This is a genomic window from Archangium minus, from assembly GCF_044360475.1.
GTDB classification, from domain to species: Bacteria; Myxococcota; Myxococcia; order Myxococcales; family Myxococcaceae; genus Archangium; species Archangium minus.
In genome coordinates this window covers 8,551,517-8,782,202 of record NZ_CP043494.1, presented here as the reverse complement: position 1 = coordinate 8,782,202, position 230,686 = coordinate 8,551,517, and the positions used below count along the sequence as shown (strand labels likewise).

The following is a 230,686-nucleotide window of genomic DNA, read 5'->3' as shown; positions in this document are numbered from 1 at the left end:
CGGAACTGGACAACGACACCGCCCTCACGGCGCTGCTGTTCGCGGATGAGGGCAAGGTGGTGGCGAGCCGGCCCGAGCCGGACTGGGCGCATGTGCACGCGGAACTCAGGCGCAAGGGCGTCACCAAGTTACTGTTGTGGCAGGAGTACCGGGAGGAGCACCCGGAGGGCTACCAGTACAGCCAGTTCTGCGAGCGCTACGCGCGATGGGCCAAGAGCGTGAGCGTCACCATGCGCCAGGAGCACCGGGCCGGGGAAAAGTGCTTCATGGACTTCAGCGGCGATGGGCTGCAAGTCCACGACGCGGTGAGCGGCGAGGTGCGGGTGGCGAAGCTGTACGTGGCGGTGCTGGGGGCGAGCAACTACACGTACGTGGAGCCCGTCTTCAGCGAGGACGTGGGCACGTGGGTGGGGTGCAACCAGAGGGCGTTCGCGTACTTCGGAGGGGTGCCGGAGATGGCGGTGCCCGACAACCTGAAGGCGGCAGTGACGCGAGCCAACCGGTACGAGCCGGACATCAACCCCAGCTACGCGGACATGGCGCGGCACTACGGCTTCGCGGTGGTGCCGGCGAGGCCGCGCAAGCCGCGGGACAAGGCGAAGGCGGAGAACGGGGTGCTGCTGGCCGAGAGGTGGATTCTGGCGGCGCTGCGCAACCGGCGCTTCGCCTCGCTGGGTGAGGTGCGCGAGGCGGTGGCGGAGCTGCTGGAGAAGTTGAACACGAGGCCCATGCGTAAGCTGGGCAAGAGCCGCCGGCAACTCTTCGAGGAGGTGGAGAGGGCGGCCCTCAAACCGCTGCCGGACAAGCCCTACGAGCTGGCGCACTGGAAGAAGGCGCGCGTCAACGTGGACTACCACGTGGAGCTGGAGGGGCACTGCTACAGCGTGCCGTACGGGCTGGTGGGGCAGCAGGTGGAGGTGCGCTACACGCCCTCGTGCGTGGAGGTGTTGCTGGGCGGCCGGCGCGTGGCCAGCCACGTGCGCAGCCAGCAGCGCGGAGGCTTCACCACGCTGGCCGAACACATGCCCAAGAGTCACCGCGCACATGCGGAGTGGACGCCGAGCCGGATTCTCTCGTGGGCCTCCACGCTGGGCCCCAGCACGGCGGCGCTGGTGGAGGAGCTGATGAAGCGCCGGCCCCACCCCGAGCAGGGCTTCCGCTCGGCCCTGGGCGTCATCCGTCTGGCTGAGCGCCACGGGCCACAACGCGTGGAGAAGGCGTGCGCCAGGGCCGTGCGCCACCGCGCCTACAGTTACAAGTCCGTGGCCGCCATCCTCCAGCACCACCTCGAGGAGATGGAGTCGGCACCCGAGGACAAAGGCCCGCTGCCCGCGCACGAGAACGTGCGCGGCGCCGACTACTACCACTGACACTTCCCGCGCCCGGCCACGGTGCGCGGACAGAGCTCCGCGGTGCCAGCCTTCGCGGCCCGGTGCCTCGGAGTACGCCTGCGCGCGCCCTTCGGGCGCGCTCCGGCGCGGCAACACCCAACAACCCCAACGAGGAGAAGAGACGATGCTGGTGGAACAGACGCTGGAGAAGCTCAACGCGATGAAGTTGTACGGCATGGCCCACTACCTACGCACCTGGACGGAGCGGACAGCCGACAAGGAGGTGGGCCCGACGGACCTGGTGGGCCTGCTGGTGGATGCCGAGTGGGTGCACCGGGAGAACAAGAAGCTCACCTCGCGCCTGCGCACCGCGCGGCTGCGCCAGACGGCGTGCCTGGAGGACATCGACTACGGCCTGGCGCGGGGCTGACCAAGGCCCAGGTGCTGGAGCTGTCCACCTCACGCTGGGTGGCGCAGGCGCAGAACGTGCTGGTGACGGGCCCCACCGGCGTGGGCAAGAGCTTCCTGGCGTGCGCGCTGGGACAGAGGGCGTGCCGCGACGGTTACGGCGTGGTGTACCGCCGCGCCTCGCGTCTCTTCGACGAGCTGGCGCAGGCTCGTGCCGACGGCACCTACCCGCACCTGCTGCGCAGGCTCGCCAAGGCCCAGGTGCTGATTCTCGACGACTTCGGCCTGGAGCCCCTGGGCGCCAGCGAGCGCAAGGAACTGCTGGAAGTGTTGGAGGACAGGTATGGCTCCGGTGCCACCGTGGTGACCTCCCAGCTTGATACGAAGGACTGGCACGCGGTGATTGGCGACGCCACCGTGGCCGATGCCATCCTCGACCGGCTGGTGCACAACGCCCATCGCCTCAAGCTCACCGGCGACTCGGTGCGCGACCCGGAAAGGAATTTGACCCGGTCCAAGAAGGGGCGAAGTGAACCCCGGCCAGCGTCGCTGACGCTCCGACTGTTCCACATGGCCGGAACGGGTGTTCCACTTCGCCCGGAATGGGTGTTCCACTTCGCCGGAATACGCAGACAGAAGAAGCAGGGCGACGAGGAGCGCTGTCCCCCTGTTGTTGGCCCGCCTGTGCTGCCCGCAGCGCCTCCAAGCCCCGCGCCGGTGGCCGAGGCCCTGGCGGCGCGCATTGCGGCCATATTTCCCGCCCATGCCTGGGAAGGCGTGCCGTTCCCCGAGGAGGAGGTGCCGGCTCCGCCGTTGCCGGCGGTGCAGGGCTCCGTGGCTCCCGCGCCGGCTGTCGTCGCCTCCCAGGTGGAGGATGCAGGACCCACGCGCGAGGCCGCTCCGAGGCGAGGGTTATTGAGGCTCGCAGTCTCGCGGGCCTTCCCCACCTTCGTGGGCAGTCTGCCCGTGCGCGCCGTGGCCTTGGACGGCCTACGCCGGGCGGCGTTGGTGCTGGTGTTGATGGCAGTGGCGGCTGCGGCCAGCGCGGGGGCGGTTCTTGCCGCCTCTCCCTCCTCTCAGGCTGGTGGCATGGCGCAGCGCCACGTTGCACCAGAACCTCCTACGTCTTCCAGCAACAAGCCGACTTTCTACGCCTACCTTGCTCGGGAATTGGCGGTTTCGCGGGACTCGCCACAAGCTGGCGGGAGCGCGGTGCTGTTTTTGCCTCCCACCCCCGCGCCCGTCTTCACCACCGCCATGCTTAGCAAGGAAGACCTCAGCGTGAATACCCCCGAGAAGCCCCAGCCCCAGGCCAGGCGTGCTCGATTCGCGGAGAAGTGCGTCACCGCGGCCTGCTGTGCCGTGCTCGGCGGCTGCACTGGTGCCCCCGTGCGCCCCACGCCCAAGCCCGCGGACTGCCCCTCCAAGGCCGTGGAGACCATGGAGCGGAAACTGGACATTGACGTGTGGGACAGCTCCACGGCGGCGCTCCCCGTCATTGGCGGGCCGCAATACACCCCCGTGCGCGAGGGCTTCACCTCCATTGCGCTGACGCGTCGGTTTGGGACTCTGCCCGTCGGCACGGTGCTCTCCGGAAATCTTCTCTTCGGCGAGGATCGTGTCTACGGGCGCTTCACCCAGGCCCGCACGCCCGATGGGGACACGTACCCCGTGTGCATCCAGTTCGTGAGGGATGGCAAGCCTGGCCTCCCCATGGAGTCCAGCAGTGCCAAGGAGGTAAAGGTGGGCTCCCACTTCTCCGTGATAGCCGTCGAGCAATTCCAGTAGTGCGCCTGGACGCTCGACGAGCAGAGGGCTGCGCCTACGGGCGGGGGGGCGGGCGAGGTGTGGTAGAGGCGGAGGACGCCGGGTTTCACCCCGCGCCCCCTGGAGGTTGATGTCCCGTGCCCCTCGCGTCCTCCGCTGGCCTTCTGGCCATGGCCCTGCTCGCCGTCCCCCCTGATGCCGAACTCGCTCCCCGTGCCTTCTGCGCGGCGGGAGACCTGCGTGTCGAGCTCGGTGCGGACGCCACCAAGGTGCCGGTGTTGTGCATCCACCCCGAGATGTCCACCAACCTCTTCTTCGACGCGAAGCTGGCGCGCGTGGAACTGGAGGGACGCGAGCGATTCCGGCGGGTACTCGAGGGCGACGATGGGCTCACGCTCGTTCCGTCGGAGGAAATGCACGACGCGGAGCCCGTGCACCTCACCATCTACTTCCGGGATGGAGCAGCCCCGGCGAGCGCCAACTTCCTTCTCGTGATGCACCCGGCGCTCGCCGCCCGGCAGGTGGATGTCATCCGTCTCACGCGCCCAGTGGCGTTCTACAAGCAGGCGGCACGGGAGGCGGAGGACAGGGCTCGCCAGTGCGACGAAGACAAGGTGCGGATGCGGGCAGAGTACGGCGGGCCCGGGGGGCTCCGGGGTTTGCGCCTCGCGGGCCTCATGGACGAGCAGACTGCGGTTGCCGTCAAGGAAATCACTGACCTGATCAAAAGGAAGCCCCGCAGCGCGCTGGATGTGCAGAACGCCTGGTCCTACCGCGCGAAGGGCCGGGTCATGGCCGAGTTGCAGCTCGTCAACCCGGGCCCGAAGCCGTGGACGCCGGTGGAAGCCGTGCTGCGGGGACCCAATGGCGAGGAACTGAAACCACTCCCCCTCTGGAAGCCCGAGCCCATTCTCCTGGGTCCGGACGGTGGCCTCGTGATGGTGGAAGTGGAGGCGACCAAGAAGCAGGCCCAGGGCGCCTACACCCTGACGCTGTGGGACGCCGACAGGCGCGCCGTTACTCTGGAGAACGTGACGTTCCCCCAGTAGGTGCCGCCCACCGCGACGGCTTGACCCGACCGAGCTTCTGCCTGGGCAGCTTCTCAATAGCGCCCCAACGCTCGTCCACAACGGACGCTCGGCGCCGTCGTCCGCGCTCGCGTGCCGTCGTCTACGCTCAGTCTTGCATGCGCTTGGCGGCTTCTTCTGCGGACATCGGCGGTTGCGCCGCACCGAAAAAGAACGTCAAGTCATATGCTGTTCCAGCGAGTTCTCCTTCAATGTGAACATGATCTACATCGGCCATGCCATCGCGATAGGCGCGCAAGAGCACTGTTTGTAGGTACTCCGCTTGGGTTCGAGACAGATCGAACCGCAGTTTGTTTGTTCCGCCGCGAGAGACGGCGCTCCGCTTTACGCGCTTGTCTGCCAGTAATGACAGAAGCAGAGTCCCACCATTGGGAGAACGCACCGTCAGGGATTCAGCAAGTCCCTGGAGGAGGAGCGAGATCTCGAGCGTCCAGACCCCGAAGCGCTCCTGCATGATCTCCACAACGGCTTCTCTCTGTCCGAAGATGATCTCGTCATCAGAAGCAAGAAAACGGTTCATTTTCTATCCCGCTACCATCTCAAGTGCCAGTTCTCCAGAACCTCACCCGTCTTGGGGTCCAGGCGTTCGACGTGGACGTGTGGTGTATCACCCGGCCTGTGTCCCTGGAGATCTTCCGGCTTGGCTCGATACTGCCACTTTCCATCTCGGCTCCGGAGCTTTCCAGGCTCGAGCTCAACTGGATCTTTCCCGATCTTCTGTCTCGCCAAGGCCCTCGCTTCCCGCTCTGATGAGAACTTGGCTGAGTGGTTCTGCGTTCGAGCTGACGCATAGTCCTGCGGGTAGTCTCTAGCAGATGAGCGTGCTTCATCTGTCCCCGTGCTGGCCCGCTGGAGGATGATTGCTGCTCCCGGCCCGCCGCTCAGCACCGTGGCCATCTTGCCAACGGGCACTACCACGCGTTCTACCACCAGCAAGCCCTCGGCCGAGAGGGACAGCACCGGCACGGTGGCCTCCAGCCCGCCCAACGCCCGCGTCAACGTGCTGGTGGTGCCCCCGGCTGTGCCAAAGGCGAGAATGAGGTTGGTCGTCAGCTTGGAGACCGCCTTCACCTGCTCGCCCCGAGTCATGTACCGGAAGCGCTCGAGGTACTCGGGCGAGGAGGCGATGAGGGCCACGATTCCCGCGGGGAGGTGTTGCAGCGCCGCGATGCTGTCCAGCGGGCGCGTGAGCAGTTGGCCCATGGCATGGTACAGATCGACGAAAGCTTCCTCCGCGCCATCCAGCGAGCGGCCGATGTAGTCGGCGTCGTCGTACACCTCGGCCAGCCCGGGCCCAGCCATGACGGGACGCAGTTGCGCGTCCGCCAGCCGGAAGACCCACCCATCGACGGTGTAGAAGCGGCCCAGCTCGAAGGAGCCAGCGCGGAATGCTTCCTCCTTCCACTCCACCGGGCCCACCTTCTGTTGCGTGCGTCCGCTGAGTGTCCAGGCGAGGTAGCCGTCCGGTCGCAGCACGGCCACGCTCCTGAAGCGCTCCACCCGGCGCAGCAGCTCCTCGCGGGAGACCTCCCCACCCTCCAGCACCTCTCGCAGCAGGTGGCAGGCGGCCATGCGCGGCGGGAACGAACCCAGTGTCACGGGCTTGTTCAGCAGCACCATCAGCACCCGGGCCGCCTCCTGGGGCGTAAGGGGAACTCCTCGCGGCGGCTCGTCGTTGGCGTTGTCGAGGCCCGCGAGCAGCAGCAGGTACTCGAAGGCGTCCGCCTGCCTGGCACCGCTAGCCACTGCGCGCACGGCCATTTCAGCCGGGCTCACCATGGCCACCTCCGTGCCCTGTACGCGCTCACCCCGTCGGCGGAGCAGCCTCGCTGGTGCATTCGAACCCGTGGCCGCGTGCTGGGCGTCATCACGCACCTCGCCCGCCAACCCGGGGGAGGCACGCGGGTTGCGATCCAGGAGCGCACTGCGTCCCGCAGGTGGCGTCACCGTGATGCAGCCGGTGGACAGCACGACGGCCCCGAGAACCAGGGCCACCCACTTCCGCGCCAGCTCAGCGGGCATGGTCCACCCCCAGGCCCAGGGACGCGAAGGCGCCCGGGTGCAGCGCCCCGTCCGGCGCCGGGAACAGCAACGTGCCGCCCTGGCCCACCGCGTACAGCCACCCGCCAAAGCGCCAACGCACCTCGCCCGAATACAGGTAGTTCGCCCCCGGCCTGCCCACCCCGATGGCGAGCGCGCTGACGGCCACCTCCACGCGCCGCTCGGCGAGCTGCGCCGCGAGCCGCCCGTCCACGTCCACGCGTCCCCAGGTAAACGCCTCCACCGCCAGGGAGAGGTGCAGGTGTCGTTGCCGCAACCCGCCAAGTCGCACCGCATCCCACCCCACCACCGCCTCGCCGTACACCGAGAAGCCTTCGGGAAAGGGCGCCTCCACGACTGGCAATCCGGAAGGGCCCGCCGCGCGGAAGCGCGCCAGCTCGTAGTCCGGGCCGAAGAGGCCCTGGCGAAAGCCTCCATGCTGCCCTCGCACCTCGAGCCTCAGCCGTGCGTCCAACGTGGCCGTCACCGCATCCGCACCCACGCCGGCCACCGCGCCCCAGGCCCCGCCCACGCCCGGACGCCCACCCCAGCCCGCCAGCACATGCATCTCGTAGCCCGGGCGCACCACCAGCACCGCCGTTCCATCCAGGTGCGCCAGCGTCACCTGGGGAGAGTGGCCTCCGGCTCGCCCCCAGTCGTGCACCGCGGACAGCGCCAGCGTGTAGCGCCCCGGCTGCTCCTGCGGGCCCGTGAAGAGGTGTGCCAGGTCGAGCGCCACCTCCGCGCCCATGAGGCGCGCGCCCAGCACGTCCGAGGAAAACGCCTCCGCGTAGAGGGGCCCCAGCGTGCCGGTGAGAAAGGCTCCAGCCGGGTGGTAGTCCGGATTGGTGCGGTTGGAGTACCGCCGTACCAGGTGCCCGGAAAGGAGGTTGTAGCTGTCGAGGGCGCCCGCCCACAGCCCCACCGGGGAGGCATCCGAGCCCAGCTTGAGGGCACGTACCACCTGGCCCCAATCCGAGAGGCTGTCCCAGTCCTCGCGGCGCACCAACCCGGCGCCCGGAGTTCCGCCACCCAGCCGCAGCCGCACCGGAGCGCCCAGGTTGACGCCGAGCTCCTCGCCGCCGTCCAGCACCAGCATGGGGGTCAGTTGGGCATAGCGTTCCACTCCACCCGTCCCGCCACCCGGCAGCAGCGCAAACCCGGTGGCCTCCAGGCGCGCCAGGTAGTGCAGGCGTCTGGTCGAGGATGCTGGGAGCGGTGGCTTCATTGCCCCAGCAGGCGGGTTATCGGGCCCTTCCGCCTGAGAGAGGAGCAGTAGCACCAGCAGCGTGGACGTCATCAGCGCCTCCGATGGATGACGCCCATTCTATCGGGCGGCCCTGACAAATCCGGACAGACTGGACAGCGCGGGCAAAAGGCGCCTCGTGTCGTAGGGTCCGTAACCCAACCGCAAGGGTCACCTGGAGCAGCTCGATGAGCCCTCCCGGTGCAGAAGGCGAGCGCATGCCCCTCGCGCTTTCTGGCCTTTCCGCAGCCCCGGCCCGGAGGCGTGCTGACACTCCGAGCAGCCACTGACCTCGCGCGAGAGCACCTCGGGGCCAAAAAAGGCCGGGGGGCTCGTGGGCCACGACCGGCATGCAACTGCGAGAGGGCAGGGGCGTGCGTCAGGGCGCACGCGTCTCGGGCGCGGTGCTCCCGTTGTTGCCCTTGCGCCTGTTGTTGGAGGTGGGCTTCTTGGCCGTCTCCTCCTGCCGGCGCGGGGTCTCGGCGGCGGTGCGCTGGCGCCCAGGCACGGCGAAGACCTCGCCCTTGTCCTTGCCGTGGAGGAATTGCTCCACCGCGTCCTGCCTTCGTGCCAGGTCCGCCACGGCCTCACGAAGCTCCCGCGTCTCGCGCCGTTGCGCGTCCAGCTCGCCCTGGAAGTTCTCCGCCATGGAGCCGAGCTCCTCGTGAACGTCCTTGATCAGCCCTTTGAATTCGGTCACTGCGGTGGTGTTCAGGGCGAGCTTGTCCAGCAGCTCCGCGTGCTTCTTGTCGGCCGTCTCGAGCACTCTCGTCGGGCCCTGGGGGCGCTCCTGGTTGCGCTCGTCGGACTCATCCGCGAGCCAGCGGCTGATCCGCTCGCGGTTGACGTAGCCCGCGACGCCCAAGGTGGTTGCAGCCGCGGCGGCGATCTTGCCGAGGTTGTTGGCGATGATGGGGAGGAAGACCATGAGGACTCCGGGTGTGGCCGGGAAGAATTTCCCGAGCTCAAGATCTGATACCCAGTGGTGCCCTCGGATTTCGGATCCTGGGAGGGTAGGGCGGCTGGCGTCCGTTCTTTCATCGGCGCCGCCCTCGTCGCTGCCCCGGCGGGCTCGCCACCAGCGAACTCCCGTTGTACTTCTCGAACATGTGTGGGCTGAGCGGGCCCCGAGGAGGATGCATGCCGATCACGCGAGAGGAACTGCTTCGAGTCGTGCAGGAGGCCGGTCTCGTCATCAAGCACCTGGGGTCGTGGTCGCGGTGCATGGACCCGGCGCATCGGCGCGACACACACCGACGGCTGTACATCGCGCACGCTTGCAATGCGGATGGGCACCCCAAGGTCGACCTCAGCCGCTTCTCGCTCCAGCATCCGGCGGTCCTCCAGCGCAACCCGGAAAAAGCGAAGGACCACAAGGGAAGGGTGATGGGGGCGCTCGACTTCGAACGGCCCGACAATGAAGTGTGGGATGCTGTCCGACAGGCCCTCCGGGCCATCCGCGAGCAGCCGGCGCTATTCCCCGGACTCATAAGGGACGAACCGTAAAGGGCCGCATCCATCAGGGCGGGACGCGAAAGCCTCTGCGGTACACAGGGGCGTCACCATGTGCCGTCAATGTGCCGTGCCGGCGCGGATTCAGGGGGGATGAGGTGGCACGAGGTGGGACAGGGCGGGATGACGAACTCGAGTAAAATCAAGGGGATGGCGGTTAAAGGCGCGTCCTGCTTGAGGTTTTCCATCCCCCCGTGTTGGGTTCGAATCCCGCCCTGGGCACTCCGAAAGAGCCTCCGAGTCCAAGTGACTCGGGGGCTTTTTCATTTGCCGTTCTGGGTTGTAGCTCGACTGTAGCTACTGGGCCTCGTCCGATGGCAGTGCGCATCCGGCCGGCGGCGTCGACGGATGCCGGAGATCCACCTTCAGCTTCGCCACTTCCGTGCAGAGGGACTCCCAGAGGAGCGTCGTGTAGAGGAGCACGATTCGGCCTGTGCGTGACCCAGTCGAGCTTGTCCCGGTTCGCCCCGTCCGCCAGTGCCAGGCTGATGAAGGTGCGGCAGGTGTCGTGGACCTGCCGGCCTCGCATGCCAAGCAGCCCGAGGTCCTCCAGTAGCTGCGCGTGGACGACGACGGGTCGCGCCGGTGCTCTCCACGCCAGGAGGGCACGACCAGGTCGTCAGCCGTGGACGATCGCCCCTGCTTGCGCTGCCATCCCTCCTGGCGCCATGCCTCAAAGACGCAGGCGAGTACGGGGTCGACCGGCACCTCGCGGGGCGCTCCGTCTTCATTCCCTTCTCGCGCCGCTGCTTGCGGTGGAAGGCCCTGGACACCCGAGCGGCCGGGCCGAGGCGTCCCATGCGTTCCACCGCAGGACTACCGCCTCGCCGATGCGCATGCCGGTGAGGAAAAGGAATGCGGTAGAGGACGCGCCGGTCCTCCGGAAGACGCGCATCCGAGAGCAGTGCCTCCACCTCCTCGCGGGTGAAGACTGCGGTGGAGCGCCACTCCGGATCCTTGTCCACCTTCGGGGAGGTCCCCCTTCTTGAGGACGCACGGGTTGCTCTCGATGAGCTCGTCAGCGAGGGCATTCTCGAACATCCGGTGCAGTAAGCCGTACACGTGCCGCACCGTGCGGGGCGCAAGCTGCTTCTTCGTCGGTCCGATGCTCGTGCGGAGCTTGCGGATGAGGTCTCGGACATGGCGCGTGCGCACATCGGTCAGCGGGAGATGACCAAGGTTCTCGGTATGGCGTGGCGCTCGAGGCGGGTGCGGTCGTCCCAGGCGCTGCTTAGGCCCCGCTCTTCCCGCTCGCGGACCCAGCGCTCGAAGTAGCGGCGGACGGTGAGACCCTCGAGCTGCGCCGCCTCGTGGGTGAGGCTCGCGGCCACCTTCCGCTCGACGATGCGGAGCAGCTCGCGCGCCTCGTCCTCGCGGGTGAGGCCGGTCGACTCCTGGACGCGCGTGCCGCTGCTGTCCCGGTAGGCCATCCAGTACGTCTTGCCACGCAGGTACACGGTCCCCATCAGGGACGCTCCTTTCTTACGGGTGGTGTTTGGGTGGAGGCGTCAGAGGCGCGCCGCGCGAGGCGGCGGGTGGCTCCCTCTTCGAGGGGAAGCGCGGTGTCGGCCGGGGAAGGGCCGCGCTCCAGGCAGCTGAGGAGCTGGTCCTTGCGGATGCTCCACAGCCGTCCAGTTCGGAGGCAGGGGAGGTGCCCGCTCTGGACCCATGCTCGCACCGTGGTCGCGCTCACCTGATCGAGGGAGGCCGCGTCCTTGACGGTGAGGAATTCGGTATCCGGCTGGACAGCACCACGCGCCTCCGCGGGAGCGGCGCGTACCTCCTCGCGCACCGCCCGGTGGACCTCGTCACGAGACTACCGCCTCACGTCGAGGCTGGGCGATGGCGGACAGGGGCTCGTCTTCAAGGCCGAGCGCGCGGGCCGCTTCTTCGTCATCAAGTTCTTCCAAGCCCGCGAGCTGGATGCATGGGGCCTCATGGAGGTGTCCAGCCTCCAGAAGTTCAAGCACCCCAACATTGTCCGCGTCCGTGGCTACGACCGTTGGCCGGATCCGGACCACGGCTACTTCTATATCGTCATGGAGTGGGTAGACGGCCTGACGCTGGAGCAGTACGCCCTCCTCTCCCTCTCTGGAAACCCGAGCCCATTCTCCCTGGCCCAGCCGGAGGTCTCGTGATGGTGGGAAGTCAAGGCGACCAAGAAACAGGCCCAGGGCGCCTACACCCCGACGCTATGGGACGCCGACAGGCGCGCCGTTACTCTGGAGAACGTGACGTTCCCCGAGTAGGAGCCCGCCGGGGCGGTCTCGAAGCTAGCTTCGGTCACCGACGCAACCAGGAATGACACTGGTCGCCGGTGCTATGCATTGTTCATCGTGGCAACCATCTTCAGTGCATTCCAGAAACCGAAGAACGCCGCCCCTTCCTCAAGCTCTAGCTCCACCGTCTCTCCTCTTCGGAGCAGAATCTTCAGTCGATTAAGGGCCAGTTTTCCGTCTGGGCTTGAGGCCAGGGTTCCGTTGACGTGAGCGGCATCCACCGTCGCGCCTTCAATCTCGCTCCAGGGAAGATGCAGGATGCCGTCAGGTCTCCAGGTTATGACCTGCTCAGTAGTGAGTAGCACCCAATGTTCTGGATCTCGAAAGTGCGAAAGCACCGGGAGTTCCCCGCCCCGAACGGCAGCCATGTTGAGCAGGTTCGTGCGCACCTCCGCCGGGAAATCGTCGAAGGGGCGAGTCCACGTTCCTTCGCTCCCTGAGCGATAGAATTTCCGAAGGAGCCTCTGGCGCCTCGCCTCTGCGCTGAGACCAGTCATGGCAGCAACTCCTTGTCCAATTCAATTGTGTCTTTGTTGATGAGCCGAAACGTGAACCCAAAGCGCTGCGCAATTGCTGGGTTCAAAAAGCCCTGATTGATCACGGCATGTCCCGTAATGCTCAGGCGAGTGGCGCCGGCGGCGCGCGCTTCAGCCTCAAAGGCCGCTACCAATTGTCTCAAGGATGCTGCTCCTTTGGCCTCTGCCTCGATCAGCAAGATATTACGCTGGAAGGTCTGGCCAACAAGCCCCTTGTTCCCGAAGATCCGGAAGCCGTTGAGCCTCTCGGGTGGCAGTCGGGTTGCTTGCTGAAGAAGTTCCTCTGCTGCTGGGCGCATCTGCCCTTGCGGTGCCTCCGAGGTCCCAGTGCCGGGCCCACCTGCCTGCTGGACGATAACGGCCGCCCACGGTCCACCACGCAGTACCGTAGCCGCCTTACCCACTGGCACCACGACGCACTCCACCATCAGCGCCCCATCGGCCGAGAGGGACAGCATCGGCACGGTGGCCTCCGCGCCTGCAAGGGCCCCCCGCAGCGTGCTTGTCGTGCTCCCAACGGCACCAAAGGTGACGATGAGGTGGGTCGTCAGCTTGGAGACCGCCTTCACCTGCTCGCCCCGAGTCATGTACCGGAAACGCTCGAGGTACTCGGGCGAAGAGGCGATGAGGGCCGCGACTCCCGCCGGGAGGTGTTGCAGCGCCGCGATGCTGTCCAGCGGGCGCGTGAGCAGGTGGCCCATGGCATGGTACAGCTCGACGAAAGCCTCCTCCGCGCCATCCAGCGAGCGGCCGATGTAGTCGGCATCGTCGTACACCTCGGCCAGCCCGGGCCCTTCCATGACGGGGCGCAGTTGCACATCCGCCAGCCGGAAGACCCACCCATTGACGGTGTAGAAGCGCCCGAGCTCGAAGGCTCCAGCGCGGAAGGCTTCCTCCTTCCACTCCACCGGCCCCACCTTCTGTTGCGTGCGTCCGTTGAGCGTCCAGGCCAGGTAGCCATCCGGCCGCAGCACGGCCACGCTCTTGAAGCGCTCCACGCGGCGCAGCAGCTCCTCGCGGGAGACATCCCCTCCCTCCAGCATCTCGCCCGCCAACCCAGAGGAGGCACTCGGGTTGCGGTCCAGAAGCATGCCGCGTCCCGCAGGTGGCGTCACTGTGATGCAACCGGTGGACAGCACGACGGCCCCGAGCACCAGGGCCACCCACTTCCGAGTCATCTCAGCGGGCATGGTCCACCCCCAGGCCCAGGGACGCGAAGGCGCCCGGGTGCAGCGCCCCGTCCGGCGCCGGGAACAGCAACGTGCCGCCTTGGCCCACCGCGTACAGTCACCCGCCAAAGCGCCAACGCACCTCGCCCGAATACAGGTAGCGCGCCCCCGGCCTGCCCACTCCGGTGGCGAGCGCGCTGACGGCCACCTCCACGCGCCGCTCGGCCAGCTGCGCCGCGGCCCAGCTTGAGAGCACGCACCACCTGGCCCCAGTCCGAGAGGTTGTCCCAGTCCTCGCGGCGCACCCACCCGACGCCCTGAGTTCCGCCACCCAGCCGCAGCCGCACCGGAGCGCCCAGGTTGACGCCGAGCTCTTCGCCGCCGTCCAGCACCAGCATGGGGGTTAGTTGGACATAGCGCTCCACGCCGCCCGTCCCGCCACCCGGCAGCAGCGCAAACCCGGTGGCCTCCAGGCGTGCCGGGTGGTGCAGGGGTCTAGCCGAGGATGCTGGGAGCGGTGGCTCCATTGCCCCATCGGGCGGGTTATCGGGCCCTTCCGCCTGAGAGAGGAGCAGTAGCACCAACAGCGTGGACATCATCAGCGCCTCCGATGGATGACGCCTATTCTATCGGGCGGCACTGTCAAATCCGGACAGACTGGACAGCGCGGGCAAAAGGCGCCTCGTGTCGTAGGGTCCGTAACCCAACCGCAAGGGTCACCTGGATCAGCTCGATGCACCCCAGTGCCGAAGGCGAGCGCATGCTACTTCGCACGAGTCAGATCCCACTTCGCAGGAGTCGTCGCGACTGCGCCGCCTACTGAGCACACTCTGCACCGGCAGGACGACGAGCAGCTCACCACCGGTCGGAGCCGTCACCCCAGGGCCTGGGCCGCGATGGCATGGAGGTACTCCCTTTTGCCCGGGGCCTGAGTCCCATGCAGCAGCATCATGGGCGAGGGGGCGTGCCGCTCGAGCCCGAGCCCTGCTACCCACTCGCTCAGTCCGGTGAACCGTGGAGGAATGTCTATCCGCACGGTGCCCTCGAGGCCTCGCAGCAGTCCGGCCGCGAGGCTCCGGGCGAGCGACTCGTCCTCGGCGATGAGGGGACCCACCATGGTCACCTCGTGATTGGGCCAGGCGAGGCCGTAGCCCACCACGTGTCCGCTCCGCTCAGCCACGAGCGCGCGCAATGCCACCCGATGCAGGGCCTGGAGCAGGGGACGCCGGGGCGCACCGAAGGCGCCAGCGTCCAGCGCGGCGACCGCGTCCAGATCCTCCCCGGTCATCGCGCGCACCTGCGTGTCCGGGACGGTCAGCTCCAGCGGCTGTCGGGCGAGCCGCCCTATGTGCTTCACCACTTCCCCGACCTGGACGAAGCCCAGCTTCTCGTAGAGGGGTCGGCCCTGATCCGTGGCGAACAGGAGCGTGGCGCTGGGGCCGATGTGCTCGAGCGCATGTTCCATGAGGTGCCGTCCGAGTCCCTGCCGCCCATGGGAGGGTGACACCACCATCATTCCAATCGAGGCGGCCTCGCGCCCATAGGGCGTGATGAGCACCGTGCCCGCGAGCCCACCTTCCGGTGAGTCCACGCCGAAGCCGATCCCCAGCTCGAGGATCATCCGCCACTTCAGCTCTTCCGCCGGCCAGTCGCGTTTCACTGCCAGCTCGAGACAGGCGGGCACGTCATCCAGGGTGAGCCTCCGAATGAGCATGCGATCGTCTATACCACGCGATGTGCTGGAGCCTCAGTCGTTGGTGGCTGGCCCCTGCGGCGTTACAGCATCGGTGACAACTGCACCATGTTGTCGGAACGCCTCGCAGCCCGGAGCCAGGTGGTATCTTGCGCGCCCATGAAACTGCGAATCGTGCTCGGCCTCGTGCTGATGCTGGCGTCGCCAGCGTGGAGCCAGCCGTCGGCCTCTACTGCCTCGGACTTCGAGCGCCGCATGGCGGCGGCGGCGCGTGCCTACGAGGACCTCGACTACGAGCATGCGCTCGGGGAGTTCGAAGGCGCCAGCGTGCTCGCGCGCGACGATGGAGAGCGGGCCCGGGTGGCCATCTACCGGGGCCTCGTGCTCGGGGACCTGAGGCGGCGCCAGGAGTCCCTGGCGGCCTTCCGCGCCGGCCTGATGCTGCGGCCCGATGCGCGCCTCCCGGTAAAGGTATCCCCCAAGGTGGCGCGCGACTTCGAGAACGTGCGCCGTGAAGTCCAGCGTGAGCTGGCTCGCAACCCTCGCCCCCCGTCGGACGCGCCGCGCGCGGTGCCGGACGCGAAGCTCGCGCAGACGCCAGCTCCCGCGCTCGTCCCCTCCGCTGGGGCGGAAGCGGAGGTGCGCACCTCTCGCTCCACGCAGGTGCTTCCACTGGCGCTGCTGGGGGCGAGCGCGGTGCTCGGCGGCGTGGGTGGCTACTTCGGCCTGAAGTCACGCGGCAACGTCAGCGACGCGCGCGCGGCCGCCTTCTACAGCGACCGGCAGGCGCACCTGGACAGCGCGCGGGGACAGGCGCTCGCGGCCAATGTCCTCCTGGGGGCGGCCGTCACCGCCGCCGCGGGGGCGGCCATCACCTGGTTCCTCGCGGACAGGACGCCGTCGCCGCGGGCGGAGGTGTCTCCATGAAGCGCGCCGTGGCTGTGGGACTCGGGTTGCTCTGCATCATCACCTGCACCGTGCCGGACATCGACGAGCTCGAGGCCGAGCGCCCGAGTGGCTGCGACGCGGACCATCCCTGCCAGGTCCGCGTGCTGCTGTCCTACGACGGCTTCCGTCCGGGCTGCGTCACGCTGCGGCTCGCGGACGCGGAGGCGTCCTCGAAGACGCTGGAGCTCCCGGTGGAGCCTGCGGTGTTGGCGGGGAAGGGGACCCGCGAGGTGGGCTTCATCCACAGGGTCGACTGGAGCCACTCCGTGGTGGTGACGGCCTCCGCACGCGAGCGCTCGTGTGACGGACAGGAGGTGGCCACCGCGACGGCCCGGGTGGACGTCCCCGACAAGGGGACCGTGGAGCTCTCCCTGGACCTGAGCGCGCGCGACGAGGATGGGGACGGCTACGTGAGCACCGCCTCCGGGGGCACGGACTGCGACGACCGCTCCGCCTCCATCGCAGCCGGCCTGGAGGAGCGCTGCGATTTCCTCGACAACAACTGCGACACCCTCGTGGACCCGGAGCCCGTCTGTGCCGGCATCGACTGGAGGCTGACACCGACCCTCAGCGGAGTCGTCCTCCGGGACGTGGCCCCTCACGCGCGCGGCCGGGCCTGGTTCGTGAGCGACAACAGTGGCGTGCTCGCCTACGTCAGCCGCGAGGCCGACGGCGGCTTCGACGTGCGGCAGTTCACCGACTGCCAGGGGGCGTGGTCCACCGCCTGGGCGCGGCCGAGCGACGGGCGTGTCTTCGTGGGCTCCTGGCTGGGTGAGCTCGCCACGCGGACGACCGCCGCCGGGGGGCCCTGCACGCGGACGTCCTTCGACGGGGGCGGCGCGGCCATCCAGGACATCGTGGGGTTCGAGGGAGACGGGGGCACGACGCTCTACGCGGTGAGCGAGTCCGGGGACATCCTCCGCTGGGACTACCCGGCGGACCCGGTGCGGGTGGCGCACGTGGACGCGGATCTGCGCTCCATCCACGGGCTCGACCCGCGGACGCTCATCGCCGTGGGGTCGGCCGGGGGCAATGTGCCGGTCGCCTACCACGCCAACCCCGATGGTGGCACGTGGCTGCAGGAGCCGCTGCCGCCGTCCCTGGAGGGGCAGTACGCCCTCTGGTCCGTGCACGTGGTGAGCCCGGGCCTCGCCTACGCCTCGGGAGACCAGGGGCTGTTGCTGGAGCGTGAGGGGGGCACGTGGACCACGAAGCTCCGGTACCCCATCTTCGTGGACGGCGGTGTCTCCCCGGACATCCTCGACGTGGTGTCCTTCGGGAGGGGCGCCGTCCTCGGACGTCTGGACACGGATGACATCGTCCGCTTCGACGGGAGGCAGTGGACGGACGTCCGCAACGGCAGGCAGGGCTTCACGAGTCTCGAGGCGCTGTCATCGGACGAGGTCTGGAGCGTGGCCCAGGACGGCACCGGCTTTTACCGGGGGCCGTAGCATCACCACCATCTCCCCGCGTGGGCCCCTCCTCGACGAGGCGCGCTACAAGCTGTGCTGCGCCCAATGTGGCGGCGACCTGGACGGCGGCAGCATGTTCAATCACGAGGGCCGGGTGATCTGCCTCTGCAAGCGGTGCGTCGAGGAGGTTGAAGCGATGAGCCGTCAGGAGAACGCGGCTCGCACGCAACCACCGAAGAAGAAGTGGTGGCAGTTCTGGAGCTAGCCCGGGCCGGTGACGATCGGCGTGTCGGGCAACCCGCCCCATTCTGTCCAGGAGCCGTCGTAGACCGCCGCGCGCGTCCGACCGAGGCGAGCGAGGGCCAGGGTCAGGATCGACGCTGTTATCCCCGAGCCGCAGGTCGTCACGATGGGACGATCGAGGTCCACGCCCGCCGACTCGAACACCTGAGCCAGCTCGTCGGCCGGCAGCATCGTGCCATCCGGTGCGATGACTCGGGAGGAGGGGACGCTGCGCGCGCCCGGCATGTGGCCCCCCCGTAGTCCGGCACGCGGCTCGGGGGCCTCGCCGGTAAAGCGGTTGGCGGGACGGGCGTCGACCAGTTGTTCACGGCCGCTGGTGATCGCGCGCAGGACCTGCTCCTTGTCGCGCACCAGCTCGGCGGTGAAGCGCGGCAAGAAGGAGCGCTCCTGCGGAACTGGCTCGCCCTTCTCGATGGGTCGTCCCTCGGACATCCACTTGGGCAGGCCGCCGTCCAACACCACCACGTTCTCGTGGCCCATGACCCGGAAGGTCCACCACACCCGCGCGGCCGAATGCACGCCCTTCGCGTCGTAGACGACAATCCGCGCGTCATCGCCAATCCCCAGCGCCTGGACGCATGAGGCGAACCTGGCGGGGGAGGGCAACATGTGCGGCAGGTGGCTGTCGGTATCGGCGATCTCGTCGATGTCGAAGAACACCGCGCCGGGGATATGGGCCAGGGCGTATTCGCGTCTGGGGTCGCGCTGGTCGGCGGGCATGAACCAGGTGCCGTCGACGACCTTCACGTCAGGGTCCCCGAGGTGCTCTTGCAGCCAGGCGGTGGTGACGAGCGGATCTTGTGTCATGTGAGACCTTTCAAAGCCAGCGAGGCGTCGAAGAGTAGCCCACCCGCGGGGCTCCCCGACGCTTCTTGTCCGCCTCTATACTGGGCCGTATGTCGCCCCCAGAGGTCGGAGTCAGCGCTCGGAGTCGGGCGGCATCACAACCAGACAGAGGGGGAACCATGCACAAGAGGATTCGTCCGTCATTGCGGGGGTCGGGAGTTGCCGTACTGCTGACGGTGAGCACATGCCTCTGGCACACCACCGCCGCCGCGCAAGCTGTTTCCGACAACCCGGTGTCGGGCAGCGACTTCAAGTACCCGGCCGACTGCTCACTCAGCTCGGACTGGGAAGCCGCGATACGCAAGACCACTGAAGCGCTGATAAACAGAGAGGGCTTGACCCTCACCTGTCTGTCCACGGCGGGAACATCCCTCCATTATGACTCTCCCGAGGAGCGCCAGGCTCTGGTCGTCAAAGCGGGACCCCATTCCTACCGGTATGAGGTCCGCCATCAAGGCACGGATAAGCAGCGGGAGTCCTTCGCCATCGGAGCGAAAGTCTTTCGCGTGGTGGCGCGCGACGATCCCTTTGGAGGTTGGCTCGAACAAGAACACCAGGCGTTCGAGCTCAAGTGGGGCAATGAGCGTTATCTCGTCCTGGCCAATGGGCTGGGCTCGGTCTCTGGCTCCGCTTCGAGACTTCGCTTCTTCTATATCTTCCCGCTCGATGCGAAAGGCAGACTCAGTCGCGCTCCGATCAAGACCTGGGCAACGGACTTCACCCATTCGCTCTTCGGTGCCCTGGGCGAAGGTGGCGGCGTTGGTTTCCTGGCGCTGAGGCGTGATTCCGGGCCGGACAATCACCACTTCAAAGCGGAAGTCTTCAGACTCACGCCGCAAGGTCTTCAGACGACGGGGACGAAGAAGGAATTCGAGCTCTCGCCCTGAGGGTCGAGCGTGTGTCCCGTTCCCTTGCCGATCCCCGGTTTGGAGGCGGCCGAAGCTTCTGACGGGCTCTCAGGGAGTCGAAGAGCCCGGCGTAGGTCACCGAGATGGATTGGAAGTGCCTGGCTCAGTACACCGCCTGGTTCCCCGTGGGGGCGCGCACCAGGACGGTCGGAGGGGAGGGGGGAGTGGGCCTCTCCCGCGGTTTGGGGACGACGGGCCGGGGCGGGTCCACGTGCACATGAAAGAAGGCGACCAACTGCTGCAGCGTGTCGGCCTTGGCGGCCATCTCCTCGGCGGTGCTGGCCAGTTCCTCGGCGGCCGAGGCGTTGCGCTGCGTCACCTCGTCCACCTGCACCATGGCGCGATTCATCTGCATCACGCTCGAGGACTGCTCCCGGCTGGCCGCCGCCACCTCCTGGACCAGCTCGGCCGTCTTCTGGATGGAGGGGACGAGCTCGCCGAGCAGGTGCCCACTGCGCTCGGCCACCTTCACGCTGTTGCCCGCCAGGACCGAGATCTCCTGGGCCGACTTCCGCGCCCGTTCGGCGAGCGTTCGCACCTCGGTGGCGACCACGGCAAAGCCCTTGCCGGACTCGCCCGCGCGCGCCGCTTCGATGGCCGCGTTCAGCGCCAGCAGGTGGGTCTGGTAGGCCATCTCTTCGATCACGGTGGTTTTCTCCGCGATGGCGTTCATCGCGGCCACTGTCTCCCGCACCGCCTGGCCGCTCTCCGCTGCCTGGCGCGCGCCCTTGAGCGCCAGTTGCTCCATTTGGCGATGGCTCTCGCTGTTCTGGGTGAGGGTGGCGGACATCTGCGAGAGGGAGGCCGTGGTCTCCTCCACGCTGCTGGCTTGGTCACTGGTTCCCAGGGAGAGGGACTGGCTCGCGGCGGAGACCTGCGCGGAGGCCCCAGCGAGCGCGACCGCTCCCCCCCGGACCTCGCCAATGACCTGCGCCAGCTTCTCCGACATGCGCTTCATCACGGACAACAAGCTGCCCTCACGGGCATCTTGGGCATCGATGGGGGTGGCCAGGTCTCCCTCCGCAACCCGGCGAGCGATCTCCGCCACGTGGTCCGGCTCGCCGCCCAGCTTCTGGAGGATGCCCCGCGTGAGCATCGCGCTGAAGAGCAGTTGCACGGCGAACGCAGCGACGAGCACGAACAGCAGCGCCAGGCATCGCTTGACCTGCTTCACCTCACGCTCGACGGCCGCGTGCGTGCGCCTGTCGAGCATCGAGAAGAACTCCTCGATGGGTCGCATGATGGCCGCCTTGTTCGCGTGGTAGGCGTCATCATGCATGAGCCGCGCCGCCAGGGCGGAGTTGGGCTCGCCACGCAGGGTGAAGCCTCCGCGGCCGTCGTCGAAGAGCCCCTTCACTGCATTCATGGCGATGGACTCGGTCCGGACGAGCGCGTTGGAGTTGTGTTGCGCCTCGGCGAGCTTGCCGAGCTCCTCCTGGGTGAACCCCAGGTCCTCCATCATTTGGATGAGTGAAATGCGCCGGCCATCGGGGCGCGGCTGCTCGCCGTTGCGGATCGCGAGCACGTCCCAATACATGCGCTCGTACCGGGCCTCGCCGGTGACCACGTAGGTGCGCGCGAGCCGCGTCAGGTCATCGGACGACTGACGGAGCTCATCGGCTACCTGGTAGGAGGCATAGCGGACGTACTCCTGTTCCCGGGCCCGCTGCGCCCCTTGAAACAAGAGGACGGAGACCCCGACGAGGGAGAGGAGGAAGACGGTGTATAGGCAATGGATGATGATGAGAGACTTCTTCACAGACATCGCGAACTCCAAAGGTGCGTCGCGCAAGAGCAATCTCCACGCCAGCGTGTCGGCGAGGACAACTCCTCGGAATCGCGACGCACCGCGCTCACATGGATGGTTCCGGTTCGGAGCCCGGAGTCTGGATTCTAGAGTTTGGGCGAGAGGCCCAGGTATTTAAGCTTTTGGTTCAGCGAGCTGCTCCAAATGCCGAGCAGCCTGGCCGCTCGCTCCACGTTTCCGTCCTCGGTGGCCATCACCTGCGCGATGTGGCGGCTCTCCACCTCGCGCAGGGTCAGGTCCCAGCTCCGGCTCACCCGCAGCGGGTGTGCCGTGCACTCCAGGTGCGCCGGGGGAGGGCATGAGCACCCGCGAGAGCGCATGGTTGAAGTGCGGATCGCCTGGCCGCAGGGCGGCGGCGGACGAGAGGCGCTCGGCGCGTGGGGCGGCTCCGCCGACCTTGCCCCGCGATGCTCCTCCCCAAGTCGGTGGAGGCTGTCGAGGCCGGGACCTACTCGTCCGTGGCGGCGGATGTGGAAGGGCTTGACGACTCGCCCGCCCTGCCCAAGCCCCAGCGTTCGCCTCTTTTGACTCAGAGGCTCATCCGCTCGCGGAACTTCTGGGATTGGCGGCGGGACATCTCCACTTCCCGGCCACCCTGCAGCCGCAGCACCAGCCGTCCCCCGGGCCCTAACTCCACGGCCTCCACCCTGCGCAAATTGACGAGGTGCTGGCGGCTCGTCCGGAAGAAGCGCTCCGGATCCAGGTGCTCCTCCAGGTAGTTCAGCGAGCGCGCGAGCAGCGGCTGCTTCCCGGGCAGGTACAGCCGGGCGTAGTTGCCCTCGCTCTCGAAGAGGGGCACGTCCGCGAGCTCCACGAACCAGCAGTGCTCCCCGTCCCGGACGAACACCCGCTCCAGGTGCTTGCGCGGCGTGGGAGCCGGTGGCTCGGATACCGTGGGCAGCCGCTCGAGCGCCCGGGCCAGCCTCGCCGGATCAATAGGCTTGAGCAGATAGTCGAGCGCGTTCACCTCGAAGGCTCGCACGGCGTGCTGATCATATGCCGTGGTGAAGATGACGCGCGGCACGTGCTCCAGCCGCCCGAGCAGGTCGAAGCCACTCCCGCCCGGCATCTCGATGTCCAGGAAGAGCAGGTCCGGCGTGAGCGCCTCCACCTGCCGCGCCGCCTCGTCTGCGTTGGCGGCCTCGCCCACCACCTGGATTTCGGGGAACGGCGCGAGCAGCCGCTTGAGCTCGGCGCGGGCCAACCGTTCGTCATCCACGATGAGCGCTCTCATGATGGCCACGGTATCTGGATGCGTGCGGCCGCGCGATCCGGCAGGGAGAGATCCAGCTCGAGCTTCGCGCGCTCGCCGAAGAGGAGGCGCAGCCGCTCAGAGGCATTGGTCAGGCCCACGCGGCTGCCGCTGCTGCGGCCATCGTCTCGCAAAGGACGGGGATTGCCGACCTCCAGGAGCAGCAGCCCGCCGTGTTGGCGCGCCACGATGGAGAGCTCGCCGCCCTCCGTCAGCCGCGCGATGCCGTGCTTGATGGCGTTCTCCACGAGCTGCTGCACCAACATGGGAGGAATGGGCGCGGGCAGGCACGCGGGCTCCACCTCCATGCGCACCCGCAGCCGCTCCTCCAGGCGGAGCTCCTCCAGCGCCAGGTAGTCGCGCACCACCTGCAACTCCCGCTCAAGGTTCACCGTCTCGCCCTCGGCCGACAGCGCGTAGCGCAGCAGGTTGGCGAGCTGGGTCACCGCCTGCTGGGCCCGGCCTGGGTCCTCGGCGATAAGGGCGCGCAACACGTTGAGCGAGTTGAAGAGGAAGTGCGGGTTGAGCTGGGCCTCGAGGTGGCGCAGTTGCGCCGCGTTGGCGGCGGCCTCCAGGCGCAGCGACTCCAGCTCGGCGCGGCGGGTGCGCTGGACGAAGTGGATGCCGAAGTAGAGGAGCTGCCAGCCGAGGAACACCACGCTCCAGTTGAACACGGAGATGAGCCAGGCAATGGGGAGCCCTCGGGGCGCGTCCGGCCGGAGGAGGTGCCCAACCAACCCCCCCGCTCCATTCACGACCAGGCTCAGAAGGAGGCTCGCGGCCACCATGCGCGGCGCCAGCGCAGCGGGGCCAAGCCGCTTCCATTCATGAGCCACCCCGTGGCGCAGGAGATGGGTGAGCCCCAGCGCCATCGCGCTGAAGCCCACCGCGAGCCCTGCCGCTACCCCCGGCTCCCGGGAGCGCGAGCCGAAGGCCAGTGCGTTCAAGAGGGCGTACAGCGACCAGCCCAATCCCTGGCAGACCCAGTAGGTGCGCGAGGTGCGCGGTGGCGACATGGTGGTCTCTCAGAGGAAGGAATCCATCTGCTGCATCAGCCAGCGCGGATCATCCCACATGATGAAGTGCCGGGCTCGGTCTGCCAGGACAATGCGCGCGCCGGAGAGCCCCGCATACTGCGAGTGGAATGACTGCTCGGCGGCGGCTCGGGTGGCGCCAGGGGTTCCGGCCCAGCTCCCCATCACCAGCACCGGGGCGTGGATGCGGCCCAGCGCCGGGCGGAGGTCCGTGGTCATCATCTCGTAGAACGCCTGGCCGAGCGTCCGCCCCTCGGACTTCATCGACCAGTCCAGCGCGACTTCCACCTTTGCTGGGTCGGAGATGAGCGTGGGCAGGACGCGGCGCTGGTAGGCGCGGCGTTGATCCAGCGGCTGGCTCATCAGCATGTTGCGGAAGCCGAGGGCCATCTCGTTCAAGGAGCTTGGAGTGGCCGAGGGATCGTTGACGGCCGGGAGGAAGGGCAGGCTGTCCACCACGACGAGCTGGCCCACCGCCTCGGGGTGCTCGGCCGCGAGCGACAGGGCGATGACTCCACCCATGCTGTGACCCACCACCACCGGCTTGTCGAGGTGGTGCGCCGCCACGTAGGCCGCGAGCTGCTCACGGACGAGGGGCATTACCGTGCTCTCCCCGCTCCCCGAAACGCCCGCGAAGCCGGAGAGCGTGAGGACGTGGCACTCGAAGCGCTCCTGGTAGTGGGCGACGACCCCGTCCCAGACCGCTCCCGACGAGCCGAAGCCTGGGATGAGGATCATCGGCCGGCCGTGGCCGCGCACGTCCACGCGGAAGGCGGTAGGCGAGCCCGGCTCGGCCCGCACGGCCTGACTGCCCGTGGTACAGCCGATGCCGACGAGCAGCAGGAAAGCGGAAAGGATGAGCTGACGCATGGAGTTCTCCCTCTGGGGCCGTGGGGTGGCCCGGCGAGGGAGAAGGTACGGGCGGCGCGTCCCGGGACGTCCGAATCGTGATGAGCGGTTTCTGGGGCGGATGAGCGGCGAAGCCCCCGGGTGGATGGCGCGGCCCGTTCAGTCCGCGAAGACCTTGAAGTCCCCGCGCAGGGGTTGCCAGAACTGCACCTGGCGGGGTTCGCGCAGGAGGTCTGGCAGAGCGGCCTCGTAGGCCGCGCGGTAGTCCCGCTTCATCTGGACGTCCCTGACATCGGCCAGGTCAGCCCAGGTTTCGTAGATCATGAACCGGGTGGGGTCGGTCGCGTCACGATGAAGGACGGCGTTGATGAAGGTCTTCTCGTGTCGCATGGCATCCAGCAGCGGTGTGAGCAGGCTCAAGAATTCGTCCTGGCGGCCCTCCTTGGTGTGAAGTGACACAACGAAGACGACCTTTCCCGAAGCGTTCATGACGTCCCTCCATCCATTTCTCGGACCGTGACGCCGCACCCGGCCGGCCCGTCAGACTTGGAGGCACCAGACCATCAAACCTGGGGGATTTCGATTACGTTGGAGGTAAAAGCCCGGGACGCAGCAGGGACGAGGAACCGAGAAAACCGCGCTGAGGGAGGAAACTGCATGCCGACTGCCATCCAAGACGTGCCCCTGAAGACCATCACGGGCGATGACGCCAGGCTTGGCGATTACGCCGGCAAGGTCCTGCTGGTGGTCAATGTGGCCTCCAAGTGCGGACTGACGCCACAGTATGAGGCCCTGGAGAAGCTCTACGCCGCTCGCCGCGACCAGGGCCTGGTGGTGCTGGGCTTCCCGGCCAACGATTTCGCCGGCCAGGAGCCGGGGACGAATGAGGAGATTCAGGACTTCTGCCGGTCGAACTTCGGCGTGGATTTCCCCATGTTTTCGAAGATCACGGTGACCGGACCGGACATCCATCCGCTGTACCGCGAGCTCACCCAGCGGTTCCCCAAGGCGGCCTCTCGGCCTGGCGAGAACTTCCGCGAGCGGCTGCGGGGCTATGGCATGACGCCGAACCCCGAGCCCGGTGTGCTGTGGAACTTCGAGAAGTTCGTGATCGGCAAGAACGGCGAGGTGGTCGCGCGCTTCTCGCCGGACGTGCCGCCAGACGATCCCATGGTGCTCTCCGCCATCGACAAGGCGCTCGCCGCCTGAGGACGAGGAGCCACGCACCCATGCCCCAGTACAAGGTCCCCCTCCGCGACATCCGCTTCTTGATGAACGAGGTCTTCGACTACCCCTCGCACTACAAGTCGATGCCCAACGGGGTGGACGCCACGCCGGACCTGGTGGAGCACATCCTCAAGGAGTGCGCGCGCTACTGCGAGCAGGTGCTGGCGCCGCTCAACCAGAAGGGTGACCAGGACGGTTGCGAGCTGAAGGACGGCAAGGTCACCACGCCCCGTGGCTTCAAGGACGCTTACGACCAGTACGTGGCGGGCGGCTGGCAAGGCCTGACGCACCCGGCGGACTTCGGCGGTCAGGGGCTGCCCATTTCACTCGGCATGGTGCGCGCGGAGATGATGGGCACGGCCAACTGGTCGTTCTCCATGTACCCGGGCCTGAGCCTCGGCGCGATGAACACGCTGCAGGTGCACGCCTCGGAGGAGCAGAAGCGCACGTACCTGACGCCCCTCACCGAGGGGCGCTGGATGGGCACCATGTGCCTCACCGAGCCCCAGTGCGGCACGGACCTCGGCCAGGTGGCCACCAAGGCCATCCCGCAGGCGGACGGCACCTACAAGCTGACTGGCACCAAGATCTTCATCTCCGCGGGGGACCACGATCTCACGGAGAACATCGTCCACATCGTGCTGGCGCGCCTGCCGGATGCACCCAAGGGTACGCGTGGCATCTCGCTGTTCCTCGTTCCCAAGTACCTGCCGGACGGGAACGGTGGCGTGGGCCCGTTCAACCACGTGGTGTGCAGTGCGCTCGAGCACAAGATGGGCATCCGCGGCTCGGCCACGGCGGTGCTCAACTTCGAGGAGTCCACCGGCTTCCTCGTGGGCACTGTGAACAAGGGCCTCGAGTGCATGTTCACGTTCATGAACACCGCGCGCATCGGCACGGCGGTGCAGGGCGTGGCGGCCGCGGAGCTGTCCTATCAGGGCGCGCTGGCCTACTCGAAGGACCGTCGCTCCATGCGCTCGTTGTCCGGGGCCAAGGAGCCGAACCAGGTGGCGGACGCGCTGCACCACCACGCGGACGTGCGCCGCATGTTGCTCACGCAGAAGGCCATCGCCGAGGGCGGCCGCGCGATGCTGTACTCCGCCGCGATGCTGGCCGACAAGATGATGGTCGGCATCCTCAAGAACGACGAGAAGGAGCGGCTGTACTGGGATGACAAGCTCGGCTTCTTCACGCCCATCCTGAAGGGCGTCCTCACCGAGCTGGGCTTCGAGTGCGCCAACCTGGGCATGCAGGTGTTCGGCGGCCACGGGTACATCCAGGAGCACGGGATGGAGCAGATCGTCCGCGATGCGCGCATCGCGACGCTCTACGAGGGCACCACCGGCATCCAGGCGTTGGATCTGCTCGGCCGCAAGGTGCTGCTCCTCACCCGCGGCAAGGCGGTGCGTGAGTTCACCTCCACCATCATGAAGCTCTGCACGCGCAACGCCACCCACCGGGACATGTACCCGTTCATCTGGACGCTCGGGAAGCTGTGCGCCCAGTGGAACTGGCTCACCACGCGGCTGATGCTCTCCGCGCGTAAGGACCGGGACATGATCGGCTCGGCGGCCGTGGACTACCTGATGTACGCCGGCTACGTCTCGCTCGCGTACAACTGGGCGCTGATGGCCGAGAAGAGCTTCGAGAAGCTCGAGAAGGGCGGCGCGGAGACGCCGGAGTTCTACCGCGCGAAGATCCAGACCGCGGAGTTCTACTTCGAGCGCCTGCTGCCGCGCGCCCAGGCGCACGCGGAAGGCATGCTGTCTCCCTCCAAGAGCGTCATGCAGCTGCCCATCGACCACTTCACGTTCGACTGAGCAGGGGGCTCGTCGCCTTACTCCAGACGCGCCCTTTCCGCCTCGAACGTCGCAACCACGTGGTCCACCAGGGCGCGCACGCGGGGCACGTCCTTGAGGTCGCGGTGAACGACCAGCCACGCTTCGCGCACCGGCGGCGGGGCGGGCGGCGATAGGGCGGTGAGGCCGCCCTCCTCCTCGGCGAACCAGCGCGGCAGGACGGCCTTGCCGAAGCCGGCACGCACGGCGGCGAGCTGCGCCGCCAGCCCATTGGTGCGCAAGGCGATGCGCCCGCCGGTTGCAATCCGGGCCAACCACTGCGCCTCCGGCAGGTAGGCCAAGGAATCGTCATAGCCGACCCAGGCATCGGCGTCGCCGTCGGGCGCCACATAGACGCCATAGGCCATGGTGGAGAGGCGGCGGGTGATCAGCTCTCCCGCCTGCGGGCGGGCGAGGCGCACGGCCACATCGGCCTCGCGCCTGGCGAGGCTCAGCGAGCGCGAGTCGATCAACACCTCCAGGTCGATGCCGGGGTGGCGTCGGCGGAACGGTGCCAGCCGCGGGATCAAGAAGCGCTCGGCTACCGATTCCGTGGTGGTCAGCCGCACCGTGCCGGTGAGCCCAGCGTCGCGGCCGGCGCGCCGCAGGATGGCGAGCGCGCGCTCGTCCATGCCCTGCGCCAGCTCCAGCACCGCCGCCCCTTCCGCCGTCAGCACGTAGCCGTCGGCGCGGCGGTCGAACAGCGCCTGGCCGAGCGTCTCCTCCAGCGCGGCGACGCGGCGCCCAACGGTCGCGTGGCTGACTCGCAGCGCCCGGGCTGCCGCCGACAGGCTGCCCGCCCGTGCCAGCGCCACGAAGACGCGCAGGTCTTCCCAGTCCAACCCGCCTGCTCGTTCTTGAACAGCCATTGAACGATTTTAGTAAATGGCTGAGCGGTTTTGAACGGGATACGAAAGAACATCCCCACTTCGGAGGACCTCATGACGACCCCCCGCACGCTCTTCGCCATGGCCGGCGCCCCGGCCCACCCCAGCCCGCTCGACCGCTCGGCACTGGTGCTGATCGACATCCAGGCGGAATACACGACTGGCGCCCTGCCGCTGGCCGGCGTCGACGCCGCAGTGGAGGAGGCCGCCCGCTTGCTCGACCTCGCCCGCCGCCGCGGCGTGCCGGTGGTCCACGTGGCGCACCACGGCGAGCCCGGAGGTCTGTTCGACCCAAAGGGGCCGGGCAGTACCTTCGTCCCTGCCGTTGCCCCCATCGATGGCGAGGTGGTGGTGACCAAGGGCCTGCCCAACTCCTTCGCCGGCACCCAACTGCATGACCAGCTGAAGGCCATCGGCCGGCCGGAGCTGATCATCGCCGGCTTCATGACGCACATGTGCGTGTCGGCCACGGCGCGCGCCGCGCTCGACCTTGGCTACCGCAGCACCGTGGTGGCCGCCGCCACGGCGACTCGCGACCTGCCCAACCCGCTGGGCGGCGTGATCACCGCCGCCGAGCTTCAGCGCGCGGAGTTGGCGGCGCTGGGTGACCGCTACTCGGTGGTGGTGGGCAATCATCGGGCGTGGGTGTGAGTACCGAGGAGACGCCGGTGCCGGAGCGCTGACCCAGGTCCGACGTGGCCGCGCCCTCAGCGGGCGGTGAGCTGCGTCCGGATGAACGCTGTGACGTCAGCGATCACCTCGTCGGCGTTCGTCTCATTGAAGAGCTCGTGCCGGCCGCCCGGATAGATACGTTCCACGTAACGGTCGCCGCGAAGGTGCTCGATGCCGAGCCGAGTACCCTCGATGGGCACCAACTGGTCGTTCTCGCCGTGGATCCACAGCAGCGGCAGGTCGCCGAGGCTCGGCCCTTTGTTGACCTCCTCGATTGCGCGCTGCATCGACGCAATCGTGGTGCGCTTGAACGGCCCGTGCCAGACCAGCGGGTCGGCGGCGTACCGATCTCCGACGGCCGGGTTACGTGACAACGTGGTCACGTCCAACGGCACGTCCGGGATCTCCTTCATTGCCAGCAGGGCGCTGGCGGCGCTCCACCTGCCGATCGCCGGGCTCGAGAGCACCAGCACCGCGAGGGTGTCGCCGTAACGTTGCGCGTACCGCGAGGCGATGAGCCCGCCCATGGAGTGGCCCAGCAGCACCACTGGCAGGTCCGGGTGCACCTTGCGTGCGGCCTCGTCCAGGGTGTGCAGGTCGGTGACGATGTCCTCGAAATCCTCGACGAAGACCCGCTCTCCCTCGCTCTTGCCGTGGCCGATGTGGTCGACCGCGTACACCACGGCGCCGTTGCGAACGAGCGCGTCGGCCACCGCCTCGTACCGGCCGATGTGCTCGCCGTAGCCGTGCGCGATCACCACCCTGTGCGTCGGCGCCTGGGACCCGCTCCACGTCCGCGCCACGAGCTTGCCGCGCAGTCCCTGGTACGTCCACTCGCGTGACTCAGCCATCTGTCGTGTCCTCCGCGTGCCCCCCGGGAAGCTCCCGGGAGGGCGGACCGGATGCTCAGGCTTCACCTACTCGGCGCGGACCCAGTACTGGGTGCGCCCAATGAGTGCCACGCCGATGTAGCCGCGGATCTTCAGCTTCTTGCCGCCGTCCTCGACGGCGATCTTGCTCTTGTAGGTCTTGCCATTGGCCGGGTCGAGGATCGTGCCACCCGTCCACTCATCGCCGTCCTTCTTGAGGTCGCGCAGGATGACCATCCCGATGATGGGCTGGTTCTTCAGCGTCCCCTCGCACTTGTCGCAGAGCGGATTCTGCTCCTCGTTGGGCTCGCGGAAGAGCTTCTCAACCTTCCCGAACAGCTTGCCGCCCTCTTCGTAGATGACGACGACGGACTTCGGCTTCTTCGTCTCATCATCAATGGTGGTCCAGCGCCCCACCGCGCTCGGCGCCTGGGCCAGGGCGCTCGTGGCGAACAACACGGTCAACGTTGCCAGTCCCAACCAACGGGTTGCAGTCATTCTGAGGTCCTCAGGCGCTGGGGGTCACATATCGCGAGGGGTCGTGCGCCGCGGTAACGTCCCCTCTGCGTTCCGTCTGCACTCAGCGGCGGAGCCTACCCCCAGAGCAGAAGCACCCAAAGCTCTCCTTCTTCCCACGAAACCCGGGCACACGGGGGAGCCCGCCCCCACCCAGAAGTCGAAGAAGAGCTCCACCCGCGCTATTCCTTCCGGGGGTGCGCCGCGGGGGTGTACCCGCCTGGGACGGTGCGAGAGGCGATCGCGATCCGGTTCCACGCGTTGATGGTGACAACGGCCATCGTCAGATCGGCCAGCTCCTTCTCGGAGAAGTGTGGCTTCACGGCCTCGTAGACGGAATCCGGTACGTGCCCCTCTCCGAGGTTCGTGAGGGACTCGGTCCACAAGAAGGCCGCTCGCTCACGATCCGTGTAGTAGGGGCTCTCCTCCCAGGCGTCCAGCCCGTACAGGCGCTGCTCCGTCTCCCCGAGCGCGCGTGAATCCTTCCAGTGCATGTCGATGCAGTAGGCGCAGCCGTTGATCTGCGAGGCGCGCAGCTTGATGAGGTGGAGCAACCCCTCCTCCAGACTGCACTCGCTCAGATACTTCTCGAGGCCCAGCATGGCCCGGTACGCCCCAGGGGACACCGCCGCGATGTTGATGCGTGCTTTCATGTGCTTCCTCCTGGGAGGTTTCTAATGAGGGGGTCCTCCCTGGACGAGAGCCACTTTCACGCGAAGTCGTGGTGCCACTTTGGGAGCGGGGTGTCAGCGGAGGGCCTGGGCCAGCCTTCGGACTCCCTCGGAGATGTCCCGCTCCGGAACCGCGGCGTAGCCCAGTAGCAGCGCGCCACGTCCCGAGGTCTGGCCCCGGTACGCGGAGAGGGGCGGCGCGGAGATACCCGCAGCAGCCGCGCGTTCAGCGGCGGTGCGATCGTCCATTCCCGGCGGCAGCCAGCCCAGCAGATGCATGCCCGTGTCCGCGGGGCCGATGTCGATCAGCCCCGCCAACTCACGCCGGACCTCCTCGACGAGCAGGGCCTGCTTCTCCGCGTAGAGGGTTCTCATGCGTCTCACGTGCCGGCTGAAGTGGCCCTCGGTGATGAAGTCCGTGAGGACGGTCTGCTCCAGGGGCGCGGACTGGAAGTCGGAGAAGGTGCGAGCCGCGATGAAGGTATCCACCAGCTCTTCTGGGACCACGAGGTAGCCCAGCCGCAGGTTGGGCGTCAGCACCTTGCTGAAGGTGCCTGTGTAGAGGACACGTGCGTCTGGCGTCAGTCCTTGGAGGGCTGCAAGCGGTCGGCCGACGTAGCGGTACTCGCTGTCGTAGTCATCCTCGAACACCCAGGCATTCGAGCGCTCTGCCCACTGCAAGAGCGCCAGCCGGCGCTGGTGGCTCAGGGTGACGCCCAGGGGAAACTGGCTCGACGGCGTCACCGTGGCGAGTCTCGCGTTCGGGGACAACTGGATCGCGGCCTCTACATTCAGCCCCTCTTCATCCACGGGCACTTGGACGAGCGAGGCCCCCGCTGCCTTGAGCACACCCTGCGCCACGATGTAGCCGGGATCCTCGACCCACACGGCATCCCCCGGATCGAGCAGGACCTGGGCGACCAGGCTGATGGCCTGCTGCGAGCCGTTGACGATGAGGATCTGCTCCGGGCCACAGCGCACGCCGCGTGAGGTGGCCAGGTAGTCCGCGAGCGCCCGCCGCAGGGGCAGATACCCTTGCGGGTCTTGATGGGACAGCACATCCCGCCACGAGCGCTGCCACCGTCGGTGGTGCAGTCGGCCCCAGAGCTCGCTCGGGAAGGCATCCACGGAGGGCATGCCCAGGCGGAAGGCCATGCTGGCCTGGACCATGCCCAGTGTGGCGCGTAATCCCGCGTGAGCGGCGGCCATGGTGGAGCCACGCTTCGAGATGGGAGGAGGACTCGCGCTCTTCGAGGGGGTTCGGATGGGGGCGCGCCGGGGCGCGGGCGTCCGTTCGGGCAGCTCCTTCGCCACATACGTCCCCGAGCCAAGCTGACCGACGAGGTAGCCCTCGGAGAGGAGCTGCGTGTAGGCACTCATCACCGTGTTGCGAGACAGGTCGAGCTGTTCGGCCAGGGCCCGTGTGGAGAGCAGTCGTGTCCCTGGAGGCAGGCGACCCGCGACGATGGAGGTGCGAAGGGCCTCGTAGAGCTGCCGGTGCAGCGGCGCCTGGGACGAAGCGTCGAGCACGAGCGAGGTAGCCATAAGGGCTGGTTTCTTGCTGGCGCGTTTTCGCGGCATAAGGCGGTAACGGGCGTCTTACCGCATCGCGCCTCCAGACCTCAGCTGTCAGCGCGTGAGCCGGTAGTACAGCGCCCGCACCTGTCGAGGTCCGACGATCCGCTCTCCCACCCGAGTCATCCCCAGGCGCTCCATGACCCGGAAGGAGGCCGCGTTGTCCAGGTCAGCCCCGGCCCATATCTCCTTCAGCCCCAGCTGCTCGAAGCCGAAGCGCAGCATGGCCTCGGCCGCCTCGGTTGCCAGGCCTCGCCCCCAGTGCTCGGGGGCGAGGGCGTACCACACCTCCACCTCCTCGCCGTCGTCGATGCGCCCGAGCCCCGTGAAGCCGATGAACGTCCCGGGCTCCTCCTTCAGGAAGAGGCTGAACAGGCCAAAGCCCCGCTCGCGGAAGCTCTGCTGGCTGTGGGCAAGATGCTCCTGGACCATCTCCCGGGAGACCGGCAGGTCATCACAGAGGTAGTGCCGCACCCGCGGCTCGTTGAGGAGCCGGAAGAGTGCCTCCTCGTCCTCTGGTCCCAAGGGGCGGAGCAGGAGGTGGGGGGTGCGAAGCTCCAGCATGAACCGTCTCCTTTCACGTCAGCGGACAGAGTGCCGACCTTGGTTGTGTGACGCACCGTCCGCCTGCCGGGTCCCCACCCGGGCCAACGCGAGCCTTAGGCGAGCGAGTTCGAGTGACTCGGGAGCCTTTTTCGTTTTCCATGGTCGGCGTACACCACCGCTCCAAAGGAACAGCCTGCTCATGGCGAAGCTCAGCGTTCGTACCGAATCCTGGCCCATCCGCGGCGTCTTCAGGATCTCTCGCGGCAGCAAGACCACGGCCGAGGTCGTTGTGGCCGAAATCCGAGACGGCGACCTGGTGGGCCGTGGTGAATGCGTGCCGTACCGTCGCTACGGTGAAACGGTCGAAGGCGTGGTGAGCGCCATCGAGCAACTGGTGCCACAGGTGGAGGCCGGGCTCGATCGGCAGGGCCTGCAAACCGTGCTGCCGGCCGGCGCAGCGCGTAACGCCGTCGATGTCGCCTTCTGGGACCTCGAGGCCAAGCGGGCGGGCCGCCGGGTCTGGGAGCTGGCCGGGTTGCCGGCACCTGGGCCCGTCACCACGGCCTTCACGCTCAGCCTCGGTCCCATCGAGGAAATGGCGGCGGCGGCGGCGAAGGCGGCCCACTGCCCCCTCCTCAAGCTGAAGGTCGGTGGCGAGGAGGATATCGAGCGTGTCGCGGCGGTGCGTCGGGCGGCTCCGGCAAGTCGCCTGATCGTCGACGCCAATGAAGCGTGGACCCTGGAGCAGCTCCAGCGCTTCGCTCCGGCGCTACACGAGCTGGGGGTTGTCATGATCGAGCAGCCGCTCCATGCCGACCGGGACGAGGCGCTGCTGGGCTATCGCGGGCCGGTGCGTCTGGGCGCCGACGAGAGCTGCCACGACACGGCATCGCTCGCCCACTGCAAGGGGCGCTACGACATCGTCAACATCAAGCTCGACAAGACGGGCGGCCTGACCGAGGCCTTGAAGCTGCGCGCGGCCGCGCAGGCTCAAGGCTTCTCCGTCATGGTGGGCTGCATGGTGGGCACCTCGCTCGCCATGGCGCCGGCGCATCTGGTCGGCCAGGGCGTGGAGTTCGTCGACATCGACGGACCCTTGCTGCTGGCCGAGGACCGCAAGCCGGGGCTGCGCCTGGACGGGACGACGGTCTACCCGCCCGACGCCGCGCTGTGGGGCTGAACGGAGGTCAGGGCCGTACCTTCGTGGGCTCGGGTGGAAACAGCTGGTCCAGCTGCGGACCCAGTCGTCACGATTCGGCACTCGCGCGTTAGGAGGCGAACTGGACGTCGTGCCGGTCTCGTGACGTCGCCAGGCGCTGCGCTGCATCAACGCTCTTCCGGTGTACCCTTCGCGTCCCCCTCGTGGAGACGTGAATGGATCACATCGCAAGAATCGCAGTCATGTCGTGGGTGTTGCTGCTCGCCATGCCGAGCCCGGCTCGCGCTGATGGCCTCGGCTCCATTCCCTATGGTGACGACTGTTGGAGTACCGGCGCGGATGCCGACAGCGATGGGCTCAATGATGACTGCGAGTACCAGGTCGCCTTCTGGTTCATGCCCATCTTCTGGTTTGACAGTGGTGAGAGCGGCCAGGCCCGGCGTCCCTACTTCGCGGTGAAGAGCACCAACTTCTCCACCCGCACGCTGCAGATCTTCTACATGGACACCTTCTTCGAGGACTCCGGCGTCACCACCGGTCATGACGGAGACCCTGAGTTCCAGATCCTCGAGGTCCATTACTCCGGTGGCAGGTGGCTCCTTGACTGGGTCTACATGTCCGCCCATCGCAAGAGCGTTTGTGATTCATCCGCGTGGTACTCGTATGATCAAATCGAGTACGACACTGCTGCCGACTCGCGCAATTCCTATCGCGGTTGGCCCACGCTCTACGTTGCCGAAGACAAGCACGCCACCTACAACAGCCTGAGCACCTGCGACAATGGCTGCTTCTACCAGGATTATTGCAGCCGCCATTCCTCTCAGTACCTCGATGGCTCTGACTGGCTCGTCTCCCGGAACGTGGGGTCCACGGCGGTTCAGCTCATCAACTCCATTTCGCTCAACGGGAAGACAGAGCGGCTGCTCGATGATGTGGATTTCACGGGCTGGGATAACCAGTGGTACCGGCCCAACTCGCAGGGCTATCGCCGCCACCTGAACGACTTCGGCTTCTGACGCTTCGTGCGGAACGCTCCCGTGCCACCCGAAAACCCGACGCGCTCGGGCTCCAGGGCGCGTGCTCGCGTCTTCGTGGGGCTCTCCGTCTCGGCGCTCCTGCTCGCGCTCGTCGTCGCGCTGTGGAGCTGGCCCATCAGCGAGGCTCCGTCTCGAGCAGCCCCTGTTCCCGAGCGCCGTCCTCTCGCCACGGAGGTTCGGTCTCCGGCTCCTCCTGCTCCTGCGCCGCCTCCCTCGCGCGTGCCTGTCCCCGCCGTCTCCACCGCGGATGCGATCTCCGCGGCCCTCCGTGAGGAGCGGGTATCGGTTGCCTCCAGCGTCGTCATCGAAGGAATCGACAGAGACCGGCCGTGGGTGTGCGCGGGCGAGTCGATGGGCTTATCCGCTCGACTTGGCGGTGAGCCCGAGCCGGGTGCGGTCTACCGGTGGGTCTGGCCTGTGTCGGGGGGCGGCGCCGAGCTGCATCCCGGTCCAACGCTCCAGTGGCGGGCACCCGAGACGGCGGGCAGATACTTCGTGCGCTTCCAGGTGTGCAAGGACCTCGGTGGGCGGCGTGTCGGCGTGCTCGCCGAGCGTGAGATCGAGCTCGACGTGCGCCGGTGCGGCGAGGGAGAGGGGCAGCGCCACGAGCCGCTTCGCCTTGGCGTCGTCCAGCGAGGGCACGGGGCTTTCGCGTTCCAGGCGCTGTACCAGGGTCGCGAGCGCATCGTCGCGTACACGTGGGACTTCGGCGATGGCTCCACTGCGAGCACCTCCGAGCCCCTCGTCGAGCACACCTATGCACTCCAGGGACTCGGCGCGCAGGAAATCAAGAGCTTCACCGTGAGACTCCAGGCCCGCTTCGAGCAGGGTGGACCCCTGGAGGCTACAGCCTTCGTCCTTGCTCGCGGGCAGCCTCCGTTGGAGACACCGCCTCCCGTCGACTTGAGGGTCTCCCGCTGGCGCCCACTCCCAGAGGGCGGCTGGCGCAGCGACGTGGTGGTCCGTGCTCCGGAGGAGACAGACATCACCTGGGAGCGTCTTGAGCGCATCTCCCTTCACTGGGACGGTCAAGCGGACACCACCACTCGGCCCTGGCGCGAGGTCATCCACGTGGAGGAGGTCCTCGAGCACGGGGGCTTTCGCGGCTACGTGACGGTGAGTGCCGCTGAGGCCACGTCTGATATCAAACAGCTCCTCGACTTCCTGTATGGCCATGACGCGACGGGCAAGGACGTGGTGGTGTCTTGGAGTCCCTTCAAACGAGAGCCTCCCGCCACCCTGCCCGAGGAACAGAAGCCTTTGCCTCGGAAGTAGCCCTGTCTGGTTTTGGACGTATGTGCACAATCCTGGACCGGAAATGGGGAGGTCAGACGTCCCTCTAAACTGAAACAGGCAGCCGGGAATATTCCTGGCAACAGGGGGAAGCGATGCGTTTCCGTACCGTGTCGTGGATGGCCGTGTCCGCTGTGTCCGTGTCCTTGCTGGTGGGTTGCCCTTCCAAGAGCATTCCCCTTCCCAAGCCGCCTTCCGAAGAGCCCTGCCCGCAGGCCTCTCTCGGGTCCGAGGCCCGCACCGGGAAGTTTGTCACCGTGACCCATGCGATTCCGGGTGAGTACATCGTCGTCCTCAGGACACCACGTCCGGGCGAGACACTGCTCGCGCCTTCTGTGGTCGCGGACAGCCTCTCGGCGCGCTACGGCGGCCGCGCTTTCCTCACGTACGCGCAGGTGTTGCGAGGATTCGCGAGCAGGATGACGCCGGAGCAGGCCCACGCGATGGCTGCCGATCCCGAGGTGGCGTACGTGGAGGAGAACGGGGTGATGCGCGCCATCGGTGAGCGCCAGCCCGAGGCCACCTGGGGCATCGACCGTGTCGATCAGCGCGACCTGCCGCTGGACAACACCTACCTCTACAGCGCCAACGGCAAGGGCGTACACGCCTACATCCTCGACACCGGTATCCGCATCTCACACTCCGAGTTCGGTGGGCGCGCGCAGGTCGACTTCGATGCCTTCTCGGATGGGCAGAAGGGCATCGACTGCCATGGGCATGGCACGCACGTGGCGGCCACTGTGGGCGGCCGTGTCTACGGCGTCGCCAAGGCAGTCAACCTCCACGCGGTGCGTGTGCTCGACTGCGGAGGGGGTGGCACGACCGCCGGGGTGATCTCCGGCGTGGACTGGGTGACCCAGAACCGGCAACTCCCCGCCGTGGCCAACATGAGCCTGGGCGGCGCCAAGAGCCAGGCGCTCGATGACGCCATCCGTCAATCCGTCGCCGCGGGGGTGACCTTCGTGGTCGCCGCGGGTAACGAGAACCAGGACGCCTGCTCGCGTTCTCCCGCGCGGGCCCCCGAGGCCATCACCGTGGGTGCTACCGAGGGCAGCGACAAGCGTGCTTCCTTCTCCAACTGGGGGAGCTGCGTGGATGTCTTCGCTCCGGGCCATGAGATCTCCTCGGCCTGGATCTCCGATGACAACGCCACCCGTGTCCTCAGTGGCACCTCCATGGCCGCGCCGCACGTCGCCGGCCTCGCCGCGCTCTTCCTGGAGCGCAACCCCACCGCTGCTCCCGCCGCCGTGTCCTCTGTGCTCGTCGACAACGCGACGCCTGGCAAGGTGGCCAGCGCGGGGCGGTGCTCGCCCAACCGGCTGATGTACTCCGGCTTCCTCGGGGACCCCACGTTCAGGAGCCCCACCGTCCAGACCGTCAAGGACGCGCGGTAGCGGGGCTCTTCGTTTGAGGAGTGGGGCGGGGTCTTCGCCCCTTCCTCTCGTCAGGTGCCCTGGGGCTGGGTGGCCGTCATGGCCGCGCGCACCTTCTCGCGCAGGGCCTTCCTGCGCTCCTTGAACTGCTGCTTCTGCTCCTCGGTGAGCTGGCCCCCGTTGGCCTCGCGCAGCGAGCGGGTTTCGTCGCGGAGCTGCCGGGCCTCGGCGAGGAACTGATCCGCCTGCTGCCGGGTGAGGCGGCCGTTCTCGACGGCCTTGTTCAACCGCTGCTCCAGGTGCTCGATCTTGTGCCGCCGCATCCACCCCTTCTTGTGGTGGCGGTCCGACTGATCAGCGGGTGCCGTCTGCCCGCTAGCGGCGGGCTGCTCGGCGAGCACGGGAGCGGCGAACAACAGGGAAGCAACGGCGGCAGACAGGGCGAGATTCACGCGCATGAGCGGGGTCTCCTCGTTGGGAAGGACGCCGGGAAACCCGATCCCGGCGTCATCTGCCCTGAAAAACCCCGGAGCCGGTGGAAGGTTAAATCCGGCTCAGGCGCGTTTGCGCGGGGCCACCGGCTCGAAGGGCGCGGCGTCGATGCGCACACCCACATACGAGGGGAAGCGCGGCACGCCGTCGTTGGACAGCTCCTGGTAGCGGAACGTGATGATGGTGCCCACGGTGGGCGGGTTCTCCCGCTCCTGATCGGAGAGCCCGGTGCCTACGGAGAAGCGGGTGCCGTCGCGCAGCTCCACCTCCAGCGCGCCCAGCCGGCCCTTGTGCCTGCCCGCTCCCGCCACGTGCCCCACCACGCGTGCCTCGTCGTCCTTGAAGCTCTTCACCTTCAGCAAGGTGTGGGAGCGTCCCGCTTCGTAGCGAGAGCCCGGCCGGCGCAGCATCAGCCCCTCGCCTCCGAGTCCCTCCACCCGCGCCAGCTCCTGGCGCAGATGATCCACGCCCCGGCAGGGCTCGTGTTGTAGCCACTCGGTGTACGGCGGTGCCACGTCCTCGACGAACCGCTGGCAGTGAGCGATTCGCTCCTCGAAGGGTGCGTCCATTCCTGGCGCGTCGAAGACCACGAAGGCCAGCTCCTTCCAGTCATCGCTTCGGTCCTGCCGCCGCACGATGCTCACCGTGCGCTGGAATTTCTTGCGCCCGCCGAACAGCTCCCCGTCGAGCGGGGTGTTGGGCAGCTTCGCGGTGAACCAGTCCGGCGCGAGGAACGGATTGCCCTGGCGGGACAGGAACTGCTTGCCATCCCAGTACGCGCGCACGCCGTCGAGCTTCTCGCTCATCCACCAGCCCGTCAGGTCGACGTCGTTCTCCCAGGAGTGGGCCAGTAGCAGCGGTGGGGCGGTGACGGTTTCCGACTCCGTGTCCGTGCTTGTACCTGAGCGGGCCCGGGCGCCGCGGGCCGCTGGTTGGGCCGGAGCGCTGGTGTCTGTGGAGCCCACTCGGGCCTCCTCGGCCGCATCCCCTCGAACCTTGCGCAGGTGCTTGCAGGTCCGCCGCTCGATGGCCACGGACTGGTTGCGCCATGCCGGACACGAGCACGAGTACACGCCACCGGTGTTCTTCAGGATGTACGGCTTGGCGCCAGAGCCCTTCACCTCGACCTGGGCTCCGTCCGCGATGTCTGCCACGAGTCCCTCCCATTGCGTGCCGCATCCGTTCGCGGCGACGAAGGGAATCGTATCCCCTGGGTCTGTCATGAGCAGAGGACCTGTCAGAGCGGAACGGGGGCCTGACTTCCGAGGAGGGGAGGGGACGTGGCCTACCGCCCAGGTCTCGTGCTTCGAGGACTTTGGAGCTCCCTCTCCTTCAGGGAGAGGGGACATCCACAGACTCTCGGATTCAGTCCTAGTGCTTCGTGGACACTCCACGAGGTCTCGTGCCACCTGCCTCGGAGCTGTCCTCTCGGGCTGGTACTTCGTAGAGGTAGATGGGGGTGCGGTACAGGTCGTCTACTACGAGGGCTTGCACGGGCATCCACCCGCGGAGCGCGAAGGTGTTGCTGAGGATGCGCGTGCCGGGTGCGAGCTCTTCAGAGAACTTGGGTGCCAGGCGCTTCATGGCACCGGGGAACAGGTAGCAGACGACCGCCGAGGCCCCTGAGAAGGAAGCGCGGAAGAAGTCCTCGCGCACGAGCTGAAGGTTGGGCCGCGGGGCGAGGCGCTGGCGCAGCCGTGAGAAGGCATAGGGAAGAGGGGACAGCTCGAAGGCCAAGACCTGGGCGCGAGGACAGTGGTCTGCCAACGCGAACGCCAGCGTCCCCCAGCCGGAGCCCAGCTCCAGCACTGTTCCTTCGAGCTCCGAGGGGAGCAGGGAGAGCAGTTGGCGACGGACCTTCCCCGAGGTGGGCATGGGAGAGATGCCTGTCCGCAGCGTGTGGAAGACGATGGACAGCATCCCCGCGAGCAGGACGCCCACCAGGAGCAGATAGAGGAGGCTCACGCTCCCTCGAGCTCCATGCGGTAGCCCACGCCGCGCACAGTCTGGATGGTGAAGCGCGAGGCACTGTTCCACCCCAGCTTGCGCTTGAGGCTGGAGACGAAGTTGTCCACCGTGTGCGGATCCACCACCACGTCTCGGCCCCACACTGCGTCGAGGATTTCATCCCGGCGCAGCGCGCGCTCGCGCTCTCGCACGAGGAAGGCGAGCAGGTCGAACTCGGTGCGCGTCAGCTCCACCATCTTGCCCTCGGGTGTCTCCACCTTGCGCCGGTCGAGGTCCATCCGATAGCCGGCGAAGCGCAGCACCTGCACGGGCACGCCGCCGCCGCGCCGCACCAGCGCTCCCACTCGAGCGAGCAGTTCGCGCAGGCGGTAGGGCTTGCCCAGGTAGTCCTGTGCACCCGCCTCGAAGCCCCGAACCACGTCGTCCTCGAGCGTGCGCGCCGTGAGCATCAGCACCGGCGTCGTCACGCCCTCCTGACGCAGCGCCCGGCACAGCGTGTAGCCGTCGCCGTCCGGCAGCATCACGTCGAGCAGGATGAGTTGGAAGCCTCGCCGGGCCAGGTGCGCGCGTGCCTCGGCCACCGTGGTCGCCTCTTCCACGGTGTAGCCTCCCTGGTTCTCCAGGTTGTCGCGCAGCGCGAGCCGCAGGTTCAGGTCGTCCTCCACAAGGAGGATGGCGGGAGGAGTGTGGGTCATTCAGCGCCGCTCCGGGAAGGTGAGCTCGAAGGTGGTCCCCTCAGGTCTGGAGGCCGCGACACGGAGGTCTCCTCCGTGCAGCCGCATGATGCGTCGGCACAGCGCGAGTCCGAGCCCGCTGCCGGGCACCTCACGCCCTTGGCCTTTCAGCCGGTAGAACTCGCCGAAGATGCGCTCCCACTCGGCCTTGGGGATGCCCACGCCGTTGTCGGTGAAGCGCACGCGTCCGTTCGCGAGCGACTCCAGGTGCAGGCGCACGGGGTCGCGCGTGTTGTAGGCGCAGGCATTGCGCGCCAGGTTGGCCAGCAGCAGCCGCATCAACTGCGGGTCCGCGAGCAGCTCGCGATCACCCACGTCAGCGTTCAGCTCCACCGGCACCCGGGCCCAAGCCTCCAGGTCGCGCCGCAGCGTGGAGGCCAGCTCGTCCAGCCGCACCACCGCGAGGTGTGGCACCCACCGGCCCTTGTCGATCCGGTTGAAGGACAGCAGGTTCTCCACGAGGAACCCCAGCCCATCCGCCTCGTGGATGATGCGCGCGGGGTAGTCCTTCGTCTCTGCTCCCTGCTCCAGCCGCCACTCGAGGGTCTCCGCGAGCAGCCGGATGGAGGCCAGAGGTGTACGCAGCTCGTGTGACACGGTGGCCACGAAGTCGCTCTTGAGCTCCAGGAAGCGGTACTTCCGGTGCTGGGCCAGGAAGGCGAGCGCGGCGATGGTCAGCGCCAGCCCCGCGCACAGCACCACCATACCCGTCTTCAACCGGTAGCGCCGCTCCAGGGCCTCTTCCTCCTTCCCCCATTCCGGCGTCTCCACCCCCAGCGGGAGGCGCGCGAGCGGCATCACCTCCTGCGTCCCGAGCAGGCGCACATGCCCCTCGGGACCGAACAGCCCGCGCTCGCGCATCTCCCGGGTCAGCGTCTCCAACAGTGCCTCGGGAGACACTGCGACGCCTCGCACATGGTCCTCGTCCTTCGGCTCCAGGTACCAGCCGGAGCGCACCAGCACAGGGCCGGGGATGGAGTCGGGCAGGGGCAGGGGAGCGGCGGCCAGCTCCGCGGTGCGTGTCTCGAAGTCGATGACGGGCGTTCCCGTCCGTCTGGACAGCTCCACGACGCGCTCATGCAGGAAGTTGAAGTCCGCGCGGGTGAAGCGCGAGCGCTTGAGGAGGAGCAGCCGTTGCAGTCCTTCCAGCCGGTGGCCCTGGCCGTCCTCCATTCCGTCATGCATCAGCGACTGCATGAGAGGAGGCTCCGGGGTTGCCCGCTCCGCGAGTGCTTCCAGCACCACCAGGAAGCCGGGCACGTCCCGTGTGGAGGCGAGCACGTACCGTGCACGGTGCTGAAGGAAGGCCACGAGCCCCTCGGTTGCGGCCCGCGCATCCCGACGATCGAGTGCTCGCTCCAAGGCGCGCATCAGGGCGAGCCGCTCCATCCAGGGCCCCTCCTCCTCGTCGGGGACTTCCTTGCCCGAGCGAAGCCGCGTGTACCGGTCGCGGGCGGGGGTGTCCTCCCCCGTGTCATGAAGGGCCAGCCGTGGCAGGACCTGTTCCCCGCGCTCGCGCAGGTAGAGGCCCGCGGCGGGGGCGAGTGGGTCGGCCGCGGCGAGCTCCAGCGCGGGCCGTGCCGCTTCCAACTTCTCCCTCAGCTCCTGGCGCAGGGCGACGAGGGCGTATTGCTCGAGGGCCTCACGCCGGGAGTGGAGCGAGGCCCGGGCATCCTCGCGCTCGGTGGCGAAGATGCGCTGTAACTGCCACAGGCCCCACCCGAGCCCGGCCAGGCCGAGCACGAGGGCGGAGAGGGTGGGGAGTAGCCTGCGGAGCATGTGGAGGGTCTACTTGATGACCGGGACGCGGTCGAAGTCCATCGTGAAGACCGGCTCGAGCTGCTCGAAGCGATCCGTGCGCTTGTCGAGTGCCTGGGCGTTCCGGATGAGGGCGCCGAGCTCCCTTACGTCTGGCCGGTCGCGCAGGGGCTCGTTGAGCTCCTCCCACAGTGAGGAGAGCTGTGCCCAGGAGAGGGAGCGGACCCAGTAGGAGCCGCGCAGCTTCTCGGCGAAGGCCGCCGCCACGTAGGACAGGCGCGTGGGGGGTGCGGCGCTGCCGTAGGCCGTCCGAAGGAGGCTGGAGGGCAGTTGCTTCTCCATCAACCGCGAGTCGCCCCCTTCCGGCGCCTTGTAGCGGATGCGCAGGGTGGCGAAGGAGGGGGTGGGCTCACGCAGCTTCACCTCGTAGATGGCGGTGACGCTGTGGCCTGCCCCCACCTCACCCGCGTCCACCCGGTCATCGGCGAACTGCTCCTTGGCGAGCATCCGGTTTTCATAGCCCACCAGCCGATAGCGGACCACGGCCTGGCGGTCGAACTCGAGCTGCAGCTTCACATCCTTGGCCACCACCTGGAGGGTGCCGGTGAGGTTCTGCACGAAGATGCGACGCGCCTCTTCCAGTTGGTCCACGTACGCGTAGTTGCCCTCTCCCACCTGGGCGAGCCGCTCCATCAGCACGTCATTGTAGTTGCCCATGCCGAAGCCGACGGTGGTCAGGGTGATGCCTCGCGCTGCTTGCTTGCGCACCCGCTCCCAGATGCCGTCCGCGTCGGTGATGCCGTTGTTGGCGACTCCGTCCGAGCACAGGATGACGCGGTTGATGCCGCCCTCGCGCAGGTGCTCCGAGGCGATCGCGTAGCCCAGCTCGAGGCCCGCCTGGGCGTTGGTGGAGCCCTCCGATTGGAGCCTGTCGATGGCGCTCATCAACTTGTGCTTGTCAGCGGCGCTCGTGGGGGCGAGCACCTGGTGTGCGGTCGAGCCGTAGACGGCGATGGAGATCCGATCGCGCTCGTCGAGCTCATCCACCAGCAGCCGCAGCGCCCGCTTCACCAGCGCGAGTCGGTTCTCGATGTTCATGGATCCGGACACGTCGATGACGAAGACGAGGTGGGCGGGCTTGCGCGCCACACGGCTCACCTCGCGCGCCTTCAGCCCGATGTGCACCACGTGGTAGCCCTTGCGGCTGGGGGAGGGGAAGCCCTCCACGTGCACGCTGAAGGGGGACTCGGGGTCGCTCGCGTAGCCGTAGTCGAAGCTGTTGACGAACTCCTCCACGCGCACCGACTGCTCGTCCGGCAGTGCCCCCCGCTCCAGGTAGGAGCGCGCCATCGAGTAGGACGCGGTGTCCACGTCCACGGAGAAGGTGGAGAAGCGCTCCTCCTCGGTGTCGATGGTCGGGTTCACCCCGTAGCTCTTGAAGTACATGTCCGCGAAGGGCTGCTGGGGAAGCGGCGCGGTGCGCTCGGGAGGTGGGGGCGGTGGAGGAGGGCTGGCGGGCGGGGCGGCGGACGTGTTGCCCGGGGCACTCGCTCGCCCGCGGCCTCCAAAGAAGTTGCTGATGCCCCTGCCAATGGCGCCGAGGTCGATGAGCGGGCGACTTCCCGAGCTCGTCACTTCGATCAACTCGGAGAAGCTCTCGGGCAGGAGCTCCACGTTCACGCGGATGGTGCGATCCAGGCGCAGCTGGATGTCCTGCCGCGCGTGCAGCCTGAACGATTCCTTTTCGAACCGAAGGGTATAGACGCCCGGTGGCAGTTGGGGGATGCGGTAGTTGCCGTTTGCATCCGTCACCACGACCTGCTCGCCCTGCAGGTTGGGGGAGGTCGCGGTGATCACCACGTCCGCGAGGGGCTTCTTGTTCTCGGCGCTGGTGACCGTGCCGACGATGACGCTATCCGCCAGGGCCGGTGTGGACAGCAGCAGGAGGACACAGCAGAGGGCACTGCTCAGCACGTGCTTCATCTTCGGGCGACCTCGGGCATCGGGATGAGCGCCATCATCCAGATGCGGCCTGCATCGTGCCTCACGCCGGGTTACGTTCTCCATCATGGTTTCATCACAGAGGCCCGGCGGGTAGGTGGGCCTCGAACCTGGAGTGGGGGAAAGCACATGCAGAAGAAGGTCATCGCGTTCGTCGTGTACCCGGAAGTGACGCCGTTGGATCTGGTGGGGCCGCTCCAGGTGCTCAAGCCCCTGGAGAACTTCGGGCCGTTCGAAGTTGTCACGGTGGGTGAGCGCCTGGAGCCCATCACGACCGATCTCGGGATGCGCATCGTGCCAGAGCGCACGTTCGCCGAGGTGCCAGGGCCCTATGCGCTCGTCCTGCCGGGTGGGGTGTTGGGCCCCATCCAGGCCATGACGAACGACGTGCTCATGGCCTATGTCCGCTCGGCGGGGACTACCGCCGAGGTGCTGGCCTCCGTGTGCACCGGCTCGCTCATCCTCGCGGCGGCCGGGCTGCTCGAGGGCCGGAAGGCCACCACGCACTGGTCCTTCCTCGACGCGCTCGATCGGTTCGGTGCCCGGGCCACGCGTGAGCGCTGGGTCGAGGATGGCAGGGCCATCACGGCCGCCGGCGTGTCGGCGGGGATTGACATGGGACTCGCCCTGGCCGCGCGGCTCGCCGGTGACACCGTCGCCCGGAGCATCCAGGCCATCATCGAGTACGACCCCAAGCCTCCCTTTGGCGAAGTGGACTGGGACTGGGTCGAGCGGAGTGAGCTCAAGCGCACCTTGCTCACCCCCTATGTTCCCGCCATCCAGAAGCTCCTCGAGGGCAGGCCGGAGTTGATGGCGAAGCTGCTCCCGTGAGCTCAACATGTCGGGGCCGCTCTCGGGCGGCCGGCCGCGGCGCGTGGGCGTAGCGCTCGGTGGTGTGGATCAGCGCTGGGCGGCGGGCAGGCGGACGATGAAGGTGCTGCCCTTGCCGGGCTCGCTCTGCACGTCGATGCGGCCCTTGTGGCGGGTGATGATGCCGTAGCTGACGGACAGCCCAAGTCCCGTGCCCTGGCCTCGCGGCTTGGTGGTGAAGAAGGGGGTGAAGAGCTTGGAGAGCGTTTCCTGCGTCATCCCCTTGCCCGTGTCGGCCACTTCCACCACCACATCGTTGCCTTCGTGCCGCGTGCGGATGCGGATTTCTCCTCGCGTCTCGATGGCTTGTGCCGCATTGACGAGCAGGTTGGTGAACACCTGCGCGATCTGCGTGGGGTGACAGCTCACGGGCGGCAGCGGACCAAAGTCGCGCTTCACCTCGCATTTGTACTTGAGCTCGTTCCAGACAATCTTCAGCGAGGAGGCCAGCTCCGCATTCACGTCCACGAGCTGCGGCTCCCCCGAGTCCTCGCGCGCGAACGAGCGCAGGCTCTGGGCGATCTCCTTGATGCGCCGGGTTCCCGCCAGGGACTCCTCAATAAGCTCTGGTAGGTCGCCGAGGATGTACTCCACGTCCTCTCGCTGCCACAGCTCGCGCATCCGCTCGAGCACCTCCGCGGGAGCGCTGCCGGTCTGCTCGTCCTGGGGGGCCAGCAGCTCGCGCTGGAGCTGCATCAGCGGTGCGAGCGAGGAGAAGTACTGGTCCAGCGTCCCCAGGTTGCTCATCACGTAGCTGACGGGGTTGTTGATCTCATGCGCGACGCCAGCGGCCATCTGCCCCAGCGAGGCCAGCTTCTCGGTTTGGATGAGCTGGGCCTGTTGCTCCTCCAGCTCGAGGGTGGCTTGCAGCAGCTTCTCGCTGCGGGTGCGCACCAACTCCTCAAGGCTGTCTCGGTGGCGCCGCAGCTCCACCTCCTGCTGGACGAGCCGCTCCTCCGTCTGCTTGCGCTCGGTGATGTCGCGGACGATGGAGATGACCTCGTCCGGGGCGCTGCGCGTCAGGCGCATCTCGTAGTGCATGCGACCCGAATGGGGCAGGTCCAGCACGTACTCGAAGACCTCCAGGGTGCCCTCGCGGATGGCACGTGCCAGGTGCATGAGCGCCTTGTCGAGCACGGGCTTGGCGAGCGGCAAATCCCTCAGGTTGGTGCCGATGATGCTCTCCGGCGGGATGAGCAGCTCCAGGTTGCTGTTGGCGTGGTAGTCCCGGTAGGTGCCGTCGGCGCCGATGCGGAAGACGATGTCCGGCAGGGTGCTCACCAGGGCCCGCAGGCGTTCCTCCCCGAGCTTCCGGGCGGTGATGTCCACGTTGGTGCCCACGATGCGCAAAGGGCGGCCCTGCTCGTCGCGTGCCACGATCCTGGCCCGGGACAGAATCCAGAGCCAGGAGCCGTCCTTGCACCGGAAGCGGTGCTCACGCTCGATGAGCGGGAGGGCGTCGGTCGTGTGCTCGTTGAAGACCCGCATGCTCTCGGGCAGGTCCTCGGGGTGGCACAGACTCGACCAGGTGGCGAAGCTGCTTTCCAGCTCGCCCTCGTCGTAGCCCAGCATGCCCAGCCAGCGGCGGTTGGTGAACATCTGGCCGGTGGTCACGTCCAGCTCCCACACGCCATCCGCCACGCTCTCCATCACCACCTGCAGGCGCTCCGCGCTCCGCTCCTGGATGCGGCGCAGCTCCTGCTCGTCCCGCTGGTGCCGCTGCTCGTTGCGACAGCCGATCAACATGCTGCCGCAGGCGAGGAGGAAGGGCTGGAGGAAGTCGATGAGCTCGGCGTCGTACCCGTTGGGGCGGTTGGCGAGGCCCACCACGCCCAGGCGCTCCCCTGCGGATTCCAAGGGCAGTCCCAGAAAGGTGTGCTCCGCGCCGGGGGCTCCACACACCACGGGCCCATCTGCGGTGGAGACGGCGCCCACGAGCGCGCGCAGATCTCGCAGCTCCCGTCCTGGCAGCTCCGGCCGTACGGGCAGTTCCCACGAGGCATTCGTCTCGTCCGGAGGGAGGCTGGCGACAACGTGGAACGAGGGCGTGGCGCCGGGTGCCTGGTGCACCTCACCGATGACACCCGATTCACTGCCCGTCAGCTCCAGCACCACCGCGAGCATCCGTTCAAAGGCATCCCGGGGCTCAGCCCCGCGAACGAAGTCCGCCTGCGCCTCGATGAGTGCCCGCAGCAGTTGGTTGCTGGCCCGTTGCTTCTCCTCTGCGGAACTCTGGGCACCGGTGATCACACCGGCCCGCTCCCGGGAGACCGGGGCTGAGCCTTGAGGGAGGGAAGGCATGGAGCTGGACCTTGGGTTGTGCGGCAGCGAAGCCCGGGAGTGTAAATCTACCCCAAAACCTCTGGCGTTACACCCGGGGGGCCGTGACGCCCCGTGTCAGCCCAGCAGGACCATCAGTAGGTGAGCCGCCGAGGCAAGCACCACCCCCACGGCCGCCGTGGCCCCGGCCATGATGGCGAGCGGGTGCTTATCCACCGAGCGAAGGGCCTCGTGGAACCCGCGCTTGAGCAAGGTTCGCTGGCATTGCACCTCGATGCGTCCCTCCATGACGCCCTGGAGATGCTGCATCATCTCGTCCACCGACTGGTGGCGCTGCGCCGGGTCCTTCGCGAGGCCCTTGTGGACGAACCACATCAGCTCCACAGGGACGGGAGGCTGGTGTGGGTGTGACTGGTGGGTGAAGACGTTGGGGCTCTCCTTCTCCACCCCCGAGAGCACCTCGGCCAGCGACTCACGTCCCTCCAGGTAGTGCCGCAGGAAGAGGAACTCGTGGAACAGGACGGTCAGGCTGTAGGTGTCACTGCGCACGTCAACCGCGTCGTGCTGGCCGCGGGCCTGCTCGGGCGACATGTAGAGCGGCGTTCCCACCACGGCGCCCATTTGGGTCTGCAGCGACACGGCCTCGCGCAGGCTCGTCGTGGTGGGCACGGGCGTCGCGGTATGGGCCACGGCATCTGGTTGGTGGGGGCGCCGGGCCAGGCCCCAGTCCATCACGGTGACCTCGCCATAGGGCCCCACCATGATGTTGGCGGGCTTGATATCCCGGTGGATGAAGCCCTTGCGGTGTGCGTACGCCAGCGCGTTGAGCACGCCCATGAAGACCTGCACCCGGACGGGGAAGGTGAAGCGCGCATGCGTGGCGGCGTCTCCCTGGCGCAGCTTCTCGATGATGGACTCGAGCGTGTCGCCCTGGAGGTGCTTCATCACGAAGTAGTACCGGCCGAGGTGGTCCACGCCGACGTCGTGCACCGGGACGATGTTCGGATGGTCGAGCTGTCCGGCCGTGCGGATCTCCTCCACGAACCGGAGCACGCGATCGAGATCGGACCCCTCGGGCAGGCGCTTGAGGGCCACCATCCGCTCAATGTCGTTGTCCTTCAGCAGCACCACCTCGCCCATGCCTCCCTGACCCAGCTGGCGGACCTCCTCGAAGCGCTCACGCTCGAAGGGCACCACGTCAGGCCGATTCCCTTTCCACTCAATCCGGGGCAGCACGGTGCTGCGTCGGGCGGAGGCGGTCATTGGAGCACTCTGCGGCACGGAGACGTTTCCGGTCCGCGAGGCAGGGGTGACCAGGGTGGCATCCAGGTTGACGTCCGGGACGTATCTGAGCGTGTCCGTCATGGGTTCTTTGAATAACAGAACCTTTACCGTCACGCTTGGTGGCCTGCCCCACGGCCGGACTCGTACCCTCAGTAAACCGTGAGGACCAGGGAGTGGCCCGCTTCGAAGCGAGGCTCCTTCTGGAGCTGCTCCAACACACTGGAGGTGCAGTGGAGCGTCACCATGGGGATGCTGCCTGGATCGCTCACCCATTTCACCGCGCCCATCAATTGATGGGATTGGAGATAGCTCAGGACCGAGTCCCGAAACTGTTCTCCCTCGGCGCGCGCCGCTGCATAGGCAGCCGCTCGGTCTCGTTGGGGGGCGGGGCGATACTCGGCGGGCTCTTCGCGGGGCATGACGATGGTCTCAATCCACATGCGAGAGCCTCCTGTCTTAAGGACCGAGAAAAACGGTCATAAGATTATCGCAAGTGACACGTTCCGTGTTGCTTCTTTTTTTTATTCTTCACACGAACGTGTGGGTCACCCTGCGAGCATGTAGAGAGAGGCCGCTCGTGCACAGATGTGACGCCGGGGCGGGGGCTGCTCGTCAGAGGTCCTGGGCGATGGGGAAGCGCAAGGTGAAGGTGCTTCCTTGTCCAAACTGGCTCTTCACCTCGATGCGGCCGTTGTGGCGGGACATGATGCCGTAGCTGATGGACAGACCCAACCCCGTGCCCTTGCCTGGCGGCTTGGTGGTGAAGAACGGGGTGAAGAGCCTGGCGAGGACCTCGCGTGTCATGCCTTGGCCCGTGTCGGAGATGCGGACCAGGACCTCGTTGCCTTCGCGCAGCGTGGTGATCTGGATGAGCCCGCGCTCCGGGATGGCCTGCACGGCATTGAGCAGCAGGTGGGTGAACACCTGGTTGAGCTGGGCGGGGCGGCCGAGGATGGGCGGCACCGGCCCGTAGTCACACCGCACCTCGGTCCGGTACTTAAGCTGGTTCCACACCACCTTCAGTGTGGTCGCCAGCTCCTTGTTGACGTCGACCAGCTCCGGCTGTCCGGAGTCTTCGCGCACAAAGGCCTTCAGGCTCTGCACGATGTCCGCCACGCGGTGGGCGCCCTCGCGCGAGTCGCGGAGCAGGTCGTTCACGTCGCCCAGAAGGTAATCGAGGTCCTCCTGCTGCTGGAGGGACTGGATGCGCGCGAGCAGCTCGGCGGCGGGCCCCTGCTGCTGTTCCGGCCCCAGGGTCGCCGCGAGCTTGCGGTAGAGCTCGAGCAGCTCCATGAAGACAGAGAGGTACTGGGTGAGCGTGCTCAGGTTGCTCGTGATGTAGCCCAGGGGGTTGTTGATCTCGTGGGCGATGCCGGCCACGAGCTGCCCCAGGGAGGCCATCCGCTCGGAGTGCAGCAGCTGCGCCTGTCGCTCCTCCAGCGCCACGGTGGTCTGCAGCAGCTCCGCGGTGCCGTTGTGCAGGATCTTCTCCAGCTGGTCGCGGTGGCGCTGCAGCTCCTCCTCCCGCTGGCGCAACAGCACCTCGGTGCGGCGCCGCTGCTGCTCGCTGCGCCACCCCATGATGATGCTGCAGCAGGTGGTGAGGAAGGGCCGGAGGAACTCGACGAGCTCGGGGCCGTAGCCTTCAGGGCGGTTGGCGATGCCGACCATGCCCACCAGCTCGCCCCCGGATTTGAAGGGCAAGCCGAGGAAGGTCCTCAGCGGGGGGTGGCCGTTGGGGAAGCCGCCTCGGCGCGGACCCTCCGCGGGCTCATTGGCGATGACGGGCTCCCCGGTGGTGAGCACGCTGCCGAAGATCGTGTCCAGGTCGCGCAGCTCCCGCAGCTCGTCCGTCCATTCGACGTTGCTGATGGAGTGGTTGCGCAGGTAGGGCTTGCCCTCCGGGTCTCGGAGGACCTCGCCGATGAATCCGTACTCGCTCTCCGTCAGATCGAGCAGAACGGTGAGCAGCTTGTCGAACAGGTGGTGCGCATCGCTGCCCTGGATGAACTCCGCTTGAGACTCGGTGAGCGCCCGGAGCAGACGGTTGCTGGCTTCGAGCGCTCGTTCCGCCACGAGCGCACGCGAGCGGGTTCGACCCTGAGTGGTGTCCGGTCGGCGACCCGAGGCGGCTTTGCTCATCGTGTTCTCATGCTAACGCGTCCCGGGGGGGTGTCTCCGAGCCATCATCGGCCGACCTTGTCAGATATCCAAGTCTGTACGCTCGGAGTCCGGGTAGACGCGCCTACACCTGGAGTGGAGTGGCTCATGCTCCGAGCAGTGGGAAGAAGTGCCCGATGGGCCCATTACCCCGGCCCACGGCGAGCGGGTGTTGGAGCGCCCGGGTGACGTACTCCTTGCCAAGCTGGGTGGCTTCAAACAGTCCATGCCCCAAGGCCAGGTTGGCGGCGATGGCCGCGGACAGCGTGCACCCCGTACCATGAGTGTTACGCGTCTCCACTGAGGCCAGGTGCAGCGTCTCCAGGCGCTCGCCATCGAACCAGACGTCGGTGCCACGCAGGCTCCCCGGCATGGCGCCTCCCTTGACGAGCACCGCCTTCGGCCCCAGCCGGTGAATGCGGCGCGCAGCCTCCCGCATGTCCTCCAGCGTCTGGAGCTCCAGCCCCGCGAGGAGCTGTGCCTCGTGCCGGTTGGGGGTGACGAGGGTTGCTAGCGGTAGGAGCTGCTCCCTCAGTGCCGCCACAGCCTCGTCATCGATGAGCCGGGAGCCCGCCCGTGACACCATGACTGGATCCACGACGAGCGGGGTGATGCCCAGCGACTTCACCCGCTCGGCCACCCGGGCGATGATCCCCTGGTTGACGAGCATGCCGGTCTTCGCGGCGCCTATGCCGATGTCCGAGGCCACCGCGTCAATCTGAGCCGCTACCGAATCCGGGGACATGACGTCCACGCGGGTGACGCCCAGCGTGTTCTGGGCCGTGAGCGCCGTCAGGGCGCTGGTCCCGTGAACCCGATGGAAGGCGAAGGTACGCAGATCCGCCTGGATTCCCGCTCCACCGCCACTGTCCGAGCCCGCGATCGTGAGCGCGGTCGCTACCTTCCTGTACTCCATCTTCGTCCTGTCCCTCCTGGAGGTGGCGCACCATACGCCCACCTCGACGGTCATGCCTTCGCTTGAAGTGAAAACGGGGGTTTATATGGAGAGGAGCACCCCGTGACGCTTCGTGAAGGCTGAAAAAACGCGGGTTTGTGGGCAAATCGGGCCGGATTGGCTCGATAATGGAGTGGACGTTTTATTTCTGGAGAGTTCGATGGCTCCTCGCGACCAAGCGCGGTGGCGTACGTGATGGATCGCATTCACTTCGAGGGCGCTGAGGAGGGCCGGGCTCAGCTCGGCAAGCCGTAATGGGCCTGGTGGAAGCCATCGTCTTCCGCGGCTGGCCGAGGCCCGAGCGTCCCGAGAAGCTGGTGTTGGACCTGACGCGGCCGAGCCTGTGCACCCTCCGGCTGGGAGAGCCTGTGAGCCGCGTCCGGGAGGTGTTGGGCGCACCGGCCTCATGGCGCGAGAAGCGCAAGTGGGGGTGTTGGGCCTATCCCGCGTGGGGCCTGTGTATCGACGTTCCGGCGGAGCGGGAGGTGGAGTCCTTCCGCATCGCGTTGCAGCGGCCCGAGGAGGGGCTCACGTCCACGCGTCTGCCCTGGCAGTCCTTCTCGGGGCAGATCGTCCTGCCCCAGCAGACCGTGCCGGCCTCGCGGCTGACGACGCGCCAGGCCTTCGAGGCTGCGTTCTCGCGTCCGAGCGAGGTGGAGGAGCTGCTGGGAGACACGGTCCTCACTTGGGAGCGCGACGGGTGGATTTTGGAGGTGGCCTTCCACCCAGAAGGCGGGCCGCTGTACGTGGACGTCCAGCGCAATGATTGAGAGGGCCACGCAACTTCCGGAGCGGTTTGGGAGATAATGGCGTCATGTCCACCATCAACGGTCTGACTGGTCCCCGCCTGCCCACCGCGACCCCGTCTACGACCCGGGAGGCCCCGAGCACGAGCTTCCTCTCGCGCGTGCAGGCGAGCGCCAGCGGCGTGTCGACCCTGTCGAGGTCGGCGAATGCCCCCGTTGTCTCCGGCCGCGACGTCGTTTCGCAGGCCTTGGCCGCCGCCAAGAAGGACGCGAAGACCGGTGCCGCCACCCAGGGCACGGGTGAGACAGAGGAGATGCTCAAGCAGAAGGAGGCCCTCCTGGAGATGTCTCGCGCCTTCGTGATGGGGACCGTCCAGTCCATCTTCGCGGGTGTTGGCCAGGCGTCGTCCTCGCTTCCTAAGGAAGAGTGGGGGTAGGCGCTTCCACACAGGACCCGGGATGAAGTGGTAGACGTCCTGGGTCCTCCATGCGTGCGCTCTGTGTCGTTCTCCTGCTCCTCTCGTCGGCCGCGCTCGCTGCCGAGGGGACCACCGTCAAGGTCCGCTGTGTCGGGACCTGTACCGTCCTTCTCGAGGGCAAGCCCGGCCGGCGCCTCCATGACTCCCTGTGGAGCTGGGAGTTCACGCACGTTTCTCCCGGCAAGCGGCGCATCGAGGTGAAGGGTTTTCTCGGGGGCTCCCAGGCCACCGGCTACATCGATATTCCGGACGTGTCCGAGGTCCACGTCCATGTCGACTCGAAGGGGCGCCTGTCCGTCTCTCCGGCGGCCGATGCGGGCACCCGACCTGCGCCTCCCAAGGAGCGAAAGAAGGAAGAGGACTCCGTCCTCCATGTCCGCTGCCAGAGGCCCTGCACCGTCTCGGTGGACCACGTTCGCCGGCCCTCGGCCGATTCCCGAACCGTCATCGTCCACGGCTTGAAGCCGGGCGCCCACCGTGTCGAGGTGGGCTTCGCGCTCGGTGGCGGAGACCGGCGCGACTTCATCGAGCTCCCTCCCGCCAGCGAGGTGTTCGTCTTCGCCACGGACGCGGGGCTCCACGTCACCAACACCCGACCGCTCGGCAAGTAACGACTCCCCGGTATGGACGCGCATCGTCTCGATAACCAGGAACTCGGAGAAGTCCTCGCCGTGGCGCTTCGCGCCGGGCAGATCATGCTGGAGAACGGCGCCAACATGGCGCGGGTGGAGGAGACCGTCACCCGCTTCGGCACTGCGCTGGGCGCCGAGCGGCTGGACGTGTTCGCCACGCCCACCGGCATCGTGACCACGGCGATCGCCCAGGAGCTGCACCGCACCCGCATCGTGCGCGTGTTGAAGACGGGCATCGACCTGAACCGCGTCGCCGCCGTCAATTCGCTCGCCGAACGCGCGAGCTCGGGTGAGCTGAACCGGGCTCAGTTGCGCGACGCGTTGGAGCAGATTGCCCGCGCGCCCAGGCGCTTCGGCGATGTCCTCACGGTCCTGGCCGTGGGCATGGGCTGCGCCTGCTTTGCGCTCCTCTTTGGCGGCAATGCCATCGACGCCGGGGTGGCGGGCGTGGCGTCCAGCGCGGGGCAGGCGCTGCGTGAGTGGCTGGGCCGCCTGCAGATGGGCCGGCTGGCGATGACCTTCCTGGTGACGTTGCTGGCCGCTGGTCTCGGACTGGTGGGGGCTCGTGTGCTGGGAACTCCCGAGCCGGGGCTCGCCCTGGCCGCCTCGGTGCTGCTCTTGGTGCCGGGTGTCCTCATGGTCAGCTCCGTGGCCGACCTGTTCCGCGGAGACACCCTCTCCGGCTTGTCGCGGGCAACCTCCGCCGTGCTCGTTGTCGCGGTCGTCGGCGCGGGACTGTACGTGGTGCTGCTCGTCTCAGGCCTCGACCTGGCGCTCTCCACCAACGCGCCGCCGCCGCTCGTGCTCGCCATCCTGTTCGCGCTCGCCGCCACCGTCGGCTTCGCGGTGCTCTTCGACGTGCCTCGCCGAGCGCTGCTGCCGTGTGCCCTCGTGGGAGCGGTGGGCTACGCCGTGCGCGGTGGCTCCGTGCTACTCGCCCCGGCGCTGCCTCCCGAGGGCGCCATGTTCCTCGCCGGGTTCGCCATCGTGCTCCTGTCCGAGCCCATCTCGTACGCGCTGCGCATGCCCACCAGCATCTTCGTCATCCCCGGCTTCATCCCGCTCGTGCCGGGGGTATTGGCCTTCCGCACCGTGCTGGAGCTGGCCGCGCAGGACTACACCGCCGGCACGGCCACCCTGGTGCAGACGGCGCTGCGCGTGGGGGCGCTCGCGGCGGGCATTGGTACCTCCCAGGCGCTCACCCGGCGCAAGTGGTGGCCCATCACCAGGTAGCTCAGAACTTGGGGATGCGCAGCGTCTTGCTGATCATCGCGCTGCCACTGGCGAAGTAGATGAGGACCAGCGGGTGCATGTCGAACGCACCCACGTGCCACACGCCGAAGGGGAGGTCGTCCCCGGTGCGGCCCTTCCAGAAGAAGAAGGCGAGCACCATCACCAGGGCCAGGCTGGTGGGGATGGGGGTGCCCTCGAAGTACTTCACCTTGCCCGTTCCGTCCGAGAGGCTGGCAGCGGTGACGTTGAAGCGCGCCAGACGGCTGATGCCGCAGCCCACGAAGTAGAGCAGCACCGCCACATCCAGCCCGCCGCGCATGCCCATGGCGAAGGCGAGCGCCGCGGGAGCCATACCGAAGGAGATGACGTCCGACAGGGAGTCCAGGTCCGCCCCGAGCGGCGAGGACTGGAAGCGCCAGCGCGCGATGCGTCCGTCCAGGGCGTCGAGGATGAAGGCCAGCGGCATCAGCCCGAAGGCCAGCCACAGCCAGTGGGGCATCCCCGTGGCCAGGTACTGCATCTGCGACAGGATGGCCCCCGCGCCCGAGAAGGCATTGCCCAGCGTGACGAAGTCGGCGGGCGTGAAGGTGCGAATCATTGAGAAGTGGCGCGGCTCACGTTTCTGCTGCGACTCCGGCGTCATGCAATCCCTCCGCGGCCCCAGGGGGCGTGGAACCTATGGCTTAGCGCATTTGGCGCACTTCGCCGCTTTCTTTGCGGGGATGTTGTTCCGACCGTCCGACGTTCAGCGTCCGGCGGGCCAGGTCACCCGGTGGTGGGGCTCGTAACCCAGCCTCTGGCGGGCGTGGCTCCCGTCCAGTACGGCTGCGAAATGGAAGCGGCCCCGGTTGATGCGGTAGGAGAACTGGGCCCCGCGCAGCCGACGCCGGGCCTCGTAGAGGGGGGCGAGGAGCGGCCCCGGTGCCGGCACGTCCAGCTTCCCCGACAGGCGGATGCAGGTGGAGAGCGGCAGGGTGTCCGCGCCGGGGATGTTGAAGATCCCCTGGCGCCCCCCGGCATACACCGCCAGGCGTAACGCCTCCGTGGCGTCCTCCAGGGACAGCACGTTGAGCATGGGGTCGAAGCCCGCCGAGCGCAGGCACACCGGTGCGGAGAGGTAGTCGTGGAGCTGCGAGCCCTCGTTGGGGGCCAGCACCTCCGCGCAGCGCAGCACGGCGAGCTCCAACCCGGCTGCCATCCCCATCTGTGCGCACGCCAGCAGGTCCGCCTCCACGCGGTCTCTCACCCATTGAGGCGCGTCAGGAGACAGCTCCAGGGGGTGGTCCTCGGTGATGACGGACGGCAGGCCACGCTCCACTCGGTAAACCTCCGCGTGGGAGCGAAACACCAGCCGCCGCAGGGTGGGGTGGCGATCTGCCAGAGACAGCAGCCAGCGGAGCGACTCCACGTTCTGCACGTGGACCCGGTCCCCGAAGTCATTGGCCCGGTGCAGGGCCAGGTGCACCACCACATCCACCTCGAGGTCTCGCGCTGTGCCGAAGAGCAGATCATGCACGGGCCGCGCGTGGGTGAGGTCCACCGGGTGATACGACAAGCGCGGGTCCTTTGGGAGGTACACCCGCTCGCGAGGCTCCAGGCCCACGGCCATCACCGTTCGCAGGGCGCGATCCTCCAGGAGTACCCGGCACAGCCGCTCGCCCACCGGGGTGCTCGCGCCCAGCACCAGCACGCCCCGAGGGGCCCGCCCACTCGAGGGCACGCTCATCGGAACACCCCCTTGCGCAACCGAAGGCCCTTCTCCACGAGCGCCTGGACGGCCCGCTTCACCCGCTCCGCGGCGCGGCGAACCACCTCCGGATCATCCGCGTCCTCGGGGCGCAGGCCCTCGTGGAGGAAGAGGGGCTCGCCATAGTGGAAGTGATAGCGCACCGGCAGGGGGACGGGTGTGAGTGGCACGGGCAAGTAAGGTGCGCCGAAGACCTGCACGGGCAGGCGAGCGAGTTGAGGCATCTGCTCCTCCGCGCCCACGATGCCCACCGGCACCACAGGGGCCTGGTGGCGGATGGCCAGCTCGGCGTGACCCACGCGGAAGTCCCGGAGTTGGTAGCGCTCGCGGAAGGGCTTGGAGATGCCGGGGACGCCCTCGGGGAAGATCATCAGCAACTCGCCCGCATTGAGCAGCACGCGGAGGTTGCCTGCGGTGCCACCCACTACGCCGCTGCGTGCGTACAAGGTGCTCACGAAGGGCATCGCGGGGACGAAGTTGTCGGCCACCGCACGAGGCACGCGCTTGCTCTGGAGGACGACGTCCGTCCACAACATCAGCGCATCGAAGGGCAGGGTGCCCGAGTGGTTGCCCACGAGAAGGGCCGGCCCCCGCGTGGGAATGTGCTCCACCCCGAGCGAGCGGACGCGGAACCAGTACCGGTACAGCGGCTCCAGCAGGGACAGGCCGAGCGCTGCGTGGAGGGGCTCGTACCCGAAGACGTCATACCCGTGGCCCGCGTCCCGGAAGGGAATGGAACGTACGTGCTCCAGGGATTCGCCCAGGAGCCTGGAGGCGAGCCGGCGTCCGGCTCGTCCCACCAGGGATTGAAGCACCGCGGGCCTCACGTTCATGGTGCAGGGCTTGCGGGAGTCAGGTGACGAGCCGCAGGAAGTGCGTGCGGCTCAGGCCTGCTTGCCGGCGCGGTGTTGGCGGACCGACTCACGGAAGCCGCGGAACTTCTCCACCATCTCCTCCATGGCCCGGCGCGAGACGTCCGACACCTCGTCGGCGAGCTTCTCCGCGTCGCGCACCACGGGCTCCAACTCCTTCCACTTCTCCTTCGCGTCCATGCCGGCCAGGTGGATGTCCACGCGGATCTCATCGCGCAGTGTCTTCAGGCGGCCCAGGTTCTCCTTCATCCAGTCGCGCATCTGTCGCTCGTTCATGACGCTCTCCTTTCATTGCGTTTCCTCTCTCCAACGAAAGCAAGTGACGTGCCGCGCCATGAGGGAAGTGGGTAGCGGTGTTCCGACAAGAAGCGGACAGTGACATGTGTGTGGGAGGCAAGGGTGTGTCCGAATGCCGGAAGAAGGGACTGAGGTGGACGTTGCCCGTCCCACCGTGGGTGCCTAGTTTCGCATCCTGATCCCACGGGGCTCCTCGTGTGGGTTCCGGGATGGGTGGGCGCAGGGGTGTTGGGGAAGGGGAATGGGAGCCATGAGCAGTCGCTGGGGGCTGTGGGTCCTCGCGGTGCTGGGAGTGTTGACGGGGTGTGCCGATCGCGATCGCCCCGCTATCGCCGATGGAAGGCTGACGGCGACGCCGGGAGGGGTGGATTTTCAGAGGGTGGCGGTCTTCGACGGGCGCGAAGCAGAGGTCGTGCTGCGCAACGTGGGCCGCTCCCGCATCATCGTAGATGAGGCCTGGGTGGAGGGTCCCGCGGGGGCCTGGCAGGTGGACTTCACCCACGAGGGGCCGCACTCGCTCGTGCCGGGCGGTGATTGCGCGTTGCGCGTGCGCTTCACTCCGCAGGGAGAAGGGGCGCTGCCAGCAACGTTGGTGGTGCGCTCGGACTCGAAGAAGGAGCCGTTGATCCGGGTCCGGCTGCAAGGCATGGGCGTGGACGCATGGGCGCGCGTGACGCCGCGGAAGCTGGACTTCGGCCGCATTGAGGCGGATTCCTCCAAGACGCTCTCCGTCTCCGTCACCAACCCCACGGACATGCAGGTGGAGGTGACGCCGAAGCTGGTGGGCGCGGACAAGGACGAGTTCTCCGCGGCGCCGCTGTCACTGGGCCCGGGGGAGCAGCGCGAGTTGCCGATCACCTTCGCGCCGAAGCGGGTGGGTGGCAAACAGGTGGCGCTGGCCGTGTCGCCGTGCCGGGGCTGCTCGGACGTGGCGGTGCAGGTGGCCGCCGAGGCGCTGGAGCAGGCCGTGGTGGCCGAGCCGCCGGTGCTCGACTTTGGCTCCATCCCCGTGGACAAGGACCGCGTCCTGCAGGCGCGCCTGCACAACATCAGCACGGAGCCCGTGACGGTGACGGAGCTCACCTTGGCGGGCAAGGACGCGTCCTTCAGCCATGGACCCTCCGGGCTCCCGCTGGTGCTGGCGCCCGGAGAGACGCGCGCTTGGGATATTCGCTACAGCCCGGGCCACATGGGGCCGGCCGAAGATCAGATCTCCTTCCGTGTGGAGAGCAAGCGCCACCCCACCACGGATGTGCAGCTGCGGGGGTTTGGCGGTGCGGCGGAGCTGTGTGTGTCGCCGCTCACCCATAACTTCGGGCGCCAGCCCATCGGCTCGAAGACGGCGGTGGTCGTCAACGTGAAGAACTGCGGCGCCTCCAACGGAGGCCCGCTTACGATTCATGGGCTCGAGTTCCACTCGCTGGATGGGCACCCGGACTCGGACGTGCAGTTCAACGTGGCGCCGCTGACGCTGCCGCACCGGCTGCTGCCTGGCGAGGAGGTGAACTTCAAGGTCTTCTTCGAGCCCTCGCGCGAGGGCGCCGCCGCGGGCCGGCTGGTGATGACCACGGACGTGTACTCCGGGGAGACCACGGAGCTGGACTTCACGGGGAACGCGGAGCGGCACGCCCCCTGTCAGGTGGCCATCACGCCGGCGGCGGTGGACTTCGGCACGGTGGCGCCCGGCTATGGCGCGGTGCTGGGCGTGAAGGTGGCGAACACCGGCGCGGATCTCTGCGCGGTGAAGAACATCCGTCTGCGCGACGATGGGGGCGGGGTGTTCAGCTTGCCCGGTGGCGAGCTGGATGGCCTCGTCCTCTGGCCGGGGGACTACTTCAGCCTCATGGTGGCCTTCCTCTCGCCCGCGGGGGGTGGTGACTTCACGGGCGCGTTGCAGTTCGAGCAGGCGGAGCCCTCCAACCCGCTGCTGCTGGTGCCGTTGGCGGCTCACTCGCAGGCCACGTGCCTGGTGGCCTCACCGCGCTTCGTGGACTACGGCCTGGCGCGTCCGGACTGCCCGCCGGCTCCGCGAGAGGTGAACTACATCAACGCCTGCCGAGCGCCGGTAACGGTGTCCGGCGTGAGGATTGGTGCGGGCACGACGGATGGGGAGTTCTCGCTGAACCACACGCCGGGCACGCCCTTCACGCTGGACCCGGGCGATGCCTTCACCGTGGAGGTGGGCTACGAGGCCCAGGTGTTTGGGTTGAACCTGTCGCCACTCTTTGTGGACTCGTCGGATCTGCCCGCGCCGGTGCTCGTCCCGCTGATCGGTGAGTCCTCCAAGCGCGCGGACAAGACGGACACGTTCATCCAGCAGGACGGCTCCAAGGTGGACGTCCTCTTCGTGGTGGACAACACCGCCTCCATGGTCGAGGAGCAGCCGCGCATCGTGTCGGCCATGCCCGCCTTCGCCGAAGCGGCGCTGGCCAAGGGCGTGGACCTGCACGTGGCCGTCACGACCACCGGCATCGATACCGCCACCGACGCCTGTCCGGGCGGGGCGAAGGGCGGTGAAGCGGGCCGCTTCTTCCCGGCGGACGGCAGCCGGCCGCGCATTCTCACCCAGAACACGCCGGGGCTGGCGTCGGTGCTCCAGCAGAACGTGAACGTGGGTCAGTGCGCCGCGGTGGAGCAGGGCTTCGAGGCCGTGCGGCGGGCCCTGTCGCCTCCCCTGGTCAGTGGCGCGGACGACCCGCGCACGCCCGAGCCGAACGACGGCAACATGGGCTTCCTGCGTGACGAGGCGGCCCTGGTGGTCGTCTTCATGGGCGACGAAGACGATCACTCGCCCGACAGCGTGGACACCTACGTGCGCTTCCTCCAGACGCGCAAGGGCGAGTACCAGCCGCAGCGCATGACCATCTACGCCATCGCGCCCACGGACGCTGGCTGCCCCACCTCGGGCGGTTCCGGCACGCGCTACGCCGAGGCCGCGACCCGCACGGGCGGCGAAGTGCTCTCCGTGTGCTCGGCGGACTACGCGCCCCTGCTGCGCGCCGTGGCCAACAAGGCCTTCTCCGCCCAGGACCGCTTCCCGCTGAGCGAGCAGCCAGACGCAAGCAGCATCACCGTGACGGTGAATGGTGCTCCGACGACGAGCGGCTGGACCTACGACGCCGTTACCAACAGCGTTGTCTTCTCCTCCGCTCCCGCGCCGGGCGCGAAGGTGGAGATCTACTACCGCCGCGCCTGTCGTTAGTGCGCGGAGGGGGGGATCGCGCCGGAGGCCGAATTACCGGCTCCGGCGCGACATGTCGGTCCCGGGTGCTACAGCTCTGCTTCGGTCTGTGCGGTTGACCGGAAAATTGGAGGGCAACCCATGCTGAGTACCCTGGGGCCGTCCCCGCAGCAGGAGGCGACGGTGAGCTCCCGACAGCACGATGACAACTCCATCTCCGAGCGTCCGCTCACCGGCCGCACGCCCTCGTCCGGCCGCTCGCCTGGCGGCCTGAGGGTCATCAAGGGGGGCGGGCAGCGCCGGCCGGATGAGCCGTTGGTCTCCCGCGACGCGGTGGCCCGCGTGCTCATGGAGGCGGGGGTGGATCTGCTCCTGCGCCGCATCACCCCGGCCCGGGCCGAGGAGATTGAGCGCAAGGTGGACCGGGTGTTGGATCTGTTCGACCGGGTGGATGCCGCGCCCCTGTTGATGCCGGTGTTGCAGCGGCACCTGGACGAGCTGGAGGCTCTCATGCGGGAGACCCGGCAGGTCCGGGCGCCGGCCCGTCGCGGGGGGTAGGCGAGGAAGAGAGCGACGGGAGGTTTGACCCTCCAGGCCGGGGCGCTTACGCTCGGGGCCGTCCGCGCCCGGGTGTCTCCATCCACGGCCTCCCTGCCGTGGAGCGGGGGCATGTCGCACCGTGTCGATCGAGAACTACGGCAAATACCAGCTCCTCAAGCGGCTCGCGATGGGCGGCATGGCGCAGATCTACCTCGCGCGCCAGCGGGGCCCCGAGGGCTTTGAGAAGCTGGTGGTCATCAAGCGCATTCTTCCGCACCTGGCGGAGAACGCGGAGTTCGTCCGGATGTTCCTGGCCGAGGCGCGCATCGCCGCCCGGTTGGATCACCCCAACATCGTCGACATCTACGACCTGGGGGCGCAGGACGACAGCTACTTCATCGCCATGGAGTACATCCATGGCGAGGACTTGCGGCGCGTGTGGAAGCGCGCGGAGCGCAGCGGTCAGCTCATTCCGGTCCCGCTGGTGTGCCGCATCATGATCGAGGCCTGTGCCGGCCTGGACCATGCGCACAAGAAGGCGGATGCCAACGGCAAGCCGCTGAACATCGTCCACCGAGACATCTCCCCGCAGAACATCCTCCTGACGTTCGAGGGGCGGGTGAAGGTGGTGGACTTCGGGATCGCCAAGGCGGCGGACCAGGCTTCCGAGACGCGCTCGGGGGTGCTCAAGGGCAAGTACTCGTACATGTCGCCGGAGCAGGCCTCCGGGCAGAAGAGGCTGGACTGCCGCTCGGACATCTTCGCCCTGGGCGTGGTGCTGTATGAGCTGCTCACGGGGATGCGGCTCTTCAAGCGCCTCACCGACATGGCCACGCTGCAGGCGGTGTCCGAGTGCCGCATCCTGCCCCCCTCGCAGATCAACCCGCGCGTGCCGAAGGACCTGGACGCCATCGTCATGAAGGCGCTGACGCGCGAGCCGGAGGACCGGTACTCGGAGGCGCTGGAGCTGCAGCTCGCGTTGGAGGACTGGCTGGTGGCTCACCAGCTGCCCGCGTCCTCAGCGCACGTGGCGGCCTTCATGAAGGACCTCTACGCCGCGCGGCTGGCCGAGGAGGCGCGGCTGGGTGACGTGCTCGTGGAGGAGGCGGAGGTCCTCTCGCCCTCCGGAGGCTTCAAGGCGATCGATAAGTCCACCGCCGAGACGATGGCCTCACCGCGCCAGGTGGACACGGGTGCCTCGGGGCCGCGCATGTCAACGCGCACGCCCGGCCGGCCCTCTCGGAGCGAGCCGCGCGTGGCCCTCACCGAGCGCGAGGAGGAGGAGCCGCGGCGCACCGTGGACATCCGCCGGGCCCCCGCTTCCGAGCCGCGAGAGGAGCCCTCTTCACAGCCCAAGGAAGTGCTTGTGGCGAGGCCGAGCCGGGTGAGGCAGCCGTCGGTGGCGGTGCCCCCACCCGCGGCTCCCGCCCCCGCGGTGCCTGCCCCCGTCGTGCCCACCCCCGTGAATCCCCCCGCGCGGAAGTTGAACCGGAGCGCCCTGATGGGAGTCGGTGCGGGCATCCTGGTGGGGCTGCTGTTCGGCGGGTGGATGGCCCTGCGCTCCGAGCCGGCTCCGAAGCTTTCGACCGCGACGGAGTCGAGCGCGTCCGAGTCCGCTCCGCCAGCGCCCTCGCGACCGGAGCCCCGCCAGGTTCAGGTCACCCTGACGACGAAGCCCGCGCAGGCCTCCCTTACGGTGGATGGCAAGCCGTACGACAAGGTGCCGGTGGTGGTCGCGGCCACATCTGGGCAGGAGCTGACCGTGCGAGCGGAGGCCCCGCGTCACCAGCCGCTCACCCGGAAGGTGACGGTGGGGCAGGGGCCGGCGCAGGAGGAGTCCCTGGTGCTCGAGCCGCTGCCCGAGCTTCCCAGGGAAGAGCCCAAGCCGGAGCCCGCGCGGCCTGCCACGGTGGAGCGCCCGGCTCCGCCAGAGACGCGCCGGGGCACGGTGCGCTTCGCGGTTACCCCCTGGGCCGAAGTATCCTGTGGTGGGCGCAACCTGGGCAGTACGCCTCTGCAGGACGTCCAGCTCGTGGCCGGGGTGTATGAATGCAGGTTCTCGAACCCGGAGCTGGGGACACGCACCCAGCGGGTCGAGGTGAAGCCCAACAGCCACACCCGCGTGGTCGTGAAGTTCTAGCCCGTTCTCCAGGATCTCCGCCGTGACACTCGAAGCAGGAACCCCCATCGGCAAGTACGTCGTCAAGCGCAAGCTCGCCGAGGGAGGCATGGCCGAAATCTATCTGGCCACCGCCATGGGCCCCGAGGGCTTCGAAAAGGAAGTCGTCATCAAGCGCGTGCGCTCGTTCCTGTCGGACGACGAGGGCTTCGTGCAGATGTTCATCGCGGAAGCGCGGTTGGCCTCGCGGCTCAACCACGCCAACGTGGTGCAGATCTTCGACTTCGACAAGCACGAGGACTCGTACTACCTGGCCATGGAGTACGTGCGCGGCTGCTCGTTATGGGACCTGCGCAAGCGCTGCCGCGAGAAGGGCATCGGCATGCCGCCGGTGCTGGTGGCGCACATCGGCGCGCAGGTGGCGGCCGGGTTGCATTACGCGCACCGGGCCAAGTCTCCGGACGGGGAATCGCTGCACCTGGTGCACCGCGACGTCACCCCGCACAACGTGCTGCTGTCCTTCGACGGGGCAGTGAAGCTCACTGACTTCGGCATCGCCAAGGCGGGCAACAAGCTGACGCAGCCGGGCGTGCTCAAGGGCAAGTTCGCGTACATGTCCCCGGAGCAGGCGCGGGGCGAGGCGGTGGACGCGCGCACGGACGTCTTCGCGCTCGGCGTGGTGCTCTGGGAGATGCTCACCGGAGGCCGGCTGTTCGACGGGGACTCGGAGGTCGCCGTGCTCCGGGCGGTACAGGAGAGCGTCATCGCCTCTCCGGCTCGTCTCAACCCGAACGTGCCGGAGGACCTGGACGAGGTGGTGTCCATCGCGCTCGAGCGCGATCCGGACGCCCGCTATCAGTCGGCCGGCGAGCTGGAACGAGCGCTCGCCCAGTGTGTGCTGCACCGTGCGACCAGCGTGGATGACACGGACGTGGGCACCTTCGTGCGGCGGCTCCTCGACGTGCCCCTCACCCAATTCATCCAGGCTCCGATCGCGCTGCAGGATCGCTCGCGCAGCCGCTCTGGCAGCACGCCGGTGGCGGGGACGAGCTCGGGTGTGCGCGCGCGTACTCGCTCAGGAGAGACGCCCTCTTCGGTGCAGGTGGCGGATTCCCCCGCCCCCGTCCGCCAGTCCACCGCGGTCCTGCCCGGGTCCAGCCCGTCTTCGGGGCGAAATGAGTCGGTGCGCACCGACGCATCCGAGGAGTCCCTGGTCTCGGCGTCCACCCTGGTGCTGTCTCGTGACAGGGCAGGGGACGAGGAGAAGAAGGGGGCTCCGTCCGAGCCGCTCCCCCCGCGCTCGACCTTGCCGTTGCCCTCGACGCCAGGAGGCAGGGACTCGCGCCCCGTGCCCATGACGCCGGTCTCGAGGGACTCCCGCCCGATGCCCACGGTGGGCCCTTCGTTGGCTCCCACCCCCGCCGCCCCCGAGCCGGTGGCCCAGGTGCAGCCCACCGCTGTCGCTCAGGCGCCCGCTGGAGCAAAGCGTGGGGGCAAGGGTCTCTGGGTGGGTGTGGGGGTAGCCGGGCTGGTTCTCATTGGTGGGGCCGCAGCCTTGGTACTGCCAACGAAGGAACCGGCCCCGGCCTCTCCGCCCAAGGTCAGTGAGACGTCCAAGGTCAGTGAGACGCGGACTGCTCCGCCGACGGAGGCCGCTGTCGTACCCGACACGAAGCCCGAGGCCGCTGTGGCTCCTCCTGATCCCGAGCCCGTGACCCCGGAGGCACCCGATGCGGGTGCCATGGCCGCCGTAACGCCACCGACGACCGGGGCCGAGCCCCCACCGGCCGATCCGCAACCCGAGCCCGCTGCAAAGGTAGAGGCCCGGGGGACCCTCATCGTCCAGGCCATCCCGTTCGCGACCGTGACCGTTTCGGGCCAGGGGCCCCGCGAGGTGCAGGGCACCTCACGCTATAGGCTCCCGCCGGGCAATTACACGGTCTCCTTCCATCATCCTTCGGGCCCTCCCAAGTCGTTCAAAGTTGTCATCAAGCCCAACGCCTCGGCGGAGCTGAAGTTCGACGCGCGCAGGCGGTAGCACCTCGTAAGCCCTGGCGCCGTTGATGGGCGCGCCTCGAGCGCGTCTCCGGCGCCCGCCGTTCCCTTCCCACGTCCATCGCCCCTCCGTGCGCCAACGCCCTGGCCTGGCGCGCCCGGCATTCGTGTGCCCGCGGACAGTGCTACCGCCTGCTACAGCCTTTTCTTGACAGGTTCGGAACCCATCTGGCATTCAATACAGCCCATTCAGTAGCATATATTCAATGGAAGGGATGCGGTTGCTGGAACCCGAGGAGCTCGAGCGCATCGAACGCGACTTCGCTGGCGGTCTGCCCGCGAGGGAAATCCTCGAGATCTTCCGGCCTCGAGGCGTTCAGCTCTCCGAGGCCACGTTCCGCAAGTACGTGCAGGTGGGCCTGCTGCCCCGGAGCCGCCGGGTTGGGCGCAAGGGGAAGCACCAGGGAAGCCGGGGGCTCTACCCGGTGGAATCAGTTCGGCGGATCAACGCCATCAAAAAAATGATGGCGGAAGGTCACACCCTGGAGGACATCAGGCGCTCGTTCCTCTTCCACAAGAACCACATCGATCAGCTGGAGAGGGATCTCTCCGAGGTGTTCGATGGTTTTCAGGATCAGCTGGGCGAGCGTGCTTTCGGCACGGAGTACCGGCGAGCATTGGAGGCGGAGCTGGCCTCCTTGAAGTCCAGGGCTCGGGACCTGGTCCGGGACGTGTCCCGGTTGGGCAGCGCGGTCACCGCGCACCGAGACGAAAAGCTCCAGTCGCAATAGGATGAAGAAGGGCGGGGGACCGGGTAGAGTGGAATCTTCGTTGGAGGGGTCAGGACATGTCTGAAGTGAAGCAGCAGCGGCCGGAGGAGGAGGCGCCCGCAGAGGCGGACGGTGGGGCGGAGCGCCGTCGCTCGAAGACGATGTCGCGGAAGGAGATGGCGCGCGACCTGCGCCGCCGCCGGCTGACGGGTCAAATCGACCCGGAGGAGGCCGACCTCCTGACTGCCGTCGACTCGCAGCGGCCGAAGACGAGGGCGGATTGTGTGAACGGTCCCCGTCCGTGCCTGTTCGTGTCCTGCAAGCACAACCTTTACCTCGATGTGAACCCGGAGACCGGGTCCATCAAGCTCAACTTCCCGGACAAGGAGATCTGGGAGTTGGAGCACACCTGCGCCCTGGACGTGGCGGAGAAGGGTGGCATCACGCTCGAGGAGGTGGGGGCCATCATGAACCTCACCCGAGAGCGCATCCGCCAGGTGGAGACGCGCGGCCTGCTGAAGCTGCGCGAGGCCACCGAGGCCGAGCCCCCGGTCTCCGCTCGCAAGCCCTGAAAATCGGGTCAGAATCCTCCAGCGCACACGGGTTGCATGCTTCGTTGACACCTAGGGGGGTGGTTGCTACACGGGCCGCCTCTCCTACAGACAGAGGCGTGCAAACCCGTGCTGGCTCTCCTCAGCGTTTCCGATAAACGCGGTCTGGTCCCCTTCGCGCAGGGGCTCGTTCGGCTCGGCTTCGAGCTGCTCTCCACTGGAGGCACGCTCGCCGCGCTCCAGGTGGCGGGCGTCCCCGCGAAGAAGGTCTCCGACTACACCCAGAGTCCGGAGATCCTCGGGGGCCGGGTGAAGACGCTCCACCCCCGCATCCACGGCGGAATCCTCGGCCGGCCGGACCACGAGGGTGACCAGGCGGAGATGACCGCCAACGGCATCACCCCCATTACTCTGGTGGCCGTCAACCTCTACCCCTTCCGTCAGACGGTGGCCTCCGGTGCCCCCGAGGCCGAAGTCATCGAGCAGATTGACATCGGCGGGCCGGCCATGGTGCGCGCCTCGGCGAAGAACTTCCGCCACGTGACGGTGGTGGTGGACCCGGACGACTACGAGTCCGTGCTCCTTGAGCTGGAGCGGTCCCGCGCCACGAGCGAGGACACGCGCCGGCGGCTGATGCGCAAGGCCTTCGCGCATACCGCGGCCTATGACGCCTCCATCGCGGGCTGGCTGTCGAAGGAGGCGGGCGAGCCGTTCCCGCACGAGCTGTCGCTCACGTTCCAGCGAGTGCAGGGGCTGCGCTACGGCGAGAACCCGCACCAGCGCGGCGCCTTCTACCGCGAGCACTCCGCGCCCGAGGAGCCCACGGTGGCTTTCTCCCGCGTGCTCCAGGGCAAGGAGCTCTCCTACAACAACATCCTGGACCTGGATGCGGCGCTGGGCCTGGTGCTGGAGTTCCCCGAGCAGCCCTGCGCGGTCATCATCAAGCACAACACGCCCTGCGGTGTGGCGTTGGACGAGTCCCTGGTGACGGCCTACCGCACCGCGCGCGCCATTGACGAGGTGTCCGCGTTTGGCGGCATCGTGGCGCTCAACCGCGAGGTGGATCGCGCCTGCGCCGAGGCCCTGGCGGAGACGTTCCTCGAGGCGGTCATCGCCCCGTCTTACTCGGCCGAGGCTCAGCAGGTACTGTCAGCCAAGAAGAATCTGCGCCTGCTGGAAGCCGGCCCTGGGTTGGCCTCGCCGACTGCTCGCCCGAGGGCCCAACTGGAGGCCCGGAGCGTGTCCGGTGGCCTGGTGCTCCAGGATAAGGACGCCGTCGAGCCCCCGCTCGAGTGGAAGGTCGTCAGCAAGCGGGCTCCCACCCCCGAGGAGGAGAGGGCTCTGCGCTTCGCCTGGCGGGTATGCAAGCACGTGAAGAGCAACGCCATCGTGTTTTCCAATGGTTCCAGGTTGCTGGCCGCCGGAGGAGGGCAGACGAGCCGGGTGGATTCGGCGAAGATCGCCGTGGCCCGGGGTGGCGAGGCCCTCAAGGGGAGCGCCGTGGCCTCGGATGCCTTCTTCCCCTTCAGGGATGGGCTCGACGAGGCCGCCCGGGCGGGGGCCACCTGCGTGGTGCAGCCTGGCGGCTCGGTCCGCGACTCAGAGATCATCGCCGCGGCTGATGAACATGGAATGGCCATGGTGCTCACGGGAGTGCGACACTTCCGGCACTGAGCCATGCGGATCACCTGCCAAAAATGTGCGGCGGCCTACGCCATCGATGATCGGGTCATCACGCCCAAGGGCGTGCGTGCGCAGTGCCCGCGCTGCCGTCACCTGCAATTGGTGAAGCGCGAGGAGCCTGCCGCGCCGAGCGCCCCCGCGCCCAAGCCCGCCGTCGCGGCGAAGCCCGCTGCCGCACCCAAGCCTGCCGCCGCACCGAAACCCGCCGTCGCGGCGAGGCCCGGTTCCGCCTCCGCCGCGAGGCCCGCCACTCCGTCCGCTTCCCTCTCCGACGAGCTCTTTGGTGATCTCGGAGATCTCGAGCCGGCACCGGACCCCAACGACTCCCCCGCGGATTCACTGCTGAACGACCTGTCGTCGATTGGCGCGTCGCCTGCGCCCTCCTCGCCGACGCCGTCGAAGGACTCGCTGTTCGGAGATTTCTCCGAGCTTACTCAGTCGTCTCCGTCCAATCCGACGATCGACCTCGGCGCCTCGTCCACTCCGGCGACCCCGTCCTACTCGATTCCGTCGGGAGATCTGCTCTTCGACGAGGTCGCTGCTCCGCCGCCCGCGCCACAGCCCAAGCCGGCCGCGCCCGTGCAGGCCAGGCCGCCCGCGCCGCAGCCCAAGCCGGCGGCACCCGTGGCCGCCCCCGCGTTCCCGGAGCCGGCTGACGACGGGATCTTCGACTTCAACGCGCCTCCTGGCTTCAGCGCACCTCCGCCCGCCGCGGCTCCCGTCCCGCCCAGGCCGGTTGCGCCCGCGCCACAGCCCAAGCCGGCGGCACCAGTGGCCGCCCCCGCGTTCCCGGAGCCGGCTGACGACGGGATCTTCGACTTCAACGCGCCTCCTGGCTTCAGCGCGCCGCCCGCGGCGGCTCCGGCGTTTGCTCCTGCAGCCTCGGCGGCTCCGGCGCCGGAGGGCGATCCGCTCCTCGACTTCTTCGGAGCACCGACCTCGCAGCCAGAGCCTCCTCCTGCCGCACCCATCAGGGCCGCCATGCCCGTGGCGGCTCCGGCTCCCGTTCCTGCTGCTGCTCCCACGAGGGCTCCCGCCGCGACGCCGAAGACGTGTCGTGAGTGCGGCAAGTCGTTGGTGGATCCGTTCGATCAGGCGCTCGGTGCGTGCGAGGAGTGCCGACAGCGTGTTCAGAAGCCCACGCCCGCTCCCGTGCCCGAGAGCCGGTCCGTGGAGGTCATCGATCTGCCGCCGCTGGACTCGCCCATGTCGGGAGGTGGAGCGGTCGCGTCGCTGCCTCCCGAGCCGAGGTCCGTCCCGGCCGCGCCCATGCTGGCGGCCGAGCCTCGCAGCGCCGTGCGTCCCGGTGGGGTCCAGCTCAACGGCGCAGCCGTGTCCGCGTCCAGCGGAGGTGGCCGTGGCGTCCTGATGGCGGCCCTGGTGGTGCTGCTGCTCGCGGGCGGTGGCGGGGCCGCGTACTTCTTCGTCCCTCAGGTGAAGGAGATGGTGGGCCAGCAGGCGGGGGGTGGAGCGGCGTCGCCGACTTCGCCGAAGAACAAGCCCGCGGCGGTCGCGCTTCCTCCTGCGGTAGAGGCTGTGCTGCCGCGCTGGCAGCTCATGTTCATGGACGCCAGCAGCGGTGACAGCAAGAAGCTGCTCGAGCAGGGGCAGACGCTGCTCGCCAAGGATCAGCGCCTCTCCTACTCGGAGGCGATGGAGTCCTTCCAGCGGGCGTTGCTGTTGGATCCGGGGAGCGACGAGGCCATCGGCGGCTATGTCCAGGCGCTCGCGCTCGGGTCCGGCTCGCGGATGGATGACGCGACCTTCCAGGAAGCCCGTGCCCTCATCGAGGCCGCCGAGAGCAGGGCCAGCCGTGGCCCGGACCTGCTGGTGGCCCATGCGAACCTGCTGCTCTCCCGCTCCAGTGTCTCGGACAACGTGGACCAGGCGCGCCAGCTTGCCGAGGAGGTGCTGGCCAACACCCAGGAGGGCACCGCGGCGCACAAGGCCGAGGCCCACCTGGTGCTCGGTCGCGTCTTCCTGACGTCGTCCCGGGAGCTGGCCAACCAGCACTTCGAGTCGGCGCTGGCGATCGCCTCGGACCTCCATCGCGTGCACTACTACCGTGCGCTGGCGGATGAGACGTCCGGTGACTACGGGCTGGCGCTCGATCGGCTGCGCAAGCGGCTCGAGCAGGATCCCGATCACTGGGAGACCCGCACCACTCTGGCGCGCATCCTCATGGAGGTGGGCGAGGTGGAGCAGGCGCGTCAGCTCTATGAGTCGCGCCTCAAGAGCACGCCGGGGGACTTCCAGGCGCTCCTGGCGATCGCGGTGATGCGCTACCAGGTCGAGGGCGGCGTGTCGGGTGGGCTGGGGGCCCTGCGTGGCCTGCTGCGCAACCGCGACAAGTACGACGAGCGCGAGGTGGCGGACCTGTTGCTGCACCTGGCGACCGCGGAGCGCCTGGCCAGGAACCTGGAGCCGGCGGCCAAGGCGGCTCGCGAGTCCCTGCAGTTGCTGAAGAACAATCCGGCGGCGCACCTGCAGCTCTTCCTGGTGTCCGTGACACGCAAGGATGCGGCGGCGGCGGCCGAGCACCTGGTCACCCTCAAGGGCCACCTCGACGATACGGCGTTGGAGAAGATGCTCGAGGGCCGGCTGCGGCTGCTCGAGCGCAAGCCCGCAGAGGCGATGGCGTTCTTCCAGGAGGCCGCGCGGCTCGATCCGCGCCGGACGGATGCCCTGCTGCTGGCCGGAGTGGCCGCCGCTCAGGACGGGCGCCGGGACGAGGCCTTCCGCGTGCTCGCCCAGGCGCTCCAGGCGGACCCGATGCGGCTCACCCCACGGCCGGTCGTCACGTCCTTCTACATGCGCCCCGGGGAGCTGCTCGAGGGACTCGATGGCTCCATCGTGGCGATCGCCCGCGGGAAGGAAGACATCCTGGCCCTCCTGTACGAGGGGCTCCTGCGCTTCCACCAGGGTGACGGCGCCGCGGCGGAGAAGCTGTTCAAGAAGGTGATCGACATCGACTCCTCCAACGCTCCCGCGTACGCCTACCGCGCCTTCATCGCCCTGGAGCGCAGGGACATGAACGCGGCCAAGGGTCATGCCGTTCGCGCGGTGGCGGGGGGTCGTCAGGTGGCCATCGCCCACCTTGCTCAGGGCCTCGTGCTGTCCGAGACCAAGCAAGCGGAGTTGGCCAAACGCTCGCTGCGCGAGGCGGTGACGCTCGCTCCAAAGCTCTACTCGGCGGCGGTGCGGCTGGCCGAGCTGGAGTCCGCATCCTCCAGCCGTGACTCGGTTCGCGGACCGCTGGTCAGGCTCCTGGGGCTTGATCCCTCGTACCTGCCCGCCAAACGCGTCCTCTATCTGCTCGACAAACGAGGTTGACGTGAAGGTCCTTCTCCTCGGCTCCGGTGCGCGGGAACACGCGCTCGCGTGGAAGCTGTCCCAGAGCCCCCGGTTGACGAAGCTGCTGGTGGGCCCGGGTAACCCGGGCACCGCTCGCGTAGGCACCAACGTACCGCTCCAGGCGGACTCGCCCGAGGCGGTGGTGGCGCTTGCCCGGAAGGAGCAGGTGGACCTGGTGGTGGTGGGTCCCGAGGCCCCACTGGTGGCGGGCGTGGCGGATGCGGTCATCGCGGCGGGCATTCCGTGCTTCGGCCCGGTGGCGGGGGCCGCGCTCATCGAGGGCTCCAAGGCGTTCGCCAAGGAGATCATGGACGAGGCGGGCGTGCCCACCGCGGGGTTCCGGGTGTTCACCGACGTGGCCGAGGCCGAGGCTTACGCCGTGAGCCAGGGCCGCATCGTCGTCAAGGCAGACGGGCTGGCAGCGGGCAAGGGCGTCATCGTGGCGCAGGACACGCAGGCTGCTCGCGAGGCGGTGCGTGCGGTGGGCGCCATGGGCGTCGCGGGCCAGCGGATGGTGTTGGAGGAACTGCTGGAGGGCGAGGAGGTCTCCGTCATCGCCCTGTGCGACGGTGAGCGCTACGTGCTGCTCCCGCCGGCGCAGGACCACAAGCGGGTAGGGGAGGGCGACACCGGGCCCAACACCGGCGGTATGGGCGCGTACGCACCGGCGCCCTTCCTGTCCCCCGCACAGCTCGCCGAGGTGGGCGAGCAGGTGATCGCCCCGACGTTGGCGACCCTGCGGCGGCGGGGAATCCCCTTCCGGGGTGCGCTGTATGCGGGGCTGATGCTGACGCGCAGCGGACCCAAGGTGCTCGAGTTCAACGCGCGTTTCGGAGACCCCGAGACGCAGGTGTTGATGATGCAGCTGGCGGAAGACGTGCTTCCGTTGCTGGACGCGTGTGCGCGGGGCCGGCTCGAGTCGCGCCCGCTCGCAGTCCACCCCGGGGCCTCGGTGGGCGTGGTGCTCGCCGCGCACGGCTACCCGGAGGCGCCGAGGCGGGGTGATCGCATCGAGGGAGTCGACGCGGTGCCGACCGACTGCCCGGTGTTCGTCGCGGGCGTGGAGGACAAGGGGGGTGGGTGGCTCACGGCCGGTGGCCGAGTGCTCACCGTGTGTGCGCGTGGTGCGGATCTGGCGGAGGCCCGTGCTCAGGCCTACACCGCGGTGGCCCGCCTGCGTTTTGAAGGCATGCATTTCCGCCGGGACATCGGCGCCAAGGGTCTGCGGGCGCCAGCCGTGACGCCGTGAAGCTGCTCTCCCGTTACCTCCTGAAGGAGCTGGTCATCCCCCTGGTGGTGTGGGTGGTGTTCCTGTTCATCCTGCTCTTCGTCATGCAGTTCCTGAGGGGCACGGATGTGATCCTCGGGTCCGCGGTGACGCTGGAGGATCTCGGGCAGCTCATGTTCTACCTGGCGCCGCACTTCTTGATGATGGCGCTGCCCATCGCCTTCCTGCTGGCCATCCTCCTGGGTCTGGGCCGGCTGTCGGAGGATCGTGAAATCACCGCGCTGCAGGCGCTCGGCATCGGTCCGGTGCAGCTGCTCGCGGGGCCGATGGCCATCGGCGCGGTGCTCGCGGCGCTGATGCTCCTGCTCACCTCCACCGCCGAGCCCTGGGGGCTCACCAGCGTGAAGGAGTTCGTTGCGGAGATCATCAAGAAGAACGTCGTGGGTGATGTGAAGTCGGGTGTCTTCTACGAGGATCTCTCCAACCTCACCCTCTACGCAGAGACGGTGGATGACGAGGAGCACCGGTGGACGAACGTGCTGTTGCATGACGATCGTGAGCCGTCCTCGGCCCTGCTGATGCTCGCGCGCAACGGCCGGGTGAACACGAACACCGCTGGGCAGGTGCTGACGCTGGAGCTCGGTGATGGCGAGGCACACCGGGCGGACCCGAGCGCTGCGTCCTACGCGGTGGTCTCCTTCCAGCAGGGGGACATCGCCGTGGGCGTGGAGGGCTCCATGGGGCGGCGCAACCGCTTCCGCTCGCCGAAGGAGGAGCTCACGCCGAGCGAGCTGCTGCAGGCAGCCGACGAGGCCCGGCGCACCGGGGGAGATCCCCGGCCCTTCCTGATGTCGCTGCACAACCGGCTGGGGCATGCGCTCGCGCCGCTGTCGTTCGCGCTGCTGGGCACGCCGCTGGCCATCGGGCGCAGGCAGGGCGGGCGCGCGTGGGGCTACCTGCTCACGCTGGGCGGCTACGTGCTCTTCTACCTGCTCATGCGCTTCTTCGAGCAGATGGGCCAGCAGGGGAAGATGCCCGTGGTGCTGGCGGGCCAGTTGGCCAACATCCTCTTCTGCGTGGCGGGCCTGGTGGCCATGTACCGCGTCAGTCGCTCGGGGACGGTGCGGTGAACGGGACGCTCTTCCGGTACGTGGCCCGCACGTACATCGTGTTCGCGGTGGGCATCCTCGCCGCCGTGCTCACGGTGTTCCTGGTGGTGGACTTCGTGGACCGTGCTCGCAACTACTCCGGCGAGGGCTGGGTGTGGAACGTGATGCTGCTGTACGCCAACAAGGCGTTGGTGGCCACGCAGCAGCTCGGGCCGGCGGCGCTGCTGCTGGCGGCGGGCGCCTCGGTGTCCTCCCTGCGCAAGCGCGGCGAGGTGACGGCGATGCAGTCCCTCACCTTCGGACCCAACGCGCTCTATCTGCCGGTGGCGTTGTGCGTGGCGGTGGCGTGCGTGGGGCTCATCGCCTTCGACGAGTGGGTCGTCGTCAAGGCGGCCCAGCGCGTGGAGGAGATCTCCATCCAGCGCTTCAACCGTTGGGGAGACTGGGGCCTGTACCACAACCCCAAGCAGTGGTTCCGCAAGGGCGACCACATCTTCTACCTGCGCAGTGGCAGCGCGCAGGAGGGCTTCGAGCAGGTGGCGATCCTCACCGTCACCCCGGAGTTCCGGCTGGCGCGGCGCCTGGACGCGAAGCGCATGCTTCCGGTGGAGGGCACGCGCTGGAAGCTCGAGGGCGTGGTGGAGCGCTCCTTCACGAAGGAGGGCCAGTCCCAGGTGCGCGAGCTGGCGGAGGCCGAGTACGACCTGGGTGCCACGCCTCAAACCTTCCGCATCCGCCCTGGCCGGCCCGAGCAGATGCGGGTCCCGGTGTTGCGCGAGCAGATCATCGCGCGCGGAGAGGTGGGACTGAGTACAGGGCAGTTCTCGCTCACGCTGCACAACCGCTTCGCCTACCCGCTGGCGGGCTTCCCCGCTGCGATGCTGGCGGTGGGGCTGGCGTTACGCCCGGGGCGCAAGGGACACCTGACGGTGGCCATCGTCGAGGGGCTGATCGTCTCCGTGACGATGTGGAGCCTGATCGTCGTGGCCCGGACGCTGGCACTCTCTGAGCGCATGCCGCCCGTGGTGGCCGCGTGGCTCCCGGCCACGCTGTTGGTGGTGGCCGCGACCGTGCTGTGGCTGCGCGGTGAGGGCCTGCTGGGGAGGAGCGGGGCGTGACCATTCGCTCCGAGGTGCTCGAGCGCGGGCTCCTGGTGTGTCTGGCCCTGTGGGGCGTGGGGTGCCTGTTCCTGGAGGGACTCGCGGCCGTGGGGTTCGCGGGTTGCGCGCTGGGAGCGCTGGGGGTGGCCTGGCGGGGCGGCGTCACGGTGCGTGGAGCGCTGCGCGCCTGGGCCCCGTTGGTGGCCTTCCTCGCGTGGGCCCTGTTGGCACCGACGCTGTCCGGCCATCCGCCGAGCGGCACGGGCGTGGCGCGCCTGCTGGACTTCGTGGGCATCCCCGTAGCGGCGGTGGCGCTCGGCCAGCTGTCGGATGCGCGCAGGGTTCGCCTGGCGTGGGTGCTGGGCGGGGTGTTCCTCGTCTCGTGCGGGGTGGCGGGGTTGCAGCACTTTGGCGTGTGGCCTGGGTCCGACGCCTGGGCGCCGTTCGCGTGGACGCGCCTGCGGTTCGAGCGCGTGTACGAGCTTGTTCCCGGCACGGAGAACCGCTTCATGGCCGGGGGTCTGCTGTTCCACCGGCTGAAGTTCTCGCACATCGGCGGCATGGTCGTGGCCCTCGCCCTGGGCATGGGGTTGCGTCTGGAGGGGCGGCGGCGGATGGCGGCGCTGGGTGTGGCGGCAGTGGGGCTCGTCTCCGTGGGCCTCTTCCCCTACGCGCGGGCGGCGAGTGTGGCGCTCGTGGGGGTGATGGGGCTGGTGGTGCTGCTCGGCCTGCCCAGGCGCGTGGCGCTGCCGGCCTGCGCCGCGGTGCTGGGCCTGGCCGTGCTCACGCTGGCCCTCAACCGGCCCCTGCGCGAGCGCTTCCTCAACAGCACCACGGAGAAGGGCTCGGGGAGCCGGGTGGCGCTGCTGGAGACGGGCCTGTGCGCGCTGCGCCAGAGCCCTGTCACAGGCGTGGGCCCGGGGCGCTTCCAGGCACGCCTCTACGCCACCCCCGACATGCCCGAGCAGGCGCGTGAGCACCCGGGCAAGTCTCACAACCAGTTCCTCAGCATGGCCGCCGAGACGGGTATCCCGGGGGCCCTCCTGTTCGGAGTGCTGCTGGGTTGGCTCGCGTGGCGCCTCCCGAGAACCCGGCCCGAGGGACTGGGGGCGCTCGGGGCGCTCGCGTTCTTCTGCCTGTTGTCGCTGCTGCACGACCCGCTCTTCCACACCCAGGCCTCGCAGGCCTTCGTGCTGATCCTCGGAGCGGGGTTCGCCGGGCCTCCTGTACCCAAGGACAAGCGGTCCGCGGTGTGACGGCGGCCTCTGCCGAGCCCAGAGCAAATGCAAGGTCAAGCCTAGAACATGCGCACTTCACAGCGCGCAGGGCCCCCCCAATTATCCTGGTGATGGAGAACGAGAAGAACAGGCTGGCTGGAGGGGGGCGTTTGCACTTGCAGTTCGGCGACCATATGCGTCGCCTCAGGAACGCGCGGAGATTGACCCAGGAGAAGCTCGCCGAGCGCAGCGAGCTGTCGGTCGATGCCATCCGGCGTATCGAGCGCGGGGCGTTCTCTCCCTCCCTGGAAACGCTGGGGAAGTTGGCGGGTGGCCTCAATGTGTCCTTGAAGACGCTGTTCCAGGGCTTCGAGCGCGACCGTAACGATCAGGTCGCGGAGATCTGCGACTTCCTCTCCCACCGCTCGGGACGGGAGGTCCAGCTCGCCTGGCGTGTCCTCCAGGCCATGTTCGAGGAGCGCTGAGTCCCGAGGGGACTGCCGGTGCGAACCGGCAGATGTTCCCTGTTCCGCGTGGGCTCGCTGGCCTATGCACTGCCAGCCATGGTGGGCAAGTCTCCTGTCATTCTCCTGGTCGAGGACGAGAGCGATCTCCGCGAAGTCATCGAGGCCGCGCTGGCAGATGAAGGTTGCCAGGTGGTGAGCGCGACCGATGGAGACAGGGCGCTCGCGTTGTTGTCGGAGGGACAGCGACCTGCGCTGGTGCTGCTCGACTTCATCATGCCGCGGATGCACGGCTGGGCCTTTCTCGAGCGGCTGCGTTCCGACCCCACCTTCCACCATGTGCCGGTCGTGTCCATCAGTGCCCTGGCGGAGACGCATCCCGCGGTGACCGCGGTGTTGCGCAAGCCCTTCGAGCTGTCCTCGCTCATCGAGACCGTACGCCGGTTCACCTGCGCGCCCTGATGACCAGTGCGCCCGGAGGACATCTACCGGACGCCCGTTTCGCCGCACGCTCGCTCCCCGGCCGTGCACGAGGCGCACGCCTTGCCGGCTGTCTCTTTTCGCCTTAGGTGCGCTGTACCCTGGGCGATCCCCGGTGTTGTTCATCACCGGGTATCGCCGCATGAGCGCACGCCTGATCGAACAACTCCGCGAGGACGTCCGCGCCCGCGCTGAGAACCGTCCCGGGGTCTACCGCATGAGGGGACCCTCGGGAGAGGTGCTCTACGTGGGCAAGTCGGTGAAGGTGCGCACGCGGCTGCTCTCCTACTTCCGGGCTCAGCGCGGGGAGAAGGCGGCGGAAATCATCGGGCACGCGCACGGCGTGGAGTGGGACTACGTCCCCAGCGAGTTCGCCGCGCTGCTGGAGGAGTTCCGGCTGATCAAACGCTGGAGGCCCCTCTTCAACGTGGAACACAAGCGCGACAGCTCGCTGTGCTTCATCAAGCTGACGCGCGAGGCTGTGCCTCGGTTGCTGGTCGTGGGCCACGTCATCAACGATGGTGCCGAGTACTTCGGTCCCATCCGTGGCAGGCAGGCGGCTACCGAGGCGGTGCGGGCGGTGAGCGATCTGCTGGAGCTGCGCGACTGTCCCTCGGACACGCCCATGCGGCTGGCGGATCAGATTGAGCTCTTCCGCCTCCGGGAGGATCCGCGTTGCATGCGCGGCCAGGTCGGACGCTGTCTATCGCCATGCGCCAGCGGCTGCACGCGTACCGAGTACCTGGCGCGAGTCGCCCAGGCGCGTGACTTCCTGAATGGTGTCACGGACCAGCCACTGACCCTGCTGCGCGAGCGCATGAGCCTGGCGGCCCGACGCCTCCAGTTCGAGTACGCCGCCGAGCTGAGGGATCGGGCGGAGACGTTGGAGCGCGTGCAGGCCGAGCTGCTGCGGATCGGCCAGTTCGTGGAGCGCCTCTCCTTCGTCTACACCGTGCCGGGCCACGGCGGAGAGGACCGTGTCTACATCGTCCGCCGCGGCAGCGTACGCGCGGAGCTCCCGCTTCCGAGCACCGCCCAAGAGCGCCTCGTCCTGGAGGCGAAGGTGAGCGAGATCTTCGAGCGGCCAGAGCCGAGGACCATTGGCCTGCGTGCCCACGAAGCGCAGGAGGTCCTGCTCGTGGCCCGATGGTTCCGCCTCAACCCGGACGAGCTGGAGAGGACCCTGCCCGTGAGTGCTCGGCCCGGTGAGCAGGGCGTGGCGAGCGGGACGCCGGGGTAGGTGCCGTTTTCTGCTCGTTGCAATCATTGCAATAAATGGGGCTGAAGGCTGATAAAATTCAGCAGAGGGGGTGATGAATTTTGTCAGTCATTCGTGTGAATCGGTTCGCAGCGTTCGTCTGGGGTGCTTGGTAGGAAGCTCCTCACTCGGGCGAGCGGGAAACCCGCCCGAGGTGAGCGAACACACACGAGAGAATCAAACAACATGCGTATGTCTATGAATGCCGCGGCCAGGGGCTGTCTGGGTGTGATGCTGGGGTCCGCGCTGGTGGTGGGTTGTGGTGGCCAGGGAGAGAATGCCGAGCAGTCTCCGTCCGCCGTGGGACAGGTCGAGCGTGCGGTCACGCGCTCCGTTCCGATGCAGGTGACTGCCTTGTCGGGTGTCCAGAAGGTGCTTGCTGGCAATTCGAATGTCTTCGCCCAGACCAGTGATGGCAAGCGTTGGGGCTGGGGCTACGACTATTTTGGCCAGGTCGGTGCTGCTGGCTCTTCGCCCGGCGGCTACAGCGTGCCTGTGGAGCTGCAGCCGAGCCTCTCGACGACGGTGGGCTTCGGCGGTGGCGCCCTGCACACCATGTTCCTGCTCAACGATGGCTCGGTCATCCGGCGGGGTCTCGACAATTTCGGTCAGGTCGGAAGCTTCAGCATCTCCGGGACGGCCATCGCCGCGGGGACCCTCCACTCGGTGGTCTTGAAGAGTGATGGCACCGTGTGGGCCTGGGGGTCGAACCTCGGCAAGCAGCTCGGCTACGTCGGAGACTTCTCCCTGGTTCCGAAGAAGGTGCCGGCGCTCTCGCCCGCGAAGGCCATTGTCGCCGGTGCGAACTTCGTCGTGGCCCTGAAGACCGATGGCACCGTGTGGAGCACGGGTGGCACCAACCCCACGTGGCAGGTGATGGGTCTCCCGGCGACAGCGACCATCACGTCCATCGCAGCGGGACAGGACTTCGCCATGGCCGTGGACTCCGTCGGTTCGGTCTGGCGCTGGGGCATCAACATGTATGGCCAGCTGGGTAATTGCACCAACACCGACAGCCTCACCACCGCTGTGCGGGTGGCGAGCAGCTGCAACGGTGGTTCTCCGACTGCCCACCTCTCGAACGTCGCGTCTGTGGCCGCGGCCAGCTTCTCCGGCTTCGCTGTGCTCGGCGATGGCTCCCTCTGGAGCTGGGGCTACGACGAAGGCATCCTCGGGACGAACAACCAGTAGGACGGGCTGTCTGGCGTTGGAGCTCGCTCAGCGGGACTCCAGCGCCCGGCGGTAGGTGGCCAGGGTGCGCCGTGCGCAGTCGTCCCAGTTGAAGTGCGCGGCGCGCTCGCGGCCTTTCTCCGAGAGCTCATGGCGCAGGGCTTCGTCCCTCAGCAGTTTCAGCGCTGTCTCCCGCCAGGCGCTCGCGTCGTCCGGCGAGAGCAGCAGCGCGGCCTCGCCCACCACCTCCGGCAGGGAGGTGGTGCGCGCCACCACCGCTGGAGTGCCGCAGGCCATGGCCTCCAGCGGTGGCAGGCCGAAGCCTTCGTACCGTGAGGGGAACAGCAACGCGGTCGCGGCCCCGTAGAGGCGCGGCATGTCGTCCTCGGGCAGCTCGGACAACTCAATCGTCGAGTCTGGGAAGCCCAGCTCCCAGACCGCGCCCTTGCCGGCCAGCAGCACAATGGGCACCGGCAGTGACGGCGCGAGCTCCGCCAGCATCCCGAGGTTCTTGAAGGCCTTGGTGTTGCCCACCGCGAGGAAGAAGCGCGGAGGCAGTTTGCGGCGCTCGCGGAAGTCCTTCAGCTCCGAGGCCGTCTGCGGCTGGTAGCGCGCGTCCACGCCGTTGGGAATCACCTGAAGGCGGTAGGGCGACAGGCCGAGCTCCCGCGCCAGCTCCGCGCGCGAGAACTCGGACACGGTGATGAGCGCGCGGGCCGTCTTCGCTCGGGGACCGACAATCAGCTTGTAGTAGGCGCGGCGGCCCGGGCCGTACTGCTCCGACAGCACCAGGTGGTTGGCGTCGTGGAGCGTGGCCACCAGCCGTCCGGGCCACAGCGCGGGCACGGAGAAGGACGTGGCGTGGAACAGGTCGGGCGTCAGTCGAGCGAGCGAAGCGGCGAGTGCCGGCTGCTCCAGAGGGGATAGGAAGCCCACCGGACAGCGGTGCAGGGGGATGCGCGGGGTGAGGGCGCCAAGCCCCGCCGGGAGTCCCTCTGGAGCCGTGAGGCCACTGAAGCTCAGGTCCGGTGCCAGCGCGGGCAGTCGGTTCGCCAATTCCAGCGCGTAACGCGCGATGCCGTGCAGCCGGCCACGGACCATGCGCAGGTCGATGAGGACGCTCGCCACGCAGCAGGCACTACCACACGCGCGGGGCGGAGTGGGGGGCTCGGTTGCCCGGTTGTCGGCATCTGGGCCGAGCAGTGGTACAAGGCCCGCCCGTGAAGGTCGCCCTCGTCCACGATTGGCTCGTTACCCAGCGCGGCGGCGAGCACGTGCTCGAAGCACTGTGCGAGCTGTTCCCGCAGGCGGACATCCACACCCTCGTCCACCGCCCGGGCGTCGTGCATCCGCGCATCGAGGCGCGGCCCATCCACACGTCCGTCCTCCAGCGCATTCCCCGCGTCCACAAGCTCTACCGGCACTTCCTCCCGGTGCTCCCCAAGGTCATCGAGTCCATGCGCCTGGAGGGGTATGACCTCGTCATCTCCTCCAGCCACTGCGTGGCCAAGGGCATCCGCAAGCCGCCCGGGGCGAAGCACCTCGCGTACGTGCACGCGCCCATGCGCTACATGTGGGATTTGTTCGACGACTACTTCGGACCGGGCCGGGCCTCGCTGCCGGTGCGCGTGGCGGCGCATGCGGTGCGGCCGTACCTCCAGAAGTGGGACCGCGAGAGCACCGCCGGGGTGGACCGCATCCTCGTCAACAGTCAGCACATCGCGGGCAAGGTGCGGCGCTTCTGGGGCCGCGACGCTGCCGTGGTGTACCCGCCGGTGGCGCTGGAGCGCTTCTGCCAGCACCCGCTCGAGGGGCTTGGCCGGGGCGGCTACTTCCTGTGGTTGGGTGCCTTCGCGCCCTACAAACGGCTCGACATTGCCCTGGAGGCCTTCCGGCACCTGGACGCGCCGCTGTGGGTGGTGGGCACCGGCCAGGAGGCGGCTCGGCTCACGTCGGGGCCGCTGCCCAAGAACATCCGCTTCCTCGGCTCCGTGTCGGACGAGGCGCTCGCCGGCCTCTACCGCGACGCACGCGCGCTCATCTTCACCCCCGAGGAGGACTTCGGCATCGTCCCGCTCGAGGCTCAGGCCTGTGGTCGCCCCGTCATCGCCTACGGGCGGGGTGGGGCGCTGGAGACGGTCAGCCCTCGCACGGGCCTCTTCTTCGATGCGCAGACGCCCGACGCGCTGGTGGAGGCCGTGCGTCGCTTTGAGCAGTGGGAGCCCAATTTCCGACCGGAGGACGCCCGGTCGCAGGCCGAGCGCTTTAGCCGGGCCGCCTTCCTGCGCGCGGTGAAGGCCGAGGTGGACGCGCTCCTGGGCGCCTCGTCCAGCCCGTCTGTCCGGGCCGCCATCCCCTGACATTTTTGCCGTGGTGGGTGTCTTTTTCGAGGGCAAGCGAGCTCGCGCCAGAGGTTCGCTTCGGAGGCCGTCAGGAAGGGCAACCCCTTGGATTCCGGGCAGTTTTCGTGTTAGGAGCCCCCCGGCCGCATGGGCTGTCTGGTTCCGGACGGCCCGTGGGAGCGGGGTGCGACGTTTGCAGGTCGCCGCCGTGCGTTTTGCAGGCCACAGTGAGGAGGCCCGCGTGTTTAGCCGGTTCCAGCGCTTCTACACGTCCATCAAGGTCGCCGCCGACGTGGTGATGCTGACGTTGGCGTTCGTGCTCGCGTACGTCACCCGCTTTGAGGGCCCCATCCCGGTCGTCTACGGGTTGCCTCCCCTCGAGGAGACGCTGCTGTCGCTGGCGACGGTGCTCATCGTCTTCCCCGTCACCTACCGGCAGGCCCGGCTGTACGCGACGAACCGGGCGCGCACGCACATCGGCGAGGTGTTCGAGGTCTTCAAGGCCACCATCATGGCCACGCTCATCGTGGTGGCGCTGACGTACTTCACGCGCGAGCGCTACTCGCGTCTGATGCTGGCCTTCTTCTCCGGCTACGCCTTCGTTGGCGTGTCCACGGTGCGGTTGGTGCTGCGCGAGGTGCTCAACGAGGTGCGCCGGCGCGGTTTCAACCTCAAGTCCATCCTGGTCATCGGAGCGGGCGAGCTGGGTCAGCGTGTCATCGACACGGTGGAGAGCCACAAGGAGCTGGGCTTCCGGGTGGTGGGGGTGCTCTCGCTGCGCCCCGAGAAGGTGGGCCAGCAGGTGCTGGGCGTGCCGGTGCTGGGCCACGTGAAGGAAGTGGATGCGGTGCTGGACTCCCGTCCGGTGGACCAGGTCATCATCGCCCTGCCGCTGGAGGATCAGGCCGCCGTCAAGCCGCTCATGGAGCAGCTCGCCCTGCGCACGGTGGACGTGAAGGTGGTGCCGGACCTGTACCAGTACGTCACCCTGTACGGAGGGCTGGAGGAGTTCGGCGGGCTGCCCATCATCAGCCTCCAGGGCGATCCGATGACGGGCTGGAACATGGTGGCCAAGCGCGTCTTCGACATCCTCTTCTCGCTGGTGGCCATCGGCGTGAGCGCGCCCGTCATGCTGGCTGTGGCCATCGCGGTGAAGCTCACCAGCCGCGGGCCCGTCCTCTACGCCCAGGAGCGCATGGGCATGGACGGGGAGACGTTCCACATCCTCAAGTTCCGCACCATGCGCGTGGACGCCGAGGTCACCGGCGCGAAGATGGCCAGCAAGGATGATCCGCGCCGCACGCCCATCGGCACCTTCCTGCGCAAGTACTCGCTGGATGAGCTGCCCCAGTTCTTCAACGTGCTGTGGGGTGACATGAGCCTCGTGGGCCCTCGCCCCGAGCGGCCCGTCTTCATCGAGGAGTTCAAGCGGCAGATTCCCCGCTACCACCTGCGCCACAAGGTGAAGGCCGGCATCACCGGCTGGGCGCAGATCAATGGCCTGCGGGGGCAGACCTCCATCCAGAAGCGGATTGAGTACGACCTGTATTACATCGAGAACTGGTCCCTGCTGATGGACCTGAAGATTCTCATCCGCACTGCACTGGGCGGCTTCCTCTCGAAGAACGCCTACTAGCTCGGTGATCGGCCTCCCGAGTTCGGATGTGGTCTGTCTCACTTTCTGAGAAGAGGTCCTCCGCGCTCTTGGTCACGGACCGGTCTAATATCGCTCCGGCATGGGCGAACAGCTCGGAGCGCATCTGGTCCGCAAGGGCCTCATCTCTCAGTCGCAACTCGATGAGGCACTGAAGTCACAACTCATCTACGGCGGCAGCCTGGGTACCAACCTGGTCGAGCTGGGTCTGCTCGACATGGCCACGTTGGGACAGGCGTTGTCGGACGCGTATCACTTCCCACTCGCGACGGAAGCGGAGCTGGAAGCGGTGACGGCCGAGACCGTGGCGCTGCTCAAGCCTGAGCTGGCGCGCAACCACCTGGCATTCCCGCTGGCGCTGGAAGGTCGCCGCCTGCGCGTGGCCATGGTGAGCCCGCATGATCCCAAGCACGTGGACGCGCTCGGCTTCGCCACGGGCATGCGGATCGTTCCGTCCATCGTGACGGAGCTGCGCCTCTTCCAGTTGTTGGAGAAGGGCTACGGCATCCCCAAGCCGACGCGCCCTGTGCGTCCGGGCCAGCCCAAGCCCGCGGTGGGGCAGGGGGCTCCAGTCGCGCAACGGCCCACGGCTCTGTCGGCAACGCAGGGCATGCCCGCGTCGGCCCAGCCGGCTCCGGCGGCTCCGCCAAGGCCATCGCCCGCGGGGGCTCCTGCTCCTTCCGCTCCGGCTCCCGCGCAGCCCGCGCCTGCCGCTGCTCGGCCCGGGCCCACTCCGCCCGCTCCGGCTCCTGGTGCCCCCGCTGGGGCGAGCCCCCAGCAGGTTCCGCCTCCATCGACGTCCGCTCCAGGACAGCCTCCTGGGATGCGGCCTGCGCCGACGGGTGCTCCTCAGCCCCCGGCCGCGGCTGGAGTTGCCGCGAAGCCTGCTGCTCCGACGGGAGCGCCCACGATGCCGGGTGCGCCCGGAGTCGCGCCCGGTGGTGCGGTGCCTCCGAGGCCCGCAGTGACAACCGCGGGAGGCGTTCCGGTGCACGGAGCGCCGGGGAGTGTTCCGCCTGGGGCCGTGCCTCCACGCCCGCCGTCCGCGCCGGGCGCACCGGGGAGCGCACCCGCTGGAGCCACGCCGGTTCAGCCGTCGGCTGGAGCGCCCGTTGGTGCACCTGTTGGCGCTCCGGTGAGAGGGCCTACGGCGCCAGGAGTGCCGGGTGGGGCTCCCAACGCGGCCGTGCCTCCACGTCCGGCGCAAGCGGGTGCGCCCGTGGCCGGAGCTCCCGCGGGAGCGCCCGCTGGGGCAGGAGCTTCGCCGCAGCCCGCCGCGCCGAGATTGCCCCCCGCGCCGGTCACGCAGAGTGGCGTACCGGCTGGGGCCGTGCCCTCGCAGCCTTCCTCGCCCGTAGCGTCCGCTCCCCCGGGGGCACCGGCAGCCGCGAAGCCTGCGGGTGCCGCACCCGCGGCGAGTGGGCCCGCGCAACCCGGGCAGAACATGCCTCCGGGTATGACGCCTCGGAGCGGTCCGGGAGCAGCTCCGCCCACTGGCGCTCCTGTTGGGGCTCCGCCCGCGCCTGGCGCGAGCACGGCGCAGGTTCCGCCTCCGGCGGCAGGCCCGGCGCGTCCTCCGGAAGCTCCAGCGGCTCAACCGGGAGCGGCGCAGGCGCGTCCTCCGGCTCCAGGGACTTCGCCTGTGCCTCCGGGTGCTCAGGTCCCTCCGGGAGGCCCCGCGATGACGCGTCCGCCCGTGGGGGCTCCGCCTCCCGGGATGACTCTGCGTCAGGAGCCTCCGAGCGTTGTGGCTCGTCCTGCTGCACCGACGGGCGCTCCGCCCACAGGTGCTCCCGTCCCCGCGTCGACGCAGAGCGGGACGGTTCCTCCGGGGGGTCCGTCTCCCGCGACGGCTGCTCCGGCCCCTGTTCCGGGCGCGGGCCCGTCTGCCCAGCCTCTGCCGGCTCCCAAGGCGGCGGCTCCCGGTGCGCCGGCTCCTCAGCCCACACCGGGTGCTCCTCGCCCGGCGGTTCCTCCTGCGGGTGCTCCCGCGTCCCAGGCTGCTCCTGTTGCGCCTCGGGCTCCGTCCGCTCCGGAATCCACCGCTGCGCAGGCGGCTTCCTCCGCGCCACAGGCCTCGGCGCCTGTTGGCGCGCAGGCCGCCACGCCTCCCGCTCAGCCCGCGGCTCCTGTTCCGGCTCCTGCCTCAGCGCAGGTCGCGCCCCCTCCGGCGGCTCCCAAGGAAGCGCCTCTTCCGAAGCCGGCCGCGCCCATCGAGCCCGCCGCACCGAAGGCCAGTGTCCAGGCTCCTCCGGCTACGAAGGTCGAACCTGCGCCGGCACAGGAGCCCGTCTCCTCCAGCCCCGAGGCTCACGCCCAGGACACTGCCTCGGGAGCGAGCGCGACGGAGCCGGTCGCGTCTCCCGCGACGGCGAAGCCCAGGGCCGCTCCCGTGCAGCCGGTCGAGCTTCCTTCGGTGCCGGCGGGGGAGATGGAGGTGGCCTCGCCTCTGGAGCAGCTCGGGTCGGGCCCCGAGTCCGCCTGGTCGCGGCGGGCCATCGAGGTGGATTTCTCGTCGCAGGATGCGAGCTTCACAGAGCCAGGCTCTTTCGGCGCGGAGGGAGAGCTCCAGTTGGCGTCGCTGCATGAGTTCATCCCGACCTGGGACCCTTCGGCTGAGCCCCCCCCGGGTGCGACGGATGCGGCTGAGTCTCCCGCCGATGCCTTCGCTGAGTGGAATGGGGCGTCCCAGGGGGTCCAACTGGTACAGCTCCAGGAAGCGCTCGATGCGCTGAGGCAGGCCACGAGCCAGGGCGAGCTGGGCAAGGTGGTGCTGTCCTACGCCCAGGGCCGTTTCCCGCGAGGGTTCCTGCTGGGCGAGACATTCGGCATTGCTCGGGTGGGGCGTGGGTTCGGGCCTGGGAGCAACAAGCCCGCGGTCTCGGCGTTGCAGGTGGATCTCGATGCGCCCTCGCTCCTCTCCATGGCCGCGGCGGGTGGCAGGGCCGTGGTCTCCAGCGTGCCGGAGACTCCGGAGGACGAGGCGCTCTTTGCGGCTCTGGGCGAGTCGTTCTCGCACATGGTGGCCGCGCCGATCCGGTTGCACCAGCGCACGGTGGGGTTCGTCGTCATCGACGGGGGGCCCTCGCCGTTCGGCCCCGAGGAGCTCGACGAGCTGGAGCTGCTCATGACGGAGGCTTCGGCGGCTTACGGCCGGCTGCACGACTCCTCGTTGTGACAGGGAGGGCCCTTCGTGCCCGTCCTACTGCTCTCACCGCGCTTCAGTCCTGATTCGATCGCACTCGCCACGGAGGCCTCGCGCCTCTCGTGGCGCGTGCATCGGTTGCACGATCGGCGTCCCTCCTCTCGGCTGGCAGAGGAGGAGCTCGTCTTCTACGGGGAGTCGTTGCTGGCGGACACCATCGGGAAGGCGCTGGGACTGGCGCTGCTCGAGCCCTCCGCCGACGCGCTGCCTCGTTTGCCCGCTGAGTTCGTCCGTCGGGATGTGCGGTTCACCACGCTCGGCGCGGCCCGGGGTGAGCTGTTCCCGCGATTCGTCAAACCCGCGGACGAGAAGCAGTTCCGGGCGGCGGTCTACAACTCGAGTGAGGCACTCCCCGGTTCCGAGGTGCTCGAGGACAGTCTGCCCGTGCTGACGGCCGAGCCCGTTCGCTGGCTCGACGAGTACCGCTGTTTTGTCCTCGACGGCCAGGTGGTGACCGCGAGCCCCTACGCCTGGATGGGCGAGAAAGAGGAACATTCGCACGCCGCGTTCGAGCTGGAGGGTGCTCGGGCCTTCGCGATGGAGGTGCTCGCGAGGGGAGGGGATTTCCCTCCAGCGGTCGTGCTCGACGTGGGCCGGATCGAAGGGCGCGGGTGGGCCGTGGTGGAGATGAACCCCGCCTGGAGCTCGGGCCTCTACGCTTGCGACCCGGCCGGCGTGCTGCGGGTGCTCGAGCGGGCCTCGGGGTCTCGGCGAACGTTGGCCTCCGGTGATTCGCGGTGGTTGCGCTTGTTGCCCGATATCGAGGGGTGAAGCTCTCTTCCTCGAAATGAAAGAGGCCCCGGTACGTGAGTACCGGAGCCTCGTGAGCAGAGGGGTGAACTCGAGTTCACCCTATACCCTCACCCTGTCCCTCTCCCAGGGGGAGAGGGGAGGGGGCTCAGCTGCAGCCGCTCGTGGTGCCGCAGTTGCTGCACTTGTAGCAGGCACCGTTGCGCACCATGATCTCTCCGCACGTGTGGCACGGCGGCGCGTCCGCCTGGTTCAGGTACGTCCTGCGCGGCGTCGACATCGGCAGCGCCACCGACGTCACCTGCACCGGCTTCGCCGGCTCGGCCACCGCCACCTGCTTCTCCACCGCCTCCTCCATCCCGTCCGCCTGCTCGCTCGGCAGGAACTTCAGCGACAGCCACCGGAAGATGTAGTCCACGATCGACTTGGCGATCGGCACCGCCGGGTTGCCCGTGAAGCCGCTCGGCTCGAAGCGCGTGTGGCTGAACTTGTCCACCAGCACCTGCAGCGGCACGCCGTACTGCAGCGCCAGCGACACCGCCGTCGCGAAGCTGTCCATCAGGCCGCTCACCACCGAGCCTTCCTTCGCCATCACGCAGAAGAGCTCGCCCGGCGTGCCGTCCTCGTACATGCCCACCGTCAGGTAGCCCTCGTGGCCACCGATGGAGAACTTGTGGGTGATCGCCTGCCGCTCGTCCGGCAGCCTCCGGCGCATCGCGTTGGCATCCCTCGCTGCCGCCAGCGCGGGCTCGGCCACCGCCGCCTTCGTGTCCTTCACCTTCTCCTTCGAGGTGTTCAGCGGCTGGGTCCGCTTGCAGCCGTCGCGGTACACCGCTACCGCCTTCAGCCCCAGTCGCCACGCCTCGATGTACGCCTTCTCGATGTCCTCCACCGTGGCGTCCGACGGCATGTTCACCGTTTTGGAGATGGCGCCCGACAGGAAGGGCTGCGTCGCGCCCATCATCTTCAGGTGGCCCATCCAGTGGATGCTGCGCTGGCCCTTCGCCGGCTTGAAGGCGCAGTCGAACACCGGCAGGTGCTCGGGCTTGAGGTGCGGGGCACCCTCAATCGTCTCGTGCTTGTCCAGGTAGGTGATGATGTCCTGCGCCTGGGTCTGCGGGTAGCCCAGCTTCTCCAGCGCCTGCGGCACCGTCTGGTTGACGATCTTCAGCATGCCGCCGCCCACCAGCTTCTTGTACTTGATGAGCGCGATGTCCGGCTCGATGCCCGTGGTGTCGCAGTCCATCATGAAGCCGATGGTCCCCGTGGGCGCCAGCACCGTCACCTGGCTGTTGCGGAAGCCGGACTGGATGCCGAGCGTGAGCGCCTCGTCCCATGCCTTCTTCTGGGCGTCGAACAGCTCGGAGGACACGCCCTCCTGCTGGACGTTGTAGGCCGCCTTGCGGTGCCGGCGGATGACGCCGAGGAACGGCTCCTCGTTCTTCTCGTAGCCCGCGAAGGGCCCCATCTTGCCCGCCATGCGCGCGCTCATCGCGTACGCCTCGCCGCACATCAGCGAGGTGATGGCCGCCGCGTAGTTGCGGCCCGCATCCGAGTCATACGGCAGACCCGTGGCCATCAGCAGCGCGCCCAGGTTGGCGTAGCCCAGGCCCAGCGGCCGGAACGCGTGGCTGTTCTGGGCGATCTTCTCCGAGGGGTACTTGGAGAAGCCGACGATGATCTCCATCGCCAGCAGCACCACGTCCACCGCGTGCTTGAAGGCGGTGACGTCGAAGTCGCCGTCGATGGTGCGGAAGTGCATCAGGTTCAACGACGCCAGGTTGCAGGCCGAGTCGTCGAGGAACATGTACTCCGAGCACGGATTGGACGCGTTGATGCGGTCCGTGTTCGAGCAGGTGTGCCAGGTGTTGATGGTGGTGTCGAACTGCAGGCCCGGATCACCGCACAGGTGCGCTGCCTCGGCGATCTCCCGGAACAGCTCGCGCGCCTTGTGGGTGTCCATGGGGCGCCTGTCGCGCACCGCGTACGTCGTCCACGCGCCGTCGTTCACCACCGCGCGCATGAACTCGTCCGTCACGCGCACCGAGTTGTTCGAGTTCTGGAAGAACACGGACGAGTAGGCCTCGCCATTGAAGCTCGGGTCATACCCGGCCTCGATGAGCGCCCAGGCCTTCTTCTCCTCGTTGGCCTTGCAGCGCACGAAGTCCAACACGTCCGGGTGGTCCGCGTTGAGGATGACCATCTTCGCCGCGCGGCGCGTCTTGCCGCCGCTCTTGATGACGCCGGCGAACGCGTCGAAGCCCTTCATGAAGGACACCGGACCCGACGCGGTGCCTCCGCCGGCCAGCAGCTCCTTGCTCGAGCGGATGGTGGACAGGTTGCTACCCGTTCCCGAGCCGTACTTGAAGAGCATGCCCTCCGTCTTGGCCAGCCCGAGGATGGACTCCATGGAGTCACCCACGGAGTTGATGAAGCACGCCGAGCACTGCGGGTGCTCCTCCACGCCCACGTTGAACCAGACGGGCGAGTTGAAGGCCGCCTTCTGCCGCAGCAGCAGGTGGGTGAGCTCCGCGTGGAACGTGTCTCGGTCCGTGGCCGTGGCGAAGTAGCCGCCCTCAGCGCCCCAGCGGGTGAGGGTGTCCACCACGCGGCCCACCAGCCGGCGCACGCTCGTCTCACGCTCCGGCGTGCCCGGCGTGCCGCGGAAGTACTTCGACGCCACCACGTTGGTGGCCAGCATCGACCAGGACTTGGGCACCTCCACGTTCTTCTGCTCGAAGACGGACTTCCCGTCCTCGCCCGAGATGGAGGCCGTACGCATCTCCCACGCCAGCTCGTCGGCGGGATCCACTCCCGGCGTCGTGAAGAAGCGCTCCACCGTCAGCCCGCCGGCGGGGGCCTTCGCCCTCAGTCCCGCCGCCGTCTCCTTACCGTCCAGTACTGCTGCCGTGGCGCTCAGGTCGTGCTCCATGGTCCCTCCGACGCTTTTCACTCAGCGTATGACTGCAAAATTTGCAAAAAGCCAAGCCCGCGAGATCTCTTGGGATCAAGAGAACTCGTTCCGGTACGCCTCCTCCCTGGGTAGGGAAGGGTGCGTAAGGTCCGGTCAAAGATTCGTTTGTGGGGAGTTCTCCTGCCCGTCTGGGGGGCAGGGAGGTAAGTAAAGGTACGATCTTCGTTCCGGACTCGTCAAGGTTATGTGACCCCCAGATCTTGTGCCCGCCATCATTACGCCACCTACAGATAGGGGAGTGTGACCGATCTGACGGTCCACATCCGGAACGACAACCACGGCTTGAGGCCGCGACGAGGGAGCCGATCTAAAGCCTGCCCGGCTGGCGATCAACTCTCTTGAACGGCCACCTGTGTAGTGGATCGTCATCAGGTGACGAGTCATGTAGGGTCACTCCCGCGGAAAGGCCGATGATCACTAGCGGATGTTTGCTGAGAGTCTGTGCACGGATCGTCCGGCTACCAAGGGCCCCAGGCAAGAAAGGGGCAGGGAGGTCACGAACGCGTTAATCGCTTTTGGACGGAAGTCGCGTTAGGAGGGCGACATGCCTCCCTTCAAACGTCACGTATTCGTCTGCACCAATCGGCGTCCCGATGGGCACCCCAAGGGATGCTGTGCCACCAAGGGTGGTGAAGAGGTCCGCGCTCGCTTCAAAGAGGAACTCGAGAAACGAGGCCTCAAGGGGCAGATGAGGGCCAACGCCGCCGGCTGTCTCGACACCTGCTCGTTCGGAGTGTCCGTGGTCGTCTACCCAGAAGGTACCTGGTACGGGGGCGTGAAGCCCGAGGACGTGCCCGCCATCGTGGACGAGCACCTCGTGGGTGGTCAGCCCGTGGAGCGGCTGCTGATGCCGTTCTCGCGCAAGAAGGCCGCGGAGTAGGCCAGGCCAGGAGAACCAGGTCCTGACAGAGAGGGCGCCAGCGCCAGCGCACCCTGTGCGCCAGCCACGCCCTCATCCTCGTGCCCCTCCGGCCGCACGTTTCTCCAACTTGTCCGACTGTCGGACAGGTTGCCGAAGACTCAACCCGGAGGGGACCCCTGTTACGAAATCCTTTGATGAGCGGCGCGAGGATGGACAGGAGCCTCGCGGCTCAGCGCAGGGGCACTTCGTAGTAGGTCCTCCGCTCGCCCCGTTTCGCGCCGGGCCAGATGGCCCAGCCCTCCCAGGCCCCCTCTGCTCTGCGCAGGGCACGGGTGTACACGCGGACGAGGCTGTGATCCCTGGCCACCTCCAGCAAGTTGTACAGGCGCGGCACGGACTCGGGCCGATGGTGGGTGGGCGCCCCGAAGCTGCCGGCCCCGATGACGTGCACCTGTTTCGAGGGGTGGGTGTAGCCCAGCAGGTCAGCGCGCTCCTCGTGTACGTGCCCGTGCAGCACGAGGCGGACCCCGTTCTGCTGGAGCCTGCTCATGAAGGCATCCCGCTGGATCTTCTCGTTGCCGGTGATGGGGTGGTGCCAGACGGCCAGCCTGAGCACCGGCGCATCCGCGGGGAGCTGTCCCGTCGCGCGTGCGTTGGCGAGCTGCTGCTCCGCGGCCAGCAGACCCCGGGAGAGCGCTCCCTCGTGGAGGTGCGAGCGCTCTGGGAACCACTGATCCACCTCCCAGGACGAGTTCATTGCCAGGAATTGGAGCCGCGTGTCCGGTGACAGCAAGGAGATGCACTGCTGCTCGGGGTCGAGCGGATACTCCCGTTGGAGCAGCGGGTGGTGGAAGTGCTGGGAGAAGTTCTTGAAGCGCTCTGGATACTTCTCGTCGACGCGGACGAGGTATCCCTCGCCCTGTTGTTTGTAGCCGCCGGCGGGCAGCTTCTTCACGTCCACCTCGAGCTGGCTGTGCCACTCGTACACCCGGGTCTTCCAGTCCAGGTCGTGGTTGCCGGGGACGATGATGCAGCGCTCGGCCGTCAGCTCGAACCGCTCCCGGAGGGCGGAGACGAACTCCAGCGCCTTCTTGAACTCGGCGGGGTCCGCCCGGTTGGTGATGTCCCCGGAGATGACGAGGTAGTCCAGGTGGTTCACCGCAAGGTCCGACGGGTCCGTCAGGTCGGCGACGAGCGGCTGCAACAGCGAGACGGGATCCGCCCCGGCCCCCACGTGGAGGTCGCTGAGGTGGAGGATGCGCAGCGGGGTGGCCTGGGTGTCCTGGGTCTGGGCTTCTTTCATGCTCACCTTCGTCTCCGAGACGCTCTGGGATCGCTGATCACTCATATCGGTGAGCAGCACTCGGGTTTTCTTCAGGAGCTCGGGCTCCCGGGCCGGCGGCGTGAGCGGCGTGCGTTTCTCACACTCGGGGCAGAGGACGTCCGTGTGCCCGTCGGCGAGACGCTTGTTCACGGTGCGCTCCTGGAAGACGTGGCCGCAGCCGCAGGCGACGGAGCGTTGCTCCACGAACTCCACGCCCTGCTCGTGCAGGTGGGTGTCGATGAAGCTCAGGAATAGCTTGCGTGTCGCCTCGGGCGTGCCGGCCTCGAAGTAGACCTCGAGCCGCGCCACGCCCCGCGCCTGCTGCTCGGCGCGCTGCACCTTGCGCACCCCGGAGACGTTCTGGCCGGGCTCACCGAACTCGGCGCGATCCTCCCACAGCCGCATCGCGCCGAAGCCTCGGCTCAGGGCGAGGGCCGTGACGAGCGAGGCGTAGATGTTGTCGACGGGACCGGAGAACACGTAGGCACGTGAGGCGACGGGGGCGGCGCCCGTGCCGGGCTCCGAGGGGGCGAGTAGGAAGAGCGAGGGGAAGATGAGCAGTCCCTCGTGCCGCAAGCAGAGGCCGTGCTGGAGTAACAGCTCGATGACGCAGTCGAGCACCACGAGTTCCTGGTCCCGGGGCAGCCGTTCTTCAGGGCGGATGCGCGGGAGCGCCAGCGCGCGCGAGAAGGCCGCCATGTCGACGGCGGGGACGCGGTTGGGGTTCTCCCGCGCCGCCACGATGAGCGAGTTCGCGTAGCGCTCCACCTGCTCGATGTCGAGCACCAGCGCCTGGGTACCATCCGCCAGCCGGGTGTCCGCGAGGACGCCCTGCCGGCCGAGCTGCTTCACGACGGTGCGCAGCGCCTCCGGGTCCGCGAGCTCCGGATGGGAGGCCCGCAGCTCGCGCTCCAGCTCCGGGAGGGTGATGACGACCCGTCCGCTCTCGCGAAGGCGCAGGAGGTGTTGGCGGATGCGCTCGAAGAGCTCGGGGTGGCTGGTCCTTCCGACACTGTCCCAGTCGATGGTGCGTGCGAGCAGGGCCTTGAGTTCGGAGAGGCCCTTTCCACTCTTGGCGCTCGTGGAGACATAGGCATCGGGCTCGAAGCCACACTGGCGCAAGAGCTGCTCGATGGCGGGGCGATCCACGGGTACCCACTCGTTGTCCACCTTGGAGCCCACCAGGAGCTTGCGTGGGGAGGCTCCGAGTTGTGCGGAGAGCCGCTGGTTCCAGCCCTCGATTTCATCCCGGGCCGGCTTGCCTCGGGCCGGCTCCATCACCAGCAGCGCCGCGGCCGTGTCGCGGAAGAAGAGCTGGTGGACGAGCCGGTACTCGCTCTGGCCGCCCATGTCCCAGAGGACGACCTCGCGACGCTCGTTGTCGGGGACGCGGGCCCGCGGGTCGAGGCGCTCCAGGGGCAGGGACCAGGTGCGCATGGCATGGGTGGAGTCGAGCTCCTCGTATCGGTCCTCGACGAGGCGCAGCGCGAGGCAGCTCTTGCCCGAGCGCCCCTCTCCAACGAGAACCACCTTGGCGCTGACGGAATGGACGGTCCGGGGTGGCTCCCGCTGGCCGAGCAGGGCATCGACGTCGATGTCCCAGAGACTCACGCCGTGGCCGCCGGGCGCGATGCTGGCCAGGACGTTCTCCGTGGGAGAGAAGGCGACCTGTTTGGGGGTCTCGTCGGACTCGAAGGGCGAGCCGATGACCGCCATGGTTTCCCAGGTGTCGGTGCGGTGGAGGTGGATGGTGCCACGCCGGGACCAGGAGGCCAGCAGTCGCCCGTCGCGCGAGAACGAGATACCGACGACCACGTCCGTATGTCCCTCGAGGGTCCGTGTCTGCTTGGGGTTCACCGGATCGAGGATCCTGACGGTCTTGTCCGCGCTTGCCGCGGCGAGCCGCGAGGTGCCGGGCTGCCACGCGAGGGCCAGGATGGGGCCCATGTTGAATTGGAGGTGCAGGCGCTCCTGGATGTGGAGGCCCGAGTCCATTCGCACGTCTATGAGTGAGAGTCTTCCAGTCCAGTCCCCTCCCCAGGCCAACGTGCGCCCATCGGGCGACCAGGCCAGGCAAGTCGTGAGGGCGGGGGCCTTGTACATCTTCGGATTCCACTGCCGTTCGTCCCGGGCCTCCCAGAAGTGGATGGTTTCGTCGGTGATGCTGGCCGCGAGAACTCCCTGGAGCGACCAGTCGAGGCAGACGCTGGTATTCGTTGTGGGACCCATGGCCCGGACGCTCATCCCCGTCTCTTCCACGCTCCAGAGGCGCAGGTTCAGGGCGGATCTCGTCGCGATCTGTTGCCCATCCGGAGAGAGGCGGACCTCCACGAGGGATCTCTTGTGTGCCTGCACCGTCCAGCGTGGTTCTTGGGCATCCAGTGCCCAGGAACACAGCTTGCCGCTGTCGAATCCGAGCACCAGCTCCCTGCCCGACGGAGCCCAGGCCAGTGCGGTCACCGTTTCCCGCGCAGGGTTCAGGTGGGAGCGCGCCCGGAGGCCGGGAGGAAGAGGGGAGGGGGCCTGCGTTCGAGCGGGCTCGGGAGCTCGGGTGGGCTCGGGAGCTCTGCGGAGTTCAGCCGAGGCGGCGAGGCGCGGGGGTTGTTCTTCCTGGGCCGAGGGGAGTGTCAGCAGGAGGTCGCCCCCACCTGCCAATCCCGCTTGCCCCGAGGGGCTGGTCAACTTCCTCACGCGAGGGAACAGGCGGACATGACGGCTCGAGCCCGAAACCTCAAGCATGCCGATGGCGTAGCCCTGCTTTTGGGGCCCGGGCTCACCACCAAACAGCGAGGGGGCCTGGAAGACCCACGATAAGGGTAGGGGCTTCGCCTCCGAGAAGGATTCGCCCGCGTGCTGGCTGCCGCAGAGGTGCAGCAGTCCTCTCGTGGAGGATGCGAGCTCCTGCTGAATCAGCGACAGGTGCTCTGACTTCAGGCGTGCCGGCGGATGATGCGTGAGCAAGATGTTGAGGTCATGCGACCCGGCCCAGCGGGAGGGGGGGCCTCCGATGGCCAGTCGGAGCTGCCGGGGATCAATCTCGAGAGACACCGTTGTCCCATTCGCATCGGGCAGCAGGAAGGCCGAGTTCAGCCCGGCGATTCCCACGCGCACTCCGTCCTTCACCACGGTCGCGGCGAAATCTCCCGGGAGGAGCCCCTTGCGAATCTGGAGCTCGCGCTGTCGCGGGTGGCGGAGCTGCCATTGCTCGAGCCACGAGGAGAACGACAGGAAGGCCGTGCGGAGGGAATGAGCCTGCTCGTTCGCGGCCTGTTTCCAATAGTCGATGCGTGCCTGTGGGTTGGCGTTGGCCAGCTCGTTTTCGAGCTTTTTCCAATGCTCGATGCGCGCCTGTGGAGTGGAGTTGGCCAGCTCGTTCTCGAGCTGGTTCCAGAATTCACTGCGCGCCTGAGCGTTGTCGTGCCACCGCTGGGCGACCAACGTGTCGCGGGTCCTCGTCGAGAGGCTGGCCCGGTGGAGATCATGATTGCCGGGGACGGCCAGCAGGAGGGGAGCGGAGCCCAGGCCATGCAGGTACGTCCAGAACGACTCGAGGGCCGAGTCGAGGAGGTTGAACTCGCGCTGGCTGCCGGTCTCCGTGAGGTCGCCGGAGATCAACACCAGGTCCCACGGACCCGTCTGGTTGTGCAGCGCGCGGAGATCCCGCTCGAAGTCCTCCCGGTACTCGGGCCAGAGCCAGCGTGAACCCTTGGGGCCCATGAGCAGGTCCGACAGGTGAAGCCAACTCAGCCGCGTCACGATTCCCCCTCCGAGCGCATCCCGTGGACTCCGCCCCCATCCTTCCAGGTCCGCCTCGCAGTGTGCCACGGCGGAGCAGCGCGAGCTTCCTTCACTCGGAATGAAAAAAGGCGGTGGGCCCGAGAGCCCACCGCCCTTGTTTCTCGCAACCCGGGTGCGTCTAGCGGCGGCGATCGCCGAACAGGCGCAGCAGCGAGAGGAAGAGGTTGATGAAGTCCAGGTACAGCGTCAGCGCGCCGACGATGCTCAGCGCGGCGGCGGAGCTGTAGCCCGAGGCCGCGTGCATCTCACGCAGCTTCTGGGTGTCGTACGCGGTGAGGCCCGCGAAGACGATCACGCCCGCGCATCCCACCACGAAGTTCAGCATCGGGCTCGGCCAGAAGATCTGGACGACGCTGGCGATGAGCACGCCGATGAGGCCCATGAAGAGGAAGGTGCTCCAGCCGCTCAGATCCTTCTTGGTGATCGTCGCGAAGGCGCTCATCGCCCCGAAGGTGCCCGCGGCCAGCAGGAAGGCGTTGGCGATGGAGCCACTCGTGTAGATGTAGAAGAGCACCGAGAAGGTGAGCCCCGTGAGCACCGAGTAGGCCACGAAGAGCGCCCCGGCCACCGCGCCGGAGAGCCGGCTCGCCAGCCCCGACAGGGCGAACACCAGACCGATCTGCGCAATGAACAGCACCCAGCGGAACTGGGCGACCTGCATCACCGTCTGCGGAGACGAGGCGGTGAAGAGCGCCACGAGACCCGTCACGGCGAGCCCAGCGAACATCCAGCCGTACACGCGCGACATGAAGGCGCGCCGAGACTCCTGAACGAGGACGTCATTGACCTCGGCGCGAGCCGGCTGCCACCCGGAAGTTTCCCAAGCCATGAATTTTGTTCCCTTTCTTCAACCCAGGGCGGGAGCCCCCCACCCGACGTGCGCTTTATAACGCGCCTACAACCCGTATGGGCGGCATCCCTTCCCGGATGTCCGTTCCCAGCGATTAGAGCGCCTTCCAAGCCATCAGCAGCTTTTGGGCGACTTCGGTGGTGATGAGCGGCAGCACGCCGCCTCCGCCCACGATGTTGACGATCTCCGAGGTGGAGCCTCGGCACACACCGCCCCATGCCGGCTGCTTCGCCAACCCCACCGAGGCATAGGCGGAGTAGTCCACGTGAAGTCTCAGGGACGTCACGCCGCTCTCCTCGCACAGCAGGTGCTCCTCGGGCGTGGTCTCCACCACCTGCTGCACCACGAAGCCGCCGCCGGCGGGATCCGTGGACGCTCGCTCGCACAGCTCCGCCCACGTGGGGACCGTGCCGTACGCAGCGCGTGCCCGCTCCTCGAACGCCTGAGTGCCCACCGAGCGGCCGAGGTAGACGGCTCGGCCTCCGTAGTCCCACGCTCGCTTGAGGACGAAGCGCTGAGGCTCCGCCGCCACGCGTGCCACCAGATCCTCCAGGTGCTCGCCGTCCGGGCCCACGCCGGGGCCATGCCGGAAGGGCCGCGTCCAGGGGACTGAGCTGCGCACCGCCTCCAGCTCCTCGGGCGTCAGGCCCGCGGCCTCCGCGAGCGCGGGCTCCACGAGCGCCTGGGACAGCAGGGCGAAGGTTGTCTTCACCTCCACGGGAGAGGCCGGAGGGTTGAGCAGCACCGCCTTGCGGCCCGGCACCGTGCCGAAGAAGTCCTGCACCCACGGCGCCGGCGTCTCCTCCAACCGCCGCACGAAGAGGTGCCGGTACACCAGGTCGTACCGCTTGCCACGCACCTCGAAGTACTCGTCGCCGGAGACTTCGTCCGGGTGGACGACATCCGCGTCCGCGCCGAACTCACGGAAGCGCTCGCACAGGTAGCGCTGCTCGGTGATCTGCGCGTCGTTGCGGCGGCAGAGCAGGGCGATCGTCTCCGGCATCTTCCCATCGCGCTCGGCGGCGTAGCCGTCCAGCAGGGACCGGTAGAGCGCGAGCGCGTTGCTGCCGTTGGCGGCGATGACGGCGTGGAGGGCCTTCTCGGGGTAGCGGAAGTGCCGGGCCACCACCTCGATGAAGGTGCGCGCGGCAATGTCCGAGTAGCCCTGCATGGCCGGAATGGTGGCGTTGAGCTCCAGGGCTCGCGGCCGTGAATCCACGAAGTAGTCCACCCGCGTGGTGGCCAGCCGCGTCACGTTGGCGAAGGTGCGCTCGGTGAGCTCGCGCTCGAGCGGGGAGAGTCCGCCAAGCACCAGCTCTCGCTGTGCTCCGGCGAGCACCGCGTGCGTCATCTTCACCGTGGCCGAGGCCAGGTGCGCAGAGAGGGTGGCGCGCCGGCGGATCTCCGCGGCGTCGAGGATGACGGGGGTGGCGGTAACGGGGATGGGCCGGGTGGTCCCGTCCTTCTGGGTGACGGCCAGGCCTCGCGCGTACGCGGTGCGGGCCAACTCGGGTCCGAAGTGGACCGCCTGGCGCCGCAGGACTTCCAGGAATTCTTGCACGGGGGATCCTTCTATTCTCGGAGGCCCTTCCTACTCTGGCCGGGGGCATCCGGGGAGTGCCTTCGACATAAGCCGGAGGGGCTTTCCGTGCCGGTCCAGAGGGGGGGCGGGCATCCAGGGGCTTCCAGGGCGGCCCGATTTGGAGATGATCGCCGGACTTCCGCGGTTCCGAACACAGGGGAGGAGTTACGAATGGGCATGCTCACCGGAGGACAGCTCGTCGGGCGGATGCTGAAGAAGGAGGGCGTTCGGCACATCTTCACCCTGTCGGGGTTGCACGTGGCCCCCATCTACGCAGGCTGCGTGGAGGAGGGCATCCAGGTCATCGACACCCGCCACGAGCAGGCGGCTGCCCACGCAGCGGATGCCTACGCCCGAGTGACGCGCGGTGTGGGCGTGGCGGTGGTGACGGCTGGCCCCGGGGTGACGGATGCGCTCACCGGTGTGGCCAATGCCCACGCAGCCAGCTCGCCGATGATCCTCCTCGGCGGCGCGGCCCCCATCTTCAACCAGAGCCGCGGCTCACTGCAGGAGATGGAGCAGGTGGACCTCTTCCACCGCATCTCCAAGTGGTCAGATCGCATCCCCACGCCGGAGTTGGTTCCGTCCTACCTCGCCAAGGCCTTCCGCGTGGCGCTCTCCGGGAGGCCAGGGCCGGTGTTCCTGGAACTCGCGTGGGACGTGCTCTGCAACGGCGTGGATGAGGACTCGCTGCAGCTTCCTCGCAGCTACCGCACGGATGCGCGGCAGGCGCCGGATCCGCGCAAGGTGGACGAGGCGATGGCGCTGCTGAAGACCGCTGAGCGCCCCGCCATCATCGCCGGCTCGTCGGTGTACTGGGACGGAGCGTGGGACGCGCTGCGGCACTTCGCGGAGACCGCGCAGATTCCCGTGTACCTCAATGGCGCGGGACGCGGCTGTCTGCCGGCGAGCCACCCGCTCTTCTTCCAGCACACGCGCAAGGACGCGCTGAGCGGGGCGGATCTGGTGTTCGTCATTGGCACGCCCTTCGACTTCCGGCTCAACTACGGCGCCGAGCCCACCTTCAGCGCTGAGTCGAAGATCGTCCAGGTGGACATCGACCCGACCGAGGTGGGGCGCAACCGCGCGGTGGACGTGGGCATCATCGCGGACAGCCACAGCGCACTCACCGCCTTCGCGGATGCGTCGCCCCGAGTGAAGCGGGACGCCTTCCTCTCGCAACTGCGCGAGCGCGAGCAGAAGAAGCTGCGCGAGCTGGAGCAGTGGACGAAGGACGACAGCGTGCCCATCCACCACTACCGGCTGGCCAAGGAGATGTCGGACGTGGCTAACGGGCCGGGGCAGGATCCGGTGTTCATCGCGGATGGCGGCAACTGGGTCGCCATGGCGGCCAAGGTGATCGAGCTGCGCAATCCGGGCCGGTGGTTGGATCCAGGCCCGCTCGGGTGCCTGGGCGTGGGAGCGCCGTTCGCCCTGGCCTCGAAGGTGCTGCACCCGGAGCGCACGCACTGGATCATCCAGGGGGATGGCTCGTTCGGCCTCAACGGCATGGACTTCGAAACAGCGCTGCGCTTCAAGCTGCCCATGGTGTGCGTGGTGGGCAACGACGCCGCCTGGGGGCAGATCCGCATTCCCCAGGTGCAGATGTTCGGCGAGGAGAAGTCGCCGGGGACGCGATTGGCTCCCACCCGGTACGACAAGGTGGTGGAAGCGTTCGGCGGCCATGGCGAGTTCGTGACAGAACCCGCGCAGATCCGCCCCGCGCTCGAGCGCGCCCTGGCCAGTGGCTCGGTGGCGTGCGTCAACGTGATGCTTGATCCGGAGGCCCCGGTGAAGGCGGGCGCCATGGGATACGCCGTTTAATTTCACGTGTTTGTCTGGGGCGCCGCGTCGCCGCTTGCACATGCGCGCGCCCTCGCGTACAAAATGAAGAAGCAACTGTATTTCGCCTGAAACCCTGTTTCCGTGAGCCGCTCCCCTCGCCAAGAGTCCACGCTGTCCCGACGGCCCCGCCTGCTGGCGCTGCCGCTGGTGCTGCTGTGCGTGCTGGCGTACCTGGGAAGCGCGGCCCACTTCTTCCTGGTGCAGCACAGCACGTGCCTCGAGCACGGCGACTTGCTGCACGAGGCGGGAGTCGAGCAGGGGAGCGCATCCGCGCAGGTGCATCCGTCCTTCGACGACGAGCGGATTGCTCGCACGGATGAGAAGGCGTCTGTGCACGGCGCGGATGCCCACTGCGCCCATGTCTTCCTCCGCCGGGTGACGCAGCCGCCCGTCGGAGTGACGCTGCCGCCGGAAGCACCGGTCCTGTCGGGCCAGGTGCTGGAGGTGGTCAGCCTTGCTGTGGAGCCACAGGTCGCGCGGCTCCACGTTGCACCCAAGTCCTCACCGCCTCGGGCCTAAGCACGCCCTTCCTCTCCGTCGTCGGGAGAGGAGCGGGGTGAGGGTGCCGGAACGCGTCCTCCCTCTCCCTCTGGGAGAGGGCCGGGGTGAGGGTATTTACCTCCCCGGCTCGCGTCTCCGTCCTTCCAGCGCCCTTCGAGCATCGACAGCGCCGTTGCCCTCGGAGACTCCCTCCGTGCGTCCACACGCGTGCCCTTGCCTCTGCTGAGGCCCAGGGAGCGCGTCCCGCGCACGCGTGGAGCGCCGCCGTGAGGCACCTGTGCGCCCGTCGCTGTCCACCTCGCCGTGTGTCCGCGTGCGCCTTCCCCCACGTTCCGGGCGTCCCATTCCGTCTCGGGGCGGGAGCGTGGGGACATCGCAGCACCACCAACGCAGTCCACACCTGGAGTCACTCACCATGATGAAGAAGTTGCTGTCTGCCTGCCTGTTGTCGAGCGCGCTGCTCGTGGGTTGCGGCGAGGAGTCCAACGAGGTCGACGTCGAAGGCTGTGAGCACCTCGCGGAGGGCCCCGCGGTTGCCGTGACTGCGAGCGCCTCGACGAGCGGAGCGCCGTCCGTGGGTAACGACCACAAGCGCTACGACATCACGCTGCCGGCGGGCACCTCGGGCAACGCGGGCTCGGTGTCGTTCGCCGCGGCCGAGGCCACCGACTACGTCTTCTTCCTGGGCGCGGATGTGTCCCTGAAGGTCACCAGCTCCTCCGGGCAGGCGGTGGAGTTCGAGGAGTCCGCGAAGAGCTCGGAGCAGTGCGGTGAGATCAAGGGCCGCTACGTGGCTCCGCTCCAGGTGGGCACGTACACGCTGACGTTCGGCCCCACCAGCCAGAGCAGCGTCTCGCTCGTCATCGAGGAGTCGGCTCACGACCACGAGCACTGAGCAGGTCCGCTCGTCTTTCCCCCCTTCCACAGGAGATGACCATGGGTACCTTCAAGCAGTTCCTGTCCGACCAGAAGCTTGAGCCGAAGACGCTGGTGCGGCTGTCCAGCCAGCTCGAGGCGCGCGCCGAGGAGGATCGCAAGCTGGCCAAGCAGCGCTCCGACAAGCGGCGCGACAAGGAGAAGCAGGGCAAGCCGTACGCGGAGCTGGGCATTGGCAAGCCGAAGAGCGGCCGGGGCGTGAGCGTGCAGCAGGTGAACGCCGCCCTGGAGGATCAGCCGCTGCCGCCGAAGGTGCGCGGCAAGCTGGTGCGCGCGGTGAATGCCGTGCTGAGCAAGAAGGGTGGCCCGCCGGCGGACTTCAAGTCGCTGTTCGGCGAGGTGCCGGTCCGTAAGGGCGCGGCGGCGAAGGCGAGCTGAGGAGGCACGTGATGGGCTCCTCCCTTCTTCATGCTTTGCCGCAGGACGTGCGGCGCGATGGCGAGCGACTGTTCGACATCTCCATGTGGTGCATCGGCCGCGATGTCTCCCACACGGACAACCTGCTGCTGCGCCGGGGGCTGAGCCGCGAGCGCATTCCGGCGGGGCAGCAGGGCACCAGCGCCTACTCGGGCGCGTTGCCCGGGGGAGGGGCCCTCACGCTGTGGGGTTTTGGAGCGCTGTGCCGGGTGTGCGGCGAGTCTGTCTACGTGCCGCGCGATGGCTTCACGCCGTTCCTGGTGGAGGAGGGGCGCGTGGCCTGGCCCGTCTTCCAGGCGGCGGCGCTCGGAACCCCGCGCGAGCCCGTCACCCCGGGCGAGTGCTCCGCCGCGCGTGCCGCGGTGGCGTCCCTGGCCGAGTGGCTGGCTGGGTACGAGGAGTGGGTGGTGTCGCTCTTGGGGAGTGGTTGGCGGCACGAGTGCCTCGCGGCGAGGCGCAAGGCCCCGGCGGTGCCCGTGGAGATGTTGGCGGCGGAGTGGCGGCGGTTGGCCGAGCGCGTGGAAGCGCTGGAGCGGCCTGTTGAGAACGAATCGTTTGTCCCCTTCACCGGGGCGTGAGTGAGGTCACCATGCTGGCGCGACACCTGCGAGCCGAAGAGCCCTCCATCTTCCCCACTGCTCCCTGGGATGACGTCCCGGATCTGGAGCTCCCCACGCCTCCGCTGCGCGAGGGGCTGGGACGTGCGCACCTGAAGGTGAGCACCCGGGTGGCCCGGGCCCAGGCGTACTTCGATCAGGGCCTGCGCCTGCTGCACCTCGGCTGGGGCGCCGAGGCGCGGAGGTCCTTCGCGGAGGCCGCGCGGCAGGATCCGGAGCTCGCCATGGCGTACTGGGGCCTGGCCCTGGCGCGCGGACCGGGTGCGCGCTACGCGGCGGCTCGGGCGGAGGCCATCAACAAGGCGCTCGCCCTGAGCGAGGGCGTGACGGACGCCGAGCAGCGCTACATCGTCGCGGCCACCTTCCTGGCCGACAAGGGTCCCTCCAATGGCCGCCACGGCTTCGTGCGCGAGATGGAGGCACTCATCGATCGGCACCCCGAGGACGCCGAGGCGCGCCTGTTGCTCGCCGGCTTCCTCGCGGATGGCTACGAGTCGGATGGGCGCCCCGGCATGGGCCAGCCCTATGCGCAGGCGCTCCTGCGCGAGCTGCTGCGCACGAACCCGAATCATGAGGGCGTCCACTGTGCGTGGATCCAGGTGATGGTGGACAGCTCGCGTCCCGAGGCGGCGCTGGAGAGCGCGCGTCGGCTGCGGTTGCTGGCGCCCCGAGTCGGGACGGCCCTGCTCTGTGCCGGGCGGTTGTTGCTGCGCACCGGTCATACCCGTGAGGCGCGCGAGGTGCTCGAGGCCGCGGTGGCCACGGATGACGCCTGGCTCGCTCAGGAGGCTCTGCCCGAGTCCGCCGCGCCGGTGGCGGGTCTGGCGCTGCGACTGCTCGTGCAGGCGTGCTCTGACGCGGGTCGCTACAGCGAGGCCCAGGGCTGGGCTCGCCGCCTGCGGACCCGGGTGGAGGCGGTGACGCCGCACTTTGGGCAGGCGCTCGTGTTCGCGGCGGGCGCGGTCTTCAATCCGCACCTGCGCTTTGGCTTCTGGCGCGCGGCGGCGGATCTGCGCGTGGAGCTGGAGGCCGAGGCTCGTGCGGCCGAGCGGGCGCTGCTCACGGGGATGGAGACGTACGCGCGGGGTCTGCGCGCCCTGGAGGCGGGAAAGCTCGCGGAGGCGGAGCGGGTGTGTGACGAGCTCGACGCGCTGCACCCGCCCCTGGCCGAGGAGCGCAAGGGGGAAACCCGTCTGCTCTGCCCGCGTGACGTCGCCCGGGTGGTGGAGCTGGCCGCGTGCGAGCTGCGAGGTTCCCTGGAGGCGCGTCAGGGGGACTACGCCCGGGCCGAGGCCACGCTCATCAAGGCCCTGAGGCTGGAGCGCCGGTTGCGCACGGTGGGGCCTGCGGCCTTCTCTCGTCCGGTCCGTGAGACGTTGGCGCGGATGCGGGTGCGTTGTGGCCGTGAGGACAAGGCGCTGGAGTTGGCCGAGGCGCTCGTGAAGGAGCGGCCCGGCAGCGGTCATGCCTGGTTCCTCCTGGCCGAGGTGCACGTCGCCCGGGAGTCCTTCGCGGAGGCGGCTTCGGCCTTCGCGACCTTCCTGGAGCGCTGGCGCGATGCGGACGAGCAGTTGCCCGAGCTCCGGCGTGCCCGGATCTTCCTCTCGGCACGGGGCGCGGTCGGCGTGACGGCCATGCTGCCCTCCAACGTCATTCCTCTTCGGGCCCTGGAGAACGTCTCGTGCTGAGTACCGCTGGACGCTCTCCGTGGGATGGAGTGGGGCAGCTCCTCTCCACTCTGTGCATCGCGCACTGTGTGCTGCTGCCCATCGTGCTCGGCTTCCTCCCTGCCGCTACGGCGGAGGTGCTGGAGGGGGAAGCGGTCCATCAGGGGCTCGTGCTCTTCGTGACGCTCACGGCGGTGGTGGCCTTCGTGCCGGGCTGGCGCCTCCATCGTCGCGCGGGAGTGCCGGTGCTCGCCGTGTCGGGCCTGCTGCTCCTGATCGCTGCCCTGTTCTTGCCCGAGGGCACGAGCGAGGCCCTGGAGACAGGCCTCACTTTGGGCGGGGGTGTGCTCATGGCCGTGGCGCACGCGCGCAACCGCACGCTGTGCCGCGAGTGCTGCGCGCTCAAGCCCGGTGTCGCGTAGTTCCACGAAGTTCTTGGACGGAGTTCGAGGACCCGTGGATGTCCCCTCTCCCTCTGGGAGAGGGAGCATGCGCAATCAGCGGGCCGGCGATTGCTGGCCCACTGTGTCGAGGAATGCGAACAGGCGCCGTCCACACTCCTCTGGGTGCTCCAGCGGGAAGAGGTGGGTGCCAGGCTGCTCCTCGGCACGGACGCCGGGCAGGGTGTTCCGGACGCGCTCCAGGGCCGGCGGCATAAGCGTGTCCGAGCCGCTTCCGCGCAGCACGAGCGCCGGCACCGTCACCGAGCGCAGCCGTCGCCAGATGTCGCGGGGTGAGGTCTCGAAGATTCGGGCCTCCCACTCCCTCGGGATGGTGAGCCGAAAGCCGCCGCCTGGGGCCTCGGTGAGGCCGTGGGCGATGTAGTCCTGGAAGCACTCGGGATCGAAGTGCTGGAAGAGGGGCTTCTTGCGATAGCTCGTGGCGGCCTCCTCGCGGGAGCCCCAGTGCTCGCGGCGACGCCGAGCCAGGCTCGCGGGAGGAAAGCGGTGCCTCATTCCCAGGAGGGTCACCGCCTGGATGAAGAGGGCGCGCGAGCCCGTGAACAGCACTGGATCCAACGCCACCACGGCGCGGAAGAGCCCCGGGTTCTTCACGGAGGCGAGCAGGGTCGCCACGCCGCCCATGCTGTGGCCCACGCCGATCACGCCCTCCAGCCCGCGAGCGCGCAGGGCCTGGGCCAGGTCATCGGCCATGTCATCCCAGTCCCGCATCGCCAGCGGATCCGTCCCCGGGACGAGGCAGCGGCTGCGCAGGGTGAAGACGTGGTAGCGCGACTTCAGGAGCTCGATGAGCTTGCGGTAGCAGCCCGGGGGAAAGCCGTTGGCGTGCGCGAGGTGCAGCACCGGGCCGGTGCCACCCCAGTCATCCAGTTGCAGGGGGTCGCTCATCACGCTCCCGCATACCGCAGGAGCCCCCCTCTGTCTTGCGTCTCAGCCCACCCGAGGGGGCTCGTTGATGTCCTGGGCGAGGAAGCGGATGACATCCGAGGGCGTGATCATCCCCAGCAGCCTCTTCTCGCGCACCACGGGCAGGTGGTGGATGCGGTGCTTGCGGAAGAGCTCCATCACCTCGTCCGTGAGGTCGAACTCGTCCACGGTGTGCACGCGCGAGGTCATCACCTCTTCGGCCAGGGTGCTCAGCGGGCGGCCAGCCAACAGGGCATTCATGATGTCGGCCTCGCTGATGATGCCCAGCACGTGCTCCTCGGAGTTCGTCACTGGCACGCCGCCGATGTGCGCGTCGGCGAACAGCAGGGCGATCTCCGAGAGCGGGGTCTCCGGAGAGACGGACTTCACCGGCGTGGTCATCAGATTGCGGGCATGTCCCTTCATGGTTGTGAACTTGAGAGCGGCTGCCGGGAAGCGTCAATCCCTGGTTGTTCGGTGCGTCCACCTCCCGGCATCTCGGGGGGACGCGTGGGGCATCGACATCCAGGAGCGCCTGTGCGCCGCCATGGAGCGGGACACGCTGGCCCGGTGTGCACCTCCAGCTTCACCAGGAAGTTCACGGTGCCGTGCCGCTTGTACTCGAACTCCCGCTTCTCGATGAGGCCCGGGCGCACCCGATACGTGGGGCAGCGGCGCTCCAGCACCTGGATGTTGGGCTTTTCCTCCAGGCACAGCACCACCTCGCCCTGCTCGGCCAGGGGCTGCGCGCGTTCGTAGCACCAGAGGATTTGTGCCGCCTCAAGGGCGTCTCCGCGCACCGTGTTTTCAAGCGGGTCGGCTGACGCCTGTTCAGAGCGTGTCGGGCACGAGCTTGAAGGGAATGCGCACGCAGGCGAGCGCGGTGCCGGACGGCGAGGCGATGCGCAGGGTCATCGCCGGCCGCGCCGAGTCCAGAGTCCCCTTCGCCACCGAGCACGCACCGTTGGAGCGAACATCGTTCCCAGCGCTTTTCAGGTCAGACCTTGACTCCCATGTCACTAAGAACTCGTTTCAAAAATGGACCAGAGAGGGCAGGTAACCTGCCCTGCCTATTCAGGGACCATCTCGTAAGTGGCGCTCCAACTCGCGGTAGAGGATGAGGCAGCAGCCGAGACGGAGGAGCGAGAGGTGCATCTGCGCACTTCGCTCCTCTCGCACCCGCAGGCGTTTCATCGTGTGAACCCACCCCAAGGAACGCTCCACCACCCAGCGGTGGCGCCCCAGTCGCTCCTTCGATTCGATGCCCCTGCGTGCGATGCGCGGGATGATGTGGCGCTTGCGCAGGCTGCGCCGGACATCGGCGTAGTCGTACCCCTTGTCGCCATGTCCTTTGGCTGGGCGCCTCCTTGGCCTGCCGCGCGGCCCTTTGATGGGGAGAATGGCGTCGAGCAGTGGCAGGGCCTTGCGCTTGTCGTGCACGTTGGCCGCCGAGAGCAAGATCGCCAGTGGCAGTCCCTTGCGGTCTACGACCAGGTGGTGCTTGCTGCCCGCCTTCCCTCTATCCGTTGGATTCGGGCCCGTTTGTTCCCCCCTTTTTCGGCCCGCACGCTGCTGGAGTCGAACGCGGCCCGGCTCCAGTCAATGAGCCCTTGTTGGCCCAGCTCGTTGAGCAACTGCCGTTGCAACTTCTCGAACACCCCCGCCCGACCCCACTGGCGTAGCCTTCGCCAGCACGTTGCCCCACTGCACCCGAACACCTCGGCTGGTAGGTCGCGCCAGGCGATACCCGTCTTGAGCACGAAGATGATGCCCCGCAGGCACGCCCGGTCATCTCGAGGCGGGCGACCTCTACCTCTGCGGTGTCGATGTCGTGGCAGGAGCGGAACTACCCGTTCCCACAACTCGTCCGGAACCAACTCGCGCTTCATGCCGCGCGAAGATACTCACCGCAGAAGTAGTAGGCATTCCCCTTACTTCCTAGGTTCATTTCTGAAACAAGCCGAGCAGGCAGGTCATGTTACCTTCCTGCCCTGGTCCATTTTTAAAACGAGTTCTAACCTGACGGGCAGCCGCTCCCGCAGATGGAGATGGGATTGACACCGTCCGGGGTGACACACGTGCGGCCGCTATAGGCGCTGTTACAGTTGTTGGAGGGGGCGCAGCCGTAATCACAGTATTTGCTTGTGGTGAAGTCGCCAGGGGGACAGCTGTTGCAGACGGCCGCCTCGCGCGGCGAGTGACATTGCTCTCGAGCGTCCAGGGACGGGGCGATCCTGGCTTCACCCCGCCGGGCCGCCCAGCAACCCAAGCTCCAGCATCGATTCCATGGCGTGTCCCTCCTTCGACGTCTAGCGGCCCGGCCCACTCCACCCGCGCCGTCCTCTGATTGCTCGGCTCCTCCACCGTCGCGGCCAGGCAGAGGCTCTCCTTCTGGGGGCCCGCCTCCGTCCCCGCTTGAGGGAGAGACTGCGTCCGGACGTGAGCTCCCGGTGGCTCAGAGCTTGTTCAGGAACTTGAGCAGATCCTGCTTCTGGGCAGTGCTGAGCGCCTCGGGCGGAGCGCCGGGGAACTCGGGCGGGTGGACGGCCGGCAGGTTCAGGGGGGCGGTGACGGGCAGGATGAACCGGCTGTAGGTGTCGACGACATCCTGCAGGGTCTCATGGCTGTTGTCATGGAAGTACGGGGCTGTCCGCGCGACACCTCGAAGCGGCGGTGTGTCGAAGGCCTCGAAGTCCCTCGGATCGCCGGTGATGAGGGCGCGGCCGGGATCGGTGGTGAACCACTGCGGGGCCAGGTTGGGGCCGGCAATGGGAGCTCCGTTCTCGTCCAGCGCGGGATTCAGATCATACGGATCTCCGCTGGCTGTTATCGGGAGGGGGGGCAGCTCGGTGATGGGATGCTGGCGCGAGCCATCCGTATAGAAGCGGAAGCGATATCGCGGCAGCTCGACGGAGGCGTTGTACGTGGGGAACTGCCCGATCTGTCCGAGATAGCTGAAGAATCCAGCTCCCACGTTGAGGAACTCGCTGTTCGGGTGGGGCACGTTCACGGGAGTGGGAGCCTGGCCCGGGACCACGGTGTGCACGACGTTGCCATCGGGCTCGAGCGCGAAGAACGAAGTGGCGTGGATGGCGCGGTTGGTGATCTGCGCCGTGGTGGCGCCTCCATGGCAGCCCGCGCAGGCGGCCTTGAAGAGCTCGCGGCCCCGCTTCTCCTGAGCGTTGAGCTGCATGTAGTCCTCGGGGAACGGGAGCTGCTCGACGGGGACACCGTGCTCGAGCAACTCCGAGACGAACCTCGCCCGAGGTGACGAGAACACGCTGCGCTGGAAGTCCGCGATCAGGTCGAGCTGAGCGGGCGTGACCGGGCCACCCTCGCTGTGGCTGGTGATGGCCGCCTGCGCCTGCTCTGACAGGTTGGAGGCACGGCCATCGAGCTGATACGGCCCGGTGATCGCCGTGTTCTCGATGCTCGGCACGCCGCGCCAGACGGCGATCTTCCGGTCGGCGGGCGTGATGATGTTGCCCCCGTTGTCGATGACATCCATGTTGTCGGGGAGCGGCAGGACGACGCGCACCAGGCCCTTCCTGAGGTGCTCGTACGTGGGGATGGCCGCGTTGGGATCATCCGCGTCGATGCGGTGGAACAGCGGGTCCTGGGGGTTGGCTGCCAGCCGCGCTTCGACATTCGCGGGCGACAGGGCCGTGTTCTCGGCGAGGACGTGGCACGTGGCGCAGGAGCGTCCGTTGGTGTGGGGAAACGGGAGGCTGAAGAGCTGTTTGCCGGCCGTGCTCACCGTGGTGACGGCCGCTTCAGTCTGCGCCGCCGAGGTTTCCTCCACCTCCTGAACGGGGTTCGAGCAGCTGGTGAGGGTGAGGCCGCCCAGTGCAATCGCAAGGGCCCGCCACGCGATGGATTGTCTGCGAGTCGTGTGCACACTGGCGCGGAAGCCATGACGGTGGAGCCAGTACGTCAACGCGGGCCCGGCGATGCTCGCACCGGAGACGAGGATGTTCTTGTTCTTCATCAGGACGATCCTGGGTGTGTCGTGGAAGCGGGTCCGGTGGCTTCGGCGAGGCGCCATGAGTACACCGTACGCGCCCAGCATGTACGTTGTACATGCAGGTGTTTTCACTCTAAGAGTCTGGTCATGACAATGCAATTCAGATGTGTCTGTACTAGGGCAGGAATGCTCTCGGCGGGGCCTGCGCCGTGGAGGCGATGCCCGTCTTCGCGGGGTTGGGGAGTCCGCTGCCTCCGTGCTCGCCGCTGTACTAGCTCACGAGGACACTCATGAAGGCCGAGCCACCCTACGTTCGAATCGTCACGGATATCCGGCGCCGCATCGCGGCCGGCGAGCTGCGGGCTGGAGACCGAGTGCCCTCGACCCGGCAGCTCGCGCGGGAGTGGGGTGTCGCGCTCGCGACCGCCACCAAGGCCCTCACCACCCTGTGCCAGCAGGGCGTCCTTCGAGCCGTCCCGCGCGTCGGCACCGTGGTCGCCGCCCCCGAGCCGCGGCCCTCGCCCTCACCGCGTGGTACCCGGCGACGCGCGACTCCTCAATCCGAGCAGGAGCTGTCGCGCGAGCGCATCGTGCGCGCCGCGCTCGGCATCGCCGATGTCCAGGGACTCCCGGAGCTGTCCATGCGCAGCGTCGCCGCCACGCTCGGGGTCCCCACCATGTCGCTGTACCGCCACGTGCCCGGCAAAGAGGAGCTCGTCCTGCTGATGGCCGATGCCGCGTTCGCGGAATGCGAGTTCCCTCGGAATCCTCCGCCGGGCTGGAGGGCCCAACTCGAGCTGGCGATGCGGCTGCACTGGTCGCTCTACAACCGTCACCCGTGGCTGGCGCGGGTAATCTCCCTCACCCGGCCGCACCTCCTCCCGAGCGGGATGGCCCATACCGAGTGGGTGTTGCGCGCGTTGGATGGCCTCGGGCTCGAGCTGGACACCATGCTCCAGGTGCACATCTCGCTGGTCGGCTTCGCGCGAGGAATCGCCATCGAGCTGGAAGCGGAGGTCGAGGCAGAAGCCGAGACCGGCCTCTCCAGCGATGAATGGATGAAATCCCAGAACGAGGAGATGGGCAGGATCCTCGCATCGGGACACTACCCGATGCTCTCCCGCGTCAACGCGGTGACCGACGAGCGCTTCGATCTCTCGCTCGACACGCTCTTCGAGTCCGGCCTGCAGCGGATGCTCGACGGCATCGCCGAGTTGCTCCGCCGGACCCGATGAGCAGCGCCGCGGGAGCGGCGTATAGGCGGGAGAGAAGCCATGTGGAGGGAGAGGGGTGGAGGGGAGGGGCCGAGAAGGGCCGCAGCCGGGGCCAGCAAGGCCGCGCGCCGAGCCGGTACACGGGGGACGGTACAACCCCTTGGGACACACCCCTGCCCAGGCCGCCCTGGCTTGAGGCGAGCCCACGCCTTGTCATTGGTTCATCGCCGCATTCTATGGAACATCGGCTCACGCCTGAGCGAGCAGTCCACCGTCATGGAGCATCTGGTCGGTCTTCAGCTCATGGAGTAGGGGGCCGCAGACATGGGGGCGGGTGGCTTTTTCATTTGCGCGGCGCCAGGGTCACGACTGTGCCGCCCTGCGCGCCGGCTTCCAGCTCCAGGGCCAGGCCAATGCGGTCCGCCAGGCGGCGGGCAATCGAGAGGCCCAGGCCATGGCCGCTGCTGGTGCCGCCCTTCACGCCCGGTTCGAACAACCGCGCGCGGATCGCTGCGTCCACGCCGGGGCCGTCGTCGCGGACGACCAGCCTGCCATCAGCAAAACCGATGCTTACGCGCCCGGCCTGGGTGTGCTGAAAGGCGTTGCCGACGACGTTGGACAGCACGATTGCCAGCGCGGAGCGCGGCATGTGGAACTGGGCGCGCGGGTCGATTGCCACTTCGACCTCAACCGGCTTCCCTTCGAGCAGGTGCGCAAGCTGCACCACAGTGCTTTCGGCCAGCGGCAGGAGCGGCACCGGCTGTGCGGCATGCTCGGGCCGAGGCCCGGCGCCTTGCGCCAGGTCTTCGCGCGCCAGCGCCAGCAGGGTATCGACCGTTTGCGCCATCTGCGTCGCGGCGCTGCGGATGCGCTGGAGCTGTTGCGCGGCTTGCGGCGGCATAGGCTGTTCGGCCAACAGGAAGGCGGCGCCTTCGATCACGGCGAGCGGCGTGCGCAGTTCGTGGCTGGCGTCGCGCGTGAAGTGCTGCTCGCGTTCGATAAAGGCGGCCACGCGCGACATGGCGTCGTCCAGCGCCCGCGCCAGGGCGCCGATCTCATTGCGGGGATAGCCCGCCGCGAAGCCTTTCGGCAACTGGGCCGGAGCCGCTCTGCCTACCAGCTGCGCCAGTGATTCCAGCGGACGCGTGGCGCGCCAGGCCAGCCAGTAACCCAGCGCCAGCGTCAGCGCGAGTATGGCGAGCAGCGAGGTGCCCAGCAGGCCGAGCACCGTCGGCAGGCGGGGCCGGACCAGCAATTCACGACTGACCTCGGCCACCAGCAGGATCGGTGCTCCCCCGTGGGGTAGCGCCAGCTGGCGCACATGGTAATGGCGGCCTTCGTCGCCGAAAAATTCGCCGCCGCGCGCAACGCCCGGCTGGCGGCTCAAGTCGGCGGGCAAGCTGGAGGTGTCGCGGTGCAAGCTGACAAAAGGCCGCAATGGCGCTGCCAGCGCACCGGTCGTCCGCCAGTGTGCCTGCTGGTGCGCAGTTTCCTGAGCCAGGAGATTCGCGAAGAATTCATCCTCCAGCGTGTACATCAAGAGCACGGCAAACCCTGAAAACAGCAGCGCCGTGCACAAAGCGATCAGCCCAAAGGCCGATGTGATGCGGCGGCGCAGGCTGTGGGGCGCCGTCATGCGCTGGCATCCAGGCGGAAGCCGACGCCATGCACGGTCATCAGCATGGGCTGCGCGAATGGCTTGTCCAGCGCCTGCCGCAGCTGGTACAGGTGGCTGCGCAGCGCATCCGAATCCGGCGGGTCGTCGTGCCACAGCACCTGCGTCAACTCGCTGCGCGTCATGACGCGCGGATGCGCCTCCGCCAGCGCCAGCAGCAACTGGTAGCCGGCCGGCTGGAGGCGCACCGGCTGGCCGTCGCGGGTGACTGTCTGCGCCCGGCGGTCTATCCGCAAGCTGCCCACCACCAGCGTGTAATCCCGATGCCGCAGAGCCAGCGCCTGGCAGCGAGCCAGCAATTCCTCCATGGCGAAAGGTTTGACGAGGTAGTCGTCGGCGCCGGCCTCGAAGCCCTGCAGTTTGTCCTGCAGCGTATCGCGCGCGGTCAGCATCAGCACCGGCAGGCGGCGCGGCAGGCGCGCACGCAACCGGCGGCACACTTCCAGCCCGTCGATACCCGGCAAGGCCAGGTCCAGCACCAGCACGTCGTAGGAATGCTCCAGGGCGAGCGCCAGCCCATGCTCGCCGTTCGCCGCGAAGTCCGCCGCGTGGCCAAGGCGGTCGAACGCATCGGCCAGGTTGCGGGCCAGCAGCTGGTTGTCTTCGACGACGAGTATATTCAGCGACATCCTTATCCCTTGGCGAGACGCTGCAACTGGAAAGCATCCGCCACCCTGCCCTGCATGCCCGCCACCACGGCGTGCATCAGCACAAGCATCTTATCAAAGCCCTTGCCCTGTCGGAGCTCTGCGCGCGCAGCTTCCAGGCCGTAGTTGTAGTACGCCGCCAACGCCAGCGTGCTGCGTTCTTCGGCGGTCTCGGGCCGCGCGGCCGGCGAAACGCCCAGCGCCGCCACCATCGCTTCCGCAGTGGCCCAGGTGGACCAGGGATTCTGGCCAGTGACCAGCTTGCCGTCCACCACGACGTGGCCGACGTACTTCGGCGCTGCAGTAAAGCGGGCGCCAAGCTGGCGCGCGCGGTCCTCCAGCAGGAAGGGCAAGCGCTGGCGGGCGTCCTTCATCAGGAACAGCTCCTCGTCATTGGAAAAACCGGTCATGCGGCGACCCGCGACCAGGCTTCGCCCATCGGCGCCGCGCGCGTCAAGCAGCGCCGCCGGGCCATGGCAGACGGCTCCCACCACGCCGCCGTGAGCCGCAATCGCGGAAGCGATGCGGGCCACGTCGGCATTGCCAGGAAAGTCAAACATGGCGCCCTTGCCGCCAACGAAATAGACCGCCGCGTAGGGCGTGGGGTCAACCTCGGCCAGCCGCAGCGTGGCATCGAGCTTGCGCTGCGCGCGAAGGTCGTTGAGGAAGGCATAGTCGGCGTCGCCCATGTCTTCAGTGTCGATACGTTCGGGCGGGCGGCCGCCCGCCGGCGAAGCGATATCGACCTCGAAACCGTTTGCCAGGAAGACGTAGTAGGCGCGCGCCAGCTCCGTCAGCTCGTAGCCAGCCTTCTTGCGCCCGTCCGGGAAATGCGCTGCGCTGGAGACGACGGCCAGCACCCGGCCGCGCGGGGCGGCTGGCGTGGTGGTGGCCAGCCAGGCAATATCGGCTGGCCGCGCCTGCGGATTCGCGCGCGGCTGCTGCTCCAGCCCAAAACTGAGGAAATACAGGTAGCCGGCAGATGCCAGCAGGACGAGGGTTGCGGCCAGCCAGGCCGCCGCACGCAGGAACTTCTTGAACATTCATGCCTCCATTCAGAAATGAATGGAGGCAAGGCTGCGCCGAAGCGCGTGAAAGAATTGTGAAGCCTGGCGCTTCTCCCTCCGGTTCAACGAGCACCCGTTCTACCGCTGAGGGCCTTGCTCAGCCGGGCCTCTCAGCGCGCGACGAACGCAGGCCACGGCTCCCATGCGCCGTTCGGCGTTCGAACTGTCGATGGCTTGAAGCACTGTCCGAGTTGCGCGATCGTTCGGAGGTGTCGAACGATCCCTTCTCGGACGTCCTTCAATTGACGGAAGCGAACTCCGTCGTCTCCGGCGGCTTCATCGCGAGGGGAGCCTGGTCCCTTCGTTTTCCGGCGCTGGAAAAGCTCAAGTTCTCCGCGGTCGCACGGGGGAGCTGCTGGCTGCGCGTGGACGGGCAGAAGAAGGGTGTGCTGCTGAACGAGGGCGACGTCATTCTCCTCCCCGGCCGGTACGGCTTCGTCACGGCCAGCAGCCTGACGATACCGCCGAAGGATGCATACCGCATGTTGGCACCCAGGCGCGGGGCCTTCGCGGAGATCGGCGACGGTGACGGCTCCGAATGCGCCCTCATCTCCGGAATGGTTTCGCTCCACCCGTCGAGCGGCTCTCTGCTGACGGACGTCCTCCCCGCGCTCGTCCACGTGCGCGCCGTGTCTCCCAGGCCGCGCCGCTCCAATGGATCGTCGAACAGATCTTCCAGGAGCAGAGCTCGACGTTGCCGGGAGCCAGCGTCGCGTCCGCACAGCTCGCGCAGCTCCTGTTCGTCCAGATTCTGCGCGCGCACCTCGCGAGCTCCGGGACGATGCCCTCCGGCTGGCTCCGCGCGATCAGCGATGAACGGATCACCCCCGCGCTGCGGCTGATGCATGGCGACCCGGGGCGCGCATGGACCCTGCAGGAGCTCGCGAAGGCCTCCGCCATGTCGCGCACCACTTTCGCGGTGCGCTTCAAGTCCGTTGCCGGTGTGGCACCGCTCGCCTATCTCGTGGAGTGGCGCATGCGCCTGGCGCAGCGGAGCCTGCGCGAAGAGGGCACGTCGATCTCGGAGATCGCCACCTCGCTGGGCTACACGTCCGAGAGCGCCTTCAGCAACGCGTTCAAGCGCGTGACGGGCACCGCTCCGCGCGACTATCGAAACGCGGCCCGGAACCTTCAGCCGACCTCTCACGACGTGTTCGAGCTCGAGACCGGTCCGCGCACCATGGCCGGTAGACGCGTCCCACCCCGGGCATCCAGCCACTCGGAGTAGGGACACGACCCGCCGAACGATCGCGCAAGTCTTCCGCACCCCAGCGCATTCCAAGTCCGGTTTGCCCCACGTATGTCTTTGCTCGCGAGCGCGACGAGGCGTCGGTCGCCTCTGTCTGGCGCCGCACCCAGGAGCAATGCCATGCGAGTGTTCATCACCGGCGGTACGGGGTTCATCGGTTCAGCCATCGTTCAGGAGCTCATCCAGGCGGGTCATCGGGTCCTCGGCCTGGCCCGCTCGGACAAGGCGGCCAGCGCGCTCGCCGCGGCGGGTGCCGAGGTCCATCGAGGAGATCTCGAGGATCCGGACAGCCTGAAGAGGGGAGTCGCCGCCGCCGAGGGCGTGATCCACAACGGTTTCATCCACGACTTCGCGAGGTTCAAGGAGGTCTGCGAGATCGAACGGCGCGCCATCGAGGCGCTGGGGGCCGGAGTCCTTGGCTCGGACCGTCCCCTGGTCATCACCTCGGGGACCGCGCTCATCGCTCCGGGCCGGCTCGCGAACGAGAACGACGCGCCAGGAGTCGACTCCAGCGTGATCCCCCGTGTCGTCACCGAGGAGACAGCAGCCTCACTGGCGGCTCGGGGAGCGCGCGTCTCCCTGGTCCGTCTCTCGCCCTCGGTCCACGGCGAGGGGGATCACGGCTTCGTGCCGACGCTCATCAGCATTGCGCGAGAGAAGGGCGTTTCGGCGTACATCGGGGATGGGCGCAACCGGTGGAACGCCGTGCACCGGCTCGATGCCGCCCGGCTCTTCAAGCTCGCACTCGAGAAGGCGCCCGAGGGCACACGGCTTCACGCAGTGGCGGAGGAGGCGGTGGCGTTCCGGGAGATTGCCGAAGTCATCGGGAGGCGCCTCAACCTTCCGGTCGTCTCCAAATCGCCCGAGGAGGCCGTGAGTCACTTCGGCTGGTTCGCGCCCTTCGCCGGACTCGATTGCCCGGCCTCGAGCAAGCTCACCCAGGAGCGTTTCGGGTGGCGTCCGGTTCAGCCCTCGCTCATCGCCGACCTCGAGAGCGGGAGCTACTTCAAGAGCTGAATCCGAGCCGTCACGGAGCGCCTAGCGCTCGGAGAGGCACTGCGCCGCACCGTGAGTTCTCCCGCCGCTACGGCTGATCAGGCCGTCCTGCTGGGAGCGGCCTCGACATCCACGAAGGCGACAAGCTCAATACCTGGGAGGGCGGCCTGGGCAGGCGTGTGCCCAACGGGGGCAGCACGGCCCACCGCCCTGGCTCCTCCAGCCCCACGCCCGCACCGGAGAGGGTGCCAGCGATGCGGTGAACGGGCGCGTCGAGCAGTGCCAATTGCTCCACAATGTGCTATATCGTCCCCACCAACTGAGCACTTCAGGGAACAATAGGGAACACGGATCGAAGCGGGAGCCGGGCATGTCGGAGGAGTTCTACACGGTCGAAATGGCGGCCGAGCGGCTGAGGCTGCACGTCAAGACCGTGCTGCGGTTCATCCGCGACGGGCGGCTCAGGGCGACACGGATCGGCAAGTCGTACCGGATCCTGCGCTCGGACCTGGAGGCCTTCGGCGGGGCACGCCCGAGGAGTGCTCCCTCGGTCCCGATGGCCCAGGTGACCAGCATCATCGACATCCCCGGCATCGGCCGGGAGGCGGCGATCCGGATGGCCAACCGGGTCGTCGCCGTCGTGGGCAGCCGGGAGGCCCACCCCGACCCCGTCCGCGTCGACACCGCCTATGACCCTGGGCGCGACCACCTGAAGCTCGTGGTGTTCGGTTCTCCGGGCGACACGGCCGAGCTCATCCGGCTCGTCCAGGCCTGGCTGGAGGAATGAGGTGGATGTCCTCCTTGATTCGACGGACACCCGGCGAAGGCTGGAGCGCCGCGCCCCATGCCCGCGGTCGCTCCTGGAATTCCTCACTGGAGGCCACACGCAATGACTGGAAGAATCCTCGAGCTCGCGGACGTGCGCGTATTCCTATGTGCGGCCGATGGGCCGATAATGGCAAGCGACCGTGATGCCGCCGACGTCATTGGCGAGCTCTACGGTACGGACGTGGGGCTGATCGCCATTCCTCTGGATCGCCTCACCCCGGACTTCCTGAAGCTTCGCTCGCGCCTCGCTGGGGAGATCCTCCAGAAGTTTGTGACCTACCGCTTCCGGGTGGCGCTCCTGGGCGACATCGCCGCAGCGGTCGAGGTGAGCGACGCGCTCAGGGACTTCGTCCGCGAGTCGAACCGCGGGGAGACGGTCTGGTTCGTCCGCGACCTGGCCGCGCTCGAACAGAAGCTCAAACACGTTCGTCAGCCCCTACCGTCGGGTCGCTCGTCAGCGCCCGACGGAGGGTAGCGCCGCTGAATGACGGAACCCGGCGGTCTACTGGGCCGCCTTGGGGTCCATCGGCTCCAAGGCCTGCTTGCCGCCGGCGGCGATGGCTTTCTTGATGGCCACACTGCTGGCCGATGGCAACGCGCACCTGCGCCGCAAGACAGAGAAGCTGCGCGAGCGCATCTTCCCGCGCCCCCCCGGGCACCTGACCCGCCGCGCCCTTCCCGACATCTCGTACCATACTCTCGAGTGCGCTCGGTGCTGGCCGAGCGCACCACATGGAGCACGGCCCAAAGGGCCCCAAGGAGCCCTTTGGGCTGGCTGGAATGTGTCAATGCGAGATGTCGGTAATGACAATGTCGTCCAGATATAGGCTGTCGCCCGCACCACCTGAATTGCTGTAGATATCCAGATAGGCATTGGCTGCGCCCGAGGGTGCGGCTACATTTGAAACGGCCCGCTGCCAGCTGGTGGTCAGGTTGTTGAGCGGAACCAGGTCGGTCTGGACAAGCTCTTGGTTTCCGTTAAACCATTTCACGCGCACCGTGACATTCGAGATGGCGCCCGAGCCCTGTTTCGCTACGTAACTGATCCGCTTGTTGCCTGCGGTTGTGGCGAAGCCGGGCCAGTTCGCCAGCTGCACGCCCCAGCCCCAGGGAGCGGCAACATTCACGAGCAAGCTGCCCGTACCGCGATATGCGTCCTGGGGAGTGGCAGAAATGCTGGCGGAATACCAGTCCTGCCATTGGCCAGCAGAACCTTCACCGCCGGCACTGGCAGCGTCGAGGGTGTTGGGCGCATCACCAACGACCATGTCGTCGAGATAGAAGTAATCTCCGGCATTGCCCGAGCCCGTCAAGTAGACCAGGGCAGTGCTTGCGCCGGCTGGTGCATCAACCACCGTGGACACCTTTTGCCAGGTCGCCGTCAAGGCGGGCAACGTCACCTCGTGAGTCTGGAGGACAGCGTGGCTGGCGTCCAGCCATTTCACGATCATCTTGGGCGTCAAGGCAGTTCCGGATCCAAGCTTGCCCCACAGGCTGAGTGTCTTGACGCCAGGTGTTGTAGCAAAGCCGGGCCAGTTCGCCAGTCCCACGCCCCAGCCCCGAGAATCCGTCACATCAACGCGCAGGCTGTGCGTACCGGTGTGGGCTTCTTCTGATGACCGGGCTACGGCCTCTGAGTACCAGTCCCGCCATTGGCCGACAGAGCCTTCGAGGGTTGATGTGTCAGCGTCCAGGTGGTTGGCCACGGAAGTCGGTGGGGGAGGCGTCCCGCCAGTGTCACCATCAATGGTGCTGCCGGCTTCTTGCGCATAGGGCGCAGACTGCCAGGTGCCAAAGCCAACTGTTTCGCCGAAGCCTTTGGCGAAGCGCCAATTGCCAAAGTATTTGTTGTCGTGGAATTTGTTGTTGTTTTTGAACATGACATCATTCTGGACACCGGAAACCGTATAGGGTGACCAGGACATGTTGTCGGCGCCGGTGGCATAGAGCGCCTGCACACCGCAGTAGGTTCCGGCGCACGGCACGACCGTGTTGTCGAAGTGGAATTCGTTGTTGTTCACCTCGATGTTCTTGGAGTGCCAGCGGCAGTCGGTCTTGTATGGCTCGGTGGCCACCTGGGTGTAGCAGGGGTGCGTGTCACTGATCGGATTGGGATAGTCGTAGTTGCGCGGCTCTTGCGGAATCAGGGTTGGGGTAATGAACGGCGTGCAATACCCCTTGCTGGTGTTGCCGTTGGAGTTACAGAACCGGTTGGCGTTTTCGTAGATAGAGACGCCAGAGAAGTTGTCTTCGAAGGAGTTGTCGTATATGCGGATCTTCGGCGCCCCGCTGATGGTAGAGGCCAGCCGTGAGTCACCACCCGACTCTGAAAGATAGATGGCTGGGCCCGGCGAGCCTAGATTACTATTGCCGCTCACCCAGGCGTTGCGGCGAATGGTGTTCTTGCGGATGGTGGCGTTGTAGCTGATCTCGTACCAGATGCCTTCGCCGTCGTTGTTTTCGATGTAGTTGCCTTCAAAAAGGAAGTCGATGTTGTTGGTGTCCGCCCACAGGCCGGTACCCCTGTTGTCATGGACCCAGTTGTTGGTCACTCGCGCACCATTGACATCCCAGAACTTGCCACCGCCGGTGCAGCCGCAGCCCTCGATGCGGCTTTCCCAGTCGTCCGTGTTATTGCCAGTGATTTCGTTGTGATCCAGGACGATGTTTTTGATCGCTGAATCACCCTCGACTGGCATCTTGAACATGCTGAAGCCGTACTGCCCATTGTTCTTCAAGCAGTTGTAGCGGACAATGTTGTTGGTGCCCAGGAAGACACCGGCGCCGTCGTTGTCGGATATGGTGTTGTACTCGACCGTCCAGCCCGCGCCTGAGTCGTGGTTGACCACGCCTTCGTTGTTGTTGTCCAGGCCTCGGCCGAAGTTCTTGATCGTCAGGTATTTGATGGTGACATTTTGAACATCACCCGTAAAGGCGTACAGGTTGAGATTCTGTCCGTCAATAATCGCGCCCGGCGCACCGATATAGGTGGTGTTGGCGCGGGCGACAATCTGGCCGTAAATGTCGTTGGCCAGTGTGTGCACGCCCGATTCAAACCAGAACGTTGCACCCGGTTGGTTGAAGTTGAAGCCGCTATTGTCACCCGCCGGAACCGTCACTGCACCTTCTGGCGGGGTGCTTGGACCGCTCAAGAGTTCGGTATTGCCGCAGATTTGGGCCGGAGGTGTTGTTGGCCAAGGCGGTGTTTCCGCCTGAGCAAGTCCGCTCCCTTGCATTGGAAAAGCCAGGCCGGCTACGAAGAACGCACGCAGCACGAGGGGCTCAATACGTCTCCCCGCCGTCTTGAGGGATGTGGAGATGGTCTGTCGGTCTTTGAGTCTCATGGTGTCCTTATCGTGATGTTGGATTGCCATTCTTTCGAGATTGCATGCTTGAAACATGGCCGTCCGGGGTCGGCTACGGCGCGAGAAACGGCAGCAGCTCTCCGGTCTTCTGCCACATCGACGACGGATAGGCCTGCGCCGAGGTAAAGCCTTTGTTCGTGAAGAAGTACTCGTACGTAGATTGGTACGACGCCTTCCAGCCGTAACCGGGATGGTCGGACTCACTCCACTCCGCCTTCGGGATGCCCATCGCCTGGAGCGCGGTGCCGAGCCACTGGTTGTAGAGGAGGCCTGCCCACAGGGAGTTGCCCTCGCTGCCCGTGCTGGAGTCTCCGCTCACCTTGCGCGTGGTGTTCCGGTAGTCGCAGTAGCTGCCGGTCTTGAGGGCGCCTCCCGCGCTCCCGGCGGTCACCACCGGGACGGAGAAGGAGAAGTGTGGAGTGTTGCCGTTCTCCTGGGCCCACGCGAGCAGCGAGTCATCCAGCAGCGTTCCTCCCGCGCCGTTCGAGAACCGCTCGAAACGGGAGACGAGGTCGAGGAACACCTGCGAGAAGAAGACCTGGTTGAACTGGACCACCAGGTCCTGGTTCGGCCCGGCGACGGTCGAGGGATGAACGACGTTGTTGTGCCAGTCTTCACCCTGCGGGGCGCGGGTGGTGAACGTCAGGTTCTGGTTGTTCTCGTCGATGCTGATGGTGGCGACGCGGCAGACGCCGCAGTTCATCGCCACGGCGAGCACCTCGTTGATGAGCCGGAAGTATTCGACGTTCTTCACGGGGTCTCCCGCAAAGAAGCCCGAGTGCTTGAGCGACAGGTTGTCGGTGGTGGGCCGCTGCGGCACCTGACAGCCGGCGCCGGTGGTCGCCTCCAGCCGGCGCTGCAGCTCGGCGACGGCGTCGATGTGCTGGTCCAGTCGCACTCGGTCCTCGGCCGACAGTCGGCTGTTGCCGTTGCGGAGCCGCCGATAGCTGTCGAGAATCCTGTCCACCACCGGTGCTCGGGTGTTGCCGGAGCCGCTGGTGCCGGCCAGCAGGATGTCGAACAGGGCGAGCGAGCTCTCCATGGAGCTGATGGGGCTCGAGGCGACCCCGGAGGAGCGAACCCCGGGGGTGTTGTAGCCCCAGCTCCCGCTCGCGGTGCCCGAGGCGGCGATGGCGACGCTTCGTTTCCGGACGGAGGCGACGCTCGGGTAGAAGGCCGGAGAGTAGGCCATCACCTGGTCGATGGTCGCCCGAGGCGACGCGGGCCGCTGCTTGTCGAAGTCGTAGTAGCCCAGCGCGGCGCCGAAGTTGTGACCCATGTACAGGGGGAAGTCGAGGCCCCGCAGGATGTTCATCTTCGAGACGAGGGTAGGCGTGAGCACCGTCGACCGCGCGGTCAGCACCCGGCTGATGACCGCATCACCGCTCGCGTTGACCGGCGCGGCCAGCGCCCCTCGCCGGACATCATGGCTCGCGTAGAACTGGGCCTGTGTCAGCGCCGAGTCCGCCGGCCACATGTTCGCGCCGAAGATGGCGCCATGGGGGGTACGGAAGTGCACGAAGCACTTCGGGCGCTGGGCCGTCTGGGCCTTCGCTTCCCTCGGGCTCAGCAGCGATGGGAGCAGCGGCAACGCCAGGACGGCTCCGCCCGCGCCGCGAAGGAACATGCGGCGGTCCACTCGGAAGACAGGTGTGTTGCTCACTGGAAGCTCCTCTGCTTGAACGTGGGGTGGTTGGCGAGCGCCTTCAGCATGTCGGCCATCGGCGCTCCGCTGCGCGCGACTGCCTCCATCTCCGAGAGCAGGCAGCCATCCCGCGAGGTGGACTCCACGCGAGCCTGCGAGAAGCGGAAGTACTGGAGCGCGATGCAGGACTCGAAGAGCTGGCTGTCATCAATCAACTGGGTGAGCTCGGCGACGCTGGAGACGAGCCGCCGCTCGGAGCCGTAGACCCGCACCTCCGCTACGGTGTCCACCGGGGGGGTGTTCGTCACGTGGCCCCGCGGGTCATACAGTCGCTCCACGCTGCGTTCCCGTCCGAGCGCATCGAACCCTTCCAGCACGAAGCCCGGCGGGTTGATGATCTGGTTATGACAGCCCCCACAACTGCCTCCGGAGGTGAGCTGGGTCACAGCCTGTCGCGTCGTCATGTCCTCGGTCGGCGAGGGAGGCCTGTCGCTGGTGTTGGGAGGTGGGGCCCCGACCTGCTGGCAGAGCAGCGCGTTGCGCACCATGTATCCTTTGTGGATGGGACGCGTCGACGCGGTTCCCGTGGCCAGCAGGGCAGCGCGTGTCAGCAGCCCGCCGCGGTTCTGGGAAGGGATGACCGGTGCCGGACCGGAGCCGCTCCAGACGGGCACACCGTAGATGGAGGCCAGGTAGTGATCCCCCGTGTAGGACCTCCGGTCGTGGAGGAAGTCGCTCACCGAGCCACCCGACACGATTGTCTGCCAGGCGGAGAGCTGGACGTCCTCGAACATCGCGGTGCGAGCAGCGTCCGTGGGCATCTCCTCCCCGACGAAGGCCTGATAGACCGGGTCGTTCCGGAGCGCGACCAGCGACGGCAGCTCCTCGAGCCGCAGCCACTCGCTGACGAACTCGTCCAGCGAGCTTCGCAGTTGGGGTCCTTGGAGCATCCGATTGAGCTGGGCAGCGAAGCCGGCCTCGGTCAGGAGCGAGCCATTGACCGCCCCGGCCCAGAGCTCGTCATCGGGAGGCGCTTGCCAGAATTGGTAGGACAGCCTCGAGGCCAGCTCGAACGCGGAGAGCGGGCTCACCGGCTGGCTGGCGTCGGTTCCATGCTCGACCCGGTAGAGAAACCAGGGCGAGTTCAGGAGCGCGGTGATGACGTCGGCCACCGCCGCCCTGTCCACCGGAGTGCTCCCCGCGATGTCCGCGAAGGCGGTGACCTCCGCCGCCGGCAGTGGGTGGCGCAAGACGCGGGAGCCCCAGCCGCGAATGAAGGTCTCCAGGCAGGCCCGGTCGTTGGCTGTCTGTCCGTCGCTCGCGCAGCTCCCCAGGAGGGCATTGCGGCGAGCGTCGCTGCCGGTGAGCTCCTGGGCCACGGCTTGCCCCAGGTCATACATGGCGTCGATCTGGGCCTGCTGGATGGACTGGTCCAGCCGGCTGTAGCCGCCTTTCAGGTCACCGGGGGCGGGTGTGCGCTGGTCCGTGGGGTACCGGGCGAAGGTGGGCGCTACCTTCGCCCAGATGGCGTCCGCCTCTCTCGGCAAGGCACGGGCAATGGCGAAGCGAAGCGAGTTCCCCAGTTGGGTCCGGGACAGCCTGGGCAATGGCAGGTCGACGGGGACGGCGTTCGCATCGCAGGAGAACTGCTCCGGTGCGGGGGGGATGGGCGCGGACGAAGCGGGCGGAGCGGGGTCGTCTTCGCCCGCGGAGTCGTTTCCGCCGATGGAGGTGGGTGGCTCGATTCTGCCAATGCAGGCGACGGCGCCCGCGCAGAGGAGCAGGAGGCTCAAATGGCGTGGAGAAGTCATGCCCCCACCTACGCGCCATGCCGAAAAAACTTTCCTCCCCGTGGGAACGGTCCGCTGGAGGGTCCGGACGGCCGAAGCTGACTGAGGTCCACGGTCGACGGTACTATCATCGTCACCGCATGACTGCTCTGCTCAGCGCGCTGTCCCTCGTCTTCCTGACCCAGGCCCCGGCGGTGTCCGTTTCCTTCGACCTTCGCCCCCTGTCCCATCAGGACTACCGGCGGTGGGAAGGTGTGGAGCTGGAGCGGAAGGTGGCGCTCCGGTTGATACAGGAGGGCTTCGCGGTCGTTTCTCCGGAGAGCCCGGCGCAGCTTCGACTGCGCGCGAGCCGCACTCCCGAAGGACTGCGGCTCGATGCAGCCGGGCCACGGCAGCGGATCGCGCAGCACGTTCGCATGGGGCGGGGCTCGCTCGCGGAGCTCCACTTGGAGATCGCACAGAAGCTGTCCGAGATGACGCGGGCGCTGAAGCCCGAGCTGGAGCCGCCCCCGCCCGAGCCCCGGGCGGCCGAACCTGCTGGGCCCGTGCCCCAGCCCCCCGTGGGGGTGGTTTTCGCCCCACGGAGCTCAGAGCTGGACCTGAGCCTGGGCCTGGGTTCGCTCTGGCGTGGGCCCGCCGTCGACCCACACCTCCTGCTGTCCATCCGGCAGGGCCTGGGGGCGTTCGGCCTCGAGGCGGAGGCGGGACTCGGGGGGGCTCGCGGCGCGGAGCTGTCCGTGCTCGAGGTGCAAGGTGGCGCCTTCTTCAGCTATCGGCTCTCCGCGTCGGAGCGTCTTCAGCTCGAACCTGGCGTGGGCGCGGGCGTCGTCCTCCACACCTACCAGCTCGCGGCCTCCTGGGTGTCGGCCCGGTCCGGTACGCAGGTGTCTCCCGCGGGCTGGGCCCGGATGAAGCTCCGGTGGAGGTTCACCGAGCGCCTCGCGGCGGAGCTGCGCGTGGCCCTGGGCCTGCTGAGGCCAGTGAGCCATGCGAGCGAGGGCGGAACGCTGTGGTCGCGGGGAGGCGCGAGGCTCGAAACCGGCGCCAGCCTCTCCTGGTGGCTGTAACTTCCGAGGAAAGTTTCTCCGGCGCCAATCGTAGGTGCCCAGGTGATGGATGTCGCGCGCTCCCCACTCCAAGGCCTCGCCCGCCCTGCCTGACCGACCTGTGTCGTTCGACACGCTCTACGAGGAGCACGCCGAGGATGTCTTCCTCTGGGCCATGCGGTATGCGGCGGGCCGCTCGGGCTGGGCCGAAGACGTTACGCACGATGTCTTTCTCAAGGCCTGGGAGCACCGGGCCTGGCTGCGTGAGGAGGACGTGAGGGGCTGGCTGTTTCGCGTCACGCAGAACGTGGCGCTCTCCGCGCTGCGGCGCGAGAACACGTTTCGACGGCGCGTCGCCGCCCTCCTGTTTCCGTCGCAGCGCACGGAGACGGAGTCCACGCCCGAGCGGGCCCTCGAGCGGCGAGAGGCGGTGCGCAGCGCCACGGCGGCGCTGGACCGCTTGCCGGGGCAGGAGCGGGTGGTGATGGGTTTGAAGATGCTGGATGATCTGAGCCAGCGCGAGATTGCCCAGCTCCTCTCGCTGTCGGAGGGCTACGTGTCGAAGTTGATCAGCCGCGCCCAGGGCCGCCTGTCGGCCTGGGGATGGAAGGTGGACGATGGCTCCTCGTGACTTCCGCGCCGAGCTCCGGCGTGAAGACCAGCTCCGCCGCGAGCAGGGGTTGTCCCCGGCAGCCCGGGCCCGGCTGTGGTCGCGGCTGCGGGACGCGCGCGAGCCGAAGCCGGCACGGCACAGGCGTCCCGTATGGTTGATGCTCGCTGCGCCGGCAGCGGCGCTGGCCCTCGCGGTGTTCTTCTGGAGCGCTCCGTCCGCACGCTCGCTGGGGGGGCTCGAGCTCGCACAGGCCACTCCCGACCTGAGGGTGCGGGAAGACGCCGCGGGGGTGGAAATCCAGATGGGTGAGGCCGCCCTGGTGGACGACGCCCGAGGCCTCGCCCTTCGGAACCTGGGGCCGCTCGTCGTTCGTCGCGAGCCGTCGGGGGTGCGACTGGTCCGCGGCCGCGCGGAGTTCTCGGTGGAGCGCCGAAAGCCAGGGGTCTCCCCCGCTGTCGTGCTCGTGTCGGGTGGGGCGATTGAGGTCATGGGCACGCGCTTCACGGTGGAGGAACGGGGCGCGGGTGGAGCGGTCACCCTGCACGAAGGCGCGATTCTCTTCCGTCGGCTCACGGGTGAGGTGGTTCAGCTTCGGCCGGGGCAGACGTTGGGGTGGCCGGTGGCCGAACCCGCCGAGCCAGCACGTCGCGAGCTGGCGTCTCCCGAGCCGGAACCGTCCCAGCCCCTGGCCACGCCCAGCCCGGTGGTCGCTCCCTCCCGTCCCCCTGTCGCGGCAGGCCGTGCGCCGAGCGTGGAGGAAATCTTGCGAGAGCTGGAGGTCCTTCGCGGTCGGCACGAGTTCGAGCAAGCGGCGCGGTACCTCGAGGCGGCGATGCGCAAGCAGCCTGCGGCGACGCGGGAGCGCCTCAGCTTCGAGCTGGGCTCTCTGCTCACGCACCAGCTCGAGGACGCGCAGCGCGCCTGTGCGCACTGGGCCCGCCACGAACGACAGTTCCAGCGTGGGCGCTATGCAGAGGCAGTCCAGCGTGCCCGTGAGACGCTGTCCTGTCAGGCCCGTGACGGGGAGACAGGGCAATGAGACCGGGGCGCTGGAGCGTGCTGTCGCTGGTCGCGGCGCTCACCGCCTGTGAGCCTGCCATGATCGACCATCCCCCCATCTCCAATCTGCTCGACGCCGAGACGGCGTCTCTCGAGACCGGGCTTGGACAGTGGGTCCCGTGGTTCTCGGTGAACGTCTCGAGAGAGCCCACCGCTGCGAGAGATGGCGAAGCGGGCATGCGCGTGGAGGTGACTGAGCTGTACGGCTGGGGCGTCCATCTCGACAACTGGCCGGGATTTGCCGCATCCCCGGGAGCCCACCGCGCTTCTTTCTGGGCCCGTGGGACGCCGGGACGCTCACTGGTTGCCGAGATGCGGGTGAGCTGGCGCGATGCGAGCGGCCAGGAGTTGCAGTCGGAGGTGCTCTCCAGCCCGGTGCTTTCCGCGGAGTGGGTTCGGACTGCTCGCGAGCTGACGGCCCCGGCCGGAACGGAGCGGGTGTGGGTGGAGGTGACCGGCACCGAGGGTGCCCCGGGTGACGTCATCGAGCTGGATGTGCTGGTCGTGCAGGCATTGAGCGCGCCTTGAGTAGCTCCTGGGCCTCCAACCTCGCGGCTTCTCTCTCATCAGCCCGTCGCCAGAGTGCGCTTGGGTGGGTGTCCTCTCCGCTTCCGCGTCAGGCGGGGAGCGCGGTCGTGTCCGCGCCGTGGGCCTCGGGGGTTGCCGGGCCGGGCACCACCTCGCGACGCTTCCACAGGAAGTACCCAGCAGCCTGGTGCGGTGTGCGCCGGCGCGGATGTTCTTACCCGCGGAGCTGATCCTGAAACGGGTTCCAAGGCCGGCAGGTCCACCCCGGTCAGCAACGTCTCCTGGGTTCACCAGTGCGAGGCGCTCACCCGAACCAGGCATTGAGCTCGGCGTAGGCCGGTGTCGCTCCCTCGGGTGCAGGAGCCCACCGCCCCGCCAGCACCTGCTCCGCGTCCCGTTTGACGGCCGAGAGCGCCGTCAGCACGAGGCGGGGCCCCACGCTCACCCGGCGTACACCGATCGCCCGGAGCTGCTCGAGCGGGGGCAACGTCGGTGCGGCCCAGACATTGAGCGGGACTCGCACTTCCTCGACGACTCGAGCCAGCTCCTCGGCCGTCAAGGAGCCTGGCACGAAGACACCATCGCAGCCCGCGTCCACGTAGCGCCTCGCGCGCCGCACCACCTCGTCGAGTGCCTGGGGGCCTGACACCATGCGACGCAAGATCACATCGGTGCGCGCATTCAGGAACACGTCTCGTCCCTCGCGCCGGAGCGCTTCCCGTGATGCCGACAGCTTCGCGGCCAGCAACTCGGGCGGTTCGGCGCCATCCTCGAGGTTCACGCCGACGACGCCCACCTCCGAGAGACGGCAGATGGCGTCGGCCACTTCCACCGGGCTCTTGCTGTAGCCTCGCTCGAAGTCGACGCTGACCGGGACATGCACCGCGCGGACGATGTCGCGAGTCGCGGCGAGCAGCCGGTCAAACGGAAGGCGCTCGCCATCGGGAGCTCCATGCGCCCAGGCCATCGCGGCACTGCTGGTGGCGATGGCGGTACCTCCAATGGATTCGATCAGCCGGGCGCTGACTGCGTCCCAAGCGTTGGCCAGGATGAGGAGCTGGCCTGGCGCATGGAGTGCTCGGAACCGCGCTGCGTCCGCGGAAGCCAGGGATTCAGTGGTCATGGCACGGCAGGATAGGCTCACGATGGAGTAGAGAAAGGGCCAAGAAAGATGAAAATGACCAGGCCATCATGAGCACTCGTGGAGCCATGCTTCAGCCCTCGATCTCGCGGCGGCGGGGTGACCGTCCCCTCCATGTGCAGCTCTACGATCGGCTCCGAGAAGCCATCCTCGCCGGGACACTGACCCCGGGCACCCGGCTCCCCTCGGCGCGAGCAATGGCCCAGGAGCTCCGCGTCTCCCGGGGCACGGTGGATGTCGCGTACGCGCGCCTCATCGTCGAGGGGTTCCTCGTCACACGGGGAGCCGCCGGCACGTTCGTCACGAGCCCGCTCCCACTCACGCCTCGCGGAGCCTCAACGGCCCCTCCGAAGCCTCGACGTGCCGAGACTCGGGCCCGCACGGTGCTTCACCCCTTCCAGATCGGCATCCCCGGAGTCGACGCATTCCCCATCGCGACCTGGTCGCGGCTGCTGGGTCGTCATGCTCGCAGCGCTCGGGCCATGGACCTCGCCCACTCCGACGCCACTGGTGACAATTCCCTGCGCGAGGCCATCGCCACCCACCTGGCGGTCGCACGTGGCGTCATCGCCCATCCGGACCAGGTCCTGATCACCGGCGGCTACCACGGTGCGCTCGGCCTGATGGCTCGCGCACTCTCCAGCCCGGGAGACCAGGCCTGGATTGAGGAGCCGGGCTACCACCGGGCGCGCAGTGCGCTCTCGCTCGCGGGGTTGCGGCTCGCCGCCGTGCCGGTCGATGACGAAGGGCTCGACGTCGCAAGGGGCGTAGCCCTCGCTCCGCTCGCCAGGTTCGCGTTCGTGACGCCAGGCCACCAGATGCCTCTGGGCATGGCGCTCTCACTGCCTCGCAGGCTCGCCCTCCTGGCCTGGGCTCGGAGCGCGGACGGATGGATCGTCGAGGACGACTATGACGGGGAGTTCCAATACGACTCGGCGCCGCTCCCCGCCCTCAAGAGCCTCGATGACCAGGGCCGGGTGCTCTACGCGGGGACCTTCAGCAAGTCGATGTTCCCCACGCTGCGCCTCGGCTTCCTCGTCGTGCCGGACAGGGCACGCGACGCGCTCGCCCGCGTCGCCAACCTGCTGCAGCCAGCCCCTCCCCTCGCGATACAGCGCGCGGCCGCCGACTTCCTGAGGGAAGGGCACTTCGCACGTCACATGCGGCGCATGCGCAACCTCTATGCGGAGCGCCGGACCGCGCTGCTGCGTGCGCTCGACGAGCTCTCCTCTCCCTACCTCCAGCTCGAGCCCACGACGGGCGGGCTGCACCTGCTGGCACGCCTGAGCGGTGTCCGTGACGATGCGGTGGTCACACACGCCGGCTCGCTAGGCCTCGCGCCAGGACCGCTGTCGAGCTACCAGCTCAGCCCCGAGAAGGGTCGGCTCGATGGATTGCTGCTCGGGTTCACCACCCTGCCCGCGCCTCGCGCGAGGGAGGCGGTGTCCCGGCTCTCTCGAGCCATCGAGCTGGCGCGCCGGGCTCCTTCAAAGGGAGCATGAGAACCACTCACGTTTCCCAGGCCACGCCCGGCGGACCAAAGAGCAGGATGTCCTCCGCCTGGGCGATGAATCGTCCCGTGGCCAGCTCCCGCACCAGCTTCTGGTCCACCGCCAGTGAGCCGGATTGACGACGCGCTCGTGCGGCTCCTTGCCACGACCCGAGCTCCCACCATTTCCATTTCTGGCCCCGTCCGGTACGCCTATCCTCCGCCACCTTCCCCGCGAAGACATTGATGCGATTCCCTCTCTCGCTCCTGCTCCTGGCGCCCCTCGCGTGCTCCTCCCCCGCTCGCCCACCGGAGCAACCCCCCGCCCCCACCAGAGCACCGGCGTCCCGTGAGACCGTCTCCCCCCGAGCCATCTCCGGCCGGGTGGTGGACTCGAAGGGTCAGCCGGTGTCCGGCGCCACCGTGACCGTGAGCCCGCACAACGTCGCCTGGGACTACAAGGAGGCCGCACCGAGTGCGGTCGTGCAGTCGGGGCCTGACGGCCGCTTTCGTGCAGGCCCGCTCGAGCCCGGACCCTATGGGCTTTCGGCCCGCGCTCCCGACGGGAGCGTCCACTTCGGCGAGGCCGTGGAGGTAGAGGGCTCGGAGGTGGAGGTGGAGCTGCGCCTGGGGGCCGTCTCCGCGCGAGTACAAGGCACGGTTCTGGATGAGGGCGGGCAGCCCCTACCCCAGGCGGAGGTCCGCATCATCCAGACCCGCATGCCGACCGATTCGGCGTTCTATGTCGACGACATCGCCCTTCTCCCACGCACGAGCAATGGCCGCTACTCGGTGGATGTCCTTCCCGGGGAGTACACCCTGGCGGCCACCGCGCCCGGCTTCATCCCGAGGGCGCAGCCGTTCACGGCCGGGAGCACGCCACTGACCCTGGACCTGCGGCTCGAAGCGGCTCCCGATGCGGCCATGCGACAGGCGGCCCTTGCGTGGGTGAAGCAGAAGGGTCTTGTCCTCCAGACGGTCGAGGCGGGCCACGGCTTCGCAGACCTCCAGCCGCTCAAGCCCGTGCTGAAGGACGTCCGGGTGGTGGCGCTCGGGGAGGCCACGCACGGCACGCGCGAGTTCTTCCAGCTCAAGCACCGGATGTTCGAGTTCCTGGTGACCCGGATGGGCTTCACGGTGTTCGCCATCGAGGCTCCCTTTACCGGGGCCTGGGCCATCAACGACTATGTCCTCACCGGACAGGGAGATCCGGCCGCCGCGCTCGCCGGGTTGAGATTCTGGACCTGGCAGACCGAGGAGGTCCTCGCACTCATCCACTGGATGCGCGCCTACAACGCGAGCCCCGAGCACCCGAGGAAGCTCAAGTTCTACGGGGTGGACATGCAGGCGGTCCATCAGGAGGCTGCTCGCGTCGTGCTGGCCTATCTGGCCAAGGTGGACCCGGAGCACGCGGAGGCCCTGAAGGAGCCGTTCACGCCGCTCACCACCCCGAATGACCGAACCGTCACACGGCTGGGGGAGGAGGAACGGAAGGCACTTCGCCAGAGCATCGACGAGCTCGTCCAGCGCTTCAGCGCCCGGCGCAAGCCCTACGAGCGTCGCTCCAGCCCGAAGGAGTGGGCGCGGGTGCTCCAGCATCTGCGGGTGCTGCGTCAATCCGCGGAGTTGGACATGACCCAGGACGACTCCCTGCGAGACCGTGCCATGGCAGACAATCTGCGCTGGGTGCTCGAACAGGAGGGCCCCGGAGCAAGGGCCGTCGTGTGGGCGCAGAACACGCACGTGGCACGCGGAGACCACCCATGGGCCCAACGCCCCATGGGCTCCCACCTCCGGGCTGCGCTGGGCGAGTCGCTCTATGTCTTTGGTTTTGCCTTCCATCAGGGGGCGTTCCGCGCCATCAACGCCTCGAGGGATCCGAAACCCGAGCGCCATGGAATCGTGTCCTTCACCGTACCGGCGGCACCGGAAGACAGCCTCGATGCGATGCTCGCCGAGACAGGGGCGCCACTGTTAGCGATCGATCTGCGCGCCTTGCCTCGCACGGGCCCTGCCCATGAGTGGTGGAGACGGGCCCAGCGCACCCGGGACATCGGCGCGGTGTTCACGGACGAGGGCTACCCGATCTCTCGCACCCACGTGCTCGACACCTATGACGGCCTGCTCTTCGTGGAGAACACGAGCGTCGCTCGCCCTCTCCCGAGGCGCACGGCGAGCACGGCGCCTTGATGTTTTGATTCATCACAGACATTGTGCGGCGCGCACGCAGGGAGGCCTCGACCACCTCCGCCGAGTCCACGAAGACGACCGCATGGGGCTCCCAGCCACGATGCTGAGGAGCAGCTCGAGCGAACGGGCCTGGATGATGAGCTCCCCCCTTCGCCAGCGCCCAGTGCGACGATGAGGACGCCAAGGCAGGACTCAAACCAGGGCTCTATTTCGCCAGGTACGCACGCCGTGCACCGCTTGTGGCGCGGAGGACGCAGCCAGGGCAAGCTCACGTCGTGAGCTGCGAGGAGCGGAGATGAAGGTCCTCTGGTACTGGCGCTGCAAGATGGAGGTGCCGATGCTCGACGAGGACGAGTTCACATCGGTGTGGCAGCTGTCTTCGAAGGGACCCTCCCTCAAAAAACGGTTCCAGCCCGTGCTCGAAGTATAGCGGTGATGAAGCGGCTGGCCGGCCACGTGCGTGGAGGCCCACCGAGCCCTGACTTGCGGAGGCGCGGACGTGACCGCCAAAGTGGGGGGGGAGTGGGAGATGGAGAACATCGGCATCGACGTGCACAAGCGGGACAGCCAGGTGTGCATTCTGGGCCTGGGCGGCGAGGTGGTGCTGGAGCAGCGGGTGCGCACGCAACGGGAGCGGTTGGGGCAGCTGCTGAGCAAGCGCCCGAAGGCCCGGGTGCTGCTGGAGGCCTCCACCGAGAGCGAGTGGATTGCCTTCCTGGACGGGCTGCTCGAGCGAGTGGCCCGCCGGGACGAGCAACTGGCGCGGTTGTGCACGGCACCGTACGTGGGCCGGTGACGGCATGTGCTTTCGCCTCCGCGGTGGATGACCCCAAGCGTTTCAGCGGGCCGCACCAGGTGGAGGCATACCTGGTGCTGGTGCCGAGTGAGAGAAGCTCGGGGGAGAAACAACACAGAGGCCCCATTACCAAGACGGGAAACAGCCGGGTGCGCTGCTCGCTGATTCAATCGGCGCTCTCGCTGCTGCGGGTGAGGAAGCCCGAAACGGAACACCTGCAGGAGTGGGCCGAGCGGATTGCCGCCCGGCGCGGCAAGAAGATTGCGGTGGTGGCACTGGCGCGGCGGCTGGCGGGAATCTTGTTCGCCATGATGCGTGATGAAACGCAGTACCGGTTACCAACGCCACAGGAGGAGAGTCGGCTCATCCACACGGAGGAAGCAACTCTCGCCTCACCCAGCCGACAAGCGTCGAACGTTGACGAATTGACTCCTCGAATTCTTACTGTTAGAGAACCTGAACCCACACCCAGGGAGGTTTTGTATTTCAACCATCGGCATCGGAAAGAAAATCACGGCTTCACTTCTCGTCATGACGGGCTTCGTGGCGAGCCCGAGTCTGGCGCAAGTGGTTACAGCCCCTGTCATCGAGTGGCACAATGCCTACGACGCGGGTGGTTGGGAGTGGTTCCAGTCCGTGGCGCAGACGGCGGAGGGCGGTTATGTGGGCGTTGGCGAGAGGTACTTGCTGAAGATCGATGCCATCGGTGGCATTGAATGGGCAATCGCCTCCAGCGCGCAGTTGAGTTCCATCAAGGTCCTGGCGGACGGCAGCTACATTGTCGCGGGGCAACTGGGAAATGGCGCGTACCTCGCGAAATATGCTTTCGACGGAGTCCTGCTCTGGGAAAAGCAATACAGCAAGGGCTCCAACAGCTATGCGAGTACCGTACAGCCGACCTCGGATGGTGGATTCATCGTCTCCGGCTCCGCGGTGACCACCACCACGAGCGATTACGACTTCTGGTTGTTGAAGGTCGACTCCCTTGGAAACAAGACGTGGGAGAAGACGTTTGGCGGCGCCAAGGCCGACATCGCGGGCGAGCAGGACAACGCCGTGCAACAGACCAGTGACGGCGGCTACATCGTGGTGGGTTCCACCTGGACCTATGTGACCCAGGCATACACCAGTGATGTCTTCGTGGTGAGGACCGATGCTTTCGGCAATTTGAAGTGGCAGAAGAACTACGGGGGGACGCGGTCTGATTTCGGCTATGCCATCCAGCAGACCCGGGACGGGGGCTACATCGTCGTCGGCCATTACGATTACAGTTCCGACACGGATGCGTATCTGCTCAAGCTCGATGGGCTGGGGACGATCCAATGGCAGAAAACCTACGGCGGAGCCCTCCAGGACTGGGGAAGAAGCGTGTTCCAGACCAGCGACGGTGGGTACATCCTCGGAGGCAGGTATTCCTTTAGCAACACGGATTGGGACTTCTACCTCGTGAAGACGGATTCGCTGGGAAATATCTCCTGGCAGAATGCCTACGGTGGCAGCCTGGGCGAACTGGGCTATTCCCTGCAACCGACGGCGGATGGCGGATTCATCTTCGGCGGTTACACGGAATCGTTCGCGCAGACCAATCGGGACTTCTACCTCATCAAACTGAGTTCCGCGAGCGCGTTCACCCAGACGGGCCTCGCGGCTTCGTCCCCGTTCCAGGTGAGGCCCATCCCGCTGACGCAACAACGGACTCCCCAGTAAACCCCGGGAAGGTGTCAACGAGCCACCCGGGCTGAGTGCCGGCCGGGTGGCGTGGCCTGAACGTCCTGCGCGAGGAGGCGCCCGCGGGACGTCAGCTCAACACCTCTCCAGGTGGCCTGGGTGTCGGGGACGCAGGGCTGGTAGAGGTAGCCTCTCGCGGTCGGTCCCACGAGGTCGAGGTCCCGGCGGCTCGAGTTCATGTGCCACTGATTCGCGCGGGTACAGTTCGGGTTGGTGTTGTACTCCACGTTGAAGACCGCCTTGCCCTGCGCGATGAAGCTGTTCTTGAAGAGCTCGCACCCGTCGTACTCCCAGCACTGCTCCGTCAGGGCCCAGTCGAAGTAGTTCACCAGGTCCGGCGCCTCGGTGTTGTTGCCCTTGAGTCCCACCGACATTCCGAGCGAGTGGGCGAGAAGTATAGGACGGATAGGAGCCCAGTTGAGAGGTGGCGGCCTGGAGCGGAGGTGGCGAGGAGGGCCGCTGACGGGGCCGGCCCGAGCAGTGAGCCAGGCGGGCGGAGAAGCCGCGTTGCCCCTTGGGGTACACGCTGGCCCAGGCCGCCCTCCCATGAGGTGCGCGGCAGGGGCCTGGCTCTGGTGGGGGAGGGCGGGTGGGAGTACCGGCGGAGGCGGCCGGAGGGGTCGGTATGGTCAGGGCGAACGGGCCACGACACGGCTGCACTACAAGGGCTCCTGGAAGCCAGACGCCGGGGTGCTTCCCTCCCCTGCCTGGCGCAAGGCCAGGTGCTGAGCGAGGTGGCAGACTTGGGCCCTGTCTCCGAACGAGCCATGCCGTGCAGGACAGCTCCCGTCATGAACCCACTCCAGGTCCTGGCGGGGCGTGCGCCCCTCGCCTGGTCGTCGCCCTATTCCAAGAGGAAGAGCCCGCCCCCGCGCACTATCATCCCGGATCCCGTCGCGAGCCCCCCTCCCGACTGTTTCCCCACAACCATGGCGAACCTTTCCACCTTCGAGATGTCTCCGTTCGTTCCCACGCCTCCCGAACCTTCTCGACAGACCTCCACGCCCCGCGGGCGCCGTCCCTGGCTCATGGCACGACTGGACTCCCTGCTCTCGGAGTCCCTACGGAATGCCACGCCCACGGACCTCGTCCGTCACCGGCTCATGGTCGGGGCCGCCTGCATCCTCTTGCTGATCAACTCCCTGTTCCTGCTGTGGTCCATCGCCCAGAGCGATCTCCCGCTCGGGGTCATGGCCATCGTCGCCGGCCTGGGCTACCTGGTGACACTTCTGCTGGCACACAGGACCACCACGTCCACCCCGCCCGCCATGCTCCTGTTGGTGACCATGAGCCTCGGGCTGGTGGGTTCCAGCTTCATGGACAAGAATCCTGTCGGTGGCGCGCATGCCATCAACATGATGCTGCCCGCCCTCGCGGTGTACCTGGTGGGGCCACGCAAGGGGCTGTCCATCACCCTCTTGTTGTTCGCGGCCCTGGGGTTGGCCCATCCGTTCTACCGAGCGGACATCGGCATCGACCCCGGCACCATCACCCTCGACTTCATCTGGTTCATCCACATCTTCGCGGGCATCGCCTTCGTGGGGGCCTGGGGCCTGGGCGCACTGCACAGCACCGCGCGCGAGGCGGCGCAGACCTCGCTCGAGCGGACGCTCAAGGAGTTGCGGGAGAGCGAGAGCAAACTCAACAGCGTCATCGAGAGCACCGACGACCTCGTGCTCTCGCTGGACCGTGAGGGACGCCTCATCACCGTGAACTCGGGCGCCAAGCGCGTCTACCTCGAGCGCGCGGGCATCGTGCTCGAGCCGGGACAGCTGCTCTTCCATCATGACAAACCAGAGGAGCGCAAGGCCTGGGAGGCACGCCTCGCCCAGGTGCTCCAAGGCCAGCGCCTGCGCCTGGAGCAGATGTATGAGGAGGGAGGTCCCCGCCTCGTATTGGACGTCAGCATGCATCCCATTACCGGCGAGGACGGCCAGGTGGTGGGGGTGACACTCTTCAGCCGCGACGTCACCGCCCGCCGGGAAGCCGAAGCCCGGCTGGGGGAGATGCACCGCACCCTGGTGGACGTCTCGCGGCAGGCGGGCATGGCCGAGGTCGCCACGGGTGTGCTCCACAACGTGGGCAACACCCTCAACAGCGTCAACATCTCCACCAACCTCGTCACCGACCGGCTCCGCCAATCACGCGTCTCGGGCCTGGCCAGGGCCGCCCAGCTGCTGCGTGAGCACACCACGGACATGGCCTCATTCCTCACCGCGGATCCCCAGGGCCAGAAGCTGCCGGCCTATCTCATCGCCGTGTCCGACCAGCTCCAGGAAGAGCGGGATGCCCTGCTCCAGGAGATGCGCTCGCTGGGCGAGAGTGTCGATCACATCAAATCCATCGTCAGCATGCAGCAGAAGCACGCGAGGGCCGCGGGGGCCGTGGAGCAGGTGGTGGTGCCGCAGCTCATCGACGAGGCGCTGCGCCTGCACGCCGTCTCCTTCGAGCGCCTGGGCATCCGCATCGAGCGCGAATACGCCAAGGTGCCTCCCGTCTACGTCGACCGGCACAAGCTGCTGCAAATCCTCATCAACCTGCTGAGCAACGCGAAGCAAGCGCTGGTGGACAGCCCGCAACAGGACAAGCGGCTGGGAATCCACGTGAGGCGAGCGCCCGAGGAAGGCTTTCTGCTCATCGAGGTGGTGGACAATGGCGTTGGCATCGCGCCGGAGAACCTGGCGCGGATGTTCACCCAGGGCTTCACCACCAAGAAAACGGGACACGGCTTCGGCCTGCACATCAGCGCCCTGGCCGCCGCCGAGCTGGAGGGACGGCTGACCTGCTCCAGCCCTGGCCCCGAGCAGGGCGCCACCTTCACGCTCGAGTTGCCGATCGGCGTTGGGGAGCAGTAGCCGGGCGCACGGGGGAGGGGGGGGGCGGACAACGGGTGTTTCATAGCACCGCCCCCGGGCGTCTCCAGGGCCCTTGACGCACCTCGCCAAGAAGTGTCCAGGGCGAGGTGCGTATTCCGGCGAAGTGGAACACCCGTTCCGGCCATGTGGAACAGTCGGAGCGTTAGCGACGCTGGCCGGGGTTCACTTCGCCCCCTTCTTGAACCGGGTCAAATTCCTTTCCGGGTCGCGCACCGAGTCGCCGGTGAGCTTGAGCCGATGGGCGTTGTGCACCAGCCGGTCGAGGATGGCATCGGCCACGGTGGCGTCGCCAATCACACCACCCGCCCTCCCACCTGTCGGCTCGCCGCACCGCACCCGGGGCACCTCCCCGGCCTCACCGCCTCCACGTCCGGTGGCCCCTGCTCCCAGCTCTTGACTGACAGCGCGACTCGGATGATTTCTCGGCTGCTCCGCTTCTCTTTTTCCACTGTCTGCGCGGAGCCCTGGCCCGTGCCGTGCTGCTATCCAGCCGGTCCGATTCCGGGCCGATCTCCCCCATCTAAGCTGCGCGGTAACAGCTCTCTCGTCACGACGGGCTCGGGCGAGGATTTACTCTTGAGCCTCAACACCACGCGGCCTGAGGTGGCTTCACGGCTTCGATTCCCGCCGCCTCCATTAAAAAGTTACCCGCCGCTCTGCGCCGAGCCTGCACCCAACGAGGTAGCGCGGATCACTTTGGGGGACCAAAGCAGGAGGGACTGCTTCCTGAATGCGGGGGATGTTGTGTTGGTGCTCGCTCTGCAGCATCATCAAGAAGCGGGTGACGTCGATGTGGACGAGTGACGGGTGCGCATCAAGCCGTTCGGTGCTCTAACGCAGACGTACCTTCAGGTGTTCCTCAGCGGCGTTGGGCCGCCCCAGGAAGGCGTCGAGCAGGCGTTCCTCGACAGAATCTCTTTCCCAGACCGCAGCCCGTTCGAGCCCCACACATTCCTGGGGCTCGGCGGCTCTCTTCTTGCCAGCGGTGTCGAAGATGGTGCAGCGACGGAAGTCACCCACGTCCTGCCTGAACTGAACGAGCGGCTGAGTCAGGTGCTCCTCAAGCGCCCTCCATCCGATGATCTCCCACGCATTCAGAGCCAGCAGGTTGACGGCAATCTTGAAGAGGACAGGTTTTGACGCAATCCTGCCCAAATCAGAGTCTGGGTCCGTGGTCCTGTGATTGTAGAAGGCAACATGGGGTGGTTCAAGCAGTCTACCGTATCCGAAGGAGCCATCGGCGAGCGCCAGTCTGACAAACGCGCCTGTCTTGTGTTTTTGCTTGCCCAATTCTCAGTCTCCGGTGTAGGGGTGGAGCTGCCCCCAGTGCTTCGTGGCGGCGTCGTGGAACAGCCTGCCCAGTGGATTGTTTTTCGCCACTCCGCGCTGGACGTTCTCGGTGCGATACGGCGCTTGGTTGTCGGACTGAGCGCCCCCATGGAAGTCTATCAACTGCTGCTCTCTCCCGCGGATCCGCCAGTAAGCGACGTCGCCATACCTGTTCGCATGGTTGACCGCGGTTCCGACATCGAACTCGTCACGCACGGCCGGCAGGAACCCAGGGCTTTTCGGTTCATCATTTTCGTCTTTGTTGATGTGATGGTTCAGATCACGCGAGGCAACAGCCAGGTTGGCTTGCGCTTCCAAGTCTTTATTCAGGTCAATGATCATGCTTGTTCGACCCGAGTAGGAGCGCCTGGTTGTTCTGTTGAATTCCGTGTAAGTCACATAGATGCGACCCAAACGCTTTGTGTCTCTGTCTTTTTCGGCGCCTGGACCTGGCCCGGGAGGCGCGTGAGGCTCGGATATCGGTTTCAGCTCGGACGTGCGCGCCGGTATACCCGGATGCACCGTGCTCTTGGGTGAATAGCAGCCTTGAACCCACCCCTGAAGGTCGCCGAAGTGCGTGCCGTAGAACGTGTCGGCGATGTCGAGTGGAGTCTGCCTCCCGTCAAGGGCTGCCTTGGCAGTCAAACAGACCAGGACCACGCTGCCGCCTGCCGCCACCAGCGCGCCGCCCGCCACAAGGGCCTCGCCCGTGGTGGCTCCAGTCGCTGCTTCCGCCGCGGTGGTGGCGCCTTGGGGCACGAGCCGGAGTACGGCGCGTGGAAGGCCATTGCCCAGACCCTCGCCAGCAATGCCCTGGAGCGGTGTGGGCGGGGACGGGGCCTGCGGCGCCACGGGCAGGCCCAACTTGAGCGTGTCCTGACCGGTGCCGGGACGGACGCCGCGTGTGGTGATGCTACACCCTGCGAGAAACATGAGAAGCAGCAGCGCTACCCAGTGCGACATGCGGAGCCTCTCCCAGCAGGGTAGCATCTTCGCCTGTCTCTTCCCTGGACATTCTACGGGCAACCTCGTGCGCCCGAATAGGCTCACTCCTCCTGGAGCCTCCGAGCGGCGGGTTCGATTCCCTCCGCCTCCACTTTTTTACGCCGTGCTTACGGGTGGTTGGCAGCTTCCTCCATCCGTGTTGCACGTATGTCGCACGCGGGCGCAGAGGGCCGGTCGAGAACCCCGACCGCCTCTCTGCGCGTGTCCGGGCTCAGGTGGGCGTAGCGCTCCGTCATGTGGACTCGGGGCGCGAAGGGTGGAGGTTTTCCGCCAGCCGCGCCCGCCCGACGTGCTCAAGAAAGAGCGTGACGAAGCACAGGCCGAAGCGCGCCAGTGCCAGGAGGACAAAGCGCGGCTTCTGGCCGAGCGTGCGGAGCCGGGCGGGCTCATGGGGGCCGCGTGGCTGGAGGGGGCCGGGGTCGTGGCGTCCATGAAGCTTGCCTTTCCGACGGAGCCGCCAGCCAACGCGCTCGGGCTGGATGAAGCCCGGAGCTACAGCTACACGCCCACGGGCGAGACCCACCCGGCAAGCGTGGCTGTGCGGCTGCGCCTCTTGAACCCCGGCGCCGAGCCCTGGACACTTGCGGGGGTGGCGCTGGTGGACTCGGTGGGGGAGCAGGTGGAGCTTGCCCGTTGGCCACTGGCGCCCATCCCCGCGAATGGTGCCAGTACCGTCGTGGTGGGCATCAAGGGAGAGAGCGCGCAGCTCGGCTGCCCCCGCACCCTCAAGCTGTGGGAAGCAACCGGGCCGCGCACCTTCACCCTCGGGAACGTCGAGTTCCCGGTGAGCCAGCAGTCGGGGCCCTGAGCACGGCCAGCGCGAGCCGTGCCGAGCCTCAAGGGGCTGCACGCCCGCCAATCTCCGGGAAGCGCTCGTAGGCCCGTTTGAGCGCGTCCAGGTGCGCGGGGTTGTCCAGGTCGAGCGGAGTGCCCATGAGCCCGACGCGCACGACCTCCGTTCTACAACGGCATGCGGTCCTTCGCTCCTCCGAGCAACTCGAACGCGGCGTCCCACGTCTGGGAATCGGATTCAGCGCGCGGCGGCAGACGGTAGTGGGCGGGTCGACCGTCCTCGTCCGGGGCCTTCGGATCGGCGCCCGCGTCGAGAAGCAGCTTGATCATCGGAAGGTCCAGCCGGCGTGCCGCGTGCCCGAGCGCGGTGTATCCGGTCAGCCCTCCCCAGTCGTTGATCGTCCGAGTCGCCCCCGCGCCCAGGAGGAGCGAGGCCATGTCCAGATTGCCAACCTCCGCAGACGTCCGCAGCGGCGTGATGCCGTCGCGGCTGCACACGTTGGGATCGGCCCCCGCCTTCACGAGCGCTTCGACTGCCGCCAATTCGTCTTCGCAGGCCGCTACCAACAAGGGGGTCCTGTCCCGCTCGACATCCCACGCGTTGACGTCCGCGCCGTGCTCAAGGAGCGCCAGGAGCACGTCGAGTTCGCCCCCATCGGAGAGTTCGTAAATGGCCACTTGCAGCGGACGCAACCCCGGTGGCTCCGGCTGCGGCTCGTTCGGATCGGCCCCCGCAGCCAGCAGCGCCTTGACCCGGGACGTATCGTGCTGCTCGATCGCTGTGAAGAGTTCTTTCGACATGACTCACAATTCCGACATTGGATGACCCGGGGCGCAATTCTTCGCTTCAAGAGCCTTGATATCCGCAAGGCCATCTTCGAGTTGGGTCATCGCGTATCCACTCGGCAGAGCGGTGCAGGGGGGCGGCGCAGATGTGATAACGGGTGCGCCGCCCGCCGGTCTGCCGACGGGGATGGGCGGTGCTCAGGTCGCGGCAGAAGAGGTGGAGGGCGTCTGCGAGGCAGCCGCGCGCGCGGCCTTCCACATGGGCGGCAGCAGTTCCTCGAGACGGCGCTGCGGCCAGCCCTGGGCGAGCTTCTCCAGCACGTCAGCCAGGTACGCCCACGGCTCCACCCCGGCCAGCACGCACGTGGCCACCAGCGTGTACACGCACGCGGCGCGCTCGGCTCCCGCGTCGCTGCCGGCGAAAAGGTAGTTCTTCCTGCCGACGGCAATCTCCCGCAGCCGCAGCTCCGAGGCGTTGTTGTGCAGCGGCAGGCGCGCGTCCTCCATGAAGCGCGTCAGCGACTTCCACTGGTTGATGGCGTAGCGGCACGCCCGTGCCAGCGGACTCTTCGGCGGCTCCCGGTTGTAGACTTCGGCCATCCAGCGCCCCAGTTGCTCCGTGACAGCGCGTGAGAGCGTGTCACGCCTGCGCAGCCGCTCGGTCTCCTCCACCTGCTGCTCGTCGGCTTCGCGCTCCACCTCGAAGAGCCGGCCGATGAGAGAGAGCGGCAGCGCCGCTCGTGTGTCACCGGCGTCCAAGGCCTCGACGAAGTAGCGACGGGCATGGCTCCAGCACCCCACCTCCACCGCGGTGGCGCCCTGGCGGGTAAACAGCTTGTCGTAGCCCTTGTACCCGTCCACCAGCAGCCAGCCCTCACGCTTGTCCAGGAAGGACAGGGGCCCTTCTTCCTTCCAGTCCGGCGTGTAGACGAAGGCCGCCCAGGTGGTGTCCCCCAAGTACACCCACATGTGCCCGCGCTTGAGTCCGTTGGGGTGCTCTCTGTCGAGCACCTTCAGGTGCGTATCGTCGCTCTGCAGCACGTGCGAGGCCAGCGCCCGTTGGGCCACCTCCCGGGCCAGCGGCTGGAGGGTGTCGGCGCCCGCGGCCACCCAGTCCGAGAGCGTCGAGGTACGCAGCTGCACGCCATGGCGCGCGTAGATGCCGCTCAGCCGGTGCAGCGGCAGGTGGTCCTTGAATTTGGAGACGAGGACGTGGGCCACCAGGCCCGGTCCGGGCAATCCCCCCTCAATCACCCTGTCGGCGGGAGGCGCCACCACCAGCCCGTCACCACACGGCCGGCAGGCGTACTTGGGCCGTACCTCCTCAATCACCTTGAAGTGGCCAGGCACCCACTCCAATGTCTCACTCTTCTCCTGGCCACAGCACGTCTTGTCCCGCCCGCATGCCTCGCACCGCAGCGCCTCGGGCGGGGCTGGTGGACGCGCTGCTCGCGCGGCAGGCTGGAGGGCAGCGGGCGGCGCCCGTGCCCCTTGCGCTCCTTCTTTCGCGATTCCTTGTGGGGTGGCTTGGAGGGCGGCGTGGAGCCCGCCGCGACGCCTGCGTCCCCGGCCTGGGCGGCGCCGCCTCTTGGGCCCCGGCGTTCTGCTGGCCCAGTTGCTCCAGGAACAGCGACAGTTGCTCGGCGGAGAGCTTCTCGCTTTGGCGGCCAAACCGCTGGCGCAGCGCCTTGCGCAGCCGCAACTCCAACTCGGTGTTCTTCTCCACCAATTGCGAGAGCAGGCCCACCACCAGCTCAATCACCTGCTCGTCCTGGCCCTCGGCCAGCAGCGTGCGCAGCAGCGCCGCCACGCCGTGTACGTCCGTCGTCTTCTTGCCGGGAGCCGCGCCGCTCATGTCCCGGGACATGAGCCATGACCCGGACCCAGGACGCAAGAGGTATTCTCAAGCAACCGACTTCTCAGGTGGGGGCTGCCAGCGAGGCCGGCGGACACTGGCCTTCAAATCAATCCCCTCCAGCAGCAGGGTGAGCTCCACCGCTTCCAGGATGACGGCGCCCGTGTCCTCCGGTAGCGGGCGCGGCAGGCGGAAGCTGCCCTTCTCCAGGCGCTTGGAGAAGAGGCAGAAGCCACCGGAGTGCCACCACAACACCTTCACCATGTCGCGCGTGCGGTTGAAGAAGACGAAGAGGTGTCCACTCAGCGGGTCCTCTCGCAGGACCTGTCGTGCCAGCAAGGACAGCCCGTCGAAGGACTTGCGCATGTCCACCGGCTGGCTCGCCAGGTGGATGCGCACCGAGGAGGGTAGTGTCAGCATGCTTCCTCCAGCGCCCTCACCAGCCGCGCCAGCGCGTGCGCGTCGAAGCCCGGCTCCACTCGGATGCGCCGGCCCCTGGCCAGTAGCACCTCCATGCTGGCTGTGCCCGGTGCCCCACGTGCTTCTGGCGAGGGCGGCGCCGTGACGTGCACCGGGACGAACGAGAGCGCCGGGCCCGCCTCCCCGGCCCGCCGCTTCTTCCACCACCTCAGCCGCTGTGGCGTAAGCCCATGGCGGCGGGCGAACTCCGCCACCGACAGCCCGCTCGCCTCGTAGGCCTCCAGCACCGCCTGCGCTTCGGCCTCCGTCCAGTAGTTGCTTGCCGCCGCCCTCGCCAGCGTTGCGTCCACTCTTTCCGTGTTGCGTCCCATGTCTACACCTCCTGGAACGCGACGCTGAACGGCTCCTCCCTCACGCGGAAGGTGTGGTCCACCGAGCGCTTACGTCATCGCTGTGTTGTGGCCCGGATCGGGCTTGCCTCCAAAGCATTTTTTCTGAATCTCCCACCGCTTCTCCAGAACTCTCTTCACGGCGTCAAGACGCAGCCGGATCCTGGAGCACGGCACCTTGTCCAGCTTCTTTTTGTTCTTCGTGTTGGGCACCTTCGGATCGGAGCGAGGGATTTCGTTGGTGAGCTGATCCTTCTCCGCTTCAAGCTTGTCGAGCAGGCTGTTCTTGCAGGTCTGGTTCGGGTAACGCGGAATCCGGTCATACTCCTCCACACTGGTGTAGGGCTTGCCCGTCGCCGGATTGGTCTCAGTCCGCCAAGAGGTGGGAACCTTGACCGCCGCAACCGGATCCGAATCAAAGTCAGGCACGACCTCCTCTGCTTCCTGACGCTCAAATTCCTCCATGAGCCGCCGTGACTCCTCCGCTACGTCCAGCAGTCGCGCCTCGTACTCCCGCTGAGCGTCGACCCACTCTGGGCGACGGTCGATGTCCGGCCCGGCGGTGCTGGAGGGGTAGAGCAGGACGAGGCCCACGAGCAACGGGCCCACCCGGGGGAGGAATTCAGCCAACGTCCTGGCGCGTCCCGCCTGCGCGACGCCCTCCGCCCCCCTCACCACCTCGGCGGCGTGCCCGCTCGCTTTCGCGGCGCGCGAGAAGCGCTCGAAGGCCCGTTCGGCTGCGGTGAGCTTGCGATCTAACTGTTTCCACTGACGCGGCTCGATGTCTTGGCGTGCCCGAGATAGCAAGGCCCTGGCCTTGTCCAGGTCCGCCTTTCCAATCCACGACCGAGCCGGTGTCGGCTCCATCGGCGAGGAAACGAGCCGGATGCGCGGGCCCGAGGTGGGAGTCGACGTGAAGGCATGGGGCCGTGGCATCGACTGCGGGGCGGGCGCGCTCGCGCAGGCTGAGGCCAAGAGCAGAAGTACAAGGCAGGCTCGGAAACGCATGGGGTCCTCCACTCGAGCTAGGACCTGGAGGGTCCTGGCGGGGCAGCTCGGAGTATCGCGGGGTGCCCTGACAGCTACGAACGAGCGCGCCGGGGGAACGGAAGGGGGTCAGGGTTGCCGCAGCCGCAACTCGGGCCAGGGCGAGCGCGAACGCAGCGGGCAGCCCATGCTCGGGGGCGGTGCAGGCTCTAAGCGCCCGGACATCAATTCTGTCTACCTCCTTCTCCCCCGGAGAAGTAGCGCAGCATGAGCCTCACGCCCGGAGGTGTACAACATTCATGTCCGGGGGCTTAGGGCGCTAGGTTGCACTGCCCCGTGGGCCCCGGCCGGTGAAACGGTGAGGCGCGCACCTGGACCGCGCCAGGAGGCTCCAGCGGTGCGGCTGCTGGGGCTCGGGACTGGTTAGGGGAATGAGCAGGGCCGTCCTCGCTGCCGTTAGAGAGCTGATGCCATCAGCCGCAGCAACTCCGGTAAGGAACTCGGCAGTGGGAGCCAGCTGCACGCTCAGGACGGACACAGGCGCGGCAAGCCACACAGCCCGGGATGGTCTAGCGACGGACTGACGGGTCTTTACCGTACCTGCTCGTCGTTCACCGGCACGGACACCATTCCGTCCCTAGAGGCATCGGGGCAGTGGGAGTGGATAATCACCATCAGCAGCCTGACGTCCTCCAGCGTGAGTCGCGCGGGGAGCCGGAGATAGGCCCTGCCAGATTGCAAGGGCAGTGCGTGTTCCGCCATCAGCGAGTCGTCACTCGCTTCTGGTGAGACTGTTGCCCGCTGTTCCATTCCTTTCCGTCGCCGTGGCGCTTGGCCTCGCGAGTCACCGCCAGTTCGAATCGTCAGTTTCGGCCGGTATCCGCGAGGATCGGCAGTCCACCCTTCGAAATCGCGGAGCAATCGTTGGACTCTGCTGATGTAGGTTCTCGCGGTGTCCCCACTGATACTGCCCGCTTTGTTAACCATCCGAACGAACATCTGGTTCGCCAACTGCTCGCGTACGTACCGAAGGGTCTTCAGTTCCTCATCGGAGAGCACGCTGCGAATGGCATCGGCGGCGACGCGTGCCAGTCTCGCGACGTTCGCGTTGTAGAGTCCCAGTTGCTGGGCTTTCGTTATCCACTCGATGGCCTCATCTAGGGTCTTTTGATCGCCGATCTCTGTCATTTGTCCCTGACATGATTATCGGTAACGTCGCAAACGAGCTATGGTGCCGATGCCCGCTTGGTCGCAGAGCAGACTGCTTTAAGCAGTTCCAAGCGGGACTGGTGGGCACGTCGAGGGTGTGCCTCTCGCCTGCGGTGCTATCCTGGTCAGGCTCGCGTTCGCAATTCGCTACGTGCCCATGAACAGCGTCCTCGTCGTGGGGCGGTGGGCTGACTGCGTGACGCAGGTGAGGTGGAGCATCGTCAAGGGGGTCAATCTTCCTGTCGCCTGACAGGCAGCCCGACCCGTGAAGCGAGCGTCAGTCCGTAGCGGCGCTCCCCGTGAGGCGTAACTGTTCGCTGTCCCCCGTCCCTGCGGGCAAGAAAACTCCACTCAGCGCCAGACGGGGTTCGGCGAACTCATACGCAGGCCCCGCCATGTTGCACGTATGTCGCAGGAGCCTGCGGAATGGCCTGGAACAGGACGGGACAGCAGGGGACGCGGCGGGATAGCGACTCCCAAGCATTCCGGGCGGTTGCGAGGTAAGGGCGCGATTCTGCTGGGAGTTTCGCACCGCCCGGCGCGGGTTCGATTCCCGCCGCCTCCACACTCAGAAGCCCAGCAATCTCACCGGGTTGCTGGGCTTTTGCTTTGCCCTCGTTTCCGCATGTGCCCTCAGATGCCGAGGCGCTCGTCTCGGCCGCGCAGCCGCTCGCTGCTAGCGCAGCGCCGCGAGGGCAGCGCCGAGCTTCGCCACCGTCACCGACACGGGCGTCGTCACCTCCGGGGCGAAGATGGCCACGCGGAGCTCCTCGAAGGCCCACCGCAGCTCCCGCGCCGCCTCCTGGTCCCGCACGGTGGCGCGCCTGGCGAGGAAGGTCTCCCACAGGGGGGTGAAGGGCGCGGCCTTCCCTGCGTCCTTGCCGGGGTTCGCCACCGCACGCGCCAGCCGGGCCTGGGCCGCGCGGAGGTAGCGCGGGTAGTCCAGCAGGCGCGGGAAGGGAATCCACTCGATGAGGTTCGCGGGGAACAGGTGCCCGAGCTGCGAGCGGATGTCCCGCACGGCCGCCGCGCCGCTCGGCCCCTTTGATGCTGCCTTGAGTGCAGCGAGCGTCGCGGCGAGCTCCGAGGAGGTGACAGCGACGGCGTTCGCCCAGTCCCGGGCCACACGCTCGATGCGCGGTGAGCCCTCATGGACGAGCGCCTCGAAGGCCGCCTTCGTGCGGGGCAGCGGCGCGCCCGGTGCGAGCTTGAACGCATCGTCGACGCTGCGTGCGAGGACGAGCGCCCGGAAGGCGTCGGCCTGGCCCCGCGCGGGCGGCGCGCCGTCCAGGGACGGGAAGGGCGGCGGCATGCGCGCGGCGCTGACGGCCACGTGTCCGCGCGCGGCGAGCATCAGGAGCCGGCGGACCCCCGTGCGCGTGGCCGCGTCGGCGGCGGCGGCGGTCTCGAGCAGCACCAGGTCCACGGCAGCACCCCGGTCGACGAGCGCGGGGTAGCTGCGGACCTCGAGCCCACCGACCCGCCGGGTGACCACGGGGGGCAGCTCTCCGAAGGTCCAGGCCGTCAGCCCCTTGCGCTCCCAGTCCGAGGCCGGTGCCGCGCTGCGCAGCGCCGCCCGGGCACGTCCCCCGTGTTGCTCGAGCAGCGCGTCGACGTCGCGGCTCCGCGCGAGCTCCTTTCCCCGCTCGTCGAGCACCCGGAGCGTGATGCGCAGGTACGGCGCCACGGCGTCCGCCCGGAAGGACTCCTCGGGCAGGTCCACGCCGCACAGCCGGGACACCGCACGCGCGAGCGCTGGAATCATCGGCCCGCGGAAGGGCACCAGCTCCTTCTCGAGACGGTCGACCAGGTCCGGTACCGGCCCCAGCTGCTTGCGCTGGGCGCGGGGGACCTGCTCGAGCAGGGCGGTGAGCTTCTCCCGCTGCCACCCGGGGATGGTCCAGTCGAGCTCTCCCGGGACCAGCTGGGCGAGCAGCAGCAGCGGCACGCTCAGGGTGATGCCGTCGTCCTCGGCCGCGGGGTCGAAGGTGTACGTCACCGGCACGGACGCGCCGTGCAGGGTGATGGCGTCCGGGTAGTGCGCCGGGGACAGGCCCGGGTCGTGCGCGAGGGCATCCTCCATCGAGAGGACGAGCACGTCGGGGTCGGCCGCCTCGGCCTTGCGGCGCCAGGCCTCGAAGCTCGCCCCGTCCGTCACGTTCGCCGGGACGCGCTGGTCGAAGAACGTCAGCAGCGCCTCGCTGTCGAGCAGCTCGCTGCGCCGGGCCTTGTCCCGCAGGCGTGCCACGCGCTCGAGCACCTGGCGGTTCTTCTCCTGGAACGCCCCCCGCGTGCGGTACTCGCCGCGCACCAGGGCATGCTCGAGGAACATCAGCCGTGCCCGCTCGCTGTCCATGCTGGCCAGGGCCACGGGGCGCTCCTTGTAGACCTGCAGCCCGAAGAGGGTCGCGCTCTCCTTCACCACGGCGCGCGCGGACTTCTCCGACCAGTGCGGTTCGGAGTGGCTGCGCTTGAGCAGGTGGGGGGCCGCCGCCGCGAGCCACTCCGGGTCGAGCTTCGCCACGGTGCGCGCGAACAGCTGGGACGTCTCCACGAGCTCGAACGCCATCACCCAGGCAGGGGGCTTCTTCGCGAGCGCCGACGAGGGGTGCACCACGAAGCGCGTCTGCTTCGCGCCCGTGTAGTGGCGCTGCTCCGGATTCCACTGGCCGATGCGGGACAGGAGCCCGGTGAGCAGCGCCTGGTGCAGGGCGTCCCCGCGCGTTGGGGCGCCCTGGCCCTTGCGCGGCAGGCGCAGCTCGCGGACGGTCTCCTCGAGCTGGCGCTGGACGTCCCGCCACTCGCGTACCCGCAGGAAGGACAGGAAGTTGTCCCGGCACACGCGCCGCAGGTGGGACGTCCCCCGGCCCTCGGCCTCGCGCACGAACGCCCACAGCTTGAGCAGGCCCGTGAAGTCCGAGTGCTCGTCTCGGAAGCGCCGGTGCAGCTCGTCCGCCTTCTGCGCGAGCTCCCGTGGCCGCTCGCGCGGGTCCTGCAGGTTGAGCGCCGCGGCGACGATGAGCACCTCGTCCAGGCACCCGTACTCGGCGCCGGCGAGAATCATCCGCGCGATGCGCGGGTCCACCGGGAAGCGCGCGAGCTGGTGCCCGAGCGGCGTCAGGGTGCGCTCCTTGCCCTCGATGGCCCCGAGTTCCTCGAGCACCCGCCAGCCCTCGGCGATGGCCTTCGGCTGGGGCGGGTCGAGGAAGGGGAAGTCCTCGACGTCACCGAGGCCGAGGGACTTCATCCGCAGGATGACCCCCGCGAGCCCGGTGCGCTTGATTTCCGGGTCGGTGAAGGCGGGCCGCGTGGTGAAGTCCGCCTCGTCGTAGAGGCGCACGCAGATCCCCTCGCGCACGCGGCCGCAGCGCCCTTTGCGCTGGTCGGCGCTGGCCTGGGAGACCGGCTCGATGTGCAGGCGGGTGGTGCCCGAGCGCGGGTCGTAGCGCGACAGGCGCGCCACCCCCGTGTCCACGACGTACACGATTCCCGGGAGGGTGACCGACGTCTCCGCGACGTTGGTGGCGAGGATGACCCGGCGCTCGGGGATGGTGGCGAAGACGCGCGACTGCTCGGCGGCCGACAGGCGCGCGTACAGGGGCTGCACCACCGTGCCGCGGAGCTCGCGCGCGTTCAGGGCATTCTCGGTCTCGCGGATTTCCCGCTCGCCGGGGAGGAACACGAGGACGTCCCCGTCCGGGTCGAGCGAGAGCACGTCGGCCACCGCATCGGCGACGGAGTCGGCGAGCTCGGCGTCCTCGGGGGGAGGCTCGTAGAGCACGTCCACCGGGAAGGTACGGCCCTCCACCTGGATGACCGGAGCTCCCCCGAAGAACCGCGAGAAGCGCTCGGTCTCGATAGTGGCCGAGCTCACCACCACCTTGAGGTCGGGGCGCCTGGGGAGGATGCGCTTGAGCCACCCGAGCAGGAAGTCGATGGTGAGGCTGCGCTCGTGGGCCTCGTCGAGCACGATCGTGTCGTAGCGTCTCAGGAGCGGGTCGCCGTGAATCTGCGCGAGCAGGACGCCGTCGGTCATGAACTTCACGGCCGTCCGCCGGGACGAGCGGTCCTCGAAACGAATCTGGTAGCCGACGTCCGTGCCCAGCTCCGTGCCGAGCTCGCGTGCCACGCGCGCCGCCACGCTCGTCGCGGCGATACGCCGGGGCTGGGTGACGCCAATCTGGCGCGGGCGGCCGCGCCCCATGGCGAGCAGGACTTTCGGCAGCTGCGTCGTCTTCCCCGAGCCGGTGGCCCCCGCGACGATGACGACCTGATGGGCGGCGATGGCCGCGGTGATGTCCTCCACCCGGCTCGAGATGGGGAGCTCGGGGGGGAAGTGCAGGATGGGCAAGTCGCCGGGGATGGGGACGGGTGAGTCGCCGGACATGGTGGCAAGGCCTAGCACTGAATCGCACGCTCCGCCCAGACGAAGCGCGTGGGCGCCTGCTCGCCCTGCGTTCCTGGAGGGATTCTCCCTGCACGCCAACACGCACCTGCATGCGAACGACAGGCACGGACTGAAAGCTGCCCTTTGCTGCTGCCACCCCAGGCACCTGCCAGGGGACCTGCCAGGGGGGCCAGCGCAGCAGGCGCTGTGGGAGTGACGCACGCCGTCGCGGCCAGGCAGAGGCTCTCCTTCTGTGGGCCCGCCTCCGTCCCCGCTGAGGGAGCTCGAACCCGGTGACCACCAGGCTCAGGAGGACGAGCGCGATGGGCACCAACAGCGCCTTGCGAGGGGCGAGCATGGCTGCGACGGCGCCAGCCAATACCGTTCCCCAATTCCTCCTATATCACGTTGGAGGATTTCCTCCAGGGGTCAACGAGATGATGGTCAGGCTGTTCCGCCAGCACATGCCCAACCATGCGCACATTTGGACGTCTCTAGGCGTTGCCGCTCTCGGAGATCCGACGATGCGCGTCGAAATCCGCGTTACGGCCATTGTTCCGTGAGTTTCGCCTCGTAGAGCGGCGCTGGCCCAGCGCTGCTCTACGAGCGCTCTCCGAAGGTCTGTATCACCCAATCGATGAACACCTTCAGCCTGGTATTCTGATGTCGATTGGGTGGGTAGATGACATGGAAGGGACGGGCGGGTCAGGCCGCCGCTTCGAGGAAGTCCGTCATTCGGTCATGGTTGGGCGCGACGCCGTTCTTCTGGAGAAAGATGCCTGCGTTCCCTCGGTGATAGGTTCCATGCAGGCAGACATGCAGGATGATCTCGCCGCGCGTCATGCGCCCCGGCGTTCCGTTGGTGAAGACGAAATCCACCGGTTGATCGAAGTCGGATGCCGACAGATTGCCGACATAGGAAACGTACCAGTCGTCCACGTCCCTCGTGCCTTCGGCGAGCTTCCGGACATCGGGCGGTTGTTCCGAGCGCGGCGCGCGGAACGCGTGCGGCAGCCCCATCAGATGATGCTGGAAGACCCGATCGACGACGTATATATGATCGAGAATGCGCAGGAGGAGCGTCGCGTCCTGGGCGTCCAGCCGACCGAAGTCCTGGGCAATCACTTCGTAGAGACCGCGATCCGCCCACTGTTTGTAGCGAATGAGGCTTGAATAGGGATGTTGTGAGTTCATGACTGTCTTTCCGGGGTAGCAGGGGGGCTTGGGCCTGTGGGTGTTGCGGCTCGGGCCGCAACACCACGCGGCCTGGGGAGGTCACCGCGTCACGGGCCTGTGCTGGGTGCCTTCCCCCGCGGTGATGGCCAGGATGGAGCTCCGTTCGAGCGCCTTCGCGGTGTGCCAGACTCCTCTCGGCACGAGGACGAACGAGCCCGGCGTCCGGAGCCTCACGACCTTCTCGCGCGGGCCCTGCTCCAGCACGAAGTCCACCGCACCGGAGAGCAGCAGCACGATTTCGTCCCCGTGGGGGTGCATCTCCCAGGTGCTCCAGTCCTCGTCGAACGAGAAGTGAGAGATGAGTCGTCCCCGCTCGAGCTCGGGATGTCTTCCCTGGCTCAGGTCGGACCAGAAGGACTCGGTGACCTCGATGGGCGTCGCGGTGCCTCCATCGCCCAGGTGGACGTACGTCGTGTCGATGGAGTGGGGTCCTGATCCGGCATTCATGTTCGGCTCCTCGCGCGGCGCGCCGCCGCCCTGGCGGCTCATGTTTACGGCCTCGAAGACACTGAAGATGCCATCGGACGTCGGGCGCACTCCGATGACGCGAAGGCCCGCCTGCTCGAGCAGCGCGCGGTACTCGGCCTCCGTGCGCTCCTTGCCTCCCGTGTTCACCAGCATGTTGAGATCGCTGAAGGCCATCATCCAGGCGAGCGTCCCGGGGAGGGAAGCGTCCGGAGCCGGAGCCGGCGGCTCGACCAGGACGAGGCGGTCTCGCGGCCCCATGGCCTCACGGCACCTCGTGAGGATTTGCAGGCTGCGCGCGTCATCCCAGGTGTGAATCACGCTCTTCAGCAGGAGCACCCCGGCCGAGGGGGGACGCGTGTCGAACAGGTTCCCCACGGTGAAGGACGCGCGCCCGGTGAGCCCGCGCTTCGCCAACAGAGCGAGCGCCCCGGCGCGGGCATGCTCCAGGTCGAAGACGTCACCTCGCAGATGCGGATGCGCCTCGAGGACCGCGCACAGCAGCTCCCCGCTGCCCCCGCCGACGTCCACGACGCGCTCGACACCGCCCCAGTCGATGGCGTCCACGATGCCGGGGGCAGCGTCCCGCGTGAGCTCGGCCATGGCCTGGTTGAAGATGGCCGCGGTCTCGCCATCCTTCGCCATGGCATCGAAGAGCTCGGTGTCGGAGGCGCGCGCCGCTTCACCGACCCCGGCGGCATGGCCGGTGCGCACGCAGGTGGTGAGCTGGCCCCACGTGCGCCAGACCCAGGCGCCTCCCATGAGCCTCGACCACGACCGGACCGAAGTGGGTGTATCGGACGCGAGGCACTGGCCGAGCTCCGTGAGAGAGAAGCGGCCCTCGCTCAGGCTCAGCAGCCCCAGGGCAACGAGCGCCTTCATGAGGCGCAGGGTCGCCTCCGGATGGGTGCCGAGCTTCCCGGAGACCTCGTGGCTCGTGGCAGGCCCTGCCGCGAGAGCGTCGGCGATTCCCAGTTCGGAGGCAGCGTGGATGGCCTGTGGCACCCACAGGCTGATGATGTGTTGCGAGAGCTGCCGGGAGGGCGGAAGGACGGGACGATGATGATTGGACATGGCCCGAACCATACGGAGCGCGGCCCCCTGCTGGATTGAAGGAAATTTACCTGTCCAGGGGCAGGCTCGGCGCCTCGGCCCCCACGGCTCTCAGCTCCGTGAGGGTCGTCCCCGAGAAGCGCCGGACCTCCCGGGCCAGATGGGCCTGGTCGGAATAGCCGAGATCGAGCGCGAGGTCGGCCCAGCGGCCGGCCCTGCTGGACTTGAGGTGCTGCACCAGGCGGTCGAAGCGGACGAGGCTGGCGTAGAGCTTCGGGGTCACGCCCACATGGTTGCGAAAGAGCGTGATGAGATGCTTGGAGCTGTAGCCGAGCTCCCGGGCGAGCTGGCGGATGTCCATGGCGCCTCCAGAAGCCTCGATTTGCCGGGAGGCCCATGCCATGAGCGCGGTGCTCGTGGCGGGCGTGGCGAGCCGCGCCTGGAGGAACTGCTCGACCAGGTCGAAGCGGGCATCCCACGAGGAGAGCGATGCCAGGCGCTCGCTGATGCATCGGTGCTCGCGGGGGAGCAGATCCGCGAGGGAGAAGACCTGCTCGGTCAGCTCGGACATCGGAAGGCCGAAGAAGAGCCGTGCGCCGATGGGCGTGAGGTCGAGCTGGAGGCCCGCCTGGAAGCCGTCGTGCTGGGTCAGGGCGAATTGCTCATGAAGGCCCGCGACGAAGCCGCCGGTGTAGCGGGAGGACTGGACCTCGCTTCCTCTCTCGAAGACCTGGATGGGCGGACCGAACTCGAAGATGACCACCACCCGGGGAGCGGGGAGCTCTCGGCTGAGGCTGCCCCCCGGCGTGACCTCGCTGTAGCCCCCCCAGCCTCGCACGTAAGGGCGCAGGCTGGGGAGGATGGGACGGCTGGCAAGCTCCCACCGGGACTGCCCGGCTCCACTGTGGATGACCGTGGTGCGTGACAGGTCGCTCATGGGAGTGGGAGTGTAACAAAAGTTCTCCCATCCCCTGAGGCTTGTGTCCCCCGTGTCGAATCCTTTGACACCCTCTCCGGCTCTCGTCCGACGGAGCGGCTCAACCGAGCTCCGCTGTCAGGCTTCCTTGCTGCCTCGAAAGGGCTTGAGTAGCTGTGCCCAGTAGCCCACCGGGAAGGCCGGCTCCTTGGCGATGCCGAGATCGTCCGAAGAGAACCGCTTCTCGGGCGTATAGGACCACGTGCCCAGCAGGTAGTCCCAGAGGTTGGTGAATAGACCGAAGTTGACGTCACCGACGCCCCCCCACTTGAGGTGGTGGAATCGGTGCCCTGCATTGAGGGCCAGCAGGTACTTCAGCGGTCCCACCGCATAATCCGCGTTCGAGTGCTGCATGAGGAGCTGCACGCACGAGAGTGCGGCGAGCGCTGACGCGACGCTCAAGGGAATCCCCATGAGTAGGAGTGGCGCCACGCCCACCGTCATCTCCAACGCCTGGTGGAGGGGATGCTTCATCAACCCGTTGAAGCCGTAGAAGCGCTTCACGGAGTGATGCACGGCGTGGAGTCGCCAGAGCGCGGGCACGCGATGGCTCAGCCAGTGCGTCAAGGTGACGCCGAAGTCGAACGCCAGCACCGCGAGGAGTACCTGGAGAACGAACGGCCATTCATGTGGCCACGCGTCGCGCATGGTCACCCAGCCTGAAAGAAGGGGCAGCGCGAGAATGGACAGGACATTGGAGACTTCGTTGACGAAGAAGTGAACGAGGTCTCGCCCGACGTCCCCATGGGGACGATTCCAGTCTGGCTCGTAGGGGATGGCGCGCTCCGCGAGGAATGATGCTCCGATGGCTACCAAGATGAGACCGCCAAGCCACAGCTTCGAGGCGCCGCCGCGGGCAAGGACCAGGGCTGCTCCGTTGACACCGAGGAGCATGAAAAGCGGGTAGCCCACGCGCAGTGCCTGGCGCGCCAGGCGCGTTGGAGGGGGTTCAAGGGGAGTTGTCAGCATGGGAGGAGGGTGGCATCGCCGCACCGCCGCTGACTTGGAAGAACTGGCTACTTTGTTGGCGCGAGCGGCTGCTCGCCGACCCACTCGATGCCCCGCGCAACCTCCGAGGGGGCAAGCCCGAACATGCGATGGAACGTATTGCTGAGGTGCGAGCTATCCGTAAAGCCCGCGACGTGAGCTGCATGAGTGAGGGTTGCGCCGCCTTGGATGGCTTCCGTGGCCCGACGAAGGCGAAGCCAGAGGATGTAGGGACGCAACGGGATGCCAACGCTGGTGGAGAAGAGATGTCCCAAGCGCCCGGCGGACAATCCTAGCTCCTGCGCGAGCGCTCTCTGGCTCACGTCCCCCGCCTCGATGCGGCTCGGGAGGAGTGCGACGAGGCGCTTTATCGCTGGGTGTACCGGACCGGGGAAAATTGCCTCGCCCACCAGCTGCACCAGCATATCTTCCACAAGTCGCGTCCAGTCATCCGCGCGCACCCACTCGGCTGGGAGCGGTACGCGAAGCAGCGGCGTCCCCGCCTGAACCCACGCTGCTGAAGCTTCGCCCACCGCGAGCTGCCGCAAACTGCGGCCTACCCGGTCGTCCGGGTCCACGAAGATGAGCAACGCACGCGTGGTCCCTCGCTCGATGCGATGTGGGGTGTCCGGAGGAATGATGGCCACCTGCCCCTCTGCGCGGCACCCACGTGCATCCACGAGCGGGAGCAGCCCCTCGGTGACGCGAACAATCTGAAACGCATGGTGCGAATGCTCCTGAGTGGGGCCAACGGTCCCCTGGTACGCGAGCCAGCGCGGGCCTATCATCGCACGGCCTACCCATCTCTGCTCTCGTGGCACTCCCGTCTTCTACCAGGACTGGAGCCCCAGGACAGGAGCTACGCGTTTGAGGCGACCGGCTCACACCGTGGCGTCGAAGCGCTCCATCTACAGAGCCAGGAGCTCCCTGACCGACCGGCCAACGAAGGCCTCCTGCGTATTCCGGCCAACGTGTTCCTTTGTCCCTGGAACCCAAGCACGGGCGGAACATCGCGCGTCTCCGTTAGCGGCGTATGCGTGGTTCGTGTGGATTTGTAAAGGCCGCGATCCTGCGGGTTTTCTGGCTTATTCCGCCCGGTCCAGACATAGGCATGAGCAGCAGCCCCCTGCGAGGAAGACGTTCGACTGCGACGTGTTCGCCTGCGTGAGATGTGGAGGCAGGCGGCGAGTCTTGGTGTACCTGAAGGAAGGGGAGGGGTGGGAGCGATTTTGGAGCACCTGGGATTGCCCCTCTCTGCGCCCCCGCTGCCCTCGACATTGCCCCCATTCCTCTTATGCGCAGAGGTGATGGGCGCTCCATTGAATGGCTATGTCCTGATAGAGCACCAGCTCGCCTTGGCTCGCCATTCCTTCCCTGGTTGACCTTCTGGAAGAAACACCTGCCATCGACCTTGAAAGGGGTGGGCCCAAGCCCCGGACATGGTTTCTGTCCACATCGGAGTAGGCGCTCAAGAAAGCGCGCCGACGCCTCAGCAGCCATCCTGACTTGGGTCGACAGTATCCGTGTCCGGGAGCTTGGTGCGGCATTACACTAATACAACAAAGAGCGAATGGCAGTCGTTGAGTACAGGGGGCGTCTACCATCACCAATCTGGCCCTGGTCGTTGTTGCCCCAGGCCCACACGGTGCCGTCGGAGCGCACCGCCAGCGAGTGGGAGGCGCCCGCGGCCACGGCCACCACCTAGTTCAGCCCGGGCACCTGCACGGGCACGGTGCGGTTGGACGTCGTGCCATCGCCTAGCTGGCCGGAGGAGTTGTCGCCCCAGGCCCACGCGGTGCCGTCGGAGCTCACCGCCAGCGAGTGGGAGGTGCCCGCGGCCACGGCCACCACCTCGTTCAGCCCGGACACCTGCACGGGTGTGGTGCGGTTGGACGTCGTGCCATCGCCTAGCTGGCCGGAGGAGTTGTCGCCCCAGGCCCACGCGGTGCCGTCGGAGCGCACCGCCAGCGAGTGGGACGTGCCCGCGGCCACGGCCACCACCTCGTTCAGCCCGGACACCTGCACGGGCACGGTGCGGTTGGACGTCGTGCCATCGCCTAGCTGGCCCTGGCCGTTGCTGCCCCAGGCCCACACGGTGCCGTCGGAGCGCACCGCCAGCGAGTGGTGGGAATCGCCCGCGGCCACCGCCACCACTCCACTCAGTCCGGCCACCTGCACGGGTGTGGTGCGGCGGGCCGTCGTGCCATCCCCCAATTGGCCGGAGGAATTGTAGCCCCATGCCCACACGGTGCCGTCGGAGCGCACCGCCAGCGAGTGGTAGTAGCCTGCGGCCACGGCCACCACTCCGCTCAGCCCGGCCACTTGCACGGGCGCGGTGCGGTTGGCCGTCGCGCCATCGCCTAGCTGGCCTTGGCTGTTGTTGCCCCAGGCCCACACGGTGCCGTCGGAGCGCACCGCCAGCGAGTGGGCGAAGCCTGCGGCCACGGCCACCACCCCGTTCAGCCCGGCCACCTGCACGGGCGTGAAGCGGCCGGTTGTCGTGCCATCCGCCAACTGGCCGTAGGCGTTCCAGCCCCAGGCCCACACGGTGCCGTCGGAGCGCACCGCCAGCGAGTGGTAGTAGCCTGTGGCCACGGCCACCACCCCGTTCAGCCCGGCCACCTGCACGGGGGTGGCGCTGCTGGTAAACGTGCCATCGCCTAGCTGGCCGTAGGAGTTGCTGCCTGCTGCCCAAACAGTGCCATCGGGGCGCAACGCCAGCGAGTAACCTCTGCCTGCATCGATACGGGCGCGAGCCTGTATCTCCCGCAGGGGGGAGCCCTGGGTCCCCTCCTCATTTGGTGCACCGGTGGACTGTCCGCAGCCAGCCACCAACAAGAAACCGAGCCAGGTTCCCAATAGTCTATTCATCCACCACGACGCACTACTTTGCATTCCGCACCTCCTGCCCATCCACGGGCATGATTGAGACAGCCGTGATTCCCCATATATAGAAACATCTGTTTTCTCTGCTACACAGCTACTTTTGTTACTCTGCTACACAGTTGCTTTCCCCTTGGCAAGTGGGTCGGAGGGCAGTGCCGCGGAGTGCAGGCTGCGCCTGGCCTCATCCGAGCACGTTGCGGCTCGTCAGCGTCCGGCGAGTGGCTCAGCTCTCGCAGCCGCTCGCTCATCGCCTTGTCCGCTCCCAGAGGCCTCATGGCGGAGGTCGACAATATTCCCGAGGTTTTACAATCCTTTCAGGTCGGCTGCCATGTAATCGCGTTCGGCGTTGACTCTCCGCTCGACAGTGCTTCCTCTTATGCGCCGAGCCGATGATGAGCCAGTCGCAGTCGAATTCCATCGTGGTCTCCCCCCACCGGGGATACGTCGGGCTCCTGGTCAAGGGGTTGTTTGCAGGCAGGGAGAAGTTCGGGGACTTGAATCCAGCCTGCATGGGTCCACCTTCTCGAGTCAGATTGCGCGAGTCCTGTCATCAGCAGGAGGCATGCCAGGGTCGAGGGGCGCTCCCAGAAAATCCCAAGTGCCGGATGTTCTTGAACCTCGGCATCCCGGTACCATCGACCAGGGCCGAATCCGGGCGAGTCCGAGGCCTGGTCCCCTGGTGACTCCAGTCATCACCTGGCAAGCCTTCACAGACCGATGGAGGAAGGTCGTCCCCCATGGATCCCCCCGTAAACAGGTCGGTTTGATGCCCGTGCCAGGGGCGCTCACCGCTTCTTCGGGGGGTGGTGTCAGTTGTCATCAGGGGGTGGATGGAACCTCCACCCCTCAGCGGCCTGGAGTTCGGTGCGAAGCCGCTGTCGCCGACCTGGAGACCCGAGAGGCCAACGGTCAGCCTGTCAGCCCAGGCGTGAGGCTCGACGAATCCAGCGCCGCCATCTGTCCCCGACACGCGGGGCGTAGGCCCGGTCGGCGGAGAGCGAGAGGGCCACCTCGGTGCCCTTCCCGACTTCGCTCCGGCTGTCCAGGCGCGCCCTGATCTTCTCCGCCCGCTCGCGCATGCCGCGAAGTTCCCAGTCCTACGAGCGAGTCGCCAGGCCCAATGCACCCGGCGAGCCAGCTTCAAGTTCTTGGAAAGAGTTGGCGACTCACAGGGATACCCGGTCTCGTTCCGTGGCTTGTGTCCCCCGTGTCGAATCCTTTGACACCCTCTCCGCCAGGTGAGGAGTTGAGGCGGGCGCGCATCGCCGCCCTGGCCCGGCGCATGCCGCGATGCCTCGTCGGAGGAGTGCGAGGCTCCCTCGGATGGGGGGTGCTGCCGGCGGTGGGGCCGTTCAGAATTCGGCTTCCACTCAGAGGGCGACATCATGAGCAGCTTGAATCGAAAGACCGCCAGCTTCGGGGTTCCTTGGGAAAAGTCGTATGGCTACGTGCAGGCCGTACGCTTGAACAACACCATCTACGTCTCCGGCCAGCTTTCGCACACCCCGCAGGGCGAGCTCGTCGCTCCGGCAGCGCTGGGCGCGGACGGCAAGCCCGCGGACTTCTCGACCATGGAAGCGCAGATGAAGCGCACCTACGAGAATGCCGAGGTGCTGCTGGCCGAACTGGGCGCGACCCTGGCGGACGTGGTGGAAGAAACGCTGTTCGTGCTCGACGTTCCGTCTGCCTTCGCAGCCAGTTCGAAGGTGCGGCCGCTGGTCTACAAGCAGGCGGTGCCGCAGGTTGCCAGCAATCTGATCGGCGTGTCTGCCTTGGCCTTCCCCGAGCAGCTGATCGAGATTGCATTCAGGGCGGAAGTCCAGGGCTGAGCCCGGCCGCGCGCTCGCATCGGCGAGCCGTTGCCGGCTACGCCGAAGCGCCCAGCGACGCCTGTGCCAGATGGGCGAGCTGGCGCGCGGCGACGATCAGCCCGTCGATGACGAACTCGCCCACGTGTTCGTCGTCTTCGGCGGCTGGAGGCTGCCGATGGCTGAGGCTCGTTCCGAACATGAGAGCGGCCGCCGGGAAGCGTCAATCCCTGGTTGTTCGGTGCGTCCACCTCCCGGCATCTCGGGGGGACGCGTGCGGCACGCTTGACGAGCGGGCGTGGCTTCGGGGAAGGCTGGGCTCCCACCGAGAGGATTGCCTTCATGCCCACCTTCCACCTCAAGAGAGACCAGGCCGCGCTACTCGTCATCGACATCCAGGAGCGCCTGTGCGCCGCCATGGAGCGGGACGCGCTGGATCGGATGATCAACCGCACCAATGCCGCCATCGAGGGCGCGAAGGCGCTCGAGCTGCCGGTGATCGTCACCGAGCAGTACCCCAAGGGCCTGGGGCCCACGCACTCGCTGGTGAAGATGCGGCTGGGCAACTACTCCGCGGTGGAGAAGCTCGAGTTCAGCGCGTGCGTGCCGGACGTGGCGACGCGGCTGGGCGAGCGCAAGCAGGTTCTCCTCGTGGGCATGGAGACGCACGTCTGCGTCTTCCAGACGGTGAGAGATCTGGCGGAGAAGGGCTTCACCCCGCTGCTGTGCGCGGACGCGGTGATGTCACGCAACGCGGAGGACCGGCGTGTGGGCCTGGAGATGTGCCGCGAGGCGGGGGCCCACATCGTCACGGTGGAGGCCGCGCTGTTCGACCTGCTCGGATGCGCGGGTACCCCCGAGTTCAAGAAGGTCTCCGCCGCGGTCCGTTAAGACGCGCGGTGGCATGGCGGGCGGGGCCTCAGCGACTCGCCCTGCCCAGCAGGAGCTGCTTCAGGCCCCGCACGACGAGTGCCAGCAGCACAATCATGCCCGAGAGCACCGTCTGCGAGGCACCCACGGGGAAGTTGTAGAAATAGGCGAAGAGGTAGCCGCCCAGGCCGGAGATGGCGCCGGCGATGGTGGCCAGCAGGAAGGTGCCCGGCAGCCGCAGGTCCAGCACCAGCGCGGCGATGGCCGACAGGGTGGAGAAGGCGAACACCGGCAGCGCGCCGAGGGCTCGCGCCGACACACCCACCATCAACCCGATGGAGATCATCAGCACCGCGTCGAGCGAACGCACGGGCAGCCCCTGCACCATGGCTCCGGTGCGATCGAAGCTGGCGAAGGTGAGGCCGCGGAACCACCACAGGTGGATGAGGAGTGTGAGGACGCCCACCACGGCCACGGCGATGAGCTGGGGTTGCTCGACCAGCACCGCCGTGCCGAAGAGGATGCCTTGAATGTCATGGGCCTCCTGGGAGATGCGGTCGCCCACGAGGATGGCCGCGCCGCCCGTGAGCGCATAGGCCAGGCCCAGCATGCTCTCGCGAGAGATGCGCAGCCGCGCCGGATCCATCATCAGCAGCAGTGTGGCCAGCAACGAGAGGATCACGGCGCCCAGCGTGGGCGCCACGTGCAGGCCCAGGTGGATCTCCGCGTAGAAGGCCAGCGCAACGCCCAGACCGGCCGATTGCGTCACCGCGGCGCTGACGAACACCATGCGCCTCAGCACCACGTAGACGCTGAGGAACCCGAGCACGCTCCCCGCGATGAGGGCGCAGAGCATCGGGTCCCGGAACAGCTCGAAGGCGTCCCAGAATTGTGCCCAGGAGGTGGTCTCAACCAGCTGCGGGTCCAAGAGGGTGTCCTGAAGGGGGATGATGGGGGCAGTAATCGTCGCCGTATTGGTGCCGGAAGGCAGGATGGCAGAAGACCGTGTTGGCGTCCCCAAGAACCACAGCCGGGGCCTCCCGGTCCACGAAGAGGAGCTGGTTGGCGAACTCGGCGGCCACGCGCAGATCGTGGCTCACCACCACCACGGCCAGGCGCTGCGTGCGCGCCAGCTCCGCCAGGCGCTGCATGGTCTCCCGCTCGGCCACGGCGTCCATGGCGGCGGTGGGCTCGTCCAGCAGCACCAGGTCCGCCTCGGTGGCCAGCACCCGTGCGAGCAGGGCGCGCTGCTTCTGGCCCTCGGATAGCTCGCGGTAGGGGCGGTTGGCGATGGGGCCGGCTCCGGCGGACTCCAGCGCCGCTTCCACCGCCGTCCGATCCTTGTGCGTGGAGAAGGGCCGCAGGAAGTTCCACCCGGACAGCCGTCCCCAGTGCACCAGCTCGCGCGAGCGCACCGGGAGCATTCCGTCGATGCCGGAGCTCTGTGGCACGTAGGCGCTCTTGACGTCCGGGCCAGAGCGGAACACGCGGCCGGACACGGGCTGCTGCAGGCCCAGCAGCGTCTTGAACCACGTGCTCTTGCCCGAGCCGTTGCGGCCGATGACGGCCAGGAAGGTGCCACGGCGCACCTGGAGGTTGATGGGGGGCAGCAGCGCCTTGCCCTGGTAGCCGATGACCAGCTCCTCGCAGCACAGGAGCAGGTCGGACCCGTGCTGATGCGCGGACGGGGATGGCGCCTGCGTTGGGGCGTGCTCACCGTGAGCCATGGGTCACCTCCGCTTCGGGGGAGACACTCGCCAGTCGCTCCACCAGCGCCGCGCGCGCCGCGGCGTTGGTTGTGGCATTGATGGTCACCACACCGTCCGAGTCCTGCGTCAGCGTGCTCCAGTCCACGACGTCGAAGAGCGCGGCCGTCAGCACCAGGTTCAGGTCCAGCTTCGTCTCCGGCGGATGCGACCGGTCCGAGGCCAGGTCCACCGTGCCACTGAACACCACCACTGGCTCGTCGCTGCCCGCGGCCGGAGCGAGGTCCAGGATGAAGCGGCGCTCGTCCGGGATGCGCGGCGTGGCGCGGCTGTCGCGCACGGTGCCTTCGAAGCGCAGCGACTCGACACCCCAGCGGCCCTGGGACACCTGCGTCTGGGGCAGTGCGCACTCCGGCTCGCAGCCCACCGCGCGTGTCTCAGGGGTCAGCAGGTTCAGGGGCTCGCCCACGGGGAGCGTCACCACGGTGCGCGAGCCTCCGCCACCGCCCATCTCCGCGGCCACCTGCTCGTAGGGGATGAGCGCCCCGTCATCGCGGTGGCAGTGGCCGCCGTGGCACAGCGAGTAGCCTGGAGGCGGATTGGCGGGATCGAAGCCTCCGCCCGAGCCACCTGCGCTGGCGATCAGCTCGATGTCGGACACCCGCATCGCGGCCGAGTCCACGCGCACCTGGTAGTCCGAGCTCAGCCGCTGGTAGCCATTCTCCGCGGCGCGCTCGGGGAGGGGCTCGTACGCGGCACGAACGGTGGGCTCCACCACCGCGAAGCCCTGGCCGGGTTCCCACGCGCAGCCGCCGAGCGTCAGGCCGCAGAGGAAGAGGAGAGCGCGGTTCATGGCTCAGGTCCCCTTTCCCTTGAGGCCGTTTTCGAGGCGCGTCACCAGTTCCTCGATGCGCTGGAGGTACGTCTGCCCGGCGCGGAAGTCGGCGCCGCCGGGGATGATGACGAGGGGAGCGGGGACCTTGCCCGCCACCAGCTTGGAGGTCGTGGACGGGTAGTACTCCTCCTGGAGGATCATCCGGGCCTTCTTCTGGCGCGCGAGCCCGAGCACCTGGGCCACGTGGGCGGGGTTGGGCGGGATGCCGGGCTTGGGCTCGAGGTAGGTGATGGCGTCGAAGCCCAGCCAGTCAGCGAGGTACGCAGTCGTCCTGTGGTAGGCGATGAGGGGCGCGCCCTTGAGCCCGGCCAGACGCTGCTGCCAGACGGGGATGGCCTTCTCCAGCTCAGCGGTGAACTTCGCCAGGTTGGCGCGGTAGGCGTCCGCGTTCTTTCCATCCAGGGCGATCATCCGGTCGGCGATGCCCCTGGCCACGGCCAGGCCCGCGCGCGGGTCATAGAGGAAGTGAGGGTTGCCCCCCGCGTGGATGTCACCCTGGCTGCGGTCCACGCGCGTGGTGGGGACCTCCAGCGTGCGGATGAACTGGAACACCTCCAGGTAACCAGGGCTGCCGGAGAGGATGCGATTGTTGCGGGCACCGTTCTGGAGCGTGGGCAGCCAACCCACCTCCAGCTCCAGGCCGATGGCGATCAGCAGGTCCGCGCGGTTGAGCTCGAGGGCGAGGTGAGGCCTGGCATCCACGAAGTGCGGGTCCTGCGTGGACGGGGCGAGCGAGGTGACCTGTACATGCTCGCCGCCCACGGCCTTGGCGAGCGCGGCGAGGTCCGACACCGACGTCACGACCTTTAGAGCAGCGCGGGCAGGGAAGGAGAGGAGGCAGAGGAGGGTGGCACTCAGGGCGGCCAGGAATCGAAAGGTGCTCATCGAAGACTCCGGAGCGAAAGAGGTTCAGAAGGAGTGGGCGCCGTGTGCGCCCATCACAACTTCGAGTGCGAGGAAGACGGAGTAATCCGGGCGATCGCGCCAGCCGATGCGGTCGGTCGCCCCCTGCAGGCGCAGGCGAGAGAACTCCGTAGGCCAGAAGGTGACGTTGGCGGAGAGGCGCTGTCGGTTGGCAGTCCACTCAGGGTCGAGCGGATCGTCCGCAAGGGCGCCACCCTGATTGCGTGTGGGGCTGCCGAACTCGTAGCGGCCGGCGACGGCCCAGCGCTGGGCAAAGCGCCAGAGAACCTGACCGTACCCGTTGAAGTCGGACAGCACGTCCTGGGGGGCCTGCCGGCGTCGGTAGAAGATCTCTCCCTGGAGAGTTACCTGCGTGGTGCTGCCCCCCGAGACGGGCCTGTACTTGAGGTACACGTCCGTGCCGAACACGTCGGTGCGGTTCTGGTAGCCGGTGGGGTTGGGTCCGTTGGCGGCTGACAGCCCCCACAGCAGCGACAGGTCATCCGACAGCGGGAAGAACTGCTTCACCGCTCCGGTGAACTGGAAGTCGAGGGGGGAGGTGACTCCACCGCCTCCACCGCCGAGGAAGCTGCGCGCCGTGGACTCACCGCTGGCATCGGTGATGGAGCCCACCACCTCCACGTACCAGGGCAGCGGGGTGAGCCAGGAGCCCTCCACGCCCAACCCGCGGTTGCCCTCGCCGCCGAAGATGCGGCCGATGGCGAAGGGCTGGTCCACGAAGTCCCACGAGTGTGGGTGCGTGGGGTTGATGCGGCCGAAGTGGGTGAGGAACTGGCCGGCGCGCAGCTGGAGGTTGGCGGGCAGGTTGGTGGTGGTGGCGTACGCCTCCTCCACCTCGACGCCGAACTGACTGAAGACGATGTTGCCCGTGAAGCGGAAGTACGGGTCCACCGCTGTGTTGAGCGACAGCTCCAGCTGCTGGAAGTTGAAGCCGCTGGTGGTCGGATCATGCCCTCCCGACTGTAGGGGCTCCTTCGCCGTGAAGGCCGCCGCCGCCACGTCGAGGATGAAGGCCAGATCCAGCCCGTGGACGTTGACGTTCGTCGGGGTGATCGTCACCCCGCTGGAGGACGAAGGGGCCGGGGTGGCCGGAGCAGGTGTGGAGCCCTCCTGAGCAGCCGCGGCGGCGTCCTTTCCGAGCGCCTCCTCGATGTCCTTCATGTCCTCGGCGGACAGGCCCGTGTCGGGCGCAGGCTCTTCGGTGGGTGTACCCGCGTCCGGAGCGGTCTGGGCCGACGCGGACAGGGAGAGGCAGAACGACAGACAGATGACGAGGCCGGCGAGCCGGCACGATGTGGGGGACACAAGGACTCCTCGAAACCAGACGTCCCGCGAAGAAGGCGGACGCCGCACCAGGACTTCGCTTCGACAGCGCTAGACGTGCGCTGGAGGCGATGCCTTGGGAGCGATATCGAGGACGGACAGCGAGGGCAGGGGCCGGGGCGGCGCGGTGGCCGGACGGCTCACCTCGAGGCAGGCCTGGATGACGGGCACGGCCTCGGGGGGGTGGAACTCCTCCCGCGCGCTGAGCGAGACGAAGGCGCACTCCTCGTGACGGAGCGGCCCCGCTGGGGTGGGTGGCAGCTTCTCGAAGGACTTCGCGTCCCGGAGCTGTGCGGAGAGTGCGTTGCCCCTGTTGGCCGAGGCCTCCTCGAAGGCGCGGTGCGTCGGGCAATAGCGGTGGACGTGCTCCTGCGCATGCACGAGGGCGAGCACCGGCTGGGCAACCCAGAGCGCCACCAGCAGCGTGGCGATGAGGTGACCAGCGATGTGTGCGCGGATTCGCATCAGGCAGGAAAACGGTAATTATTTGCTCTACTGGTACCTTGGAGGGGTGTCAAGGATGCGACGAGGGGCCCCCCCTCCTATTCACGTGGGGAGGGGCGCATCGCCACTGAAGGTTGAAGAGCAACCGATGAACGGACAGGCCGACGAGCACTTCATTCCCGTGGCGCGCCTGGGGGACTTGGACGAGCGAGGCCGGGCGGTGGTGGAGGTAGGGGAGGAGACGGTGGCGCTGGTCCGGGTGGAGGGACGGCTGTATGCCCTTCAGCAAGCGTGTCCGCACCGGGGCGGGCCCCTGTCGGAGGGGGACCAGGACGGGTGCCTCCTCTATTGTCCCCTCCACGCCTGGGCCTTTGATGTTCGCACGGGCGACAGCCCGACGAATCCTGGCGAGCGGGTGCGCATCTTCGCTGTACGTGTCATCGGGGACGAGATTCAGGTGGCGGCTTCGGGTAGGTTGCGCGCCCCCTGAAGTGCCTGGACTCGAAGGACGCGAAGGAGCGCCGCCTGTGGGAAAGCCCCGAGTACCGCGTGACGTGTCGAAAGGCGTGAAGCCCGACCGGGCGGCCATGGCCACGGCCGTCCAAGACTTCCTCCGCGCGGCGGGCCTGCCGTTGGAGGTCGACCCCAACCTCGCGGAGACGCCGGAGCGAGTGGCCGAGGCCTGGGCGGAGGAATTCCTCGACGGCTACGGGCGCACGCCGGAGGAGGCGTTGGGCGAGACGTTCCCCGCGCCGGCGAACTCGTCGGGGGAGATGGTGGTGGTGACGGACCTGCGCTTCCACTCCATGTGTCCGCACCACCTGCTGCCTTTCGAGGGCCGAGCGCACGTGGCCTACATGCCGGCGAAGCGCGTGGTGGGCTTCGGCCGGTTGAGCGCGCTGGTGGACTGCTTCGCGCACCGGCTGATCCTCCAGGAGGACCTGGCGCGCGAGGTGGCCTCCTCGCTGGCTCGCGTGCTGAAGAGCCCGGCCACGGCCTGCATCATTGAGGCGGAGCAGGCGTGCCTGCGCATCCGGGGAGACCGTCAGCGAGACGCTCGCACGCACGCGGAGGCGTATGAGGGCCTGCTGCGCAAGGACGGAGCGCTGCGCCGCGAGCTGTGGGCGCGACTGGGAGCCACGAGACGATGAGCCTGCCTGCGGAGCGGATGTTTCCCCGAGTTGACCCTTCCCTCATGGAGCGCGCGTACGCCGCGCTGGTGGAGGTGCTCTCGCCCGGACAGGTGCGCCGCGACGAGTCCACCCTGCACAACTACTCCAAGGACGAGTCTGACTCGGGCATCTACCCGCCGGATCTCGTGGTCTTCCCTGAGAACACCGAGCAGGTGTCCGCCGTCTTCCGTGTCTGCCAGTCGCTCGGGGTGCCCTTCACGCCTTGCGGCGCGCGCAGTGGAAAGAGCGGCGGCTCGCTTGCTCTCTTGGGGGGCGTAGCGGTGAGCCTGGAGCGGATGAACCGCATCCTCTCCGTGTCCGTGGAGGACCTCACCGCGGTGGTGCAGCCGGGCGTCATCACTGGCGAGCTGATGAAGGCTGTAGAGGAGCAGGGGCTCTTCTATCCGCCGGACCCGAACTCGTGGGAGTTCTGCACGATGGGCGGCAACGTGGCGGAGAATGCCGGCGGCCCTCGGGCCCTCAAGTACGGCGTCACCCGCGACTACATCATCGGCCTGGAGTGGGTGCTGCCCACCGGCGAGGTCCTCCGCGTGGGCCGCCGCACCATTAAAGGTGTGGCGGGCTACGATCTGGTGGGGCTCTTCGTGGGCTCCGAGGGCACGCTCGGGGTGGCCACGGAGATCACCGTCCAGCTCATCCCCAAGCCCCGGCACGTGAAGACGGCCCTCGTCGTTTTCGACTCGGTGCACACCGCCGCGCGCGCCATCACCGCCGTGCTGGCAGCCGGCATCCTCCCGCGCACGCTGGAGCTCATCGACGACGTAGCCCTCAAGGCCGTGGATGGCCGGGGCTTCAACTTCCCTCCGGGCGCTGGCTCGGCCGTCATCGCCGAGGTGGATGGCAACGTGGAGGAGGGCTTGTTCGCGGAGCTCGCGCAGCTCGGGGAGATCTGCGAGCAGCACGGCGCCAAGGAAGTCCTCGTGGCCCAGGACGAGTCCCAGCGAGAAAAGCTCTGGGCGGCCCGCCGGGAGGTCTCCAGGGCCCTGCGAACCCTTCGGCCGCACAAGATTTCAGAGGACATCGCAGTACCCCGGTCCCGTATTCCCGACATCATCCTGGCGCTCAAGAAGATGGGAGGGGAGCTCGGTCTGCCAGTGGCCACGTATGGCCACGCGGGGGACGGAAACCTGCACGCCAACATCCTTTATGAGGGCCCGCATCAGCGCGCCCTGGTGGAGACCGCCATCCACCGCATGCTGGAAATCACCGTCTCCATGGGGGGCACCATCACGGGCGAGCATGGAGTTGGGCACGCCAAGCGGGAATATTTGGCGCTGGAACAGCCCGAGGCCGTCCTGGACCTCCAGCGCCGCCTGAAGGGCTTCTTCGATCCTTCAGGTCTTCTGAACCCTGAGAAAATCTTTCCCGCGCCCAAGCGTTCTTAGTCCTACGCGGATACGCGAGCTCTCCGAGGGCAGAGGTCATTGTCCACCCGGCTCCTGGCTCGTCACGCTCCCGTGACTGGCCTGGCCCGCTTGTCGATAGGGTAAGCGGGAGAAATACCCCGGAACGGAAATGAGAAACCCTTCGGCACGTTGTGCGTCCTAGAGATGTGGACGCGGAACCGGGGGGCGAGCGCGTCCGACACAAGGGAACGGAGACGCGAAACATGGCGAACAGGACGATGAAGTATGGAGCCGAGGGCCTGTCGCACTACCTGCGTCACCTCGGGGATCATTCGCAGCTGACCCGAGAGCAGGAGTACGAGCTGGCCCGGCGCGCTCGCAAGGGAGATGAGTCCGCGAGGCAGACGCTCGCGACGTCCAACCTGGCCTTCGTGGTGGCGGTGGCGAAGAAGTTCGCCAACCGTGGCGCCCGGCTGGACGACCTCATCCAGGAAGGCAATGTAGGCCTGATGAAGGCGATCGAGCACTTCGATCCGAAGAAGAACGTGCGCTTCGCCACCTACGCGGTGTGGTGGATCCGCGCCTACATCACCCGGTACCTGAAGGACAACCGCAGCCAGGTGCGCGGCGGCGAGTCCGAGCGTGGCAGCATGACGGACTTCTCGCTCGATGCGAGCATCGACGAGGAGGGAGAGACGACCTTCTTGGATCGGCTGGAGGACAGCGGTCCGTCGCCTCAGCAGATCTTCCTGGGCCGTGAGCAGGATCAGGAGGTTCAGGAGGCGTTGGCCAAGGTTCGCAAGCGCATTGGCGACCTGGGCTGGGACATCCTCCAGGAGCGGCTCACGCAGGACAAGCCGCGCACGTTGGAGGAGCTGGGCCAGCGCTGGGGCGTATCGCGCGAGCGCGTGCGGCAGGTGGAGCTCAAGACGAAGAACTTCCTCGAGCGCTACCTGGCGGCCTTCAACCAGGACGAGGAGCAGCAGTCGTCTTCTTCGGCGGACGCCGCGTAACCGCCGAGCCCTATTCCATGTCCGCTATCCAACGAGGCGGTACCTGACGGTGCAAGAGGCACCGCAGGTGCCGCCTTCGTCATTGGGGGCTCGGTGGACCTGGAGGGCAAGTACAACGAGCGCCAGGACGTCGCGTTGAGGCTGGACCCGATGGACGAGCGCGGCGGACCTCTGCTGGGCATGGGACGTTATTTCTTTGAGGAGGAACTCAAATGAGGGCGGAATCCCAGCTAGACACTCCCGTCGCGTCGGCGCGCAACCTGGTCGAACTGCTGCTCCAACAGGCGCAGTCACCCGCGAAAGTCGCGGCGAGCAGAAAGACGGGAGGTCGCTGGGAAGACGTCACCTGGGGACACATCCTCGAGGAAGTGAAGGCGTTATCCGCCGGGCTCCTCGCACTGGGGTTGAAGCCGGGCGAGCGCGTGGCCGTCTTCGCGGATACCAGCCTGCAATGGGTGGTGTGCGACCTGGCCATCTCCGCCGCGCAGGCCATCACCGTTCCCATCTACGCGTCCAACACCCCGGACGAGGTCCGCTACATCCTCAACCACTCCGAGGCCTCGTTCGTCTTCGTGGACCATGACGAGAAGACGCCCAAGCAGGCTGGGCGCGCCACTCGCCTGCGGCAGAAGCTCGCCGAGTCTCCCAGCGTGCGCAAGGTCATCCTCTTCGAGGGCTCACCCTCCGGCGACATGGAGCTGACGCTCGAGGCGCTCGTGATCCGGGGGCGCGAGGCGCACGCGGCCCGGCCGGAGTCTTTTGACGAGCGGGCTCGCGCCATGGGCCCGGACGACGTCTGCTGCATCGTCTACACCTCTGGCACCACGGGCGATCCGAAGGGCGTGATGCTCACCCACGGCAACTGGTCCTACGAGGCCCTCGCGGTGAAGCGCATCTCGGTGATGCTACCCTCCGACTCGGTGATGATGTTCCTGCCCATGGCGCACTCCTTCGGGCAGGTGGTGAAGGCCGCGTGGCTGTCCATGGGCTTCCGCATGGTGTTCGCCGAGTCCACGGAGAAGCTGATGGACAACCTGATGGAGACGCACCCCACCGTCCTCCCGGCGGTGCCGCGCGTCTTCGAGAAGGTCTTCAGCAAGGTGGTGGCCGATGGCACCGCCGAGCCGGGAGTGAAGGGACGGCTGGTGCGCTGGGCCTTCGCGCTCTTCGACGAGTACGTGGAGGCGAAGAACCAGGGCCGTGAGCCCCACATGGTGGGCCTGGCGCTGGCGCGGAAGCTGGTGTTCAGCAAGGTGCGCGCGAAGCTCGACGCGAAGCTGGGCGGCAACCTGCGCTTGTTCGTCTCCGGCGGCGCTCCGCTGTCCCGGAAGATCGCGTACTTCTTCGAGCTGCTCGGCTACAGGGTGCTGGAGGGCTACGGCCTCACCGAGACGTCGGCCGCCTCCTTCGTCAACCCGCCCGAGCGGATCAAGCTTGGCACCGTGGGCCCGCCGCTGCCCGGCACCGACGTGCGGATTGCTCAAGACGGGGAGATCCTCATCCGCGGCCCGGGGGTGATGAAGGGCTACTACAAGAACCCCGAGTCCACCGCCGAGGTGCTCGAGCCCGATGGCTGGTTCCACAGCGGCGACATTGGCGAGGTGGACGTGGACGGCTACCTCCGCATCACGGATCGCAAGAAGGACATCATCGTCACGTCCGGCGGGAAGAACATCTCGCCGCAGAACATCGAGAACATGCTGAAGACGCACCCGCTCATCAGCCAGGCCGTGGTCCACGGCGATAAGCGCAAGTACCTGGTGGCGCTCGTCACGGTGAGCGAGGAGCCCGCGCGCAAGCTGCTCACCGAGAAGGGCAAGACCCCCGGCTCCTACGCGGAGCTGGGCCGCCAGCCGGAGCTTCAGGCCGCGGTGCAGGAGATCCTCGACAAGGTGAACGCGGAGCTCCCGTCCTACAGCACGCTCAAGCGCTTCGCGGTGATCGAGTCGGACTTCAGCCAGGAGTCGGGAGAGCTGACGCCGAGCCTCAAGGTGAAGCGCAAGCACGTCAGCCAGAAGTACAAGTCGGTGCTGGACGGCCTCTACGAGAAGGGCGACCTGGCGGATTGAGCCTCGGTACAAACGCCTCGAGCACCGACACCTTTCACGCGCTCCCGGACAGGGGAGGCGGCTCGGGTGCGGTGCTCGGTGAGGCGAGACGAGGAGGACTCAGCTCTGCTGGCTGCCCGTCCGGGCGCCGACGTCCTTCTCGACCGTGGTGCTGCTGGCGAGCGACCCCGGCTGCTTCTTGTCGTCGGCGGCGGACTCCTCGCCTCCGAAGCCACGCTTGAAGTTGCGGATGGCGCTCCCCAACGCGGAGCCAAGCTGCGGCAGGCGCGAGCCCCCGAAGAGGAGCAGCAGCACCCCCATGATCAGCAGAATCTCCGACATCTTCAGACCCATCACACGCACTCCTTGAAAATGGCCAAGGCAGGATAGCCTTGACGTGTACGGGTCGCCAGCACGACGAAGAGGAGATTCAGGCCTGGATGCCCACCGAGGTAGCGAGAGCGATGGGGAGTGTAAGGAAGAGGGTGCTGCCTCCCGCATCCGTCGTCACCCCTACCGAGCCGCCGAGCGCCTCCACCTCTTGCCGGGCGAGGCCCAGGCGCAGCGGATCCTCCAGCTTCTTCTCTCGGAAGGCGCGCTCCTCACGCGCAAAGGTGAGCTCGGCTTCCTCGTCCGACAGGGGCACGCCGTCGCGCCGTACCTCTACCCGGAGGCTGCCGCCCTCCGGTCGTGCCCGCACGCGGAGCTGCTCCCCTGCCTGGGCGCGCAGCAGGTGGTGGCGGATGAAGGCCTCCACGGCGTGCTGCACGCGGCCCCCGTCCACATCCACCTCCGGCAGAGGCCCGTCCGGCAGCTCCAGGCTCAGCGCCACGCTCGCCGTGCCTGCGGCCTCCAGGTTGTGCTCCACGGCGTTGGCGAGCAGGGGCTCGAGCGCTTGCCGCTCCCGTTCGCACGCCAGCATGCCCAGATCCGCTCGGCTCGCGTCGAAGAAATCCTGGGCAAAGGAGAGCGCCTTGTCCGTGTTCCGGAGGATAGTTTCCAACCCGCGTTTCGCCTTCGGTTCGAGCGGAATGCGGCCATTGAGCAGCAGGGCCGCGTAGGAGCGCACGTTGGCCAGGGAGCCCCGCAGATCATGAGAGGCCAGCCCCAGATAACGGACGCGGCGCCGGATGAGCTCCTCGTCCCCCTCCAGCGGCTGCGTCCACACCAGCCGCGCACCGTCCTCCATGGGGCGCTCGCCCGCACGGAGCAACCGCCCTTCATGCTCCCACACGTCCGCACCTGGACGCCGACGAAAGCCCGCTCCCTCCAACAACTCCGCCACCGAGCCCACCACCTCGGGGAGACGTTCCACCCCCAGGTGGGTGCGCAGCCGTCCATCCACTTCCCGCAGATGGCCACGCCGCGAGAGGATGGCGAAGCCGGGCACTTCTTCCTCGGCCGCCCTCCGCTGTTCCCCCTCGTACCTCACGCCTGCCGTTTCCTCGCTCATGGGTTAGGAGAACGGTGGGGTGGCAATGTCGATTTTGCAACGAGACTGCCTCTCTGCCCTACGAGCTGGTTGATTTCTTCCGCACCTTCCCGCGCCTTGAGAGAAAATCGAGGGTGCGCGCAACCTCAGGAGAAAAATCTGTCCTCAGCCAATTTTCAGCACCCAGGTTCCCATGTCGTGCTGGTGGTCGATGACGACCCCGACATTCTTGAGGCGCTCTCTGAGATCCTCGAGGCCGAGGGCTTCGAGATCCGTCGCGCACGCAATGGGAAGGAAGCACTGGAGCGGCTCGAGCCGGATCCACCCCAGCTCATCCTGCTGGACTTGATGATGCCGGTGATGGACGGGTGGGAGTTTGCCCAGCGCATGCGGCAGAAGTCCTCCGTGGCCCGCATCCCCATCATCGTCCTGAGCGCGGACCGCAACGTGGGCAGCAAGGCCACGGACATTGGAGCGGTGGGGCACCTGGCCAAGCCCTTCGAGCTCAACGATCTGCTGGACATGGTCCGCCGCTCGTTGGGTCAGGCTCACGCCAGTACGGGGCGTTGAGCGGCACCTGCTGGCTTGACCTACTGGGCCCCCATCATTACGGTCCGAACCGGCGTTGATTCACCAATCAATCCTCAAAAGGAGAGAGTCATGGCGAGCGCGCAGGACATTCTCGAGCAGGACATTCCGGCCGTGCTGCAGCAGAAGCCGGAGTTGGCCAAGGACATCAACTCGGTCATCCACTTCAACATCACCGGCGACAACGGGGGCACCTGGACGCTGGACTGCACCAAGCCGGCTGGCTGGGTGACGAAGGGCGCCGAGGGCACCCCGAAGATGACCGTCACCGTCAGCAACGATGACTTTGTGAAGATCCGCGCCAAGCAGCTCAATGCCCAGATGGCCGCCATGCAGGGCAAGCTCAAGTTCAAGCCGATGGACATGGCGCTGGCCATGAAGTTGGCCAAGCTGCTCGGCTAGACTCACCGGAGACGCGCCCCCCGGGCGCGGTCCTCCGCGAGCGGCGCGTGCTCCTCCGTGGGGGCCGCGCCGCTTCTTTTTTGTCCTCGCCCCCCTCGCCCCCACCCCCATGAACACGCTGCCCCTGACCGGACTCAAGGTTCTGGATCTCTCCCGTCTGCTGCCAGGTCCCTACGCCACGCTGGTGCTCGCCGATCTGGGCGCCACGGTGGACAAGCTCGAGGACCCGGAGGGCGGTGACTACATCCGCCACATGCCGCCCCTGCGCGACGACGAGAGCGCGCTCTTCTACGGGCTCAACCGGAACAAGCGCTCACTCGTCCTCAACCTCAAGAGCCCCGAGGGGCGCGAGGCCCTGAAGCGGCTGGTGCGCAGCTACGACGTGCTGCTGGAGAGCTTCCGGCCCGGTGTCATGGACAAGCTGGGCGTGGGCTGGAGCGTGCTGCACGAGCAGAACCCGCGGCTCGTCTACTGCGCCATCTCTGGCTACGGGCAGACGGGGCCGGATCGGTTGAAGGCGGGGCATGACCTCAACTACGCGGCGCGTGCGGGTGTGCTCGGCTACGGCGGACAGGCGGACGGTGCGCCAGCCTTCCCTGGGGTGCAGCTGGGCGACATCGGCGGCGGGAGCCTCTTCGCGCTGGTGGGCATCCTCGCGGCGCTCCACGAGCGCGAGCGCACCGGACAGGGCCGCTTCGTGGACGTGTCCATGACGGATGGCGCCATGGCCTTCCTCCACATGCACCTGGCGGCGCGGCTGGTGATGGGTGAGCAGGGCCAGCCCCTGCGCCGCGGCCGGGAGACCCTCAACGGCGGCCAGGCTTGCTACGGGCTGTACCGTACGAGCGATGATCGCTACCTGTCCGTGGGCGCGCTGGAGCCCAAGTTCCTCGCCGGGGTGTGCGAGGTCCTGGGCTGCCCGGAGTTGCTCGCGGATGCGTACGACACGGGCGAGGCCGGCATGCGCGTGAAGGCTGAGTTCACACGCCGCTTTGCCGAGCACCCGCTGGCGTACTGGAAGGAGCGCTTCGCGGGCAGGGACGTGTGCGTCGAGCCGGTCCTCGAGGGTGATGAAGTGCTCGAGGATCCACAGCTCCGCGCACGAGGTCTTTTCGTGGAGTCGGAAGATACCCAACGTGGGCGGAGGGTGACCCACCTCCTCACGCCGCTGCGCCTGGGCGAGACACCGCTGCGCCCTCCACCCACAGTGGGACAGCACTCACGGAAAATTCTCTCCGAGGCTGGCTTCAGCCCAGAAGAAATCGAAAGACTGGTCAACTGAGTTCTGCCAGGAATTGGCGAGCGGATCATTGCGAGAGATACGAGGCGTCAGGATTCCCGGATCTCCCGTAAAGATTGCGGGTCTGCCTTTACCCGCTCGTCACGTAAAGTGAGACATGCGATTTTGGAACGTACAGAGGCGACAGCTCGCATTCACCGCGAGTGCTGTCTGGTCGCCAGCTGGGGGGAATGGCAACCGTGAGAGTGAGAACGTGCCAGGCACACGAAAACGAGTGAAACCCGCCAGGGTCGTAATTCATTGACGTCGGCCTGTTGACACTCACCGACAGCGCAGTGGACCTTTGACGGACAGAGGGAAGGCAACACATGACGGAAAGCGAGATCCAGTCGGGTCTGGGCACCGGTGCCGCCACGCAGGCGGAGCGGGAGTCGGGGGGCGCGGAGGTTGGAGTCGTACAGAGTGTCAGGGATGCGGAGCCCATCGCGGTGGTGGGGCTGGCGTGTCGTTATCCAGGCGCACCCGACGCAGAGGCATTCTGGCGGCTGCTGTGTGAGCGGAAGGATCTGCTCCAGGAGGTCCCGCAGGAACGCTGGGACAATGGCGTCTGGTACGACGCGGATCCTCAGGCGCCGGGCAAGGCGAACACCCGCCATGGCTACTTCCTGGAGCGGGTGAGCGGGTTTGATCCGCTCTTCTTTGGGATCTCCCCGCGCGAGGCCGCGGAGATGGATCCCCAGCAGCGGTTGATGCTGGAGGTGATGTGGGAAGCGCTGGATGACGCGGGCGTGCCGGCCTCGAGCCTGAAGGGCTCGCGCACGGGCGTGTTCATGGGCGCCATCTGGCACGACTACGCGGACCGGCACCTGAGCGAGCGCGCGGCGGTGACGCTGCACAGCGCGACGGGACAGTCCCTCAACATCGTGGCCAACCGGCTGTCGTACGTGCTGGGACTCAAAGGGCCGAGCCTCACGGTTGACACGGCGTGCTCGTCGTCGCTGGTGGCGGTGCACCTGGCCTGTCAGAGCCTGCGCTCGGGTGAGTCGCGGCTGGCGCTGGTGGGCGGCGTGAACCTGATGTTCTCGCCCGAGGCGAACGTGCTGCTGTCCAAGTTCGGCGGGTTGTCGCCGGACGGCCGCAGCAAGGCGTTCGCGGCGGGCGCGGATGGGTTCGGACGAGGGGAGGGCGCGGGGCTGGTGGTGCTCCAGCCGCTGTCGGCCGCGCTCGCCTCGGGAGCGCGCATCTACTGCATCATCCGCGGCAGCGCGGTGAACAACAACGGCACCGGCAACGGGCTCACTGCGCCGAGCGTGCCCGGGCAGGCGGCGCTGCTGCGCGAGGCGTACGCACGCGCGGGTGTGCCCCCCAATCGCGTGCACTACGTGGAGACGCACGGTACGGGAACGGCCCTGGGAGACCCCACCGAGGCAAGTGCCCTGGGCGCCGCGCTCGGCGAGGGACGGGCCATTGATCGGCCGCTGCTGATTGGCTCGGTGAAGGCCAACATCGGGCACCTGGAGGGGGCCGCGGGCATCACCGGCCTCATCAAGGTGGCGCTCTCGCTGTCGCGTCGGCTGGTGCCACCGCACATGATGCACGGCGAGCCCAACCCCCGCATCCCCTTTGGCGAGCTGCGGCTGAGCCTGCCGCAGAAGTTGCTGCCGTGGCCCAGCGAGGACGAGCCCGCGACGGCGGGCGTGAGCGCGTTTGGCTGGGGCGGCACCAACGCCCACGTGGTGCTGGAGGAGTCGCCGGTAGGGCGCGAGGAGCTGCTGCCGCTCGCGGCGGACTCCGAAGCGGAGCTGCTCGCCCAGGCCGCGAAGGCGGAGGAGCTGGTGCAGCACGAGGAGTCGCCGGTGTGCGTGCGCGACCTGTGTCGCACCTGGTCCTTGCACGTGGGGACGGGGGGCCACCGGGCCGCCTTCACCTTCCGCACTCGCGGGGAGCTGGCCACGCTGCTGAAGTCCTTCCGGCAGGGAAAGCGCCGGGCGGGCCTCTTCACGGGAGAGCCCGGCGCTCCGGCCCGGGTGGCCTTTATGTGCGCGCCCCAGGGCTCGCAGTGGCCCGCGATGGGACGCGAGCTGCTGGCCACGGAGCCCGTGTTCCGCGCGCGGGTGGAGGCGCTGGACACCACCTTCATGCCGCTGGCGGGCTGGTCGCTCGTGGAAGCGCTGAGAGATCCGCACTCGCGGGTGCTGTCGGACGAGGACGCCGCCGAGCCGCTGGCGCTCGCGGTGCAGGTGGGGCTGGCGGCGCTGTGGCGCTCCTGGGGCGTGGAGCCCGAGGCGGTGGTGGGCCACGGTGTGGGTGACGTGGCCGCCGCCTGCATTGCCGGTGGGATGGATGCCGCCGACGCGGTGTGGAAGGTGTACCGCGCAAGCCGCCTGCGGCAGTGGGACTCGCTGCGCGACGAGCTGGAGGCGGCTCAGGATGGGCTGTGGGCACGCGAGGGCGGCGTGCGCTGGCTGTCCACCGTGGCGCGCGAGATGGGTGTGGAAGGCCGCACGGGTGATGCACGCTGCCGCACCCTGCGTCAGCCGGTGCGCTTCGCGCAGGCCTCCGAGCGGCTGATCTCCGACGGCATTGATTGCTTCGTGGAGCTCAGCCCCCACCCGGTGCTGTGCCGCCCCGTGGAGCAGTTGCTGCGCAAGGCAGGGAAGACGGGCGTGGTGGTGGGCTCGCTGCGGCGAGACGAGGCGCGCGGCTCCCTGCTGGAGTCGCTCGCGGCGCTGCATGCGCGCGGCGTCCAGGTGCGCTGGGAGGCGCTGCCTCCACCGGAGGTGCCGGTGGCCGAGCTGCCCTCCCCGAATCGGCCGGCAGCGGTACCGGGTCGCACGGAGCTGCTCCCCCTGTCCGCGCAGACGCCCGAGGCGCTCGTGCAGGCCGCACGCTCGCTGCTCGCGCGCCTGGAGGCATCGCCTCTGTCGTTGCACGACGTCTGCTACTCGGCCTCTGTGCACCGCTCTCACCTCAACCACCGGCTGGCGCTGCTGGCCCGCACGCCCACCGAGGCCCGTGACGGTCTGACGGCCTTCCTGAACGGGGAGGTTCGCCCGGGGCTCTCTGTCACCCGCCATGCGGATGGCCGGCACCAGCCCGTGGTGTTCGTCTTCCCCGGCCAGGGCTCGCAGTGGCTGGGCATGGGCCGCCAGCTCATGGCCGAGGAGCCCGTGTTCCGCTCGGCGCTCGAGCAGTGTGATGCGGCGCTGCGCCGCTTCGTGGACTGGTCGTTGATGGAGCTGCTGTCCTCGGACAACGCGGCGTGGATGGAGCGCATTGATCAGGTGCAGCCCGCGCTCTTCTCCCTGCAGGTGGCGCTGGCGCGGCTGTGGCGCGCCTGGGGCGTGGTACCCGACATGGTGGTGGGCCACAGCATGGGCGAGGTGGCGGCGGCGCACGTGGCCGGGGCGTTGGATCTGGTGGACGCGGCTCGCATCATCTGCCGCCGCAGCCTGCTGCTGCGCCGCGTGAGTGGCCAGGGCGGCATGGCGGTGGTGGAGCTGACGATGGATGAGGCGCGCACCGCCATCCGCGGCCTGGAGGACTGGCTCTCCGTGGCGGCCAGCAACAGCCCGCGCTCCACCGTGCTCTCCGGCGAGCCGCACGCGCTCGCCCAGGTGCTGGAGAAGCTGGAGGCGCGCCAGGTCTTCTGCCGCCGGGTGAAGGTAGACGTGGCCTCGCACAGCCCGCAGATGGAGCCGCTGCGCGAGGACCTGCTCCAGGCGCTCGAGGGCCTGGCGCCCCGGCGCGGAGAGGTGCCTCTGTACTCGACAGTGACGGGCGCGGTGTCGGACGGCGCGGACCTGGAGCCGTCCTACTGGGTGCGCAACCTGCGCGAGCCCGTGCTGCTCGCCCCGGTGGTGGAGAAGCTGGCCACCAACGGGCACTCGCTCTTCGTGGAGGTGAGCCCGCACCCGGTGCTGCTGCCCTCTATCGAGCAGACGATCGCCCACCTGCGCATGGAGGGGACGGTGCTGCCGTCCTTGCGCCGCGAGCAGCCCGAGCGTGAGGTGATGCTGGAGACGCTCGGCGGCCTCTACGCCGCGGGTCGCGAGGTGGAGTGGAAGGCGCTGCATCCGGAGAGCGGTCGCCTGGTGCGGCTGCCGGACTATCCCTGGCAGCGCCAGGACTGCTGGTTCCAGCCGGGTGTGGCGAACCCCGAGCCGAAGCAGAGCCAGCCCAAGCAGGGCCACTCACTGCTGGGTCCCGTGCGCCGCTCCTCGCTGCGGCCCGGGGCCTTCTTCTGGGATGTGGAGGTGGGGGTTCGCAACCAGCCCTGGCTGACGGATCACCGGGTGCAGGGCACCATCATCCTTCCCACCACGGGGTACCTGGACTGGGTGCTGACGGCGGTGCAGTCGGCGCTCGGACCCGGGCCGTGGGTGCTCGAGGACGTGCGCATTGACGATGCGCTGGCGGTGCTCGGTGACAGCACGCGCATGGCCGAGCTCCTGGTGGACGTGGGCTCTACAGGCGCCATCTCCTTCAAGGTGTCCAGCTTCATCCCCACGCCGGGCGGCAGTGGCGCGGAGATGTGGACAGTGCATGCCAACGGGCGCGTGCGCGCCTCGGACTCCAACGGGCGTGGCTCGCTGCCGCTCGTCATGGTGGACGAGGTCCAGCGGCGTTGCTCCGAGGTCCGCATCGGCGAGGCGCACTTCCAGGAGATGGAGCTCCGTGGGCTCCAGTACGGCCCCACCTTCCGGGGGGTGAAGGAAGTCTGGCGCAAGGACGGCGAGGCCGTGGGCCGCATCGAGGTTCCCGAGTCGCTCGGGCCCGCGAGCGAGCTGCACCCTGCCGTGCTCGACGCGGCGTTGCAGGTGCTGCTGGAGGCCTTGCCCGCGGGGGATGCCACCTTCGTCCCCGTCCGCCTGCGCCGCTTCGAGGTGCTGCGCCGAGGCACGCCGCAGTGGGCCTTCGCGCGCCTGCCGCCCCAGGAGTCTTGGCGCAAGGACGCTCCCCTAGAAGGGAATGTCATCCTGATGGACTCCCAGGGCGTGCCCCTCGCGGAGGTGGAGGGCCTGGAGCTGTCCGCGCTGCCGACACGTTACGGCCGCGCCCGCTCGGAGCAGGATCGCTCGCTCTTCGAGCTTGCCTGGCGCCGGGTGGGGCTCCCCGCGGTGTTCGAGCCCGGTTCGGACGAGGCGCCCTGGCTCATCTTCCAGGACGCGTCTGGCGTGGGCGGCGCGCTCGCGGAGATGCTGGAGTCCTGGGGCGGCTCGTGCATCCGGGTGGAGGCGGGAACGGGCCTGCGGCGGCTCGGTGCGCGCCACTACACGGTGACTCCCGGCGTGCGCGAGGAGCTGCACACGGTGTTGCAGCAGTGCTTCCCTCAAGGGACGCCCTGCGCGGGGGTGGCGTTCCTGTGGGGGTTGGATTTGCCGATGCCGGACGTGCCGGGAGAGCAGGCGCTCGACGAGGTGGTGCGCGTCTGCGGCGGCGCGCTGCGCGTCGTCCAAGAGGTGGTGCGGCTCGGGTGGAGGGATCCGCCGCGCCTGTGGCTGGTGACGCGAGGCGCCTATCCAGTGCAGGGTGCGCCCGCGACGGGTGCGCTGCAGGCCGCGCTCTGGGGACTCGGGCGGGCGGTGGGACACGAGCACCCGGAGCTGCGGTGCACGTGCGTGGACCTGGATCCCTCGTCGGCGCTGGTGGACGTGGAGGCGCTGGGTCGTGAGCTGGCCGCACGGGCGGAAGACGAGCAGGTGGCGCTGCGCGCGGGGGCTCGCTTCGCGGCGCGGCTCGTCCGGCGCACAGGCGCGAAGGAGATGCTGACGGAGCCGCTGCTGCCCGCGGCGGGACGCGCCTTCCAGGTGGAGACGCCCCCGGCGGGCTCCTTTGGCGGCGTGGTGGTGCGCATGGCCGAGCGGCGCCGGCCTGGTCCAGGTGAGGTGGAGATCGCAGTCGAGGCCTCGGCCCTCAACTTCATCGACGTGATGAAGACCATGGGCCTCTACGTGATGAAGAACACGGGCAAGGCCCCCGGTGTGCCGCTGGAGGGCCTGCCGCTCGGGCTGGACTGCGCCGGCCGGGTGCTGGCCGTGGGCGAGGGCGTGACGGACCTGGCCGTGGGAGACGAGGTGGTGGCCTTCGCGCCGTCCGCCATGGCCTCCCACGTCGTCACGGATGCCCGCTTCGCCGTGCGCCGGCCCCCGGGCATGAGCGCGGTGGAGGCGAGCTCCATCCCCAGTGTCTTCATGACGGCCTGGTACGCGTTGAACCACCTGGCCCGGTTGCAGCGGGGGGAGCGCATCCTCATCCACTCCGCCGCGGGCGGGCTCGGGCTCGCGGCGGTGCAGATCGCCCAACTGCTGGGGGCGGAGGTGCTCGCCACGGCCGGTACGCCCGAGAAGCGCGAGCTGCTGCGCTCGCTGGGCATCAAGCACGTGATGGACTCGCGCACGCTCGCCTTCGCGGATGAGATCATGCGCGTGACGAGCGGCGAGGGCGTGGACGTGGTGCTCAACTCCCTCTCCGGCGATGCCATCACCCGGAGCATGGAGGTGCTGGCGCCGGATGGACGCTTCCTGGAGGTGGGCAACCGCGACATTCACGACGGCCGGGCGCTGGATCTCTCCCAGTTCCGCCGCCGCCTCATCTACGCGGCCATCGACCTGGTGGGACTGAGGGAGCAACGGCCGGCGCTGTGCTCGCGGCTGCTGCGCGAGGTGGTGGAGCAGATGGCCTCGGGCGCGCTCATGCCCGTGCGCCACCGCGTCTTCCCCGTGTCGCAGGTGTCCGAGGCCTTCCGCGAGATGGCGCAGGGACAGCACGTGGGCAAGCTGGTCGTCACCCTGGAGGATCCGGAGCTGCGCGTTGTGCCACCGCGTCCGGGCTTCCGGGTGCGCGCGGACGCGACGTACCTCATCACCGGAGGACTCGGTGGCCTGGGATTGGAGGCGGCTCGCTGGTTGGTGGGGCATGGCGCGCGCAACCTGCTGTTGCTGGGCCGCAACGCCTCACCCACGGCCGTTCTTCCCGAGGTGGAGCAACTGCGCGCCGCGGGTGCTCGTGTGGAGGTGATGCGGGCGGACGTGGCGGACGTGCGGCGCTTGGAGGATGTGGTGGCGCTCACGCACGGGGACATGCCGCAGCTGAGGGGCGTGCTGCACTGCGCGGGTGTGCTCGATGACGGCATCCTGGAGCAGCAGGAGCCGGCACGGTTCCGCACGGTGATGTCGCCGAAGATCCAGGGCGCGTGGAACCTGCACATGCTCACCCGGGAGGAGTCGCTGGACTTCTTCGTCCTCTACTCGTCCATGTGTGGGCTGCTCGGGCTGCCAGGCCAGGGCAACTACGCGGCGGCGAATGCGGCCATGGACGCGCTGGCCCACTACCGGCGCCAACAGGGGCTGCCAGCACTGAGCGTGAACTGGGGTCCCTTCTCCGAGGTGGGCCTGGCTGCCGCCAGCTCCAACCGAGGCGAGCGGCTGGCGTACCGTGGCATGGCGAGCTTCGCCCCGCAGCATGGCCTGGTGATGCTCGAGCGCTTGCTGACCGAGGGCGCAGTGCACGTGGGCGTGGTGGCTCTCGATGTGCGTCAGTGGCTCGAGTTCTTCCCGAGCGCCGCGTCGCTGCGCATCTGGGAGGAGTTGGCCTCGGAGCGCAGCGAGGGGCAGCGAGGTCGATCCGACCTGTTGCTGGAGCTGCGCCGAGCTGCCGCAGGCAAGCGGGCAGGCATGTTGGAGGGCTACCTGAGGGATCGGCTCGCCCAGGTGCTGCGGATCGATCCGTCCCGAGTGGGGCGGCACGAGCCGTTCCGTGGGCTCGGGCTGGACTCGCTGATGAGCCTGGAGCTGCGCAACCGCATCGAGGCCGCACTGGAGTTGAAGCTGTCCGTGACGCTGCTGTGGGCGCACTCCACCCTGGCGGCATTGGCGACGTACTTGTTGGATCAGATGGGGCTCGCGCCCAAACACGAGGCGGCGGCTCCCGCTCCGGCGGAGCAGCCCCTGCTGGTGGCCAAACCCTCTGTTCCGGAGTCCGATTCTCACCAGCCCACAGATCTGCCCGAAGGGAAGTTGCTCGAGATGGTGGATGACGTGCTGGCGGCCTGGGAGGACGCCTAAGTGACCGAGGACGTGAAGGACGAGCTCAAGCAGCGCCTGGCGCGTGCGGTCATGGCGATGCAGAAGATGCAGGCCCGCATCGACTCACTCGAGCGGGCCCGCACCGAGCCGATCGCCATCATCGGCATGGGCTGCCGTTTCCCGGGCGGCGCGGATACTCCCGAGGCGTACTGGGAGTTGTTGGCGTCCGGCCGGGAAGTCATCCGCCGCGAGCCCTCCTCCCGCCGTGTCGGGCCGGACACGGGTGCGCCTCGCTGGGCTGGCTACCTGGAGGATGTGAGCGGCTTCGACGCGGAGTTCTTCGGCATCTCTCCGCGCGAGGCCGCCAGCATGGATCCGCGCCAGCGCCTGCTGCTGGAAGTGGCCTGGGAGGCGCTGGAGCACGCGGGGCAGGATCCAGAGCGTCTGGTGGACACGTCCACGGGCGTCTTCGTGGGCCTCACCGGTGACGACTACGCGAAGCTGCTGCCGTCCGAGCCGGAGCTCATCGACGCGTACTTCGGCACGGGCAACGGTCACTGCTTTCCGCCTGGGCGCGTCTCGTACACGCTCGGGTTGCAGGGGCCGAGCCTCGCGGTGGACACGGCGTGCTCATCCTCGCTGGTGGCGCTGCACCTGGCTTGCCAGAGCCTGCGCAATGGCGAGTGCAGCGTGGCGCTCGCGGGCGGCGTGAACCTGGTGTTGGATCCGTCCGTCACCGAGACGCTGGTGCGCATGCAGGCGCTCTCCCCGAACGGACGGTGCAGCGCCTTCGACGCGCGGGCCAACGGCTTCGTGCGAGGCGAGGGCTGTGGCCTCGTGGTGCTCAAGCGGCTGTCGGACGCGCGGGCGCAGGGGGACTCCATCCTCGCGGTCATCCGAGGCTCGGCTGTGAACCAGGATGGGCGCTCGCAGGGACTCACCGCGCCCAACATGCTCGCGCAGCAGGCCCTGCTGCGGCAGGCGCTGACGAACGCGAAGGTGGAGCCCTCCGCCCTTGGCTACGTGGAGGCGCACGGCACCGGCACGCCGCTCGGAGACCCCATCGAGGTCGAGGCCCTCACCGAGGTGCTCGGCAGGCCGAGGCCGGACGGCTCGCGGTGCGCGCTCGGCTCGGTGAAGACCAACATGGGCCACCTGGAAGCGGCGGCGGGCATCGCCGGACTCATGAAGGTGGTGCTCGCGCTTCAGCACGAGGCCATTCCCAAGCACCTGAACTTCAGCCGGCTCAACCCGCGCATCCGGCTGGAGGGCACGCCGTTCTTCATCCCCACGGAGCTGCTGCCGTGGAAGCGCTCGGCGGCGCCCCGGTTGGCGGGGGTGAGTGCGTTTGGCATGAGCGGGACGAACGCGCACGTCATCCTGGAGGAGGCGCCTCTTCCGGCCACGCCCGCGAGCACGCCCGCTCCACGCCCCGCACACCTGCTGACGCTCTCGGCCCGAAATGAGGAGGCGCTGCTGGTCATGGCGCGCCGCCAGGCCGAGTACCTCACCGCGCACCCGGAGTTGGATGCGGCGGACGTGTGCTTCACCACCAACACCTCTCGCACGCGCATGCCGCACCGGCTGACCGTGGTGGGAGGCTCCACGCAGGCGCTGGCGACGAGCCTATCGGCGTTTGCCTCGGGGACGAGGCTGGAGCAGGTGTCCTCCGGCAAGGCCGGACACACTCCGCCGAAGGTGGCCTTCCTCTTCACGGGCCAGGGCGCGCAGTTCGCCGGCATGGGACGGCGGCTCTACGAGACGTCCGAGGTGTTTCGCGACGCGCTGGAGCGTTGTGCCGCGAGGCTGAAGCCGCGGATGGATCTGCTGTCGGTGCTGTACCCGAAGGACGGAGCGCCATCGCTCATTGACCAGACGGCGTACAGCCAGCCCGCGTTGTTTGCCCTGGAGTACGCGCTGGCGGAGCTGTGGCGCTCGTGGGGCGTGGTGCCGGACGCGGTGATGGGCCACAGCGTGGGTGAGTTCGCTGCCGCGTGTGTGGCCGGCATCCTCTCGATGGAGGACGCGCTGGACCTCATCGCCGAGCGCGGACGGCTCATGCAGGCGCTGCCCTCGGGGGGCGTCATGGCCACGGTGTTCGCCACCGAGGCACAGGTGGCGCCGTTGCTCGCACCGTACCGGGACCGCGCGTCCATCGCCGCGTACAACGCGCCGGGCCAGCTCACCTTGTCCGGAGCCGCGGAGGCCGTGGAGCGCATCACCTCGGCGCTGGAGGCCCAGGGGCTCGCAACGCGCAAGCTCAATGTCTCGCATGCCTTCCACTCGCCGCTGCTGGAGCCGATGCTCGAGGCCCTGGAGGCCAAGGCGGCGCGGATGGTGCGCGCGCCCGGGCAGTTGCCGCTCATCTCCAACGTGACGGGCCGGCCCGTGGGGCCGAATGAGCTGGGTGCTCCGGGCTACTGGCGCCGCCATGCGCGCGAGCCCGTGCGCTTCCAGGCGGGCATGGAGTCCCTGCGCTCGCTGGGCATCGACACCTTCGTGGAGGTGGGGCCGCACACCACGCTGCTCGGGCTCGCGAAGTCGTGCCTGGGAGAGGGGCCCGAGTGGCTCTCCTCGCTGCGCAAGGGCAAGGATGATTCGGAGCAGTTGCTGAGCGCCCTCGGACGCCTGTTCATCCGGGGCTTCGCGCTGGACTGGCGCAAGGTGGACCCCGAGCCCGCACGTCGCAAGGTGGTGCTGCCTCGCTACCCGTGGCAGCGCCAGCGGTACTGGGCTCTCCGGGAGTCGTCTTCCACTTCCACGGGGAAGCCCGCTCAGGCTCCGCGGGTCGAGGACTCCCCGCCAGGAACAGGAGGACCCGGGGGCGAGCTGTACGGGCTGGAGTGGCAGCCCGCGGCGCGCACGGAGTCCTCTTCGACATCGGCCCGTGGCACCTGGCTGTTGTTGTGCGATCGCAGCGGGGTGGGCGAGCAGCTCGCTGCGCGCATCGAGGCGCAGGGAATGGCTTGCGTGAAGGTGTCCTCGGGAGACACCGCCACCCTCGAGCGGGTGTGGCGCGAGCGCTTCTCCGCGAGCGCACCGTGCGCGGGCGTGGTGTACCTGTGGGGCCTGGACGTGACCGGCATGGAGGGCGCGGGCATCCGCGAGGCCTGTGAGGGAGTGGCCTCCGTGCTGCGCGTGGTGGAGGGCTCGCCGCAGCCGGGCGGACGGTTGTGGATGGTCACCCGGAGTGCCCAGGGCGCGGGCAGGGCCAAAGTGGAGCCTGCCCAGGCGCCGCTCTGGGGACTCGGGCGGACCGTGGCGTTGGAGAGCCCGGGGCACTGGGGTGGGTTGATTGACCTCGGTCCCGAGGATGGCGCGGAGCAACTCTGGGCGGAGCTGCACTCGGCGGGGCGCGAGGACCAGGTCGCCCTGCGAGGCGGCCAGCGCTATGTGGCGCGGCTCGTGGAGCGCGCGGCCGCGGAGTCCCGGCCCGTCCCGGTGGATGCGAAGGCCACGTACCTCATCACGGGAGGCCAGGGGGCGCTTGGGCTCGAGGTGGCGCGCTGGCTGGTGCGTCGGGGCGCGAGGTACCTGGTCCTCACCGCGCGAAGCGCCTTCCCCGATCGTTCGCAGTGGGACTTGCTGCGGGCCCAGGGCGGTGCGCAGGCCGAGCGGATCTCCGCGGTGCGCGAGCTCGAGGCGGCGGGTGCCGAGGTGCTGCTGGCCCAGGCGGATGTGAGCCGACGCGATGCAATGGCGGCGCTGCTCGAGCGGGTGCGGGCGATGATGCCTCCGGTGCGCGGCATCGTTCACGCGGCGGTGGTGTCCTCGACCGCGCGGGTACGGGAGTTGGATGCGGCGACGCTTGAGCGCGTCCTGGCCCCGAAGGTGGACGGCGCGTGGAACCTCCACGAGCTGACGCGGGAAGACCCGCTGGACTTCTTCATCCTCTTCTCATCCATCTCCTCGGTGTGGGGCTCGGCGGGCGTGGGTCACTACGCCGCGGCCAATGCCTTCCTGGATGCGCTCGCGGCACACCGGCACGCCCTGGGCCTGCCGGCGTCGAGCATCAACTGGGGACTCTGGCGCGGCGAGGGCGCGGCCACTGCCGAGGAGAAGCGCTGGCTGGACAGCGTGGGCGTGGACGGGCTCGATCGAGAGTCCGCGCTGGCGTGGATGGAGCGGCTCGTGGGGGCTCGCGTGCCCCAGGCCGTAGTGGCCAGTGTTCGCTGGGAGCGCTTCCGGCCCATCTTCGAGGCCCGTGGCGCGAGGCCCCTGCTGGAGCGGATTCGCACGGAGACGGCAGCGCAACCCCAGGAGACTCCGGAGGCGAAGGCTTCCACTCCGGCACCGTGGCGCGAGGCGACCACTCCCTCCGCTCGGCGCGAGGCGTTGCGGAGCCTGGTACAGGAGACGGTGTCTCGCATCCTCGGCCTGGGGCCCGAGCAGACGCTCGACGCCGAGCGTGGCTTCCAGGAGATGGGGTTGGACTCCATCATGGCGGTGGAGGTGAAGGTCCGCCTGGAGGCGTCGCTGGGGCTGCCGCTGCCGGCGACCCTGGCGTTCAACTTCCCGAGCGTGCGGTCCCTGACGGAGCATCTCGTCTCGTTGGTCGAGGCGGAGGCGCCGCTCGCTACCGCACCCGAGGCTTCGAGAGAGGCCCGGACGGACGAGCCCATCGCCATCGTCGGCATGGCCTGTCGGCTGCCCGGCGGAGCGGACACGCCCGAGGCGTTCTGGAGTCTGCTGCGCGAGGGGCGGGACGCCATCTCGGAGATTCCCGCGGATCGCTGGGACGTGGATGCCTGGTACGACGCGGATCCCGAGGTGCCGGGGAAGATGTACGTGCGCGCCGGAGGGTTCCTCCGCGAGGTGGACCAGTTCGATCCCCGGTTCTTCGGCATCTCGCCGCGTGAAGCGGAGAGCATGGATCCGCAGCAGCGGCTGGTGCTGGAGGTGGCCTGGGAGGCGTTGGAGCGCGCGGGCCAGGACGTGGCCGCACTGCGCAACACCCGCACGGGCGTCTTCGTGGGTATCACCACGGCGGACTACGCGCGAGTCATCCTGCAGGGACGCCCGGAAGAGGTGGATGCGTGGTTTGCGTCGGGGACCTCGCTGAACGTGGTGGCGGGACGCCTCTCGTACACACTCGGCCTGCAGGGTCCGAGCATGGCGGTGGACACGGCGTGCTCGTCATCGCTGACGGCGTTGCACCTGGCCTGCCAGAGCCTGCGCTCCGGTGAGTCGACGATGGCGCTGGCGGCGGGGGTGAACCTCATCCTGTCGCCCGAGCCGATGATGGCGGTCTCCAAGGCGCGGATGCTCGCGCCGGATGGGCGGTGCAAGACGTTCGACGCGTCGGCGAATGGCTTCGCGCGTGCCGAGGGCTGTGGCGTGCTGGTGCTCAAGCGGCTGTCGGAGGCCCAGGCGAATGGGGACGACATCCTCGCGGTCATCCGTGGCACGGCGGTGAACCAGGACGGGCCGAGCAGCGGGCTCACGGTGCCGAACGGACTGGCGCAGCAGGCCGTCATCCAGCAGGCGCTGGGGCGCGCGGGAGTCTCGCCCGCCGAGGTGAGCTACCTGGAGGCACACGGCACGGGAACGTCGCTGGGAGACCCCATCGAGGCGGAAGCGATGTGGTCGGTGCTGAAGGAGGGGCGCAAGGGCGGGGAGTCGCTGTGGATGGGCTCGGTGAAGACAAACATCGGCCACCTGGAGTCCGCGGCGGGCGTGGCGGGCGTGATGAAGGTGGTGCTGGCGATGCGCCACAAGCAGCTGCCAGCGCACCTGCACCTGAAGAAACCCAACCCGCACATCGACTGGAAGGGGATGGGCGTGAAGGTACCGGCGGAGTTGACGGCGTGGGAGCCAACGCAGGGCCGGCGCGTCGCGGGAGTGAGCTCCTTCGGGTTCAGCGGGACGAATGCGCACGTGGTGCTGGAGGAGGCACCGCCAGCTCCCGCGCGGACGCAAGAGGTCGAGCGACCGGCGCACGTGCTGGTGCTGTCTGCGAAGAGCCCGGAGGCACTGCGCGCCCAGGCAGGCCGCTACGCGCGGGCGCTGGAGGAGGGGAGCGCGGAGCTGGGAGACATGTGCTTTACGGCCGCGGCGGGACGAGCCCACTTCGAGCATCGGCTGGCGGTGGTGGGTGGCAACGCGCAACAGGTCCGGGAGCAGCTGTCGGCGGCGGAAGCAGGTCGAGAGGTAGAGGGCGTGCTGTCGGGGCGGACGCAAGGCGAGACGCCGAAGGTGGCCTTTGTCTTCGGCGATGAAGCGGGCCTGGGCAGGGAGCTGTACGAGACGCAGCCCAGCTTCCGTGAAGCGCTGGAGAAGTGCGGGGAAGCACTGAAGGGAGTGCTGGAGAAGCCGCTGGTGCAGGTGCTGTACGGCGCCGAGTCCGCACTGTTGAAGGAAGAGGCCTACGGCAGGGCCGCGGTGTTCGCGGTGGAGTGGGCTCTGGCACAGCTGTGGCGGGCGTGGGGCGTGGTGCCCCAGTCGGTCGTGGGGCGGGGCGTGGGCGAGTATGTGGCGGCGGTGGACTCGGGAGTCTTCGGCCTGGAGGAGGGGCTGAGACTCGCGGTGCGCAAGGTGCCGCTGGTGCGCACGGAGACGGGCAAGTCCGGGAGCGCCGAGGCCCTTCCCGTGCACCTGGGCGAAGCCACATGGCCGGAGCTGCTGAAGACGCTGGGGACGCTGTACGTGAAGGGCGTGGAGGTGAATTGGGCCGCCTTCGATGCCCCCTATCAGCGTCGCCGAATCACTCTGCCCACCTATCCCTTCCAGCGTCAGCGCTACTGGTGGCGCGGCGCCTCTCCTCGCTCGGGGCTCACGCCTCGGAACGAGCAGGTGCTCACGCCTCACTTCGGACGGCGGTTGCGCTCTTCCGCGCTCGATGCGCTCGTGTACGAGACGACCTACGGGCCGTCCCGGCCAGCGCATCTCAACGATCATCGCCTGTTCGGAACGCTCGTCGCGGCGGGGTCCTCGCACGTGTCACTGGTCCTCTCGGTCATCGAGGACGCGTACGGCTCACCCGCGTGCACGCTGGAGAACCTGGCCTTCCCCCAGGCGCTGGTGCTCGCGGATGACGAGGAGCGCACGCTGCAAGTCATCCTCACGCCCCAGGAGCAGGGCAGCGCGTTCGAGGTGAAGTCGCTCGGCGACACGGACGGCGCGGAGACGTGGGTGTTGCACGCCAGCGGTGGCGTGCGCGTCGGCCAGTCAGCGCAGCCGGCGCCGTGGGCGTCGCGCGAGGAGCTCCAGGCTCGCTGCCAGGAACGCCGCTCGGGGGACGAGCTCTATCGGGCCATGCGTGAGCAGGGCTACACGCTGGGCTCGGGCTACCAGTGGATCAGCTCGGTCGCTCGCGGTGGGAATGAGCTCCTCGGAGAGATGCGGCTGCCCCCGCTGCCGGACAAGCTGGAGGACTACCCGCTCTACCCAGGCTTCGTGGACTCGTGCTTCCAGGTGCTCGCGAGCTGGACATTGGATCTCCAGGCGGAGCAGGCGGACTCACTGCTCATCCCCTTCAGCGTCGCGCGCTTCACCGTCTACCGACGGCCGCGAGGGACGGTGTGGTGCCATGCCCGCATCGAAGGGGGCGGGAAGGCCGAGGCGGGTGAGCCCATCGGGGGTGACCTGCGCATCTTCGACGAGCAAGGACTGGTGGCGGAGGTGCTCGGCTTCCGAGGGCGGATGGCGAGCCGGGAAGCAGTGCGCCGGGGTACGCATGCGCGGAGGGAGGAGGCGCGCTACGAGGTCCTCTGGCGACCCGAGCCCGAGTCACGGCCTGTCTCAATCCCCGAGGTGGACAAGACGAAGTCCTGGGTGCTGCTCCTGGACGCACAGGGCGTGGGCGAGCGGCTCGGGCGCATGCTGGAGGCGCACGGCGCGCCCGTGGTTCGCGTCCGCCCGGAGGAGGTCTCGCGCGTGTCGAGTGAGACCTTCGGGTCGAGCGACTGCGCGGGGGTGGTGTACCTGTCGGGCCTTGATCACACCCTCGCGGAGGACGCGCCTGCGGAGTTGGTGCAGCGGGCCGCACTGGATGCGAGCGGAGGTGCCCTGCAGCTTGTGAAGGCGTTGGCAGGCCGGAACGAGGCACCCCCGGTGTGGTTCGTCACCCGTGGCGCGCAAGCCGTGAAGGAGACGCGCCCGGCGCTCGCGCTGGCACAGGCTCCGTTGTGGGGGCTCGGCCGGGTGATCGATCTGGAGCGCTCCGAGCTGAGCTGCACCCGTGTGGACCTGGATCCCGAGGACCTTGAGGGCAGCCTCCAGCTCCTGCTCGCCGAGCTGAGTGGCGGCGGGCGTGCTCCCGAGCGGGAAGTGGCCTTCCGCGGAGGCATGCGCCTGCACCCGCTGTTGCGCGAGGACAAGGGCTCGCGCGGTGGCACCCTCACGCTCCGCGCGGACGCCACCTACCTCATCACGGGAGGGCTCGGAGGGCTGGGCCTGGAAGTCGCGCGGTGGATGGTGGAGCAGGGCGCGCGTCACCTGGCGTTGGTGGGGCGCCGTGCGCCATCGGCCTCGGCGTCCGAGGCGGTGCGTGCGCTCGAGAAGGCGGGAGCCCACGTCACCCTTGCCTCTGTGGATGTCTCGCGCGAGGCGGAGGTGGCGCAACTCCTCCAGCAGCTCGACGCGGACGCTCCGCCGCTGCGTGGCATCGTCCATGCCGCGGGTGTGCTCGATGACGGGGCGCTCGCGCAGCAGGACCTGAAGCGCTTCGCGCGGGTGATGGCACCGAAGGTGGCGGGAGCGTGGAACCTGCACCGGCTCACCCTGGACCGGCCACTGGACTTCTTCGTCCTCTTCTCCTCGGCCTCCGCGACGCTCGGCTCGGCGGGACAGGGTAACTACGCCGCGGCGAATGCCTTCCTGGATGCGCTCGCGCACGAGCGGCGTGCCCGCGGGTTGGTGGCGCAGTCGCTCGACTGGGGACCGTGGGCGGAGACCGGCATGGTGGGCGCGTCGGATGGGCATGTGGCGCGTGCACTGGAGCGCCGGGGCATCCGGCCGCTTCCGACGCGGCAGGCCCTCGCGCTGTTGGGCGAGGCGCTCGCGAGCAATCGGCCCCAGGTGGCCCTCATGTCTGTGCAATGGCCGGTGTACCTGGAGGCGCTTGGCGCCCTGGGGCGCTCGTCCTTCTTCGAGGCACTGGCTCCGACGCGGAGCGCTGCTCCCCGAGGGGCCGTGGAGCCCTCGCAGCCGCGCTACCCACTCGCAGAACGGCTGCGAGAGGCACTGCCCCACGAGCGCCATCGCGTGCTGGCACGGAGTCTCCAGGAGGAGATCGCGCGAATCCTCCGACTGGACGCCACGGGACTCGACTGGCGGCAGGGGTTCGCCGAGCTCGGCATGGACTCGCTGATGGCCATTGAGCTGCGCAATGTGCTGCAGAAGGGGCTCGGGGTGTCCGTTCCGGCGACGGTGGCACTGGACTACCCGACCATCGACTTCTTGGTGCAACACCTGTTGAGCGAGGTGCTGAAGCTCGATGTCGAGGAGGCACCGCGCTCGCCCGTAGCGCTGTCTGTCCCGGTGCCAGCGCCTAGGGATGAGCGAGAGATGGAGCTCGACGCCCTGTCCGACGCCGAGCTGGCGCGGCTGGTAGCCGAGGATCTCGCCAGGGATTCGTGAAGGAGCGGAGATGTCCGAGGAGATCAACTATCGCCAGCTGCTGCAGCAGCAGCTGGTGAAGATCCGCAAGCTGGAGACTCGGTTGGAGCAGGCGGAGGCCGCCCGTCGGGAGCCGATCGCCATCGTCGGCATGGCCTGCCGTCTGCCGGGAGGCGTGGAGAGCCCGGAGGACTTCTGGGACCTGCAGGTGAAGGGGGTGGATGCGACCGGTGAAGTCCCGCCGGACCGCTGGGACGCCGAGGCCCTGTACGATCCGGATCCCCAGGCTCCGGGGAAGATCCGCACTCGGCGCGGAGGCTTCCTGAAGGACGTGGACCGGTTCGATGCCCGGTTCTTCGGCATCTCGCCACGAGAAGCGGAGAGCATGGATCCGCAGCAGCGGCTGGTGCTCGAGGTGGCCTGGGAGGCGCTGGAGCGGGCGGGGTATGCGGTGGTGCGCTCCAGGCGCGATCGCGTGGGCGTCTTCGTAGGGGTGATGAACAATGACTATGGGCAGCTCGCGCTGAACGCAGAGGGCCTGGCTGGCATTGACCCTTACTTCATCGGCGCGAGAGCGAACTGCGCCATCTCCGGACGACTGTCGTACCTGTTTGGCTTTCAGGGGCCGAGTGTGGTGCTGGACTCGGCGTGCGCGTCGTCCCTGGTGGCGGTGCACCTGGCCAGCCAGAGTCTGAGGAATGGCGAGTGCTCGATGGCCCTGGCGGCGGGGGTGAACCTCATCCTCTCCCCAGAGGCGAGTGTCTATCTCTCCTGCAGCGGAGCGCTCTCTCCGGATGGCAGGTGCAAGTCCTTCGATGCCTCCGCGGATGGCTATGGCCGCGCCGAGGCCTGTGGCGTGCTGGTGCTTGAGCGGCTGTCGGATGCGCGGGCGCGGGGGGCCAACATCCTCGCGGTCATCCGGGGCTCGGCGGTGGGGCATGACGGTCCGAGCAGCTCATTCACAGTACCCAATGGGGTGGCGCAGCAAGCCGTCATCCGTCAGGCCTTGCAGAACGCGGGCGTGTCACCCGCCGAGGTGAGCTACCTGGAGGCGCACGGCACGGGGACGGCGATGGGAGACCCCATCGAGGCCGAGGCGATGTGGTCCGTGTTGAAGGAGGGGCGCAAGGGCGGGGAGTCGCTCTGGATGGGGTCGGTCAAAACAAACATCGGCTATCCCGAGGCGGCCTCGGGCGTTGTGGGGATGATGAAGGTGGTGCTGGCGATGCGCCACAAGCAACTGCCGGCGCACCTGCACCTCAAGAAGCCCAACCCGCACATCGACTGGAAGGGAATGGGCGTGAGGGTGCCGGTGGAGCAGACGGCGTGGGAGCCGACGCAGGGCCGACGCATCGCGGGGGTGACGTCCTACGGGCGGACGGGAACGCTGGCGCACGTGGTGATGGAGGAAGCACCACCCCCGGCGGAAGTGAAGCGGGACAAGGAGCGGTCCGAGCACGTGCTGGTGCTCTCGGCCCGGAGCGAAGAGGCGCTGCGAGCCCAGGCGGGCCGCTACGCCCGGTTCCTGGCAACGAATGATGCGGAAGCGGGAGACGTGTGCTTCACGGCCGCGGCGGGACGCGCCCACTTCGAGCACCGGCTGGCGGTGGTGGGCGGCGGCACGCAACAGCTACGCGAGAGACTCCTGACGGCGGAAGCGGGACGCGAGGGCGAGGGGCTGTGGCTGGGACGTGCGGGAAGCTCGTCGCCAACGGTGGCCTTTGTCTTCGGCGGGGAAGGGGAGCGGGCCACGGACTCTGGCAGGGCACTGTACGAGACGCAGCCGGTCTTCCGAGAAGCGCTGGAGCAGTGCGGGGAAGCACTGAAGGGCGTGCTGGAGAAGCCGCTGGTGCAGGTGCTGTACGGCGCCGAGTCCGCGCTGTTGAAGGAAGAGGCCTACGGCAGGGTTGCGGTGTTCGCGGTGGAGTGGGCACTGGCCCGGCTATGGCGGGCATGGGGCGTGGTGCCCCGGTCGGTGGTGGGGCAGGGCGTAGGCGAGTACGTCGCAGCGGTGGACTTGGGAGTCCTGAGCTTGGAGGAGGGGCTGCGGTTGGCGGTGCGCAAGCTGCCGCTGGTGGGCACGAGGTCGGGACTCGGCGAGGGCGACGAGGTCATCCCCATCCAGCCGAGCGAGGCGGACTGGACGCGGCTGACGAAGACGCTGGGGACGCTGTACGTGAAGGGCGTGGAGGTGGACTGGGCCGCTTTGGATGCGCCCTCTCCGCGGCGAAGGGTGCTCCTGCCCACCTATCCCTTCCAGCGCCAGCGCTACTGGCTCTCGCGGCGAGCCGAGCCGCGCCCCTGAGGCGCTCGTTCCTCCGCCTGCTCGTGCGCCCTCCAGGCCTTCGACCTGGAGCCCATCCCCCCCATCACAAACGTCGTCTGGTCCGTCCTTCCGTGAGGCCCTGATGAGGGACCACGGGAGGCCGGACGATGAGCTACGGGGACCATGTCGGAATTCGCTTTCGCGATGTGCTGTCGGGTGAGGTGACGAGCCCTGGGGAGTCCCGACGTCAACGCTTCGGGCTCGACCTCTCGGTCGAGATTCCGAGCCTCCGCAAATTCATCGAGTCAGACGTCCACCAGGGACAGGTGCGCAGTGGGGCCATCGAGTGGGAGGACGGTGGCCGTCCGGCGCGGTTCACGGTCCAGCGCGGCACCTTGACCCTGTTCCGAAGCGAGCCCACCAACCGGCGGCGCAAGCACTTCGACGTGGATGTCGAGTTCCAGGGTCCAGCGGATCGCGACGTGCTGCTCCACGGCGAGAAGGATCTCTTCGACGACGGTCACCTGGACGTCATCGACGCGGCCAAGGATATGGCCACGCTGCGCACCGTTGTGCTCACGGATGAGGCGAGCCACCGGGTGCTCGCGCGGGGCCGAGCCGCAGCCAACCTCACGGACACCCTGTTGCAGTTCCAGGGGCTGAGCGTGGTGAACGCCACGAGCCCCGATGAGCGGCGGGCGGCCCAGCGCGCCTTCATCGGCTTCATGAACCGCGAGCTGGCGGAGGTGTACTCGAGCCTTCCGTTCGTCGCCGCGGAGGGCGAGTTCCTAAGCTGGCCCGAGCAGGTGGCGCTCCTGTTGCTGGCGGACGTGATGCTCCCAGAGCAGCGAGTCATCCCCCCCATCGAAATCGTACGCACCGTCGAGCGCTTCCTGCGCAATGCCAACGTGCCGCTGCTCAACAAGGTGCGTCCCGCGCTCGCTGCGCTCGGGGCTCTGGAAGGAATGATCCGGCTCGATCGCGAGGGCTTGCGCGTGGATGTCCGCAAGATCCTCAATGGTCCGCCGGGCGTGCTCCGGGATGCGTTGGACCTCGTCCACACGATGGTGGTGGTGCCCTACTACTCGCACCGCCGGGTGGACTCGCAGGTCGGCTACTCCCGCTTCGAGCCCAGGCCGTTGAAGCGGCCCCGGCTCCCCCTGCCGCTCACGGCAAAGCCCGAGCCGCTCTACGACTTCATCATCGCGGGCTCCGGTGTCGCGGGCTCCCTGCTGGCCTCGCGCCTCACCGCCGAGGGCAAGACCGTGCTCCTGCTGGAGGCGGGGAAATACCACCGGGAGCAGAACCTGACGGACGATGAGATCGACGCCGTCTCGAAGCTCTACAAGACGGGCGGGCTGCAGCGGGCCGTGGACAAGGGCAGGCCCGCGGGCAGGGAGCGCACCTTCTCCGTGCTCCAGGCCGAGTGTGTCGGTGGCGGCGCGTTGGTCAACAACGCCGTGTGCTTCCAGCTGCCGGAGCACGCCTTCCAGCAGTGGCTGCGCAGCGGCTTCCCCTTCTCCAAGGAGGAGATGAAGGCGGCCTATGAGTTCATCGCCCGGGAGCTGCCCATCATTCCCTCCTCGGCGACGGGGGGACGCCTCAACCCCGCTGCCGAGCTGCTCGCCGCCGCCTATGGCCCCGCGCGGCCCTTCCCCGTGAATGAGCCGCTCCAGCCCGGCCTCTTCGAGTGCAATGTCAACATCGAGGCGAAGGATGGCTTCGACACGGGGTGCGTTGGCTGCGGCTACTGCAACCTGGGGTGCGCCTTCGAGCGCAAGCGCAATGCCTTGCAGATCTACCTGCCGCGTGCGGTCCAGACGGGGAAGCTGCACATCATGGCGGGGGCTCGACTCCAGACGCTGGTGCGAGCCGGCTCTGGGAAGATCCAGAAGGCGGTGGTCGTCGTGGGCCCGGAGCGCAAGAAGGTGGAGGTCCGGGCGAAGCACTACGTGCTCTCGTGTGGACCGGTGGCCTCCTCCGTCGTCCTGCACAACGTAGAGGGGCTTCGCAACCGGCTCATCGGGCGGCGCTTCTCGGCGAACGTGGGCTCGCCGGTGCACGCCTTCCTGGAGCAGCGGATCCGCTCATTCCACGCGCTGCAGATCGCTCACTACTACGTGCCGCCAGGGAAGGAGCCGGGCTTCGTGATGGAGACCTGGTTCAACCCGCCGGCGACCCAGGCCCTGGCCATGCCTGGCTTCCTCGAGGAGCACTTCCAGCGGATGCTCCAGTATGACCGGCTGGTGGCCGCCGCGCCGTTGGTGGGCACGGAGGCCATGGGAACCATCCATCCGGACGGGACCATTGAGCTGCCCGTGGGCGATCCGGAGTTGACGCGAATGCGCTCGGGCATCGCAGCCATTGCCCGGGGATTCCTCTCGGCGGGAGACGCGCACCGGGTCAACGAGGTGCTCGTGAGCACGCGGCGAGGGCTCTCCCTGCGCTCGCTGGACGACGTCGCGGCCTTCGAGCGGAGCTTCACTGACTTGAGGGACCTGACCATCGGCACGGGGCATCCGCAGGGCGGCAACGGCATCAGCCACGACGCTCGCGTGGGCGTGGTGGATGCCTCGTTCCGAGTCCGCGGCACGGACAACCTCTACGTCTGCGACGGGAGCATCTTCCCCAACAGCGCGACGGTGAATCCCCAGTGGACCATCATGGCCCTGGCTCACCTGTGCGCGCAGCGCCTGGCTGCGTTGCACTGAGCCAGGAGCTGCGTCAGCGAGGCTCACGCCGGGGCGTGCGAGGAGTTATCGTCATCATCCCGGGTGAGCTTGAGTGCGAGCTGCCGCACCTCCTGGCCATTGAAGGGCTTCCTGAGCTCCTTCAGCAGCTGGAGGTCGCTGAACTCCCGGACCAGCTCCGCCCAGGAGTAGTCCGAGTAGGCCGAGCAGAGCACCACGCGTAACGAGGGGGCCACTTCCCGGAGCCGTCGCAGGGTCTCGGCGCCGTTCCACCCGGGCGGCATCCGGTAGTCGAGGAACACCAGCGCATAGGGCTGGTTGTTCTGCATGGAGGCGCGAATCTTGGCGACGCCCTCCTGCCCCTGAAAGGCCGAGTCCACCTCGAAATCCGGCTCAGAGGAGCAAGCGCCGCGCGACTGCATGGGGCCGAAGAGGGCCTCTTCCAGCATGTCGATGTCGCCCCGGCTCCGGCGCTGCTCCGGGTTGAGGATCCGCCGGAAGTCCGTGTGGATGGCCTCGGAGTCATCGATGACAAGGATTCGCTTTTTACTCGGACAGTTGCTCATGTCGCCTCCTGGACCCACACGGATGGGGCATCCCTGATGGACGCTAGGGAGGTCGCGGAAATTCCTTGAAGGAGCGAGTGGGTGTCTGCCCACTTGCTCCACCTCTGGAGCTTTGCGCTCAATGCATGTCTCTCTGCTCGGTGAGAGAGAGGGCGAGCTTGCGCACCTCCTGTCCGTTGAAGGGCTTCCTCAGCTCCCTCAGCGAGTGGTGCTCGCCAAACTTCTGGAGCATCTCTGCCCAGGAGTAATCGGAGTAGGCCGAGCAGAGCACCACGCGCAGCGCGGGAGACACCGTCCGCAGGTGCCTCAGGGTCTCGGCGCCGTTCCACCCGGGCGGCATCCGGTAGTCGAGGAACACCAGCGAGTAGGGGCGGCCAGCGGCCTCGGCCTCGCGGACCTTGGCGACACCCTCTTGCCCCTGGAAGGCCGACTCCACCTCGAACAGGGACTCCTCGAGCGAGGCGGAGGCACGAGAGGGCGCCGGGCCGAAGAGCACCTCTTCCAATTGATCGAGGTCGTTTCTGCTCCGACGTTGCTCCGGGTTGAGGATGCGCCGGAAGTCCGTGTGGATGGCTTCGGAGTCGTCGATGATGAGGATCCGTCGTTTGTCTGAAGTGTTGCTCATGCCGCCTCCTGAGCCGCGAAATAGGGCATCGCCAGTGTGAAAGTGGCTCCACGCCCTGGCCCATCGCTGTGGGCCGTCAGGGCGCCACCCAGCTCCTGCGCTGCGAGGGCGCTGGAGTGCAGGCCGAAGCCATGTCCGTCTTCGCGGGTGGTGAATCCGTACTGGAAAATACGGGTGAGCATCTCCGGTTCGATGCCCTTCCCGTTGTCATGAACTTCAATATGGACGCGGTCAGCCCCGGCGCGTTTCAGCCTCACCGTCAGGCGTCGCTTGTCGGGGGCCACTCCATCCAAGGCGTATTGGGCGTTGCTGACCAGGTTGACCAGGATCATCAGGGTCTTGTGCTTGTCGGTGGGCACGGGAGGGAGGGGCTCCAGGTTTCGCTCCACCGTCACCTGATGACGGGCCAGGCCCGCCGAGTTGATGCGCAGCGCGTCCTCCACCAGCTCCGCCAGTTGCACGGGCTCGTGGACACGGGGCGTGCGGGCGAAGTTCTGTTGAACCTTGACGATGTCGCCAATGTGCTCGGTGTAGCGGCCCACATCGTCGAGCAACGAGACGATCTCCTCACGGTCGTCGACCAGGTTCTGTCCTAGCTTGCCCAGGAAGGGCAGCACGTGTCGGCCCCGCTCGTCCTGGGTGAGGAAGGTCGTGAGGTCTCCCTGGTTCTCCTGCAGCAGCGAGGCCACGCGGCCCACGTGGTCCAGGCGCATGTCTCCCATGCGCTCCTTGGCGAGCTGCGCGGAGGTATAGACGCTGGTGAGCACATTGCCCACGTTGTGCAGCACGTTGGTGGCGATCTCCGCCATGCCCGCGCGCCGGGCCGTCTGCACCAGTTGATGGTGGATGTCCCTCAGCTCGTGGGTGCGCTCCTCCACGCGCTGCTCCAGGCTCTCGTTGGTCTGGCGCAGCTCCTCCTCGCGCCGTTGCACCTTGTCGGCCATGAGGCGGAAGGCGCGGGCCAGTTGTCCCAGCTCGTCCTGACGTGTCGTGTCCAGCTCGACGTTGAAGTCGCCGGAGGCCACCCGATCGGTCGCGTGGGTGAAGGACTGCAACGGAAGGGCAATCTGCTGCTTGAGCACCCAGTGCATCATCACCAGCTCGAGCAGCAGCGAGAGGCTCCCGAGCAGCAGCACGTAGCGAGCGGCCTGGGCAGCCGGCTTCGTCACCAGTCTCTCGGGGAAGATGGTGACGAAGTTCCAGTTGGGGCCCCGGAACTGGCCCATGGCGAGGAACTCTTTGTGCTCCGGCAGCTCCACCACGGACTCACCCGGCGGACGGTTCCTCACCTGCTCGAAGATGTCGCGCAGGTGGGCGCGCTGCTTCTCGGAGCCAGCCCAGGGGGTCTCTTCCTCGGGCCGCTTCGCGAGGTCCAGGATGTTGTGGTCGCCCTTCAGGTCATTCGCTGTCAGCTTGGGGTGGGCGATGAGCAGCCCGTCATCCCGGAAGACCAGGTTGTAGGCCCCGGGCATGGTGTCCTTCTGGATGCGGTCCAGCATCTCCGCGAGCAACACATCCTGGCTGATCGTCGCGAGGTGGCGTTGCTCCTGGTCCAGGGGCGTGGAGACCGAGACCATTGCTTCCTGGGAGATCGGATCGAAGTAGGCCCCGGTCCACGCCGTCTTCCGCTCCGGGTTGTTTTCGGGGCGGCTGACCTTGAAGAACTCGTACTGGGGGCTCCAGAAGTCCGGTTTGGACGTCAGGCTGATGGTGGGCTGCTCCGGCCAGTAGATGATGAGCGGCCCCTCCGGCAGCGTGATGTAGGTGTTCGTGACGCGCGTATGGAAGGCAGGTCCGAACTGGGCGACCACGTCATAGGCGGCGAGGATCCTCCGGCGCAGGTCCGCATTGAGCTGGACTCCCTGGGGCACCAGGACGCCCGGCTCCCGCGTGCCATCGAAGCGCTCGGCGCGGTTGCGGACCGTGCCGTCGGGAAGCGAGACGAACAGGCGATCAAAGCGGGCGTCCACGTCCTCTGAGGGACGGGCGCTGAGCCGCTCCACCAAAGCGCTCTTCAGGATGGCCTGGTTGTCCTCGGCGAGGAGGAAGATGGCCTGCTCGCGCTGGCTGTGCTCCGAGATGTAGCGCTCCAGGCGTACCCGGGCCTCACCCCGCTGGGTGTTGAGGATGTGGAGGTAGCTGAAGAGCGTCGTCAGCGCGACGATGACCCCGATGCGCGCGCCCATGTGGATGAGCGTCGAACGGGCCAGCGGTGCGCGTGGAGGGCTGAACGACATGGCAACCGGGCGACCTGATTTCGTTCGAGGCCGGGCGTTCCAGTCCCCTTCCGGTGGACCGGCCTGGAGCGCACGGCAGGAGAAGTCTCAAAAGTGGGAAATTCCCTATGAAGCCTACGATGTCGAGATTCCCACATTTTGAGCCGGTGCGCACGAGGTGGGAATAAGCGGGGCCACCTCGTGTGCGCACCTTCGCTCACGCGTGACTTACATCCGGTACGTGAGCTTCAACCCTCCGGCGGCCAGGGCGCGCTCGGCACCGAGCACGGGGAGGCTGGCGCCCAGCTCCGCGCCGAAGTGCTCGCCCGCGCGGAAGCGCAGCCCCACGGCCGGCGCCACGTAGTCCAGTACGGCCCGGTGGCCGAAGTGCACGTTGGCATCCAGCACGGCGGCGAAGCCGCTGCAGAGCGCGTACTCGGTGCCCACGTTCACCAGGAACCCGGCCAGGGGCAGCGGATCCGCGGCACCCAGGCCCATGGACGCGTCCACCCCTGCGTACCCGTGCACCTCAAAGCGGTTCGTGGGCCGGTACAGCGCGGCGGCGCCAATCTCTCCACCCAGGGTGCGCGTCCTCGGGCTGGCGAAGGACGTGGGCAGCTGCAGCCGCACGCTCGGGGACAGCACGAAGGCGCCGCTCGTCAGCGCCATGTACGTGCCGCCCACGGTGAGCTGGCCCAGGGACATGCGCGTCCCCGTGAGGCTCGCGTTCTGGACGTACTGGAAGCGCAGCGCCTCCAGGGTGGCGAAGAGCTCCAGGTCCGGACGCACGGCGAAGCTGCCGGAGATCAGGCCGGCACCGGTGACGGCGCCGTAGAGGTTCTGCGTCTCGATGATGGCGCCGCCCTGCACGCCCAGGCCCACCTCGGTGCGAGGACAGGCGCGGCGGCCGGTGGCGACATCGGCGGACAGGAAGCCGAAGGTGACGGGGCCCTCGGCGAGCGCGGGAGCGATCCACTGCTCACACCCACCCTCCGCGCGAGCGGCGGCGGGTGAGAGCAGCAGGGCGACGAGCGCGACGAGCAGTCGGGACATGTTCACGGGGTGTCCTCGATTCACGGAACCACGCCGGGGGCATCGAAGGTTCCGTTGCCGTTCCGGTCGAGGAGGAAGGGGTTGGTGAAGGCCATGGGGTAGCCGCCGGTGACCACCTGGGCGAAGTGGAACAGCGGATGCGCCTCGCTGGAGGGCGGCGGGGCGTTGCGGAGCGGGCCGTAGTCGGCGTCCTTCTCGATGTCGCCGCGGTCCACCACGCCGTCCCCGTTGTTGTCGCCGGTGTCGGGGATGCCATCGGGCCCATCACCCGCCGGGCCTCCGAAGTCGGCGGCGGGAGGCAGCGGTGCACCGGCCTCCACCACGATCCAGGCATCCCCCGTGCGGTTGAGGATGTCGGAGAGCGGGATGCTGCGCTCGTAGCGCAGGAGCCCCTCGGTGCCGAAGGCACTCGCGGGGTGTTTGAGCTCCGCGCTGCCGATCGTCCTCACGACCTGGCCATTGACGATGATGCGCACCTCGTCCACGGGCACCCAGGGAGCAGCGGAGACCTTGAGGTGGAGCTGCGCGTCGGCCGAGGGCACCAGCGGGGTGAGCCCGAAGCGGCGGGGGCCGCTCGCCGTGTCCACGGTGGCCTCGATGATGGGACCGTTGGTGCCGAAGGAGTCGCCGGCCTTCAGGGCGGCGTTGAAGCGGGCGGTGTCGAAGCCGGTGCCTGGGCGGGTGTCCGTGTAGACGATGTTGCGCGGCACGCCCACGGTGTTGTCGGTGAGGCTGTGCGAGTCGCTGTTGGCGGTGCCCGTCACGCGCTGCCCCTGGTTGAGCGTGTAGAACCAGAAGGAGCGGTAGGGCAGCAGCAGATCGTTCTGCGTGCCGTTCATCACCTCCTGGGTGTGCTGGCCGTTGTTGGCGAAGCCGCCCCGCGGCGTGCGCACGTACATGCCGGCGTTGGTGCCGTCATCGTGCGAGGGCAGGTTCTTGCGCGTGTTGAGCGCGAGCGCGCGTGGGAAGCCCAGGTCGCGGCCGAACTCGGCGTCCGCCCACGGGTGGTTGAGCTGGATGACGAGCTGCTTCTGCAAGGTGGGCGTGGTGCTGGCCATCACGCGGTCGAACAGCTCGCCGGGCTCGACGATCTCATCCGCCGGGGCGCCGTTGCGCGGCTTCGTCGGGTCGTACTCCAGCGGCCAGAAGTTGTAGTGGCCGATGACCAGGGGGATGTCGTAGCCGGGCCGCTTCATCCAGAGGATGTGACCGGTGCTCTCCAGGCCCACCACGGTGCTCAGCTTGTCCTGCAGGCCCAGGTTCCGGACGATCTGTGTGTAGTCGTAGATGACGTCGTGGTCCGTGGAGACGATGACCTCCAGGTCCGTGGCCGCGAAGGACAGCACGCGGTCCAGGTCCGGGATGGAGCTGTCGAAGCTGGCGGCGCCGTGTACGTGCAGGTCCGCGCCCACAGTGCCCGCGGGCTGGAGCGGCAGCTTGCCCAATGTGAAGGAGAGGGTGGTGTCCTCGGCGCCGAGCGTCACCGTCTCACGGGCCAGTGTCCAGAAGGGGCCCTTGAAGGCGTAGATGTGGTAGCGGCCGTTGGGCGCGTCCACGGTGGCGGTGCCGTTGTGGACGAGGAAGCGGTTGCACGCGGGCGAGGGGCCCGGAGGAGGACCGAGCCACGGCGCGCAGGTCCCGAAGCGGCCATGCAGTGAGCCCTCGAGGGGCTTCTGGTTCTCGGCGTCCACGGGAACGACGAAGACCTCGGCGGTGAGGGGCTCCCCGCTGGTGGCGTCATTCACGTTCACGGTGAGGCGGGTGCTCGCGGGCACCGTGAGCGAGCCCAGGTTCGCGTCCGCGTCCACCTTGTCGAGCTGTCGGTCGGCCACCTTGCGCCCGAAGGCGTGCAGCTCCACCACGTAGTTGCGGCCGGCGGGCACGCGGGCCTGGAAGCGGCCCTCCTTGTCTGGCGTCACCTGGGTCCACGGGATGCGGGTCTTCGGGTCGGCGGCGAGGTCTCCCTCGCTGATGAGCACGCTCACCTCGCGGCCCGCGCCGAGCGGCGCCCCACGGCGGTTCACCATTCCCGTGAGCGTCACGTACTTCTCGTCATGCAGCTTCTGACGGAGCTCCAGCGCCAGGTCCGCGGCGGAGGCCACGTCCCCGCGCTCGGACACGGCGAGGAAGCGCTCGAAGACGAGGTAGTCACGCGGCGGCACCACGGTGCGCGGCAGGCCGGAGGAGGAGATCTGATCGCTCTGGAAGCCCTCGAGCAGGTCCGTCTCTCCGCAGGCCACATGCGCGTAGCTGCTGGCCGGCTCCGAGGAGAGGGTCGCCGTCAGGTAGGGGAACTTGCGGAACGCGTCACCGATGGTGGTGAGGCCGAAGGACGGGTGCTCGTAGCCCGTGCCCTCCGAGGGCGTGAAGGGCAGGGCCTCGCGGCCACTCCAGTAGAAGCCGTCCGCCAGCGCCCACAGCTGCGGGTCCACGGAGGCATTGAGGACCTCGGTGCGCACGCGCACGCCCGGCTCGCACGGACGCATTTCGTAGAGGGTGTGGACGGGGAACTCGGGCTTGCCATCGAGCGTGCCGTCGAGCTGCACCGCCACGCGCGTGGGGCGCTCGTCGATGATCTTCATCGACGTGTAGTGCACGGCGTCCGCGGGGAGGATGCCCACCACGGGCAGCACCTGGTTGATGCCGTCGTTGTTCTTGCCGCGGACGCTCAAGTCGATCAGCGAGCCGCCGCCCGGATCCAACAGATGCGTGGTGCCAAGGCCGGCGATGACAGCCACCGCCCGCTCATTGCCCAGGAGGATGTCACCCCGGGCGCCGAGCGCGTTGAGACCCCCGGGCACCGTCTCGGCTCCGGGGACAGGGTCGTTGCTGCCGACGCGCTTGTCCTGGGCGGTGAGGACGCGCACCTCGAGGCTGGCGCCCGAGGCGGCTTCACAGGAGTAACTCAGCTTCTCGCAGGGGCTGGAGACCCGGCATCCTTCATCGTTGCCGAGGCAGCTCTCCTTCTTGCAGCCGGCGAGCGTGAGGCTGACCAAAGCCAGGCTCGCGGCCAGGAGGCGGAGGGGGGAGGACATGATTGACCCTTGTATCAACCTCCGAGGTGGTTCCTCCAGTAGCCCCAGCCGTGCGCGGCGTGGCACGCGTCGCCGATGAGGTCCAGGTAGAGCTGGTGCTGTGTGGCCTTCAGTGACTCCATGTCTCGGAACGCGCCCGCTGCTTCAAGACGACGCACCGCGCCATCAAGCAGTGCGCCCGCCTGAGTCACCGACTGGAGCTGCGTGGGCGTGGGCTTCCAGCCCGTCTCTTCGCGGTAGCGGCCGAGTGTCTCGAGGAAGTGCCCGTAGAACTTCACCATTTGTACGAGCACGGGCAGGCGGTACGCGGGCGGCGCGGAGGTGAGCGCGGCGTCGTACTGCCGGGACTCGGAGCTCAGCCGGTAGAAGAGAACGTCCACCTGCGCGTCGAGGCGCGGGCCCCACGCCTTGCGCACTGCGGCGTGTCGCGCGTGACTGGCGACGGCCTGGAAGAGGTGCAGTCCTCCACAGGGGTGCGCGTAGATGCCCTGCTTGCGCTTGGGCACCTGGGGCAGCCCGGCCTTCATGCCGGCCATCAACTCCGCCTGCTCGCGCTCGAGCGAGGCGAGCGCCTCGTTCATCACCGCATCCAGGTGAAGGGTCTCTCCGGCACCGTTGGTGAAGGTGGCGCCAGGGGGCAGGGCGTGTGAGAGCGCGTCGAGCGTCCAGGCGCCATGAGACGAGAGGGCCGCCTCGCGGCGGAAGTCGCGCTTCAGGTCCTCCACGAGTGCACGGAGGGTGACAGGGCTCCCGCTCGCTCGGAAGGACTGGGAGGGCGCATAGCCTGCGAGCAGAAGTGTTTTCACCAGGAGGTTGGGGTGGGGCTCCACGGGCGTTCCGTCAGGGGCGAAGGCGTCGAAGCGGAGGTCCGCCTGGGGGCCGGTGCCCTCCTTGCGCAGGAAGTCCGAAACGATGACCTCCGCGGCGGGGCGACCATCACGGGCCTTGAAGGCGCGGCCGTCGAGGGTGATGCCATGCGCGAGCGCCCAGGGGTTCTTCGGCTCCGCGGCCCAGGTTCTGCACTGTGTGCGAAGTAGCTCCTCGGCTGGGGGGCGGACGACCGGTGCGGCCGAGAGGATCGCAAGGAGCGAGAGGGTGACAGAAGCCATGAGCCGTCCTTGTTCGCGAGAGAGAGCCTTGTACTATCGACTCGCCAATCAATCACCCATCCCCGAGGAGCCCGCCGACCATGCCGAACCCGTTCACCGAGGAGCATGAGGCCTTCCGCAAGACGGTGCGTACGTTCGTGGAAAAGGAGCTGACGCCCCACGCCCTGGAGTGGGATCGCGCGGGCATCTTTCCGCGGGAGGTATTCCAGAAGTGTGGCGAGCTGGGCTTCTTCGGCATCAACCATGATCCGAAGTACGGCGGCAGCGGGCTGGACTACTGGTACGTGACGGCCTTCGCCGAGGAGCTGACGCGCAGCCGCAATGCGGGCGTGAACATGGCGCTGCTGGTGCAGAGCCAGATGGCCACGCCGATCATCAACGAGATCGGCACGGACGAGCAGAAGCGCGAGTTCCTCGCTCCGGCGCTGGCAGGCGAGAAGATCGCCGCGCTGGGCGTGAGCGAGCCCGGGGCCGGCTCGGACGTGGCCAACCTCCAGACGACGGCGCGCCAGGACGGGGATGACTACGTCATCAACGGCTCGAAGATGTGGATTACCAACGGCACGCGCGCGGACTTCATCACGCTGGCGGTGCGCACCGGTGGGCCGGGCTACGGGGGAATCTCCCTGGTGACGTTCCCCACGGACGTGAAGGGCTTCTCGGTGTCGAAGAAGCTCGACAAGGTAGGCAACCTGTCCTCGGACACCGCCATCCTCTTCTTCGAGGACTGCCGCATCCCCCGGCGCTACGTGCTCGGCGAGGAGAACGAGGGCTTCTACCACATCATGACGAACTTCCAGGGCGAGCGCCTGGTGGGAGCCTTGTCCGCGGTGGGGGGCATGGAGCGGATGATTGAGGACGCGCTCGAGTACGGGAAGGAGCGGCAGGCTTTCGGCAGGCCACTGTTGGGCTTCCAAGTGTGGCGCCACAAGCTGGTGGAGCACATGGCGGCCATCGAGGCGGCCAAGCGGCTGACGTACCACGCGGTGGATGTTTTCGATCGCAAGGAAAACGCGGTGCGGGAGATCTCCATGGCGAAGCTGTTCGCGGGGGACCTGGCCCAGAAGGTGGCCTACGACGTCCAGCAGTTCTTCGGAGGCATGGGCTACATCGAGGAGACGCACATCGCTCGGGCCTGGCGCGACATCCGGCTCATTACCATCGGCGGTGGTACCTCGGAGGTCATGAAGGAGATCCTCTCCAAGATGTCTGGCTTCTAGAGACCCTTGGGGTTTCTGCCCGGACCCGGGATAGGATGGGCGTACGGGAGATCCCTCATGGAGAAACAGCGCGAGTGGAGAATTGGAGCGCATGTGCTGCGCTTCGAGCCTCCAGACATCCTCTGGGGGGAGTACCGGGGAGAAATCTCCCTGGCCGAGATGACGCTCATGGTGGACATCTACGGGGAGCTGGGCCGCGCCAGGCCCTTCTTCCTGGTGGGGGACATCACGGAATCCGCGCTCCTCAGCGCGGAGTGCAGGGTCTATCTCAGCGAGCACGCCGAGTCGGAGTGGGTCCAGGCCTTCATCTACGTCGGGGCACGTCTCGCGCACAAAGCGGTGGCCAAGGGCATCCTCCTCGCGGCCCAACTGACCGGGCGTGCGGAAGAGGGTGATGTGGCGAAGGTCCACTTCGTCGCCACGAAGGCCCAGGCCCGCGAGCTGATCCTCCAGCTGCGCTCGCGCCACAGCAGCAAGGTGGCCTGAAGCGCTCTCCGCGAGGCGCGTGAACGCTCAAGACTGCGTGCTCGCGCGGCTCGGCCAGGAGGGCAGGGTGCTCGGGTTGGAGGTGTGTGCCGAGGGCGGGCCGTGGCACGGCAGCTCCACCGTGAAGGTGGTCCCCACACCGGGCTCGCTCTCCACCCGGATCGAACCTCCCAGGGCCGTGACAATCTCCCTCACGATGTAGAGCCCCAACCCGAGACCGCCGTATTTCTCGGGGGAGACGGCGCGTTCGAACCGGCCAAAGACATGAGGGAGTCGGTCCGGTGGGATGCCAATCCCCTGGTCTTTGACCACCAGCCGTACGGTGTCGCCTTCTCGGTGGACGGCGAGCTCGATGGGATGGCCAGGCGCGAACTTGATGGCATTGGAGAGCAGGTTGCCCACCACCTGCTCCAACCGGAGGCGATCCCATCGCCCTGTGATGGGCTCCTGGGCGTGGAGAGACAGCGTACAGTTCGCCCGTGTCAGCGCTTCGCCGAAGCGCTCGATGACATCGTGGAGCACCTCCGTGAGATCCACCTGCTCGAGCCGGAGGTAGAGGCTCCCCGCCCGGATGCGAGACACGTCGAGCAGCTCCGTCACGAGCTCGGCCAGTCTGCGCGTCTGCTGCTCGGTGAGGCGCAGCGCGCGCTGCGCGCTCTCTGGCAGCTCGGAGTTGGCGCGGCGCAAGAGCCCTTGGACCGACAGCCGGAGCGAGGTGATGGGCGTGTTGAGCTCATGCGAGGCCACGGACAGGAAGTCGTCGCGCAGGTGGAGGGCCTCTTGGGAGTCGCGATACAGCCCCGCATTGTCGATGCAGACGGCGGCTCGGCGCGCCAACTCCTGCGCCAGGTCGAGGTCCGCCTGTCCATAGTGGCGTCCCGGGACACCGGAGAAGAAGACGATGGCACCCAACGTCTTCCCTCGGGCGACGAGCGGTACGTACATCCCTGTCCGGGTCGAGAGCGCGCGGAGCAACTCGAGATACCGGGGTCCTCGCCCGGGCTGGTTCTCCTCCACGATCGAGTCTGTAATCTCTGGGAAGAGGAGCGGCTGCCCTGTGCGCAGCACCCGGAGGAGCGCCTCCGACGCGAACTCCTTTCGGGAGAGGTACTGCTCCATGAAGTCGTGGAGCAGGGGCTCCTTCTTCGGATCCTCGTGGGTGATGGCGACCGGGCGGGGTATGCCTCCCTTGTCCTTCACGATGACCAGGCACCAGTCGGCCAGCATGGGCACCACCAGGCGGGTGAGCCGGTTCAGGGTCGTCTCCAGATCCAGGGACTCGGCCAGGGCCAGACTCGACTCGGCGAGGAACCGGACCGTCCTCTCCGCCCGCCGCCGCTCCTCGACCTCGATGCGCAGTCGTTCGAAGAGGAGGCTGTTCTCCAGGGAGATGGCAATTTGAGAGGAGAGCAGGCGTAGCACGCGGACGCGCTCGGGGGTAAAGGCACGCGTGACGAGGTTGTTCTCCAGGTAGAGCACGCCCACCGTCTTGGGGGGGCGTTGGATGGGAATGGCCAGGGCGGACTTCGTGGCGTGCTGGGCCACGTACGGGTCGGAGCTGAAACCTTCTTGATGGCAGGCATTGGCCAGGACGAGGGTCTCTCCCGACAGGAACGCGCCTTCAATGATCGAGGTGGGGACCTGGCTCGATTCCTTCAGCGAGGTGCGTACCAGCGAGACGGGCTCCGAGACGGCGCCCACCGCTCGCACCATGAGGGTGTCCTTCTCATCCAGTACGAGTGCGCCACGCTCGGCGCCCGCGGCCTCGAGACATACGCCCATGAGCTTCTCGAGCAGGCGCTCCAGCACCACTTCGCTCACGAGCGTCTCGGCGGACTTGAGGAGGGTGATGAGATCGAGCGTTGAGCTACCCGGTTCGGCCTCGGGTGGGCGGGAGGCCGGGGGCCGCCAGTCCAGCCGCTCGACGGACACCCGATCGGGGAACTCTTCCTCGAGCGCGGAGACCTTGGCCTGTGCGCCCCAGCGGGCATAGCCCTCGAGGGCGGCTCGCAGGCAGACGTCGGCCAGCCGCTTCACGCCGAGCGCGCGGTAGTACCGGCTGGCCAGCTCGTTGGCGAGTGCCTCGTCCTGGTCGAACTCCTCGCGGTGGGCCCCCTCGATGGCGAGCTCGTAGAGCTTCATGGCCTCCTCGTCCCGTCCCTCAAGGCGGGCGAGCTCGGCGCTGACGAGCTGGTACTTGTGACGGAAGTTCTCCGGGCAGTGGTCGGCCCAGATGCCGAGCTGGCGCTGGTTGGCGGCGATCCGTTCCAGGAACCCGGCCCGTTCCGAGGCAGCGCCCTTCTCGCAGCAGGCCACCAGGGTCAACGACGTGTAGACGTTGTGCTCGGCGAGGAGGTACCACCCGCGGAGGAAGGCGATGAGCTCGCTGGCTCTCCGGGACATCTCCCGAGCGGCCTCGACGTCTCCCAGGAGATAGGACACCTGGAGGCGCTGAATCCAATACATGCAGCGGACGGTGGGCAGCTCCCTGTTCGCCGCGAGGAACGCTTCCTCGTCGAACGTGTCATCCTCGAAACGGGCCCACTCACGAGTCCGGTCCTGCAAGCACCGGAGGGCCTGACGGAGGCTGATGAGGGATTGGATCCTCCAGTGCAAGCCCGCCTTCTGGGCGTAGGCGAGGTCGGTCTCAATCTCCGAGAGCACCTGGGAGAACCCGGTGCCCATCGAGAACAGCGTGTTCACCGTCGCGGGGAACGTGTACGTGGCCAGGGAGAGATCTCCGCTCGCATGCGCGGAGGTGAAGGCCTGGCGCAGGTGCGGCATGCTGGTGCGCAGGGGGGCCTTCCAATGGTTCACGGCCAACGCGAAGGTGACGAGCGTCCTGCTCACCAGCCTGGGCGTCGGATACCGCTGGCATAGCTCCACCCCCAGGCGTCCGAAGGCGTAACCGGAGTCGTAATCGCCCGTGAGGGAGGGCAGCAGTCCGCCATACACCGCATACGGCACGGAGGAGTGGACCGAGTTTCCATGCTTCAACGACAGGTTGACGACACGGACGTTGGTGAAGGCGAACAGGGGGGGATCCAGGTAGAAGAGCACGAGGCCCACCTCCGACAGGAGCCGGAGGCAGGCGAGATGATCCGGATCCTCTGAAAGGGGTTCCTCGAGGAGCTCCTCGGTGGAGCGGCCCCGCAGGTTATCCTTCACCGCGGCGAACTCCACCTGGATGGCCTGGGCGGAGTCCTGCTGCGAGGGCAACTCCAAATCAAACAAACGCAGTCCCTCGCGTCCCCACTTGAGCCCCTCCTGGAAGGCCTGCCTCGCCATGCAGCCGAGGAGCTGAAGGGTGTAGAGCTCCGCCTTCTCGGAGCGTGACGCGGCATGGGTCATCGCGGAGGAGACGAGCTTCGCGGCGAGCTGCTGATCGCCCGCGAGGTGCGCACACTCCGCCGCCTCGCGGTGAAGGGGGAAGGCCAGCTCGTAGTGCGACCGCCAGGCATTCCGAGGGAGGAGCTCGAGGCCCTGAGTGAGGTAGCCCAGCGCGGCGCGGAAGGCCACCGACGTCTTGGCCTTGCAGCCCGCCCGGAAGTTGAGCCACGCCAGCTCCAGCCGCTCCGTCTCCTCCGTGAGCAACTCCGCGCCCAGGTTGAGCTGATCGACCACATCGAAGAGCCGCTCGTCGGGCTCGCGCTCGGAGGAGCCCCTCAGCTGGCGTCCCGCCTCCAGATGCAGCCGCTTCTTCTGGTCCTCGGTGAGCAGGGAGTACGCGGCTTGTTGGACGCGGTCGTGCGCGAAACGGTAGACGGACTCGCTCTCCTGGATGAGGAGCCCCTCCTGGTGGGTGCTCCAGAGTGTTCCAGCCGTGTCGCTCTCGGACAGGTGCAGCAAGGCGGCGAGCTGGTGGAGCTCCACCCGGTTTCCCATGCAGGCGGCGACTTTGAGGAGGCTCTGGGTCCTTTCGGGAAGCCGGCGGATGGTGGAGACCATCAGCTCCACCACGTTCTCGGTCATGTCCACCCGAGCAATCCCTGCGAGATCCCAGTCCCAGGTGCCGCGGCTGACGTCGAAGCGCAGCAGGCCAGAGTGGTGCAGGTAGCGCAGGAAGCGGATGACGAACAGGGGATTGCCCGCTGTCTTGCTCAGCACGAGCCCAGCCAGCGGTCGCAGGTGCTCGGGCTCGCGGTGCAGGGTGTCGCGGCAGAGGTCCGTGAGGGCCTCGAGGTCCAGGGGCGGTATCGTGATGGAGTGGACGGCCATTCCCGCTTCCTGGAGGGCCGCGAGGGTCCGTGCGACGGGATGCTCCGGCCCCACCTCCTCGACGCGATAGGAGCCCACGCACAGCACGTGCTGGGAGTCTGGGTTCGACGCGAGGCTCCGGAAGAGCTCGAGCGAGGCGGGGTCGGCCCAGTGGAGGTCATCCAGAAACAGCACCAGCGGGTGTTCCGGTGAGGCGAGTGCCTGGACGAAGGCTTGGAAGGTCTGATGAAGACGGCGCTCGGCGTCCGCCGGTGCGGCTCTGGCCACGGGAGGTTGCGCGCCGAGGAGTTGTTCCCATTCTGGGATGACCCCGAGGAGGACGCTGCCGTTGGGGCCCAGCGCCTCCAGGAGCCGGCGCCGCCACCTGTCCTGGCTCTCGGCAGGAGTGCTCAGCAACTCACCGAGCAGGCCCTGGAAGGCCGCCACCAGTGGGGCGTAAGGCACGTTGCCCTGGAGTTGGTCAAACTTGCCGGAGAGGAACCAGCACTCCGGCCCGAGGCGTTGACGCAGGGCTTGGACGAGTGTCGACTTACCCGCGCCCGCTGAGCCCGTGACCATGACCGTCTCACTGGGGCCCGTCCGGATTCGTGCCAGCGCGGCCTCGAGCTGTGCCAGCTCGCGCTCACGTCCGTAGAGCTGCTCCGGAAAGAAGAGCTGTCGGGCCTGGTCGAGCCTGCCGAGCTCGAAGGGCTCGATCCTTCCCGAGGCGCGCTGCTGCTTCCGCGCCTCTTTGAGGTCGGACAGGAGGGACTCGGCGCTCTGGTAGCGCTCCTCGGGCATCTTCGCGAGCAGCTTGAGCACGAGGTCCGAGAGGAGCTCCGGGACCTTGGGGTTGGCGTGGACCGGAGGAAGGGGAGGCCGCGCCAGATGGGCGTGCACGAGCTCAGCGGGGTCCGTCGAGGTGAAAGGCGGCTGGCCGGTGAGCATCTCGTAGAACGTGGCGCCCAGGGAGTAGAGGTCGGCGCGATGATCGACGAGGCGGTCCATGCGTCCGGTCTGCTCGGGCGCGATGTAGGGCAGCGACAGCTCGAACTCCCCGAGGGTGCTCGCGGAAGGGGCGGCGCTGGAGACCTTGATGGCGAGGTCGAAGTCAATGATCGTCACGCGCAACGGGTCCTTGGCGATGACGATGTTGGAGGGGTTGAGGTCCCGGTGAATGACGTGATGCCGGTGGAGGCCTTCGAGGATTCCGGCCAGCTGGAGGGCCAGCTCCAGGAAGGTGCCGGGCTCGAAGGAGTGGCGCCTCATCCATTCCCGCAGATCGCACGAGCCGGCATCCGCGAGGACGAGCGAGGGCACTCCCTGCATGTCCTGGAGCGCGAACGCCTTCACCACACCTGGCGTCCCCAGCTCCCCTAACTCCCGCAGCAGTTGGTACTCGTGTTGGAGCCTCGCGATGCTGCTGGGGGTGAACGTGCCCCGGCGCGCCTGTTTGAGCACCAGGGAGATGGTGTCTTCCGTCCAGCGGGACACGACATACCGTCGTCCACGGTAGAGCTCCTGAGAGCCATGAGGGCCTTCGCTGAGAGGATGCTGCGTCATGCGGTCCCCGCGCAGGGAGGGGCAGTGGGGTGGGCAGCGGGTGCTGTGGAAGGACCCTGGCACGGCAGCTCGACCGTGAAGGTGGTCCCCACGCCGGGCTCGCTCTCCACCCGGACCGAGCCACCCAAGGCCGTGATGATCTCCCGCACGATGTGCAGGCCCAGGCCGAGGCCCCCGTAGTGGTCCACCGGAACGGCTCGCTCAAAGCGCTCGAAGACGTAGGGAAGGCGGTCCGGCGCGATGCCGATGCCTTGATCGCTCACCCGCAGCCGCGCCAGGCCCGCGTCTTGCTCGAGGGAGATGTTGATGGGTTTGTCCGCCGCGAACTTGAGGGCATTGGAGAGCAGGTTGGTGACCACCTGCTCCAAGCGGGTGCGATCCCACCGACCCACGACTCCCTCCTGGAGCTGGAGCGAGAGCGGGCAGTGGGCCCGAGTGAGCGACTCTCTCAAGCGCTCCGTGACATCGCGGACCACCGTCGCGAGCTCCACCTGCTCCAGGTGGAGGTGGAGGCGTCCGGCCTGGATGCGTGTCACGTCGAGCAGCTCCTCGACCAACCTGGCGAGCCGGCGGGTTTGGGCCTCGGCGCTCTGGATGCCCCGTGTCAGGGGCTGCGGCAGGTTGGCGCCGCTGCGGCGCAACAGCCCTTGCACGGAGAGCCGGAGCGAGGTGATGGGCGTGTAGAGCTCGTGAGCGGCGACGGACAGGAAGTCATCACGCAGCTGGATGGCCTCCTGGGACTCGCGGTACAGCCGCGCGTTATCGATGCAGACGGCGGCACGGCGTGCCAGCTCCTGCGCCAGATTCAGCTCCGCGTCTCCGTAACGGCGCCCCGTGGTCGACGACATGAAGAGGATGGCCCCGAGCATCTTCCCGCGCGCCACGAGCGGAACCATCATGCCCGAGCGCAGGGAGAGCTCTCGGACGATGTCGAAGAAGCGCTCCTTGCGACCGGAGTTGGTCTCTCGCACCATCCCATCGTCGACCTGCTCGAAGAGCAGGGGCTGTCCCGTCTTCAGCACGTGCGCGAGCGGCGCGGGTGAGTTCCACGAGGGAGGCTCCTTCTCCATGAGCTCGCGCAGGAGTTGCTCCTTCGCGGGCTCCACATGGGTCATGGCGACCGGGCGGATCGTCCCGTCATTCTGGACCACATCGATGATGCACCAGTCGGCCAGGAAGGGCACCACCGAGCGGGACACCTTGTCCAGGGTCGCCTCGTAGTCCAGGGACTCGGCCAACATCAGGCTCCACTCGGCCAGGAAGCGCACGGCCTGCTCCGCGCGCCTGCGCTCCTCGACCTCGACGCGCAGCCGCTCGAAGAGGAGGCTGTTCTCCAGGGAGATGGCGATCTGCGAAGACAGCAGGCGCAGCACCCGGACGCGCTCGGGGGTGAAGGCCCGGGTGACGAGGTTGTTCTCGAGGTAGAGCACGCCCACCGTCCTGGCGGGGCGTTGGATGGGCACGGCGAGAGCAGACTTCATGGTGTGCCGGGCCACGTACGGGTCGGAGGTGAACCTCCCTTGATGGGCGGCATCGGCCAGGACGAGGGACTCGCCCGAGCGGAAGGCGTGTTCGATCAGCGTGCCGGGTACCTGGCCTGCCTCCTTCAAGGGCGTGTGCAGCAGCGAGACGGGCTCGGAGACCGCGCCCACCGCACGTACCCAGAGGGTGTCCTGCTCCTCGAGCACGAGCGCACCTCGCTGGGCTCCGGCCGCCTCAAGGCACACCGCCATGAGCTTCTCGAGCAGACGCTCCAGCACCACCTCGCTCACGAGCGTCTCCGCGGACTTGAGGAGGGTGATGAGATCAAGCGTGCCCCCTCCGGAGCCGGCACTCTCCTGGTGGAGGGAAGGCGCCTTCCAGAAGGTCGGCTCGAGCGGCACGAGGTCCGGGAACTCCTCCTCCAGCGCCGACACCTTGGCCTGGGCGCCCCAGCGGGCATAGCCCTCGAGGGCGGCGCGCAGGTAGACGTGGGCGAGGCGCTTGCCCCCGACGGTGAGGTAGTAGCGGCCCGCCAGCTCGTTGGCGAGCGCCTCGTCTTGGAGGAACTCCTCGCGGTGGGCCCCCTCCGCGGCCTGCTCGTAGAGCCGCAGGGCCTCGACGTGGCGCCCTCCGACGCGGGCGAGCTCGGCGCTGACGAGCTGGTGTTTGTGGCGGAAGTTCTCCGGGCAGTTCTCCGCCCAGAGGCCGAGCTGGCGCTGGTTGGCGGCGAGCTGCTCCAGGAGCGCAGACCTCTCCGGAGGAGGAACCCTGTCGCAGTACGCCGCCAGGAGCAGCGAGGTATAGAAGTTGTGATCGGCGACGAAGTACCAGCCCTGAATGGTCTCGAGGAGCGGGCCTGCCTCCTGCGACATCTTCCGGGCTTCCTCGAGGTCCCCCAGGAGATAGGACAGCTGCAGGCGCAGGAGTCTGTACGTGCAGCGCGTGACGGGGAGCTCCTGGATGGAGGCGAAGAAGGCGGCCTCGTCAAAGGCGTCGTCCTCGAGGCGAGCGCGCTCGCGGGTTCGATCTTGCAGGCAGCGGATGACGTGGCGCAGTCCGAGGAGCGGGCTGACCAGCTCGAGGAAGCCGGACCTGCGGAGGAAGGCGAGGCCGGGTTCGAGCCCGGAGAGCAGGTGGGAGAGGCCGGTCCCCATCGAGAACTGCGTATGCGCCGTCATGGGGACCGTGTAGCTGGCGAAGTGGAGATCTCCACACGCGAGCGCGGTGGCGAAGGCCTGAAGGTAGAAGGGCACGTCGGTGCGGAGCGGCGCCCTCCAATGGTTGATGGTTGCCGCGAAGGTGAGGAGCGTCTTGCTCTCCTGCCGCGGCTCGGCATACCGCCGGCACAGCTCGACGCCCAGGCGGCCGAAGGCGTGGCCGGAGGCGTAATCCCCTTCGAGCAGATCAAGCATCTGCCCGTAGTAGGTGTACGACGAGGCGGCATAGACCGTGTTGCCATGCTTCAAGGTGAGAGTGACAACGCGGGCGTTGAGGAAGCCGAACAGGGACGGGTCGAAGAAGAAGACCGAGGGGCTGAGCTCCGTCAGGAGTTGCAGGCAGGCGAGCAGCTCCGGGTCTTCCGTGCGGGGCGCCTCCAAGAGCTGCTCAGGTGTGCGGCCTCGCAGGTTCTCTTTCACCGCTGCCAGCTCGGCCCTGAGGGCCTGGGGCGCGTCATGCTTCTCGGGCAGCTCCACGCCGAACAACCTCAACCCCTCGCGCCCCCACTGGACTGCCTCTGAGACGGCGCGTTTGACCGTGCAGGCGAGGATCAGGAGGGTGTAGAGGTCCGCCTTGTCGAAGCGGGACCGGGCATGGGTGAGTGCGGAGGAGAGCAGCTGCTTGATGAGCTGCTGCTCTCCTGTGTAGTAGGCGCACTCCGCCGCCTCGCGGTGAAGGCGGAAGGTCAGCTCGTAGTGGGACTGCCACGCGTCCGGCGGGAGGAAGTCGATGCCCCGGGCGAGGTAGCCTCGAGCGGAGCGGAAGGCGGACAAGGCCTTGGCCTTGCTGCCCGCCCGGAGGTTGAGCGTGGCCAGCTCCAGCTTCCCCGCCTCATCCGTCACCAGCTCCGCGCCCAGGTCGAGCTGGTCGACGGTTTCGAAGAGCCGCTCATCGAGCTCGCGCTCGGAGGTTCCCCGCAGCCGGTGTCCCGCCTCGAGGTGCAGCCGCTTCTTCTGGTCGTCGGGGAGCAGGGAGTACGCGGCCTGTTGGACGCGGTCGTGCGCGAAGCGGTAGACGGCCTTGCCCTCGGGGACGAGGAGCCCCTGTTGGAGCGCGCTCCAGAGCGCCGCGGCCGTGTCGCCCACGGGCATGTCCATCAAGTCGGAGAGGAGCGGGAGCTCCACCCGGCTGCCCAGGCAGGACGCGACCTTGAGGACGTCCTGGGTGTGCGCAGGAAGCTGGCGGAGGGTGGCGAGCATGAGCTCGATGACGCTCCCGCTGACGCCTACCTGCTCGACGCCCGTGAGATCCCACACCCACGCGCCACGCTCGACGTCGAAGCGCAGCAGGTTGGCTTGGTGGAGGTAGCGCAGGAACCGGGAGGCGAAGAAGGGATTGCCCTCCGTCTTCCTCAGCATGAGCTCCGCCAGGGGACTCAGGTGCCCGGGCTCGTGGCGCAGGGTGTCGCGAAGGAGCGCTGTGAGCGCTTCGCGCGTGAGCGGGGACAGCTCCAGGAGGCGAAGGGGCGCCTGCGCCTCTTGAATGGCCGCGAGGGTGCCAGCGAGCGGATGTTGGGGTCCGACGTCCTCAGGGCAATACGCGCCCACGAGCAACACGTGCCGGGAGTCCAGGTCCGACGCGAGGCTTCGGAAGAGCGCGAGCGAGGCGGGGTCCGCCCAATGCAAGTCATCCAGGAACAACACAGACGGATGCTCGGGTGAGGAGAGCGCTCTGACGAAGGCCTGGAAGGTGAGGTGCAACCGGTTCTCGGCCTCGGCGGGCCGGAGCTCGGCCATCGGTGGGAGCACCCCGGTGAGCTGCTCCAACTCGGGGATGATGCCCAGCAGCACTCGGCCGTGATGGCCCAGGGCCTTGAGGAGCCGGCGCCGCCACATGTGGCGGATGTGGGCCGGTTCGTTCAGCAACCCATGGACGAGGCCCTGGAAGGCATCCACCCACGGCGCGTAGGGCACGTTGCGCTGGAGCCGGTCGACCTTGCCCGAGAGGAACCGGGCCTCATGTCCCGTGCGTTGGCGTAGATCGTGGACGAGCGCCGACTTTCCAATGCCCGCCGGCCCCTGGAGCACGACCGTTTCGCTCGGACCTGACCGGACGCGCGCCAGGGCGGCCTCGAGCTGCGCCAGCTCCCGCTCACGTCCGTAGAGCCGCTCTGGGAGGGCGAGCTGCTGCGCCTGTTCAAGCCCGCCAAGCTCGAAGGGCTCGAGCTCACCCGTGGTCCGCTGTCGCCTGCGAGCCTCCAGCAGATCGGACAAGAGGGACTCGGCGCTCTGGTAGCGCTCATCGGGCATCTTCGCGAGCAGCTTGAGCACGAGGTCCGAGAGCAGTGCCGGGACCTGGGAGTTGGCGACGGCCGGGGGGAGCGGGGGGCGCGCCAGATGGGCGTGCACGAGCTCAGCGGGGTCCGTCGAGGTGAAAGGCGGCTGGCCGGTGAGCATCTCGTAGAACGTGGCGCCCAGAGAGTAGAGGTCGGCGCGATGATCGACGAGGCGGTCCATGCGTCCGGTCTGCTCGGGCGCGATGTAGGGCAGCGACAGCTCGAATTCCCCGAGGGTGCTCGCGGAATGGAAGGGCCCGGGGACTCGGGTGGCGAGGTCGAAGTCGATGACCGTGACGAGCGGCACCCCCGCGGCCACGATGATGTTGGTGGGATTGAAGTTCCGGTGGATGACGTGGTGCCGGTGGAGGCCCTCGAGGCTCTCGGCCAGTTGGAGGGCCAGCTCCAGGAAGGTGTCGAGATCCAGCGGGTTGCGTCTGAGCCATTCCCGCAGGTCGTACGGACCGGCGTCCTCAAGGACGAGCGTGGGGGTGTCCGCTACCTCTTCGAAGGCGAGCGGCCTCACCACCCCCGGCACGCCCGAGTCTCGCAGCTCCCGCAGCAGCGCGTGTTCATGGTGGAGCATCGCCAGGCTGCTAGAGGCGAAGGGGCTCCTCCGGACCTGCTTGAGCACCAGGGAAGCGCCTTCCGCGGTCCACACACGGGACACGACGTAGCGGCGTCCACGGTGGATTTCCTGAGAGGCGCGAGGGTCAGAGGATGAAAGGCCCTCGCCTGGTAGCTGCCGCATCATGTAACCCCCCACGGGTGGGAGTCCCTGACGCGCGCGCTGCACCTCAGCGGCGCGGTGGCTCCACAGCGCGGCTCCGCCGCACCCGCTCTCTTCTGAACATTAGAACGGGGAGGCCTTCGGGAGAAGTACCCCTGGCCGTTACGAGACCTTGGGGCAGGGGGCTTGTGTGCTCGCGGCGCCCACTACTTCTTCCTGAAGAGCGCCTCCGCGGCAGACAACAGCTCGTCCGTGCGCTGCTTCGCGTGCAGGCCGCCCTCGCTGATTTGGAAGAGCTCGCAGAAGTTGGCCCCGTCCTTGTCCGAGGGCACTTCCGCGAAGGGCTCCTTGCACTGCTTCGCCACCGTCTCGTCGAAGTGGCGGCAGTTGCGGCACGAGCGCAGCTCCTCGCCGCAGTGAGGGCATGTGTCGCGCCGCCCCACCTGGTTGCCTACAACGTCGAGTTGACCTCCGCAGTGCGCGCAACCCGGCATGCTCCACCTCCCGCTCAGGGGTGAAGCAGTCCATAGCAGCGGTCTCCTCGGACCGCGAGTCGTCTAGGTGCGCGAGGGGCGGACGGACGCACGCACGGGGACCGGCTCGGACGACTGCTCCGACTCCAGCTCCTCGCTCGCCTCGTCCAGCTCCCCATTGAGCCGGCGCAGCATGCTGAGCATCCACGCGCACACTGCCGCCGCCACCGCGAACAGGATGCCGAGCGACTGGCCGCGCTGCCACAGGTGGGCCCGCTCCATGACCGCCCGGCGCTTCGCGAACGTCTCCAGTTGCTGGGTGGCGAGCGTGTCGTTGAAGCTCGCGGCGTACTCGGCCGCCTGCGCCTTGCTGCGCTCCAGCAGCCAGTCCGCCTCGGAACGCAGCTGATCCGCGCGGTACCAGCACCCTACGGTACACGCCACGGATAGCAGGGTGACACACACCGCTGTCGTCACACTGAACAGTCGCATGCCGCCCCCTCCGAGGCCGCCGTTTCACGGGTGCCCGACACCCGTCGCTGCTCCGGCTTCCCGAAGACAGTAGCCGATGGTAGGGACCTCCTTCGCCATGGGCAAGCCCTACCGTCCGAAAGACCACTATTTCAAGAAAGCCAAGCAAGAAGGGCTGAGGGCCCGTTCCGCCTTCAAGGTGGATGAGATCCTCAAGCGCTACCCCTTCCTGAAGAAGGGGGCCTCGGTGCTCGACCTGGGGGCGGCCCCGGGTGGCTTCCTGCAGATCTTGGCCGACGCGGTGGGCCCCAATGGCCGGGTCATCGGGGTGGACATCGTCGCCATCCGGCCCTTCTCCCAGCAGCACGTGAAGACGGCGGTGCTGGACGTGCTGGCCGACGACTTCGACGCGAAGCTGCGCGAGCTGTACGACGGGCCCTTCGACGCCGTCATCTCGGACATGGCACCCAAGACGAGTGGTATCCGCACCACCGACGAGGCACGGAGTTTGCGGCTGGCCCGCAAGGCGCTCGAGGTGGCCGTGACGCGAGGTCGCCCCGGCTCGGCCTTCGTGGCCAAGCTCTTCATGGGGGGCGAGTTCGAGGAGTTCCGCGACGAGGTGCGCGCCAGCTTCGAGGAGGTGAAGCTGGTGCGTCCCGAGGCGACCCGCGGCGCCAGCATGGAGGTGTATGTGATCGGCCTGCGCCGCAAGGCCCCCTCCGCGCCCACATCGCCCTAGCGTTTCGAGCGTCAGGAGAGGAGCGGGGCCTGGCTCGCCACGCGCTCGATGCAGGCGGGGATGTCGTTCGTCGGCGAGTTCACCACGCGCGACACCTCCCAGAGCTCCAGGGGCTCGTCCTCGTTGGGGACCAGGAGGGGCTGTAGCAGCGAGGCCTCTTGGGGCTCCGGACGCAGCCAGAGTTCCTGGCCCTCGGGCCGGAGGATGACGGGCATCCGGTCATGGATGGGGGCCATCACCGCGTTGGGGCCGGTGGTGATGACGGTGCAGGTGCGCAGCACCTCGCCGGTGTCCGGGGCGGTCCACTCCTCCCACAGCCCTGCGAAGGCCATGGGCCGACCATCCTTGCGGCGGAAGAGGTAGGGCGTCTTGGGTTTCGTGCTCTGCTTCCACTCGAACCAGCCGTCCACGAGCACCAGGCAGCGCCGGCGCTTGAGTGCGGAGCGGAAGCTGGGCTTCTCCGCCACCGTCTCACCGCGGGCGTTGATGAGCTTGTTGCCGATGGAGGCCTCCTTGGCCCAGGAGGGGATGAGGCCCCAACGGTAGGCGTCCAGCATGCGCTCGCCGTCATTGATGACCACGGGCATCAGCTGGGTGGGGGCGAGGTTGTAACGAGGGCGGTCGAGCGCGGAGCGGACGCCGGTGAGGGCGAACTCACGCGCGATCGCCAGGGCGGGGGTCTGGATGGTGACGCGGCCACACATGGCGTCCATTATGCCCCGAGTGCGACGTCCGCGCTCCTTCTGGCCATGTCACCACTTTTGATCTCTCGCTCCTTCTTCGTTCTCCTGACGCTTTTCTCGCTCATGCTCGCTGCTCCGTCCGCGCGGGCGCAGCCTCCCGTGCCCACGTGGAAGGACATCGATGCGCTGACGGAAGACCAGAAGCTCGAGGCCGCCCTTCAGGGGACCGATGCGCGTCTGGCGCAGGCCCGCGCGCAGGGCAACGAGGACGAGTGGGCGCGGGCGCTCATCCGCTCGGCGCAGATTCGGACCGCGCTGCATGGCTTCGAGGCGACTGTTCGGTTCTTCCGAGAGCAGCCGTGGCCGAAGGGGGTGGTGCAGCGTACTGCGCTCAACCTCTACTACGCCGGCACGCTCCTCCAGTACGCGAGCTACCGCCGCTGGGAGGTGCTCCAGCGCGAGCAGGTGGTCTCCGGTGACACGTTGGACCTGAAGCAGTGGACGGCCGAGCAGATCTTCACCGAGGCCCGGCGTGCGCTCGCGGATTCATGGGCAACACGGGAGCGGTTGGGTGGGGAGAAGGCACAGGCGCTCGAGGGCTTCCTCTCGGCCCACACCTATCCTCCGGGCATCCGCGACACGTTGCGCGACACGTTGACGTATCTCTGGGTGGAGATGCTCACGGACCAGGGCCAGTGGCGGCCCGGGCAGGCCGATGAGGTTTATCGCTTGGACCTGGGCGAGCTGCTGGAGGGCACGCCGCGGGTAGACCTGGTGGACCCCGCGGTGCATCCACTGCGCAAGGTGGCCGCCATCTTGGCTGACTTGGAGGCCTGGCACCGCGCCTCGGGCCGGCGCGAGGCGGCACTGGAGGCGCATCTGGCGCGGAGCCAGTCGCTCTACGATGCCTTCCGCGAGGAGACGGACAAGGCCCGCATCCGTCGCCACGTGGCCGAGCACCTCGAGCGCTACCGGGACGTGCCGTGGTGGGCCATGGGACAAGCCTGGCTGGCGGAGCGCGAGCAGTCCGATCGACCGGTGCGTGCACTTGCGATGGGGAAGGCGTGCGTGGCGGCTTTCCCGAACAGCATCGGAGGCAGGTGGTGCGCGCGGACGGTGGCAGCGCTCGAGGCCCCGGAGTTTTCGCTCACCAGCATGCGGTCCGATGGCGCACGCAAGCGCTCCATCGAGGTGACACACCGGAACCTGTCTCGGCTGTACTTCCGGGCCTACGCGTATGACCTGGAGTCGAGGCTGGCCAAGGGCAGCTTCTACGACGAGTTCCTGGAGGGGGACGACGAGGAGGGCGATCGGCTGCCCTCGTTCCTCGAGAAGGAGAAGCCCGTTGCGGCCTGGAGTGAAGCCCTGCCGGGGACACCGGATCTGCGCTCGCACCGCACCTTTGTGGTGCCTCCGCTGACGGAGCCGGGCAGCTACCTCATCGTCGCCTCGGCGCGCGAGGACTTCCGGGAAGAGGGCAACGCAGTGGTCGCGACGCTGTTGACGGTGACGCCGTGGGTCTTTGTCACTCGGATGGACACGGACAGCCGTCTGGAGGTGAGGGTGCTGGAGGGCGAGACGGGCCAGCCCGCGTCGGGCGTGGAGGTGCGCCTGATGGACGTGGACAGTGAGTCTCGTGTCGTGCGGACCTTGAAGACGGATGCCCGAGGGGTGGTGCTGTTCCAGAAGCTGAGGGAGCAGACCTTCCTCGTCGTGGGACGAGGCCGGCAGGCGTTGGTCGGCTCGGAGTCGTTCTATGGCGAGGAGGGAGAGGGGGCGAGACGGGAGCAGACGCAGGCACTCGTCTTCACGGATCGGACCGTGTACCGCCCGTTGCAAAAGGTGCAGTGGAAGGTGGTGCCCTTCCGAGGACGCGGAGAGCAGGCGCGCTACCGAACGCTGCCAGAGCAGCGGCTGACGGTGTCGCTGGTGGATGCAAACGACCAGGTCGTCGAGAAGCGCGAGGTACGGACCAACAGCTTTGGCTCGGCGGTGGGCGAGTTCACCGTGCCCGCGGGGCGGCTGCTCGGCGTGTGGCACGTGGAGGCCCACGTGGGCAAGGCCGAGGTGGGTACCGCGCAGGTTCGCGTGGAGGAGTACAAGCGTCCCACCTTCGAGGTGACGCTGAAGGACTCGGACGCGACGTTGCGCCTCAATCGCCCGGCCACCTTCCGGGGCGAGGCCCGCTACTACTTCGGGCTGCCGGTGACGCGCGGCACCGTGCGCTGGCGCGTCCACCGCGAGCCCCTTTATCCCTTCTGGTGGTCGCACGCGCGCGGCCTGCCCACGTCCTCCCGGGTGGTGGCCAGCGGCACCGCTCCCGTGGGCGAGGACGGAGGTTTCCAGCTCACCTTCACGCCGGATGCGGACGAGCGGTCCCCCTCCTCGCGCGAGGTGTCCTGGCGCTACCGAGTGGAGGCGGACGTGACGGACGAGGGCGGGGAGACGCGCTCGGCGAACCGCGGCTTCCGGCTCGGCCTGGTGGCGGTGGAAGGGCGCGTGGACATGGACGAGGGCTTCTTCCGCGAGGGCGTGGCCCCGGAGATCCGGCTGATGCGCGCGAACCTCGATGGCGTGCCGCTGTCCGGGGCGGGCCGGTGGCGGTTGGTGGCGCTGAAGCAGCCCGCGAAGCCCCAGCTGCCCGCCGCGCTGCCCCTGCGGGCTCCTCCCGAGGCGAGCGTGGAAACGGAGGCCCGTGTCACCACTCCGGGAGACCAGTTGCGACCCCGCTGGTCCGCGAATCCCGCTGAAGAGGAGACCTTTCGGGACTGGGCAGACGGCGAGGAGCTGGCTCGGGGCGCGGTGGCGCATGACGCGCAGGGGCTCGCGCGGGTGAAGCTGCCCGTGCTGACTCCTGGCATCTACCGCGTGCACTACGAAACGGAGGATGCCTTCGGGGAGCGGTTCAGCACATCGCGCGAGGTGCTGGTTGCGGGCGCGCGTGCACCAATTGCCGTGCCGGCGTTGCTGCGGCTCGAGCGCAGCTTGGTCAAGGTGGGCGAGACGGCGCGCCTGCTGGCCTTCTCCGGCTTCGAGGGGCAGCCGCTGTTCCTGGACGTCTCACAGGGAGAGCGGTTCGTGCAGCGCCGTGTGCTCACTGGAGGTAAGGACCCGGCGGTGCTGGAGCTTCCTGTTACCGAGTCTCTGCGGGGTGGCTTCACCGTGACCCTGGTGGCGGTGCGGGACTACCAGGTGCTGGAGTTCGCGCAGACGGTGTTCGTGCCCTTCGACGATAAGGAGCTGCACCTGGAGTTCTCTACCTTCCGGGATCGGCTGCGTCCGGGCGCAAAGGAGACGTGGCGGGTGACGGTGAAGGGGCCTCGGGGAGAGGCGGTGGAGGCAGGAGCCGCCGAGCTGCTCGCATACATGTACGATCAGTCGTTGGAGCTCTTCGCGCGGCACTCGCCGCCGGCCCTGTCGGACTACTACCCGCAGCGCGCGGGAGCGGTGTACCTGGATTCCAGCCCAAAGGAGCTCTCTTCCCGGTGGCTCTATGGCCAGGGGCTCCGGGAGTTGCCGGAGTGGCGCTATCCCCAGGGGGAGATGCTCTTGTTCGAGGACGACAAGGGCCTGGGTGGACCCGGGTGGGGTGGACTCCCGGGCCTGGCGATAGGCTCGCTCCAGAGGGACATGCGGCGCAGGGAGATCATTCAGCTCCCCATGCGCGCGGCCAAATCCTCCGCCCCCCCTCCCAGCGCGGAGCCGAGCTATGCCGCCGATGGCATCGTGGGGGGGGTCATGGCCTACGGTGTGAATGACTCGAAGCCGGAGGACGCCCAGGAGGAGCTTGCTGAGAGCAGCGCGGTGCCGAAGGACGCGGTGCGCGGCAACTTCGCGGAGACGGCCTTCTGGGTACCGCAACTGCTCACGGGTCCGGATGGCTCGGCGGTGCTGGAGTTCACCGTGCCGGACTCGGTGACAGCGTGGAACGTCTGGGTGCACGCGCTGACGAAGGACCTGAAGGGTGGCTCCTTGACGCGCCAGACTCGGAGCGTGAAGGAGCTGATGGTGCGTCCGTACGTGCCGCGCTTCCTGCGCGAGGGCGACCGAGCGGTGCTGGAAGTGGTGGTGAACAACGCGGGCGAGGCCGTGCTGGAGGGCTCGCTCGCGCTGGACATCCTGGAGCCGGAGACGAATGCGAGCCTGCTGTCGCGCTTCGGGGTGAAGACGGCGCGCCAGCCCTTCCGGGTGGAGGCGGGGAAGGGGACGACGGTGCGCTTCCCTCTGGTGACGCCGGCGGAGCTGGGGCCGGTAGCCTTCCGGGTCACCGCGAGCGCTGGGGACTTCAGTGATGGAGAGCTGCGCCCGCTGCCCGTGCTTCCCGGCCGTATGCACCTGACGCAATCGCGCTTCGTGGCGTTGCGAGGCGGAGCACGCAAGGAGCTGGAGTTCCCGGACATGCGGCGTGGGGATGACCCGAGCCTGCGTCACGAGCAGCTCGTGGTGTCGGTGGACGCGCAGCTCTTCCACGCGGTGCTGGGGGCGATGCCGTACCTGGTGAACTATCCCTACGAGTGCACCGAGCAGACCCTCAACCGCTTCGTGTCCACGGGCGTCCTCTCCAGCCTGTATGGCCGCTACCCCGAGGTGGCGAAGCTGGCGAAGTCGCTGAGCACGCGCGCCACGCGCTTCGACACGTGGGACGCGGTGGATCCCAATCGGAAGCTGGTGCTGGAGGAGTCACCCTGGCTGGAGATGTCTCGGGGCGGGAGCGAGGAGGAGCAGCAGCTGGCGAAGGTGTTGGATCCAGAAGTCGCGAGGGCCGAGCGCGAGGCCTCGCTGGTGAAGCTGCGTCAGGCGCAGTTGCCGAGCGGAGCCTTCCCCTGGTGGCCGGGTGGCCCGCCGTCGCCGTACATGACGCTCTACATCCTCCACGGGCTCTCACGTGCGGCGGAGCATGGCGTGGAGGTGGATCGCCACATGACGACGCGAGCGTGGGAGTACCTCGCGCAACACTTCCGCGCGGACTACGCGGAGCGGATGCGGAAGGAGGGCTGCTGCTGGGAGTTCCTCACCTTCCTCGAGTACGTGGCCTCGAGCTTCCCGGACGCGAGCTACACGGGCAACGCACTCCGTGCCGAGGAGCGCGCGCGCATCCGCGACTTCAGCTTCCAGCACTGGAAGGAGCACTCGCCGTACCTGAAGGGCTACCTCGCGCTGGCGCTGAAGCGAGCGGGACGGGAGAAGGACGCGCGGCGGGTCTTCGAGAGCGTGATGAACTCGGCGAAGACGAGCGAGGAGCTGGGCACGTACTGGGCGCCGGAGGAGCGGAGCTGGCTCTGGTACAACGACACCACGGAGACGCAGGCCTTTGCGCTGCGCACGCTGCTGGAGCTGAACCCGAGGGACGAGCGGCGGCACGGCCTGGCGCAGTGGCTGCTGTTGGATCGAAAGCTAGGCCACTGGAAGTCCACGAGGGCCACGGCGGAGGCGGTGTACGCGCTGGTGCAGTACCTGGAGCGCGAGGGGGCGCTGAAGGTTCGCGAGGAGGCGAAGGTGACGGTGGGAGGTCGGACGGTGGCGTTCGCCTTCAAGCCGGACGAGTACACGGGGAAGGGGAACCGGGTGGTGGTGCCGGGACCGGAGGTGAAGCCGGAGACGAGCAGCGTGGTGAGGGTGGAGAAGGAGGGGAAGGGGCTCGCGTTCGCCTCGGCGACCTGGCACTTCTCGACGGAGCGGCTGCCGGAGGAGGAGCGAGGAGACTTCTTCGAGGTGTCTCGCCGCTACTTCCTGCGCGAGCAAAAGGGGAAGGAGGCGGTGCTGCGGCCGTTGGCGGAGGGGACGGTGGTGGCGCCAGGGGACGAGGTGGAGGTGCAACTCTCGGTGAAGACGAAGCACGCTGCGGAGTACGTGCACGTGAGGGATCCACGCGCGGCGGGACTGGAGCCAGAGAGCACGGAGTCTCGGCACCGGTACAACCTGGGAGTCGTCTGGTACGAGGAGCCGAGGGACTCGGGGACGAACTTCTTCTTCGAGTGGCTGCCCGCGGGCGAGTACACGCTGCGCTATCGGCTGAGGGCCAACATGGCGGGCACCTTCCGGGTGGGACCCGCGACGGTTCAATCCATGTACGCGCCCGAGTTCACGGCCTACTCGAAGGGGGCGGTGCTCACGGTCGGCCGCGAGTAGGGCATACTCGGCGAGGGGAAGAACTGCCATGTCCGCTCGCCGCATCCTCCACACCGCCGCCGTGATGGCTGGCCTCGTTCCGTCCGCGCTTGTCGCGCTGCCGGGCCAGGCCAGCGCACAGAGCTCCTCAACGCCCAGCATCACCTGGAACACCTACTTGGGGGGGACCGCGGCGGATGGAGGATTCAGTGATGACTGGCCGCAAGGCATCATCACGAACAGGCTGGGTGACACCTTCGTGGTGGGCAACACGAACGCCGCCAGCTTTCCCAAGGGCTTGCCCTCGCCATTGGCCACCGGGGGTGATGATGTCTTCGTCACCAAATACGACGCGGATGGGCGCGTGGTGTGGACCCGTGTGTTCGGTGGCCCCAAGAATGACGTGGGCCTGCGGCTGGCGTTCGTCCCCTACAGTGAATCTCATCTGTACATCGTCGGGACGACCGCTTCCTCGTCTATCGGCAAC

Annotated in this window: 178 protein-coding genes and 6 pseudogenes (2 of these 184 cut by a window edge); 87 read left to right on the top strand and 97 right to left on the bottom strand. The window is 67.9% G+C overall.

Translation table 11 applies throughout. From position 1 onward, the window contains the following. From istA to F0U60_RS35640, 3 genes and pseudogenes are all read left to right on the top strand, one after another. On the top strand, positions 1–1,370 hold the 3' portion of the coding sequence (gene istA, locus F0U60_RS35650; protein WP_395825442.1) for an IS21 family transposase. Its footprint begins 151 nt before the window's first position; the window shows 1,370 of its 1,521 coding nt (coding positions 152–1,521); its start codon lies off the left edge, out of view; the stop codon is at positions 1,368–1,370. Between the two features lie 145 nt (positions 1,371–1,515). Beyond that, positions 1,516–3,527: pseudogene (istB, locus tag F0U60_RS35645) on the top strand (IS21-like element helper ATPase IstB). A gap of 116 nt (positions 3,528–3,643) precedes the next feature. Then, positions 3,644–4,555 carry a DUF2381 family protein gene (locus F0U60_RS35640; protein WP_395806516.1) on the top strand — a complete coding sequence of 304 codons (912 nt, stop codon included), beginning with the start codon at positions 3,644–3,646 and terminating at the stop codon, positions 4,553–4,555. Between the two features lie 127 nt (positions 4,556–4,682). Here the strand turns inward: F0U60_RS35640 and F0U60_RS35635 are convergent, their stop codons facing one another. The 4 genes from F0U60_RS35635 to F0U60_RS35620 form a co-directional block, all read right to left on the bottom strand. Beyond that, entirely contained in the window at positions 4,683–5,114 is a 432-nt protein-coding gene (locus F0U60_RS35635) for a hypothetical protein (protein ID WP_395806515.1), read from the bottom strand. Positions 5,115–5,125: 11 nt separating this feature from the next. After that, positions 5,126–6,616 carry a hypothetical protein gene (locus tag F0U60_RS35630; RefSeq protein WP_395806514.1) on the bottom strand — a complete coding sequence of 497 codons (1,491 nt, stop codon included), beginning with the start codon at positions 6,614–6,616 and terminating at the stop codon, positions 5,126–5,128. Further along, positions 6,606–7,862, bottom strand: a complete 1,257-nt coding sequence (locus tag F0U60_RS35625; protein WP_395825608.1) for a hypothetical protein — start codon at positions 7,860–7,862, stop codon at positions 6,606–6,608. Before F0U60_RS35625 ends, F0U60_RS35630 begins: the two co-directional genes overlap by 11 nt. Before the next feature lie 397 nt (positions 7,863–8,259). Then, the gene (locus tag F0U60_RS35620) at positions 8,260–8,808 is read right to left on the bottom strand and encodes a hypothetical protein (protein ID WP_395806513.1); all 549 of its coding nucleotides are present in this window, start codon (positions 8,806–8,808) and stop codon (positions 8,260–8,262) included. Between the two features lie 212 nt (positions 8,809–9,020). On the opposite strand from F0U60_RS35620, the gene F0U60_RS35615 reads away from it, so the two are divergent. Further along, complete coding sequence (locus F0U60_RS35615) at positions 9,021–9,386, top strand: hypothetical protein (RefSeq protein ID WP_395806512.1); 366 nt, start codon at positions 9,021–9,023, stop codon at positions 9,384–9,386. Positions 9,387–10,552: 1,166 nt separating this feature from the next. Here F0U60_RS35615 and F0U60_RS35610 read toward each other — a convergent pair. Then, entirely contained in the window at positions 10,553–10,858 is a 306-nt protein-coding gene (locus F0U60_RS35610; RefSeq protein WP_395806511.1) for a hypothetical protein, read from the bottom strand. Further along, positions 10,858–11,070, bottom strand: coding sequence for a hypothetical protein (locus tag F0U60_RS35605; RefSeq protein WP_395806510.1), 213 nt, complete (start codon positions 11,068–11,070; stop codon positions 10,858–10,860). Before F0U60_RS35605 ends, F0U60_RS35610 begins: the two co-directional genes overlap by 1 nt. Positions 11,071–11,113: 43 nt before the next feature. Between F0U60_RS35605 and F0U60_RS35600 the strand changes: the two genes are divergently transcribed. Then, positions 11,114–11,530 carry a hypothetical protein gene (locus F0U60_RS35600; RefSeq protein ID WP_395825605.1) on the top strand — a complete coding sequence of 139 codons (417 nt, stop codon included), beginning with the start codon at positions 11,114–11,116 and terminating at the stop codon, positions 11,528–11,530. 182 nt (positions 11,531–11,712) lie between these two features. On the opposite strand, the gene F0U60_RS35595 is transcribed toward F0U60_RS35600, so the two are convergent. The 4 genes and pseudogenes from F0U60_RS35595 to F0U60_RS35580 all read right to left on the bottom strand — a co-directional run bounded on the left by F0U60_RS35595 (position 11,713) and on the right by F0U60_RS35580 (position 15,090). Further along, on the bottom strand, positions 11,713–12,168 hold the full coding sequence (locus F0U60_RS35595) for a hypothetical protein (protein ID WP_395806509.1): 456 nt from the start codon (positions 12,166–12,168) through the stop codon (positions 11,713–11,715). Then, the gene (locus F0U60_RS35590; protein WP_395806508.1) at positions 12,165–13,397 is read right to left on the bottom strand and encodes a hypothetical protein; all 1,233 of its coding nucleotides are present in this window, start codon (positions 13,395–13,397) and stop codon (positions 12,165–12,167) included. The genes F0U60_RS35595 and F0U60_RS35590 overlap by 4 nt, the downstream gene beginning before the upstream one ends. Then, a pseudogene (locus F0U60_RS35585) lies at positions 13,387–13,608 on the bottom strand (hypothetical protein); the annotation flags it as partial. The gene F0U60_RS35590 and the pseudogene F0U60_RS35585, both read right to left, overlap by 11 nt. Positions 13,609–14,250: 642 nt before the next feature. Next, on the bottom strand, positions 14,251–15,090 hold the full coding sequence (locus tag F0U60_RS35580; RefSeq protein ID WP_395806507.1) for a GNAT family N-acetyltransferase: 840 nt from the start codon (positions 15,088–15,090) through the stop codon (positions 14,251–14,253). A gap of 138 nt (positions 15,091–15,228) precedes the next feature. On the opposite strand from F0U60_RS35580, the gene F0U60_RS35575 reads away from it, so the two are divergent. From F0U60_RS35575 to F0U60_RS35565, 3 genes are all read left to right on the top strand, one after another. Beyond that, positions 15,229–15,996: a hypothetical protein gene (locus tag F0U60_RS35575; RefSeq protein ID WP_395806506.1), complete on the top strand. Its 768-nt coding sequence runs from the start codon at positions 15,229–15,231 to the stop codon at positions 15,994–15,996. Continuing rightward, positions 15,993–17,468 carry a MopE-related protein gene (locus tag F0U60_RS35570; protein WP_395806505.1) on the top strand — a complete coding sequence of 492 codons (1,476 nt, stop codon included), beginning with the start codon at positions 15,993–15,995 and terminating at the stop codon, positions 17,466–17,468. Before F0U60_RS35575 ends, F0U60_RS35570 begins: the two co-directional genes overlap by 4 nt. 94 nt (positions 17,469–17,562) lie before the next feature. Beyond that, complete coding sequence (locus F0U60_RS35565) at positions 17,563–17,694, top strand: hypothetical protein (RefSeq protein WP_395806504.1); 132 nt, start codon at positions 17,563–17,565, stop codon at positions 17,692–17,694. On the opposite strand, the gene sseA is transcribed toward F0U60_RS35565, so the two are convergent. Continuing rightward, complete coding sequence (gene sseA / locus F0U60_RS35560; RefSeq protein ID WP_395806503.1) at positions 17,691–18,539, bottom strand: 3-mercaptopyruvate sulfurtransferase; 849 nt, start codon at positions 18,537–18,539, stop codon at positions 17,691–17,693. The genes F0U60_RS35565 and sseA overlap by 4 nt on opposite strands. Positions 18,540–18,697: 158 nt before the next feature. Here sseA and F0U60_RS35555 point away from each other — a divergent pair, with 158 nt between their 5' ends. Then, positions 18,698–19,465: a hypothetical protein gene (locus F0U60_RS35555; RefSeq protein ID WP_395806502.1), complete on the top strand. Its 768-nt coding sequence runs from the start codon at positions 18,698–18,700 to the stop codon at positions 19,463–19,465. Positions 19,466–19,589: 124 nt separating this feature from the next. Here F0U60_RS35555 and F0U60_RS35550 read toward each other — a convergent pair whose 3' ends face one another. The 6 genes from F0U60_RS35550 to F0U60_RS35525 all read right to left on the bottom strand — a co-directional run bounded on the left by F0U60_RS35550 (position 19,590) and on the right by F0U60_RS35525 (position 24,917). Further along, positions 19,590–21,251, bottom strand: a complete 1,662-nt coding sequence (locus tag F0U60_RS35550) for a methyl-accepting chemotaxis protein (RefSeq protein WP_395806501.1) — start codon at positions 21,249–21,251, stop codon at positions 19,590–19,592. 128 nt (positions 21,252–21,379) lie between these two features. Then, a complete protein-coding gene (locus tag F0U60_RS35545; RefSeq protein ID WP_395806500.1) occupies positions 21,380–21,613 on the bottom strand; it encodes a helix-turn-helix domain-containing protein in 234 nt (77 codons plus the stop codon). A 209-nt stretch (positions 21,614–21,822) separates the two neighbouring features. Further along, complete coding sequence (locus tag F0U60_RS35540) at positions 21,823–22,527, bottom strand: LytR/AlgR family response regulator transcription factor (RefSeq protein WP_395806499.1); 705 nt, start codon at positions 22,525–22,527, stop codon at positions 21,823–21,825. Further along, positions 22,524–23,561 carry a sensor histidine kinase gene (locus F0U60_RS35535; protein WP_395806498.1) on the bottom strand — a complete coding sequence of 346 codons (1,038 nt, stop codon included), beginning with the start codon at positions 23,559–23,561 and terminating at the stop codon, positions 22,524–22,526. Before F0U60_RS35535 ends, F0U60_RS35540 begins: the two co-directional genes overlap by 4 nt. 9 nt (positions 23,562–23,570) lie before the next feature. Next, the gene (locus F0U60_RS35530) at positions 23,571–24,449 is read right to left on the bottom strand and encodes an alpha/beta fold hydrolase (protein ID WP_395806497.1); all 879 of its coding nucleotides are present in this window, start codon (positions 24,447–24,449) and stop codon (positions 23,571–23,573) included. Positions 24,450–24,587: 138 nt separating this feature from the next. Then, complete coding sequence (locus F0U60_RS35525; RefSeq protein ID WP_395806496.1) at positions 24,588–24,917, bottom strand: putative quinol monooxygenase; 330 nt, start codon at positions 24,915–24,917, stop codon at positions 24,588–24,590. A gap of 168 nt (positions 24,918–25,085) precedes the next feature. On the opposite strand from F0U60_RS35525, the gene F0U60_RS35520 reads away from it, so the two are divergent. Both F0U60_RS35520 and F0U60_RS35515 read left to right on the top strand, forming a co-directional pair. Next, entirely contained in the window at positions 25,086–25,637 is a 552-nt protein-coding gene (locus tag F0U60_RS35520; protein ID WP_395806495.1) for a glutathione peroxidase, read from the top strand. Positions 25,638–25,657: 20 nt separating this feature from the next. Further along, on the top strand, positions 25,658–27,475 hold the full coding sequence (locus tag F0U60_RS35515) for an acyl-CoA dehydrogenase C-terminal domain-containing protein (RefSeq protein ID WP_395806494.1): 1,818 nt from the start codon (positions 25,658–25,660) through the stop codon (positions 27,473–27,475). Positions 27,476–27,492: 17 nt separating this feature from the next. Here F0U60_RS35515 and F0U60_RS35510 read toward each other — a convergent pair whose 3' ends face one another. Then, positions 27,493–28,335, bottom strand: coding sequence for a LysR family transcriptional regulator (locus F0U60_RS35510; protein ID WP_395806493.1), 843 nt, complete (start codon positions 28,333–28,335; stop codon positions 27,493–27,495). Between the two features lie 57 nt (positions 28,336–28,392). On the opposite strand from F0U60_RS35510, the gene F0U60_RS35505 reads away from it, so the two are divergent. Then, the gene (locus F0U60_RS35505) at positions 28,393–29,031 is read left to right on the top strand and encodes a cysteine hydrolase family protein (RefSeq protein ID WP_395806492.1); all 639 of its coding nucleotides are present in this window, start codon (positions 28,393–28,395) and stop codon (positions 29,029–29,031) included. 56 nt (positions 29,032–29,087) lie between these two features. Here F0U60_RS35505 and F0U60_RS35500 read toward each other — a convergent pair whose 3' ends face one another. From F0U60_RS35500 to F0U60_RS35480, 5 genes are all read right to left on the bottom strand, one after another. Further along, the gene (locus tag F0U60_RS35500) at positions 29,088–29,903 is read right to left on the bottom strand and encodes a lysophospholipase (RefSeq protein ID WP_395806491.1); all 816 of its coding nucleotides are present in this window, start codon (positions 29,901–29,903) and stop codon (positions 29,088–29,090) included. A 66-nt stretch (positions 29,904–29,969) separates the two neighbouring features. Further along, the gene (locus F0U60_RS35495) at positions 29,970–30,419 is read right to left on the bottom strand and encodes a DUF2147 domain-containing protein (RefSeq protein ID WP_395806490.1); all 450 of its coding nucleotides are present in this window, start codon (positions 30,417–30,419) and stop codon (positions 29,970–29,972) included. A 200-nt stretch (positions 30,420–30,619) separates the two neighbouring features. After that, positions 30,620–31,090 carry a carboxymuconolactone decarboxylase family protein gene (locus F0U60_RS35490; protein ID WP_395806489.1) on the bottom strand — a complete coding sequence of 157 codons (471 nt, stop codon included), beginning with the start codon at positions 31,088–31,090 and terminating at the stop codon, positions 30,620–30,622. A gap of 93 nt (positions 31,091–31,183) precedes the next feature. Further along, on the bottom strand, positions 31,184–32,653 hold the full coding sequence (locus F0U60_RS35485) for a PLP-dependent aminotransferase family protein (RefSeq protein WP_395806488.1): 1,470 nt from the start codon (positions 32,651–32,653) through the stop codon (positions 31,184–31,186). Between the two features lie 84 nt (positions 32,654–32,737). Next, positions 32,738–33,247 carry a GNAT family N-acetyltransferase gene (locus F0U60_RS35480; RefSeq protein WP_395806487.1) on the bottom strand — a complete coding sequence of 170 codons (510 nt, stop codon included), beginning with the start codon at positions 33,245–33,247 and terminating at the stop codon, positions 32,738–32,740. Positions 33,248–33,428: 181 nt separating this feature from the next. On the opposite strand from F0U60_RS35480, the gene dgcA reads away from it, so the two are divergent. From dgcA to F0U60_RS35460, 4 genes are all read left to right on the top strand, one after another. Further along, positions 33,429–34,409 carry an N-acetyl-D-Glu racemase DgcA gene (dgcA, locus tag F0U60_RS35475; RefSeq protein ID WP_395806486.1) on the top strand — a complete coding sequence of 327 codons (981 nt, stop codon included), beginning with the start codon at positions 33,429–33,431 and terminating at the stop codon, positions 34,407–34,409. Between the two features lie 194 nt (positions 34,410–34,603). Beyond that, complete coding sequence (locus tag F0U60_RS35470; RefSeq protein ID WP_395806485.1) at positions 34,604–35,404, top strand: hypothetical protein; 801 nt, start codon at positions 34,604–34,606, stop codon at positions 35,402–35,404. Between the two features lie 21 nt (positions 35,405–35,425). Beyond that, on the top strand, positions 35,426–36,700 hold the full coding sequence (locus tag F0U60_RS35465; RefSeq protein WP_395806484.1) for a PKD domain-containing protein: 1,275 nt from the start codon (positions 35,426–35,428) through the stop codon (positions 36,698–36,700). Between the two features lie 113 nt (positions 36,701–36,813). After that, entirely contained in the window at positions 36,814–38,112 is a 1,299-nt protein-coding gene (locus tag F0U60_RS35460; RefSeq protein WP_395806483.1) for a S8 family peptidase, read from the top strand. 50 nt (positions 38,113–38,162) lie between these two features. On the opposite strand, the gene F0U60_RS35455 is transcribed toward F0U60_RS35460, so the two are convergent. The 6 genes from F0U60_RS35455 to F0U60_RS35430 all read right to left on the bottom strand — a co-directional run bounded on the left by F0U60_RS35455 (position 38,163) and on the right by F0U60_RS35430 (position 45,026). Continuing rightward, the gene (locus F0U60_RS35455) at positions 38,163–38,549 is read right to left on the bottom strand and encodes a hypothetical protein (RefSeq protein ID WP_395806482.1); all 387 of its coding nucleotides are present in this window, start codon (positions 38,547–38,549) and stop codon (positions 38,163–38,165) included. 96 nt (positions 38,550–38,645) lie between these two features. Further along, positions 38,646–39,737 carry a DNA ligase gene (locus F0U60_RS35450; RefSeq protein ID WP_395806481.1) on the bottom strand — a complete coding sequence of 364 codons (1,092 nt, stop codon included), beginning with the start codon at positions 39,735–39,737 and terminating at the stop codon, positions 38,646–38,648. Positions 39,738–39,954: 217 nt separating this feature from the next. After that, positions 39,955–40,548 carry a class I SAM-dependent methyltransferase gene (locus F0U60_RS35445; protein WP_395806480.1) on the bottom strand — a complete coding sequence of 198 codons (594 nt, stop codon included), beginning with the start codon at positions 40,546–40,548 and terminating at the stop codon, positions 39,955–39,957. Beyond that, positions 40,545–41,246, bottom strand: a complete 702-nt coding sequence (locus tag F0U60_RS35440) for a response regulator transcription factor (RefSeq protein ID WP_395806479.1) — start codon at positions 41,244–41,246, stop codon at positions 40,545–40,547. Before F0U60_RS35440 ends, F0U60_RS35445 begins: the two co-directional genes overlap by 4 nt. Then, complete coding sequence (locus tag F0U60_RS35435; RefSeq protein WP_395806478.1) at positions 41,247–43,064, bottom strand: sensor histidine kinase; 1,818 nt, start codon at positions 43,062–43,064, stop codon at positions 41,247–41,249. A 9-nt stretch (positions 43,065–43,073) separates the two neighbouring features. Continuing rightward, complete coding sequence (locus F0U60_RS35430; protein ID WP_395806477.1) at positions 43,074–45,026, bottom strand: von Willebrand factor type A domain-containing protein; 1,953 nt, start codon at positions 45,024–45,026, stop codon at positions 43,074–43,076. Between the two features lie 147 nt (positions 45,027–45,173). Here F0U60_RS35430 and F0U60_RS35425 point away from each other — a divergent pair, with 147 nt between their 5' ends. Continuing rightward, positions 45,174–45,875 (top strand): DJ-1/PfpI family protein, encoded by a 702-nt coding sequence (locus F0U60_RS35425; protein ID WP_395806476.1) that lies wholly within the window; start codon positions 45,174–45,176, stop codon positions 45,873–45,875. A gap of 69 nt (positions 45,876–45,944) precedes the next feature. On the opposite strand, the gene F0U60_RS35420 is transcribed toward F0U60_RS35425, so the two are convergent. The 5 genes from F0U60_RS35420 to thiD all read right to left on the bottom strand — a co-directional run bounded on the left by F0U60_RS35420 (position 45,945) and on the right by thiD (position 52,554). Next, the gene (locus F0U60_RS35420; RefSeq protein ID WP_395806475.1) at positions 45,945–48,164 is read right to left on the bottom strand and encodes an ATP-binding protein; all 2,220 of its coding nucleotides are present in this window, start codon (positions 48,162–48,164) and stop codon (positions 45,945–45,947) included. A 147-nt stretch (positions 48,165–48,311) separates the two neighbouring features. Beyond that, entirely contained in the window at positions 48,312–49,559 is a 1,248-nt protein-coding gene (locus F0U60_RS35415; protein WP_395806474.1) for a serine/threonine-protein kinase, read from the bottom strand. A 68-nt stretch (positions 49,560–49,627) separates the two neighbouring features. Next, a complete protein-coding gene (locus F0U60_RS35410) occupies positions 49,628–49,918 on the bottom strand; it encodes a hypothetical protein (protein WP_395806473.1) in 291 nt (96 codons plus the stop codon). Positions 49,919–50,090: 172 nt separating this feature from the next. Beyond that, a complete protein-coding gene (locus F0U60_RS35405; protein ID WP_395806472.1) occupies positions 50,091–51,620 on the bottom strand; it encodes an ATP-binding protein in 1,530 nt (509 codons plus the stop codon). 124 nt (positions 51,621–51,744) lie between these two features. Then, complete coding sequence (gene thiD, locus F0U60_RS35400) at positions 51,745–52,554, bottom strand: bifunctional hydroxymethylpyrimidine kinase/phosphomethylpyrimidine kinase (RefSeq protein ID WP_395806471.1); 810 nt, start codon at positions 52,552–52,554, stop codon at positions 51,745–51,747. A gap of 293 nt (positions 52,555–52,847) precedes the next feature. Between thiD and F0U60_RS35395 the strand changes: the two genes are divergently transcribed. From F0U60_RS35395 to F0U60_RS35380, 4 genes are read left to right on the top strand one after another with little or no spacing between them, the layout of a single operon-like run. Continuing rightward, a complete protein-coding gene (locus F0U60_RS35395; RefSeq protein WP_395806470.1) occupies positions 52,848–53,363 on the top strand; it encodes a hypothetical protein in 516 nt (171 codons plus the stop codon). A 44-nt stretch (positions 53,364–53,407) separates the two neighbouring features. After that, positions 53,408–53,776: a hypothetical protein gene (locus F0U60_RS35390; RefSeq protein WP_395806469.1), complete on the top strand. Its 369-nt coding sequence runs from the start codon at positions 53,408–53,410 to the stop codon at positions 53,774–53,776. A 50-nt stretch (positions 53,777–53,826) separates the two neighbouring features. Further along, the gene (locus F0U60_RS35385) at positions 53,827–54,429 is read left to right on the top strand and encodes a hypothetical protein (protein ID WP_395806468.1); all 603 of its coding nucleotides are present in this window, start codon (positions 53,827–53,829) and stop codon (positions 54,427–54,429) included. Between the two features lie 12 nt (positions 54,430–54,441). Next, positions 54,442–55,683, top strand: a complete 1,242-nt coding sequence (locus tag F0U60_RS35380; protein WP_395806467.1) for a threonine/serine exporter ThrE family protein — start codon at positions 54,442–54,444, stop codon at positions 55,681–55,683. A 1-nt stretch (position 55,684) separates the two neighbouring features. Here F0U60_RS35380 and F0U60_RS35375 read toward each other — a convergent pair whose 3' ends face one another. The 4 genes from F0U60_RS35375 to F0U60_RS35360 all read right to left on the bottom strand — a co-directional run bounded on the left by F0U60_RS35375 (position 55,685) and on the right by F0U60_RS35360 (position 58,578). Then, on the bottom strand, positions 55,685–56,326 hold the full coding sequence (locus F0U60_RS35375; RefSeq protein ID WP_395806466.1) for a CDP-alcohol phosphatidyltransferase family protein: 642 nt from the start codon (positions 56,324–56,326) through the stop codon (positions 55,685–55,687). Between the two features lie 102 nt (positions 56,327–56,428). Further along, the gene (locus F0U60_RS35370) at positions 56,429–57,409 is read right to left on the bottom strand and encodes an NAD-dependent epimerase/dehydratase family protein (RefSeq protein ID WP_395806465.1); all 981 of its coding nucleotides are present in this window, start codon (positions 57,407–57,409) and stop codon (positions 56,429–56,431) included. After that, the gene (locus F0U60_RS35365) at positions 57,406–58,263 is read right to left on the bottom strand and encodes a lysophospholipid acyltransferase family protein (RefSeq protein WP_395806464.1); all 858 of its coding nucleotides are present in this window, start codon (positions 58,261–58,263) and stop codon (positions 57,406–57,408) included. Before F0U60_RS35365 ends, F0U60_RS35370 begins: the two co-directional genes overlap by 4 nt. A 51-nt stretch (positions 58,264–58,314) precedes the next feature. Beyond that, positions 58,315–58,578 carry a hypothetical protein gene (locus tag F0U60_RS35360; RefSeq protein ID WP_395806463.1) on the bottom strand — a complete coding sequence of 88 codons (264 nt, stop codon included), beginning with the start codon at positions 58,576–58,578 and terminating at the stop codon, positions 58,315–58,317. Positions 58,579–58,849: 271 nt separating this feature from the next. On the opposite strand from F0U60_RS35360, the gene F0U60_RS35355 reads away from it, so the two are divergent. From F0U60_RS35355 to F0U60_RS35280, 16 genes are all read left to right on the top strand, one after another. Continuing rightward, positions 58,850–61,801 carry a choice-of-anchor D domain-containing protein gene (locus tag F0U60_RS35355; RefSeq protein ID WP_395806462.1) on the top strand — a complete coding sequence of 984 codons (2,952 nt, stop codon included), beginning with the start codon at positions 58,850–58,852 and terminating at the stop codon, positions 61,799–61,801. A 120-nt stretch (positions 61,802–61,921) separates the two neighbouring features. Then, positions 61,922–62,338 (top strand): hypothetical protein, encoded by a 417-nt coding sequence (locus tag F0U60_RS35350; RefSeq protein ID WP_395806461.1) that lies wholly within the window; start codon positions 61,922–61,924, stop codon positions 62,336–62,338. Positions 62,339–62,459: 121 nt separating this feature from the next. After that, positions 62,460–64,460, top strand: a complete 2,001-nt coding sequence (locus tag F0U60_RS35345; RefSeq protein ID WP_395806460.1) for a protein kinase — start codon at positions 62,460–62,462, stop codon at positions 64,458–64,460. Positions 64,461–64,482: 22 nt separating this feature from the next. Then, entirely contained in the window at positions 64,483–66,477 is a 1,995-nt protein-coding gene (locus tag F0U60_RS35340) for a protein kinase (RefSeq protein WP_395806459.1), read from the top strand. A gap of 223 nt (positions 66,478–66,700) precedes the next feature. Then, positions 66,701–67,225 carry a MerR family transcriptional regulator gene (locus F0U60_RS35335; RefSeq protein ID WP_395806458.1) on the top strand — a complete coding sequence of 175 codons (525 nt, stop codon included), beginning with the start codon at positions 66,701–66,703 and terminating at the stop codon, positions 67,223–67,225. Positions 67,226–67,281: 56 nt separating this feature from the next. Next, entirely contained in the window at positions 67,282–67,776 is a 495-nt protein-coding gene (locus tag F0U60_RS35330; RefSeq protein ID WP_203406175.1) for a sigma factor-like helix-turn-helix DNA-binding protein, read from the top strand. Between the two features lie 108 nt (positions 67,777–67,884). After that, positions 67,885–69,429 carry a bifunctional phosphoribosylaminoimidazolecarboxamide formyltransferase/IMP cyclohydrolase gene (gene purH, locus F0U60_RS35325; RefSeq protein ID WP_395806457.1) on the top strand — a complete coding sequence of 515 codons (1,545 nt, stop codon included), beginning with the start codon at positions 67,885–67,887 and terminating at the stop codon, positions 69,427–69,429. 3 nt (positions 69,430–69,432) lie between these two features. Further along, positions 69,433–72,771 (top strand): tetratricopeptide repeat protein, encoded by a 3,339-nt coding sequence (locus F0U60_RS35320; protein ID WP_395806456.1) that lies wholly within the window; start codon positions 69,433–69,435, stop codon positions 72,769–72,771. Position 72,772: 1 nt separating this feature from the next. Next, positions 72,773–74,041 (top strand): phosphoribosylamine--glycine ligase, encoded by a 1,269-nt coding sequence (gene purD / locus F0U60_RS35315; protein WP_395806455.1) that lies wholly within the window; start codon positions 72,773–72,775, stop codon positions 74,039–74,041. Further along, on the top strand, positions 74,038–75,150 hold the full coding sequence (locus tag F0U60_RS35310) for an LptF/LptG family permease (protein WP_395806454.1): 1,113 nt from the start codon (positions 74,038–74,040) through the stop codon (positions 75,148–75,150). The genes purD and F0U60_RS35310 overlap by 4 nt, the downstream gene beginning before the upstream one ends. Continuing rightward, complete coding sequence (locus F0U60_RS35305) at positions 75,147–76,247, top strand: LptF/LptG family permease (protein WP_395806453.1); 1,101 nt, start codon at positions 75,147–75,149, stop codon at positions 76,245–76,247. The genes F0U60_RS35310 and F0U60_RS35305 overlap by 4 nt, the downstream gene beginning before the upstream one ends. Further along, a complete protein-coding gene (locus tag F0U60_RS35300; RefSeq protein ID WP_395806452.1) occupies positions 76,244–77,485 on the top strand; it encodes an O-antigen ligase family protein in 1,242 nt (413 codons plus the stop codon). Before F0U60_RS35305 ends, F0U60_RS35300 begins: the two co-directional genes overlap by 4 nt. A gap of 92 nt (positions 77,486–77,577) precedes the next feature. After that, a complete protein-coding gene (locus F0U60_RS35295) occupies positions 77,578–77,931 on the top strand; it encodes a helix-turn-helix domain-containing protein (protein WP_395806451.1) in 354 nt (117 codons plus the stop codon). Positions 77,932–77,949: 18 nt separating this feature from the next. Beyond that, entirely contained in the window at positions 77,950–78,372 is a 423-nt protein-coding gene (locus tag F0U60_RS35290; protein WP_395806450.1) for a response regulator, read from the top strand. 160 nt (positions 78,373–78,532) lie between these two features. Further along, the gene (locus tag F0U60_RS35285; RefSeq protein WP_395806449.1) at positions 78,533–79,630 is read left to right on the top strand and encodes a UvrB/UvrC motif-containing protein; all 1,098 of its coding nucleotides are present in this window, start codon (positions 78,533–78,535) and stop codon (positions 79,628–79,630) included. Positions 79,631–79,834: 204 nt separating this feature from the next. Beyond that, positions 79,835–80,839, top strand: coding sequence for an RCC1 domain-containing protein (locus F0U60_RS35280; RefSeq protein WP_395806448.1), 1,005 nt, complete (start codon positions 79,835–79,837; stop codon positions 80,837–80,839). 27 nt (positions 80,840–80,866) lie between these two features. On the opposite strand, the gene F0U60_RS35275 is transcribed toward F0U60_RS35280, so the two are convergent. Next, entirely contained in the window at positions 80,867–81,919 is a 1,053-nt protein-coding gene (locus F0U60_RS35275; RefSeq protein ID WP_395825603.1) for a glycosyltransferase family 4 protein, read from the bottom strand. 119 nt (positions 81,920–82,038) lie between these two features. On the opposite strand from F0U60_RS35275, the gene F0U60_RS35270 reads away from it, so the two are divergent. The 4 genes from F0U60_RS35270 (at position 82,039) to F0U60_RS35255 (ending at position 88,790) form a co-directional block, all read left to right on the top strand. Next, positions 82,039–83,178, top strand: a complete 1,140-nt coding sequence (locus F0U60_RS35270; RefSeq protein WP_395806447.1) for a glycosyltransferase — start codon at positions 82,039–82,041, stop codon at positions 83,176–83,178. A gap of 223 nt (positions 83,179–83,401) precedes the next feature. Beyond that, the gene (locus F0U60_RS35265; RefSeq protein WP_395806446.1) at positions 83,402–84,796 is read left to right on the top strand and encodes an undecaprenyl-phosphate glucose phosphotransferase; all 1,395 of its coding nucleotides are present in this window, start codon (positions 83,402–83,404) and stop codon (positions 84,794–84,796) included. 100 nt (positions 84,797–84,896) lie between these two features. Continuing rightward, positions 84,897–87,992, top strand: coding sequence for a hypothetical protein (locus F0U60_RS35260; RefSeq protein ID WP_395806445.1), 3,096 nt, complete (start codon positions 84,897–84,899; stop codon positions 87,990–87,992). Positions 87,993–88,007: 15 nt separating this feature from the next. Next, positions 88,008–88,790 carry an ATP-grasp domain-containing protein gene (locus tag F0U60_RS35255; RefSeq protein WP_395806444.1) on the top strand — a complete coding sequence of 261 codons (783 nt, stop codon included), beginning with the start codon at positions 88,008–88,010 and terminating at the stop codon, positions 88,788–88,790. A 127-nt stretch (positions 88,791–88,917) separates the two neighbouring features. Here F0U60_RS35255 and F0U60_RS35250 read toward each other — a convergent pair whose 3' ends face one another. Further along, complete coding sequence (locus F0U60_RS35250) at positions 88,918–91,701, bottom strand: vitamin B12-dependent ribonucleotide reductase (RefSeq protein WP_395806443.1); 2,784 nt, start codon at positions 91,699–91,701, stop codon at positions 88,918–88,920. 586 nt (positions 91,702–92,287) lie between these two features. Between F0U60_RS35250 and F0U60_RS35245 the strand changes: the two genes are divergently transcribed. Continuing rightward, positions 92,288–92,623 (top strand): (2Fe-2S) ferredoxin domain-containing protein, encoded by a 336-nt coding sequence (locus F0U60_RS35245; protein ID WP_395806442.1) that lies wholly within the window; start codon positions 92,288–92,290, stop codon positions 92,621–92,623. Between the two features lie 211 nt (positions 92,624–92,834). Here F0U60_RS35245 and F0U60_RS35240 read toward each other — a convergent pair whose 3' ends face one another. The 3 genes from F0U60_RS35240 to F0U60_RS35230 all read right to left on the bottom strand — a co-directional run bounded on the left by F0U60_RS35240 (position 92,835) and on the right by F0U60_RS35230 (position 100,138). Beyond that, a complete protein-coding gene (locus F0U60_RS35240) occupies positions 92,835–97,685 on the bottom strand; it encodes a metallophosphoesterase (RefSeq protein WP_395806441.1) in 4,851 nt (1,616 codons plus the stop codon). 160 nt (positions 97,686–97,845) lie between these two features. Further along, the gene (locus tag F0U60_RS35235; protein ID WP_395806440.1) at positions 97,846–98,556 is read right to left on the bottom strand and encodes a Bax inhibitor-1/YccA family protein; all 711 of its coding nucleotides are present in this window, start codon (positions 98,554–98,556) and stop codon (positions 97,846–97,848) included. A 115-nt stretch (positions 98,557–98,671) separates the two neighbouring features. Next, positions 98,672–100,138: a hypothetical protein gene (locus tag F0U60_RS35230; RefSeq protein WP_395806439.1), complete on the bottom strand. Its 1,467-nt coding sequence runs from the start codon at positions 100,136–100,138 to the stop codon at positions 98,672–98,674. A gap of 192 nt (positions 100,139–100,330) precedes the next feature. Between F0U60_RS35230 and F0U60_RS35225 the strand changes: the two genes are divergently transcribed. From F0U60_RS35225 to F0U60_RS35195, 7 genes are all read left to right on the top strand, one after another. Continuing rightward, on the top strand, positions 100,331–101,983 hold the full coding sequence (locus tag F0U60_RS35225) for a thiamine pyrophosphate-binding protein (RefSeq protein WP_395806438.1): 1,653 nt from the start codon (positions 100,331–100,333) through the stop codon (positions 101,981–101,983). 102 nt (positions 101,984–102,085) lie between these two features. Then, positions 102,086–102,523: a hypothetical protein gene (locus F0U60_RS35220; RefSeq protein WP_395806437.1), complete on the top strand. Its 438-nt coding sequence runs from the start codon at positions 102,086–102,088 to the stop codon at positions 102,521–102,523. Positions 102,524–102,920: 397 nt separating this feature from the next. After that, a complete protein-coding gene (locus F0U60_RS35215) occupies positions 102,921–103,400 on the top strand; it encodes a hypothetical protein (protein ID WP_395806436.1) in 480 nt (159 codons plus the stop codon). Positions 103,401–103,441: 41 nt separating this feature from the next. Then, the gene (locus F0U60_RS35210) at positions 103,442–103,819 is read left to right on the top strand and encodes a hypothetical protein (protein WP_395806435.1); all 378 of its coding nucleotides are present in this window, start codon (positions 103,442–103,444) and stop codon (positions 103,817–103,819) included. Positions 103,820–103,830: 11 nt separating this feature from the next. After that, complete coding sequence (locus F0U60_RS35205; RefSeq protein ID WP_395806434.1) at positions 103,831–104,436, top strand: hypothetical protein; 606 nt, start codon at positions 103,831–103,833, stop codon at positions 104,434–104,436. A gap of 11 nt (positions 104,437–104,447) precedes the next feature. Further along, entirely contained in the window at positions 104,448–106,163 is a 1,716-nt protein-coding gene (locus F0U60_RS35200; protein ID WP_395806433.1) for a tetratricopeptide repeat protein, read from the top strand. Further along, positions 106,157–106,564 (top strand): MerC domain-containing protein, encoded by a 408-nt coding sequence (locus tag F0U60_RS35195; RefSeq protein WP_395806432.1) that lies wholly within the window; start codon positions 106,157–106,159, stop codon positions 106,562–106,564. The genes F0U60_RS35200 and F0U60_RS35195 overlap by 7 nt, the downstream gene beginning before the upstream one ends. 75 nt (positions 106,565–106,639) lie before the next feature. Here the strand turns inward: F0U60_RS35195 and F0U60_RS35190 are convergent, their stop codons facing one another. The 5 genes from F0U60_RS35190 to F0U60_RS35170 all read right to left on the bottom strand — a co-directional run bounded on the left by F0U60_RS35190 (position 106,640) and on the right by F0U60_RS35170 (position 111,497). Continuing rightward, positions 106,640–107,491 carry an alpha/beta fold hydrolase gene (locus F0U60_RS35190; RefSeq protein ID WP_395806431.1) on the bottom strand — a complete coding sequence of 284 codons (852 nt, stop codon included), beginning with the start codon at positions 107,489–107,491 and terminating at the stop codon, positions 106,640–106,642. Positions 107,492–107,533: 42 nt separating this feature from the next. Further along, complete coding sequence (locus F0U60_RS35185) at positions 107,534–107,935, bottom strand: cyclic nucleotide-binding/CBS domain-containing protein (RefSeq protein ID WP_395806430.1); 402 nt, start codon at positions 107,933–107,935, stop codon at positions 107,534–107,536. Continuing rightward, entirely contained in the window at positions 107,932–108,309 is a 378-nt protein-coding gene (locus tag F0U60_RS35180; protein WP_395806429.1) for a hypothetical protein, read from the bottom strand. The genes F0U60_RS35185 and F0U60_RS35180 overlap by 4 nt, the downstream gene beginning before the upstream one ends. A 274-nt stretch (positions 108,310–108,583) precedes the next feature. Next, a protein-coding gene (locus F0U60_RS35175; protein ID WP_395806428.1) for an IS5 family transposase occupies positions 108,584–109,398 on the bottom strand; the annotation gives its coding sequence in 2 pieces (ribosomal slippage) (positions 108,584–109,056 and positions 109,056–109,398; 816 coding nt in all). 566 nt (positions 109,399–109,964) lie between these two features. Next, positions 109,965–111,497 (bottom strand): c-type cytochrome, encoded by a 1,533-nt coding sequence (locus F0U60_RS35170; RefSeq protein ID WP_395806427.1) that lies wholly within the window; start codon positions 111,495–111,497, stop codon positions 109,965–109,967. 266 nt (positions 111,498–111,763) lie between these two features. On the opposite strand from F0U60_RS35170, the gene F0U60_RS35165 reads away from it, so the two are divergent. After that, a complete protein-coding gene (locus tag F0U60_RS35165; protein WP_395806426.1) occupies positions 111,764–112,708 on the top strand; it encodes a TetR/AcrR family transcriptional regulator C-terminal domain-containing protein in 945 nt (314 codons plus the stop codon). Between the two features lie 322 nt (positions 112,709–113,030). Here F0U60_RS35165 and F0U60_RS35160 read toward each other — a convergent pair whose 3' ends face one another. From F0U60_RS35160 to F0U60_RS35150, 3 genes are read right to left on the bottom strand one after another with little or no spacing between them, the layout of a single operon-like run. Further along, positions 113,031–114,323, bottom strand: a complete 1,293-nt coding sequence (locus F0U60_RS35160) for a sensor histidine kinase (protein WP_395806425.1) — start codon at positions 114,321–114,323, stop codon at positions 113,031–113,033. Next, entirely contained in the window at positions 114,320–114,985 is a 666-nt protein-coding gene (locus tag F0U60_RS35155) for a response regulator transcription factor (protein WP_395825599.1), read from the bottom strand. Before F0U60_RS35155 ends, F0U60_RS35160 begins: the two co-directional genes overlap by 4 nt. 8 nt (positions 114,986–114,993) lie before the next feature. Beyond that, complete coding sequence (locus F0U60_RS35150) at positions 114,994–116,052, bottom strand: type 1 glutamine amidotransferase domain-containing protein (RefSeq protein ID WP_395806424.1); 1,059 nt, start codon at positions 116,050–116,052, stop codon at positions 114,994–114,996. A gap of 2 nt (positions 116,053–116,054) precedes the next feature. On the opposite strand from F0U60_RS35150, the pseudogene F0U60_RS35145 reads away from it, so the two are divergent. From F0U60_RS35145 to F0U60_RS35125, 5 genes and pseudogenes are all read left to right on the top strand, one after another. Continuing rightward, positions 116,055–116,785: pseudogene (locus tag F0U60_RS35145) on the top strand (cupin domain-containing protein); the annotation flags it as partial. A gap of 72 nt (positions 116,786–116,857) precedes the next feature. Next, the gene (locus tag F0U60_RS35140; RefSeq protein WP_395825596.1) at positions 116,858–117,304 is read left to right on the top strand and encodes a helix-turn-helix domain-containing protein; all 447 of its coding nucleotides are present in this window, start codon (positions 116,858–116,860) and stop codon (positions 117,302–117,304) included. A 141-nt stretch (positions 117,305–117,445) separates the two neighbouring features. Beyond that, positions 117,446–118,342 (top strand): SDR family oxidoreductase, encoded by an 897-nt coding sequence (locus tag F0U60_RS35135; protein ID WP_395806423.1) that lies wholly within the window; start codon positions 117,446–117,448, stop codon positions 118,340–118,342. Between the two features lie 349 nt (positions 118,343–118,691). Beyond that, the gene (locus F0U60_RS35130; RefSeq protein ID WP_395806422.1) at positions 118,692–119,108 is read left to right on the top strand and encodes a helix-turn-helix domain-containing protein; all 417 of its coding nucleotides are present in this window, start codon (positions 118,692–118,694) and stop codon (positions 119,106–119,108) included. A gap of 102 nt (positions 119,109–119,210) precedes the next feature. Next, positions 119,211–119,624 carry a DUF4180 domain-containing protein gene (locus tag F0U60_RS35125; protein WP_395806421.1) on the top strand — a complete coding sequence of 138 codons (414 nt, stop codon included), beginning with the start codon at positions 119,211–119,213 and terminating at the stop codon, positions 119,622–119,624. A 27-nt stretch (positions 119,625–119,651) separates the two neighbouring features. Here F0U60_RS35125 and F0U60_RS35120 read toward each other — a convergent pair whose 3' ends face one another. The 4 genes from F0U60_RS35120 to F0U60_RS35105 all read right to left on the bottom strand — a co-directional run bounded on the left by F0U60_RS35120 (position 119,652) and on the right by F0U60_RS35105 (position 125,970). After that, on the bottom strand, positions 119,652–119,786 hold the full coding sequence (locus tag F0U60_RS35120) for a hypothetical protein (protein ID WP_395806420.1): 135 nt from the start codon (positions 119,784–119,786) through the stop codon (positions 119,652–119,654). A 148-nt stretch (positions 119,787–119,934) separates the two neighbouring features. Continuing rightward, positions 119,935–122,493, bottom strand: coding sequence for a right-handed parallel beta-helix repeat-containing protein (locus tag F0U60_RS35115; RefSeq protein WP_395806419.1), 2,559 nt, complete (start codon positions 122,491–122,493; stop codon positions 119,935–119,937). Positions 122,494–122,566: 73 nt separating this feature from the next. Next, positions 122,567–124,177 carry a DUF1552 domain-containing protein gene (locus F0U60_RS35110; protein ID WP_395806418.1) on the bottom strand — a complete coding sequence of 537 codons (1,611 nt, stop codon included), beginning with the start codon at positions 124,175–124,177 and terminating at the stop codon, positions 122,567–122,569. Further along, on the bottom strand, positions 124,174–125,970 hold the full coding sequence (locus F0U60_RS35105) for a DUF1592 domain-containing protein (protein WP_395806417.1): 1,797 nt from the start codon (positions 125,968–125,970) through the stop codon (positions 124,174–124,176). The genes F0U60_RS35110 and F0U60_RS35105 overlap by 4 nt, the downstream gene beginning before the upstream one ends. A 119-nt stretch (positions 125,971–126,089) precedes the next feature. Between F0U60_RS35105 and F0U60_RS35100 the strand changes: the two genes are divergently transcribed. Genes F0U60_RS35100 through F0U60_RS35085 form a run of 4 tightly spaced genes read left to right on the top strand, consistent with a single transcriptional unit; the run spans position 126,090 to position 129,195 of the window. Continuing rightward, positions 126,090–127,016: a hypothetical protein gene (locus tag F0U60_RS35100; RefSeq protein ID WP_395806416.1), complete on the top strand. Its 927-nt coding sequence runs from the start codon at positions 126,090–126,092 to the stop codon at positions 127,014–127,016. A 49-nt stretch (positions 127,017–127,065) separates the two neighbouring features. Continuing rightward, positions 127,066–127,626: an RNA polymerase sigma factor gene (locus F0U60_RS35095; RefSeq protein ID WP_395806415.1), complete on the top strand. Its 561-nt coding sequence runs from the start codon at positions 127,066–127,068 to the stop codon at positions 127,624–127,626. Further along, entirely contained in the window at positions 127,613–128,647 is a 1,035-nt protein-coding gene (locus F0U60_RS35090) for a FecR domain-containing protein (RefSeq protein WP_395806414.1), read from the top strand. Before F0U60_RS35095 ends, F0U60_RS35090 begins: the two co-directional genes overlap by 14 nt. Then, a complete protein-coding gene (locus F0U60_RS35085; RefSeq protein WP_395806413.1) occupies positions 128,644–129,195 on the top strand; it encodes a hypothetical protein in 552 nt (183 codons plus the stop codon). Before F0U60_RS35090 ends, F0U60_RS35085 begins: the two co-directional genes overlap by 4 nt. A 304-nt stretch (positions 129,196–129,499) precedes the next feature. Here the strand turns inward: F0U60_RS35085 and F0U60_RS35080 are convergent, their stop codons facing one another. Then, a complete protein-coding gene (locus tag F0U60_RS35080; protein WP_395806412.1) occupies positions 129,500–130,318 on the bottom strand; it encodes an isocitrate lyase/phosphoenolpyruvate mutase family protein in 819 nt (272 codons plus the stop codon). 68 nt (positions 130,319–130,386) lie between these two features. On the opposite strand from F0U60_RS35080, the gene F0U60_RS35075 reads away from it, so the two are divergent. Further along, entirely contained in the window at positions 130,387–131,838 is a 1,452-nt protein-coding gene (locus tag F0U60_RS35075; RefSeq protein ID WP_395806411.1) for a PLP-dependent aminotransferase family protein, read from the top strand. Between the two features lie 7 nt (positions 131,839–131,845). Here F0U60_RS35075 and F0U60_RS35070 read toward each other — a convergent pair whose 3' ends face one another. Next, the gene (locus F0U60_RS35070; RefSeq protein WP_395806410.1) at positions 131,846–131,947 is read right to left on the bottom strand and encodes an ATP-binding protein; all 102 of its coding nucleotides are present in this window, start codon (positions 131,945–131,947) and stop codon (positions 131,846–131,848) included. A 124-nt stretch (positions 131,948–132,071) separates the two neighbouring features. On the opposite strand from F0U60_RS35070, the gene F0U60_RS35065 reads away from it, so the two are divergent. From F0U60_RS35065 to F0U60_RS35045, 5 genes and pseudogenes are all read left to right on the top strand, one after another. Next, positions 132,072–134,015 carry an erythromycin esterase family protein gene (locus F0U60_RS35065; RefSeq protein WP_395806409.1) on the top strand — a complete coding sequence of 648 codons (1,944 nt, stop codon included), beginning with the start codon at positions 132,072–132,074 and terminating at the stop codon, positions 134,013–134,015. A 295-nt stretch (positions 134,016–134,310) separates the two neighbouring features. After that, the gene (locus F0U60_RS35060; RefSeq protein ID WP_395806408.1) at positions 134,311–134,445 is read left to right on the top strand and encodes a hypothetical protein; all 135 of its coding nucleotides are present in this window, start codon (positions 134,311–134,313) and stop codon (positions 134,443–134,445) included. A gap of 69 nt (positions 134,446–134,514) precedes the next feature. Further along, positions 134,515–134,811 carry a hypothetical protein gene (locus F0U60_RS35055; RefSeq protein WP_395806407.1) on the top strand — a complete coding sequence of 99 codons (297 nt, stop codon included), beginning with the start codon at positions 134,515–134,517 and terminating at the stop codon, positions 134,809–134,811. Further along, positions 134,718–134,960: pseudogene (locus F0U60_RS35050) on the top strand (transposase); the annotation flags it as partial. The gene F0U60_RS35055 and the pseudogene F0U60_RS35050, both read left to right, overlap by 94 nt. A 418-nt stretch (positions 134,961–135,378) precedes the next feature. After that, entirely contained in the window at positions 135,379–136,518 is a 1,140-nt protein-coding gene (locus tag F0U60_RS35045) for a hypothetical protein (RefSeq protein ID WP_395826032.1), read from the top strand. A gap of 14 nt (positions 136,519–136,532) precedes the next feature. Here F0U60_RS35045 and F0U60_RS35040 read toward each other — a convergent pair whose 3' ends face one another. Then, a complete protein-coding gene (locus F0U60_RS35040) occupies positions 136,533–137,087 on the bottom strand; it encodes an endo alpha-1,4 polygalactosaminidase (RefSeq protein WP_395806406.1) in 555 nt (184 codons plus the stop codon). Positions 137,088–137,567: 480 nt separating this feature from the next. On the opposite strand from F0U60_RS35040, the gene F0U60_RS35035 reads away from it, so the two are divergent. Beyond that, complete coding sequence (locus tag F0U60_RS35035) at positions 137,568–139,394, top strand: ATP-binding protein (RefSeq protein ID WP_395806405.1); 1,827 nt, start codon at positions 137,568–137,570, stop codon at positions 139,392–139,394. Positions 139,395–139,577: 183 nt separating this feature from the next. Here the strand turns inward: F0U60_RS35035 and F0U60_RS35030 are convergent. The 3 genes and pseudogenes from F0U60_RS35030 to F0U60_RS35020 form a co-directional block, all read right to left on the bottom strand. Further along, positions 139,578–139,712 (bottom strand): annotated as a pseudogene (locus tag F0U60_RS35030) (ATP-binding protein); the annotation flags it as partial. 534 nt (positions 139,713–140,246) lie between these two features. Beyond that, entirely contained in the window at positions 140,247–140,705 is a 459-nt protein-coding gene (locus tag F0U60_RS35025; RefSeq protein WP_395806404.1) for an Imm26 family immunity protein, read from the bottom strand. A gap of 3 nt (positions 140,706–140,708) precedes the next feature. Continuing rightward, positions 140,709–141,707: a hypothetical protein gene (locus tag F0U60_RS35020; RefSeq protein WP_395806403.1), complete on the bottom strand. Its 999-nt coding sequence runs from the start codon at positions 141,705–141,707 to the stop codon at positions 140,709–140,711. A 298-nt stretch (positions 141,708–142,005) separates the two neighbouring features. Here F0U60_RS35020 and F0U60_RS35015 point away from each other — a divergent pair, with 298 nt between their 5' ends. Then, entirely contained in the window at positions 142,006–142,557 is a 552-nt protein-coding gene (locus F0U60_RS35015) for a DUF2381 family protein (RefSeq protein ID WP_395806402.1), read from the top strand. A 28-nt stretch (positions 142,558–142,585) separates the two neighbouring features. Here the strand turns inward: F0U60_RS35015 and F0U60_RS35010 are convergent, their stop codons facing one another. The 16 genes and pseudogenes from F0U60_RS35010 to F0U60_RS34935 all read right to left on the bottom strand — a co-directional run bounded on the left by F0U60_RS35010 (position 142,586) and on the right by F0U60_RS34935 (position 161,256). Further along, a complete protein-coding gene (locus F0U60_RS35010; protein WP_395806401.1) occupies positions 142,586–142,699 on the bottom strand; it encodes a DUF5953 family protein in 114 nt (37 codons plus the stop codon). 10 nt (positions 142,700–142,709) lie between these two features. Next, positions 142,710–143,342, bottom strand: a complete 633-nt coding sequence (locus F0U60_RS35005) for an ankyrin repeat domain-containing protein (RefSeq protein WP_203406675.1) — start codon at positions 143,340–143,342, stop codon at positions 142,710–142,712. Between the two features lie 183 nt (positions 143,343–143,525). Continuing rightward, positions 143,526–144,746 carry an IS66 family transposase gene (gene tnpC, locus F0U60_RS35000; RefSeq protein WP_395825209.1) on the bottom strand — a complete coding sequence of 407 codons (1,221 nt, stop codon included), beginning with the start codon at positions 144,744–144,746 and terminating at the stop codon, positions 143,526–143,528. After that, positions 144,691–145,194: a transposase gene (locus tag F0U60_RS34995; protein WP_395806400.1), complete on the bottom strand. Its 504-nt coding sequence runs from the start codon at positions 145,192–145,194 to the stop codon at positions 144,691–144,693. Before F0U60_RS34995 ends, tnpC begins: the two co-directional genes overlap by 56 nt. A gap of 36 nt (positions 145,195–145,230) precedes the next feature. Beyond that, positions 145,231–145,602 carry an IS66 family insertion sequence element accessory protein TnpB gene (tnpB, locus tag F0U60_RS34990; RefSeq protein ID WP_395804316.1) on the bottom strand — a complete coding sequence of 124 codons (372 nt, stop codon included), beginning with the start codon at positions 145,600–145,602 and terminating at the stop codon, positions 145,231–145,233. Next, complete coding sequence (tnpA, locus tag F0U60_RS34985; protein ID WP_395804338.1) at positions 145,596–145,973, bottom strand: IS66 family insertion sequence element accessory protein TnpA; 378 nt, start codon at positions 145,971–145,973, stop codon at positions 145,596–145,598. The genes tnpB and tnpA overlap by 7 nt, the downstream gene beginning before the upstream one ends. Positions 145,974–146,042: 69 nt before the next feature. Further along, positions 146,043–146,927, bottom strand: coding sequence for a hypothetical protein (locus tag F0U60_RS34980; RefSeq protein WP_395806399.1), 885 nt, complete (start codon positions 146,925–146,927; stop codon positions 146,043–146,045). Between the two features lie 642 nt (positions 146,928–147,569). Continuing rightward, the gene (locus F0U60_RS34975) at positions 147,570–148,166 is read right to left on the bottom strand and encodes a hypothetical protein (protein WP_395806398.1); all 597 of its coding nucleotides are present in this window, start codon (positions 148,164–148,166) and stop codon (positions 147,570–147,572) included. Between the two features lie 697 nt (positions 148,167–148,863). Then, a complete protein-coding gene (gene hrpA, locus F0U60_RS34970; protein ID WP_395806397.1) occupies positions 148,864–152,574 on the bottom strand; it encodes an ATP-dependent RNA helicase HrpA in 3,711 nt (1,236 codons plus the stop codon). A 705-nt stretch (positions 152,575–153,279) separates the two neighbouring features. Beyond that, the gene (locus F0U60_RS34965) at positions 153,280–153,768 is read right to left on the bottom strand and encodes a DinB family protein (protein ID WP_395806396.1); all 489 of its coding nucleotides are present in this window, start codon (positions 153,766–153,768) and stop codon (positions 153,280–153,282) included. An 81-nt stretch (positions 153,769–153,849) separates the two neighbouring features. Next, positions 153,850–155,349: a methyltransferase gene (locus F0U60_RS34960; protein WP_395806395.1), complete on the bottom strand. Its 1,500-nt coding sequence runs from the start codon at positions 155,347–155,349 to the stop codon at positions 153,850–153,852. 46 nt (positions 155,350–155,395) lie between these two features. Continuing rightward, on the bottom strand, positions 155,396–156,265 hold the full coding sequence (locus F0U60_RS34955; RefSeq protein ID WP_395806394.1) for a helix-turn-helix domain-containing protein: 870 nt from the start codon (positions 156,263–156,265) through the stop codon (positions 155,396–155,398). Positions 156,266–156,382: 117 nt separating this feature from the next. Next, entirely contained in the window at positions 156,383–157,273 is an 891-nt protein-coding gene (locus tag F0U60_RS34950) for a sterol desaturase family protein (RefSeq protein ID WP_395806393.1), read from the bottom strand. 47 nt (positions 157,274–157,320) lie between these two features. Continuing rightward, the gene (locus tag F0U60_RS34945) at positions 157,321–158,079 is read right to left on the bottom strand and encodes a helix-turn-helix domain-containing protein (RefSeq protein WP_395806392.1); all 759 of its coding nucleotides are present in this window, start codon (positions 158,077–158,079) and stop codon (positions 157,321–157,323) included. 763 nt (positions 158,080–158,842) lie between these two features. Next, positions 158,843–160,186: pseudogene (locus tag F0U60_RS34940) on the bottom strand (RCC1 domain-containing protein). A 908-nt stretch (positions 160,187–161,094) separates the two neighbouring features. After that, positions 161,095–161,256, bottom strand: coding sequence for a hypothetical protein (locus tag F0U60_RS34935; RefSeq protein WP_395806391.1), 162 nt, complete (start codon positions 161,254–161,256; stop codon positions 161,095–161,097). Between the two features lie 306 nt (positions 161,257–161,562). On the opposite strand from F0U60_RS34935, the gene F0U60_RS34930 reads away from it, so the two are divergent. Then, positions 161,563–162,006, top strand: coding sequence for a RidA family protein (locus F0U60_RS34930; RefSeq protein WP_395806390.1), 444 nt, complete (start codon positions 161,563–161,565; stop codon positions 162,004–162,006). Positions 162,007–162,043: 37 nt separating this feature from the next. On the opposite strand, the gene F0U60_RS34925 is transcribed toward F0U60_RS34930, so the two are convergent. Then, on the bottom strand, positions 162,044–162,187 hold the full coding sequence (locus F0U60_RS34925; protein WP_395806389.1) for a hypothetical protein: 144 nt from the start codon (positions 162,185–162,187) through the stop codon (positions 162,044–162,046). Between the two features lie 140 nt (positions 162,188–162,327). Here F0U60_RS34925 and F0U60_RS34920 point away from each other — a divergent pair, with 140 nt between their 5' ends. Beyond that, positions 162,328–162,876, top strand: a complete 549-nt coding sequence (locus F0U60_RS34920; protein ID WP_395806388.1) for an isochorismatase family protein — start codon at positions 162,328–162,330, stop codon at positions 162,874–162,876. Positions 162,877–162,904: 28 nt separating this feature from the next. Here F0U60_RS34920 and F0U60_RS34915 read toward each other — a convergent pair whose 3' ends face one another. The 6 genes from F0U60_RS34915 to F0U60_RS34890 form a co-directional block, all read right to left on the bottom strand. After that, positions 162,905–163,783, bottom strand: coding sequence for a metal ABC transporter permease (locus F0U60_RS34915; protein WP_395806387.1), 879 nt, complete (start codon positions 163,781–163,783; stop codon positions 162,905–162,907). Beyond that, a complete protein-coding gene (locus F0U60_RS34910) occupies positions 163,764–164,582 on the bottom strand; it encodes a metal ABC transporter ATP-binding protein (RefSeq protein ID WP_395806386.1) in 819 nt (272 codons plus the stop codon). Before F0U60_RS34910 ends, F0U60_RS34915 begins: the two co-directional genes overlap by 20 nt. Continuing rightward, complete coding sequence (locus F0U60_RS34905; protein ID WP_395806385.1) at positions 164,569–165,414, bottom strand: hypothetical protein; 846 nt, start codon at positions 165,412–165,414, stop codon at positions 164,569–164,571. The genes F0U60_RS34910 and F0U60_RS34905 overlap by 14 nt, the downstream gene beginning before the upstream one ends. A 3-nt stretch (positions 165,415–165,417) precedes the next feature. Next, positions 165,418–166,341 carry a metal ABC transporter substrate-binding protein gene (locus tag F0U60_RS34900; protein WP_395806384.1) on the bottom strand — a complete coding sequence of 308 codons (924 nt, stop codon included), beginning with the start codon at positions 166,339–166,341 and terminating at the stop codon, positions 165,418–165,420. A gap of 24 nt (positions 166,342–166,365) precedes the next feature. Next, positions 166,366–167,685, bottom strand: a complete 1,320-nt coding sequence (locus F0U60_RS34895; protein ID WP_395806383.1) for a zinc-regulated TonB-dependent outer membrane receptor — start codon at positions 167,683–167,685, stop codon at positions 166,366–166,368. A gap of 69 nt (positions 167,686–167,754) precedes the next feature. Continuing rightward, entirely contained in the window at positions 167,755–168,168 is a 414-nt protein-coding gene (locus F0U60_RS34890; protein ID WP_395806382.1) for a hypothetical protein, read from the bottom strand. Positions 168,169–168,295: 127 nt separating this feature from the next. Here F0U60_RS34890 and F0U60_RS34885 point away from each other — a divergent pair, with 127 nt between their 5' ends. From F0U60_RS34885 to F0U60_RS34860, 6 genes are all read left to right on the top strand, one after another. Continuing rightward, a complete protein-coding gene (locus F0U60_RS34885) occupies positions 168,296–168,637 on the top strand; it encodes a Rieske (2Fe-2S) protein (RefSeq protein ID WP_395806381.1) in 342 nt (113 codons plus the stop codon). 97 nt (positions 168,638–168,734) lie between these two features. Beyond that, positions 168,735–169,298, top strand: coding sequence for a GTP cyclohydrolase I (gene folE / locus F0U60_RS34880; protein WP_395825592.1), 564 nt, complete (start codon positions 168,735–168,737; stop codon positions 169,296–169,298). Next, a complete protein-coding gene (locus F0U60_RS34875) occupies positions 169,295–170,725 on the top strand; it encodes an FAD-binding oxidoreductase (protein ID WP_395806380.1) in 1,431 nt (476 codons plus the stop codon). Before folE ends, F0U60_RS34875 begins: the two co-directional genes overlap by 4 nt. Positions 170,726–170,949: 224 nt before the next feature. Next, a complete protein-coding gene (locus F0U60_RS34870) occupies positions 170,950–171,699 on the top strand; it encodes an RNA polymerase sigma factor RpoD/SigA (RefSeq protein ID WP_395806379.1) in 750 nt (249 codons plus the stop codon). A gap of 93 nt (positions 171,700–171,792) precedes the next feature. Then, on the top strand, positions 171,793–171,915 hold the full coding sequence (locus F0U60_RS34865; protein WP_395806378.1) for a hypothetical protein: 123 nt from the start codon (positions 171,793–171,795) through the stop codon (positions 171,913–171,915). Continuing rightward, positions 171,912–173,768, top strand: a complete 1,857-nt coding sequence (locus tag F0U60_RS34860) for an AMP-dependent synthetase/ligase (RefSeq protein ID WP_395806377.1) — start codon at positions 171,912–171,914, stop codon at positions 173,766–173,768. Before F0U60_RS34865 ends, F0U60_RS34860 begins: the two co-directional genes overlap by 4 nt. 99 nt (positions 173,769–173,867) lie before the next feature. On the opposite strand, the gene F0U60_RS34855 is transcribed toward F0U60_RS34860, so the two are convergent. Both F0U60_RS34855 and F0U60_RS34850 read right to left on the bottom strand, forming a co-directional pair. Next, the gene (locus F0U60_RS34855; protein ID WP_395806376.1) at positions 173,868–174,101 is read right to left on the bottom strand and encodes a twin-arginine translocase TatA/TatE family subunit; all 234 of its coding nucleotides are present in this window, start codon (positions 174,099–174,101) and stop codon (positions 173,868–173,870) included. Positions 174,102–174,177: 76 nt separating this feature from the next. Beyond that, a complete protein-coding gene (locus F0U60_RS34850; RefSeq protein WP_395806375.1) occupies positions 174,178–174,750 on the bottom strand; it encodes a sensor histidine kinase in 573 nt (190 codons plus the stop codon). A gap of 627 nt (positions 174,751–175,377) precedes the next feature. On the opposite strand from F0U60_RS34850, the gene F0U60_RS34845 reads away from it, so the two are divergent. From F0U60_RS34845 to F0U60_RS34815, 7 genes are all read left to right on the top strand, one after another. Next, positions 175,378–175,749 (top strand): response regulator, encoded by a 372-nt coding sequence (locus F0U60_RS34845; protein ID WP_395806374.1) that lies wholly within the window; start codon positions 175,378–175,380, stop codon positions 175,747–175,749. Positions 175,750–175,839: 90 nt separating this feature from the next. Further along, positions 175,840–176,169 carry an SCP2 sterol-binding domain-containing protein gene (locus tag F0U60_RS34840; protein ID WP_395806373.1) on the top strand — a complete coding sequence of 110 codons (330 nt, stop codon included), beginning with the start codon at positions 175,840–175,842 and terminating at the stop codon, positions 176,167–176,169. Between the two features lie 109 nt (positions 176,170–176,278). Next, entirely contained in the window at positions 176,279–177,451 is a 1,173-nt protein-coding gene (locus F0U60_RS34835) for a CaiB/BaiF CoA transferase family protein (RefSeq protein ID WP_395806372.1), read from the top strand. A gap of 326 nt (positions 177,452–177,777) precedes the next feature. Further along, positions 177,778–185,475 (top strand): SDR family NAD(P)-dependent oxidoreductase, encoded by a 7,698-nt coding sequence (locus tag F0U60_RS34830; protein ID WP_395806371.1) that lies wholly within the window; start codon positions 177,778–177,780, stop codon positions 185,473–185,475. Continuing rightward, positions 185,476–195,015, top strand: a complete 9,540-nt coding sequence (locus F0U60_RS34825) for an SDR family NAD(P)-dependent oxidoreductase (RefSeq protein WP_395806370.1) — start codon at positions 185,476–185,478, stop codon at positions 195,013–195,015. It abuts the gene before it with no gap. A gap of 10 nt (positions 195,016–195,025) precedes the next feature. Continuing rightward, positions 195,026–197,299, top strand: coding sequence for a type I polyketide synthase (locus F0U60_RS34820; RefSeq protein WP_395806369.1), 2,274 nt, complete (start codon positions 195,026–195,028; stop codon positions 197,297–197,299). A gap of 128 nt (positions 197,300–197,427) precedes the next feature. Continuing rightward, positions 197,428–199,971, top strand: coding sequence for a GMC family oxidoreductase N-terminal domain-containing protein (locus F0U60_RS34815; protein WP_395806368.1), 2,544 nt, complete (start codon positions 197,428–197,430; stop codon positions 199,969–199,971). Between the two features lie 23 nt (positions 199,972–199,994). On the opposite strand, the gene F0U60_RS34810 is transcribed toward F0U60_RS34815, so the two are convergent. From F0U60_RS34810 to F0U60_RS34785, 6 genes are all read right to left on the bottom strand, one after another. Further along, positions 199,995–200,516 carry a response regulator gene (locus F0U60_RS34810; protein ID WP_395806367.1) on the bottom strand — a complete coding sequence of 174 codons (522 nt, stop codon included), beginning with the start codon at positions 200,514–200,516 and terminating at the stop codon, positions 199,995–199,997. Between the two features lie 118 nt (positions 200,517–200,634). Next, complete coding sequence (locus tag F0U60_RS34805) at positions 200,635–201,141, bottom strand: response regulator (RefSeq protein ID WP_395806366.1); 507 nt, start codon at positions 201,139–201,141, stop codon at positions 200,635–200,637. Continuing rightward, on the bottom strand, positions 201,138–203,378 hold the full coding sequence (locus F0U60_RS34800) for a sensor histidine kinase (RefSeq protein ID WP_395806365.1): 2,241 nt from the start codon (positions 203,376–203,378) through the stop codon (positions 201,138–201,140). The genes F0U60_RS34805 and F0U60_RS34800 overlap by 4 nt, the downstream gene beginning before the upstream one ends. A 207-nt stretch (positions 203,379–203,585) precedes the next feature. After that, entirely contained in the window at positions 203,586–204,410 is an 825-nt protein-coding gene (locus F0U60_RS34795) for a hypothetical protein (RefSeq protein ID WP_395806364.1), read from the bottom strand. A 20-nt stretch (positions 204,411–204,430) separates the two neighbouring features. After that, positions 204,431–207,445, bottom strand: coding sequence for a CehA/McbA family metallohydrolase (locus F0U60_RS34790; protein WP_395806363.1), 3,015 nt, complete (start codon positions 207,443–207,445; stop codon positions 204,431–204,433). Positions 207,446–207,459: 14 nt separating this feature from the next. Further along, complete coding sequence (locus F0U60_RS34785; protein ID WP_395806362.1) at positions 207,460–208,554, bottom strand: hypothetical protein; 1,095 nt, start codon at positions 208,552–208,554, stop codon at positions 207,460–207,462. Between the two features lie 80 nt (positions 208,555–208,634). Here F0U60_RS34785 and F0U60_RS34780 point away from each other — a divergent pair, with 80 nt between their 5' ends. Both F0U60_RS34780 and F0U60_RS34775 read left to right on the top strand, forming a co-directional pair. Then, positions 208,635–209,774 carry an acyl-CoA dehydrogenase family protein gene (locus F0U60_RS34780; protein ID WP_395806361.1) on the top strand — a complete coding sequence of 380 codons (1,140 nt, stop codon included), beginning with the start codon at positions 208,635–208,637 and terminating at the stop codon, positions 209,772–209,774. A gap of 57 nt (positions 209,775–209,831) precedes the next feature. Beyond that, entirely contained in the window at positions 209,832–210,260 is a 429-nt protein-coding gene (locus F0U60_RS34775; RefSeq protein ID WP_395806360.1) for a hypothetical protein, read from the top strand. Between the two features lie 27 nt (positions 210,261–210,287). Here the strand turns inward: F0U60_RS34775 and F0U60_RS34770 are convergent, their stop codons facing one another. From F0U60_RS34770 to F0U60_RS34755, 4 genes are all read right to left on the bottom strand, one after another. Beyond that, positions 210,288–215,951 (bottom strand): AAA family ATPase, encoded by a 5,664-nt coding sequence (locus F0U60_RS34770; RefSeq protein WP_395806359.1) that lies wholly within the window; start codon positions 215,949–215,951, stop codon positions 210,288–210,290. A 65-nt stretch (positions 215,952–216,016) separates the two neighbouring features. After that, positions 216,017–221,746, bottom strand: a complete 5,730-nt coding sequence (locus F0U60_RS34765) for an AAA family ATPase (RefSeq protein WP_395825589.1) — start codon at positions 221,744–221,746, stop codon at positions 216,017–216,019. Between the two features lie 185 nt (positions 221,747–221,931). Then, entirely contained in the window at positions 221,932–222,219 is a 288-nt protein-coding gene (locus F0U60_RS34760; protein ID WP_395806358.1) for a hypothetical protein, read from the bottom strand. A gap of 63 nt (positions 222,220–222,282) precedes the next feature. Then, positions 222,283–222,690, bottom strand: coding sequence for a hypothetical protein (locus tag F0U60_RS34755; protein WP_395806357.1), 408 nt, complete (start codon positions 222,688–222,690; stop codon positions 222,283–222,285). A gap of 76 nt (positions 222,691–222,766) precedes the next feature. Here F0U60_RS34755 and F0U60_RS34750 point away from each other — a divergent pair, with 76 nt between their 5' ends. Further along, positions 222,767–223,408: an SAM-dependent methyltransferase gene (locus tag F0U60_RS34750; RefSeq protein WP_395806356.1), complete on the top strand. Its 642-nt coding sequence runs from the start codon at positions 222,767–222,769 to the stop codon at positions 223,406–223,408. Between the two features lie 11 nt (positions 223,409–223,419). Here the strand turns inward: F0U60_RS34750 and F0U60_RS34745 are convergent, their stop codons facing one another. Next, positions 223,420–224,112 carry an SOS response-associated peptidase gene (locus F0U60_RS34745; RefSeq protein ID WP_395825586.1) on the bottom strand — a complete coding sequence of 231 codons (693 nt, stop codon included), beginning with the start codon at positions 224,110–224,112 and terminating at the stop codon, positions 223,420–223,422. A 138-nt stretch (positions 224,113–224,250) separates the two neighbouring features. Between F0U60_RS34745 and F0U60_RS34740 the strand changes: the two genes are divergently transcribed. Both F0U60_RS34740 and F0U60_RS34735 read left to right on the top strand, forming a co-directional pair. After that, positions 224,251–230,220: an alpha-2-macroglobulin family protein gene (locus F0U60_RS34740; protein WP_395806355.1), complete on the top strand. Its 5,970-nt coding sequence runs from the start codon at positions 224,251–224,253 to the stop codon at positions 230,218–230,220. A gap of 28 nt (positions 230,221–230,248) precedes the next feature. Continuing rightward, positions 230,249–230,686, top strand: the 5' portion of a protein-coding gene (locus F0U60_RS34735; RefSeq protein WP_395806354.1) for a hypothetical protein. The gene runs 1,263 nt beyond the window's last position; only the first 438 of its 1,701 coding nucleotides appear in the window; it begins with the start codon at positions 230,249–230,251; its stop codon lies off the right edge, out of view.

Coding starts and splice junctions, on each gene's coding strand:
- F0U60_RS35635 (WP_395806515.1), bottom strand. CDS start 5,114: ATGAACCGTTTTCTTGCTTCTGATGACGAGATCATCTTCGGACAGAGA.
- F0U60_RS35630 (WP_395806514.1), bottom strand. CDS start 6,616: ATGCCCGCTGAGCTGGCGCGGAAGTGGGTGGCCCTGGTTCTCGGGGCC.
- F0U60_RS35625 (WP_395825608.1), bottom strand. CDS start 7,862: ATGAAGCCACCGCTCCCAGCATCCTCGACCAGACGCCTGCACTACCTG.
- F0U60_RS35620 (WP_395806513.1), bottom strand. CDS start 8,808: ATGGTCTTCCTCCCCATCATCGCCAACAACCTCGGCAAGATCGCCGCC.
- F0U60_RS35615 (WP_395806512.1), top strand. CDS start 9,021: ATGCCGATCACGCGAGAGGAACTGCTTCGAGTCGTGCAGGAGGCCGGT.
- F0U60_RS35610 (WP_395806511.1), bottom strand. CDS start 10,858: ATGGGGACCGTGTACCTGCGTGGCAAGACGTACTGGATGGCCTACCGG.
- F0U60_RS35595 (WP_395806509.1), bottom strand. CDS start 12,168: ATGACTGGTCTCAGCGCAGAGGCGAGGCGCCAGAGGCTCCTTCGGAAA.
- F0U60_RS35590 (WP_395806508.1), bottom strand. CDS start 13,397: ATGCCCGCTGAGATGACTCGGAAGTGGGTGGCCCTGGTGCTCGGGGCC.
- F0U60_RS35580 (WP_395806507.1), bottom strand. CDS start 15,090: ATGCTCATTCGGAGGCTCACCCTGGATGACGTGCCCGCCTGTCTCGAG.
- F0U60_RS35575 (WP_395806506.1), top strand. CDS start 15,229: ATGAAACTGCGAATCGTGCTCGGCCTCGTGCTGATGCTGGCGTCGCCA.
- F0U60_RS35570 (WP_395806505.1), top strand. CDS start 15,993: ATGAAGCGCGCCGTGGCTGTGGGACTCGGGTTGCTCTGCATCATCACC.
- F0U60_RS35565 (WP_395806504.1), top strand. CDS start 17,563: ATGTTCAATCACGAGGGCCGGGTGATCTGCCTCTGCAAGCGGTGCGTC.
- sseA (WP_395806503.1), bottom strand. CDS start 18,539: ATGACACAAGATCCGCTCGTCACCACCGCCTGGCTGCAAGAGCACCTC.
- F0U60_RS35555 (WP_395806502.1), top strand. CDS start 18,698: ATGCACAAGAGGATTCGTCCGTCATTGCGGGGGTCGGGAGTTGCCGTA.
- F0U60_RS35550 (WP_395806501.1), bottom strand. CDS start 21,251: ATGTCTGTGAAGAAGTCTCTCATCATCATCCATTGCCTATACACCGTC.
- F0U60_RS35545 (WP_395806500.1), bottom strand. CDS start 21,613: ATGCGCTCTCGCGGGTGCTCATGCCCTCCCCCGGCGCACCTGGAGTGC.
- F0U60_RS35540 (WP_395806499.1), bottom strand. CDS start 22,527: ATGAGAGCGCTCATCGTGGATGACGAACGGTTGGCCCGCGCCGAGCTC.
- F0U60_RS35535 (WP_395806498.1), bottom strand. CDS start 23,561: ATGTCGCCACCGCGCACCTCGCGCACCTACTGGGTCTGCCAGGGATTG.
- F0U60_RS35530 (WP_395806497.1), bottom strand. CDS start 24,449: ATGCGTCAGCTCATCCTTTCCGCTTTCCTGCTGCTCGTCGGCATCGGC.
- F0U60_RS35525 (WP_395806496.1), bottom strand. CDS start 24,917: ATGAACGCTTCGGGAAAGGTCGTCTTCGTTGTGTCACTTCACACCAAG.
- F0U60_RS35520 (WP_395806495.1), top strand. CDS start 25,086: ATGCCGACTGCCATCCAAGACGTGCCCCTGAAGACCATCACGGGCGAT.
- F0U60_RS35515 (WP_395806494.1), top strand. CDS start 25,658: ATGCCCCAGTACAAGGTCCCCCTCCGCGACATCCGCTTCTTGATGAAC.
- F0U60_RS35500 (WP_395806491.1), bottom strand. CDS start 29,903: ATGGCTGAGTCACGCGAGTGGACGTACCAGGGACTGCGCGGCAAGCTC.
- F0U60_RS35495 (WP_395806490.1), bottom strand. CDS start 30,419: ATGACTGCAACCCGTTGGTTGGGACTGGCAACGTTGACCGTGTTGTTC.
- F0U60_RS35490 (WP_395806489.1), bottom strand. CDS start 31,090: ATGAAAGCACGCATCAACATCGCGGCGGTGTCCCCTGGGGCGTACCGG.
- F0U60_RS35485 (WP_395806488.1), bottom strand. CDS start 32,653: ATGGCTACCTCGCTCGTGCTCGACGCTTCGTCCCAGGCGCCGCTGCAC.
- F0U60_RS35480 (WP_395806487.1), bottom strand. CDS start 33,247: ATGCTGGAGCTTCGCACCCCCCACCTCCTGCTCCGCCCCTTGGGACCA.
- dgcA (WP_395806486.1), top strand. CDS start 33,429: ATGGCGAAGCTCAGCGTTCGTACCGAATCCTGGCCCATCCGCGGCGTC.
- F0U60_RS35470 (WP_395806485.1), top strand. CDS start 34,604: ATGGATCACATCGCAAGAATCGCAGTCATGTCGTGGGTGTTGCTGCTC.
- F0U60_RS35460 (WP_395806483.1), top strand. CDS start 36,814: ATGCGTTTCCGTACCGTGTCGTGGATGGCCGTGTCCGCTGTGTCCGTG.
- F0U60_RS35455 (WP_395806482.1), bottom strand. CDS start 38,549: ATGCGCGTGAATCTCGCCCTGTCTGCCGCCGTTGCTTCCCTGTTGTTC.
- F0U60_RS35440 (WP_395806479.1), bottom strand. CDS start 41,246: ATGACCCACACTCCTCCCGCCATCCTCCTTGTGGAGGACGACCTGAAC.
- F0U60_RS35435 (WP_395806478.1), bottom strand. CDS start 43,064: ATGCTCCGCAGGCTACTCCCCACCCTCTCCGCCCTCGTGCTCGGCCTG.
- F0U60_RS35430 (WP_395806477.1), bottom strand. CDS start 45,026: ATGAAGCACGTGCTGAGCAGTGCCCTCTGCTGTGTCCTCCTGCTGCTG.
- F0U60_RS35425 (WP_395806476.1), top strand. CDS start 45,174: ATGCAGAAGAAGGTCATCGCGTTCGTCGTGTACCCGGAAGTGACGCCG.
- F0U60_RS35415 (WP_395806474.1), bottom strand. CDS start 49,559: ATGACGGACACGCTCAGATACGTCCCGGACGTCAACCTGGATGCCACC.
- F0U60_RS35410 (WP_395806473.1), bottom strand. CDS start 49,918: ATGTGGATTGAGACCATCGTCATGCCCCGCGAAGAGCCCGCCGAGTAT.
- F0U60_RS35405 (WP_395806472.1), bottom strand. CDS start 51,620: ATGAGCAAAGCCGCCTCGGGTCGCCGACCGGACACCACTCAGGGTCGA.
- thiD (WP_395806471.1), bottom strand. CDS start 52,554: ATGGAGTACAGGAAGGTAGCGACCGCGCTCACGATCGCGGGCTCGGAC.
- F0U60_RS35395 (WP_395806470.1), top strand. CDS start 52,848: ATGGGCCTGGTGGAAGCCATCGTCTTCCGCGGCTGGCCGAGGCCCGAG.
- F0U60_RS35390 (WP_395806469.1), top strand. CDS start 53,408: ATGTCCACCATCAACGGTCTGACTGGTCCCCGCCTGCCCACCGCGACC.
- F0U60_RS35385 (WP_395806468.1), top strand. CDS start 53,827: ATGCGTGCGCTCTGTGTCGTTCTCCTGCTCCTCTCGTCGGCCGCGCTC.
- F0U60_RS35380 (WP_395806467.1), top strand. CDS start 54,442: ATGGACGCGCATCGTCTCGATAACCAGGAACTCGGAGAAGTCCTCGCC.
- F0U60_RS35375 (WP_395806466.1), bottom strand. CDS start 56,326: ATGACGCCGGAGTCGCAGCAGAAACGTGAGCCGCGCCACTTCTCAATG.
- F0U60_RS35370 (WP_395806465.1), bottom strand. CDS start 57,409: ATGAGCGTGCCCTCGAGTGGGCGGGCCCCTCGGGGCGTGCTGGTGCTG.
- F0U60_RS35365 (WP_395806464.1), bottom strand. CDS start 58,263: ATGAACGTGAGGCCCGCGGTGCTTCAATCCCTGGTGGGACGAGCCGGA.
- F0U60_RS35360 (WP_395806463.1), bottom strand. CDS start 58,578: ATGAACGAGCGACAGATGCGCGACTGGATGAAGGAGAACCTGGGCCGC.
- F0U60_RS35355 (WP_395806462.1), top strand. CDS start 58,850: ATGAGCAGTCGCTGGGGGCTGTGGGTCCTCGCGGTGCTGGGAGTGTTG.
- F0U60_RS35350 (WP_395806461.1), top strand. CDS start 61,922: ATGCTGAGTACCCTGGGGCCGTCCCCGCAGCAGGAGGCGACGGTGAGC.
- F0U60_RS35335 (WP_395806458.1), top strand. CDS start 66,701: ATGGAAGGGATGCGGTTGCTGGAACCCGAGGAGCTCGAGCGCATCGAA.
- F0U60_RS35330 (WP_203406175.1), top strand. CDS start 67,282: ATGTCTGAAGTGAAGCAGCAGCGGCCGGAGGAGGAGGCGCCCGCAGAG.
- F0U60_RS35320 (WP_395806456.1), top strand. CDS start 69,433: ATGCGGATCACCTGCCAAAAATGTGCGGCGGCCTACGCCATCGATGAT.
- F0U60_RS35295 (WP_395806451.1), top strand. CDS start 77,578: ATGGAGAACGAGAAGAACAGGCTGGCTGGAGGGGGGCGTTTGCACTTG.
- F0U60_RS35285 (WP_395806449.1), top strand. CDS start 78,533: ATGAGCGCACGCCTGATCGAACAACTCCGCGAGGACGTCCGCGCCCGC.
- F0U60_RS35280 (WP_395806448.1), top strand. CDS start 79,835: ATGCGTATGTCTATGAATGCCGCGGCCAGGGGCTGTCTGGGTGTGATG.
- F0U60_RS35275 (WP_395825603.1), bottom strand. CDS start 81,919: ATGGTCCGTGGCCGGCTGCACGGCATCGCGCGTTACGCGCTGGAATTG.
- F0U60_RS35260 (WP_395806445.1), top strand. CDS start 84,897: ATGGGCGAACAGCTCGGAGCGCATCTGGTCCGCAAGGGCCTCATCTCT.
- F0U60_RS35250 (WP_395806443.1), bottom strand. CDS start 91,701: ATGGAGCACGACCTGAGCGCCACGGCAGCAGTACTGGACGGTAAGGAG.
- F0U60_RS35245 (WP_395806442.1), top strand. CDS start 92,288: ATGCCTCCCTTCAAACGTCACGTATTCGTCTGCACCAATCGGCGTCCC.
- F0U60_RS35235 (WP_395806440.1), bottom strand. CDS start 98,556: ATGGCTTGGGAAACTTCCGGGTGGCAGCCGGCTCGCGCCGAGGTCAAT.
- F0U60_RS35225 (WP_395806438.1), top strand. CDS start 100,331: ATGGGCATGCTCACCGGAGGACAGCTCGTCGGGCGGATGCTGAAGAAG.
- F0U60_RS35215 (WP_395806436.1), top strand. CDS start 102,921: ATGATGAAGAAGTTGCTGTCTGCCTGCCTGTTGTCGAGCGCGCTGCTC.
- F0U60_RS35210 (WP_395806435.1), top strand. CDS start 103,442: ATGGGTACCTTCAAGCAGTTCCTGTCCGACCAGAAGCTTGAGCCGAAG.
- F0U60_RS35205 (WP_395806434.1), top strand. CDS start 103,831: ATGGGCTCCTCCCTTCTTCATGCTTTGCCGCAGGACGTGCGGCGCGAT.
- F0U60_RS35200 (WP_395806433.1), top strand. CDS start 104,448: ATGCTGGCGCGACACCTGCGAGCCGAAGAGCCCTCCATCTTCCCCACT.
- F0U60_RS35190 (WP_395806431.1), bottom strand. CDS start 107,491: ATGAGCGACCCCCTGCAACTGGATGACTGGGGTGGCACCGGCCCGGTG.
- F0U60_RS35185 (WP_395806430.1), bottom strand. CDS start 107,935: ATGAAGGGACATGCCCGCAATCTGATGACCACGCCGGTGAAGTCCGTC.
- F0U60_RS35170 (WP_395806427.1), bottom strand. CDS start 111,497: ATGAAGAACAAGAACATCCTCGTCTCCGGTGCGAGCATCGCCGGGCCC.
- F0U60_RS35165 (WP_395806426.1), top strand. CDS start 111,764: ATGAAGGCCGAGCCACCCTACGTTCGAATCGTCACGGATATCCGGCGC.
- F0U60_RS35160 (WP_395806425.1), bottom strand. CDS start 114,323: ATGACGGCGCCCCACAGCCTGCGCCGCCGCATCACATCGGCCTTTGGG.
- F0U60_RS35150 (WP_395806424.1), bottom strand. CDS start 116,052: ATGTTCAAGAAGTTCCTGCGTGCGGCGGCCTGGCTGGCCGCAACCCTC.
- F0U60_RS35140 (WP_395825596.1), top strand. CDS start 116,858: ATGCCCTCCGGCTGGCTCCGCGCGATCAGCGATGAACGGATCACCCCC.
- F0U60_RS35135 (WP_395806423.1), top strand. CDS start 117,446: ATGCGAGTGTTCATCACCGGCGGTACGGGGTTCATCGGTTCAGCCATC.
- F0U60_RS35130 (WP_395806422.1), top strand. CDS start 118,692: ATGTCGGAGGAGTTCTACACGGTCGAAATGGCGGCCGAGCGGCTGAGG.
- F0U60_RS35125 (WP_395806421.1), top strand. CDS start 119,211: ATGACTGGAAGAATCCTCGAGCTCGCGGACGTGCGCGTATTCCTATGT.
- F0U60_RS35120 (WP_395806420.1), bottom strand. CDS start 119,786: ATGCGCTCGCGCAGCTTCTCTGTCTTGCGGCGCAGGTGCGCGTTGCCA.
- F0U60_RS35115 (WP_395806419.1), bottom strand. CDS start 122,493: ATGAGACTCAAAGACCGACAGACCATCTCCACATCCCTCAAGACGGCG.
- F0U60_RS35105 (WP_395806417.1), bottom strand. CDS start 125,970: ATGACTTCTCCACGCCATTTGAGCCTCCTGCTCCTCTGCGCGGGCGCC.
- F0U60_RS35100 (WP_395806416.1), top strand. CDS start 126,090: ATGACTGCTCTGCTCAGCGCGCTGTCCCTCGTCTTCCTGACCCAGGCC.
- F0U60_RS35095 (WP_395806415.1), top strand. CDS start 127,066: ATGTCGCGCGCTCCCCACTCCAAGGCCTCGCCCGCCCTGCCTGACCGA.
- F0U60_RS35090 (WP_395806414.1), top strand. CDS start 127,613: ATGGCTCCTCGTGACTTCCGCGCCGAGCTCCGGCGTGAAGACCAGCTC.
- F0U60_RS35085 (WP_395806413.1), top strand. CDS start 128,644: ATGAGACCGGGGCGCTGGAGCGTGCTGTCGCTGGTCGCGGCGCTCACC.
- F0U60_RS35080 (WP_395806412.1), bottom strand. CDS start 130,318: ATGACCACTGAATCCCTGGCTTCCGCGGACGCAGCGCGGTTCCGAGCA.
- F0U60_RS35075 (WP_395806411.1), top strand. CDS start 130,387: ATGAGCACTCGTGGAGCCATGCTTCAGCCCTCGATCTCGCGGCGGCGG.
- F0U60_RS35065 (WP_395806409.1), top strand. CDS start 132,072: ATGCGATTCCCTCTCTCGCTCCTGCTCCTGGCGCCCCTCGCGTGCTCC.
- F0U60_RS35060 (WP_395806408.1), top strand. CDS start 134,311: ATGAAGGTCCTCTGGTACTGGCGCTGCAAGATGGAGGTGCCGATGCTC.
- F0U60_RS35040 (WP_395806406.1), bottom strand. CDS start 137,087: ATGGGAGGGCGGCCTGGGCCAGCGTGTACCCCAAGGGGCAACGCGGCT.
- F0U60_RS35035 (WP_395806405.1), top strand. CDS start 137,568: ATGGCACGACTGGACTCCCTGCTCTCGGAGTCCCTACGGAATGCCACG.
- F0U60_RS35020 (WP_395806403.1), bottom strand. CDS start 141,707: ATGTCGCACTGGGTAGCGCTGCTGCTTCTCATGTTTCTCGCAGGGTGT.
- F0U60_RS35005 (WP_203406675.1), bottom strand. CDS start 143,342: ATGTCGAAAGAACTCTTCACAGCGATCGAGCAGCACGATACGTCCCGG.
- F0U60_RS34995 (WP_395806400.1), bottom strand. CDS start 145,194: ATGTCCCGGGACATGAGCGGCGCGGCTCCCGGCAAGAAGACGACGGAC.
- tnpB (WP_395804316.1), bottom strand. CDS start 145,602: ATGCTGACACTACCCTCCTCGGTGCGCATCCACCTGGCGAGCCAGCCG.
- tnpA (WP_395804338.1), bottom strand. CDS start 145,973: ATGGGACGCAACACGGAAAGAGTGGACGCAACGCTGGCGAGGGCGGCG.
- F0U60_RS34980 (WP_395806399.1), bottom strand. CDS start 146,927: ATGCCACGGCCCCATGCCTTCACGTCGACTCCCACCTCGGGCCCGCGC.
- F0U60_RS34975 (WP_395806398.1), bottom strand. CDS start 148,166: ATGACAGAGATCGGCGATCAAAAGACCCTAGATGAGGCCATCGAGTGG.
- hrpA (WP_395806397.1), bottom strand. CDS start 152,574: ATGTCCGGCGACTCACCCGTCCCCATCCCCGGCGACTTGCCCATCCTG.
- F0U60_RS34965 (WP_395806396.1), bottom strand. CDS start 153,768: ATGAACTCACAACATCCCTATTCAAGCCTCATTCGCTACAAACAGTGG.
- F0U60_RS34960 (WP_395806395.1), bottom strand. CDS start 155,349: ATGTCCAATCATCATCGTCCCGTCCTTCCGCCCTCCCGGCAGCTCTCG.
- F0U60_RS34955 (WP_395806394.1), bottom strand. CDS start 156,265: ATGAGCGACCTGTCACGCACCACGGTCATCCACAGTGGAGCCGGGCAG.
- F0U60_RS34950 (WP_395806393.1), bottom strand. CDS start 157,273: ATGCTGACAACTCCCCTTGAACCCCCTCCAACGCGCCTGGCGCGCCAG.
- F0U60_RS34945 (WP_395806392.1), bottom strand. CDS start 158,079: ATGATAGGCCCGCGCTGGCTCGCGTACCAGGGGACCGTTGGCCCCACT.
- F0U60_RS34935 (WP_395806391.1), bottom strand. CDS start 161,256: ATGCGCGAGCGGGCGGAGAAGATCAGGGCGCGCCTGGACAGCCGGAGC.
- F0U60_RS34930 (WP_395806390.1), top strand. CDS start 161,563: ATGAGCAGCTTGAATCGAAAGACCGCCAGCTTCGGGGTTCCTTGGGAA.
- F0U60_RS34925 (WP_395806389.1), bottom strand. CDS start 162,187: ATGTTCGGAACGAGCCTCAGCCATCGGCAGCCTCCAGCCGCCGAAGAC.
- F0U60_RS34920 (WP_395806388.1), top strand. CDS start 162,328: ATGCCCACCTTCCACCTCAAGAGAGACCAGGCCGCGCTACTCGTCATC.
- F0U60_RS34910 (WP_395806386.1), bottom strand. CDS start 164,582: ATGGCTCACGGTGAGCACGCCCCAACGCAGGCGCCATCCCCGTCCGCG.
- F0U60_RS34905 (WP_395806385.1), bottom strand. CDS start 165,414: ATGAACCGCGCTCTCCTCTTCCTCTGCGGCCTGACGCTCGGCGGCTGC.
- F0U60_RS34900 (WP_395806384.1), bottom strand. CDS start 166,341: ATGAGCACCTTTCGATTCCTGGCCGCCCTGAGTGCCACCCTCCTCTGC.
- F0U60_RS34890 (WP_395806382.1), bottom strand. CDS start 168,168: ATGCGAATCCGCGCACACATCGCTGGTCACCTCATCGCCACGCTGCTG.
- F0U60_RS34885 (WP_395806381.1), top strand. CDS start 168,296: ATGAACGGACAGGCCGACGAGCACTTCATTCCCGTGGCGCGCCTGGGG.
- folE (WP_395825592.1), top strand. CDS start 168,735: ATGGCCACGGCCGTCCAAGACTTCCTCCGCGCGGCGGGCCTGCCGTTG.
- F0U60_RS34875 (WP_395806380.1), top strand. CDS start 169,295: ATGAGCCTGCCTGCGGAGCGGATGTTTCCCCGAGTTGACCCTTCCCTC.
- F0U60_RS34870 (WP_395806379.1), top strand. CDS start 170,950: ATGGCGAACAGGACGATGAAGTATGGAGCCGAGGGCCTGTCGCACTAC.
- F0U60_RS34860 (WP_395806377.1), top strand. CDS start 171,912: ATGAGGGCGGAATCCCAGCTAGACACTCCCGTCGCGTCGGCGCGCAAC.
- F0U60_RS34855 (WP_395806376.1), bottom strand. CDS start 174,101: ATGGGTCTGAAGATGTCGGAGATTCTGCTGATCATGGGGGTGCTGCTG.
- F0U60_RS34840 (WP_395806373.1), top strand. CDS start 175,840: ATGGCGAGCGCGCAGGACATTCTCGAGCAGGACATTCCGGCCGTGCTG.
- F0U60_RS34835 (WP_395806372.1), top strand. CDS start 176,279: ATGAACACGCTGCCCCTGACCGGACTCAAGGTTCTGGATCTCTCCCGT.
- F0U60_RS34830 (WP_395806371.1), top strand. CDS start 177,778: ATGACGGAAAGCGAGATCCAGTCGGGTCTGGGCACCGGTGCCGCCACG.
- F0U60_RS34820 (WP_395806369.1), top strand. CDS start 195,026: ATGTCCGAGGAGATCAACTATCGCCAGCTGCTGCAGCAGCAGCTGGTG.
- F0U60_RS34815 (WP_395806368.1), top strand. CDS start 197,428: ATGAGCTACGGGGACCATGTCGGAATTCGCTTTCGCGATGTGCTGTCG.
- F0U60_RS34810 (WP_395806367.1), bottom strand. CDS start 200,516: ATGAGCAACTGTCCGAGTAAAAAGCGAATCCTTGTCATCGATGACTCC.
- F0U60_RS34805 (WP_395806366.1), bottom strand. CDS start 201,141: ATGAGCAACACTTCAGACAAACGACGGATCCTCATCATCGACGACTCC.
- F0U60_RS34800 (WP_395806365.1), bottom strand. CDS start 203,378: ATGTCGTTCAGCCCTCCACGCGCACCGCTGGCCCGTTCGACGCTCATC.
- F0U60_RS34795 (WP_395806364.1), bottom strand. CDS start 204,410: ATGTCCCGACTGCTCGTCGCGCTCGTCGCCCTGCTGCTCTCACCCGCC.
- F0U60_RS34790 (WP_395806363.1), bottom strand. CDS start 207,445: ATGTCCTCCCCCCTCCGCCTCCTGGCCGCGAGCCTGGCTTTGGTCAGC.
- F0U60_RS34785 (WP_395806362.1), bottom strand. CDS start 208,554: ATGGCTTCTGTCACCCTCTCGCTCCTTGCGATCCTCTCGGCCGCACCG.
- F0U60_RS34780 (WP_395806361.1), top strand. CDS start 208,635: ATGCCGAACCCGTTCACCGAGGAGCATGAGGCCTTCCGCAAGACGGTG.
- F0U60_RS34775 (WP_395806360.1), top strand. CDS start 209,832: ATGGAGAAACAGCGCGAGTGGAGAATTGGAGCGCATGTGCTGCGCTTC.
- F0U60_RS34765 (WP_395825589.1), bottom strand. CDS start 221,746: ATGCGGCAGCTACCAGGCGAGGGCCTTTCATCCTCTGACCCTCGCGCC.
- F0U60_RS34760 (WP_395806358.1), bottom strand. CDS start 222,219: ATGCCGGGTTGCGCGCACTGCGGAGGTCAACTCGACGTTGTAGGCAAC.
- F0U60_RS34755 (WP_395806357.1), bottom strand. CDS start 222,690: ATGCGACTGTTCAGTGTGACGACAGCGGTGTGTGTCACCCTGCTATCC.
- F0U60_RS34750 (WP_395806356.1), top strand. CDS start 222,767: ATGGTAGGGACCTCCTTCGCCATGGGCAAGCCCTACCGTCCGAAAGAC.
- F0U60_RS34745 (WP_395825586.1), bottom strand. CDS start 224,112: ATGTGTGGCCGCGTCACCATCCAGACCCCCGCCCTGGCGATCGCGCGT.